The sequence below is a fragment of the Cupriavidus cauae genome (assembly GCF_008632125.1).
Taxonomy (GTDB): domain Bacteria; phylum Pseudomonadota; class Gammaproteobacteria; order Burkholderiales; family Burkholderiaceae; genus Cupriavidus; species Cupriavidus cauae.
Window position 1 is genome coordinate 393472 of the sequence record NZ_VWRN01000053.1, and the last position, 209613, is coordinate 603084.

Annotated in this window: 176 protein-coding genes, 1 other RNA gene, 2 pseudogenes and 1 riboswitch (1 of these 180 only partly in view); of the genes and pseudogenes, 64 read left to right on the forward strand and 115 right to left on the reverse strand. The window is 67.7% G+C overall.

Going from position 1 to position 209613, the window contains the following annotated elements; translation table 11 throughout:
• The 3 genes from F1599_RS20845 to trmB all read left to right on the forward strand — a co-directional run.
• A protein-coding gene (locus F1599_RS20845; RefSeq protein WP_150084325.1) for a (R)-mandelonitrile lyase crosses the window boundary here: on the forward strand, nt 1-191 show its 3' end. It extends 298 nt beyond the left edge of the window; the window shows 191 of its 489 coding nt (coding positions 299-489); the start codon falls outside the window, past its left edge; it ends in the stop codon at nt 189-191.
• 109 nt (nt 192-300) lie between these two features.
• Complete coding sequence (locus F1599_RS20850) at nt 301-957, forward strand: carboxymuconolactone decarboxylase family protein (RefSeq protein WP_150084327.1); 657 nt, start codon at nt 301-303, stop codon at nt 955-957.
• A gap of 283 nt (nt 958-1240) precedes the next feature.
• Nucleotides 1241-2008: a tRNA (guanosine(46)-N7)-methyltransferase TrmB gene (gene trmB / locus F1599_RS20855; RefSeq protein ID WP_149317764.1), complete on the forward strand. Its 768-nt coding sequence runs from the start codon at nt 1241-1243 to the stop codon at nt 2006-2008.
• 38 nt (nt 2009-2046) lie between these two features.
• Here trmB and F1599_RS20860 read toward each other — a convergent pair whose 3' ends face one another.
• From F1599_RS20860 to F1599_RS20870, 3 genes are all read right to left on the reverse strand, one after another.
• Nucleotides 2047-2928 carry an undecaprenyl-diphosphate phosphatase gene (locus F1599_RS20860; protein ID WP_150084329.1) on the reverse strand — a complete coding sequence of 294 codons (882 nt, stop codon included), beginning with the start codon at nt 2926-2928 and terminating at the stop codon, nt 2047-2049.
• 185 nt (nt 2929-3113) lie between these two features.
• Entirely contained in the window at nt 3114-3686 is a 573-nt protein-coding gene (locus tag F1599_RS20865; RefSeq protein ID WP_150084330.1) for a DUF1439 domain-containing protein, read from the reverse strand.
• A gap of 20 nt (nt 3687-3706) precedes the next feature.
• Nucleotides 3707-3997: a YkgJ family cysteine cluster protein gene (locus F1599_RS20870; RefSeq protein ID WP_149317761.1), complete on the reverse strand. Its 291-nt coding sequence runs from the start codon at nt 3995-3997 to the stop codon at nt 3707-3709.
• Between the two features lie 122 nt (nt 3998-4119).
• Between F1599_RS20870 and F1599_RS20875 the strand changes: the two are divergent.
• The 6 genes and pseudogenes from F1599_RS20875 to F1599_RS20900 all read left to right on the forward strand — a co-directional run.
• Nucleotides 4120-4986 (forward strand): annotated as a pseudogene (locus F1599_RS20875) (TetR/AcrR family transcriptional regulator); the annotation flags it as partial.
• A 265-nt stretch (nt 4987-5251) separates the two neighbouring features.
• Nucleotides 5252-6304, forward strand: coding sequence for an efflux RND transporter periplasmic adaptor subunit (locus F1599_RS20880; RefSeq protein ID WP_150084519.1), 1053 nt, complete (start codon nt 5252-5254; stop codon nt 6302-6304).
• A gap of 18 nt (nt 6305-6322) precedes the next feature.
• Nucleotides 6323-9610, forward strand: coding sequence for an efflux RND transporter permease subunit (locus F1599_RS20885; protein ID WP_150084332.1), 3288 nt, complete (start codon nt 6323-6325; stop codon nt 9608-9610).
• A 176-nt stretch (nt 9611-9786) separates the two neighbouring features.
• Nucleotides 9787-10440 carry a protein-L-isoaspartate O-methyltransferase family protein gene (locus tag F1599_RS20890; RefSeq protein ID WP_149317759.1) on the forward strand — a complete coding sequence of 218 codons (654 nt, stop codon included), beginning with the start codon at nt 9787-9789 and terminating at the stop codon, nt 10438-10440.
• 13 nt (nt 10441-10453) lie between these two features.
• On the forward strand, nt 10454-10780 hold the full coding sequence (locus F1599_RS20895) for a rhodanese-like domain-containing protein (protein ID WP_149317758.1): 327 nt from the start codon (nt 10454-10456) through the stop codon (nt 10778-10780).
• A gap of 198 nt (nt 10781-10978) precedes the next feature.
• A complete protein-coding gene (locus F1599_RS20900; protein WP_149318003.1) occupies nt 10979-12373 on the forward strand; it encodes a TolC family outer membrane protein in 1395 nt (464 codons plus the stop codon).
• Between the two features lie 165 nt (nt 12374-12538).
• On the opposite strand, the gene F1599_RS20905 is transcribed toward F1599_RS20900, so the two are convergent.
• The 4 genes from F1599_RS20905 to F1599_RS20920 form a co-directional block, all read right to left on the reverse strand.
• Nucleotides 12539-13414: an META and DUF4377 domain-containing protein gene (locus F1599_RS20905; protein ID WP_223819790.1), complete on the reverse strand. Its 876-nt coding sequence runs from the start codon at nt 13412-13414 to the stop codon at nt 12539-12541.
• A 151-nt stretch (nt 13415-13565) separates the two neighbouring features.
• Nucleotides 13566-14948: a lipid IV(A) 3-deoxy-D-manno-octulosonic acid transferase gene (gene waaA, locus F1599_RS20910; protein ID WP_150084525.1), complete on the reverse strand. Its 1383-nt coding sequence runs from the start codon at nt 14946-14948 to the stop codon at nt 13566-13568.
• A gap of 2 nt (nt 14949-14950) precedes the next feature.
• The gene (gene waaC, locus F1599_RS20915) at nt 14951-16081 is read right to left on the reverse strand and encodes a lipopolysaccharide heptosyltransferase I (RefSeq protein WP_150084334.1); all 1131 of its coding nucleotides are present in this window, start codon (nt 16079-16081) and stop codon (nt 14951-14953) included.
• On the reverse strand, nt 16062-17447 hold the full coding sequence (locus F1599_RS20920) for a phosphomannomutase/phosphoglucomutase (RefSeq protein WP_150084336.1): 1386 nt from the start codon (nt 17445-17447) through the stop codon (nt 16062-16064). Before F1599_RS20920 ends, waaC begins: the two co-directional genes overlap by 20 nt.
• A gap of 358 nt (nt 17448-17805) precedes the next feature.
• On the opposite strand from F1599_RS20920, the gene F1599_RS20925 reads away from it, so the two are divergent.
• From F1599_RS20925 to F1599_RS20945, 5 genes are all read left to right on the forward strand, one after another.
• Nucleotides 17806-19017: a glycosyltransferase family 4 protein gene (locus F1599_RS20925; protein ID WP_223819791.1), complete on the forward strand. Its 1212-nt coding sequence runs from the start codon at nt 17806-17808 to the stop codon at nt 19015-19017.
• Nucleotides 19018-19027: 10 nt separating this feature from the next.
• Entirely contained in the window at nt 19028-20344 is a 1317-nt protein-coding gene (locus tag F1599_RS20930) for an exopolysaccharide biosynthesis polyprenyl glycosylphosphotransferase (protein WP_223819792.1), read from the forward strand.
• 155 nt (nt 20345-20499) lie between these two features.
• A complete protein-coding gene (locus F1599_RS20935) occupies nt 20500-21630 on the forward strand; it encodes a glycosyltransferase (protein WP_150084340.1) in 1131 nt (376 codons plus the stop codon).
• A complete protein-coding gene (locus F1599_RS20940; protein WP_150084341.1) occupies nt 21630-22898 on the forward strand; it encodes a lipopolysaccharide biosynthesis protein in 1269 nt (422 codons plus the stop codon). The genes F1599_RS20935 and F1599_RS20940 overlap by 1 nt, the downstream gene beginning before the upstream one ends.
• Nucleotides 22888-23994: a glycosyltransferase family 4 protein gene (locus tag F1599_RS20945; protein WP_190286420.1), complete on the forward strand. Its 1107-nt coding sequence runs from the start codon at nt 22888-22890 to the stop codon at nt 23992-23994. The genes F1599_RS20940 and F1599_RS20945 overlap by 11 nt, the downstream gene beginning before the upstream one ends.
• Here F1599_RS20945 and F1599_RS20950 read toward each other — a convergent pair.
• Nucleotides 23978-25060: an MraY family glycosyltransferase gene (locus F1599_RS20950; RefSeq protein WP_150084343.1), complete on the reverse strand. Its 1083-nt coding sequence runs from the start codon at nt 25058-25060 to the stop codon at nt 23978-23980. The genes F1599_RS20945 and F1599_RS20950 overlap by 17 nt on opposite strands.
• Before the next feature lie 455 nt (nt 25061-25515).
• Between F1599_RS20950 and F1599_RS20955 the strand changes: the two genes are divergently transcribed.
• From F1599_RS20955 to F1599_RS20990, 8 genes are all read left to right on the forward strand, one after another.
• Nucleotides 25516-26958 (forward strand): mannose-1-phosphate guanylyltransferase/mannose-6-phosphate isomerase, encoded by a 1443-nt coding sequence (locus tag F1599_RS20955; protein ID WP_150084345.1) that lies wholly within the window; start codon nt 25516-25518, stop codon nt 26956-26958.
• A gap of 41 nt (nt 26959-26999) precedes the next feature.
• Complete coding sequence (locus tag F1599_RS20960) at nt 27000-27431, forward strand: hypothetical protein (RefSeq protein ID WP_150084347.1); 432 nt, start codon at nt 27000-27002, stop codon at nt 27429-27431.
• Between the two features lie 35 nt (nt 27432-27466).
• Nucleotides 27467-30898 carry a glycosyltransferase family 4 protein gene (locus F1599_RS20965; RefSeq protein WP_150084349.1) on the forward strand — a complete coding sequence of 1144 codons (3432 nt, stop codon included), beginning with the start codon at nt 27467-27469 and terminating at the stop codon, nt 30896-30898.
• A complete protein-coding gene (locus F1599_RS20970; protein WP_223819793.1) occupies nt 30811-32016 on the forward strand; it encodes a glycosyltransferase family 4 protein in 1206 nt (401 codons plus the stop codon). Before F1599_RS20965 ends, F1599_RS20970 begins: the two co-directional genes overlap by 88 nt.
• Nucleotides 32017-32025: 9 nt before the next feature.
• Complete coding sequence (locus F1599_RS20975) at nt 32026-33201, forward strand: glycosyltransferase (RefSeq protein WP_150084351.1); 1176 nt, start codon at nt 32026-32028, stop codon at nt 33199-33201.
• A gap of 43 nt (nt 33202-33244) precedes the next feature.
• The gene (locus F1599_RS20980) at nt 33245-34384 is read left to right on the forward strand and encodes a class I SAM-dependent methyltransferase (protein WP_190286421.1); all 1140 of its coding nucleotides are present in this window, start codon (nt 33245-33247) and stop codon (nt 34382-34384) included.
• Nucleotides 34385-34453: 69 nt separating this feature from the next.
• Nucleotides 34454-35341 (forward strand): ABC transporter permease, encoded by an 888-nt coding sequence (locus F1599_RS20985; protein WP_150084355.1) that lies wholly within the window; start codon nt 34454-34456, stop codon nt 35339-35341.
• Nucleotides 35331-36728, forward strand: coding sequence for an ABC transporter ATP-binding protein (locus F1599_RS20990; protein ID WP_150084356.1), 1398 nt, complete (start codon nt 35331-35333; stop codon nt 36726-36728). The genes F1599_RS20985 and F1599_RS20990 overlap by 11 nt, the downstream gene beginning before the upstream one ends.
• Nucleotides 36729-36812: 84 nt before the next feature.
• On the opposite strand, the gene F1599_RS20995 is transcribed toward F1599_RS20990, so the two are convergent.
• From F1599_RS20995 to rfbB, 7 genes are all read right to left on the reverse strand, one after another.
• Complete coding sequence (locus F1599_RS20995) at nt 36813-37946, reverse strand: glycosyltransferase family 4 protein (RefSeq protein WP_190286422.1); 1134 nt, start codon at nt 37944-37946, stop codon at nt 36813-36815.
• A complete protein-coding gene (locus tag F1599_RS21000) occupies nt 37943-40156 on the reverse strand; it encodes a glycosyltransferase (protein WP_150084360.1) in 2214 nt (737 codons plus the stop codon). Before F1599_RS21000 ends, F1599_RS20995 begins: the two co-directional genes overlap by 4 nt.
• Nucleotide 40157: 1 nt before the next feature.
• Complete coding sequence (locus F1599_RS21005; protein ID WP_150084362.1) at nt 40158-41396, reverse strand: methyltransferase domain-containing protein; 1239 nt, start codon at nt 41394-41396, stop codon at nt 40158-40160.
• Between the two features lie 223 nt (nt 41397-41619).
• The gene (gene rfbC, locus F1599_RS21010; RefSeq protein ID WP_150084364.1) at nt 41620-42216 is read right to left on the reverse strand and encodes a dTDP-4-dehydrorhamnose 3,5-epimerase; all 597 of its coding nucleotides are present in this window, start codon (nt 42214-42216) and stop codon (nt 41620-41622) included.
• Nucleotides 42213-43091 (reverse strand): glucose-1-phosphate thymidylyltransferase RfbA, encoded by an 879-nt coding sequence (gene rfbA / locus F1599_RS21015; protein WP_150084366.1) that lies wholly within the window; start codon nt 43089-43091, stop codon nt 42213-42215. The genes rfbC and rfbA overlap by 4 nt, the downstream gene beginning before the upstream one ends.
• Before the next feature lie 8 nt (nt 43092-43099).
• On the reverse strand, nt 43100-44017 hold the full coding sequence (gene rfbD, locus F1599_RS21020; protein WP_150084367.1) for a dTDP-4-dehydrorhamnose reductase: 918 nt from the start codon (nt 44015-44017) through the stop codon (nt 43100-43102).
• Nucleotides 44007-45071, reverse strand: a complete 1065-nt coding sequence (rfbB, locus tag F1599_RS21025) for a dTDP-glucose 4,6-dehydratase (protein WP_150084369.1) — start codon at nt 45069-45071, stop codon at nt 44007-44009. The genes rfbD and rfbB overlap by 11 nt, the downstream gene beginning before the upstream one ends.
• Nucleotides 45072-45294: 223 nt before the next feature.
• On the opposite strand from rfbB, the gene F1599_RS21030 reads away from it, so the two are divergent.
• On the forward strand, nt 45295-46143 hold the full coding sequence (locus tag F1599_RS21030) for a symmetrical bis(5'-nucleosyl)-tetraphosphatase (protein WP_150084371.1): 849 nt from the start codon (nt 45295-45297) through the stop codon (nt 46141-46143).
• Between the two features lie 30 nt (nt 46144-46173).
• On the opposite strand, the gene F1599_RS21035 is transcribed toward F1599_RS21030, so the two are convergent.
• The 7 genes from F1599_RS21035 to F1599_RS21065 form a co-directional block, all read right to left on the reverse strand.
• Nucleotides 46174-46995 (reverse strand): lysophospholipid acyltransferase family protein, encoded by an 822-nt coding sequence (locus F1599_RS21035; RefSeq protein ID WP_150084533.1) that lies wholly within the window; start codon nt 46993-46995, stop codon nt 46174-46176.
• A 133-nt stretch (nt 46996-47128) separates the two neighbouring features.
• On the reverse strand, nt 47129-48439 hold the full coding sequence (locus F1599_RS21040) for a dihydroorotase (protein WP_150084373.1): 1311 nt from the start codon (nt 48437-48439) through the stop codon (nt 47129-47131).
• A 98-nt stretch (nt 48440-48537) separates the two neighbouring features.
• Nucleotides 48538-49509 (reverse strand): aspartate carbamoyltransferase catalytic subunit, encoded by a 972-nt coding sequence (locus F1599_RS21045; RefSeq protein WP_150084375.1) that lies wholly within the window; start codon nt 49507-49509, stop codon nt 48538-48540.
• Between the two features lie 121 nt (nt 49510-49630).
• A complete protein-coding gene (gene pyrR, locus F1599_RS21050; RefSeq protein WP_150084376.1) occupies nt 49631-50194 on the reverse strand; it encodes a bifunctional pyr operon transcriptional regulator/uracil phosphoribosyltransferase PyrR in 564 nt (187 codons plus the stop codon).
• Nucleotides 50191-50658, reverse strand: a complete 468-nt coding sequence (gene ruvX / locus F1599_RS21055) for a Holliday junction resolvase RuvX (protein WP_223819794.1) — start codon at nt 50656-50658, stop codon at nt 50191-50193. Before ruvX ends, pyrR begins: the two co-directional genes overlap by 4 nt.
• A complete protein-coding gene (locus tag F1599_RS21060; RefSeq protein WP_006575892.1) occupies nt 50651-51223 on the reverse strand; it encodes a YqgE/AlgH family protein in 573 nt (190 codons plus the stop codon). The genes ruvX and F1599_RS21060 overlap by 8 nt, the downstream gene beginning before the upstream one ends.
• Before the next feature lie 134 nt (nt 51224-51357).
• Nucleotides 51358-52098, reverse strand: coding sequence for a 16S rRNA pseudouridine(516) synthase (locus F1599_RS21065; RefSeq protein WP_150084378.1), 741 nt, complete (start codon nt 52096-52098; stop codon nt 51358-51360).
• A gap of 142 nt (nt 52099-52240) precedes the next feature.
• Here F1599_RS21065 and F1599_RS21070 point away from each other — a divergent pair, with 142 nt between their 5' ends.
• Nucleotides 52241-53806 (forward strand): cryptochrome/photolyase family protein, encoded by a 1566-nt coding sequence (locus F1599_RS21070; RefSeq protein ID WP_150084380.1) that lies wholly within the window; start codon nt 52241-52243, stop codon nt 53804-53806.
• A gap of 214 nt (nt 53807-54020) precedes the next feature.
• On the opposite strand, the gene F1599_RS21075 is transcribed toward F1599_RS21070, so the two are convergent.
• From F1599_RS21075 to hemC, 3 genes are read right to left on the reverse strand one after another with little or no spacing between them, the layout of a single operon-like run.
• A complete protein-coding gene (locus F1599_RS21075; protein WP_149317736.1) occupies nt 54021-55211 on the reverse strand; it encodes a heme biosynthesis protein HemY in 1191 nt (396 codons plus the stop codon).
• Between the two features lie 3 nt (nt 55212-55214).
• Nucleotides 55215-57539, reverse strand: a complete 2325-nt coding sequence (hemDX, locus tag F1599_RS21080; protein WP_150084382.1) for a fused uroporphyrinogen-III synthase HemD/membrane protein HemX — start codon at nt 57537-57539, stop codon at nt 55215-55217.
• 9 nt (nt 57540-57548) lie between these two features.
• Nucleotides 57549-58574, reverse strand: a complete 1026-nt coding sequence (gene hemC, locus F1599_RS21085) for a hydroxymethylbilane synthase (protein ID WP_150084384.1) — start codon at nt 58572-58574, stop codon at nt 57549-57551.
• A 162-nt stretch (nt 58575-58736) separates the two neighbouring features.
• Between hemC and ppc the strand changes: the two genes are divergently transcribed.
• The gene (gene ppc, locus F1599_RS21090) at nt 58737-61844 is read left to right on the forward strand and encodes a phosphoenolpyruvate carboxylase (protein WP_150084386.1); all 3108 of its coding nucleotides are present in this window, start codon (nt 58737-58739) and stop codon (nt 61842-61844) included.
• Nucleotides 61845-61889: 45 nt separating this feature from the next.
• Here ppc and F1599_RS21095 read toward each other — a convergent pair whose 3' ends face one another.
• A complete protein-coding gene (locus F1599_RS21095; RefSeq protein WP_150084388.1) occupies nt 61890-62207 on the reverse strand; it encodes a helix-turn-helix domain-containing transcriptional regulator in 318 nt (105 codons plus the stop codon).
• Complete coding sequence (locus F1599_RS21100; RefSeq protein ID WP_150084390.1) at nt 62188-62538, reverse strand: type II toxin-antitoxin system RelE/ParE family toxin; 351 nt, start codon at nt 62536-62538, stop codon at nt 62188-62190. Before F1599_RS21100 ends, F1599_RS21095 begins: the two co-directional genes overlap by 20 nt.
• A gap of 285 nt (nt 62539-62823) precedes the next feature.
• On the opposite strand from F1599_RS21100, the gene argH reads away from it, so the two are divergent.
• The 3 genes from argH (at nt 62824) to F1599_RS21115 (ending at nt 66935) form a co-directional block, all read left to right on the forward strand.
• Nucleotides 62824-64233, forward strand: coding sequence for an argininosuccinate lyase (gene argH, locus F1599_RS21105; RefSeq protein WP_150084392.1), 1410 nt, complete (start codon nt 62824-62826; stop codon nt 64231-64233).
• A 356-nt stretch (nt 64234-64589) separates the two neighbouring features.
• Entirely contained in the window at nt 64590-65189 is a 600-nt protein-coding gene (locus tag F1599_RS21110) for a TRAP transporter small permease subunit (RefSeq protein WP_149317729.1), read from the forward strand.
• Nucleotides 65190-65201: 12 nt separating this feature from the next.
• Nucleotides 65202-66935: a TRAP transporter large permease gene (locus F1599_RS21115; protein ID WP_150084394.1), complete on the forward strand. Its 1734-nt coding sequence runs from the start codon at nt 65202-65204 to the stop codon at nt 66933-66935.
• Between the two features lie 125 nt (nt 66936-67060).
• Here the strand turns inward: F1599_RS21115 and F1599_RS21120 are convergent, their stop codons facing one another.
• The 14 genes from F1599_RS21120 to apbC all read right to left on the reverse strand — a co-directional run bounded on the left by F1599_RS21120 (nt 67061) and on the right by apbC (nt 83242).
• On the reverse strand, nt 67061-69331 hold the full coding sequence (locus tag F1599_RS21120) for an arginine/lysine/ornithine decarboxylase (protein ID WP_149317727.1): 2271 nt from the start codon (nt 69329-69331) through the stop codon (nt 67061-67063).
• Nucleotides 69332-69507: 176 nt separating this feature from the next.
• A complete protein-coding gene (dcd, locus tag F1599_RS21125; protein WP_053821151.1) occupies nt 69508-70074 on the reverse strand; it encodes a dCTP deaminase in 567 nt (188 codons plus the stop codon).
• A gap of 183 nt (nt 70075-70257) precedes the next feature.
• Nucleotides 70258-71088 (reverse strand): formate dehydrogenase accessory sulfurtransferase FdhD, encoded by an 831-nt coding sequence (locus F1599_RS21130; RefSeq protein WP_150084396.1) that lies wholly within the window; start codon nt 71086-71088, stop codon nt 70258-70260.
• A gap of 106 nt (nt 71089-71194) precedes the next feature.
• Nucleotides 71195-71740 (reverse strand): superoxide dismutase family protein, encoded by a 546-nt coding sequence (locus F1599_RS21135; RefSeq protein WP_149317725.1) that lies wholly within the window; start codon nt 71738-71740, stop codon nt 71195-71197.
• An 85-nt stretch (nt 71741-71825) separates the two neighbouring features.
• Entirely contained in the window at nt 71826-73076 is a 1251-nt protein-coding gene (locus F1599_RS21140) for a formate dehydrogenase subunit gamma (RefSeq protein WP_223819795.1), read from the reverse strand.
• Between the two features lie 61 nt (nt 73077-73137).
• Nucleotides 73138-73374, reverse strand: coding sequence for a hypothetical protein (locus tag F1599_RS21145; protein WP_149317992.1), 237 nt, complete (start codon nt 73372-73374; stop codon nt 73138-73140).
• 2 nt (nt 73375-73376) lie between these two features.
• Nucleotides 73377-74066, reverse strand: a complete 690-nt coding sequence (fdh3B, locus tag F1599_RS21150; protein WP_149317724.1) for a formate dehydrogenase FDH3 subunit beta — start codon at nt 74064-74066, stop codon at nt 73377-73379.
• A 10-nt stretch (nt 74067-74076) separates the two neighbouring features.
• The gene (locus F1599_RS21155; protein ID WP_150084397.1) at nt 74077-77106 is read right to left on the reverse strand and encodes a molybdopterin-dependent oxidoreductase; all 3030 of its coding nucleotides are present in this window, start codon (nt 77104-77106) and stop codon (nt 74077-74079) included.
• 90 nt (nt 77107-77196) lie between these two features.
• Nucleotides 77197-77406, reverse strand: a complete 210-nt coding sequence (locus F1599_RS21160) for a formate dehydrogenase (RefSeq protein WP_149317722.1) — start codon at nt 77404-77406, stop codon at nt 77197-77199.
• A gap of 325 nt (nt 77407-77731) precedes the next feature.
• The gene (locus F1599_RS21170; protein ID WP_149317721.1) at nt 77732-78364 is read right to left on the reverse strand and encodes a TorD/DmsD family molecular chaperone; all 633 of its coding nucleotides are present in this window, start codon (nt 78362-78364) and stop codon (nt 77732-77734) included.
• A gap of 155 nt (nt 78365-78519) precedes the next feature.
• Entirely contained in the window at nt 78520-80703 is a 2184-nt protein-coding gene (locus F1599_RS21175) for a 4Fe-4S binding protein (protein ID WP_150084401.1), read from the reverse strand.
• A 101-nt stretch (nt 80704-80804) separates the two neighbouring features.
• Entirely contained in the window at nt 80805-81515 is a 711-nt protein-coding gene (locus F1599_RS21180) for a DUF3306 domain-containing protein (RefSeq protein ID WP_149317719.1), read from the reverse strand.
• A 105-nt stretch (nt 81516-81620) separates the two neighbouring features.
• Nucleotides 81621-82142, reverse strand: a complete 522-nt coding sequence (locus F1599_RS21185; RefSeq protein ID WP_149317991.1) for a DUF3305 domain-containing protein — start codon at nt 82140-82142, stop codon at nt 81621-81623.
• An 11-nt stretch (nt 82143-82153) separates the two neighbouring features.
• Nucleotides 82154-83242, reverse strand: coding sequence for an iron-sulfur cluster carrier protein ApbC (gene apbC, locus F1599_RS21190; protein ID WP_006578138.1), 1089 nt, complete (start codon nt 83240-83242; stop codon nt 82154-82156).
• A 366-nt stretch (nt 83243-83608) separates the two neighbouring features.
• Here apbC and F1599_RS21195 point away from each other — a divergent pair, with 366 nt between their 5' ends.
• Together F1599_RS21195 and metG are read left to right on the forward strand one after the other, a co-directional pair.
• Nucleotides 83609-84241, forward strand: a complete 633-nt coding sequence (locus tag F1599_RS21195) for an OmpA family protein (RefSeq protein ID WP_023263915.1) — start codon at nt 83609-83611, stop codon at nt 84239-84241.
• A 311-nt stretch (nt 84242-84552) separates the two neighbouring features.
• On the forward strand, nt 84553-86637 hold the full coding sequence (metG, locus tag F1599_RS21200) for a methionine--tRNA ligase (RefSeq protein ID WP_150084402.1): 2085 nt from the start codon (nt 84553-84555) through the stop codon (nt 86635-86637).
• Nucleotides 86638-86661: 24 nt separating this feature from the next.
• On the opposite strand, the gene bamE is transcribed toward metG, so the two are convergent.
• The 3 genes from bamE to F1599_RS21215 all read right to left on the reverse strand — a co-directional run bounded on the left by bamE (nt 86662) and on the right by F1599_RS21215 (nt 93509).
• Nucleotides 86662-87210, reverse strand: coding sequence for an outer membrane protein assembly factor BamE domain-containing protein (bamE, locus tag F1599_RS21205; protein ID WP_150084404.1), 549 nt, complete (start codon nt 87208-87210; stop codon nt 86662-86664).
• 52 nt (nt 87211-87262) lie between these two features.
• The gene (locus F1599_RS21210; protein ID WP_150084406.1) at nt 87263-91564 is read right to left on the reverse strand and encodes a translocation/assembly module TamB domain-containing protein; all 4302 of its coding nucleotides are present in this window, start codon (nt 91562-91564) and stop codon (nt 87263-87265) included.
• A gap of 217 nt (nt 91565-91781) precedes the next feature.
• The gene (locus F1599_RS21215) at nt 91782-93509 is read right to left on the reverse strand and encodes an autotransporter assembly complex protein TamA (RefSeq protein WP_223819796.1); all 1728 of its coding nucleotides are present in this window, start codon (nt 93507-93509) and stop codon (nt 91782-91784) included.
• Between the two features lie 359 nt (nt 93510-93868).
• On the opposite strand from F1599_RS21215, the gene F1599_RS21220 reads away from it, so the two are divergent.
• The 3 genes from F1599_RS21220 (at nt 93869) to panC (ending at nt 95899) form a co-directional block, all read left to right on the forward strand.
• Entirely contained in the window at nt 93869-94057 is a 189-nt protein-coding gene (locus F1599_RS21220; protein WP_149317714.1) for a DUF3460 family protein, read from the forward strand.
• Nucleotides 94058-94124: 67 nt separating this feature from the next.
• A complete protein-coding gene (locus F1599_RS21225) occupies nt 94125-95003 on the forward strand; it encodes a segregation and condensation protein A (protein ID WP_150084408.1) in 879 nt (292 codons plus the stop codon).
• A gap of 47 nt (nt 95004-95050) precedes the next feature.
• Entirely contained in the window at nt 95051-95899 is an 849-nt protein-coding gene (gene panC / locus F1599_RS21230) for a pantoate--beta-alanine ligase (protein WP_149317712.1), read from the forward strand.
• 198 nt (nt 95900-96097) lie between these two features.
• On the opposite strand, the gene F1599_RS21235 is transcribed toward panC, so the two are convergent.
• Nucleotides 96098-97297, reverse strand: a complete 1200-nt coding sequence (locus tag F1599_RS21235; RefSeq protein ID WP_150084409.1) for a PepSY-associated TM helix domain-containing protein — start codon at nt 97295-97297, stop codon at nt 96098-96100.
• Nucleotides 97298-97545: 248 nt separating this feature from the next.
• Nucleotides 97546-99120: a cobyric acid synthase gene (locus F1599_RS21240; protein ID WP_395896718.1), complete on the reverse strand. Its 1575-nt coding sequence runs from the start codon at nt 99118-99120 to the stop codon at nt 97546-97548.
• 262 nt (nt 99121-99382) lie between these two features.
• Here F1599_RS21240 and cobU point away from each other — a divergent pair, with 262 nt between their 5' ends.
• The 4 genes from cobU to F1599_RS21260 all read left to right on the forward strand — a co-directional run bounded on the left by cobU (nt 99383) and on the right by F1599_RS21260 (nt 103391).
• Nucleotides 99383-100102: a bifunctional adenosylcobinamide kinase/adenosylcobinamide-phosphate guanylyltransferase gene (gene cobU, locus F1599_RS21245; RefSeq protein ID WP_150084411.1), complete on the forward strand. Its 720-nt coding sequence runs from the start codon at nt 99383-99385 to the stop codon at nt 100100-100102.
• On the forward strand, nt 100096-101088 hold the full coding sequence (cbiB, locus tag F1599_RS21250; RefSeq protein WP_150084413.1) for an adenosylcobinamide-phosphate synthase CbiB: 993 nt from the start codon (nt 100096-100098) through the stop codon (nt 101086-101088). The genes cobU and cbiB overlap by 7 nt, the downstream gene beginning before the upstream one ends.
• A gap of 100 nt (nt 101089-101188) precedes the next feature.
• Nucleotides 101189-102352, forward strand: coding sequence for a threonine-phosphate decarboxylase CobD (cobD, locus tag F1599_RS21255; RefSeq protein ID WP_150084415.1), 1164 nt, complete (start codon nt 101189-101191; stop codon nt 102350-102352).
• 178 nt (nt 102353-102530) lie between these two features.
• Nucleotides 102531-103391 carry a cobalamin-binding protein gene (locus F1599_RS21260; protein WP_395896722.1) on the forward strand — a complete coding sequence of 287 codons (861 nt, stop codon included), beginning with the start codon at nt 102531-102533 and terminating at the stop codon, nt 103389-103391.
• 163 nt (nt 103392-103554) lie between these two features.
• Here the strand turns inward: F1599_RS21260 and F1599_RS21265 are convergent, their stop codons facing one another.
• From F1599_RS21265 to F1599_RS21295, 7 genes are all read right to left on the reverse strand, one after another.
• Nucleotides 103555-104232: a histidine phosphatase family protein gene (locus F1599_RS21265; protein WP_150084418.1), complete on the reverse strand. Its 678-nt coding sequence runs from the start codon at nt 104230-104232 to the stop codon at nt 103555-103557.
• Entirely contained in the window at nt 104217-105041 is an 825-nt protein-coding gene (locus F1599_RS21270; protein ID WP_150084536.1) for an adenosylcobinamide-GDP ribazoletransferase, read from the reverse strand. The genes F1599_RS21265 and F1599_RS21270 overlap by 16 nt, the downstream gene beginning before the upstream one ends.
• Nucleotides 105042-105079: 38 nt before the next feature.
• Complete coding sequence (gene cobT, locus F1599_RS21275) at nt 105080-106237, reverse strand: nicotinate-nucleotide--dimethylbenzimidazole phosphoribosyltransferase (protein WP_223819798.1); 1158 nt, start codon at nt 106235-106237, stop codon at nt 105080-105082.
• A 3-nt stretch (nt 106238-106240) separates the two neighbouring features.
• Nucleotides 106241-106933 carry a cob(I)yrinic acid a,c-diamide adenosyltransferase gene (cobO, locus tag F1599_RS21280; RefSeq protein WP_223819799.1) on the reverse strand — a complete coding sequence of 231 codons (693 nt, stop codon included), beginning with the start codon at nt 106931-106933 and terminating at the stop codon, nt 106241-106243.
• A 31-nt stretch (nt 106934-106964) separates the two neighbouring features.
• Nucleotides 106965-107789: an ABC transporter ATP-binding protein gene (locus F1599_RS21285; protein ID WP_150084421.1), complete on the reverse strand. Its 825-nt coding sequence runs from the start codon at nt 107787-107789 to the stop codon at nt 106965-106967.
• A 10-nt stretch (nt 107790-107799) separates the two neighbouring features.
• Nucleotides 107800-108825 (reverse strand): FecCD family ABC transporter permease, encoded by a 1026-nt coding sequence (locus F1599_RS21290; protein WP_149317986.1) that lies wholly within the window; start codon nt 108823-108825, stop codon nt 107800-107802.
• Nucleotides 108826-108912: 87 nt separating this feature from the next.
• Nucleotides 108913-110922 (reverse strand): TonB-dependent receptor plug domain-containing protein, encoded by a 2010-nt coding sequence (locus F1599_RS21295; protein WP_150084423.1) that lies wholly within the window; start codon nt 110920-110922, stop codon nt 108913-108915.
• 80 nt (nt 110923-111002) lie between these two features.
• Nucleotides 111003-111271: riboswitch (cobalamin riboswitch) on the reverse strand.
• Between the two features lie 224 nt (nt 111272-111495).
• Between F1599_RS21295 and F1599_RS21300 the strand changes: the two genes are divergently transcribed.
• Nucleotides 111496-111831: a hypothetical protein gene (locus tag F1599_RS21300; protein ID WP_006577387.1), complete on the forward strand. Its 336-nt coding sequence runs from the start codon at nt 111496-111498 to the stop codon at nt 111829-111831.
• Nucleotides 111828-112220: a cell division protein ZapA gene (locus F1599_RS21305; RefSeq protein ID WP_149317703.1), complete on the forward strand. Its 393-nt coding sequence runs from the start codon at nt 111828-111830 to the stop codon at nt 112218-112220. The genes F1599_RS21300 and F1599_RS21305 overlap by 4 nt, the downstream gene beginning before the upstream one ends.
• Nucleotides 112221-112953: 733 nt before the next feature.
• Here the strand turns inward: F1599_RS21305 and F1599_RS26685 are convergent.
• A complete protein-coding gene (locus F1599_RS26685; RefSeq protein WP_263364056.1) occupies nt 112954-113286 on the reverse strand; it encodes a hypothetical protein in 333 nt (110 codons plus the stop codon).
• On the opposite strand from F1599_RS26685, the gene F1599_RS21315 reads away from it, so the two are divergent.
• The 3 genes from F1599_RS21315 to F1599_RS21325 all read left to right on the forward strand — a co-directional run bounded on the left by F1599_RS21315 (nt 113258) and on the right by F1599_RS21325 (nt 115502).
• Nucleotides 113258-113704, forward strand: coding sequence for an EVE domain-containing protein (locus tag F1599_RS21315; protein ID WP_150084425.1), 447 nt, complete (start codon nt 113258-113260; stop codon nt 113702-113704). The two genes, F1599_RS26685 and F1599_RS21315, sit on opposite strands and share 29 nt — an antisense overlap.
• An 80-nt stretch (nt 113705-113784) precedes the next feature.
• Nucleotides 113785-114597 carry a sulfite exporter TauE/SafE family protein gene (locus tag F1599_RS21320; RefSeq protein ID WP_149317700.1) on the forward strand — a complete coding sequence of 271 codons (813 nt, stop codon included), beginning with the start codon at nt 113785-113787 and terminating at the stop codon, nt 114595-114597.
• Between the two features lie 197 nt (nt 114598-114794).
• Nucleotides 114795-115502 (forward strand): SIMPL domain-containing protein, encoded by a 708-nt coding sequence (locus F1599_RS21325; RefSeq protein WP_149317699.1) that lies wholly within the window; start codon nt 114795-114797, stop codon nt 115500-115502.
• Between the two features lie 181 nt (nt 115503-115683).
• On the opposite strand, the gene F1599_RS21330 is transcribed toward F1599_RS21325, so the two are convergent.
• The 7 genes from F1599_RS21330 to F1599_RS21360 form a co-directional block, all read right to left on the reverse strand.
• Nucleotides 115684-117234 carry a malonate--CoA ligase gene (locus tag F1599_RS21330; RefSeq protein ID WP_150084427.1) on the reverse strand — a complete coding sequence of 517 codons (1551 nt, stop codon included), beginning with the start codon at nt 117232-117234 and terminating at the stop codon, nt 115684-115686.
• Nucleotides 117235-117294: 60 nt separating this feature from the next.
• On the reverse strand, nt 117295-118086 hold the full coding sequence (locus F1599_RS21335; RefSeq protein ID WP_149317697.1) for an enoyl-CoA hydratase/isomerase family protein: 792 nt from the start codon (nt 118084-118086) through the stop codon (nt 117295-117297).
• A 55-nt stretch (nt 118087-118141) separates the two neighbouring features.
• On the reverse strand, nt 118142-119134 hold the full coding sequence (locus F1599_RS21340) for a Bug family tripartite tricarboxylate transporter substrate binding protein (RefSeq protein ID WP_149317696.1): 993 nt from the start codon (nt 119132-119134) through the stop codon (nt 118142-118144).
• Between the two features lie 200 nt (nt 119135-119334).
• On the reverse strand, nt 119335-120888 hold the full coding sequence (locus F1599_RS21345) for a malonyl-CoA decarboxylase domain-containing protein (RefSeq protein ID WP_149317695.1): 1554 nt from the start codon (nt 120886-120888) through the stop codon (nt 119335-119337).
• Nucleotides 120889-121069: 181 nt separating this feature from the next.
• A complete protein-coding gene (locus F1599_RS21350; RefSeq protein WP_223819800.1) occupies nt 121070-121804 on the reverse strand; it encodes a GntR family transcriptional regulator in 735 nt (244 codons plus the stop codon).
• 319 nt (nt 121805-122123) lie between these two features.
• The gene (locus F1599_RS21355; protein WP_150084429.1) at nt 122124-122954 is read right to left on the reverse strand and encodes an HpcH/HpaI aldolase/citrate lyase family protein; all 831 of its coding nucleotides are present in this window, start codon (nt 122952-122954) and stop codon (nt 122124-122126) included.
• Nucleotides 122955-122968: 14 nt separating this feature from the next.
• Complete coding sequence (locus tag F1599_RS21360) at nt 122969-124141, reverse strand: CaiB/BaiF CoA transferase family protein (protein ID WP_149317693.1); 1173 nt, start codon at nt 124139-124141, stop codon at nt 122969-122971.
• 152 nt (nt 124142-124293) lie between these two features.
• On the opposite strand from F1599_RS21360, the gene F1599_RS21365 reads away from it, so the two are divergent.
• Complete coding sequence (locus F1599_RS21365) at nt 124294-125244, forward strand: LysR substrate-binding domain-containing protein (protein WP_149317692.1); 951 nt, start codon at nt 124294-124296, stop codon at nt 125242-125244.
• Nucleotides 125245-125251: 7 nt separating this feature from the next.
• Here F1599_RS21365 and F1599_RS21370 read toward each other — a convergent pair whose 3' ends face one another.
• Entirely contained in the window at nt 125252-127525 is a 2274-nt protein-coding gene (locus tag F1599_RS21370) for a hypothetical protein (RefSeq protein ID WP_150084431.1), read from the reverse strand.
• A 63-nt stretch (nt 127526-127588) separates the two neighbouring features.
• On the opposite strand from F1599_RS21370, the gene F1599_RS21375 reads away from it, so the two are divergent.
• On the forward strand, nt 127589-129343 hold the full coding sequence (locus F1599_RS21375; RefSeq protein WP_190286424.1) for a ShET2/EspL2 family type III secretion system effector toxin: 1755 nt from the start codon (nt 127589-127591) through the stop codon (nt 129341-129343).
• 55 nt (nt 129344-129398) lie between these two features.
• Here F1599_RS21375 and lgt read toward each other — a convergent pair whose 3' ends face one another.
• Nucleotides 129399-130202, reverse strand: a complete 804-nt coding sequence (lgt, locus tag F1599_RS21380; protein ID WP_149317690.1) for a prolipoprotein diacylglyceryl transferase — start codon at nt 130200-130202, stop codon at nt 129399-129401.
• An 80-nt stretch (nt 130203-130282) separates the two neighbouring features.
• A complete protein-coding gene (locus tag F1599_RS21385; RefSeq protein ID WP_149317689.1) occupies nt 130283-131293 on the reverse strand; it encodes a LysR family transcriptional regulator in 1011 nt (336 codons plus the stop codon).
• A gap of 202 nt (nt 131294-131495) precedes the next feature.
• On the opposite strand from F1599_RS21385, the gene ilvD reads away from it, so the two are divergent.
• The gene (gene ilvD / locus F1599_RS21390; protein WP_149317688.1) at nt 131496-133169 is read left to right on the forward strand and encodes a dihydroxy-acid dehydratase; all 1674 of its coding nucleotides are present in this window, start codon (nt 131496-131498) and stop codon (nt 133167-133169) included.
• A 118-nt stretch (nt 133170-133287) separates the two neighbouring features.
• Here ilvD and F1599_RS21395 read toward each other — a convergent pair whose 3' ends face one another.
• Nucleotides 133288-133869, reverse strand: a complete 582-nt coding sequence (locus F1599_RS21395) for a TetR/AcrR family transcriptional regulator (RefSeq protein ID WP_223819801.1) — start codon at nt 133867-133869, stop codon at nt 133288-133290.
• Nucleotides 133870-133979: 110 nt separating this feature from the next.
• On the opposite strand from F1599_RS21395, the gene F1599_RS21400 reads away from it, so the two are divergent.
• Both F1599_RS21400 and rocF read left to right on the forward strand, forming a co-directional pair.
• On the forward strand, nt 133980-134405 hold the full coding sequence (locus F1599_RS21400) for a VOC family protein (RefSeq protein ID WP_150084437.1): 426 nt from the start codon (nt 133980-133982) through the stop codon (nt 134403-134405).
• Nucleotides 134406-134495: 90 nt separating this feature from the next.
• Nucleotides 134496-135407 carry an arginase gene (rocF, locus tag F1599_RS21405; RefSeq protein WP_149317685.1) on the forward strand — a complete coding sequence of 304 codons (912 nt, stop codon included), beginning with the start codon at nt 134496-134498 and terminating at the stop codon, nt 135405-135407.
• A gap of 73 nt (nt 135408-135480) precedes the next feature.
• Here rocF and F1599_RS21410 read toward each other — a convergent pair whose 3' ends face one another.
• The 3 genes from F1599_RS21410 to F1599_RS21420 form a co-directional block, all read right to left on the reverse strand.
• On the reverse strand, nt 135481-136695 hold the full coding sequence (locus tag F1599_RS21410) for an Rpn family recombination-promoting nuclease/putative transposase (protein ID WP_150084438.1): 1215 nt from the start codon (nt 136693-136695) through the stop codon (nt 135481-135483).
• A 251-nt stretch (nt 136696-136946) separates the two neighbouring features.
• Entirely contained in the window at nt 136947-137390 is a 444-nt protein-coding gene (locus F1599_RS21415; RefSeq protein ID WP_149317683.1) for a DNA polymerase III subunit chi, read from the reverse strand.
• 13 nt (nt 137391-137403) lie between these two features.
• A complete protein-coding gene (locus tag F1599_RS21420; RefSeq protein ID WP_149317682.1) occupies nt 137404-138960 on the reverse strand; it encodes a leucyl aminopeptidase in 1557 nt (518 codons plus the stop codon).
• Between the two features lie 187 nt (nt 138961-139147).
• On the opposite strand from F1599_RS21420, the gene lptF reads away from it, so the two are divergent.
• The 3 genes from lptF to F1599_RS21435 are packed head-to-tail and all read left to right on the forward strand — an operon-like array spanning nt 139148 to nt 141945.
• Nucleotides 139148-140269, forward strand: a complete 1122-nt coding sequence (gene lptF / locus F1599_RS21425; protein WP_150084440.1) for an LPS export ABC transporter permease LptF — start codon at nt 139148-139150, stop codon at nt 140267-140269.
• Nucleotides 140266-141420 carry an LPS export ABC transporter permease LptG gene (gene lptG, locus F1599_RS21430; RefSeq protein ID WP_150084442.1) on the forward strand — a complete coding sequence of 385 codons (1155 nt, stop codon included), beginning with the start codon at nt 140266-140268 and terminating at the stop codon, nt 141418-141420. Before lptF ends, lptG begins: the two co-directional genes overlap by 4 nt.
• A 3-nt stretch (nt 141421-141423) precedes the next feature.
• A complete protein-coding gene (locus F1599_RS21435; protein WP_150084444.1) occupies nt 141424-141945 on the forward strand; it encodes a sirohydrochlorin chelatase in 522 nt (173 codons plus the stop codon).
• A gap of 10 nt (nt 141946-141955) precedes the next feature.
• Here F1599_RS21435 and tam read toward each other — a convergent pair whose 3' ends face one another.
• Nucleotides 141956-142723: a trans-aconitate 2-methyltransferase gene (tam, locus tag F1599_RS21440; protein WP_150084446.1), complete on the reverse strand. Its 768-nt coding sequence runs from the start codon at nt 142721-142723 to the stop codon at nt 141956-141958.
• A 206-nt stretch (nt 142724-142929) separates the two neighbouring features.
• On the opposite strand from tam, the gene F1599_RS21445 reads away from it, so the two are divergent.
• Nucleotides 142930-143652, forward strand: coding sequence for a queuosine precursor transporter (locus F1599_RS21445; protein WP_149317677.1), 723 nt, complete (start codon nt 142930-142932; stop codon nt 143650-143652).
• Nucleotides 143653-143808: 156 nt separating this feature from the next.
• On the opposite strand, the gene F1599_RS21450 is transcribed toward F1599_RS21445, so the two are convergent.
• Genes F1599_RS21450 through tyrS form a run of 4 tightly spaced genes read right to left on the reverse strand, consistent with a single transcriptional unit; the run spans nt 143809 to nt 146990 of the window.
• Nucleotides 143809-144486, reverse strand: a complete 678-nt coding sequence (locus F1599_RS21450; RefSeq protein ID WP_150084448.1) for a histidine phosphatase family protein — start codon at nt 144484-144486, stop codon at nt 143809-143811.
• A gap of 60 nt (nt 144487-144546) precedes the next feature.
• The gene (locus tag F1599_RS21455) at nt 144547-145209 is read right to left on the reverse strand and encodes a YbhB/YbcL family Raf kinase inhibitor-like protein (RefSeq protein ID WP_149317675.1); all 663 of its coding nucleotides are present in this window, start codon (nt 145207-145209) and stop codon (nt 144547-144549) included.
• Nucleotides 145210-145225: 16 nt separating this feature from the next.
• Nucleotides 145226-145738: a D-aminoacyl-tRNA deacylase gene (dtd, locus tag F1599_RS21460; protein ID WP_149317674.1), complete on the reverse strand. Its 513-nt coding sequence runs from the start codon at nt 145736-145738 to the stop codon at nt 145226-145228.
• Between the two features lie 10 nt (nt 145739-145748).
• A complete protein-coding gene (tyrS, locus tag F1599_RS21465) occupies nt 145749-146990 on the reverse strand; it encodes a tyrosine--tRNA ligase (protein WP_149317673.1) in 1242 nt (413 codons plus the stop codon).
• 214 nt (nt 146991-147204) lie between these two features.
• Between tyrS and F1599_RS21470 the strand changes: the two genes are divergently transcribed.
• A complete protein-coding gene (locus F1599_RS21470; protein ID WP_150084450.1) occupies nt 147205-148581 on the forward strand; it encodes a M23 family metallopeptidase in 1377 nt (458 codons plus the stop codon).
• 31 nt (nt 148582-148612) lie between these two features.
• Nucleotides 148613-149734: an anhydro-N-acetylmuramic acid kinase gene (locus tag F1599_RS21475; protein ID WP_150084452.1), complete on the forward strand. Its 1122-nt coding sequence runs from the start codon at nt 148613-148615 to the stop codon at nt 149732-149734.
• Between the two features lie 81 nt (nt 149735-149815).
• Here F1599_RS21475 and F1599_RS21480 read toward each other — a convergent pair whose 3' ends face one another.
• Entirely contained in the window at nt 149816-150751 is a 936-nt protein-coding gene (locus F1599_RS21480; protein ID WP_150084454.1) for a LysR substrate-binding domain-containing protein, read from the reverse strand.
• Between the two features lie 205 nt (nt 150752-150956).
• Between F1599_RS21480 and F1599_RS21485 the strand changes: the two genes are divergently transcribed.
• The gene (locus F1599_RS21485) at nt 150957-151754 is read left to right on the forward strand and encodes a phytanoyl-CoA dioxygenase family protein (RefSeq protein ID WP_150084456.1); all 798 of its coding nucleotides are present in this window, start codon (nt 150957-150959) and stop codon (nt 151752-151754) included.
• Between the two features lie 169 nt (nt 151755-151923).
• Here F1599_RS21485 and erpA read toward each other — a convergent pair whose 3' ends face one another.
• The 4 genes from erpA to rplM all read right to left on the reverse strand — a co-directional run bounded on the left by erpA (nt 151924) and on the right by rplM (nt 153887).
• The gene (gene erpA / locus F1599_RS21490) at nt 151924-152292 is read right to left on the reverse strand and encodes an iron-sulfur cluster insertion protein ErpA (protein WP_149317668.1); all 369 of its coding nucleotides are present in this window, start codon (nt 152290-152292) and stop codon (nt 151924-151926) included.
• Between the two features lie 109 nt (nt 152293-152401).
• A complete protein-coding gene (locus F1599_RS21495) occupies nt 152402-152815 on the reverse strand; it encodes a bactofilin family protein (RefSeq protein ID WP_149317667.1) in 414 nt (137 codons plus the stop codon).
• 239 nt (nt 152816-153054) lie between these two features.
• On the reverse strand, nt 153055-153447 hold the full coding sequence (rpsI, locus tag F1599_RS21500) for a 30S ribosomal protein S9 (RefSeq protein ID WP_006576929.1): 393 nt from the start codon (nt 153445-153447) through the stop codon (nt 153055-153057).
• Nucleotides 153448-153458: 11 nt separating this feature from the next.
• The gene (rplM, locus tag F1599_RS21505; protein WP_006576930.1) at nt 153459-153887 is read right to left on the reverse strand and encodes a 50S ribosomal protein L13; all 429 of its coding nucleotides are present in this window, start codon (nt 153885-153887) and stop codon (nt 153459-153461) included.
• 732 nt (nt 153888-154619) lie between these two features.
• On the opposite strand from rplM, the gene F1599_RS21510 reads away from it, so the two are divergent.
• Nucleotides 154620-155042: an OsmC family protein gene (locus F1599_RS21510; RefSeq protein WP_006576931.1), complete on the forward strand. Its 423-nt coding sequence runs from the start codon at nt 154620-154622 to the stop codon at nt 155040-155042.
• A gap of 74 nt (nt 155043-155116) precedes the next feature.
• Here F1599_RS21510 and rnpB read toward each other — a convergent pair.
• From rnpB to F1599_RS21540, 5 genes and pseudogenes are all read right to left on the reverse strand, one after another.
• Nucleotides 155117-155461, reverse strand: an RNA gene (rnpB, locus tag F1599_RS21515) — RNase P RNA component class A.
• A 247-nt stretch (nt 155462-155708) separates the two neighbouring features.
• A pseudogene (locus F1599_RS21525) lies at nt 155709-156539 on the reverse strand (DUF3025 domain-containing protein); the annotation flags it as partial.
• Nucleotides 156540-156578: 39 nt separating this feature from the next.
• A complete protein-coding gene (pyrC, locus tag F1599_RS21530; protein WP_150084457.1) occupies nt 156579-157622 on the reverse strand; it encodes a dihydroorotase in 1044 nt (347 codons plus the stop codon).
• 83 nt (nt 157623-157705) lie between these two features.
• Nucleotides 157706-158995, reverse strand: a complete 1290-nt coding sequence (locus F1599_RS21535) for a glycerate kinase type-2 family protein (protein WP_150084543.1) — start codon at nt 158993-158995, stop codon at nt 157706-157708.
• Nucleotides 158996-159015: 20 nt separating this feature from the next.
• A complete protein-coding gene (locus F1599_RS21540) occupies nt 159016-160089 on the reverse strand; it encodes a tartrate dehydrogenase (RefSeq protein WP_149317665.1) in 1074 nt (357 codons plus the stop codon).
• A gap of 255 nt (nt 160090-160344) precedes the next feature.
• On the opposite strand from F1599_RS21540, the gene F1599_RS21545 reads away from it, so the two are divergent.
• Nucleotides 160345-161175 (forward strand): class II glutamine amidotransferase, encoded by an 831-nt coding sequence (locus tag F1599_RS21545; protein ID WP_149317664.1) that lies wholly within the window; start codon nt 160345-160347, stop codon nt 161173-161175.
• Nucleotides 161176-161236: 61 nt separating this feature from the next.
• On the opposite strand, the gene F1599_RS21550 is transcribed toward F1599_RS21545, so the two are convergent.
• The 6 genes from F1599_RS21550 to F1599_RS21575 all read right to left on the reverse strand — a co-directional run bounded on the left by F1599_RS21550 (nt 161237) and on the right by F1599_RS21575 (nt 167150).
• On the reverse strand, nt 161237-161971 hold the full coding sequence (locus tag F1599_RS21550) for an amino acid ABC transporter ATP-binding protein (RefSeq protein ID WP_149317663.1): 735 nt from the start codon (nt 161969-161971) through the stop codon (nt 161237-161239).
• Entirely contained in the window at nt 161968-162651 is a 684-nt protein-coding gene (gene gltK / locus F1599_RS21555; RefSeq protein WP_149317662.1) for a glutamate/aspartate ABC transporter permease GltK, read from the reverse strand. The genes F1599_RS21550 and gltK overlap by 4 nt, the downstream gene beginning before the upstream one ends.
• A 10-nt stretch (nt 162652-162661) precedes the next feature.
• Nucleotides 162662-163390 carry an amino acid ABC transporter permease gene (locus tag F1599_RS21560; RefSeq protein WP_006578983.1) on the reverse strand — a complete coding sequence of 243 codons (729 nt, stop codon included), beginning with the start codon at nt 163388-163390 and terminating at the stop codon, nt 162662-162664.
• A gap of 76 nt (nt 163391-163466) precedes the next feature.
• On the reverse strand, nt 163467-164366 hold the full coding sequence (locus tag F1599_RS21565; protein ID WP_149317661.1) for a glutamate/aspartate ABC transporter substrate-binding protein: 900 nt from the start codon (nt 164364-164366) through the stop codon (nt 163467-163469).
• Nucleotides 164367-164638: 272 nt separating this feature from the next.
• A complete protein-coding gene (locus tag F1599_RS21570; RefSeq protein WP_149317660.1) occupies nt 164639-165943 on the reverse strand; it encodes a Glu/Leu/Phe/Val family dehydrogenase in 1305 nt (434 codons plus the stop codon).
• 232 nt (nt 165944-166175) lie between these two features.
• Nucleotides 166176-167150: a LysR substrate-binding domain-containing protein gene (locus F1599_RS21575; protein ID WP_149317659.1), complete on the reverse strand. Its 975-nt coding sequence runs from the start codon at nt 167148-167150 to the stop codon at nt 166176-166178.
• 167 nt (nt 167151-167317) lie between these two features.
• Here F1599_RS21575 and F1599_RS21580 point away from each other — a divergent pair, with 167 nt between their 5' ends.
• Both F1599_RS21580 and F1599_RS21585 read left to right on the forward strand, forming a co-directional pair.
• A complete protein-coding gene (locus F1599_RS21580) occupies nt 167318-167980 on the forward strand; it encodes a cysteine dioxygenase family protein (RefSeq protein ID WP_150084459.1) in 663 nt (220 codons plus the stop codon).
• 130 nt (nt 167981-168110) lie between these two features.
• A complete protein-coding gene (locus F1599_RS21585; RefSeq protein ID WP_149317657.1) occupies nt 168111-168578 on the forward strand; it encodes an Lrp/AsnC family transcriptional regulator in 468 nt (155 codons plus the stop codon).
• A gap of 16 nt (nt 168579-168594) precedes the next feature.
• Here F1599_RS21585 and F1599_RS21590 read toward each other — a convergent pair whose 3' ends face one another.
• From F1599_RS21590 to F1599_RS21605, 4 genes are all read right to left on the reverse strand, one after another.
• Complete coding sequence (locus F1599_RS21590; RefSeq protein WP_149317984.1) at nt 168595-169368, reverse strand: ABC transporter permease; 774 nt, start codon at nt 169366-169368, stop codon at nt 168595-168597.
• 1 nt (nt 169369) lies between these two features.
• Complete coding sequence (locus F1599_RS21595) at nt 169370-170257, reverse strand: ABC transporter ATP-binding protein (protein WP_223819802.1); 888 nt, start codon at nt 170255-170257, stop codon at nt 169370-169372.
• The gene (locus tag F1599_RS21600; protein WP_223819811.1) at nt 170254-171351 is read right to left on the reverse strand and encodes an ABC transporter substrate-binding protein; all 1098 of its coding nucleotides are present in this window, start codon (nt 171349-171351) and stop codon (nt 170254-170256) included. Before F1599_RS21600 ends, F1599_RS21595 begins: the two co-directional genes overlap by 4 nt.
• Nucleotides 171352-171675: 324 nt before the next feature.
• Nucleotides 171676-173631 (reverse strand): ABCB family ABC transporter ATP-binding protein/permease, encoded by a 1956-nt coding sequence (locus F1599_RS21605; protein WP_149317656.1) that lies wholly within the window; start codon nt 173629-173631, stop codon nt 171676-171678.
• Nucleotides 173632-173909: 278 nt separating this feature from the next.
• Between F1599_RS21605 and F1599_RS21610 the strand changes: the two genes are divergently transcribed.
• Nucleotides 173910-174314, forward strand: coding sequence for an acyl-CoA thioesterase (locus F1599_RS21610; protein ID WP_149317655.1), 405 nt, complete (start codon nt 173910-173912; stop codon nt 174312-174314).
• 93 nt (nt 174315-174407) lie between these two features.
• Here F1599_RS21610 and F1599_RS21615 read toward each other — a convergent pair whose 3' ends face one another.
• From F1599_RS21615 to clsB, 6 genes are all read right to left on the reverse strand, one after another.
• Nucleotides 174408-175184, reverse strand: a complete 777-nt coding sequence (locus tag F1599_RS21615; RefSeq protein WP_150084461.1) for an enoyl-CoA hydratase — start codon at nt 175182-175184, stop codon at nt 174408-174410.
• A 151-nt stretch (nt 175185-175335) separates the two neighbouring features.
• Nucleotides 175336-176535: an acetyl-CoA C-acyltransferase gene (locus tag F1599_RS21620; RefSeq protein WP_149317653.1), complete on the reverse strand. Its 1200-nt coding sequence runs from the start codon at nt 176533-176535 to the stop codon at nt 175336-175338.
• Nucleotides 176536-176554: 19 nt separating this feature from the next.
• On the reverse strand, nt 176555-178981 hold the full coding sequence (locus F1599_RS21625; RefSeq protein ID WP_150084463.1) for a 3-hydroxyacyl-CoA dehydrogenase/enoyl-CoA hydratase family protein: 2427 nt from the start codon (nt 178979-178981) through the stop codon (nt 176555-176557).
• 112 nt (nt 178982-179093) lie between these two features.
• Nucleotides 179094-180881, reverse strand: a complete 1788-nt coding sequence (locus F1599_RS21630) for an acyl-CoA dehydrogenase C-terminal domain-containing protein (RefSeq protein WP_150084465.1) — start codon at nt 180879-180881, stop codon at nt 179094-179096.
• A gap of 71 nt (nt 180882-180952) precedes the next feature.
• Nucleotides 180953-181543: a TetR/AcrR family transcriptional regulator gene (locus F1599_RS21635; protein WP_006578334.1), complete on the reverse strand. Its 591-nt coding sequence runs from the start codon at nt 181541-181543 to the stop codon at nt 180953-180955.
• 366 nt (nt 181544-181909) lie between these two features.
• On the reverse strand, nt 181910-183250 hold the full coding sequence (clsB, locus tag F1599_RS21640; protein ID WP_150084467.1) for a cardiolipin synthase ClsB: 1341 nt from the start codon (nt 183248-183250) through the stop codon (nt 181910-181912).
• 339 nt (nt 183251-183589) lie between these two features.
• Between clsB and mobB the strand changes: the two genes are divergently transcribed.
• Nucleotides 183590-184099: a molybdopterin-guanine dinucleotide biosynthesis protein B gene (gene mobB, locus F1599_RS21650; RefSeq protein ID WP_150084469.1), complete on the forward strand. Its 510-nt coding sequence runs from the start codon at nt 183590-183592 to the stop codon at nt 184097-184099.
• A gap of 52 nt (nt 184100-184151) precedes the next feature.
• Here the strand turns inward: mobB and F1599_RS21655 are convergent, their stop codons facing one another.
• The 16 genes from F1599_RS21655 to F1599_RS21730 form a co-directional block, all read right to left on the reverse strand.
• On the reverse strand, nt 184152-184943 hold the full coding sequence (locus tag F1599_RS21655; RefSeq protein ID WP_150084471.1) for an endonuclease/exonuclease/phosphatase family protein: 792 nt from the start codon (nt 184941-184943) through the stop codon (nt 184152-184154).
• Complete coding sequence (gene nudB, locus F1599_RS21660) at nt 184940-185473, reverse strand: dihydroneopterin triphosphate diphosphatase (protein WP_150084473.1); 534 nt, start codon at nt 185471-185473, stop codon at nt 184940-184942. The genes F1599_RS21655 and nudB overlap by 4 nt, the downstream gene beginning before the upstream one ends.
• Nucleotides 185474-185739: 266 nt before the next feature.
• Nucleotides 185740-186624 carry a hypothetical protein gene (locus F1599_RS21665; RefSeq protein WP_149317646.1) on the reverse strand — a complete coding sequence of 295 codons (885 nt, stop codon included), beginning with the start codon at nt 186622-186624 and terminating at the stop codon, nt 185740-185742.
• A 179-nt stretch (nt 186625-186803) separates the two neighbouring features.
• Nucleotides 186804-188612: an aspartate--tRNA ligase gene (aspS, locus tag F1599_RS21670; protein ID WP_149317645.1), complete on the reverse strand. Its 1809-nt coding sequence runs from the start codon at nt 188610-188612 to the stop codon at nt 186804-186806.
• Nucleotides 188613-188658: 46 nt separating this feature from the next.
• Nucleotides 188659-189360, reverse strand: coding sequence for a DUF502 domain-containing protein (locus F1599_RS21675; RefSeq protein ID WP_149317644.1), 702 nt, complete (start codon nt 189358-189360; stop codon nt 188659-188661).
• Between the two features lie 13 nt (nt 189361-189373).
• On the reverse strand, nt 189374-189706 hold the full coding sequence (locus F1599_RS21680; RefSeq protein ID WP_149317643.1) for an FmdB family zinc ribbon protein: 333 nt from the start codon (nt 189704-189706) through the stop codon (nt 189374-189376).
• 381 nt (nt 189707-190087) lie between these two features.
• Nucleotides 190088-191524: a sodium:solute symporter family protein gene (locus tag F1599_RS21685; protein WP_149317642.1), complete on the reverse strand. Its 1437-nt coding sequence runs from the start codon at nt 191522-191524 to the stop codon at nt 190088-190090.
• 363 nt (nt 191525-191887) lie between these two features.
• The gene (ubiB, locus tag F1599_RS21690) at nt 191888-193462 is read right to left on the reverse strand and encodes a ubiquinone biosynthesis regulatory protein kinase UbiB (RefSeq protein ID WP_150084475.1); all 1575 of its coding nucleotides are present in this window, start codon (nt 193460-193462) and stop codon (nt 191888-191890) included.
• Between the two features lie 118 nt (nt 193463-193580).
• Nucleotides 193581-194276: a ubiquinone biosynthesis accessory factor UbiJ gene (locus F1599_RS21695; protein WP_149320272.1), complete on the reverse strand. Its 696-nt coding sequence runs from the start codon at nt 194274-194276 to the stop codon at nt 193581-193583.
• 146 nt (nt 194277-194422) lie between these two features.
• A complete protein-coding gene (locus tag F1599_RS21700; protein WP_149320273.1) occupies nt 194423-195412 on the reverse strand; it encodes a Tim44 domain-containing protein in 990 nt (329 codons plus the stop codon).
• A 41-nt stretch (nt 195413-195453) separates the two neighbouring features.
• Complete coding sequence (ubiE, locus tag F1599_RS21705; RefSeq protein ID WP_149320274.1) at nt 195454-196185, reverse strand: bifunctional demethylmenaquinone methyltransferase/2-methoxy-6-polyprenyl-1,4-benzoquinol methylase UbiE; 732 nt, start codon at nt 196183-196185, stop codon at nt 195454-195456.
• Nucleotides 196186-196229: 44 nt separating this feature from the next.
• Nucleotides 196230-196649, reverse strand: coding sequence for a gamma-butyrobetaine hydroxylase-like domain-containing protein (locus F1599_RS21710; protein ID WP_149320275.1), 420 nt, complete (start codon nt 196647-196649; stop codon nt 196230-196232).
• Nucleotides 196650-196710: 61 nt separating this feature from the next.
• A complete protein-coding gene (locus F1599_RS21715; RefSeq protein WP_149320276.1) occupies nt 196711-198639 on the reverse strand; it encodes an ABC transporter ATP-binding protein/permease in 1929 nt (642 codons plus the stop codon).
• A gap of 228 nt (nt 198640-198867) precedes the next feature.
• Nucleotides 198868-199326, reverse strand: a complete 459-nt coding sequence (locus F1599_RS21720; RefSeq protein WP_150084477.1) for an HIT family protein — start codon at nt 199324-199326, stop codon at nt 198868-198870.
• Nucleotides 199327-199336: 10 nt separating this feature from the next.
• Entirely contained in the window at nt 199337-203311 is a 3975-nt protein-coding gene (locus tag F1599_RS21725) for a DUF3683 domain-containing protein (protein WP_150084479.1), read from the reverse strand.
• 156 nt (nt 203312-203467) lie between these two features.
• Nucleotides 203468-204046 (reverse strand): YqaA family protein, encoded by a 579-nt coding sequence (locus F1599_RS21730; protein ID WP_149320159.1) that lies wholly within the window; start codon nt 204044-204046, stop codon nt 203468-203470.
• Between the two features lie 408 nt (nt 204047-204454).
• Here F1599_RS21730 and F1599_RS21735 point away from each other — a divergent pair, with 408 nt between their 5' ends.
• From F1599_RS21735 to F1599_RS21750, 4 genes are all read left to right on the forward strand, one after another.
• Complete coding sequence (locus F1599_RS21735; protein ID WP_150084480.1) at nt 204455-205003, forward strand: (2Fe-2S)-binding protein; 549 nt, start codon at nt 204455-204457, stop codon at nt 205001-205003.
• A gap of 13 nt (nt 205004-205016) precedes the next feature.
• Nucleotides 205017-207479, forward strand: a complete 2463-nt coding sequence (locus F1599_RS21740; protein ID WP_223819803.1) for a xanthine dehydrogenase family protein molybdopterin-binding subunit — start codon at nt 205017-205019, stop codon at nt 207477-207479.
• A gap of 17 nt (nt 207480-207496) precedes the next feature.
• Nucleotides 207497-208387 carry an FAD binding domain-containing protein gene (locus F1599_RS21745; RefSeq protein WP_150084481.1) on the forward strand — a complete coding sequence of 297 codons (891 nt, stop codon included), beginning with the start codon at nt 207497-207499 and terminating at the stop codon, nt 208385-208387.
• 185 nt (nt 208388-208572) lie between these two features.
• Nucleotides 208573-209481, forward strand: a complete 909-nt coding sequence (locus F1599_RS21750; RefSeq protein ID WP_149320156.1) for an AAA family ATPase — start codon at nt 208573-208575, stop codon at nt 209479-209481.
• Nucleotides 209482-209613: the final 132 nt, after the last annotated feature.

Here is a 209613-nt window from a genome sequence, read left to right on the forward strand (position 1 = left end):
CGCAGGAGTGGGGCAAGCCGGTGCAGGAGATCCGGCCCGGCGACGTGGTCTGGTGCCCGCCCGGGGTCAAGCACTGGCACGGCGCGTCCCCGACGACCGCGATGACGCATCTTGCGGTCAGCGGCACCAGGGACGGCAAGAACGTCGAGTGGATGGAGAAGGTCAGCGATGCGCAATACCAGGGCCGCTAAGGTGTTTTCCGCTCGGCGCGTGGCCGGCAAGACAGGCATCGTTGCGGTGGCGCTTGGCCTCGCGGCGGCGCTGTGCCAGGCCCAGCCCGACCGACAGGAGTCCACAGGCATGCCGCAAACCCGGACCGCTTCCGACACGCTCGACGCCCGCCAGCAGGCCATCGTGCCGATCGCTGCCTTCGCGGCGGCGGGCGACATCGCCCGGCTCAATACCGCCCTGCAACAGGGACTGGACGCGGGCCTGACGGTCAGCGATGCCAGGGAGATCCTGGTGCAGCTCTACGCCTATGCGGGCTTTCCGCGCAGCCTGAACGCGCTGGCCGAACTGATGAAGGTGCTGGAGACACGCAGGCAGCGCGGCGTCCACGATGCGCCCGGCCGCGAGCCGAGCAAGGCCATTCCCGAAGGCCAGGCGCTGCTGGCCGCAGGCACCGCCAACCAGACCAGGTTGGTCGGCGCGCCGGCCAGCAGCCCCGTGTTCGAGTTCGCGCCAGCCATCGACCAATACCTGAAGTCCCACCTGTTCGGCGATATCTTCGAGCGCGACAACCTCGACTGGCAAAGCCGCGAACTGGCGACGGTGGGCATGCTGTCAGCGTTGCAGGGCGCGGAGTCGCAACTGCAATCGCACATGCGGATCAGCATGAACGTCGGCATCACCGCGAGCCAGTTGCGGCTACTCGCCCGCGTGCTGGAAGAGCGCGTGGATGCCGACGCCGCACGGCGCGCACGCGAGGCCCTGGCGCGGGCCACGGCCCGGCGCTGAATGGGGCGAATCCACTCGATATCGGATCAATCGCGTCAAATCGCGTCGTATCCGCCGATGGATTGGGCGTTGCCTGCGTGGAAGCGCCCATATCATCACAACTAATGGCGACCCGCGGCGCGGCTCCGTATGGGGAGGCACTGCGCTAGAATACGCGCTTGCCGCTGGCCGCCCGGCTCCACCAGGCACCGGCCACTGGCCCACGGAACCCATCATTCTCTGGCCGCCCCTCCGACACCGGGTCATTCCGAACGGTGAATCGCCCGGCGGCCTTTTTGTTGCCATGTTTCCCGACGATCCCATTCCGACCGAGGCCACCGTGCCCGACGACGAGCCGGCCGGCACGGCTGGCGATCCCGCCGCCAACGTCGCCCATCCCCGCCGCATCCGTTCCTTCGTGCGCCGTGCGGGACGGACCTCGACCGGCCAGCAGCGCGCCATCGACGAGCTCGGGCCCCGCTTCGTGCTGCCCTACACCGGCCAGCCGCTGGACTGGCAGGCCGCGTTCGGGCGCGCGGCCCCGTCGATCCTGGAGATCGGCTTCGGCATGGGGGAGACGACCGCGCATATCGCGCAGCTGCGGCCGCAGGACAACTTCCTGGGCTGCGAGGTGCACGAGCCCGGCGTAGGCGCGCTGCTGAAGCTGATCGGCGAACGGGGCATCGACAATATCCGCATCCTGCAGCACGACGCGGTCGAAGTGGTCGCCCACATGCTGACCGAGGAAAGCCTGGATGGGGTGCATATCTTCTTCCCCGATCCCTGGCACAAGAAGCGCCACAACAAGCGCCGGCTGGTGCAGCCGCCTCTGGTCAAGCTGCTGGCGAGCCGGCTCAAGCCCGGCGGCTATCTGCACTGTGCGACCGACTGGGAGGAATACGCGCACCAGATGGTCGAGGTGCTGTCGGGCGAGCCGACGCTGGCCAATACCTCGGAGGCGCCCGGCGGCTTCGCGCAGCGGCCGGACTACCGGCCGGTGACCAAGTTCGAGCGGCGCGGGCTGCGGCTCGGGCACGGCGTGTGGGACGTGGTGTTCCGCAAGCGGGGATGAGATTGCACTCCCCTCTCTCGCACGCGAGAGGGGAATCTTCAACCGTGCCAGGCCACGATGCCCAGCTGCGCCGTCGCCAGCACCAGCACCCCGAACACGATCCGATACCAGGCGAACGGCTTGAAGTCGTGCGTCGCCACGAATCGCAGCAGCCAGCGCACGCACAGGAAGGCCGACAGGAAGGCGAACACGAAGCCGACCGCGAACACGCCGATGTCGTCGGCCGACAGCAGGTTGCGCGCCTTGTACAGTTCGTAGACGCTGGCGCCGAAGATCACCGGGATCGCCAGGAAGAACGAGAATTCGGTCGCCACCTGGCGCGACAGGCCGAACAGCATGCCGCCGATGATGGTGGCGCCCGAGCGCGAAGTGCCCGGCACCAGCGCGAAACACTGCGCGATGCCGACCTTCAGCGCGTCGCGCCAGTTCATGTCGTCGACCGATTCGATGCGCGGAGCGCTCGCCTTGGCCGCTTCCAGCAGCGCATTGCCCTGCGGATGCGAGACCTGCCCGCGCCGGCTCTCGCGCCATTCGGCCAGCAGGATCACCAGCCCGCCGACGATAAATGCGGTCGCCACGGTGATCGGGTTGAACAGATAGGCCTTGATCCAGGGGCCGAGCAGGAAGGCGAGCACGATCGCCGGCACCGTGGCGATGATCACGTTCATCGCGAAACGCTGCGCGCGCGGCTCGGTGGCGAGCCCGCCGACCACGTCGACGATGCGCCGGCGGAATTCCCAGCAGACGGCCAGGATCGCGCCGAACTGGATCACGATCTCGAAGATCTTGCCCTTCTCGTCGTTGAAGTTCAGCAACTCGCCAGCCAGGATCAGGTGTCCGGTGCTGGAGATCGGGAGAAACTCGGTCAGTCCTTCGACGATGCCGAGGATCAGGGCTTTGAGGGCGATGGCAATATCCATGCGATGGCGGACGATTGGAGCGATTCAGGGACAATGCGCCCGCCGGCCGGCGCATTGGCGCAGCCACACGAGCACGCGTAATTGGCAAATTGCGTTGATACCGGGGGACGACCCTGGGCGGCACGACCATGCCGCCCCGCGATGGCCGGGCGAACGCCGGCCTCGCCATGGATTGTTCTGCGCTGCTACGGACGACTGATCTTGACGTTGATGCCGTCCGGCAGCACGGTGATTGTACCGGGCTCGACACGCGTGCCCCCGAACTTGAGCTCGTCGGGCTTGAACGTGTAGAGCGGATAGTCCTGCAGCAACTGCTCGGCCAGAATGCCGCCGAGCGCGTTCAACTGGCGCGAGTACTGCTGCGGCAGACCGGCCACGTCGAACTGCTTGACCTCGGGGTCCTGCAGCACCAGCGAACGGGTCGACGGGTCGTAGCGCAGCGCGCTGTCCAGCGCGAACCGTCCCTTCATCGCCTCGCGGAAGAACAGCCGGTTGTCCAGCGTGGCGTCGAACGTGATGCTGACGCGATTGCGCTGCGGATCGAGCAGCAGCTGCGGGTTGGCCAGCTGGATGTCGAACAGCTGCATGTAGCGCTGGCTGAACGGGAACTTGCGCTCGAGCGCCGCCTGCAACTGGCTCTGCGAAAAGGTGTATTCATTGCCCACCCAGCCGCAGCCGGCCAGCCAGGCCGTCACGGACACGGTGAGTGCGGCGGTGCCGCAGGCCGCCAGCCAGCGCCGGCGAGAAATCGTGGCCATCCACAGGTCTCCAGATTCGGTCAGGCGCCGCGGGCCGATGCCGGCGCGGTCGCGACCTCAAGTTGCGTCAGCCAGTGCAGCGCCGCCTCGCGCGATTCGCCGCACATCTCGGCCGACGGCCGCAGGCCGCCGCAGAAGGCGGGCCGCTCGGGGCGGCCGAACACCGCGCAGCGCATGTCAGGTAGCAACTGCGCGCACGGCACGCCGGCCGGCTTGCCGTGCGGCATGCCCGGCAGCGGCGAGGCGATCGACGGCGCGATACAGCAAGCGCCGCAACCGGCACGGCAGGAAACGTCAGACTGGCAGGACATCGCAATGGTTCAGAACGGCTTTGGCGCCATTGTGCACCACCGCACCGCCATGGCCTGTGTTCCCGCCCACATCCGGGCGGCGCGCTTGACCGCTCCGGAGGCGCACACTACATTACTGACCCATCGGTTATTTATTTCGCCGCCCGTCCTGGCCCGGCGCTCCCCCTGCAGTGAATCCACCCCAAGTCCCACGCCTCGATGCCCGCGTTGGCGCCAACGAAGGTGCGAACGACGGTGCCAACGACGGCGCCCCCGAAGCGCGACGCTGGTCGCGCCGCAAGTCCGCCCGCCCGCAGGAGCTGGTGGCGGCCGCGCTCGACCTCTTCGTCGAGCGCGGCTACGCGGCCACGCGGCTGGAGGACGTCGCCGCGGCGGCCGGCGTGTCGAAGGGCACGGTCTATCTGTACTTCGCCAACAAGAAGGAACTGTTCAAGACCGTGGTGCGCGAGAACCTGGTGCCGGCGCTGGTGCGCGGCACCGATCTGGTCGACAGCTACGAGGGTTCGACCCCTGAGCTGCTGCGCGAACTGCTGCGCGGCTGGTGGGGCCTGATCGGCGCGACGCCGGTGGCGGGCCTGACCAAGCTGATCATGGCCGAATCGGCCAACTTCCCCGATATCGCGCGCTTCTACCACGAGGAAGTGATGGTGCCCGGCGACGAGCTGTTCGCGCGCGTGCTGGCGCGCGGCGTCGCACGGGGCGAGTTCCGCGCGCTGCCGGCCAATCCGACCACCACGCTGATCTGCGCCCCGCTGGTCTTCCTGATGCTGTGGCAGCGTGCGTTCCGCATCGGCTCGGACGTCGACATCGATCCCGAGGCGTTTCTCGACAACCTGCTGCAGGTGCTGCTGTTCGGCCTGACCGCCGGGGCCGCGCGCGATACCCCGCTGCCGCCGCAGGCCGGCCCCTACGTCTGGGAACAGATCCGCGACGAGATGCAGCAGCAAGCCCGCTTGCAGGGCGACGCGCCCGCCGACGGCACGACGCCCATCACGGTACATGGCGCCGGACGTACCGCCGGTCACAGCACCGTACGAAGCAAAGTCAGCACCAAAGCCGGCACCAAAGCCAGCGCCAAGGTACGCACCCACCCCCGGCCCACCGCACGCGCAAACGGCCGCCCTGCTCCGGCGGCCACTCCCGAACCGAAACCGAAGCGCCGCCGCACCGGCCGCGCCCCTGACGATGAAGATCTCGCGTAACAAGCTGCTGCTCGTGGTGCTGGCCCTGGCCGTACTGGCCGGCGCCGGCGCGATGGTGCGCAAGGCCAGCGGCAGCAAGCAGCCCGCCACGGTGGCCGCTGCCCCGGCGGCCAACGTCATCGAGCTGCTGCAGACCGATGTGGTCGCCGCCGCGGCGCACGACCTGCGCGTGACCCTGCCCTTGTCCGGCAGCCTGCGCGCGCTGAACCAGGCCGCCGTCAAGGCCAAGGTTTCGGGCGAGGTGCCCGACGTGCTGGTGCGCGAGGGCGAACCGGTGCGCGCCGGCCAGGTGATCGTGCGCATCGATCCGACCGAATACCAGGCCAAGGTCACGCAGGCCCGCGGGCAGATGCTGGCGCAGCGCGGCCAGTACGAGAACGCGCGCCAGACCTGGGAGCGCAATCGCGACCTGGTGGGCCGCGGCTTCATCTCGAAGACCGCCTTCGACAAGTTCCAGTCCGAGCTCGACGTGGCCAAGGCCAACCTCGATGCGGCCGAGGGCGGGCTGGCGGTCGCGCAGAAGGCGCTGGCCGACACCGTGGTCAAGTCGCCGCTGGACGGCATGGTCGCTGTGCGCTCGGTGCAGCCCGGCGAGAAGGTTTCACCCGACACCGCGCTGCTGGAGGTGGTGGACCTGCGCATCCTCGAGCTGGAGGCGCCGGTGCCGATGGCCGATGTCGGCCGCGTGGCGATCGGCCAGCCGGTGCAGCTCGACGTCGAGGGCGCGGGCCGCTTCGAGGGCAAGCTGGTGCGGATCAATCCGGCCGTCACGCAAGGCACGCGCAGCATCATGGTCTATGTCCGCGTCGACAACCCCGAGCACCGGCTGCGCGCCGGCATGTTCGCGCAAGGCGGACTGGTACTGGGACAGCGCGCCGGCGTGGTGTCGGTGCCGATCACCGCGGTGCGCACCGAAGGCGAGCGCGCCTTCGTCTATGTGATCGAGAACGGCATGCTGGCCGAGCGGCCGGTGGAGCTCGGCATTCGCGACGACAGCGCCGGGCTCGTCGAGATCGCCGGGGGCCTTGCCAGCGGCGCGCAGGTCGTGCGCAGCAATCTCGGCACCTTGCGGGTCGGCAGTCAGGTTCGCCTGGTCAAGGCCTGAACGAGCGGAGCGCCCGATATGTGGTTCACGCGTCTGTCGATCCGCAACCCGGTGATGGCCACCATGATGATGATGGCCTTCATCGTGATCGGGCTGTTCTCGTACCAGCGGCTGCCGGTCGACCAGTTTCCCGACATCACGTTCCCCATCGTCGTGGTGCAGACCGAGTACCCGGGCGCGCCGCCCGAGTCGGTCGAGTCCGATGTCACGCGCAAGGTCGAGGAGATCGTCAATACGATCTCCGGCATCGACGAGATCTTCTCGCACTCGTACCAGGGCACCTCGGTGGTCGTGATCAAGTTCGACCTGAGCGTCGACGTGGCCCAGGCCGCGCAGGACGTGCGCGACAAGATCGCGCTGATCCGGCCGCAATTCCGCGACGAGGTCGAGGAACCGCGCGTGCTGCGCTACGACCCCTCCGACGCGCCGATCTTCCATCTGTCGGTATCGAACGCCCCCGGCTCCGCGCGCAGCCAGCGCGAGCTGACCACCATCGCCGACCAGATCGTGCGCAAGCGGCTGGAGACGGTGCGCGGCGTCGGCGCGATCAGCATCGTCGGCGGCACCAAGCGCGAGATCGAGATCCGCATCCGGCCGGCCCAGCTCGAGGCGCTGGGCATCGGCGTCGACCAGGTGATGACCGCGATCCGCAACGAGAACCAGGAACTGCCGGCGGGCGAGCTGCGTTCCTCGGCGACCGAGACCGTGGTGCAGATCAAGGGCCGCGTGGTCGATCCGGCCGCCTTCAGGCAGATCATCGTCGCGCGGCGCGGCAATCAGCCGGTCACGCTCGAGCAGGTGGCCGAGGTGCGCGACGGCGAGCAGGAGCAGGAGAGCCTGGCCCTGCTCGGCGGCAAGCGCGCGCTGTTCCTGTCGGTGGTCAAGGCGCAGGGGCAGAACACCGTCGATACGGTGGACGGCCTGGTCCGCATGACCGACGAGGTGCGCAAGCTGGTGCCGGCCGGCGTGCAGCTGACCGTGATCAACGACAGCGCGCGCGGCATCCGGCGCAGCGTCGACGAGGTCCGCTCGACGCTGCTCGAAGGCGCCTTCCTGACGGTGGCGATCGTCTTCCTGTTCCTCGGCTCGTGGCGCAGCACGGTGATCACCGGCCTGACGCTGCCGATCGCGCTGATCGGCACCTTCGGCGTGATGTACCTGTTCGGCTTCACGCTGAACGTGATCACGCTGATGGCGCTGTCGCTGTGCGTCGGCCTGCTGATCGACGACGCGATCGTCGTGCGCGAGAACATCGTGCGGCACAACCTGATGGGCAAGAACCACCGCGCCGCAGCGCTGGATGGCACCGAGGAAATCGGTCTGGCGGTGCTGGCGACGACCTTCTCGATCGTCGCGGTGTTCCTGCCGGTCGGCTTCATGGGCGGCATCATCGGGCGCTTCTTCCATCAGTTCGGCATCACCGTGGTGGCCGCGGTGATGATCTCGATGTTCGTGTCGTTCACGCTGGACCCGATGCTGTCGTCGGTCTGGCACGATCCCGACCTGCACGGCACCGGCAACAAGCGCAGCTGGTACGGGCGCAGCATCGGCCGGCTGCTGGACTGGTTCTCGGCGCGGATGGACGCGCTCGGCCACGGCTATGGCGCGATGCTCGGCTGGGCGCTGAAACACCGGCTGGCCACCGCGCTGATCGCCGTGGTGACCTTCTTCGGCAGCTTCGCGCTGGTGCCGCTGATCGGCACCGAGTTCGTGCCCAACGCGGACCTGGGCGAGACGCAGATCGGCTTCACCACGCCGGTCGGCACGGCGCTCGAGGTCACCGAGGCCAAGGTGCGGCAGGTCGAGGCCGCGCTGCGCGAATTCCCGGAAGTGGCCTACACCTACGCCACCATCAACGCCGGCAATACCTCGGGCCGCAACAACGCGCTGGTGTCGGTGCGGCTGGTCGACCGCAAGCAGCGCGAGCGGACCACCACGCAGCTCAATCCGCTGATCCGCGAGCGGATGAACCGCATCGCCGGCATCACGCTGACGATGGTCGGCATGCCCGATGGCGCCGGCGGGCAGAAGGCGATCCAGGTCTCGCTGCAGGGCGACGACCTGGGCGAGCTGAAGCGGCTGTCGGAGGAAGCGTCGCGCCGGATGCGGGCGATTCCGGGCCTGGTCGATCTGGATTCGAGCATGAAGGACGATCGCCCGACGGTGGAAGTGCGCATCCGCCGCGAGCTCGCCTCGGACCTGGGCATCGGCATCACGCAGATCGGCAACGCGCTGCGGCCGCTGCTGGCGGGCGACGCCATCAGCAGCTGGCGCGCGCCGGACGACGAGAACTACGACGTGCGCGTGCGGCTGCCGAAGGACGCGCGCACCGGCATGGCGGACCTGTCGGCGCTGATGATCGCCAGCACGCAGACCAACCCCGACGGTTCGCCCCGGATGGTGCCGCTGCGCCAGATCGCCGAGCTGGTGCCCACCACCGGCGCCAACCAGATCAGCCGCCGCGACCTGAACCGCGAGGTCGAGCTGACCGCCAATACCGCGGGCCGCTCGCAGGGCGAGGTCGCGCGCGACATCAAGCAGGCGCTCGACGGCATGACGTGGCCGGTCGGCTACAAGTACCGCTTCGGCGGCTCGACCAAGTCGATGAACGAATCGTTCGGCTATGCGGTGTCGGCGCTCGCGCTGGCGGTGATCTTCATCTACATGATCCTGGCCTCGCAGTTCGCGAGCTTCTTCCAGCCGATCGCCATCATGACCTCGCTGCCGCTGACGCTGATCGGCGTGTTCGCGGCGCTGCTGCTGTTCGGCTCGACGCTGAACATGTTCTCGATCATCGGCTTCATCATGCTGATGGGGCTGGTGACCAAGAACGCGATCCTGCTGGTCGACTTCGCCAACCAGGCGCGGCGCGGCGAGCACGGCAAGGCCCCGCTGTCGCGCGAGGCCGCGCTGGTCGAAGCGGCGCGCGTGCGGCTGCGCCCGATCCTGATGACCACGCTGGCGATGATCTTCGGCATGGTGCCGCTGGCCTTCAGCCTCGGCGAGGGCGCTGAGCAGCGCGCGCCGATGGGGCAGACCGTGATCGGCGGCATCATTACCTCGTCGATCCTGACGCTGGTGGTGGTGCCGGTGATCTACACCTACCTGGACGATCTTGGCGGCTGGCTGGCACGGCGCTGGCGGGGCAAGGCCGCGGCGGAGGGGACGCAGGGCGGGGCCGCGGCAGTGGCCCCGGCGGGCCCCCGGCAGGACCACGAGCGAGGCCACGGTCAAGGCCACGTCCAAGGCCACGAGCCCGCCAACCCCGCCCGGCCTGCCCCCGGCCGGCCGGCGAGCGCGGAATGACGCGCGGAATGACGGCCCGACCTGTCGGCCACAGGCGCCTGGCCCCCCGCTCCGGTCGGATGCCCCGGCGTCACGCCGGGGAGTTAAAATGTCGGGTTTGACGGAATTCCCCGGCCCCTGGCACCGCGCGGCCGGAACACGAAACAGATAGCGGTTGGCATAGCAAGGAAGGCAAGATGGACCTCGAAAAAGCCCGATTCAACATGATCGAACAGCAGATCCGGCCCTGGGACGTGCTGGATCAGGAAATCCTCGACCTGCTGGCCGTGGTCAAGCGCGAGCAGTTCGTGCCCACGGCGTACCAGGCGCTGGCCTTCGTCGATACGGAAATCCCGCTGCCGGGCGGCCAGAACATGCTGGCCCCGCGCGTCGAGGCCCGCGTGCTGCAGGAGCTGGGCGTGCGCAAGCATGAGAACGTGCTGGAGATCGGCGCAGGTTCGGGCTACATGGCGGCGCTGCTGGCCCATCGCGCCCGCCACGTGCTGACGGTCGACATCCGCCCCGAGCTGGCCGCGCTGGCCCGCGACAACCTCGCCAAGGCCGGCATCGTCAATGTCGAGGTCGCCGAGGGCAACGCCGCCGAAGGCTGGCCCGCCGGCGCCCCCTACGACGTGATCTGCATCTCCGGCTCGCTGCCGGTGGTGCCCGAAGCGATCCTGTCGCAGATCAAGGTCGGCGGCCGCATCGCCGCCTTCGTCGGCACGCTGCCGGTGATGGAGGCCCAGCTGATCACGCGCGTGTCCGACACCGAATACCAGACCGTCAATCTGTTCGAGACCGCGGTCGCCCCGCTGACCGGCGCCAAGGCGCCGTCGCGCTTCCAGTTCTGAGCCGGAAACCACCATGCAGCAGATTACCGCCACCGAGTTGTCCCAATGGCTGGGCGACGCCAGCCGCGCCAAGCCGGTGCTGCTGGACGTGCGCGAGGACTGGGAAGTCCAGACCTGCGCGCTGCCCGGCATCACGCATATCCCGATGGGACAGATCGTCGCGCGCGCGGCCGAGCTGGACCCGGACGCCGAGGTCGTCTGCGTCTGCCATCACGGCGGCCGCAGCATGCAGGTGGCCAACTTCCTGGAGCGGCAGCACGGCTTCGGCAAGGTCTACAACCTGAGCGGCGGCGTGCATGCGTGGGCCGAGCAGGTCGATCCCGCGATGCCGAAATACTGAGCGGACGCTAACCGTCGGCCGCGCCGCGTCCGACAAGCTGGAGACGTCATGAGGTTTGCGCTGTGTCCCGCGCGGAGTGCCGCGCATGCTGTTGCGTCGAATGTTGCGTCGAATGGTGTGCCGATCGGTGTGTCGGATGCTCTGAGCGAGGATCGGCGCGGTCGCCTTCCGCACGCGCCTTCGCGCGCCGCCTCCGGCGTGGCGCTGGCGCTGTGCCTGGCCGCCCTGCTGCCGCTTCCGGCCAGCGCGGCCGACCTGCTGCAGGTCTATCGCGAAGCGCAGTCCAACGACGCCCAGTTCGCCAGCGCGCGCGCCCAGCTTGCCGCCTCGCAGGAACGCCTGCCGCAGGGCCGTGCCGGCCTGCTGCCCCAGATCAACGGCGTGGCCGGTGTCACCCGCACCAAGATCGACCAGAGCGCGCCGATCGACGCCAACCGCTTCCTGAACAACAAGAACTGGGCGCTGCAGCTGACCCAGCCGCTGTTCCGCTGGGATCGCTGGGAAACCTACAAGCAGGGCGAACTGGCCGCGCTGGCGGGGGAAGTCACCTTCAGCCAGGCGCAGCTGGACCTGATCACGCGCACTGCGCAGGCATATTTCGACGTGCTGGCGGCGCAGGACAACCTGTATCTGGCCGGCGCGCAGAAGCGCGCGATCGCCGAGCAGCTCGAACAGGCCAAGCGCAATTTCGAGGTCGGCACCGCCACCATCACCGATACCAACGACGCGCAGGCCCGCTACGACCTCGCGGTCTCGACCGAGATCGCCGCGCAGAACGAGCTCGAAGTCCGGCGCGCGACGCTGCAGCAGATCACCGGCAGGCCGGTCGACGAACTGATGGGGCTGCGCCCCGCCGCCGATATCCCGGGTCCGCAGCCGGCCGACGTCAACCTCTGGGCCCAGCAGGCCGAACAGACCAACCCGCAGGTCAGCCTCGCCCGCTACAACCTGGAAACGGCGCAGCGCGAATACAACAAGGCGCGCGCCGGCCACCTGCCGTCGGTCGACCTGGTCGCCTCCTACGGCTATCAGGACTCGTCGGGCCTGATCCAGCAGCAGGTCAACGTCGCCAGCCGCTACAACAGTGCGCAGATCGGCGTGCAGCTGACCATTCCGATCTACGCCGGGGGCCAGATCCAGTCCCGTGCGCGCGAAACGCTGGCGCTGGCCGACCGCGCCGCCAGCGATCTCGAATTCGCGCGCCGCACCGCCGCGCAGAACGCGCGGCAGACCTTCTCCGGCGTCTCCAACGGGCTGGCCCAGGTGCGCGCGCTGGAGGCGGCCGAACGCTCGGCGCAGACCGCGGTCGAGTCGAACCGGCTCGGCTACGAGGTGGGCGTACGCATCAACATCGACGTGCTGAACGCCGAGGCGCAGCTGTTCTCGACCCGCCGCGATCTCGCCCGCGCCCGCTACGACACCATCATGAACGGCCTGCGCCTGAAGGCCGCCACCGGCTCTCTCAGCGAAGACGACCTGGTGCAGATCAATACGCTGCTGACGCTGCCGCCGGGCTCGATGTACAAGCTGCCCGAGCCGCCGAAGGCCGCCGCGCCGGGCGCGAAGCCGGCGCGGACGGCAAAGCGCGGCTAGCGCAAATCGATCCACGGCCATCGGTGCAATGCCGATGGCCGAATTCCTTCCGTTCGCGCCGCATCGGCAAAGGGGCGATCCCCTCCCTCTCGCGATTCAATCCGCCATGGGCGTGCGCGCCGCCGGGGAGAGGGGGTTCTCCCCATCGGTAAATCCTGCTTGCCTTCAATTCACCCGCGTACGCCGCTGTACCTCCAGCAGCTCCCAGCGGATCGCGGACGCATCGGCCGGGGGATTGGGCACGCGGTACTCGCGCACGCGCAGCGTGTAGGCGATGCCGGGCTCGAAATCGAGCCCTTCGATCGGCCCGTACCACAGCTGCCAGGGGGCGTTGGGATCGTCGCGGACGCGATAGCAGGTCTGCTTGCCGACCCCGGTGCATTCGACGCGCTGCGAATCCACATAGACGGTCTTCTCGACGCCCGACGCGGCGGCCTGGCCTTGGCCCTGGCCCGTTTGCCCTGGCTGGCCTTGCTGGCCCTGCCCTTGCTGCCCATCGAGCCGATCGCCGCGGCGGCCCACGCCCTCGCGTTCGACGAAATGCAGCAGATCGCCATCGGCGGTCTTCCAGATGATCTGGCGGCCCGTGGAGCCTGCCGACGGCTGCGTGCCGACCGTCGTAAACGGCGACTGCATCGCATTCAGCAGGCTGTTCTCCACCTCCATCAACGGCGGCGGACAGGCGCGGCGCGTGCTGGCGACGCGATCGAAGCGCATGCCGCTGTCGGTCTTGCCATAGCTGCCCGTCATGCGATTGCAGCCGGTGTTGCCGGTGACCGTGCCCTGCGCCGCGTCGATGCCGGCGTTGAACTCGAACAGCACCGGCTCGCCGTTATCGCCATGCGGGATCTGTTTCAGCGAGCCGTCCGGCATCTGCCAGCGCACCAGCTCCCAGCGGCTGGGGCCGCCGGGCCGGGTCTCGCTCAGGGTCGGCGTCGCCGACGGCGAATCGGGGGCCGGCGCGGTGACGCAGCCGGACATCGCGGCACCAAGCAGCGCTGCGGCCGCGGCTGCGGTACCCATGCGGAAGGACAGGGACATCGGTTCGCTCCTCGAGTTGGCGGGATGCATCGACGACGATGATGCGTCCCGAAGCAAAGAGAGTGCCGGACGCACCCACAAGGTGACGCCACGGAGGACGCCACAGGGGGACGCCCGGCAAGTGTACGCAATCGATTTGACGCAGCCGGGATCAGCGAGTGCCCGGGCTGTCCGCCGGGGCCGGCCCATCGGCGGCGTCGCCGGCCTTGCCCGGGGCGGCCGGCGCAGGCAGCGCGGGCACCAGCGCCTCGACCGTGCGCGCGGTGGCGCCGCGATGCTCGCCGGCGAAGGCGCGGGCCTGCGTCTGCATGCGGGCGAGCCGTTCGCGATCGGACAGCAGCACCGCGGCGGTATGCATCAGCTGCTCGGCGCTGTCGACGCGCAGGCAGGCGCCCGCGGCAATCGCATCGTCGGTGGCCTGGGCAAAGTTGAAGGTATGCGGGCCGATCAGCACCGGCGTGCCGACGGCGCAGGCCTCGATCAGGTTCTGGCCGCCCAGCGGCAGCAGGCTGCCGCCGATAAAGGCGACATCCGATGCCGCAAAATACATGGCCATTTCGCCCATCGAATCGCCCAGCAGCACGTCGGCCTCGATGGGCTGATCGAGCCCGTCCTCGCCCAGTGCACTGCGGCGCTGCAATGTGAAGCCGGTCTGCGTGACCATCGCCGCCACCGCATCGAAGCGTTGCGGATGGCGCGGCACCAGCAGCAGCGCCGGCGGACGCGCCGTGTCCGAACCCTGGTCCCACACCTCGCCGCACAGCTTGCGCCAGCGCGACAGCGCGTCGAGCAGCATCGCCTCCTCGCCCTCGCGCGTGCTCGCCGCCGCCAGCACCGGCCGCGTGCCGAAGGCCCGGCGCAGCCGTCGTCCGCGTTCGATCTGCTCGTCCGATGGCTGCATGTCGAACTTCAGGTTGCCGGTCACGCGCACCGCCGCCACGCCCAGCGCGCGAAAGCGCTCGGCATCGGCCTGGGTCTGCGCCAGTACCTCGGTGAAGTCCGCATACATCGCCGCCGCAGCGCGCCCGAAGCGGGCGGTACGGCGAAAGCTGCGCGGCGACAGCCGGGCATTGACCAGATACAGCGGCACGCCGGCCAGGCGCGCACCGCGCACCAGGTTCGGCCAGACCTCGGTTTCCATCAGCATGCCGGCCTCCGGCCGGAAATGCGCCAGGAAACGCCGCACCAGCGCCGGCACGTCGTACGGCAGGTAGCACTGCACCAGCCGCGGCTCCTTGCCGAACAGTTCGGCGCCGGTCTGCCGGCCGGTCGGGGTCATATGGGTCAGCACGATGCGATGGCCGGGATAGGCCGCCAGCAGCCGCGCGATCAGCGGCTGCGCGGCGCGCGTCTCGCCAACGGAGACCGCATGGACCCAGATCCAGGGACCTTGCCTCGGCAACGCGTCGTAGCGTCCGAGCCGTTCGCCGACATGCCGGAGATAGCCGGGCTCCTTGCGCGCGCGCCACGCCAGCCGCGCCAGCGCGGCCGGCAGGATCAAACCCCAGGCCAGGTTGTACAGAACACGCAACAGCATCAGCCTTCCCGTCCGAGCCCACGCACGCGGCGCGCCGCCGCGTGGACTTCCTCGACCGTCGGCGCCTCGCCGTCGTCGCCGACATTGGCGATGCGTGGCGACCAATAGCCCTCGGTCTTCCAGCGCCAGGTCGCGGTATAGATTTCAACGGTCGGCCGGCACAGCGCCGCGGCGATATGCACCAGCCCCGTGTCGACGCCGACCACCAGTTCGGCGCGATTGATCAGGCCGAAGCCCTGCATCACCGTGAAGCGCGGCAGCACGCGCGAGCCCGGCACGCCCGCGGCGATGCGCTCGGCGGCATGCCGCTCGGCCTCGTTGCCCCAGGGCAGCATCACCGCCAGCCCCTCGGCGAACAGGCGCCGGCCCAGCTCATGCCAGTGCTCCAGCGGCCAGCGCTTCTTCGCGCCGGCGGTCGCATGGAAGCAGACCGCGTAGCGCGTCGGCAGGTCGGACCACAGCGGATCGTTGGCATGCAGCACGCGCGCCTCGTCGCCGAAGAAACGCGGCGGCTCGGCCGGGGCGACGCCGGTCAGCGCGGCCCCGAGCAGGCGCGAGCGACGAACGGAATGGGTCTGCAGCGGGACCTGGATCGGATCGGTGTAGAACAGCCGCGCCGCCGGCTCGTACCCCGAGCCCTGCGTCGCATTGCCCAGTCCGATCACCGGCGCGCCCGCATGGCGGCGCGCGATGCGCGAGACCACCGCGGTCTTCAGCAGCCCCTGCGTCTCGATCACCGCGTCGTAGGCGTCCTCGCGCAGCGCGCGGCGGAACGCGCCCAGCTCGGTCCACACCGCGCCCGAGAACAGGCCCTTGCGCCAGCGCCGCAGCGCGAACGGAATCACGCGCCGCACCTGCGGCAGCAGGCGCACCAGTTCGACATAGCCCTCCTCGACCACCCAGTCGATCTCGCAACCGGGCCAGCGCGCGCGCAGATCGTGGATCAGCGGCATGTTGTGCACGACGTCGCCGAGGGAGGACACCTTGACCACCAGGATGCGCGGCCGCTCCGGCATGGGCACGCCCAGCGGGCGCGGCATGCCGGCGGTCTCGATCGCCTCGGGGGCGGCGCTGTCCTGCAACGGTACTGCCGGATCGACCGGCATCCGCTCAGAACGGCAGCTGGGCATCCGGCTTCTCGGCCAGGATCACGCGCTTGAACTCCGCCTGGATGCGGGCCAGCGCGGCGTCGTTATCGGCCTCGAAGCGCATCACCACCACGGGCGTGGTGTTCGACGGGCGGGCCAGCCCGAAACCGTCGGGATATTCGACGCGCACGCCGTCGATCGTGATGACCTCGCGCGCGCCCTCGAACTTCGCATTGGCGCGGATCTTGTCGAGCAGCGTGAAGGGCTCGCCCTCGGCGCACTTGAGCTGCAGCTCGGGCGTGCAGATCGAATTGGGCAGCGCGTTCAGCACCGCGCTCGGATTGTCGTGCTGCGACAGGATCTCCAGCAGGCGTGCGCCGGTATAGAGGCCGTCGTCGAAGCCGTACCAGCGATCCTTGAAGAACACGTGGCCGCTCATCTCGCCGGCGATCGGCGCGCCGGTTTCCTTCAGCTTGGCCTTGACCAGCGAATGGCCGGTCTTCCACATCAGCGGCTCGCCGCCATGCTCGCGGATCCACGGGGCCAGCTTGCCGGTGCACTTGACGTCGTAGATGATCTGCTGGCCCGGATGGCGCGACAGGATCTCCTGCGCGAACAGCATCAGCTGGCGGTCGGGGAAGATGACCTGGCCGTCCTTGGTGACCACGCCGAGCCGGTCACCGTCGCCATCGAAGGCCAGGCCCAGCTCGTTGTCGGTCTCGCGCAGGCAGCGCATCAGGTCCTGCAGGTTTTCCAGATGCGCGGGGTCCGGATGGTGGTTGGGGAAGGTGCCATCGACGTCGCAGAACAGCTCGGTCACTTCGCAGCCCAGCGCGCGGAACAGATCGCCGACGAAGGCGCCGGCCACGCCGTTGCCCGCATCGAGCGCGATCTTCATCGGCCGCGCCAGCTTGACGTCGCTGGCGATGCGGTCCAGATACAGCTGGCGGATGTCGACCTCTTGATAAGCGCCCGCGCCGCTGGCAAAGCGCTCGTCGACGATGCGCTGGCGCAGCCCCTGGATCTGCTCGCCGTAGATCGCCTTGCCGGCCAGCACCATCTTGAAGCCGTTGTAGTCGGGCGGGTTATGGCTGCCGGTGACCATGATGCCCGAGGTCGCGCGACGGCCGGCGAGTTCGATATTGGTGCCGAAGTACACCATCGGCGTGGCGACCATGCCGAGGTCGATCACGTCCATGCCGGCGGCGCGCAGGCCCTCGACCAGCGCCGACAGCAGATCCGGTCCGGACAGGCGCCCGTCGCGGCCGACGACTACCGCGGTCTCGCCGGCCTCGGCGGCAGCGGAACCGAAGGACAGGCCAATGGCACGGGCGACGTCGCGAGTCAGGGTCTTGCCGACGATGCCGCGGATGTCGTAAGCCTTGAAGATGGAGGAGTCGATTTGCATGCAGCTTCCTGGAAGTGAAGGGAGCGGGCGCCCCGCCGCGGGGCATGGAACCGCGGGACTTCGTGATCCCGCCATGTGCCCAGAACGGCGCGCCAAAACCTGTATTTTGCCGGATTGCGATCAGGCACGGCAGTTATAATCGGTTCGGCCGGGCAGTTCGGTGTCCTGACACACGCCATCGCACGCACGATTTGCTGCGCCGCCCGCCGCCATTCCCGCCGCCATTCCGATATCGCGCCCTCCTGCCACCGTGCCCCTGTCGCCGCGCTCGTTTCCCCATTCTCCGGCGCGCCGGTCTCAGCGCCGGTCCCTGCGTTGGTCCTTGCGTTGGTCCCCGCGTTGCGCCGAACCCGAGCGCTTGCCTGCCTCCGCCTCGGCGGCGGACCTGGGACAGGCCGAGCGGCCCCGCATCGCCTACCTGATCACCAATTCGGAGATCGGCGGCGCGCAGGCCCATGTGGCCACGCTGCTGGAGGCATTGGGCGAGCGCGTGGAAGCGATCGTGCTGGCCGGCGGCGACGGTCCGCTGCTGCCGGCCGCCGAGGCATTGGGCGCGCGCACGGTCCGGCTGTCCCGGCTCGACAACGCGTTGTCGCCGCTGCGCGCGATCGCGGCGCTGCGCGAGCTGATGAAGGCGCTGCGGCAGGCCGATCCGGACCTGATCCACGCGCACAGCGCCAAGGCCGGCGCCCTGGGCCGCATCGCCGGCTGGCTGCTCGGCATCCCGGTCGTCTATACCGTGCACGGCTTTGGCTTCAAGCCGGCCGCGCCGCGCCGGCAACGGCTCGCCGCCCGCGTCGCGGAATGGTTGCTGGCCCCGCTGACCGCACGGCTGATCTGCGTGTCCGAGGCCGAGCGCGAACTGGCACGCAGCCTGCCGCTGCCCGCGCGGCGGATCGCGGTGATCCACAACGGCATTGGCGATGTCCCCGAGCGGGCCGAGCCTGGCGCGCCGATGCATCGCATCGTGATGGTTGCGCGCTTTGCCGCCCCGAAACGGCCCGATCTGCTGATCCGCGCCTTCGCCAAACTCGCCGAGATGGCCGAGCCCGCCGAACGCGCCGAACCTGGCGATGGCGCGCTGGCCCGCTGCGAGCTGGTGATCGCCGGCGATGGCCCGCAACTGCCGGCCATGCGCGCGCTCGCGCAACGCCTCGCTCCCGGCCGCGTGGTGTTCACCGGCAACGTCGCCGCGGTGCCCGCGCTGCTGGCCTCGGCGCAGGCCTTCGTGCTGGCCTCCGACCACGAAGGCTTTCCGCTGTCCATTCTCGAGGCGATGCGCGCCGGCCTGCCGGTCGTCGCCAGCGATCTGCCCGGCATTCGCGAACAACTCGACGAGGGCCGTTGCGGGCTGCTGTGCGCGCCGGGCAGCGTGCCGGCGCTGGCCGATGCACTGGCGCGCCTGGCCGGCGATGCCACGCTGCGGACGTCGCTCGGCACGGCCGCACGCGAACGCTGGGCGCTGCAATATGGCGTGACGGCGATGGCCGATGCGACCTGGGCGATCTACCGCGAGCAGCTGCCCGCCACCGCGCCGGCCAACGGCCCGCTTGCGCGGGACCGGGCCTGAGGGGATGCGCATGAACAAGGCATCGGGCACCGCCCGCCCCGCCCTGGCCATCCGCGCCCGCGGCTCCGAAACGATGCGCCGCGCCAGCCGTATGCTCGGCTGGGCCCTGCTCGGCCTGCTGCCGTTCGCGCTGAACATGGGACTGGCCGAGGCCGCCCATCAGGCCGGCTATGTGACCCACGTGTTCCCGCGCACGCTGCTGTGGTCGATCGCGCCTTACCTGCTCGCCTTCGTGCTGCTGCACCGCTCGCTGCATCTGCCGGCGATGGAGGGCAACAGCCTGGTCGGCCTGGCGGCGACCTTGCCCTTCGTCGCGCTGCTGTTCGCCTTCGCCGCCTTCCAGATTCCCTACTCGCGCGGCGCGCTGCTGCTGGGCTATCTGACCACGCTGGCGTGGATCTGGGCCGGCTACCGGCGCTATGTGCAGAACTACGTGCCGGTGTTCGGCTACACCGATCCCGCCGCGCTGGCGCAACTGCAGCAGTTGCTGGCGATGCCGGGCGCGCTGCCGCCGGGACGCACCCGCTTCGAGCCGATCGGCTCGATCGAGGAAGCGGTGCATTGCGACGGCCTGATGCTCGACCGCAGTGCCGCGGCCGATCCGGAACGGACCCGGCTGCTGGCGCGCTACAAGATGAGCCACGTGCGGATCTACTCCGTGGAGCGTGTGGGCGAGATGCTGACCGGCCGGCTCGGGCTCGACCATATCGACGAGAACTTCCTCGACGATCATGCCGCGCACTATTTCTACGGCTATCTGAAGCGCCTGATCGATGTGGCCACGGTACTGTGCCTGGCGCCGCTGGCGCTGCCCGCGGCGCTGGTGGTGGCGCTCGCGATCCGCCTGGACTCCCCCGGCCCGGCGCTGTTCCGGCAGAGCCGCGTCGGACTGCTCGGCAAGCCGTTCACGATGCTGAAGTTCCGCAGCATGGAGACCGCGCCGCAGGACACCGCGCGCTTTGCCGCCCGGCGCGATCCGCGCGTGACGCGCGTCGGCCGCGTGATCCGCAAATACCGGCTCGACGAGATTCCGCAGCTATGGAACGTGCTGACGGGCGACATGAGCCTGATCGGACCGCGTCCCGAGCAGGTGCCGATGGTCGAGCGCTTCGCCGACACGATCCCCTATTACCCGTACCGGCATCTGGTGAGGCCGGGGCTGTCGGGCTGGGCGCAGGTCCAGCAGGGCTATGCGGGCACGCACGAGGAAACGGTCACCAAGCTCAGCTACGACCTGTACTACGTCAAGCATTGCAGCTTCGCGCTGGACCTGCTGGTGGCGGTGAAGACGGTGCGGACGCTGCTGACCGGGTACGGGGCGCGTTGATGCGGGCGCGTGAGCAAGGCGTGGCGCCGGTGCCGGGGCTGTCGCCGGATGCGGCCCGTTCGTTGGGCTCGACTGGCTCGCCGTTCGCGCCGGCTTCGTCCGCCTCGTCCGCCTCGTCCGCCTCCACGGAATCGCCGCAGTTGTCGCGATCGCCGATGCGCATTCTGCTGCTGACCACCGGCCTGCGCCTTGGCGGTGCCGAGCAGCAGGTCGCCGCGCTCGCGCGCCGCTTCGATGCACTCGGCCACGCCGTCGCGGTGGCCAGCCTGACGCCGGGATGCGAGGTCACGTTGCCGCCCGAGATCGAGACATTGAACCTGGCCATGCGCAAATCGCCGTGGTCGATGGCGCGGGCGCTGCGGCAGATGCGCCGTTTCGTCCAGCACTGGCGGCCGGACGTCATCCACGCGCATATGGTCCATGCCAACCTGTTCGGCCGCGCCCTGATCGCGACCGGTCCGGCGCGCGCGATGCCGCCGCTGATCTGCACCGCGCACAGTGCCCGCGAGGGCGGCACGGCGCGCATGCTGGCCTATCGGCTGACCGATCGCTGGGCCGGCCTGACGACGCATGTCAGCGCCGAAGGCCGGGAAAGAATGATCGCGGCCGGCGCGGTGCCGGCGGGGCGCATCGCGGTGATGCCCAATGGCATCGATACCGCACGGTTCCGGCCCGATGGCACGGCGCGGGCGCAGACGCGCGCGGCGCTGGGCCTCGATGCGGCCGCACCGCTGCTGCTTCATGTCGGACGACTCGTCCCCGAGAAGAACCAGACTTTGCTGCTGGAGGCATTTGCCCGCCTGCCGTCGTCGCTTGCCTCCGCACAACTGCTGATCGCGGGCGACGGCCCCGAACGCGCCGCGCTGGAACGCCGCATTGCCGCCCTGTCCCTTGGCGACCGCGTACGCCTGCTCGGCACGCGCGCCGACGTCCCGGCCCTGCTCAACGCGGCGGACGTGTTTGCGCTGTCGTCCGACATCGAGGGCATGCCGCTGGTGGTCGGCGAAGCGATGGCCTGCGGCTGCCCGGTGGTGGCGACCGATGCGGCCGGTGTCGCGCAGATGGTCGACGGCTTTGGGCAGGTGGTACCGCGCGGCGATGCCGACGCACTGGCGGCCGCCCTCTCCCGCGCACTCCGCGACGGGCGCGGCGACCTGGCACAGGAAACGGCAAGGCATCGGCATATCGCGGATTCGCTCGGCCTCGAGGCCATCGCGGACCAATGGCTGGCCCGCTACGCCGCGCTTGCCGCTGCAAAGGCCCACGCACGCATGGGGACCGCCTGATGCGCAGACGGGTCGCCGGCAACCTGCTGTGGATGCTGACCGAGCGCGGGCTGCAGGTGGTCACCGGCATCGCCATCGTCGCGATGCTGGCGCGCGCGCTCGGCCCCGAAGGCTTCGCGCATTTCCAGTATGCCCAGGCCGTGGTCACGATCGCGGCGTCGGTCGCGCTGATCTGCGGCAGCGAAGTGGTGGTGCCGCGGCTGGTCGCCGATTCCGCCAGCACAGCGCAGCATCGCCTGCTGGCGCACGCCTTCGTGCTGCGCGCGTTCGGCGGCCTGCTCGGCTATGCGCTGATGTGCGGCTACCTGGCCGTGGCAGGCGCCGCCGCCGAGGTCTGGGCCGTGGCGCTGCTGCTCGGCATCGCGATCCTGCTGCGCGAACCGTTTGGCGTGGTCGGTGCCTGGATGCAGGCGCATACCAACAACCGGCCGGCCACCGTGTTCAGCCTGATTTCGCTGACCATCAAGGCCGGCATGGTGGCGCTGCTGTTCACCGCCGGCAGCCGCGCCGCACCGGCCTTCGCCAGCGCCTTCGCGGTCGAGGCGGTGGTGCTGGCGCTGCTGCTCGCCGGCTACTACCTGAGCCGCGTGCCGCACCGGCGCATCGCGGTCGATTCCGCGCTGGCGGGTCAACTGCTGCGCGGCGGAACGCTGTTCTGGGCCAGCTTCATGATGATGATGGCCGCGCGCCGCGTCGATCAGCTGATCCTGCAGCCGCTGGTGCCGCTCGCAGACTTCGGCGCCTATGCCGCGACGATGCAGATCCTCGACAACTACGCGGCCGCGGCGACCATCATCGCGGCAGGCGCCGCGCCGGTCTATGTCTACGGGCAAGCGGATCCCGTGCTGGCACGGCGCAATGTCGGACGCCTGGCGCTGCTGCTCGGCGCGGTGGGGCTGGCCGGCGCGGCGGTGATCGCCGCTGCCGCCGACTGGATCATCCATCTGCTCTATGGCGAACAGTTCGGCGCGGCCGTCGGGCTGCTGCGCGTCGCGGCATTCGCCACCGCGCTGGTGTTCGTCGATGTCGGCCTGACCCTGCTGCCGGTGTATCTGCGCAAGCCCGAATGGGTCGCGCTGAAATGGGCCGGCACGCTGGCGATGATCCTGATTTTCGACCTGATCGCGGTGCCGCGTTATGGCATATGGGGTGCGGTCGCAGGGTATGCGTTGGCCAACGGATTCGCGGTCCTGATCGGGCTCGCGCTGTGGTGGCGCTGCCGGACGGCCACGTCGCTGCGGACGGCAAGGGCAGCGCATGAGCACTAAGCCGACCCTCTGCTTCCTGACCGGGACGCTGAACGCATTCGCCGGCGCCGAGCGCATGACCGCGGTGATCGCCAACGAGCTGGCGCGGCGCGGGTACACGGTGCATATCCTCAGCCTGTGGGACGCCGCGAGCTGCTTCGAACTCGAACCGGCGGTGCGACACGATGCGCTGTTCGCGCAGCGGCCTTCGTTCAAGACGCGGTATCTGTCGACGGTCCTCGGCATTCGGCGGTATCTGAAGCGGCATCGGATCGAGGTGCTGATCGAGGTCGATACGATGCTGACGTTGTTTACGCTGCCGGCATGCGTGGGCCTCGGCGTGCGCCGCATTGCCTGGGAGCACTGCAACTTCGACCAGGATCTCGGGCGACGGGCGCGACGGCTGGCGCGGCGGCTGGCGGTTCGCAGTTGCGAGCATGTGGTGGTGCTGACGCAGCGGGATCGGGAGAAGTGGGAACGGGGGTTGGGCGCGCGGAATGTGGTGGTGATTCCGAATGCGTTGCCGTTTGCGATGCCCTCCGAGCCGGCGCCGCGGACGTCGAAGGTGGCGTTGGCGGTGGGGCGGTTGACGCATGCGAAAGGGTTCGATGTACTGCTGCGGGCGTGGGCCTTGGTGGCGCAGCGGCATCCGGATTGGCGACTCGATATCGTCGGCGACGGGGAGTTGCGCCAGGAGCTGCTCGCATTGCGCAAGACCTGCGGTCTGGAACGCTATGTTCAGTTTCAGCCCGCGCGGACCGAAGTGGCTTCCCTGTATCGGCAGGCGGCATTGTTCTGCCTGCCGTCGCGCTACGAGGGCTTCGGCGTGGTGCTGATAGAGGCGATGGCGTTCGGTTTGCCCGTGGTGGCGACCGATTGCGAGACCGGGCCAAGGGAGCTATTGCGCGACAGCGCCGCAGCCATGCTGGCGCCCGTCGACAACGCTGCCGCCCTGGCCCATGCCATCTGCGCGACGATCTCGGATCGCGATCGCGCACAGGCGATGTCGGAAGCGGCGGTCCGAATGGCTGCCCGGTTCGAATCGACTACGGTAGTTGAAATCTGGCTGCGCCAGATACTTGGGCCAATAGGGCGGGCCCCTAGTGGCGCGCTCTGACCCGGCTGATCATCCGTCTGCCGATTCGGATGATGCGCCACGCACTGCGCATCACAAGCAAGTGCAAGACCACCAGTCCCAGGAAAAGCAGGAACAACGTTTGCTCGGACAGCCCGGCCTTCCAGCCCAGCACGCCGCAAAGTCCGAGCGATGCATTACAGACGAGGATGACCAGAACGATCGCATCCGGTCCCAGCCCCAGACGCAACAGGACATGGTGCAGGTGCGTACGATCCGCCGACAACGGGTTCTTTCCCTTCATGACGCGCCGTACGACGACGGAGAACAGATCGATCAGGACGAAGCCGAGCACCCACAGCATCACGACCGGCGGCACGCTCTTTTGTGCATTATACTCCACTTGTGATAGCAGGACCGAGAACCATACAATAGCGAACCCCAACATAAGACTGCCGGCGTCCCCAAGAAAGACCCGATGCTTCCCGCGCAGTGGGTTGCGTATATTGAAAATCAGAAAACCTAGAATCGCCCCGGTAAATATAATGCATATCCGCTGCGCGGCGCCATTTTCGACCTCGCCCGCCAAATACGCAAACCAACTGAAGATTATCGCCGCCAATCCGCCTGCCAGGCCGTCGAGCCCGTCCGACATATTCATCGCGTTGGTTACGGCGACCGCCGCAAACAGGGTCATCGGAATTCCCCAATTCGCTAACAGAATCTCGCGGCGTGCAAATAAATCACCCAGCGAATGCAGATAGATGCCGCCCCATGACGTCATCAGCATGGCGGCAAGAAACTGGGCACCAAGCTTCGCCACGGGGGACACACCGCGCAGATCGTCGGCGATCCCGACGATGGCGAGCAGTGTCAGACCCGCCAGCAGCGCCACGTAGTAGCCCTGCGAGCGCATGAAGATCAACGAACCGGCCCAGATGGCGATGGTCAGGGCGATGCCGCCGACCAGAGGCACTTCACCCTGGTGCCGCTTGCGGGCATCGGGGCGATCCACCAATCCGCCTGCAATGGCAAGCGGGCGCAGCAGGACCACCGCGAACGCGGTTGCCAGAAAGCAGAACAGGGGAACCCAAAAAAAATCGAACATTGTGTCAAGTATGATCCGACGCAAGCATTGCCAACGCGGCCCGGCGCTGTGCGGACTGCGAGCATACCTTGGAGCACACCGCTGGTGACCACGATTTTCGCCAGTCCGTGGCCGGCCCCGCATCCCCAGCCTCTTCCCAGCGGGCCGCACGACGCTTGATGCAAAAAAACAACAGCCCGCAAGCGCTTATTCCGTGCAGCCAGTGCTTTCTATTTTCTGCCGTGGCGATCAAACGGACTGAATGTCCGCGTGAACATGGATGTTATACGAGTCCGCGCAAAGCGGACGTTTTACCGGGTGCCCGTAACCGGCACTTCAAAAGCCAGTTGATTATGGTTGCAAACGTGAAGCGCAGAGCGCCGCAGTTACACTTCGAAAGAATTCGAGCCTGCTCGCGTGCTCAAACGAATGCCAAAGGGACTATAATCGCCCACCTCCATACAGGATCGGTCAGCATGCACATTGTTCCCGTGATCATCTCCGGGGGAGCCGGCAGCCGTTTGTGGCCCGTCTCCAGAGAAGCGTTCCCGAAACCACTTCTGAAACTGTCGGACGGCGAAAGCCTGCTGCAGAAGACGTTCTTGCGCGCCACGCATGGCGCGCAGGTGTCCGAGGTGCTCGTTGTCACGAATCGTGACACCTACTTCCTGACCCGGGATGATTGCCAGGAAGTGAACGCGGACAGGGTGCCGCTGCGATTCCTGCTCGAACCGATGGGCCGCAATACCGCCCCCGCCGTCGCTGCGGCGGCCCTGTGGGTGCAGGCGCAGGTGGGACCGGACGCGGTGATGCTGGTCCTGCCCGCCGATCACCTGGTCAACAATCTCGAGCGCTTCGCCACCGCCGTGGCGACAGCGGCGGAGACCGCGCTCGAAGGACGCATCGTCACCTTCGGCATCCAGCCCACTTCTCCCGAGACCGGGTACGGCTATATCGAGGTGGAGCAGGCCAGCGTCGGCAATGGCGCCGTACCGGTGAAGCGGTTCGTCGAGAAGCCGTCGCTGCCCCAGGCCGAACAACTGGTGGCCGATGGGCGCCATTTGTGGAATTCGGGGATGTTCTGCTTCACGGCGAAGACCATCCTGGAGGAGTTCGCGACGCACGCGCCGGATCTGCTGGCCGTCTGCGAAAAAAGTCTGCAACAAGGTGTGACGTCGGAATCGGCCGGATGCTCCTCCACGGAGCTGCACGGAGAAACGTTCCGCCACGCCACCGATATCTCGATCGACTACGCGGTCATGGAAAGATCGTCGCGCGTGTCGGTCGTCCCCAGCGATATGGGATGGAGCGACATCGGCTCCTGGGAGGCCATCAGCGAGCTGACGCCGCCAGATGCGCATGGCAACCGGATTTACGGCGAGGCGCTGCTGCACGAAGTAAGCAACTCCTACATCAAGTCCGAAGGGCGGGTGGTGGGCGCGGTCGGCGTGGATAACCTGATCATCGTCGACACCCCCGATGCTCTGCTTGTGGCAAACCGGGATTGCACCCAGGACGTCAAGCACATCGTGGGGCAATTGAAGAAGCGCGGCCACGAGTGCTATCGGATTCACCGGACCGCGCACCGGCCCTGGGGCACCTATACCGTGCTCGAGGAAGGTGACAGATTCAAGATCAAGCGCATCGTGGTCAAGCCCGGCGCACAGTTGTCGCTGCAGATGCATCATCACCGCAGCGAGCACTGGATCGTCGTCAGCGGCAGCGCCGACGTGGTGAACGGCGACAAGACGATCTCGTTGCAGCCCAACCAGTCCACCTATATTCCGGCCGGACACCGGCATCGGCTGATCAATCCGGGCGTGATCGACCTCGTGTTGATTGAAGTCCAGTGCGGCGAGTATCTGGGTGAGGACGACATCGTCCGCTTCGAAGACCAGTACGGTCGCGTACAGAACTAAGCCGCTTACGAGCCCCGGCCATTGGCGGGGCCGCTTCCGCCATGACCTGGAAAACGCATCCGCTTACACGCAAGGCATCGGCATTCGCCAAGCGCTGCATCGGCCACGGAGCCGAGGCGTTGCCTTGGAAGGAAATTCTGCGGCGGGTACTGCGGCGGCTGATGCGGCACGCCAAGGGTTTCCCCGGCGTATTGCCGGTCGCCCGCTGGTTGAGGGCCTGCTTTCCGGGGCTGTGGCAACGCACCGCTGGCCGCGTCCTGAGCGCAGCCAGCGATCGGCAGCCTTCCGAGTACGCCGGGCAGTTCGACTTTTCCGGCCGCAGCCACACCATCCCGATCGCCTCCCTGCTTGCCGTTGCCAGCGCCGAGCCGGTGGATCCAGGCTTTCTTTCGATGAACGGCACGCCCGACGACACGCAGGCGCTGCTCGATGCCATTCAACGGGAACTCGACGCCGTGCTGCCGGGCCGCTAGCCGGGCTGCCTCGGGAAGCCGAGCGATACTGATCCATGTCCGCATTCAAGACTTCTCTGCCCACTGCCGACCAGAACGTCATGCCCGCTGCCACATCGCGGGCGCAGGCGGGAAGCATCGCGCGGCCGGCCGTGCATCAGTTCCACTCGGGCTCCGCTGTCGGCGATGCGGTCACGAATGCGATGCTGATGATCCGGAGCATGCTGCGCCGGCTTGGCTTCGAATCGGAGATCTACGCCGAACATGTGGCGCCCGAGCTTGCGGGCGAACTCCACGCTCACCATCTTCTGAACAGGAATCCTGGCGACGTCCTCCTGATCCATCATTCGATGGGTCACGATCTGGATGACTGGATCCTGCAGTTGCCTGGGCGCAATATCCTCTGCTACCACAACATCACGCCCGCTTCGTTCTTCCCGCCGAGCAATCCGTTCCACCACTACGCGCAGAAAGGGCGGCAGCAACTGGTCGACTTCCGTCCGGTGATGGAGCGCGCGATCGCCGTGTCCGAGCTGAACGCCAGCGAACTGCGTGAAGCCGGTTATGACGATGTCACGGTATTGCCGCTGCTCCTGGACGTGGACAAGGTGCGCGATCGCACCTGGAACCGGCAACTGGCGCTGCGCGAGTCGTCCATTCTGACGGTACTGTTCGTCGGTCGGGTCTCGTCGCACAAGGGGCATGCCGACCTGATCAAGACCATGGCCTTTCTTCGCGCCATGTGCGACGAGCCGATCCGGCTGGTCTGCGTGGGCGGCTACGATGCGGGCGATCCCTACTACGAAGACCTGCAACGGCTGACCGCAGAGCTGGGACTGCAAGGGTTCGTGCAGTTCACCGGCAAAGTGTCCGACGAGGATCTGGGCGCCTGGTATCGCGCGGCGGACGTGTTCCTCTGCATGAGCGAGCATGAAGGGTTCGGTGTGCCATTGATCGAAGCCATGGCACTCGATGTCCCCGTGGTCGCCTTCGACAGCGGCAATGTCGCAGCCACGCTGTCGGGCGCGGGCATCCTGGTCCGACAGCGCAATCATGGCGCCATCGCGGGGCTGGTCAAGCGGCTTTGCCTGGACCGCCAACTGCGTGCCAGCGTGCTGGCGAAACAACGGGAACGCGTCGCCGCCTTGTCGCCCCTCGCACTGACGCGGGAACTGGGCAATTATCTTGCTTCGATCGGACTCCCACGTCCGCCGCTTTCCCTGGACGAACAGGTGGCAGCGGCAGTGCCCCGCTACCAGTTTGAAGGTCCATTGGAGACCAGCTATAGCCTGGCCCTGGTCAATCGCCGCCTGGCGTTGGAAATGGAATCGCTCGCCCCGACACAAGTTGCGGCACGTGCGACCGAAGGCAACGGCGACTACCCGGTAGACCGCCGGGCGTTGGAAGCCATCGACGGGCTTGCCGAACTGGTCGATCGCCGCTCGGACGACAGCCGGGCCGTCACGCTGATACGCAATCTGTATCCGCCGCGCGTCGCCGACATGCGGGGTGACCGCAACCTGCTCTGTTTTGCCTGGGAAGAAAGCGGGCTGCCTCCCGAATGGGTCATGCAGTTCAATACATGGCTCGACGGGATCGGTGCCACATCGACCTTCGTCAAGAAGGTCTTGCGCGACAACGGCGTGCATATACCGATTACGGTGTATGGCCATGGCGTGGACCACCACGCAGCCGACGCCGCTCCCGCGCACCAGTGGGACCTGCCCGAAGGCTTCCGCTTTCTCCATGTCTCGTCGTGCTTTCCCCGCAAGGGCGCCGACGTGTTGCTGCAAGCGTACTGCGAGGAGTTTCGCCACGATTCCGGCGTAACGCTCGTCATCAAGACCTTCCCGAATCCGCATAATACCGTGGCGGCGCAGGTGCGCGAGCTGCAGGCCATGCCCGGCTGCCCCCGGATCGTGCTGATCGAACGGGACGTGCCCGACGCGGACCTGCAGGCTTTGTATAAGGCTTGCGATGCCTTCGTTGCACCCAGCCGCGGTGAAGGTTTCGGGCTGCCCATGGCCGAGGCCATGCTGCAGGGCCTGCCGGTGATCACCACCGCCTATGGCGGCCAGGCCGACTTCTGTACGGAAGAGACGGCATGGCTGGTGGACTACCGCTTCGCCGCCGCGCGTTCTCATCTCGGCGTCGCGGACTCCATGTGGGTCGAACCCGATCTGGCCAGCTTGCGCAGCCAGATGCGAGCCGTGGCATCGGCTACGGACAGCGAACGCCGGGCGCGCACGGAGACGGCACAAGCCATGGCAACACAGCAGTTGCGTTGGAACCTCGCCACGAAGCGTCTCGTGGAACTCGACGCGCAACTGGCATCGCGGACGGGGCTCGCCAACAGCCGCCAGCGGTTGGGCTGGGTTTCCTCGTGGAATGCGAAGTGCGGCATTGCGACGTATTCAAGCTTTCTGCTGCGCCATCTGAATCCGGCCGATTTCGATGTGACGATCTTCGCCTCCGAACTCGATGCAACCGTCGAGCCCGACGACGACCGTGTGAACCGATGCTGGACCAACCGCCACGGAACGGTGGACAAGCTGACCGCGGCGATTGAGGCGGCGAATCTGGATACGCTGATGGTCCAGTACAACTTCGGCTTCCTTTCCACCGAAGGCCTGGGCCGGGTCATCCGCCTCTGCCACCGCCGCGGCATTTCGGTCCTGGTGACCTTCCATTCGACGAAGGACATCGTGACGCCCGGGCAAGAGGCGAGCCTGAAGGATATCCGCGCGGAACTGTCCCTTGCCGATCGGCTGGTCGTGCATTCGGTGGACGACGTCAATCGGCTCAAGGCGCTCGGCCTGGTCGACAATGTCTGCCTGTTCCCGCACGGCGTCACCGCCCGCACTCCCACGCCGGTGCCCGTCGCACGAGCGGCAGCCGGTATTCCCGCCGATGCCGAGGTCATTGCCGCCTACGGCTTCATGCTTCCGCACAAGGGTCTGGAGCAGTTGATCGAAGCCCTGCCGCAGATCCTCCAGGCCAGGCCGAAGGCCATGCTGCTGCTGGTCAATGCACTCTATCCGGGCGATGTCTCCCGCGAAGTCCACGAGCGCTGCCAGTCGCTCGCATCGTCGCTTGGCTGCGCGGACCGGGTTCGCTTTTGCACCGAGTTTCTCCCCGACGACAAGAGCTTCGCGCTGCTCGATTGCGCGGACCTCGTTGCGTTCCCGTACCAGAACACCGCCGAGTCGGCGAGTGGCGCCGTCCGTTATGGCATCGCCTCCCACCGGCCGGTGGTATGCACGCCGCTGCCGATTTTCAGCGACGTCGAGGAAATCGTGCACTCGCTGCCGGGCACCAGTCCGGACCACATCGCGCGCGGTATCGTGGCGCTGCTGGCCAATCCGGAGATCCTTGCCAATACGGCGTCGCGGCAATCGGAGTGGCTACGGACCCGGGCCTGGCCCCTGCTGGCCTACCGCCTGGGCGGGGTCATGCGCGGGCTGCGCCAGGATCGTCTCGACTCATGAGTGCGCTCAAGATCGGCCTGACGGCCAATACCCTCGAGCCTGCATTGAACGGCGGGATCCTGGACGGCATCGGGATATACACGCAGGCGCTGCAATCCAGGCTTCCGGCCCTCGGTATCGCACCGCAAGCGATGTCCTTTCCGACCCGCGCGGTACCTGCGCAGCGGTTGCAGGCCATGGCGATGCCGCGCTCGTATCCGGCCCAGCTGGTGCTGTCCATGTTCGGTGCAGCCGTGCGACCGCCGGACTCGGCGGCCCTGGTGCACGTCACCGATTACCGCTGCATACGGATGACCTGCCCCGTCGTCGCGACCTTGCACGATGCCATTCCGCTGCGCTATCCGCAGTGGGCCTCGACGCGATTGCGCGCACTGAAGAATGCGCTGATGCGGCATGCCGCCCGCTATGCCGACAAGATCATCGCGGTTTCCGAGGCCGCAGTCCCGGAACTGATCGAGTATTTCGGCGTGCAGCAGGACCGCATTGCCGTGGTACCCAATGGGGTCGAGGCGGCATGGTTGCAGCCGGCCGATGCGCAGGCGGTGGCCGCGATGCAGGAGTCGGCTGGCTTGCGGCCCGGCTACTTCCTCTTTGTCGGCACGCTGCAGCCGCGCAAGAACGTGGGGCGGCTGATTCAGGCTTATCGCACCCTGCCCGCATCCACGCGAGAGCAGCGCCAGCTGGTACTGGTGGGGCGTTCGGGCTGGTCGTGCGACGACGATATCGCGGCGATCCGCCAGGCGCAGCATGACGGCTACGATGTGGTCTGGCTCAACGATCTGAAAGGCCAGGAAAAGCTGCGCCTGGTCTATGCCGGAGCCGGCGCGCTCGTGTTCCCCTCGCTGCATGAGGGGTACGGCATCCCGATCCTCGAAGCGTTCGGCTGCGGCATTCCTGTCGCGTGCTCGAACGTGTCTTCGATGCCGGAAGTCGCCGGCAACGCTGCGATCGAGTTCGACCCGCTCGACGTGGAAGCGATCGCGGCGGCCATGCGGGACGCCGTGGCGGACAACGAGGAAAATCGCGCACGCATCGCGCTGGGCCGGCAACGCGCCGCGGCGCTGTCCTGGGACAACACCGCAAGGCTGACAGCCGCGGTCTACCGCGAACTGGTCTAGGGACGAATCATGCGTGTACTTCACGTCTACAAGACCTACTACCCGGATACGTTCGGCGGCATCGAACAGGTGATCCGGCAGATTGCACTGTCGACGCGGCAGTTGGGCGTGGATGCGAAGATCTTCACCGTGAGCAGGCAGGGCCGGCAGACGCCTCGCATCGAGCAGGACGGTGTGCCAGTGTTGCGCGCCCCCGTCACCATCGAGATCGCGTCCAACGCGATGTCATTGCGGGCGTTCGGCGAGTTTCGTCAGGCAGCTGCCTGGGCCGACATAATTCAGTACCACTTCCCGTGGCCCTTCGGAGACCTGCTGCATCTCGCAGCCGCGGCAGGCAAGCCGGCACTGGCGACATATCACTCCGACGTGGTCCGACAGAAGGCCCTGATGCACATTTATCGTCCACTGATGCATCGCTTCTTGGCATCGATGGGCGCCATTGTCGCGACGTCTCCCAACTACGCGGAAAGCAGCACGATACTGCAGCGGCATCGGCAACGAGTGACCGTCATCCCGATCGGGGTCGACGAGGAGAGCTTTCCCACTCCGTCGAACACCATCCGAGAAACATGGCGCGAGCGTGTGGGGGAGAATTTCTTCCTCTTTGTTGGGGTCCTGCGGTATTACAAGGGATTGCACATACTTCTTGAGGCCATTCGGGAAACCGGTCTGTCGCTCGTCATCGTGGGCGCTGGACCTGAAGAGGAGCGCCTGCGCCAACAGGCAAAGGCGGCCGGCCTGCATCGCGTGATCTTTGTCGGCGCTGTGACGGACGAGGACAAGATGGCACTGATCGCACTCGCACGCGCCATGGTGTTTCCTTCGCACTTGCGCTCCGAAGCCTACGGCGTCACGCTAGTCGAGGCGGCGATGTGCGGCAAGCCAATGATCTCCACTGAGATCGGTACCGGAACGAGTTTCGTCAATCTGGACCGGGAAACCGGCTTGGTATTGCCGCCGGACGACGTCCACGCATTGCGCGAAGCCTTGCTCTGGTTCGCCCGGAACGATGATGCGGTGGCGGCGATGGGCATGCGCGCGCGCGCCCGCTTCGAGGAGCGGTTCACTGCCACGCGGATGGCGCACGAATACATACGGTTGTACAAAGAACTGGCGCATTCGACACTGCCTTCCCAGGCGTTTCAAACAGTTTCCGCCTCGGACACCACCAGGCCCTTCAAGTAGAATCGCCCTGTCAGTGCGCTCGTGCGCTCCGAAATTCTCCCTTATGAAGACCAGTACCGACTTACCGATGGCCGCTTCCACTTCCGTTCCGCTTCGCGAACGTATTCGAAAGGCAGTTCGCCGTCTTGCCGACCAGCCTCTCGTCGGGCGACTCGTCCGCGTTAGCGTTGCGACCTGGCGCGGCCCACAGACCCGTGACATGGTCATGCAGGAGTTCCAGGATCTTGCGACGCTACGCCGTTTCGTCAACGAGCAAGTGCCTACGCTGCTGGAAGCCATCTCACATCTCAATCATCAGCAAACCATCGTTTCACGCGATGAGAGCAACCTTGCCATCTCGGTACCCGTGGCACTGCGTAGCATGCGCCGCGAACTGAACCACTTGCAGCAAGTTCAGGCTTGGGATCCGGCCACCACGACAGCGCGGCTTGATGCCATCGAGGCACAACTGCGCTCGAAGGAAGAGGCCTGGGCCCCTCGCCTCAACGCCATTCAGGAGGAACTCGATGGCATGCGCAATGCGCTGAAGCAATCGCACGAAACTGTCGACTATCTAGTTGGCCGAGTCGAATTCGTGCGACGCGAACTGATGTACGAAATGCGGCATGGCGGATCGTCGCCGTCGACTGAAGGCGACACGCTGGAGGTCGAACCCAAGGTGGTCAATGGCGACAAACTGACAGCGGCGCGCCAAGGTCAGTTGCGGTTGAACCTCGGGTGCGGGCATATTCCCTTGGAAGGCTATCTGAATGTCGACCGCCGCGATCTCGCGGGAGTCGATATCGTTTCGGAAGTCAGCAATTTGCCGCTCGAGCGCGGGGAGGTGGACGAAATCTTCTCCTCCCATATGCTCGAACACTTCCCACAAGAGCAGCTACGTCGCGAGTTGCTGCCCTATTGGAAATCACTGTTGAAGCCGGGCGGCAAGCTTGCAGCAGTGGTGCCCGATGCGGAAGCGATGATTCGCGAGTACGGAGCGGGCCGATACGACTACGACGATATGCGGGAAGTCATGTACGGCGCGCAGGACTACGACGGCGACTTCCACTTCAACATGTTCACGCCGTCGCACCTTGGCAGGCTGCTGCAGGAAGCGGGATTCACCGACATCGAGGTCCATGCGGCGGGTCGGCGCAATGGCAAGTGCTTCGAATTCGAGATTTCCGCACGCAATCCCGGATGATGCGCGTGCCACGACGCCGCTGGCTGCGCCTGACCCTACTAATTCGCCCTTGCCGGAACGGCGCGGCCGTTGAAGAATCACGCCGGCATTGGCGTCGCCTTGCTGGCGACGGCAACCTCCCCCTCGCCTGACACCCTCATGTTCGAACTACAGACCCGCAAACAGACCGGTATCGCAGGCCTTTCGCTCGCGCTGATGCTGGCCAGACGCGATCTCAAGAACCGGTACGCAAGCTCGTATGCGGGCGTCGCTTGGAATATCGGCGTTCCGCTACTGTATTCCCTTATCAATGTGGTGGTCTTCTCCATCCTGATGCAGGGACGTATCGGAGGCGACTATGGCCCGCTGCCATTCTCGCTCTTTTACTTTGTGCCGTTCTCGCTGTGGACCTTCTTCGCCGAAGTTATGGGGCGAAGCCCCAACATCATGCGCGAGTACAGCTACCTGATCAACAAGATCGCGTTTCCAGCCTGGGTGTTGCCGCTCGTACCGCTCGCCTCCGCCCTGCTCAGCCAGTTGATCATCATGGGCATTGTGGTGGCGCTTCTCGTCATCAAGGGTATGGTGCCGGCCTCCACTGTTTGGCTTTTTCCGGTGATCTGGCTGATTTCCACGCTCTTCACGATCGGCTGCGCCTATTTCGTCGCCGCGGTCTCGGTCTATATCCCGGACATGGGTCAGATCGTGCCGGTGCTGGTCAATGTACTCTTCTGGCTCACGCCCGTGCTCTACCCCCCCTCGCTGGTCGAGAAGTCGAGCATGGCGTGGGTGAAGCCCATCGTGATGGATCTGAATCCCTTCTTCTATTTGGCGGAGGCATCGCGACTTTCGGTGTTCGGGTCCGCTGCCTTCCCGCTCGGGCATCTTGCAATCCCGGCGCTCTTTGCGGCAGGCGCCCTAATTGTCGGCGCGCTTACCTTCCGCAAGCTGCGCCCTGGCTTTGCTGATGTCCTCTGAAGCGACCGAGGCCTTTATGTCTCATTCCGAACTGACGCAAGCCATCGCGCTACAGGGCGTCTCCAAGATCTACCATACCTATTCGCACCCGCGGCATCGCCTGCTCGAACTGTTATCCGGCGGCAAGAAGCAATACGCCCGAGAAACGAGGGCGCTCGACGAAGTCAGTTTCACTCTGGAAAAGGGCGGCCGTCTTGGCATCGTCGGAGAAAACGGCAGCGGTAAGAGCACCTTGCTGAAGGTGTTGGCGCGCGTGCTAACGCCAACCACGGGCACTGTGCAGGTGAGCGGCAGGGTTTCCGCGCTGCTCGAATTAGGAGCGGGTTTCAATCCAGAGCTGACCGGTCGGGAAAACATTAGCCAGTTCGGCTTACTGCACGGCATGACGGCAGCACAGATCGAGGAAGCGCTTCCTGCGATCATCCAATTCAGCGAACTTCGCGATGCCATCGAACATCCGATCAAGACTTACAGCAGCGGCATGGCGGTACGCCTTGGATTCGCCTGCGCGGTCTACTCGCAGCCTGACATCCTGATCGTCGATGAAGCGCTGTCCGTGGGCGACGCCTACTTCCAAAACAAGTGCCTGCACAAGATCAAGTCGATGCTGGACGAAGGTGTGACGTTCCTCTATGTCACCCATGCCGCCGACGCGATCCGCTCACTCTGCAATCAGGGCCTGTGGATGAGGAACGGGCGTGTCCAGATGACGGGCTCGTCCACCGACGTGGGGGCGGCGTACCAGCGCGAAATTTTCAACCGCATGGTACGAGCCGGATATTCCCCTCCCGAAGGCGAAGTCGTCGGGGACATCACCGACGAAGATCAAACACCACTTCCAAGCTCAATCACCCCCGCCCAGCAGGCGAGCGCGGCGGCCTTCGCCGAGCGGGTCGCCTCGATGCGGACCGGCAGCGGCGAAGCGCGAATCACCGATATCGTTCTGTACGGCCGCGATGGCAACGCGACCGACTCGATGGAATTCCTGGAGCCGCACCGCCTGCGCGTGTTCGTCCGCGTGGACGGTCCCCTTCCCCCCAATACGTCGCTGAACGTGGGGATTCAAGACAGTAGCGGCAAGCAGATTTGCCACTTCAGTTCATTGGCGCAGGGAATTGACTTGTCTCGCTTTGATACCGGCACCATCTACTCGGTGGAATTTGACTACAAGCCCTCCTTGTGTCCCGGCGAATACAGCCTGGTAGCTGGCATTAGCTCGATGTATTCCCATCCTTCGAACCAAGCGCAAATGTTGATCGATAACGTCATCGACTACTGCGCCGGTGGCAGCCGCTTCTCTGTACGCTTTCCCGACAAGCCCATGGACCTTGACCTATGGGGCATTGTCGCCTTCAAATACAAGGCCGAATACCTGAAGCTGGATTGAAGGCGGTGGCTATGCAGGCCGCCTTACCGCAGGATACGTAGCAAGTGGCACCGCCGTAGGCAAATATACGGCGGCCGATCGCCGCTATGCCTCGGCCGGAACGCGCCGGCGCTGCAACACGGCGCGTTCGACGGACCTCAGAAAACGCGCTTTCGTCCGGGCGGGCGAGAATCGCGCCGCGTAGGCGCTCGCACGACTCGCATAGGCTTGGAAACCACCGGCATCGTGCCACGCCGGGTCACCGACTTCGGCTGCCACATCGGCAATCGCCCGCATCAATGCCACTGCATCGCCAGTGGGCACCAGCGTGCCGAGCCCGCCGCAGATCGAAGGCATATTCGAGTTGTCATATGCAATGACCCTGCAGCCGCTGGCAAATGCCTCGACCACTGGCACGCAGAATCCTTCGTGGTACGTAGGAAGGACGAACAAATCGCTCTCGAGAAACAGTTGGTGCTTCCGATCGTCGTCAGCATTGCCGTGGATCATCACGCGCGCCCGCTCGCCGAATTGCCGATGAAGGCCCGCCCTGGCTTCTTCGACCTGAGCCACCATGTTGGCGTCCGAGAACTGCAGATTGCCGACCATATCCAGTCGCAAGCGCAAGTCTCCGTTCTCCCTGAGCAACTGCCGTAGAGCGCTCAATAGCTCGAGCGGTCCTTTAGATCGGACGAAGCGCCCTACGAACAACAATCGAATCACTCCATCGCACGCACTCGGCTTTCGATCGGGAAGGGAGAGATCCCCATGTACTGCGATGGGCAACACCGTGGCCGGCGTCTGGATACCCGCGCCACGCAGGACATCGAGATTAGTCTGGCTAACGCACCATACCTCGTCGGCGAATGCAATGTTGGAGAGCTGCAAGAATGAGCGATCGATGACGGCATGATTGCTGGGCGCGACGAAGGCCTTCGGCGTGATGTTGTGAAACACGACGACTCGGCGCGCCCGCGCCGGCACTACAGGGAGCACATCAAACAGCGGGTAGTACACGCCAAAATGAAGGATCACAACGTCGCTGGCTTGCAGATGCGGATGCAGGTAGAGATCGCGCGGTGAACCAACGGGAATAAACGGCAGATCCGGATAGTCACAAGCGTAGCCGAATAGCTTCGCATCGTGCCCCTCCTGCAGCAGCCAGCGAACCTCGTCACGGATCGAGTTGGATATGGCGTCGTTCCTTACGCAGATGCCATGAACATGCGAAATCTTCACGCGACGGTTTCCTCCCAGCCAGCGCGCGAGAGCGCATACAGTCCATGGCTCTCTCGCGCCATTCTGTCCGCGGTAAACCGCTGCTCGAAATGGCGGCGACCCGCCTCGCCCATTGACTCACGCAAACCGGCGTCCTGCGCCAGTCGGCTCAGGGCCTTAGCCAACGATACCGGATCGCCGGGCTCCGTTAGCAAGCCGGTGACACCATCCTGAACCACCTCTGGAATGCCACCCGCTGTCGTCCCGACGACAGGCTTTCCTTGTCGCATTGCCTCAAGATAAACCAAGCCGAAAGACTCGAATCTGCTAGGCGCGACAAAGATGTCGCAGTCGGCATAAGCCATGTCCAACTCAGGGTCGGATAGGCGCCCTTCGAAACGGACATTTCCGAACCATGATGTCCCCGCATAGCGCTCGGCAAACGCTTTGCGGTAGTCGACATGCCCGACCTCCGTCGCATCTCCGACGATGCGCACGATGGCTTCCGGTGCGGCATGCATCAGTTCAGGCAGGGCTTCGAGCAACACATCGATACCCTTGCGCGGCTCCAACCGCCCAACGTACAGGATCTGAACGGCATCCGCCTTATTGACTCGTGTACCAGCCGGAACAGCGGCCGGTCCCATTCCGTGCGGAATGATGCGTAGCCGCTCCGGATCAAAGGCAAAACCATAGGCTTCTTCGATGCGCTGCACGATGGCTCTACTATTGGCGCGAACGCCCTGCACGGCCGTCATCATCTGCCGCTCCAGTGCTAGCATCGGTTGTCCGAAGGTACGCATCCATTCCGCGTCTTCTGCCATTTCCGGGTGCGACTCGATCCAGAAATGCAAAGTGGTATGCAGACTGGTGACCAACGGCCATTCGCCATCAAGCAGGAATGCCACGCCCTCGCAATCCCAGATCGGCGCTTCCACAACGGCGACCTCGCGGTGTGTCGCGATACGGCGTACCTCTTGCAACGCCGTCGCCGACCAATCCCAGATATGCTGCGGCACCGCGAGCGATATAGCTCCGGGCGAGCGCTCAGAGCACTGTTGCACCATGCGATGTACCCACACGCCTTGCTCAAAATCAACACGATTGATATCCGTGCTACGTGTGATGACATGGACGATATGTCCTTGCGCGCCGAGAGCTTGCGCCAAGTCACGCGAGAAAGTGGCAATGCCACCGCTATGGTTCGGCGGAAAGTCTTGGGACACCAGAACGATAGCCTTGCGGTCGGCGTTGTGGATCGGGGTAAATCGGTGAAAATCGCCCCTGCCTGCCGCCAGCTTCTCCGGTGTGATCAGCTCGCGATGGGAGTCCATGCCCCGTGCAAGCCCGACTTCCCAAGCGCGTTCGTTCTCTTCACGAAACTTCTCCAGTTCGCTCTCTGGTAAACGGCCGCCAGCAATGTGGAATTCCACGTCGCCACGGTGTCCCTCGGAGAACCTCCGGTTGTCCTCAAGGATGTCGGCCAAGTCCCGATACGGACGGCCATGTTTGAGGGAGAAGTAGATCTTGTTCTTAATTACCGGATAGCGATAGCGCGTAATCTTGTGGTCATCACGTACGTGGCTCGGCGCGAACTTGTGATGTACATAGGCATTGGGCAATTGCCGAATGACGTAGCCCGCATCGACAAGCCGGCAACAGAGTTCGGTTTCATCGAGATAGTATTCGATCTCCTCGTCGAACCCGCCCACTTCCAGTAATGCCGAGCGACGAAACGACGCATTAGTGCCTTGCAGGTATGGAAACTCGAATGAAGCTGGAAAACACAAGTGGCTGGCACTGCCGCCCGCAGCCCAGTTGGCATTTCCCAATCGATTTGCGGTGGAATATTCGTACTGATAGGTATATCCCGACTGGTCGAACACCAGCCCCCCAGCACCACCGACCTCTGGGTCATCATATGCTGCGGCAAGCTGTGTCAGCCATTCCGGCTCCGGGATTGCGTCATCATCGATAAACGCCACCACATCACCCTGCGCCATACAGATGCCGATGTTGCGCGACATCGAAAGGTTTGCCATCGGACAACGACCAGCGCGGATTTTGGGCAGCCACGATTGAATCACCGCATCGGAGTCGTCCGTTGAAGGGCCATTGACAACGATTACCTCGAACTCTCCTTCGTACTTGAGCCAACGAAGGCTCTCGAGCGTTTTCTGCAGCGAGGGGCCGCGGTTGAGAGTATTGATAACAATAGAAAACGAAAGCAATTTATATCCCCTGCTTCTTCCCCAGCAAGCTGACAAAGCTGGAGAAGTAGCGCAATTCCTGTTCTGAAATATGGCTGTCGAGTTGGCGCGCGATATTTAGCAAGTCATCCAATTTGCCCCCCTGCCCGGACGCACGCAACGAGGTCAGTCCATAGCACCACTCCAATGTTTCGGAGAATTTACCATGCGGACGGACTTCAACTATCTCGAAATCACGAAACAAACGCTCCAGACCCCAGCCTGTGGTATTAAAAAAATGGTATGGAACGGCATGCAAAGGCTGCATGAAAGCAGATTCGACATAAACCACGCCACCGGGCTTAAGCACGCGGTGAATTTCGCGCGCGGCAACGAACGGGTCTTCCAAATGTTCGAACACCGCCTGCGACAGCACTAGTTCGAATGTGTTGTCGGCAAAAGGCAAGCGATGTCCATCCCCAAAGACATCGGGACATTGAAACCGCGAATACTCGAAGCTGATGACGCGCGGATCCGGATGACTGCGATCACCGCAACCACAATCTAGGATCAACCCATCAGGGCACACTTTGGCCATCAGAGAGGCCAGGCAGTCCGGATACGGATTGCCGTTATTACGCCACGGATAGCAAATTTCCGAAGGCAAATGCGATGCCACATTGGATTCCGACTGCTCCAGCACGAACACCTGCGCACCGTGTGAACGAGGATCCCGCTTTCCTGTCACCACGACTTCCACCAGATGCTCGCCGCCACCCAAAAAGACGGGATACCATAGCCGCATGGAGCCGTTTGGTTCGAACAGGTCGAGTTCCGCGATCAGCTCACCGTCGCGCAGTATTTGGGCAATCCCGGACCACGGATGCTTGAGCAGCGTGATGGCAACTCCTATACCGCGAGAGCGTATGGAAAAACGCGCGCCAGGGACATCGCTATAGAACTGCTCGCTACTAAGCTGCCAGGCACCTTCCGGCGCCAAATGTTCTGGCGAAATTGGGCGGCAAGTTGCTTCGAATTTCCCGCTGATGTCAGCCGACGATGCTCCGAATTGCGGTAGATCGTTGCAGCCAAACACGAATTTTCCATTATAAACCCTGCCGATGTCACCGCACCCCTGGCAGTAAATATTTCCCATCAACGGAATGCCATTTAGCGTTTGAGCACCGGTCACCCGGACTCTGCCCCGGCACGTAGGACACACTACCGCGTTGAACAGCTTTTCATGCTTCCAGAGAAGAGTACCCGGCACAGTCATCAGCATGCACTCCGAAGAGGTCCTACCAGTGAATCAATCTCGATTCAGCTCCCGCGGGCCGGGGCATGAAGTGAACTCGAAAACACCTGTTGCGCAGGAGATGCCATGTTGAGCGCAAAGCAGTTCATCTTAAAGTGGTATCCAGTGCGGTCCAATGCTCCTTTCGTTTTGTAACACACGGTTACACCGGTGGGACCGCGATTGTCGCGGCCGAAGCAAGGGAAAGGGGTCAGCGTGAGCCCTTCCTGGGGGAGGCACTAGCAGGGCCAGCCAACAGTTCGCAGTCAAACGTCTCCGCTTCGCGCAGAGATGTGCCTGCAGCGTCCTTCGCGGAAAGCACAGGGGGGCCGGACAGTGGCCAAACAATGCCCACATCAGGATCATCCCAACGCAAGCTGCGCTCGTGCTCCGGATACCAGTAATCGGTGCTCTTGTAGAGAAATTCCGCATGCTCGGAGACCACGAGGAAACCGTGCGCAAACCCTTCTGGCACCCAAAGCAATCGCTTGTTAGCCGCAGAGAGCGTTACTCCGACCCATTTCCCGAAGGTAGGCGATCGCCGGCGCAGATCGACCACCACGTCGTAGACCTCTCCGACTACGACGCGCGTCAGTTTCCCTTGCGGATGCCGGATCTGATAATGCAGCCCGCGCAAGACGTTGCGCGAAGAGCGCGAGTGGTTGTCCTGCACGAACGTTCGGCGGACGCCGGTCGCGGCTTCAAAGCGCGCGGCGTTGAAACTCTCATAAAAGAATCCACGCTCGTCGCCGAACACGTTAGGCTCGATCATCAGCACCTCGGCGATCGCAGTCGGAATCACGTTCATTTGATCTGCCCGGAGATGATCTGCTTCAGGTAACGGCCATAGCCGCTCTTCGCCAATGGCAGTGCCAGGCGCTCGACGTCTTCAGCGGTAATCCATTTGCTACGAAATGCGATTTCCTCAGGGCATGCCACCATCAGACCTTGACGGCTTTGCAGCGTGGCGATAAAGGTCGCCGCTTCGAGCAGGGACGTGTGCGTCCCCATATCGAGCCAAGCGTAGCCGCGGCCCATGATTTCAACGTCGAGCTGCCCGCGGTCGAGGTAGTGTTTATTGATATCCGTGATTTCGAGTTCTCCGCGCGCCGAGGGGCGGAGGCTCGCGGCGATATCGCAAACCTGATTGTCGTAGAAGTACAGTCCCGTAACCGCGTAGCTGGAGCGGGGCTGGCTCGGCTTTTCTTGCAGCGACACCGCACGGAAGTTCTCGTCGAACTCCACCACGCCATAGCGTTCGGGATCGTGTACGTGGTAGGCGAACACCGTCGCACCATCTTGGTTGGCTGACGCTCGCGCCAACTGGCTGACCAGATCGTGTCCGTGGAAGATGTTGTCGCCGAGGATCAACGTGGACGCCTCGCCCCCCACAAAATCCTTGCCAATGATGAATGCCTGGGCAAGGCCATCGGGCGAAGCCTGCTTGGCATACTGCAGGTTGATACCCCAATCGCTACCGTCGTCGAGCATCTCCGCGAACCTCGGGGTGTCCTCCGGTGTGGAGATGATCAGAATGTCGCGAATGCCGGCCAGCATCAGCGTCGACAGCGGATAGTAGATCATCGGCTTGTCGTACACCGGCAGCAATTGTTTGGAGACGGCCCGCGTAACCGGGTAGAGACGGGTGCCGGACCCGCCCGCGAGAATGATGCCTTTGCGCATGGCGAGCCTCAGGGATAGAGCTGGTCAAGCAAATGATGGATCCCCTGTTCCCAATCGGGAAGGTGGACGCCGAACGTGTTTCGCAACTTGCTGGTGTCCAGCCGCGAATTGGCGGGCCGCCGCGCTGCAGTGGGATAGGCGCTGGCCGGAATCGGCTCCACCGCCGTGGCATCGGCCTTGAGGCTCACTCCCTTGGCCTGCACGTAGCGAAGCACCTCCATCGCGTAGCCGTGCCAGCTTGTGGAACCCGCCGCAGCGAGGTGATAGAGACCGGTCGGGAAACGCTCGCGTTCTCCATGCAGCCAGAAACGCGCCACGATCTGCGCGGTGACGTCCGCGATCAACGCTGCAGTGGTCGGGGCGCCGAGCTGGTCCGCCACGACCCGCAGGTTCTCGTGCTCGCGCGCCAACGCCAATATCGACTTGGCGAAATTGGCACCGTGCACGCCTGCTACCCAGCCGGTGCGCAGCACCAGCGCGGCCGCTCCGCTTGCCGCAATGGCATCTTCCCCCGCCAGTTTGCTACGGCCATAGACCGACTGGGGATTGGCAGCATCGCTCTCGCTGTATGGGGCCGCCTTGCTGCCGTCGAATACGTAGTTGGTGGAATAGTGGACCAACAGGCTGCCGACCGCCCTTGCTTCCTCGGCCAGCACCCCGGGAGCAATGCCATTGACGGTCTCGGCCAGCGAGGCTTCGCTTTCCGCGCGATCGACGGCGGTATAGGCGGCCGCATTGACGATCAGATCGGGCCGCACTTCCCGCACGACGCGGCGTGCGTCATCGGGATGCGACAGATCGAGGCCACTTCGATCCAATGCCACCACCTTCCCCAATGGGGCGAGGCTGCGCCTGAGTTCGAATCCCACCTGGCCGTTGCAGCCAGTGAGAAGCAGTACCGCCGGCGAAGTGCGCTCACGAGGCATCTTGCGTCGCCTTCGGGCTGGGGTACCTGGCCGACATCGCGTGCCGGACCCATGCCGGATTGTCCAGATACCACCGGACGGTCTTGCGCAAGCCGGTCTCGAAGGTTTCGGCCGGCATCCAACCCAGTTCACGCTCCAGCTTGCCCGTATCGACCGCATAGCGGCGATCATGGCCGGGACGGTCGCTGACGAAGATGATCTGGTCCCGATACGACCCCTGCGGCTTCGGCTCGAGTTCATCGAGCAGATCGCACACGCGGTGCACGACTTGCAGGTTGGTCATTTCGTTCCGGCCTCCCACGTTATACGTCTCACCGACTCGGCCACGCGCGAGCACTGCACGGATCGCACTGCAGTGATCGCCGACATAGAGCCAGTCGCGCACGTTAAGGCCATCGCCATAAATGGGCAGCGGCTTGCCCGCCAGCGCATTGGTGATGGCCAACGGAATCAGCTTCTCTGGATGGTGATAGGGGCCGTAATTGTTCGAACAGTTGATGGTCAGGACCGGCAGGCCATAGGTATGGAAATAGGCGCGGACCAGATGATCCGAACCTGCCTTCGAGGCCGAGTACGGGCTGTTGGGAGCATAGGGCGTCGTCTCGGAGAACGAAGGATCCTCCGGTCCGAGCGAGCCGAATACCTCGTCGGTCGAGACATGCACAAAGCGAAAGCCCCGTTGGCGCTCCGCGTCAAGGCCGCTCCAATACGCGCGCGCGGCCTCGAGCAGCGTGAAGGTGCCGACAAGGTTCGTCTGCACGAAATCCGCCGGCCCCTGGATCGAGCGATCGACATGGGTTTCGGCGGCCAGATGCAGAATGGCGCGGGGTTGCCATTCGGCAAGGAGCCGGTCCAATGCCTGGCGGTCGCAGATGTCGGTGCGGGAAAAAATATGACGCGGGTCGTTTTCCAGCGAGGCCAGCGATGCCGGATTTCCGGCATACGTCAACTTGTCGACATTGACGATGCCGTCAGCCTCGGGATGGCTCAGCCATTCCAGTACGAAATTGGCACCGATAAAGCCGGCGCCACCGGTCACGAGGACGTGCGGCAAACCCGTTCTCCCCGTTTCGAAATGTGAGATATGTCCGACAGGAATACCGTCATTGTCTTGCTTCGCAATGGGGACAGCGGGATCATAGTGCACTCGAACGTGGCGGTATTCTATCCAAGGCGGTATTGCCTTCCAGCAGGTCGGCCAGACGCCGAGCCGAATTGTAACGCCCTGCCCGTTCCCGTTCTCCCGCCCATTCGCTCTCAAGGTCTTTCGAGCCCATATGCCCGATTCTCCGGCGTCCCGCCTTCACCCCTATGCCATCGGCGACCTGCAAGGTTGCGCCGCCTCCCTCGAACAGCTCGTGACGAAAATCCCGAACGATGCACCGCTTCGGTTCGTCGGCGATCTGGTAAACCGCGGACCGGCGTCTTACCGGGCATTGCGCATGGTGCGGGAAATGGGAGAGCGCGCCGAGTCGGTGCTGGGCAACCACGATATCCATCTATTAGCGGTTGCGGCGGGCGTGCGCAAGCCGGGTCGGTCCGACACGCTTGACGACACCCTGCGGGCGCCGGACAGCGAGGAGCTGCTGCATTGGCTGCGCCATCGGCCGCTGGCCCTGCATCAGGACGGCTTTCTGCTGGTGCATGCCGGGGTGCTGCCGCAATGGACGGTCGAGCAGACCCTGGAGCTCGCCGGCGAAGTCGAGCGGGCTTTGCGGGGACCGGACTGGAAAGCGTTTCTCGCCGATATTTTCGGCAATGCGGCGGACCGCTGGCACGATGGGCTGCGCGGCATCGAGCGGCATCGGGTCGTGGTCAACGCCCTGACCCGGCTGCGTTTCTGTACCGTCGACGGTGTGATCGACTTCAAGACCAAGGAGGGACTGGGCAAGGCGCCCGAAGGGTTCCTGCCGTGGTTCGACGTGCCGGCACGCCGTACGCGCGATACCACGATCGTCTGCGGTCACTGGTCAACGCTGGGACTGGTGATGCGGCCCGACCTGGTAGCGCTCGACACGGGTTGCGTCTGGGGCGGCCGGCTGACCGCGGTTCGACTTGCCCCTAATCCGGCCGAACGTGATGTCGTCCAGGTCGAGTGCCCCCAGTCTTGTGATCCTTTAGGCTGATATCACTTCCCCCGCGGGGATGCGGGCTCGTCAGCGCGGCGAGGAGCAGGCCGAGTCGCCGGTCGTCATGGCGGCGGCCGGGACAGCGGACGGCTCGCTGGCCGGCAAGGCCCCTTCGCCCTGAAGCTGGCGGCAAAGCGCGACCACGGCCGCGTGCGACTGTTCGGCCAATGCTCGCCGCCCCGCCTCGTCCGCCTGCAGCGGCAGGCCGAATGCGACCTGCGCCGTGATCGGCGGCGCCTGCAGGATCGCGTCGAGCGTCTGCAGCAACGTGAGGTCGCCGATATAGGCCGGTGCCACCGTCCGTTCGCCGGTGGCGGCGTCGCAATAGCGCAAGGCGACCGGCAACACCGGCAGGCCCGCAGAAATCGGCGCCTGCATCAGGTTGGCGTGGAACGGCAGCACGTCGGTGCCGTCGGTGGTCGTGCCTTCCGGGAACACGCAGACGCGGTCGCCCTGCAGCATGCAGTCGGTGATGTCGTGCAGCACCCGATGCGCGTCGCGCTTGCGGCCGCGTTCGATGAACAGCGTGCCGGTCTGGGCGCACAGCCATCCGATCAACGGCCAGTCGCGGATCTCCGACTTGGCGACGAAGCGGGACGGCTCCCAGCTGTGCATCACGAAGATATCGAGCCAGGAGATATGGTTGGCGACCACCATGGCGCCGCGCCCGGTCTCCGGCACCGGCCCGATCAGCTCGACATCGACGCCGCAGATCCGCAGCAGCCGGCGCGACCAGCGGCGGATATGCCATTGGCGCGATGCCTTGCCGATCCACGGAAACAGGACCGCGCAGGTCAGCAGGCCGCGCAGCAGGTGCAGGCAGAGGGCGAGCTTGCGCAGGGCGATCATGCCGGGGAGGGGAATGTCGGCGTCATGGGGTCGGTGGCGGTTTGCCAGCAACTGTTGCCCTCTCCTGCGGGCCCCTCTCTCGCCATGCGGGCGAGGGGCGTCGGCAGGCGAAGGGCGTCGCGGCGCCGTGACGTCAACGGGCGGCCTGCGCCTCGCCGTTGCGCGGCTGGCCGGCCAGTTCATAGACCAGCTGGCCGCCGACCAGCGTGGCCGTGACCCGGCCGCGCATCTCGTAGCCCAGCCATGGCGAGTTCTTGCCCTGGCTCTTCAGCGTGCGCCGCTCGACTTTCCACACCGCCTCGGGATCGAACAGGCAGACGTCGGCCGCGCCGCCGACCGTCAGGCGACCCGCCGGCAGGCCGATCACCCGGGCCGGCTCGCTGGTAATGCGGCCCAGCGCCTTGACCAGCGGCACCTTGTGTTCGTCGGCCCAGCGCAGCGTCAGCGGCAGCAGCAGTTCCAGGCCGGTCGCGCCCGGCGAGGCCTCGGCGAACGGCAGCAGCTTCTCGTCGTCGTCGACCGGCGTATGGTCCGAGCACAGCGCGTCGATGGTGCCGTCGGCCAGCGCGGCGACGATGGCGTCGCGATCGCGCCCGCTGCGCAGCGGCGGCGAGAAGCGCATCTGCGAGTTGAAGTAGCCGATGTCCATGTCCGTCAGGCCGACATGGTGGATGTTGACGTCGCAGGTGACCGCCAGCCCTTCGCGCTTGGCCTGGCGCACCAGCTCGATGCCCGCCGCCGAAGACAGCCGGCACAGGTGGACGCGTGCGCCGGTGGAGCGCATCAGTTCGAAGATCGTATGCAGCCGCACGGTCTCGGCGATCACCGAGACGCCCGACAGACCCAGCCGCGACGCGACCGCGCCGCTGGCCGCGACGCCGCCGCCGAGATACGGGTCTTCCGGCCGCAGCCAGACGGTGAAGCCGAAGGTCTGCGCGTACTGCAGCGAGCGCAGCAGCACCTGCGTGTTGCGGATCGGCGCCTCGGCCTGCGAGAAGCCGACGCAGCCGGCTTCCGTCAGCTGGGACATCTCGGTCAGCACCTCGCCCTTCAGCCCCAGCGTCAGCGCACCGAGCGGGTACACATGGGTCTGGTTCAGCGTGCGGGCGCGGTACTTCAGCATTTCGACCAGGCCCGGTTCGTCGAGCACCGGGTCGGTATCGGGCGGGCACACCAGGCTGGTGACGCCGCCGGCGGTGGCGGCGGCCACTTCGGATTCGAGCGTGGCCTTGTACTCGTAGCCCGGCTCGCGCAGCCGGGCCGACAGGTCGACCAGGCCGGGGCAGACGATCAGCCCGCGGGCGTCGATGGTCTTGTTGGCCTGGAAGTCGGCCGGCGCGTTGCCGATGCCGACGATCTTGCCGGCGGCCAGGAACAGGTCCTGCTGGGCATCGATATTGCCGGCCGGGTCGATCAGGCGGCCACCCTTGATGTGGATCTTCATATCGTGTCGCTTGCTATCGCTTGCCATTGCGGCTTGTTTTGGTGCCTGGCGGCCGTCGTCAGGCCGACGATTGCCTGGCGGATCGCGCTTTTGTCGTTTCAGTCGTTGTTGCCGGCGACGATGCCCATCACTGCCATCCGCACCGCGATGCCGAAGGTGACCTGATTCAGGATCACCGACTGCGGACCGTCGGCCACGGCCGAATCGATCTCGACGCCGCGGTTCATCGGCCCCGGGTGCATCACGATGGCGTCGGGCCTGGCCAGCGCGAGCCGCTCCGGAGTCAGGCCGAAGGCCTTGAAGTATTCCTGCGCCGACGGCAGCAGCGCGCCGCTCATGCGCTCGTTCTGCAGCCGCAGCATGATGATCACGTCGACGCCCTTCAGGCCCTCTTCCATGTTGTGGAAGACGCGTACCCCCATCTGCTCCAGCCCCGACGGCAGCAGCGTGCGCGGACCGATCGCGCGCACCTCGGGCACGCCGAGCGTGGTCAGCGCGTGGATGTCCGAGCGCGCCACCCGCGAGTGCAGGATGTCGCCGACGATCGCCACGGTCAGCCTGGTGAAGTCCTGCTTGTAATGCCGGATCGTGTACATGTCCAGCAGGCCCTGCGTCGGGTGCGCATGGCGGCCGTCGCCGGCGTTGATCACGTGCACGTGCGGGGCGACGTGCTCGGCGATCAGGTAGGGCGCGCCCGAGCTGGCATGCCGCACCACGAACATGTCGGCCGACATCGCCGACAGGTTGTTGATGGTGTCGAGCAGCGATTCGCCCTTGCTGGTCGACGAGGCATTGATGTTCAGGTTCAGCACGTCCGCGGACAACCGCTTGGCGGCGATCTCGAAGGTGGTGCGGGTGCGCGTGGAGTTCTCGAAGAACAGGTTGAACACGCTCTTGCCGCGCAGCAGCGGCACCTTCTTGACGTCGCGGTCGGAGTCCGACAGTGACACGAACTGGCTGGCCGTGTCGAGGATGTGCGTGATCATGTCGCGCGACAGCCCCTCGATGGACAGCAGATGCTTGAGCTCGCCGTTCCTGGTGAGCTGCGGGTTGCGGAACGTCTTGGTCATGGGTGAGGCGTGGGCGGGTGCGGTTTGGCTCGGTACGGGTGCGCGGGTGCTGGTACTTGTGCTGGTGCTTGCCCTGGCTCGGGCTTGTGTGCTCGTTCTCTACTGCGGTAATGCGTGCCGGTCAGCCGGCGGCGGAATTGTGGTTGCCGTTCAGCGTTTCGGTGGCAAAGGAAAAACGGATGCCGGCCCCCTCGCCTTCGCGCGACAACACCAGGTTCGTGCCGCGCGGCAGCGTGATCCGCTCGCCGACGAAGTCCGCCCCGATCGGCAGCTCGCGGCCGCCGCGATCGACCAGCGTGGCCAGCGCGACGCGCGCGGGCCGACCGTAGTCGAACAGTTCGTTGACCGCGGCGCGGATGGTGCGGCCGGTGGCCAGCACATCGTCGATCAGCAGCACATGGCTGTCCTGCACGGAAAACGGCAGCGTGCTCGGTTGCGCCTGGCTGTGCAGGCCCTTCTTCGCGTAATCGTCGCGGTGGAAGGCCACATTGATCACGCCGTAATGCGGCAGCTGCAGATCGGCCGCCAGCCGCTCGGCGATCCACGCGCCACCCGAATAGATGCCGGCGATCGACCAGGGCGCGCCGCCCGAGGCGGAGCCCGATGCCGCGGACAGCATCCCTTGCACGTGGTCGCGCAGCGCGCGGTAGAGCGCCTCGGCGTCGAGGGTGACGTTGGAAATCATAGCGGGAGTTGGTCGAAATACTGTTGCAGGATGATGCGGGCGGCTTCGTGATCGAGCGCCCCCGGCCTGGCGCCGGCGGCCTGGGCCTCCAGCGAACTGTAGCGCTCGTCGACCCAGGTCACCGGCAGATTGAAGCGGCCATTGAGCTGATTGCCGAAGCGACGCGCCAGCTTGGTCGCGGGCTGTTCGCCGCCTTCCGGGGTCAGCGGCAGGCCCACCACCAGATGCACCGGCGCCCATTCGGCGATCAGCGCGGCGACGGCCTCGAAGCGCCCTTCGACGGTGATGTTCGGCAGGATGGTCAGCGGCCGCGCCTCGCGCGTGATGAAGTTGCCCAGCGCCACGCCGATCTTGCGCTCGCCGTAGTCGAAACCCAATACGGTGCCGTCGGTTGGCACGGCAGACACGGGCGCGCCTTGCGGCGCCGGCTTGTGGAGCGGCGTGGCCGCGTCCGCGCTAGGCATGCCCCGCCTCGCCGGAGAGCATGGTGATATCGATGCCCAAAAGGCGAATGGCGGCGGCGAAGCGTTCCTCGGGAGGCACGCTGAACACGATCTCGGGGTCGGCCTGCACGGTCAGCCAGCCGTTGCGGCTCAGCTCTTCCTCCAGCTGGCCTGCGCCCCAGCCGGCATAGCCCAGCGTCAGCAGGAAGCGATGCGGGCCGCTGCCGTTGGCGACGGCCTCGAGCACATCCTTGGAGGTGGTCATCTCTAGGCCGCCGGGCACGGTCAGCGAGGACACATAGACGCCGACCGGGTCATGCAGCACGAAGCCGCGCTCGGTCTGCACGGGGCCGCCGAAATAGACGGGCTGCTGCGCGACGGGCTGGATTTCGAGCTTGAGATCGATCTTGTCGAACAGCGTGGCCATGTCGATGTCGATCGGCCGGTTGATCACCAGGCCGAGCGCGCCACGCTCGTTGTGTTCGCAGATGTAGACGACGGCGCCGGTAAAAGTCGGATCCGCCATGCCGGGCATGGCGATCAGGAATTGATTCGTCAGATTGATGGGGGCTGCGGACGTCGCCATGCGTTGCATTTTATCAAATCAGCGCCAATGTTCCGGAAAAGATTCCCTCGTCCGGGCCCGCGCAGGGAGCTGGACGGTGCGCGCCGCCCCACAGCCGTTGCGCCGCAGCATCGCGGCCGCGGTTGGCCCCCGCCTCAGTCCTTGCGCGCCAGTTCCGCCAGATCCGCCGGCGTCAGCCAGCGCCATTCGCCGGGCGCCAGCGCCGGGTCCAGCGCCAGTCCGCCGATGCGGCTGCGGTGCAGCGCGGCGACATGGTTGCCGGCCGCGGCGACCATCCGCTTGACCTGATGATACTTGCCTTCGGCCAGCGTCAGCCGCAGCGCGCGTTCGCCGACGATCTCGCAGGCCAGCGCGGCGATCGGGGCCGGTTCGTCCTCCAGCTGCACGCCTTCGCGCAGGGCCGCGGCCTGGGCCTCGATGACCGGCTCCGCCGTCGCGACCTCGTAGACCTTGGGCACCTTGCGCTTGGGCGAGGTCTGCGCGTGGATGAACTGGCCGTCGTCGCTGAGCAGCAGCAGCCCGGTGGTGTCCTGGTCGAGCCGGCCGACCGCCTGCACGCCGCGCTCGCGCAGCGGCACCGGCAGCAGCGTGTAGACGCTGGGATGATGCAGCGGCCGCTGCGAGCATTCGTATCCGGTCGGCTTGTGCAGCATCAGATAGGCCTTGTCGTGGCAGACCCAGTCCTCGCCATCGACGGTCAGCCGCAGCCCTTCGAGCACGAATTCGGCGCGCGGGTCCTCGCACAGCTCGCCCTCGACCTCGACCATGCCGGCCGCCACCAGATCCCCGCAATAGCGGCGCGTGCCGAAGCCCTGCGATTGCAGGATGCGGTCCAGCGGCGTGGTCTTGGGCGGTTTGGCGGTCTTCGCGTTCATCGGCGGTAAGGAGGGAGTGAGGGAGTGAAGGGAGTCAGGGCGGTCAGCGGCGAAGCGGCGCGTTGCAGGGGAATGGCGCAGGGGGTCATGCTACGGTAAACGGTCGCGCGACCGGCGGCGCGGTGCTCACGGAGAATCGAGCTTGAACCCATCCCCCCATCGCGAACCGTACCGCGTCGGCCGTTCGTTCGCCCGCGCGCTGGTCTGGTTTCGCCGCGACCTGCGCGTGGACGACCACGCGGCGCTGCATTATGCCCTCAAGCATGCCCGCCAGGTGTGGTGCGTGTTCGTATTCGATCGGGAAATCCTCGACCCGCTGCTGGCGCGCAGCTTGGCGCGCGGCAAGGCCAGCGATCGTCGCGAGGCCTTCATCCTCGCCTCGCTGGCCCCGCTGGACGCCGCCTTGCGCAAGGCCGGCGGCGGCCTGATCGTGCTGCACGCCGCGGCCCGCACGGCGATCCCCGCGCTCGCCCGCGAACTCGGCGCGCAGGCCGTCTTCGCCAATCATGACTACGAGCCCGCGGCCATCGATCGCGACCGCGCCGTGGCTGATGCGCTGGCGGCCGACGCGCGCCTGTATTTCAGCTTCAAGGACCAGGTCGTGTTCGAGCGCGACGAGATCCTGAACGGCCAGGGCAAACCGTTCTCGGTCTTCACGCCGTACAAGAACGCATGGCTGAAGGCGTTGCAGCCCTTCGATCTGCGGCCCTACCCGGTCGCGCCCTATCTGCCTGCGCTGGCGCCGCTGCCCGCGGCGCACGACCGGCCGCTGCCGACACTGGACGCGCTCGGCTTCGCCCCGGCCGAGCCGGAGGCAGTGCCGCTCGCGCCGGGCAGTCCGGGCGCACACGCGCTGTTCGATGCCTTCCTCGACCGGCTGGGCGACTATGCGCGCCGGCGCGATTTCCCCGCCGTGCGCGGGCCCAGCTATCTGTCGGTGCATCTGCGCTTCGGCACCATCTCGATCCGCACGCTGGCGCGCGCGGCGCATGCGGCCATGCTGCAGGGCGGTGCCGACGCCAACGGCGCGGCGACCTGGCTGTCGGAACTGATCTGGCGCGATTTCTATTTCATGGTGCTGCACCACCGGCCGGACCTGGCCGATGGCCGCTCGTACCACGCCGCCTATGACGCGATCCGCTGGCGCACCGGGCCCGTTGCGGAGCAGTACTTCGCCGCATGGCGCGAGGCGCGGACCGGCTATCCGCTGATCGATGCGGCGATGCTTCAGCTGCGCCAGAGCGGCTATATGCACAACCGCCTGCGCATGGTCAGCGCCAGCTTCCTGGTCAAGGATCTGGGCATCGACTGGCGCCGCGGCGAAGCGGTGTTCGCCGACCTGCTGAACGACTACGACTTCGCGGCAAACAATGGCGGCTGGCAATGGGCCGCATCGACGGGATGCGATGCGCAGCCGTGGTTCCGGATCTTCAATCCCGTTACGCAGTCGCGCAAGTTCGACCCGGAGGGCGCTTTCATCCGGCGCTATCTGCCGCAGCTGGCCGCGCTGCCGGACAAATATCTGCACGCGCCGTGGACCGCGCCGGAAGCGGTGCTGGCGGCGGCGGGAATCACGCTGGGGAAGGACTATCCGCGCCCGGTCGTGCAGCACGACCTGGCGCGGCAGGAAACGCTGGAGCGGTATGCAGTGGTGAAGGCGGGAGTGGGAGCGCCCGCGGCAGCGGCCGCGAGCGAGCGATCGGGATAGCAGCCACCTTGCGCTCTCCCCGGCCCCGCTCACGCGCGCGGGAGAGGGAGCAAACCACGGCTGCCCGGGTATTCGCGTGACGCGACCAGCCCTGTTACTCCTCAGCCGTGTCAGGCCCCAAGGCGTGTTACGCCCTCAGGCTGGGGTACGCCACCAGCAGTGCCACACCACCAGCGGTGTTACACCACCCGCGGTGTCACACCACCAGCAAGCGTTACGCCGCCAGCAGCGCGCTTTCCCGATAATGCCGCTGCGCGTCCTCCGGCCGTTCGGTCTGCTCGAACAGCCGCGCCAGCGCCAGATGCGCGCGCACGCGCAGGCGGCGCTGTTCCTCGCTGGTGGCGTACTTCAGCGCGCGCTCGAAATTGGACTGCGCCTTGCCCCACAGCTGTTCGCCCAGGCAAAGCACGCCCAACGTGAAATGCAGCTCGGCATCGTTCGGATGCTGTGCCAGCCATTTCTCGGCCTGCTGGATCTGCGGCAGCGCCTGGCCGGGCTCGGCGCAGTCGGCGTAGCGCAGCACCAGCCGGCTGTCCCAGTTGACCTTCAACGCGTCCTCGACGATCCGGCGCGCTTCCTGCTGGCGGCCCAGCGCCGAGAAATAGCGCGCGGCCGGCTCGGCGATGCGGGCGGCGCGGCGCTCGTCGTTCGACAGCGAACGCCAGAAGTCCTGCAACGCGTCGGCGTCGTGGCGGCGTTCCTCCAGCATGGCCTCGCAGGCCAGCTGCTTCAGACGCAGTGCCAGCACCGGATGCAGCGCGTTGCGCTTCTCCAGCGAACGCGCGAGCCGCAGCACCTCGCTCCAGTTCTTCAGATGCTGATGCGCACGCAGCGCGATCCGTTGCACATGGATCTGCCGCCCGCCCTGCGCCTGCAGCTGGGCGATGGTTTCCAGCGCGCCATCGGCATCGCGCGCGTCGACCAGCATCTCGGCCAGCGACACCAGCCGGGCCTGCTCGCGCTCGGGTGCGGTGACCTGGGCCAGCCAGCCGTCGCGCCGATCGGCCTCCTGCATCTGGTGCGCGGCGCGGGCGCCGATCAGCGCCGCGGTCTGCGCCTGCTCGGGCCAGACCTGGGCCTCGCGTGCGGTGCGCTCGGCGCGGGCGAAGCGGCCGGCGAACAGGTTCTCGATCGCCTCGCGCAACGCGGCCTGGGCCTTCAGCATGCGGTTGCGCTCGCGATAGGCCGCGGCGCGCCGGGGCATCTCGGACAGATGCCGGATCGCCGACAGCACGGTCCAGGCAATGAAGAACAGCAGCAACAGCAGCGCCAGCGCCAGATTGAGCGACAGCTCGACCCGATACGGCGGGTAGAACAGCACCACATTGCTTTGATTGAACTGCGTGAACAGCGCCAGGCCGACGGCGCCGCCAAACAGGATCGCCACCCAGAATAGAAGTCGCATGCGCTACTCCTTCTTCAGGGAACGCAGCGCGCCGAGGCTGTCGGACATCGTCGGCAGCTGCACGGCCACCGCGCCGGCCTGCGCCTGCTTCAGCAGGGTCTGCACGGCCTGCACGCGGCGGCTCTTGGTATCGAAATAGCGTTCGATCATGCCGTGCGCCGCGGCCAGATCGTTGCGGAACACCTGCTCGTTGCGCGACAGCAGCGCGAGCCGCGCGTTGAGCAGCCGCAGCTTGACGTTCTCGCGCAGGAACCAGCCCTGGTCGCCGGTCAGCAGCAGCGCCTCGGTATCGTCGACCCGGCGCACGCGGATCACGCGCATCAGCTCGTCGCGCACGGTACCCCAGACGCCGGCGAACCACTGCGTCACGCGATTGCCGGTGCCGTCGCCATTGCCTGCGGCAACGGCCGAGGCCGCGCCGGGCTGGGACGCGGCCGCCGTGCCGCGCGGCGTGCCTTCGCTGCGTTCGAGCATCCGTTCGCTCGACAGCAGCGGCAAGGCGTCGATCTGGTTGATGGCTTCGTCGAGCTTGATGGCGGCGCCGGTCAGGTCGGTGTCGGGCATCGCCTTGAGCCGGCCGATGTCGCGCGCGATCGCCCGGCGCAGCTGGTTGTATTCGGGCTTGTCGGAGCGGGCCAGGCGAACGTCGGCGCTCTGCAGCGCGGACAGGGCGACCTGCACGTTGCCGGTCAGTTGCAGTTGCTGGCCGGCGTTGGTCAGCAACTGCTGGATCTCGGCGATCTCCCAGTCGTCGCGGTTGCGCATCAGGTCCTGGTAGACCTGCTCGAGCGTGGCCTGCTTGTCGCGGGTCTCGCCGACCTGGGCCTCCAGCGCGCCGACCTTCGCCTGCATTTCCTTGACGGTGGTCTGCGCCTCGCGGGTCAGCACGCGAGACTCCTGTACCAGCGCGTCGTTGTTCTGCTGGCGGCGCGCCAGTTCCTCGGTCAGCCGGTCGACCCGTTGCTGCAGCCACCAGAACGCGCCGCCGGCGACCAGCACGAAGATCGCCAGCAGCAGCCAGGCCAGGGCGCCGCGGCCACGTGAAGCGGGCCGCTCGCCGGGCGAGGCGCCAGCGGGCGCCGGGCCGGGCGGCATGCCGGCCGGTGGAGAAGAGGAGGAAGCGGTGGAGGTTTGCTGTTGCGTCACGCGATCGACCTTCGTTGACGTGGATTGCGGTGATTCGGTGGGCGGGATTGGGGGCGGCGCGGCGGGCGGGCTCGCCGGTGCCGCCGATGCGGCGAGCGATGGCGCCTGCCGATGCGTTGCGGGTCCCGGCGCCGGAGCCGGCGCAGTCGAAGCGGCCGCGGGGACGGGCGCGGCAGTCGGGCCAGGCTCCGACTGGAAGACCGATGGCGACATCGATGGCGGCACAGGTTGCGACACCGCGGGCGACGCCAATTCCGACGCCGGTTGCGACGCCGGCTGTGAAGCCGATTGCGACACCGGCTGTGAAGCCGCTTGCGCCGTCGCCTGCAATTGACTCCGATACGGCTCCGCCCAACGCAGGCAGGCCGCCCGCAGGCCCTCGTCCCCCGGCGCGGCCAGCAGCACGCGCGTGAAGCCCAGGGCCGCCGCCTGCTCGGCAATTCTCGCATGCGGGGCAATGCACTGCACCTCGCGCAGCGCGGCGTCTTCCGCCGGCGACAGGTTGTCGCGCGCCAGCTGATCGAGGTTGCGCACGGCTTCGGAACTGGTCAGCAGCCACGCCTGCGGCGCCGCGCCCGGCTTCAGGCCGTCACGCACGGCCTGCCATTGCATCGAGCCCGGCACGGGCATCGTGCGTCGATAGGCCTCGACCGCCAGCACGGTGGCACCGGCCTCGCGCAGCTTGTCGCCGAGCCAGTCGCGGCCGCCGTTGCCGCGGACGATCAGCACCTCGCGGCCGGCCAGCGACGGCACGTCGAGCTGCGCCCACAGCGCCTCGGAATCGAAACGCGCCTCGGCAGGATCGATGTCGGCTGCGGCGCCATCGGCGCCGGCCGGCGAGATCACGCGGTGGCGCGGCGCGGCGATGCCGCGCTCTGCAAGCGCCGCCACGCTGGCGGGCCCGACCACCGCGACCGGCACCGATTCCGGCCAGGCCGCGGCGCCGCCCTGCGCCAGCGCGAGCGCATCGAGCGCATAGGCAATCGCGTTGGGGCTGACGAACACGACCAGCGCGAACTCGGGCAGCCGCGCCAGCGCCGCGCGCAGCGGGCCGTCATCGGCCGCGGGCCCGATCGCCAGCAGCGGAAAGCTCAGTACGTCCAGACCCGCGGCCTGCAGCGCCTCGGTCAGTTGCCGGGACTGCCCGGCGGGTCGTGTGACAACGACGGTCGGGCGGGGCATCGCTTCCCCTCAGTGGCCGCCGGGGCCCGCCGGCGCGCCGTCGTTCCGCAGCGCGACGGCCAGCAGCGCATCGGCGCCCTGGGCCAGCAGCGCGTCGGCGACGGCGTTGCCCAGCGCTTCGGCATCGGCGGCGCTGCCGACTTCGGCCGCGCGCTGCGCATGCACGCTGCGGGAGCCGTCGGGCGTGGCGACGAAGGCGTCCAGTTGGAGGCGGCTGCCATCCCGGCTGCCATCCCCGCTGCTATTCCAATAAGCATGGGCGGCCAGCGGCACCTGGCAGGAGCCGCCGAGCCGGCGCGATACCGCGCGTTCGGCGCCGACCGCCAGCGCGGTGGGAACATGATTGAGCGGTGCCAGCCAGGCGGCCAGCTCGGGCCGATCCGAGCGGATCTCGATGCCGAGCGCGCCCTGCCCGGCCGCCGGCAGCGACGTCGCCGGGTCCAGCAGCGCGCGGATGCGGCCGGCCAGGCCCAGACGCTTCAGGCCGGCCGCGGCGAGAATGATCGCGCCGTAGTCGCCGCGATCGAGCTTGGCCAGCCGGGTATCGAGATTGCCGCGCAGCGGCTGCACCACCAGATGCGGGTAGCGGCTGCGCAGTGCGGCCTCGCGGCGCAGGCTCGAGGTGCCGACCACGGTCCCGGGCGGCATCTCGTCGAGCGAGGCGAAGCGCGTCGACACCAGCGCATCGCGCGGATCTTCACGCTCCATCACGGCGGCCAGCGCGAAGCCCTCTGGCAGCTCCATCGGCACGTCCTTCAGCGAATGCACCGCCAGGTCGGCCCGGCCCTCGGCCATCGCCACTTCCAGCTCCTTGACGAACAGGCCCTTGCCACCGACCTTGGAGAGGCTGCGGTCCAGAATCTGGTCGCCCCGGGTAGTCATACCCAGAATGGACACATCGCACGCGGGATAGTATTGTTGCAACGCAGCACGCACATGTTCGGCCTGCCACATGGCCAGTCGGCTCTCGCGTGACGCGATCACGAGCCTGCCCGGCGCGGCGGATGAGGATGCGGAAGGGACGGAAGCTTGCATGCCGCGAATGGTAGCACGCACCCCCTGCCGCTCCGGCCGCCGCCCCGGACGCTGGCGGCGTGGCGCCCGAAGGCCGCAGAGCCGGGGCGAAAGCGGGTCCGGAAGGCGATCGGAACGATCGGAAACACCAGCCACATCAGAACCAAACGCAGAGGAGATTGCATGACGCAGCCAGCTGCGCGCCCGGCCGGCCGCCGGATCCGCGCTGTCCGAGGCCGATCGGAAACCGCCGGGAGCGAGCCGAATCGGCCGGCCGAGGCCGCTACACCCGCCGCTTCGCCCGAGCACGTCGAGAATGCCGCTGACGCCGATCACCTGGCATCGGCTGGGTCGGCACCGCCCACCGCGCCCTCCACCGCCCGCTCCGCCCCCGCCCCTTCCGCGCGAACCGCTCGCCGCGCCGCCGCCAAACCGGCCTCCCACCTCGAAGTGGTGCCGGCCGCACCGGCCCGCAAGTCGGCCAACGACAAGGACCTGCCGCTGCGCGAGGACATCCGCTTCCTCGGCCGCCTGCTCGGCGACGTGCTGCGCGAGCAGGAAGGGGAGGCGGCCTTCCAGATCGTCGAAACCATCCGCCAGACCGCGGTGCGCTTTCGCCGCGAGAACGACCGCGCCGCCGCGGCCGAGCTCGACCGGCTGCTCAAGCGGCTGTCGCGCGACCAGACCAACCAGGTGGTGCGCGCCTTCAGCTATTTCTCGCATCTGGCCAATATCGCCGAGGATCAGCACCACAACCGCCGCCGGCGCGTCCATGCGCTGGCCGGCTCGCCGCCGCAGCCGGGCAGCATGGCCCGCGCGCTGCAGGCGATCGACGCCGCCGGGGTCACAGGCAAGCAGCTGCGCAAGTTCTTCGACGAGGCGCTGATCGTGCCGGTGCTGACCGCGCACCCGACCGAGGTCCAGCGCAAGAGCATCCTGGACGCCGAGCGCGAGATCGCCCGCCTGCTGGCCGAGCGCGACCTGCCAATGACGGCGCGCGAACTGGCGCACAACACCGCCCAGCTGCGCGCCAAGGTCACCACGCTGTGGCAGACCCGGATGCTGCGCAATACCCGGCTGATGGTGGTCGACGAGATCGAGAACGCGCTGTCGTACTACCGGACCACTTTCCTGCGCGGCATACCGCAGCTGATGACCGAGCTGGAGGAGGACATCGCCGCGGTCTACCCGGCCTCGCGCCGCGCCAAGGCCGAGCCCGGCCCGCTGCCGCCCTTCTTCCAGATGGGCTCGTGGATCGGCGGCGATCGCGACGGCAATCCCAACGTCACCGCCGACACGCTGGAGCACGCGGCCTGCCAGCAGGCGCTGCTGATCCTCGAGTGGTATCTGGACGAGGTCCACGCGCTGGGCGCCGAGCTGTCGATGTCGACGCTGATGGTCGAGGCCAGCCCCGCGCTGCTGGCGCTGGCCGAGGCGTCGCCCGACCGCTCCGAGCACCGCGCCGACGAGCCGTACCGGCGCGCGCTGATCGGCATCTACGCGCGGCTGGCCGCGACCTGCCATGCGCTGACCGGCCGCGCGGCGCCGCGCCATCCGGTCGCCGACGCCGAGCCCTACGCCAGCGCGGAGGCCTTCGCCGCCGACATCGAAGTCGTCATCGATTCGCTGCGCGAGCACCACGGCGAGGCGCTGGCGCGTGCCCGCATCGATGCGCTGCACCGCGCGATCGGCGTGTTCGGCTTCCATCTGGCGTCGATCGACATGCGCCAGGTGTCCGACGTGCACGAGGCCGTGATCGCCGAGCTGTTCGCGGCCGCGGGCGTCGAGGCGGACTACGCCGCGCTGCCGGAGGAGCGCAAGCTCGAGCTGCTGCTGAACGAGCTGCGCCAGCCGCGGCTGCTGACGCTGCCCTGGCATACCTATTCGGAGCAAACCCGCAGCGAGCTGCGCGTGCTGACGACCGCCCGCGAGTTGCGGGCCCGCTACGGCGCCCGCGTGGCGCGCAACTACATCATCTCGCACACCGAGACGCTGTCGGACCTGGTCGAGGTCATGCTGCTGCAGAAGGAGACCGGCATGCTGCGTGGCACGCTGGGCAGCCGCAGCGATCCGGCGCGCATGGAACTGATGGTGATTCCGCTGTTCGAGACCATCGAGGACTTGCGCAACGCCAGCGGCATCATGCAGGCGCTGCTCGATCTGCCCGGCTTCGCCGCGGTGCTGGCGAACCAGGGCGGCGAGCAGGAGGTGATGCTCGGCTATTCGGATTCGAACAAGGACGGTGGCTTCCTGACCTCGAACTGGGAGCTGTACAAGGCCGAACTGGCGCTGGTGCAGCTGTTCGCGCAGCGCAGGATCAAGCTGCGGCTGTTCCACGGCCGCGGCGGCACGGTCGGACGCGGCGGCGGCCCGACCTACCAGGCCATCCTGTCGCAACCGCCGGGCACGGTGAACGGCCAGATCCGGCTGACCGAGCAGGGCGAGATCATCAACAGCAAGTTCGCCAACGCCGAGATCGGCCGCCGCAACCTGGAGACCGTGATCGCCGCCACGCTGGAGGCGTCGCTATTGCCGACGCAGAACGCGCCGAAGGACCTGGCCACGTTCGAGAGCATCATGCAGAAGCTGTCGGACCGCGCCTTCGTCGCCTACCGCGACCTGGTCTACGAGACGCCGGGCTTCAAGGACTATTTCTTCGCGACCACGCCGATCACCGAGATCGCCGATCTGAATCTCGGTTCGCGTCCGGCGTCGCGCAAGCTGATGGACAAGAAGAACCGCCGCATCGAGGATCTGCGGGCGATTCCCTGGGGCTTCTCGTGGGGCCAGTGCCGCCTGCTGCTGCCGGGCTGGTTCGGCTTCGGCAGCGCCGTGCGCGGGCTGCTCGACGAGGCGGGCGACGACAAGGCCCGCAAGGCGCTGGTGGCAACGCTGCGCCGCATGGTCAAGACCTGGCCGTTCTTCTCGACGCTGCTGTCGAACATGGACATGGTGCTGGCCAAGACCGACCTGGCGGTCGCTTCGCGCTACGCCCAGCTGTGCGACGACGCCGCGCTGCGCAAGGCGGTGTTCAACCGGATCAGCACCGAATGGCACCTGACCGGCGAGATGCTGGGGCTGGTCACCGGCAAGCACGACCGGCTGGCGGACAATCCGCTGCTGGCCCGCTCGATCAAGAACCGCTTCGCCTACCTGGACCCGCTGAACCACCTGCAGGTGGAATTGCTCAAGCGCTACCGGGCCGGCAAGGACGGCGACGACGTGCGCGTGCGGCGCGGCATCCATCTGACCATCAACGGGATTGCGGCGGGGCTGCGCAATACGGGTTGAGGTGCGGGGGCTGGAGGGTAGCCCTGCCCTCCGGCCCGTTCCCACTCAAGCCGCGTGACGCGGCGCGGATGAATTCAGCGGCCGCACCGCCAGGCACAATCCCATCGCCTTCAGGATGGCAGTCAGGCTGCTCAGCGCCGGGTTTCCCTTTGGCGAGAGCGTGCGGTAAAGCTGGGTGGGATTGAGGTCGGCCTGCTCCGCTACCGCCTGCACGCCGCCGAACGCCTGCGCCAGTTGCCGCAGCACCGTCAGCAATTCGCCTTGGTCGCCATGTTCGAGAATGCCGTTGATGACATCGAGCGCGAGCGCCGGATCGCTGCGGTACAGCTCGGCCATCGCCTCGTCATGCGGTCTGCTTCTCATCGTCGCCTCGTTGTTGCCAGTCTTGCCAATAAGATACCGCTCGATCGATATCGCCCTGCTGAGTGCGCTTGTCGCCCCCGCATAGCAGCACCACGACGCGCTGTCCGTGCAACGCGTAGTACACCCGATAACCGGGCCCCACGTCGATGCGCAGCTCGCACACCCCTTCGCGGCAGTACCTGTAGTCGCCAAAATTGGCTTGCTCCATGCGAGCCACGCGACGAATCACCGCGACTTTGGCCTCGCGGTCGCGCAAGCGGCTCAGCCACTCCATGAAGAGATCACGCTGTCCGTCGGCCGTGACATAGTGTTCGATCAAATAGCGGGTCATTTTCGTTTAAAGACGAATTGGGGTCAACCGAATTTTCGGAGGGAAAGGGACGCCTTACGTCTCGTTGCGGCCGCATGTCGTGGTCGCCATGTCTCGGCGGCTGGGCCTTCGGTGGCGGCGTGCTGCCGCGTTGGAATGGACGCTCGAGCGTAGGCTCGGCGGCACGGTGAAAGTGTTCCCGTCCGTCAACGGTGCCCGGCAACGATATAATTGCCGCTTTTCCTATCCTCCTTTCCGTTGCCCGGCACGCCTCGGTGCGTGGGCACTGTCCAGTTCCCTACCGCCATGACCTCCCAACTTGCCAAGAAAGGCGAAGCCTGGTCCGCCCGCTTCTCCGAACCGATGTCCGACCTGGTGAAGCGCTACACCGCTTCGGTGTTCTTCGACAAGCGCCTCGCGCTGTTCGATATCCAGGGCTCGCTGGCGCATGCGGCGATGCTGGCCCGGCAGGGCATCATCAGCGAAGCCGACCGCGCCGAGATCGAGCGCGGCATGGCGCAGATCCGCGGCGAAATCGAGGCCGGCAGCTTCGAATGGAAGCTGGACCTGGAAGACGTTCACCTGAATATCGAGGCGCGGCTGACCGCGCTGGTCGGCGATGCCGGCAAGCGGCTGCATACCGGCCGCTCGCGCAACGACCAGGTGGCCACCGATATCCGCCTGTGGCTGCGCAGCGAGATCGACAACATCGTCGGCCTGCTGGGCGACCTGCGCCACGCGCTGCTCGATCTGGCCGAGCAGCACGCCGACACGATCCTGCCTGGCTTCACGCACCTGCAGGTCGCGCAGCCGGTGACCTTCGGCCACCATCTGCTGGCCTACGTCGAGATGTTCACGCGCGATGCCGAGCGGATGCAGGACGCCCGCAAGCGCGTCAACCGCCTGCCGCTGGGCGCGGCCGCGCTGGCCGGCACCAGCTACCCGATCGACCGTGAATTCGTCGCCCAGCAGCTCGGCTTCGACGGCGTCTGCCGCAATTCGCTGGATGCCGTGTCGGACCGGGACTTCGCCATCGAATTCTGCGCGGCCTCGGCGCTGGTGATGACGCACGTGTCGCGCTTTTCGGAAGAGCTGGTGCTGTGGATGAGCCCGCGCGTCGGCTTCATCGATATCGCCGACCGCTTCTGCACCGGCAGCTCGATCATGCCGCAGAAGAAGAACCCGGACGTGCCCGAGCTGGCGCGCGGCAAGACGGGGCGCGTCAACGGCCACCTGATCGGCCTGCTGACGCTGATGAAGGGCCAGCCGCTGGCGTACAACAAGGACAACCAGGAAGACAAGGAGCCGCTGTTCGACACGGTCGATACCGTGGTCGACACGCTGCGCATCTTCGCGGACATGGTGCCGGGCATCACGGTCAAGCCGGAGGCGATGCGCGCCGCGGCGCTGCAGGGCTATGCGACGGCGACCGACCTGGCCGACTACCTGGTCAAGAAGGGCCTGCCCTTCCGTGACGCCCATGAGGCGGTCGCCCACGCCGTGCGCGCCTGCGACGCGCGCCAGTGCGATCTGGCCGACCTGACCGTGGCGGAGCTGCGCGAGGCCACCGGCCTGGGCGACAAGGCCGCCCTGATTGGCGACGATGTCCACGGCGTGCTGACCCTGGAAGGCTCGGTCGCCGCCCGCAACCATATCGGCGGCACCGCGCCGGACCAGGTGCGCGCCGCGATCGCGGCCGCGCGCAAGGCCGGTTGATCCGATCTGCTGATCGGCGGATCTGCCGATCAGCAGACCTGTTGATCCGCTGAGCTGACGATTTGCTGATTTGCTGATTTGCTGATTTGCTGATTTGCTGATTTGCGGATCGGCTGCCGGTCCGCCGCGCACCATGGCGTCCCCGTTTCCCGCGGGGACGCTCCCCACCTTGGTGGGGAATCTCCCTCTCCCGCCTCTCCCCGCCTCTCCCTCCACCCGCCCTCTTCTGGTGCGGACTACGCAGACAACCACGCAGACAAAGTGACGAATTGGGGATTAACCCTAGCGATTTGCCGTGGGGTTCAACCGTAAACTGACGCGCCACCCCGGTTTTTCCCCATCCCTAGGACGTTCACATGTCTCTCCTCATGAGGATCTCACGGCTTATCGACGCCGTGAACGATGTCATCGGGAGGTGGGCGAAATGGCTGATCCTGCTGGCCGTACTGGTCTGCGCGGGCAACGCCATCATTCGCTACACCTTCAGCATCAGCTCCAACGCCTGGCTCGAAATGCAGTGGTACATGTTCGCCGCCGTGTTCCTGCTCGGCGCGCCGTACGCCCTGCGCAAGGACGAGCATGTGCGCATCGACGTGGTCGCCGGACGCTTCTCCGAGCGGACCCAGGTCTGGATCGACATCTTCGGCATCCTGCTGTTCCTGCTGCCGATCTCGCTGATCATCCTGTGGCTGTCGATCCCCTACTTCTGGCTGTCCTTCGTCGGCCATGAAATGTCGGGCAATGCCGGCGGCCTGATCCGCTGGCCGGCCAAGTTCCTGATCGTCGCCGGCTTCTTCCTGCTGATCCTGCAGGGCCTGTCCGAGCTGATCAAGCGCTTTGCCTACCTGAGGGGGGAACTGCCGTTCGAAGCCTTCCGCAAGCACGGCCACAGCCCCGCGGAAAACGCCGCCGCGCTGGCCGATGGCGGCCGCTCCGGTCCCCCGGCAACCCCGTAAGCGAGGCGCGCAATGACGCAATTCCTGATCGACAACATGGCGCCGATCATGTTCGGCTCCCTGGTGGTCTTCCTGCTGTCGGGCTTTCCGATCGCCTTCGCGCTGGCGGCCAACGGGCTGCTGTTCGCCTTCATCGGCATCGAGCTGGGCCTGCTGGCGCCCGAACTGCTGCAGGCGCTGCCGAGCCGGCTGTTCGGCATCATCGAGAACGACACGCTGCTGGCGATCCCGTTCTTCACCTTCATGGGGCTGATACTGGAGCGATCCGGCATGGCCGAGGATCTGCTCGATACCATCGGCCAGCTGTTCGGCCCGATCCGCGGCGGTCTGGCCTATGCCGTGATCTTCGTCGGCGCGCTGCTGGCGGCGACCACCGGCGTGGTGGCGGCCTCGGTGATCTCGATGGGGCTGATCTCGCTGCCCCTGATGCTCAAGTACAACTACGACAAGCGGCTGGCGACAGGCGTGATCGCCGCGTCGGGCACGCTGGCGCAGATCATCCCGCCCTCGCTGGTGCTGATCGTGCTGGCCGACCAGCTGGGCCGTTCCGTCGGCGACATGTACAAGGGCGCCTTCGTGCCCGGCATGGTGCTGACCGGCCTGTACATGCTGTACGTGCTGCTGATGACGCTGGTCAAGCCGGCCTCGGCGCCAGCCCTGCCGCTGGAGGCGCGCACCTTCCGCGAGCCCAGCGGCAAGAGCGGTTCGACCTCGGTGCTGGTGCTGACCGCGCTGGCCGTGGTGGTCGGCGTGGTGGTGGACCTGAACTACAACCCCGGCGGACCGCTGGACGAGCGGCTGGTGGTGTCGATCGGCGCGGCGATCTCGTTCGCCTTCGTGCTGGCGGTGATCAACCGCGTGCTCAAGCTCAATCTGCTGTCGCAGATGGCCGAGAAGGTGACCTTCGTGCTGATCCCGCCGCTGGCGCTGATCTTCCTGGTGCTGGGCACGATCTTCATCGGCGTGGCCACGCCGACGGAAGGCGGCGGCATGGGCGCCCTCGGTGCGCTGGTGCTGGCGCTGATCAAGGGCCGGCTGAACCTGGGCCTGACCAGGCAGGCGATGGAATCGACGCTGAAGCTGTCGGCCTTCGTGATCTTCATCCTGATCGGCGCCCGGGTGTTCTCGCTGACGTTCTACGGCGTCGACGGCCACCTGTGGGTCGAGCATCTGCTGACGGCGCTGCCCGGCGGCCAGACCGGCTTCCTGATCGCGGTCAACATCCTGTTCTTCCTGCTGGCCTTCTTCCTGGACTTCTTCGAGCTGGCCTTCATCCTGGTGCCGCTGGTCGGCCCGGTGGCGGACAAGCTGGGCATCGACCTGATCTGGTTCGGCGTGCTGCTGGCGGTCAACATGCAGACCTCGTTCATGCACCCGCCGTTCGGCTTCTCGCTGTTCTACCTGCGCTCGGTCGCGCCGCGCTCGGTCAAGACCTCGGACATCTACTGGGGCTCGGTGCCCTTCGTGGTGATCCAGCTGATCATGGTGGCGCTGATCATCATCTTCCCGGGCCTGGTCACCACGGACAAGGCGAAGGCGCAGGACCGCAGCATCACGCGCAGCCTGGACATCGACCTGGGCAAGCCCTCGCAGCCGGCACCGGGCGGCCCCGCTCCTTCCGGCCCCTCGGAGGCGCCCGAGGCGCCGACGCTGCCGGGCGGCGCGCAGCTCGAGACGCCAGGCGCGCCGCCCCAGTCCAACGACAGCGGCCCGGCGGCACCGGTGTTCGAGTTCGAGAAGAAGTAGTTGGAGCCGGGATCGTTCGAGCCGAAATCTCTCAAGTCGAAACGCCCGAACGACGGCACCAGGAAAAAACGGCCGGCATCTACATGCCGGCCGTTTTTCTTTACCGCCCCGCCGCCGTCAAGCCGTCAAGCCGTCTGCTTCACGCAATCGACGAAATACACGCGCTTGCCGTCGATCTCCTCGGCCACCAGGCCGTGGATATCGGTCTCGAAGCCCGGGAACAGCTGGTTGAACTCGCGGGCGAACTTCAGGTACTGGACGATGGTCCGGTTGAAACGCTCGCCCGGGATCAGCAGCGGAATGCCCGGCGGGTACGGCGTCAGCAGGATCGCGGTGACGCGGCCCTCCAGATCGTCGACCGGCACCCGCTCGATCTCGCGGTGCGCCATCATCGCCCAGGCGTCCGACGGCTTCATCGCCGGCTCCATGTCCGACAGATACATCTCGGTGGTCACGCGCGCGACGTCGTTGGCCTTGTAGACGCTGTGGATGGCATCGCACAGGTCGCGCAGGCCCATCCGCTCGTACTGCGGGAAGCGCGCGACGAACTCCGGCAGCACGCGCCACAGCGGCTGGTTCTGGTCGTAGTCGTCCTTGAACTGCTGCAGCTCGGTCACCAGCGAGTTCCAGCGGCCCTTGGTGATGCCGATGGTGAACATGATGAAGAACGAGTACAGCCCGGTCTTCTCGATGATGATGCCGTGCTCGGCCAGGTACTTGGTGACGATCGCGGCCGGAATGCCGCGCTCGCTGAACTCACCATCGACATCGAGCCCCGGCGTGATGATGGTCGCCTTGATCGGGTCCAGCAGGTTGAAGCCGTCGGCGAGGTCGCCGAAGCCGTGCCAGCGGTCGTTGGCCTTCAGCATCCAGTCCTCGCGGTCGCCGATGCCGTCCTCGTTCAGATCTTCCGGACCCCAGACCTTGAACCACCAGTCGCCGTTGTTGCCGGCGTCGTAGTCCCCCTCGACCTTGCGCATCGCGCGGCGGAAGTCCAGCGCCTCCTGGATGCTCTCCTCGACCAGCGCGGTGCCGCCCGGCGCTTCCATCATCGCCGCGGCCACATCGCACGAGGCGATGATCGAATACTGCGGGCTGGTCGACGTATGCATCAGGTACGCCTCGTTGAAGCGGTACCGGTCGAGCTTGCGCGTCTCCGAGTCCTGCACGAGGATCTGCGAGGCCTGCGACAGGCCCGCCAGCAGCTTGTGGGTCGACTGCGTGGCGAACACCAGCGCGTCCTTGCTGCGCGGACGATCGCGCCCGATCGCATGCATGTTGCGATAGAAATCGTGGAACGCCGCGTGCGGCAGCCAGGCCTCGTCGAAATGCAGCGTGTCGATCTCGGCCGCCAGCATCTCCTTGATCTGCTCGGCGTTGTACAGCACGCCGTCGTAGGTGCCCTGCGTGATCGTCAGGATGCGCGGCTTCTGGTTCTTCGCCTGGCTGGCGAACGGATGCGCGGCGATCTTCTTGCGGATGGTCTCCGGGTCGAATTCGCTCTTCGGAATCGGACCGATGATGCCGTAGTGGTTGCGCGTCGGCATCAGGAACACCGGAATCGCGCCGGTCATCATGATCGCGTGCAGGATCGACTTGTGGCAGTTGCGGTCGACCACCACGATGTCGCCGGGCGCCACGTTGGCGTGCCACACCATCTTGTTCGACGTCGAGGTGCCGTTGGTGACGAAGAACATGTGGTCGGAGTTGAAGATCCGCGCGGCATTGCGCTCGGACGCCGCCACCGGTCCGGTGTGGTCCAGCAGCTGGCCCAGCTCGTCGACCGCGTTGCAGACGTCGGCGCGCAGCATGTTCTCGCCGAAGAACTGGTGGAACACCTGGCCGACCGGGCTCTTCAGGAAGGCCACGCCGCCCGAGTGGCCCGGGCAGTGCCACGAGTACGAACTGTCCTGCGCGTAGTCGATCAGCGCCTTGAAGAACGGCGGCGCCAGCGATTCGAGGTAGACCTTGGCTTCGCGGATGATATGCCGGGCCACGAACTCGGGCGTGTCCTCGAACATGTGGATGAAGCCGTGCAGCTCGCGCAGGATGTCGTTCGGGATATGGCGCGAGGTACGGGTCTCGCCGTACAGGAAGATCGGCAGGTTGGCATTGCGCCGGCGCACCTCGGTGACGAAGGCGCGCAGCTTCTCGATCGCCGCCGCTTCCGGCTCGTCGGTGCCGCTGGCGAACTCGTCGTCGTCGATCGACACGATGAAGGTCGAGGCGCGGCTGGACTGCTGCGCGAACGAGGTCAGGTCGCCATAGCTGGTCAGGCCCATCACCTCCATGCCCTCGGCCTCGATGGCCTGGGCCAGCGCACGGATGCCCGAGCCGGAGATGTTCTCGGAGCGGAAGTCTTCATCGATGATGATGACGGGGAAGCGGAATTTCATCGGGCGTCCTCGCGGAAAGGAGAGAGAGGCAAAAGGACTTGAGCCACATGGCCGCGTTCAGGCGCGCGGCGGCATGTGGCTCGGAGATTCATGCGGAGCGGTCGGGCCGCTCCGTCGGTCGTCGGCAATCGGGGTGTGGTGCGTTCCCGGGGCCATTGGCCCGCATTGTAGGGCAATCAGGTTTTCGGCAGCGTGACACCGTGCTGGCCCTGGTATTTGCCGCCACGGTCGCGGTACGAGGTCTCGCAGACCTCGTCGCTCTCGAAGAACAGCACCTGCGCGCAGCCCTCGCCGGCGTAGATCTTCGCGGGCAGCGGCGTGGTGTTCGAGAATTCCAGCGTCACGTAGCCCTCCCACTCGGGCTCGAACGGCGTCACGTTGACGATGATGCCGCAGCGCGCATAGGTGCTCTTGCCCAGGCAGATCGTCAGCACGCTGCGCGGGATGCGGAAATACTCGACGGTGCGGGCCAGCGCGAACGAGTTCGGCGGGATGATGCAGACATCGCCCTTGAAGTCGACGAACGACTTTTCGTCGAAGTTCTTCGGGTCGACGATGGTGCTGTTGATGTTGGTGAAGATCTTGAATTCGTCGGCGCAGCGGATGTCGTAGCCGTAGCTGGAGGTGCCATAGGAGACGATCTTGCGGCCATCCATTTCCCTGACCTGGCCCGGCTCGAACGGCTCGATCATGCCATGCTGCTCCGCCATGCGGCGGATCCACTTGTCGGATTTGATGCTCATAAGGTAGCGGTAAACGGGGGAAGCGCCGCGAAGTGGAACGCCGCAACGGGCGGCATGGCGCGCAATGGGCCGCATTGTACAACCAAAGCGCGGCCGGCCCGGCAAGGCAGGCCGGGGTATCGAAGGGCAAGCCGGAAGGACAGCGGACGCGAGAGCGGAAGGGAGCGCGCGAGGAGAGCGGCCTTACGCCACCGCGGCCTGCGGCTCGCTGTGGCGGAAGCGCTGGCGGCCCGTATAGAGCAGGAAATGCTTGCCGGTGCAGCGCGCGAACAGCGTCATGTTGACGCGCCTGGCCATCTGGTAACCCATCTGCGTGACACCCGAGCGCGACAGCAGGAACGGGATGCCCATCTGCGCGCCCTTGATGACCATCTCCGAGGTCAGGCGGCCGGTGGTGTAGAACACCTTGTCGGCGCCGTCCATTCCCTCCAGCCACATCCGTCCGGCGATCGCGTCCACCGCGTTGTGGCGGCCCACGTCCTCGATGAACATCAGCAGCTCGCGCCCCTGGAACAGCGCGCAGCCGTGCACCGAGCCGGCCTGCTTGTAGATCGACTGCTGCAGCCGGATCGTGTCGATGATGCTGTAGAGGGTCTGCTGGTCCAGCACCGCGTCGTCGGGCAGCCGGATCTGGTCGACCTCGTCGAGCAGCGAGCCGAATACCGTGCCCTGGCCGCAGCCGGTCGTGACGATCTTGCGCGCGGTGCGCTCCTCGATCCGGTCGACGCCGCCGCGCGTGGTCACCGCGGCCGACTCGGTCTCCCAGTCGACCTGGATCGCGGCGATGTCCTCGATCGATTCGACCAGGCGCTGGTTGCGCAGATAGCCCAGCACCAGCGCCTCCGGGGCGCCGCCCAGCGTCATCAGCGTGACCAGCTCGCGCTTGTCCAGATAGACCGTCAGCGGCCGCTCGCCCGGCAGGAAGGCGGAGCGCACGCGGCCCTGCTCGTCGACCACCTCGACCTCCTCGATCAGCGGGACGGCGGCTTGGCTCAGTTCGGGACGCAGGGACATGGGTACGGGGAAATCGAAAACATCGAGGCGGGACCGGCGCCTGGCTGGCCCGCGTGGTGAGCCACGGCGGACCACGGCGCCGGCCGCGCCGGTCAGGTCAGGTCAGTCAGGACTTGACCACCACGCCGCAGGCGATGCGGCCGCCCGAATTGCCGGTGGGCTGGGTCTTGTAGTCGTCGGGGTCCTTGTGCACGACCACGGCACGGCCGACGATGCTGTTGGGGCCGGGCGCGACGGTCATGCTGGTCAGCTGGAAGCTTGCCCGCGCGCGGCCGTTGGCGTCGGCAGTCAGGTTCGGCATGTCGCCGACATGGTGGTCCGACGTATTGACGGAGCCGTGCGGCTTCCCGGTCGGGTTGAAATGGCCGCCGGCGCTCATCGCGTCGGGGGCCGAGCAGTCGCCCTTCTCGTGGACGTGGAAGCCATGCACCGAATTCGGCGGCAGGCCGGTCACGTCCGCCAGCACCATCACATGATCGCCATGCTGGGTGAAGGTGACGGTGCCCTGGGTATTGGTGCCGCTCTTGGCGGTCAGCGGGGCGACCGCGCGTTCCGCCGTCGCTCCGCCGCCCATCTTGTGTCCCAGATGCTCCATCTGCGAACACGCTGCCAACGCAGCGCTTGCCACCAGACCGAAAAGAATACGCTTCATGCCGAACCTCCTGTCACGGTGATGTCGAGCATGCATTGTAGCGCTCATCCCGGCCCTTTCCCCGACAACGCCGGTACGGCAGCGCTTACGCCTCGCCGGGCGCGGGCCGCCGTTCCGGCTGGCGGCGCGAAGGCGTGGAACGCTGCGCCGGGATCTTGCCCGAGCGGACGTCGTCGTACCAGTGCTCGTGGTGCTCCTTCGCCCAGGCCTCGTCGACATAGCCGTCGCGCATCGCGCGGTAGGCGCCTTCCATGCCGATCGTGCCCATGTAGATATGGCCGAACGCCATCGCCATCATCACGATCGCGGCGATCGAGTGGACGATATGGGCCAGCTGCATCGTGGTGCGGTAGTAGTCCAGGCCCGGCACGATCTTGTCGAGCACGAAGCCCGAGGCCGAGATCAGCAGGCCAAGGAAGAACACGCCGACCCAGAACCAGCCCTTCTCGCCGGCATTGAAGCGGCCGCTCGGCACATGCTTGCCGCTGGCGATGCCGCCCAGGCTGGTCAGCCAGCGGATGTCGTCGCGCGACGGCAGGTTGTCGCGCACGAAGATCACGAAGCCGACGATCAGCGACAGCGTGAAGACCGGTCCGACGATGTTGTGGACGTTCTTCAGCAGATAGGTCAGCCAGCCGAACAGCGTATGGCCCATGATCGGCAGCAGGAAATGCTTGCCGAACAGCATCACGATGCCCGACACCGCCAGCACCACGAAGGCGATCGCCATGGTCCAGTGGACGATGCGCTCCAGCGGCGTGAAGCGCTCGATCATGCGGCCCGTCGGCGCCGACTTCAGCGGAATGGTGCCGCGCCAGACGAAGAAGGCCAGGATCACGGCCGGCACCAGCACCAGCAGCCAGCCGCCCCAGACCGTGATCACGCCATTGCGCAACAGCCGCCATTCCTGGCCGGTACGCAGGATCAGCACGCCGGCTTCCTTGTCGGGCAGGCTGCTGTAGTGGCGCTGGTCAGAGTTGATCTCGCGCCAGACCGGGGCGTTGTTGCCCGGCTGCGTGCGCGTGCGGCTCTGCTGCTCGCGCGCCTCGGCGGCGATGTCGCGCTCGGGCACGTCGAAGATGTTCTGCGAGGCGATGCCCGAGAACGGCTGCTGCGGATGCAGCGCCGGGTTGTTGGTGTCGGCATCGCCCGGCGCCGGCGTCGCGGCCGGGCTCTGGCCCTGCGCCGCTGCCTGCGCGGGCGCTTGCGCGGGCGTGGTCTGCGCCTGCGCCGCGCCGGCATGCAGCAGCGGCACGGCCAGGGCCAGCGCGCATGCGGCCGTTGCCGCGGCGGCACGGGCCTTGCCGGCCAGCGCGGAAATCAGCTTGGCGCTCATAGGGCCTCCTTCGGATCGGCTTGAAGTCGGCGGCAACGGCGGCCGCCCATGCACGCCCCACTCATTGGACGCGCGTGTACTCGTTCTGCAGCTGATTGCGCTGGCGGATCTGCTTCTGCCAGCTGGTCTGGTCGCCCTGCGTCCAGCCGGTGGCGACGAACGGATCGCCGGGCGCGCCCTTCCAGGCCGCCGTGTCGGTCTTCTTCGGGCTCGGCCTGGCGGTTTGCGGCTCCTCGCCGCAGCCCGCCAGCCCGATCAGCGCGGCGGCGCCCGCCGCCATCCACATCAGCTTGTTCATCTTCATGATGCCTGTCCCGCGGGAGTGGACGGACCGGCCGGCGTCTGCTGGGCCGGAGCCGGGGTGCCGGCCGGCGCGGCCGGCGCGGTCTGGGCAGCCTTGCCGTTGGTGCCGTAGGCGGTGCCCCAGCCGAACACATCGCCGCCGGTGCCGCGCTTGATCACGCGGTTGCGCAGGATGTCGGCGATCACGTCGCCGTCGCCGCCGAGCAGCGCCTTGGTCGAGCACATCTCCGCGCACAGCGGCAGCTTGCCTTCGGACAGGCGGTTGCGGCCGTACTTCTCGAACTCGGCCTCGCTGCCGTTGGCTTCCGGACCGCCCGCGCAGAACGTGCACTTGTCCATCTTGCCGCGCACGCCGAAGGTGCCGGTCGACGGGAACTGCGGCGCGCCGAACGGGCACGCATACGAGCAGTAGCCGCAGCCGATGCAGACATCCTTGTCGTGCAGCACCACGCCGTCGTCGGTGCGGTAGAAGCAGTCGACCGGGCAGACCGCCATGCAGGGCGCGTCCGAGCAGTGCATGCAGGCCACCGAGATCGATTTCTCCGCGCCCTGCACGCCGTCGTTGACCGTCACCACGCGGCGCCGGTTGACGCCCCACGGTACCTCGTGCTCGTTCTTGCAAGCGGTGACGCAGCTGTTGCACTCGATGCAGCGCTCGGCGTCACAGATGAATTTCATGCGTGCCATTGTGTTCCCCTTACGCGAAGCGCTCGATCTGGCAGACCGTGGTCTTGGTTTCCTGCATCATCGTCACCGCGTCATAGCCGTAGGTTGTCGCGGTGTTGACCGCCTCGCCCCGCACGATCGGATGCGCACCGTCCGGGTAGTAGTCCAGCATGTCCTTGCCCTGCCACCAGCCCGAGAAGTGGAACGGGATGAAGGCGGTATCCGGGCCGACCCGCTCGGTGACCAGCGCGCGCACCTTCAGCGTGGCGCCGGTCGGCGTCTTGACCCAGCAGTAGTCGCCGTTGCGGATGCCGCGTGCGGAGGCCGCGCGCGGATTGATCTCGACGAAGTTCTCCTGCTGCAGCTCGGCCAGCCACGGGTTCGAACGCGTTTCCTCGCCCCCGCCCTCGTACTCGACCAGGCGGCCGGAGGTCAGGATGATCGGGAACTTCTCGTGGATCTTGTTCTCGACGTTGCGCTGCTGCACGGTCTTGTACAGCGTGGGCAGACGCCAGAACGCCATCTTGTCGTCGTGGGTCGGATACTTGGCGACCATGTCCGGACGCGTCGAGTACAGCGGCTCGCGGTGCTGCGGAATCGGATCCGGGAAGTTCCACACCACGGCACGCGCCTTCGCGTTGCCGAACGGATGGCAGCCGTGCACCTTCAGCACGACGCGCTGGATGCCGCCCGACAGGTCGGTCTTCCAGTTCTTGCCCTCGGCCGCCTGCTTCTCGGCGTCGGTCAGGTCGTCCCACCAGCCCAGCTTCTTGAGCAGCACGTGGTCGAACTCGGGATAGCCGGTCGTGATCTCCGCGCCCAGGGAGTGCGAGCCGTCCTCCGCAAGCAGGTTGACGCCGTCGCGCTCCACGCCGAAGTTGGCGCGGAAGTTGCCGCCGCCGTCCATCACGTGGCGCGTGGTGTCGTACAGGTTCGGCGAGCCCGGGTGCTTGAGCTCCGGCGTGCCGTAGCACGGCCACGGCAGGCCGAAGTAGTCGCCGGTCAGGTCGTAGCCGGTGGCCGCGTCCTTGCCGCCCTTGCAGCGCAGCGTCTTGACGTCGAACATCTGCATATTCTTCATATGCGCCTTCAGCCGTTCCGGCGACTGGCCGGTGTAGCCGATGGTCCAGTTCGACCTGTTGATCTCGCGCAGGATCGACTCGGGCTCCGGCTCCATCCAGGTACGGCCGGCGCGCTTGACCTCGATCATCTTGAAGTTGCGCGACAGCTCCTTGCCGAAGCCGAGCTTGTCGGCGAAGGCCTGCATGATCGTGTGGTCGGGCATCGATTCGAACAGCGGCTCGATGACCTTCTCGCGCCATTGCAGCGAGCGGTTCGACGCCGTGCAGGAGCCCGAGGTCTCGAACTGCGTAGCGGCCGGCAGCAGGTAGACGGCGCGGTTCGGGTTGACCTTGTCGCCCTCGGCGGGCGGCATGTTGGCCATCGCCGCGGTGGCCGACGGATACGGGTCGATCACCACCAGCAGGTCCAGCTTGTCGAGCGCCTTCTTCATTTCGAGGCCGCGCGTCTGCGAGTTCGGCGCATGGCCCCAGAAGAACACGCCGCGGACGTTGTTGTCCTGGTCGATCAGATCGCTCTTCTCGGTGACGATATCGATCCAGCGCGACACCGTGGTGCCGGACTTCTCCATCATCGCCTGCGAGGGGAATTGCGACTTGATCCACTCGTAATCGACGTTCCACACCGCGGCGTAGTGCTTCCACGCGCCGGTGGCCAGGCCGTAGTAGCCCGGCAGCGAGTCCGGGTTCGGGCCGACGTCGGTCGCGCCCTGCACGTTGTCGTGGCCGCGGAAGATGTTGGCGCCGCCGCCCGACACGCCGATATTGCCCAGCGCCAGCTGCACGATGCAGGAGGCGCGCACCATCGCGTTGCCGATCGTGTGCTGGGTCTGGCCCATGCACCAGACCAGCGTGCTCGGCCGGTTCTTGGCCATGGTCTCGGCGACCTTGTAGACCTCGGCCTCGGGCACGCCGCAGGCCTCTTCGACCTTGTCGGGGGTCCACTTGGCGAGGACTTCCTCGCGCACCTTGTCCATGCCGTAGACGCGGGTGCGGATGTACTCCTTGTCTTCCCAGCCGTTGTTGAAGATGTGGTACAGCACGCCGAACAGGAACGGGATGTCGGTGCCCGAACGGATGCGGACGTACTGCTCGGCCTTGGCCGCGGTGCGGGTGTAGCGCGGGTCGACCACGATCACCTTGCAGCCGTTTTCCTTGGCATGCAGCAGATGCAGCATCGACACCGGATGCGCCTCGGCCGCGTTCGAGCCGATATACAGCGCAGCCTTGCTGTTCTGCATATCGTTGTACGAGTTCGTCATCGCACCGTAGCCCCAGGTATTGGCCACGCCCGCGACGGTGGTCGAGTGGCAGATGCGCGCCTGGTGGTCGGTGTTGTTGGTGCCGAAGAACGACACCCACTTGCGCAGCAGGTAGGACTGCTCGTTGCTGTGCTTGGACGAGCCGATGAAGAACATCGAATCCGGGCCGGTCTCCTGGCGGATCTGCTTCATCTTCGCGGTGATCTCGTCCAGGGCCTGGTCCCAGCTGATGCGCTGGTACTTGCCGTTGACGAGCTTCATCGGATATTTCAGGCGGTACTCGCCGTGGCCGTGCTCGCGCAGCGCCGCACCCTTGGCGCAGTGCGCGCCCATGTTGATCGGCGAATCGAACACCGGCTCCTGGCGGACCCAGACGCCGTTCTGCACCACCGCGTCGACCGCGCAGCCGACCGAGCAGTGGCCGCAGACCGTGCGGCGCACGACGATATCGCCCTTGCCGTTGCCGGCGACCTTGCCGTCGGCGGCATCGGCCTTGCGGATCAGCGACAGTTGCGAGGCAGCCAGGCCCGCGCCCACGCCGATGCCCGAGCGCTTCAGGAAGCTGCGGCGGTCCATGGTCGGCATTGCGCCGGCGAGGCTCGTGGCCAGCCGCGCCGACAGGCGTGCGGACGAAGCGGCGGCCGGCTGAGCGGACGCGAGTCGATCAACGCGCTGCGCAGGGGCGCCGCCCTGGGCCGCGTGCTTGCGGGTCAGAATCATGTGTCACCTCGGGAAAGGTACGAAGCAGGCAAAGGCGATATCGCGAGAGACGGCCGCGCCGGCATCGCGGCGGGCCGGCAATCGCGCGGCTTATACCAGCGTCGTCCGGTAATACTTCCGTACGTGTTCAGAGACACGGTAACCGTTGCTGTCGGCAGGAGTGGGTTCCGGCGCGGGGATCGCACCGGCGGGGGCGGCGGGAGTGCGCGCGGTCAGGGCCGCGGCACCCGCGGCGGCAGTCACGATGCCAGCACCGGCGAGGAAATGGCGACGTGCGACCCGGGTTTCCTTCTCTTTCATGGGGGGGCTCCTCGGTAATATTTACCGATTACCAATCTAGTTATGCATTCTTTTGCGTATTGTAGATCGATCTGTACGCAATGGCCATGCTGACCGCGGGTTTATCCTGATTTTCCGTAATCATGGCGCTGTGCATCAAATGTCTTGAGACATGTCTTTGCACGCCACGCGGACCCGCATCGCGACATCTCTTTCTGCACGCCAACTGCGTTTATCGGCTCACCGGGCCGTGGGCTTTAGCGCTGCCACGCAATCCAGGCAATCCGCGCAATTCAGGCAATTCAGGGAATTCAGGGAATTCAGGGAATTCACGCAATTCAAGCAATCAATGCATCTCCATCGCGACCGCCTCGACGGCCGCGAACGACTTCAGCAGTTCCGCCGCGCGCGCATAGAAGCGCGCGCCCGGATGGGCGATGACCGTATCGCACAGCGATTCGACCCACGGTTGCAGATGGCGCGCGAAGAAGCGCTGCTGCTCGCCGAGGTTGGACACCGCGACATCGTCGCCGGCAATCAGGAAGCGCATCACCTCGCATAGCGTCGCGATATGGTCCTCGGGTTCGCTGACGCCTTCATGACGTTCGAGCCCGTAGCGCGCCAGATCTTCGCGCACCGCCACCAGCGGGCGTTCATGCAGGAAGCCGGTCTGGTAGTACGAGCCGTACAGGAATACATCGGGCTTGCCGATGCCGACGAACAGTTGCTGGTACTCGTCGGCGGCCTCCGCCTCGGTGGTGCCCGCCGCCGCTTCGCCCAGCGCGTTCCACGCCTGGCCCAGCGGGCTGGCGGCATCGTCGGCATGGGCGCGATTGGCGGCGATATGGTGCAGCAACGCCGCGTCGGGGGCGCGATAGAACAGCGTGGCCAGCAGGCCGTAGAGGTCGGCGCGGGCGGTGTCTTCGGCCTGGTCCGCGGGGGCGGCCTGGGTCAGCTGGATAGGCTGGAAATCGGTCATCGGATCGCGGTGAGAGGTGGCAGTACTACGTCAAGGGCCGCATCGGCCTGCGGCATTGGCTCGTGGCAATGGCCTGTCGCATCGGCTCGTGGCATCGGCTCGTGGCATCGGCCTGCGGCATCGGAAAGCGGCGCCGGCTGCCGCCGGCGCCCTGCTCATTGCAGCGTCGCGCCGGTCGCGGCCCCGGTGTCCTTCTCGATCATGTCGACGACCCGGCAGTCGCTGCACATCTTCAGGCGATCGGCGGCGGCGCCGGCAAAGGCCGGATGGCCGGCCAGCCGTCCCAGCATGGCCTCGACCATCTGCGCGGTGCCGAAGGGCTTGGCGCAGCGGATGCAGTGGAACGGCCTGGTCTCGTGCAGCGTGACGGGCTGGCGCACGGCATCGCCGGTCAGCAGGCGCGGCACCAGCGTGATCGCGTCTTCCGGGCAGGTCCGCTCGCACAGGCCGCACTGCACGCAGTTGCGCTCGAGGAAGGACAGCACCGGGCGCTCGCTGTTGTCGCGCAGCGCCTGCGACGGACAGGAGCCGACGCAGGCCATGCACAGCGTGCAGCGGCCGGTGTCGACCTGCACCGCGCCCAGCGGCGCGCCGGCCGGCAGCGGCACGGTCTCGGCCGGCAGCGGCGCATGCGCGGCCAGGTGATCGAGCGCGAAGCCCAGCGTTTCCCGCTTGGCCGCGGCGGCATGGAAGGCAGCCGGCGGCAGCGCGGCGCCCTTGGCAGCAACATTGGGCGACAAGCGCGCCAGCGCGCGATCGAGCGAGCCGGCATCGGGCGCGTCGATCAGCGTAAAGAATTCGCCGCGATAGCCCAGGCCAGTAAGGATGGCCTGCGCCACCGCCATCTGCTCGGCCAGCGCGGTGCGATATTGCGGCGCTTCGTCGCCGGTCAGCATCACCGCGACGCGGTCCGCGCCCCAGGCGATCGCCGCCAGCCACAACTCCAGGCCGACCGAGGCCGGATGGAACAGGCCGACCGGAATCACGTTCGGCGCGATGCCGTCGAGCCGGCCCGCGCGGGCGTCCCTGCCGAGCGCCAGGATGCGCGCATCGCCGTGCTCCTGCCCATGCAGCAGCAGCACGGCATCACGCCCGCCCGCCTGCCGGTAGGTCGACAGCAGCGTGCGCAGGCGCCGGCCCTGATGATCGGGCTTCGGATAGGCATAGCTGATCGCGCCGGTCGGGCAGACCGTGGTGCAGGCCCCGCAGCCCACGCACAGGTTCGGCGCGACCTCGATGCGGCCCTTGCCGTCCTGCCAGCGCGAGCCGATCGCCTCGGCCGAGCAGACGTCGATACACGCCGAGCAGCCCGTGGTCCGGTTGCGGCCGTGCGCGCACAGCGATTCCTTGTACTGGAAGAACTTGGGCTTCTCGAATTCGCCGACCAGCTGCGTCGCGGCGAGCGCCATCCGTTCCTGGCGCAGCGGGTCCGCGCCCGCGTGCAGATAGCCCTGCGGCGGCGCGTGCCGGCCGAAGAAGGGGCTGTCGTTCAAGTCGAAGACCAGGTCGAAACGCTCGCTGACCGTGGCGGCGGGCCGGTCGAAATCGATCGCCGCGGCGGCGCCGCAGGCCTTCACGCAATCGCGATGGGCGGTGCAGCGGCTCAGGTCGATCTGGTAGCTGAAGTCGATCGCGCCTTCCGGGCAGGCCTCGATACAGGCATTGCAGCGCGTGCACAGGTCCAGATCGATCGGATTGGCGCGGCCCGCGCCGGTCTCCCAGCTGGCCTCGAAGGCGCCGAGCCAGCCGCTCAACTTGTCGAGCCGGCCGCTGTGGACCGGATAGTCGCGCGTCGCGGGCGGCGTCGCGCCATCGACGGCGCCGGTGCCAGGGCCGGTGCCATTGGACCCGCCGAGCAGAACCGTCACCTGCAGGCCCGCCTCGCCGAGGCGGTCAGCCCACGCCAGCGCGCGCGCGGCCGGGCCGAACACCAGCACGCTGCCGGCCGAGCGGTAGTCGACCACCGGCACCGGGTCCGGGTCGGGCAGTGCCGCGGCGGCCAGCAGCGCGGCGATCTTGGCATTGGCCGTGCGCGGGTCCTTGCGCGCGCCGCGCGACCAGCCGCCGGTCTCCCGGATATTGACGAAGCGCACCGGCGCGGTGACGACGCCGTCGGCCTGCGTCTTCGCGGCCAGTTCGGTAAACAGCGGGCGTTCCTGCGTGCAGGCGACGATCACGTCTTCGGTGCCGTCGAGCGCGGCGGTGAAGGCGCCGACCTCGCGGCGGCACAACAGGCGGTGGACTTTCAGCGGGGCGGCGCCCGGCTGGGTGGAGGCATCCGACAGTGCCGCCCCGTCAAGCGGCATGGTGTCGTTGCAATTGCAGATCAGCGTCGGCATGGTCGGTACAGCTGGCCGGCTTGCCAGCCCGCTTCTTTCGAGCGGGTCCGCGCCGGCGGTTTGTGGGGGAGTGACATTGTAGGCCCGACGCGGGGCCGGGGCTACGCAGGTTTGTCCGTAGCTGGTTCGGTATGCGGCACGGCGGGGGTGGCATCGCCCCCCGGCGCGGGCGTGGTTTGCGCCTTCACGCCGGCATCGGCGCCGTCGTCCGGGGCGATGTGCGCGCCGGCCTGTGCGGTGCCATCCGGCTCGCCGGTACCGTCCTCGGGGACATCAACGGACGATTCGGCCCCGGCTTGAGCTTGCGCTTCGTCGTCCGGAGCCGAGCCCTGACGGCCGGCAGCGGTGCCGGGCTCTTCCACTTCCTCGATCGGATCGAACAGGCCCAGCGTCTCGGACTGGCGCAGGCGCCGCAGCACGTCGGGCGGAATCGGGTCCGGCTTGCTGTAGTCGTCGATATAGATATCGAGCCCGTCCATCACATTGAAATGCGGGTCGGCGAACAGCGTCTTCAGCGCGGCGCGCTTGACGGTTTCGTCGACGCCCCGGGCGACGAAGCGGGCCACGCTGTCGCCGGGCTTGAGCATCGCCACGTCGGCCAGCGTCGGCGCGGGCGGGGCTTCGGCCTCGGGCGCGACGGCACCGGCCGTTGCGTCGGCCTTCACATCGGCCTTTGCCGGAACGGCGACCGGCGCGGCGGGCGACGCGGCAGGCGGCGATACGGGTTCGGCTGCCACGGCCTTGCCCTCGCGCACGGCGGCCTTGCGGCGTGACCAGCGGGACAGGAAGGACGTTTCGGTCGAATCGCTCATGATGGAAAGTCAGGCGGCAAAGAGACGGGTAACGACATCCCTGCCGCGGATTTCAATGGCGTGCTCAGCAACGCGTTCAGTGGAGTGGTGCTTTCGGCGGTGCGCTCAATAGCGCGCCCGGTCCTGCGGCGACTTGAACGACTCCGGCCGCCGGCGCTTCTTCGGCTCGGGCCGGTAGTGCTCGGCCACATAGGCCTGCAGCCAGGCCAGCTGTTCGGGTGCGAGCGGCACGTTCTCGACCGTCTCGCCGGCATCGAGCCAGCGCCCCGCCTCGTTGTACGACAGCGAGACGGTCACCGGCAGCGGCCGGCGCCCGTCTTCCGGCTGGGTCTCGTCCATGCGCCACAGCACGAACCAGCACGGCGCCGTGGAGCTCAGGTTCAGATAGTAGCCCTCGGCTTCGTCGCGGAACAGCTCGACGGGGTAGCCGGGATAGAGCCAGCGCGCGCCCTGCTCGTCCTCGTGCAGGCAGTGCGGCTCGGTACCGAACGCGCCAAGGTCCGGCACCACCGCTTCGAGCTCCCACTTCCAGGGCTGCCAGCGGCTCGCCAGCGCGATTCTGCGCATCACCACCGCCATCGTGACGGCGGGGCGGCCGCCGGCCGGCGGCGGAGCCTCGGACTGCATCGGTTCCATGGTCAGGTGTTCTGCACGACGATGCTGGGGAACTTGCTGGTCATGTCGCGCGCCTTGTCGGCGACCTTGATCGCCACCTTGCGCGCGATGCCGCGGTAGAGCTCGGCGATCGGGCTGTCGGGCTCGGCGACCACCGTGGGCCGGCCGGAATCGGCCTGCTGGCGGATCGACAGGTTCAGCGGCAGGCTGCCCAGCAGGTCGACGCCATATTGCTCGCACATCCGCTCGCCGCCGCCCTCGCCGAAGATATGCTCGACGTGGCCGCAGTTCGGGCAGCAATAGACCGCCATGTTCTCGACGATGCCGAGGATCGGGATGCCGACCTTCTCGAACATCTTCAGGCCCTTGCGCGCGTCCAGCAGCGCGATGTCCTGCGGCGTGGTGACGATCACCGCGCCGGTCACGGGCACCTTCTGCGACAGCGTCAGCTGGATGTCGCCGGTGCCCGGCGGCATGTCGACGATCAGGTAATCCAGCTCGTGCCAGTTGGTCTGGCGCAGCAGCTGCTCCAGCGCAGAGGTCACCATCGGCCCGCGCCATACCATCGGGTTGTCCTGTTCGATCAGGAAGCCGATCGAGTTGGCCTGCAGCCCGTGGCCCTCCAGCGGCTCCATGGTCTGGCCGTCGGCGGACTCGGGACGGCCGTCGATGCCCAGCATCATCGGCAGGCTCGGGCCGTAGATGTCGGCGTCCAGCATGCCGACGCGCGCGCCTTCGGCGGCCAGCGCCAGCGCGAGGTTGACGGCGGTGGTGGACTTGCCGACGCCGCCCTTGCCGGAGGCGACCGCGATCACGTTCTTGACACCCGGCAGCAGCTTGACGCCGCGCTGCACGGCATGGGCGACGATGTGCATGGTCACCGTCACGCTGACATTGGTGACGCCAGGCAGGGCGCGCAGCGCCGCGATCACCAGCTTGCGGATCGGGTCGAGCTGGCTCTTGGCCGGATAGCCGAGTTCGACGTCGAGCGAGACATCGCCGCCATCGACACGGATATTGCGGGCGGAGCGCGTGCTCACCAGATCCTTGCCCGTGTTGGGATCGATCACGGTACGCAAGGCTTCGGTAACCTGGTCAACGGTAAGGCTCAAGACAATCTCCGCTACTTGATATGTGGGGGAAGGCGCGTACTGTATCAAAGAGTGGCCCCGCGGCTCGGCGAGGGCCAGGAAGGCTTCGATTATCCCTGTGGTGCACAAGGGATTACACGTGCTTACAACTTTCACAGCGTGGCGCTTGTGCACGGGGCGCCATCTCCCTATTGTAGTGCCCCGAAACGTCGGCTCGCCCCGGATCCCGCCCGAGACTTCGGCGGTGCCCGAAAGCAGCCTGAATCGCCACTTGGCGCTTGCATTTTTTGGAAGCTGCTGGCGCAATTAGGCCAGTGCGTCACAATGCCTCAACCCGAGGCGCAGGCAGCCGCAGTTGAAGCACAACAATCGACAGAAGGAGAAAGCATGAAACTCAAGCTCGTCAGCCTTTCGATCGTCGCCGCACTGGCCGCCGGCTGTGCGACCGAGCAGGGTACGCATACCGCCGTGGGTACCGGTGCGGGCGCCGCCGTGGGCGCCGGCCTGGGCAACCTGATCGGCGGCAACACCAAGGGCACCGTGATCGGCGCGGCCGTCGGCGCCGCCGCGGGCGGTGCGCTGGGCTACAACTGGAACGCGATCCGGGGCAAGCTGAGCCGCGATACCGCCGGCACCGGCACCCAGATCACCGAGCAGCCGGACGGCTCGCTGAAGGTCAATATCCCCAGCCAGGTGACGTTCGATACCGACAGCGCGACCATCAAGCCGTCGTTCCGCTCGGTGCTCGACCAGGTCGCCCAGACGCTGAGCCAGCATCAGGACGTCAACGCCACGGTGATCGGCCATACCGACAGCACCGGCAACCCGACCTACAACATGCAGCTGTCCCAGCGCCGCGCCCAGAGCGTGGCCGGCTACCTGGGCGACCGCGGGGTCGCGCGCAACCGCCTGAGCGCCGAGGGCCGGGGCCAGTCCCAGCCCATCGCGGACAACGCCACCGAGGCCGGCCGGGCCCAAAATCGCCGGGTCGAAATTTTTTTGAAACCAATTCAAGGGTGATGGAGTCATAGAAACAGGTACCGCTTGCCACCGTTGCTGGCTCGCGATGGGTGGCTGACCTCCCGGGCGGTACCTGATTTCTCCTCCTTTTCCGTTGTGGAAAGCTGCGCCGGCTCAGACCGGCGCTTTTTTTTGGGCCGCACCTGGTCACGCACCGGGCCGCGCGTTTGCCCGCACGCGTGGCCGCGCGGTCCGCACCGGCGCCGCGGCCGGTGGCCGCCTCCCCCGCTTGCTAGAATGTCGGTTTTCCGCGCCGGCCCCGCCCGCGCTGCGGAACACCGATATCCAACCGCTTCCCGACCGGCATCCCCATGACAGCACGTCGCATCCTCGTCACATCTGCCCTGCCTTACGCCAACGGCCAGATCCATATCGGCCACCTGGTGGAATACATCCAGACCGATATCTGGGTCCGCTTCCAGCGCATGATGGGCAACGAGGTCTATTACGTGGGCGCCGACGATACGCACGGCACGCCCGTGATGCTGCGCGCGGAAAAGGAAGGCATCACGCCGAAGCAACTGATCGACCGGGTCTGGAACGAGCACAAGCGCGACTTCGACAGCTTCCTGGTCTCGTTCGACAACTACTACAGCACCGACTCCGAGGAGAACCGGCTGCTGTGCGAGAAGATCTACCTGGCGCTGAAGGCGGAGGACCTGATCGCCGAGCGCGACGTCGAGCAGTTCTACGATCCGGTCAAGAACATGTTCCTGCCGGACCGCTTCATCAAGGGCGAGTGCCCCAAGTGCGGCGCCAAGGACCAGTACGGCGACTCCTGCGAGGTCTGCGGCACCACCTATGTGCCGACCGACCTGAAGAACCCGTACTCGGTGGTGTCGGGCGCCACGCCGGTGCGCAAGTCCTCGACCCACTATTTCTTCAAGCTGTCCGATCCGCGCTGCGAGAGCTTCCTGCGGGAGTGGGTGGCCGACCTGGCCCAGCCGGAAGCCAGCAACAAGATGCAGGAATGGCTGGGCGGCGACGGCGAGGCTTCCACGCTGTCGGACTGGGACATCTCGCGCGACGCACCCTATTTCGGCTTCGAGATCCCCGGCGCGCCCGGCAAGTTCTTCTACGTCTGGCTGGACGCGCCGATCGGCTACTACGCCAGCTTCAAGAACCTGTGCGAGCGCAAGGGCATCGACTTCGACGCCTGGGTCGGCCCGCATTCGACCGCCGAGCAATACCACTTCATCGGCAAGGACATCCTGTACTTCCACACGCTGTTCTGGCCGGCGATGCTGCGTTTCTCGGGCTACCGCACGCCGACCAATGTGTTCGCGCACGGCTTCCTGACCGTCGACGGCGCCAAGATGAGCAAGTCGCGCGGCACCTTCATCACCGCGCAGAGCTATATCGACACCGGCATGAACCCGGAATGGCTGCGCTACTACTTCGCCGCCAAGCTGAACGCCAGCATGGAAGACCTGGACCTGAACCTGGACGACTTCGTCTCGCGGGTCAACAGCGACCTGATCGGCAAGTACGTCAACATCGCCAGCCGGGCGGCGGGGTTCCTGGTCAAGCGCTTCGACGGCCGCGTCGACGACGCCGCGCTGTCGCACCCGCTGCTCGAGCAGCTGCGCCAGGCCGCGCCGCAGATCGCGCAGCTGTACGAGGGCCGCGAATACAGCAAGGCGCTGCGCCTGGTGATGGAGCTGACCGACGCCGTCAACGCCTTCGTCGATGCCGAGAAGCCGTGGGAACTGGCCAAGGACGAGGCGAAACGCCCTGCCCTGCATGCCGCCTGCTCGGTGTCGCTGGAAGCGTTCCGCCTGCTGACGGTCTACCTGAAGCCGGTGGTGCCCAACGTCGCGGCCGGCGTCGAGGCCTTCCTCAATGTCGAGCCGCTGGACTGGCGCGCGATCGACCGGCAGCTGAGCAGCGCCAGCCCGATCAAGCCGTACTCGCACCTGATGACGCGCGTGGACGCCAAGCAGATCGAGGCGCTGCTGGCCGCCAACCGCGACTCGCTGCAGGCCGCGCCGGCGGCCGGCGCGGCCGGAGCCGAGGCCGGCAATGCCGCCCCCGCCGGCATCGAGCCCATCGCCGACACCATCACGATCGACGATTTCGCCAAGGTCGACCTGCGCGTGGCGCGCATCGTCGAATGCAGGAAGGTCGAAGGCTCGAACAAGCTGCTGCAGCTGACGCTGGACCTGGGCGAGGGCAAGACGCGCAACGTCTTCTCGGGCATCCAGTCGGCCTACCAGCCGGAGCAGCTGGTCGGCAAGCTGACCGTGGTGGTCGCCAACCTGGCACCGCGCAAGATGAAGTTCGGCCTGTCCGAAGGCATGGTGCTGGCGGCCTCGGCGGCCGACGAGAAGGCGGCGCCGGGCCTCTACATCCTCGAACCGCATGCGGGCGCGGTGCCCGGCATGCGCATTCGCTGATCGCCTCGCGCGTGCAGGGCGGCGTCAGCCGCCCTGCACCTTCGACGGATCGTCGCTGCGCGAGGTATGCGTGACGAGCCCGTCCGTGCCGAAGTGCACGTTGAAGAAGGCCTTGTCCTGCGAGGTCTCCCACCAGCGGTAGCCCCACACGGTTTCCTGCTTCAGGCGGAAGGCCTCGATCTTCGTGGGCTTGCCCAGCATGCGGCGGACGCTGTCCTGGCTCATGCCGGCACGCACGCGCTGGAAGTTCTCCGCCGTCAGCACCTGTTCGATCGCGCCGACCTTGCCGTCGGCGCCGATCGTCACCATCCAGGTGGTGGCGCCCTCGGGCCCGCGCGGATATTCGAGGCGGCGCGCACCGTTCTCCTCTTCCCAGACGATCTCGGGCCGGCCGGCCTGGCGGCGCACGTCGTCCTCGCTGGAGACGCCCGGCTCGATCCCCTTGAACAGCTGGCTGTCGGGCTGGACCGACTGCCAGGCCGAGCGCGCGGCGTCGCCCGCCTTGTTCAGCGCCTCGTCGACCTTGCGCTGGTCGCAGCCGAACAGCGCCAGCACCGAAGCGATCAGTCCCATCGCTGCCACTCCGCGCGCGGACCGGCGGCCCGCACCCACGCCGTTGCCTCGCTCATCGCTTGATGGCCTCGGCAGGCCCCTCCGGTGGCGTGGGCGGATTGTCGGCGTCGCCGCCGGTGCTTCCCGTACTTGCATCCTGCTCTCTCCTGGCGCCCTCGCGCCGTGGTGACGATCCTGAAAATAGCTGGCTCCAGCTGTCGAAACGCCGGTTGAACAGCAGAGACAGCCCGTTGATGGTGCCGCCGCGGGCGATCAGCGACCAGCGCCGCGAGAAGGCCCAGGTCACCTTGGCGACGTTGGCCGCCGACGTCAGGCTCTGCTCGTAGCCGACCGAAATCTTCTCGCTGACCGCCTTGCCGACGCTGACCACCTGCTGCTCGTTCAAACCCGCGGTGCTCGGACCGATCGAGAATTCGTCGATGCCGAAGCGCTGCACCACGCCCTTGCCGGCCTTCGAGCCCAGCATGCCGAGCGCCGCACCGCCCAGCGCCGCCCCGCTCAGTTGTTGTTGCTGCCCGGCCGTGCTGCTGTCGGCGCCGTAGCCGAACATCAGCCACGACAGCTTGTCCTCGTCCGGCACGTTGGGCTCGGACACCAGCCGCACGCGCGGCAGCCGTACCGTGCCGGTGACCTCGACGCCCGCCTCGACCTCCTGGTTCAGCCGCATCGCGCGGATATTCAGATTCGGATTGCCGACCGGGCCATTGAAATTGACGATGCCGCGCGTGATCTGCAGCCGCCGGCCGAAGGCCTCGTAGGTGCCGTCGACCACCCGCACGGTGCCGGTGACCCGCATCGGCGTCAAGGGCTCGCTGTTGACGCCCAGGCGCCCGGCCAGCAGCAGATCCGCTCCCGCGCCGCGGAAGCGGAAGCGGTCCCCCAGGTCCACCGACAGGTCGATGACCGGGGCGAAGCGGCTGGTCGGCTGCGACTCCGGCACCGCCGGCGTGGCGGCGGTGCGCACCTCGCGCTCGGCGCGCCGGTCCGACTTGCGCACGATCACCACGTCGTCGCCCAGCACCGGCGCGCCAGCCTTGGGCAGGTCGAACAACCCGCGATCGACGCGGAACTTGCCGCGGATCACGAACTGCCGGTCCTCGTTGGCCATGTCGGCGTTGCCGGACACCACCAGCGTGCGCTCGGGACTGGCGAACAGCTCCAGCCGGTCGGCGACGATGCGGGCACGCAGCGTCGGATCGGTTTCGCCGAGCCGCACGTTGCCGCTGGCGGTCAGCGTCCCGTCGCCGCCGCGGAACAGCACCTGACGCAGCTCGATCACGTTGCGGTCGAGCACGATGCGCACGATGCCGTCAGTCAGGCGGATGCCCTGGTCGTACAGCGTGATGGCCAGGCCGTCGCCGTTGATGGTGCCGGTCAGCACCGGCGCGCCGATCGTGCCGGCCAGCTGCATCGCGGCCGCCAGCCGGCCGTCGAACGCGTATTGCGGACCGGTCAGGGCCTCCAGCGCCTTGAGCCGCGGCACATCGAAGGCGACCTGGCCGCCCAGCGCCGAGGCCGGCGTCACCGTCAGCACGCCCTGCTCGGGCATCAGGCCGGCGAAGGCGTCGACCTTGGCGGTACCCAGGCGCGACGACACCACGTTGCCGCGCAGCTGCAGGCGGGTGCCGGCGGCTTCGGCGCGCAGCACGGTGTCGCCCAGCCCCAGCGTGGTGTAGCCCCGGCCGGCGTTGACCGACAGGTCGCCGCTGCGGCGCCGCAGTTCGGCAAAGCCGGATGCGGTCTCGGCCAGGTTCAGGTTCCACTGGCCGTCCAGTATCAGATCCGAGCGCAGCGGTGGCGCATCGCCGGTGAAGGCCTCGGCCAGCGCGAGTAGATGGCCGACCTGCAGGCCATTGAGCGCGCCCTGGGTCCGGATGCGGCCGCGGTCCCAATCCAGGCGGTCCAGGGCAATGGTGCCGCGGGCCAGCTGCAGCCGCGTCTGCCCCAGGGTCAGCTTCTGCGCGCCGGCGCTGACGGCGACCGGCGTCAGCAGCTTCAGTTCGACGGTGCCGCGCTCCTCCAGCGTGCTGACCGTGCCGGTCCAGGTGCCGTTCTTCCAGCTGCCCTGCCCCGCGGCCTGCAGTTGCAGCGGCCGGCGCCGCATGCGGCCCTCGCCTTCGACGTTGAAGCTGTGCCTGGCCTGCGTGCCGTCGAGGCTCGCCTGCAGCGTGCTCATCGACAATTGCGGACCGCGATAGCCGCGCGCGTCCAGCCGCAGCCGCAGCGGACCGTCGATGCCGCCGCGCAGATCGGCGTTGCCGCTGGCGCTCTCGACGCGGTGCGGACCCATCGACAGCGTGCGGGCATCGTAGGTTGCCGTGATTTCCGGCCGTTGCCAGGTGCCGCTGACCTGGGCGTCGAGCTTGAGCGTGCCGCCGACGCCGAACTTGAGCCGATCGAGCTGCGGCGCGTCGACGGCCACTGTCATGCGGTCGCCGCGCGCGCCGAAGCTGCCGCGCAGGTCGGCGCGGTTGCCGGCCATCGACAGCGTCGCCTCGCTCGGCAGCAGACGCTGTCCGGCCAGCCGGACCTTGCCGCCGCCGGTCATCGGCAGCCCCGCGTATTCGCTGTCGCCGATGGAAAAGTCCGCCGCCACGCGCGGCTCGCCGGCCAGCGTGCCGGAGGCGTCGAAGTTCGCGTTGATGCGGCCCTTGGCGACGCTCGCCAGCCGCGCCGGGTCCAGATCGCTGATGCGGCCCTTGAAGCTGAACGGCTGCTGGTCCTTCAGCCCGAGCCTGCCCTCGGCGTGCAGGCTGCCCTGCGCGACGCCCAGGCGCAGCGCGGCCAGCGTGACGGCGTCGGCATCGATGCGCGCGTCGGCGAACAGCTTCAGCTCGCCGCCGCCGAGGTCCAGCGCGACGCTCTGGCGGCCCGGCTCCAGCCGCACGATTACCGGGCCCGACAGCTTCGCGCTGCGCAGCTTGCCGTGCAGCGCATGCGGATCGAGCCGGCGCACGTCCAGATCGAAGCCGCCGCGGCCGTCACGCAGCGAACCGCTGCCGACGATCTCGCCATTGCCGGCCAGCGCCACGCGCAGGTCGCGGACATGCTGGGCGGCCTCGCTCAGCTCGACCGTGGCGCGCAGCGACTGCACCGGCAGCCGCTCCGCGTCGAGCGGTCCGGGCTCGTGATTGCGGATGGAGACTTCGCCGGCCACGGTCAGCGGCGCGGCGGCCGGTGCCGCCGAGGGCGATGGTTGCGGGGCCGACGCCGCCGGAACGCTGGCCGCAGGGGTCGATCGCGCCGACGTGGCCGGAACACTGGCCGCGGGAGCCGATGGCGTCGACGCTGCCGGAACACTCGGAACACTCGCCGGAGGAGCCGAGGGCGCCGGCGCCGCCGGAACACTGGCCGGCGCGGACGCGGCCTCCGGCGCAGCGGGCGCCGCCGCGCCACCGCTGCCGTCCACCGGCCGCAACTCCGCATGCACCGACAGGTTCGCCTGCGGCGCGGCAGGGTTGAACAGCCGCGGATTGATGCGCTCGCCGTCTACCCGCAGGCGCGTGAACGGTACCTGCCCGAACGGCGTCAGTTCGATTTCGCCGCGGCCGCGCAGGCGGTCGCCGCTCGCCTCGACGTCCGCCCGCAGCGCCTCCAGCGTGCCGTCGGCGCGCGCGCTGACGTTGTAGGCCTCCTTCTCCCACTCGCCTTCGAGCAGCGCCTCGCCGTTCAGCGCGAACGGCGCCTCGCCGGCGATCTGCGCGTTGGCCGACAGCTTGCCGTAGGGCGTGACCAGCCGGTCGACGGTCAGCCGGTGCCGGCTGCCGTCCGTATGCAAGGCGGCCGACAGATCGGAAAACACCAGCGGCGACGCGGTCGCCTCGGGCCCGCGCAGGATCGACAGCCGCGCCAGCGTCAGCGCATCGACGTCGATCGCCAGCGGCAGCGACAGCGACTCGGGCAAGGTCGGCGGCGGCTGGTCGGGCTTGTCCTCGGACGGCGGCAGCCGCACGTCGACGTTGCCCAGCCGCAGCGCGGCCACGTGCAGCCGCGTCCGGCCGGGGCCGAGATGCCAGGCCAGCGACCAGCTGCCGTCGAGGCGGTCCACGCTGACGCGGGTGTCGCCCTGCGCGAACACCACGTCGCGCAGCTGCAGGCCGCGCGCGAAGGTGCCGCCCTGGTACTGGCCGACCAGTACGCCGGCCGACAGCCGGGTCGCCAGCGACCACAGCTCGCCCGAGCCGCGCTCCGTGCGCAGCGCCGCGCCGAGCACGACCGCCAGCAGCACGATCAGCGCCACCAGCGCGAGCAGCACGATGCCGAACACGCGCAGCCAGCGCCGGCGGCGCGGCTGCGGCGCGCGCGGCGTCTCGCTGCCGCGGGCGGGAACGGAAGGCAGGTCGGGCGTGCTCATGCGCCGGGACTCGGGAAATCGGCGGGGACGGGGGCGATCGCAGCGGCCGAAACCATCGGAGCCATCGGCGCCATCGGAGGCATCAGAAGCATCAGAAGCATCAGAAGCATCAGAGGCATCGAAGCCATCGATGCAACCGGAGCTATCGAAGCGATCCAGGCGCCCCCGACGATCGCCTCATGCGCCGCTGCCGGCCGGCACGAAGGACGCATCGCCATCAGAATGCCACTCCCAGCGAGATATGCGGGCGGAATTGCCGCTCCTGGATGCCGTAGCCCACGTCGAGCTGGACCGGTCCCACCGGACTGCGCCAGCGCGCGCCGATGCCGACGCCGTGGTAGATGCGCACGCCGTCGAGGTTGTTGGTGGCGGTGCCGGCGTCCCAGAAGATCGCCGCGCCCCAGTCGGGCTTGAACCAGTACTGGTACTCCAGGCTCGTGGTGGCCAGGTACTTGGCCGGCAGCACGCTGGTGCCCCGCCGCGTGCCGATGGACTGGAAGCCGTAGCCGCGGATCGAATCGGTGCCGCCGGCGCGGAAGCGCAGCGTGGCGGGAATCTTGTCGGCGCTGCCGCTGGTCAGGTCCGCGCCAAGCTCCAGCCGGGCGACGATCAGGTCGCGGGTGCGCACCGGGATGTATTGCCGGATGCGGCCGTACAGGCGGACGAAGCTCTGGTCGGTCAGCAAGCCCTCCACCGCCGCGCCGATCTGGGTGTTGATGATATTGCCGCGGCGCGGGAACACCGGATTGTCGACATCGCGGCGGGTCCACGCGTATTGCGGCACCAGCGCCTTGCTCAGCTGGCGCGGCTGGTCGTACGGCTGCAGGTCGTCGTAGAAGAAATCGAGCGACAGCGCGGTGTCGTAGCGCTCGCGCGTGCGGGCGCGGCGCACGCCGGTACGCCAGCTCCGGGTGTCGGTATTCTCGATATCCAGCGTGCGCTCGTAGCTGGCGTAGACGCTGTTGCGGTAGGTCTTGCTGTCGGGCGGCATCGCCACCTCGGCGAAGGCGTATTGCCGCTTCTGCTCGATGCGGGCCTGCGAATCGAAGATCCAGGCGCGGTTGAACAGGTTGTAGTACGCGTAGCGCCCCTCGACCTGCGCGCCGGTATCGGTGTTGTAGCCGACGCCGGAGACGATCCGATGCACCGGATACTCGCGCACCCGCACATTGACCGGCGCAGTCACCGTGTCGCCATTGCCGTCGGCGTCCGGCACCGGATCGCCGAGCTCGACCAGCACATTGGAGAAGTACGGCTGGTTCTGGATCGCCCGCTGCAACTCCAGCAGCCGCTCGACGCGATAGGGCTCGCCGACGTACAGCGGATTGACGTTGCGCACGATCTGCTCGGGATAGCGCCGCGTGCCGCTGACCACCAGCGCGCCCATGCGGTAGGCCGGGCCGCTGTCGTAGGTCGCGCTCAGATCGGCGGCGCGCTCCTCGGGCTCGATGCGCGCCTGCGAGGCGGCCAGCTTCGCGCCGTAGTAGGCGTTGCTCTGCAGCTCGACCAGCGCGTCTTCCTTGGCCTTGTCCCAGTCGGACTGGCGAAACGGATCGCCGACCGGCAGGCCCCACTTCTTGCGCATCGCCTCGACCTGCTCGGGCGAGCGCGTGGCGGCGGGCCCGCGCACATCGACATCGACGTGGCGGATCAGCGTGCGGGCGCCCGGGTCGACCGTCACGTGGATCACGCGGCTGTCGCCGCTGCCCTCGACACGGGTGGTGGTCTGCGGATCGAACCAGCCTTCGGTGGCGGCGAAGGCCCGGACCTGGTCGCCAACCGTTTCGATCATGTACGCGATCTGGTCCTCGCCCAGGTCGGCCCGTTCGCGATAGCGGACCAGGTCCAGATGCTCTTCGAGGATGTCCTTCAGCGGCTCGGGCGCCTCCACCTGGACCCGGTAGGCCGCCTGGACCGGCGCCGGCAGCAGGACGAACAGCAGCACGAGCAGCGGGGCCAGCAGCGGGGCGAGCAGAGGAGTCGGCGGGCGAGCCGGCGGGGGAGGCAGGTGGGGAGCCAGGGAGGGTGCCGGCTGCGCGGCCAACCGCCGGGCAAACCACCGCGACGCCTGCGCGGACGCCACCGCGCCGCTGCCCCGGGGGCGGCGGAATCCGATGCGCATGATCCCGAGGTCCAATATCATCCGTCGTTGCGATCCGACAAAGTCGCTATTTGACCACACCCCACGGCCCGATCCCCAAACCCCGAGCGCCCCAGGCCGGCAAAGCCCGCCCCGGCATGGCAATACGGTAGAATCGCGGCAGTTTTCCATTCCCCTATAGCATTCTGTATAGCTTTCCTGCCATGGCCATGTACGAATCCGAGATCACCCAGTTCCTGAAGGCGCTCAAGCAGGAGCGCCCGTCGCTGGAGGCGGAACAGCGCCAAGGCCGCGCCCTGCTGTGGGACAAGGCCCCGATCGACCTCGAGGAGCGCCAGCGCGCCGAGGCATCGCGGGTCCCGCAGAAGCCCTACGTCTACTCGCTGGACTGATGCCGGCACGCATCCCGGCGCCGCGGCCCCGGCCGACCGCCGCGATGCGTGCGCAACCGCCCCACTCATGAACCATAGCGAACAGGACAAGCTCGCGCTCGCGCTCGAGCTGCCCAGCGCGGCGCCCGAGGGCGCCTCGCCGGACACGGTCGACGGCATGGCGTTCGCGCGCCTGTACGGCGAGCCGCTGTTCCAGCTGCCGCAGGACCTGTATATCCCGCCCGACGCGCTCGAGATCTTCCTCGAAGCGTTCGAAGGACCGCTGGACCTGCTGCTGTACCTGATTCGCAAGCAGAACTTCAATGTGCTCGACATCCCGATGTCGCAGGTCACGCACCAGTACCTGGCGTATGTCGAGCAGATCCGCAAGAGCAATCTGGAGCTGGCGGCCGAATACCTGCTGATGGCCGCGATGCTGATCGAGATCAAGTCGCGCATGCTGCTGCCGGTCAAGAAGGCCGACAGCGACGAGGACGCCGAAGACCCGCGCGCCGAGCTGGTGCGCCGGCTGCTCGAATACGAGCAGATGAAGCTCGCCGCGCAGAAGCTCGATCAGGTGCCGCAGCTGGGCCGCGATTTCCTGCGCTCGCAGGTCTACATCGAGCAGAGCCTGGCGCCGCGCTTCCCCGACGTCGACACCACCGACCTGCAGGCCGCCTGGGCCGACGTGCTCAAGCGCGCCAAGCTGAACCAGCACCACAAGATCTCGCGCGAGGAACTGTCCGTGCGCGAGCACATGAGCCAGATCCTGCGCCGGCTGCAGCATGCCCGCTTCATGGAGTTCACCGAGCTGTTCGAGGATGCGATCCGCTCGGGCAAGGGCGTGCCGGTGGTGGTGGTCAATTTCATCGCGATGCTCGAGCTGTCGCGCGAGTCCCTGGTCGAAATCACCCAGGCCGAGCCCTATGCGCCGATCTACGTGCGCCTGGCCTATACCCCCGCATAGCCCCGGCATCGCCGCGCGCTTTTCCTGACGAGCAGTACACCGCATCCATGAAAGTCATTTCCTCCATTCACGAGCTGCGCGACCAGTTGCGCGGCCAGAACCGGATCGCCTTCGTCCCGACCATGGGCAATCTGCACGAAGGCCATCTGTCGCTGATGCGGCTGGCGCGCCAGCATGGCGATCCAGTGGTGGCCTCGATCTTCGTCAATCGGCTGCAGTTCGGTCCCAACGAGGATTTCGACAAGTATCCGCGCACGCTGCAGGACGACATCGAGAAGCTGCAGAAGGAAGGCGTCTACGTGCTGTTCGCGCCCACCGAGCGCGACATGTACCCGGAACCGCAGGAATACCGCGTCGATCCGCCGCACGACCTGGGCGACATCCTGGAGGGCGAATTCCGCCCGGGCTTCTTCAATGGCGTCTGCACGGTGGTGATGAAGCTGTTCTCGTGCGCGCAGCCGCGCGTCGCGGTGTTCGGCAAGAAGGACTACCAGCAGCTGATGATCGTGCGGCGCATGGCAAACCAGTTCGCGCTGCCGATCGACATCGTGCCGGCCGAGACCGTGCGGGCCGAGGACGGCCTGGCGCTGTCGTCGCGCAACCGCTATCTGTCGCCGGACGAGCGGGCCGAGGCGCCGATGCTGTACCGCACGCTGCATCAGGTGCGCGACCAGGTGCTGGCCAACGCCGGCCGCGGCCTCGAACTGACCGCGGTCGAGGCGCAGGCGCTCGATGCGCTGAAGGCCCGCGGCTGGAAGCCCGACTACGTGTCGATCCGCAAGCGCAGCAATCTGCAGGCACCGAGCCGCGATGAATACGCGGCCGGCGAACCGCTGGTGGTGCTGGCCGCCGCCAAGCTCGGCGCCACGCGCCTGATCGACAATCTGGAAATCTAGCGGGCAAGGCCGGCGGCGCCAGGCCTGCCGGCCCTGCCCCCCTTCCCGCCTTTCCCGCCTTCCCCGCCTTCCCCGCCTTCCCCGCCTTCTCCGCTCCCGCTTTCCCGACTCCGTGTCAGCGCCCGTCCCGCGCGCGCAGGGACCGGCACGGCTGCTGCCGGCCGCGCCCGGGCGAAATCGCACGGGCGCTGCACGGCGTCAGCGGCGTACTGCCTGCCGCTGCTCGGTCTTCTTCAGATGGCGCCGGTGGCCGCGCTGGCGCTTCCACCAGATCAGCACGCCGGTCAGCGCAAACAGCAGCGGCGTCAGCCCGAACGCGGAGATGAAGATGCGGCCCGGCATGCCGAAGGCCTCGCCGGTATGCAGCGGATACATCCAGTTCAGCACGGTGTCACCGGCCGGCGCGGCGAACGGATCGCGCACGCCGAGGCGGGCACCGGTATAGGCATCGAGCCACAGCCGGGTCGCGCCGCTGCCCTGGCGCACCTCGCCCGGCTGGCGCAGCCGGATCTCGTAGACATCGGTCGGCTGGCGCGGGAAGGTCACGCGCGACACGATCGCCTTCGGGTACAGCGCCTGCGCCGCCTGCACGGCCTGTTGCGTGCCCATCGGCATGGCCCCCTCGTAGGGCGGCGTGGACGCCGGCCGTGCCGGCGCGGTGACCGTCATCACGCTGCCGACCAGCGGCGTGACCCACTTCGGCAGATTCAGATACCAGCCCGAAAACGCGATCGTCGCCAGCACCGGCGCGGCCAGGATGCCGCCGGCGCGATGCAGCGAATAGTTCAGCCGCCACCACGAGCCGCCGTGCGTGATGCGAAACGCCTGCAGGATCGCGCGCGCCTTCAGCTTGGGCCACCACAGCGCGATGCCGGCCAGCACCGTGAACAGCAGCAGCATGCCGCCCACGCCGGCCACGGTCTTGCCGGTATCGCCGGCGAGCAGATAGTGATGCAGATGGAAGAGCGTGGGCATCAGCAACGGGCGCGACAGCCCGGGCTCGCCCCAGACGCGTTCGCCCTTGATCGCCAGCGTGGCCGGATCGATCATCACCTGGCGCGAGCGGCCCGGCACCGGGGCGGCCTTGCCCGGCTCCTTGACGTGATACCAGGCGATGAAGACGTCGCGCTCCGACACCGGCAGCATCAGCATCCTCGGCTTGCCGTATTGCGGATCGGCCTTCAGCTTCGCGACGACTTCCTGCACGGCGTCGGCACGCAGCGGCAGCGACACCGGCGCGGAGGCCACCAGCAGCTCGGGATTGAGCGCGGCGTCGATCTCGTGGCGCCACGACAGCACGGTGCCCGTCAGGCCCAGCAGCACGAACAGCACGCCGAGCCACAGGCCGATATACAGATGGAGTTTGACGAGCAGGACGCGCAGGCGGCCGGTAACCATGGTGTGGAACGATGGCGCGGCCGGCCGATACCGGCGCGCACTACGAGGCTGACAAAGCCGACAAGTGTAGCAGGCCGGTCTTGCGGGACGTCGGCCGGCGCCTCGATCTGGGCGATGCCGGCGCCGCGCTCGGACCGCGCCCGTGGCTTCGGCCGGCGGCTGGCCTCAGCCGGCCGCCGGCTTCTGCTCGCGGCTTGCCTGTCGGTGGCCGCTTCACCGCGCGGCGCGCTTCAGGCCTCGGGCCGACCTCAGCTTGCAGCCGGCCGCAGCGGCGCCAGCAAGGCGCTCAGGTCCAGATGCGCGGCCATCGTATCGGCGAGGCGTTCGAGCGATGCTTCGCGCAGCGCGGCCAGGTCGACTCCGTCGGCGCCATCCAGACCGGCCCAGCGCAGCAACGCTGCACAGCCCGCCGGATGGTCGAACAGCCCATGCAGATAGGTGGCCAGCACCTGGCCATCGTCGGACAGCGCACCGTCGGCGCGGCCGTCGTCGAGCCGCAGCGCGGGCCGCGCCAGCGCCGGGCCTTCGGTGACGCCCAGATGGATCTCGTAGCCCGCAACGCTGGCGTCCGCCTGCGGCAGGGCCAGCGTGCCACGCGCCTGGCGCAACTGCTTGTCGGCGGCCAGCACGGTGGCGAAGTCGAGCAGGCCCAGCCCGTCGCTGCCGCCGGGCGCACCCTCCCTTCCGTCCGGATCCTCGATGCGGCGCCCCAGCATCTGCATGCCGCCGCAGATGCCGACGACCTTGCCGCCATAGCGCAGATGCCGCAGCAGCGCGCGGTCCCAGCCCTGCTGGCGCAGGAACGCCAGATCGGCGCGCACGCTCTTGCTGCCCGGCAGCACGATCAGATCGGCAGGCGGGATCGGCATGCCAGGGCCGATCCAGCGCAGGTCCACGCGTGGATGGGCGCGCAGCGCGTCGAAATCGGTATGGTTCGAAATGCGCGGCAGCACCGGCACGATCACGCGCAGGCGCGGCGCGCCCTCATCCTTGGCCGACTGCGTGGCGGCCACCGCGTCCTCGGCATCCAGATGGAGGCCATGCAGATAGGGCAGCACGCCCAGCACGGGCTTGCCGGTGCGCGCACGCAGCCAGTCCAGCCCCGGTTCGAGCAGCCCGATATCGCCGCGGAAGCGATTGATGATGAAGCCCTTGACGCGCGCGCGCTCGCTGGCCGACAGGCAGTCCAGCGTGCCGACCAGATGCGCGAACACGCCGCCGCGGTCGATATCGGCGACCAGCACCACCGGGCAATCGACCGCCTCGGCAAAGCCCATGTTGGCGATGTCGCGCTCGCGCAGATTGACCTCGGCCGGGCTGCCCGCGCCTTCGACCAGCACCACGTCGTAGCCCTCGCGCAGGCGCCGGTGCGAGGCCAGCACGGCCTGCATCGCGACCGGCTTGTACGCGTGATAGGCGCGGGCATCGAGGTCCAGCCGGGCGCGGCCATGGATGATGATCTGCGCACCGGTGTCGCTGCTCGGCTTGAGCAGCACGGGGTTCATGTCGGTGTGGGGCGCCAGCCCGGCCGCCTGGGCCTGCAACGCCTGCGCGCGGCCGATCTCGCCGCCGTCGGCGGTGACGGCGCTGTTCAGCGCCATGTTCTGCGGCTTGAACGGGGCCACCCGTACCCCGGCACGCGCCAGCAGCCGGCACAGGCCCGCGACCACGGTGCTCTTGCCGGCGTCGGAGGTCGTGCCCTGGATCATCAGCGTGCCGCGCAACAGCGAGGCGTAGGGAATGGGGACGGCCGGTGCGTGGTCGGCGGCGTCGGCTGAGCCTGCTGCTTCGGGGGGATCGGTCGGATCGGGATAGGCTTGCATCGCGGCGATTATCGCATCGGCCCATGCCCGGCCATCGGCATCCTGCGCCTGGCCCTGGGGCCGACCGCCGTACCGGTCCCCACACCGATCCGCCGCATCGATCCGCCGCATCGATCCGCCACATCGATCCGCCACATCGATCCGCCACATCGATCTGCCGCATCGATCTGCCGCATCGATCCCTCGCCTCGGTCCCCGCACCACACCGAGCCCCGCGCCGATCCGCCCTGGCAGCACGCGATGCGCCCGCTACAATACCCGGATGGAACCCAAGGCCCCTCCTCACGCCGGCACCGGCCCCGCCGACACGCCGTCCGACGTCGCGCTGCCCACCGGCGAAGCGGCCATCGCGGTGGCCACCCAGACGGCCGTCGGCCTGCCCAGGCCCGGGCCGCGCGAGCTGACGCTGGTGCTGGGTGGCGCGCGCTCCGGCAAGAGCCACTTCGCCGAGCAGCTGGCCACCGATCACGCCCTGGCCACCGGCGGTCCGGTGACCTATATCGCCACCGCGCGCGAGGACCCGGACGACACCGACGAGGAGATGCAGCTGCGCATCGCGCTGCATCGCGCGCGGCGCCCCGCCGACTGGAACCTGGTCGAGGAGCCGCTGCATCTGGCCGACGCGCTGTACGCGCATGCCCGCCGCGAGGGCTGCATCCTGGTCGACTGCATGACGGTCTGGCTCAACAACCTGATCTTCCTCGACAAGCGTGCCTATCCCGAGCACGGCGTCATCACGCCGCCGCCGGCCTTCACCGAGGAGATGGACGCGCTGCTGGCCGCGCTGCCGACGCTGCCCGGCCACGTGATCCTGGTTTCCAACGAGATCGGCTTCGGCGTGGTGCCGATGGGCGCGATCACGCGCTTCTACGTCGACGAACTCGGCCGCCTGAACCAGAAGCTGGCCGCCGCCGCGGACCGCGTGCGCCTGCTGGTCGCCGGCCTGCCGGTCGCGATCAAGGGACCGGACCCGGCATGGTGAGTTCGCTGTGGCCCGCGGCGCCGCTGGCGCCGGGCGCCGCCATTGCGCTGACGGCCCTCGCAGGGGCGGGACTCGACCGCTGGCTCGGCGAGCCGCGCCGCTGGCATCCGCTGGTCGGCTTCGGGCGACTGGCCAATGCCGCCGAGCGCGCGCTGAACCGGCCGGGACCTCGCTGGCGCCAACGTGGCATCGGATTGATGGCCTGGTCCGTGCTGGTGCTCGGACCCGCGGCGCTGGCCGCGCTGCTGATCGCTGCCGCCACCGAACTTGCCGGTGCCTGGCTGGGCTGGCTGCTGCATGCGCTGGGCCTGTATGCCACGCTGGGCGCGCGCAGCCTGTGCCAGCATATCGAACCGATCGCCAGCGCACTGGCCGACGGGAACCTGCCGCAAGCACGCCAGCTGACCGCGCGCATCGTCTCGCGCGACACCGCGGACGCCGATGCGCCCGCACTGGCCCGCGCGGCCTGCGAATCGGCACTCGAGAACGGCAACGACGCGATCTTCGGCGCGCTGTTCTGGTTCCTGATCGGCGGCGCCCCGGCGGCGATCGCCTATCGGCTCGCCAATACGCTCGATGCGATGTGGGGCTACCGGACCGAGCGCCTGCTGCATTTCGGCTGGGCCGCGGCCCGCCTCGACGATCTGCTGAATCTGATTCCCGCGCGGCTGACCGCGCTGTCCTATGCGCTGCTCGGCTCGACCGCGCGCGCCCTGCGCTGCTGGCGCGTGCAGGCCCCGGCGTGGTCCAGTCCGAACGCCGGCCCCGTGATGGCGGCGGGCGCCGGTGCCCTCGGTGTCGCGCTCGGCGGTCCGGCCCGCTACCACGGCCAGTGGGAAGCGCGTCCGCCGCTGGGCGAAGGCCAGCCGCCGGGCGCCGCCGACGTCATGGCCAGCCTGCGGCTGGTGCGGCGAACGCTGTGGCTTTGGCTGGCCCTGGCCGTCGCGTACGGCATCGTCGCCCAGTGTTTGGCGCTGTCGCGATGAACCATCCGCATCCCTTGCCCCCTCCGATCCGCCACGGCGGCAATCTGCTGGCGCTGACGCTCGCCTGCGGCATCGTCGCCCAACGGCTGGCGCTGTCGCGATGAACCACCCGCATTCCCTGCCCCCTCCGATCCGCCACGGCGGCAATCTGCTGGCCGCGGTGCGCCGCTACGGCCGCGACCCGGCCGACTGGCTCGACCTGTCGACCGGCATCAATCCGGACGGCTATCCGGTGCCGCCGTTGCCGGCCGACTGCTGGCAGCGGCTGCCGCAGGACGACGATGGCCTCGCGGAGATCGCCGCCCGCGCCTACGGCTCGCCGCATGCCCTGCCGGTCGCCGGTTCGCAGGCCGCGATCCGCACGCTGCCCGCGCTGCTGCCGCCGGGCCGCGTCGGCATCGCCGCGCTCGGTTACAGCGAGTACGCGCCGGCGTTTGCCGCCGCCGGCCATCGCGTGGTGCCGCTGGACGAGGCTGACTTCTCGCATCCGGCCCTTGCCGATGGCCTAGACCATCTGGTGGTCGTCAATCCGAACAATCCGACCGGGCGCATCGTGCCGCGCGAGCGCCTGCTGGGCTGGCATGCCGCGCTGGCCGCGCGCGGCGGCACGCTGCTGGTCGACGAGGCCTTCGCCGATGCGTGGGTTACCGATGAAGGCGGTGGCTCGCTGGCGGCGGACAGCAACCGTGCCGGCCTGATCGTGCTGCGCTCGCTGGGCAAGTTCTATGGGCTCGCCGGGGTGCGCTGCGGCTTCGTGCTGGCGCAACCGGCGCTGCTGCAGGCGCTGGCCGAGCGTCTTGGGAATTGGACCGTGTCCGGCCCGGCACGCGCGGTGGCACGGCTGGCGCTGCGCGATACCGATTGGCAGGCCGCCACGCGGGCGCGGCTGCGCGTGGCGAGCGCCCGGCTCGATGCGCTGCTGCGCCGGCATGGCCTGGCGCCGGTCACCTTGCCGCTGTTCGCCTGGGTGCCGCATGCCGATGCCGAGCGCATGCATCAGGCGCTGGCGCATGCTGGCGTCTGGACCCGGCTGTTCGATGCACCGGTGGCGTCCTTGGCTTCGCGGGAGGCCGCCGGCGGTCGTCCCGGGGATTTCGCTGGCGGTCGCCCCGGGGATTCATCCGGCGATTCCACGGCCAAGTCCCCCAGCGATACCACCGGCAATACCGCCAGGCTCCCGAGCCTGCGCCTCGGCCTGCCGCCCGATCGCGAGGCCTGCTGGCAGCGGCTGGCCGATGCCCTCGCCACCATTCTTCCGCTCTGACATGTCCCTGTTGCCGTTCCTGTCCCGCCGACGTCGGCCGCACGCCGCCACGCGTTCCGCCGCCACGTGTTCTGCCGCCACGCGTTCCGCCGGGCCTTCAGCCACGCGTTTTGCCACGCGTTCTGCCGCCCACGGTCTTGCCGCCATCGCATGCCTTGCCACGGCGTTAGCGGCCGCCGTGCCCATCGATGCGCGCGCCGCGGTCTCCGTCGTCGACGATGCCGGCCAGACCATCACGCTGGTGCAGCCGGCGCGCCGCATCGTGTCGCTGGCCCCGCATGTCACGGAGATGCTGTTCGCTGCGGGGGGCGGCGACCGCATCGTCGGCACCGTGAACTACAGCGACTACCCGCCCGAGGCGCGCGCAATCGTGCGGGTCGGCGACAACAAGGCGCTCGATCTCGAACGCATCGCGGCACTGAAGCCCGACCTGATCGTGGTCTGGCGGCATGGCAACGCGCAGAAGCAGACCGAACGGCTGCGCGCGCTGGGCCTGCCGCTGTTCCACAGCGAGCCGCGGCGCTTGATGGCGGTGCCCGACAACATCGAGAAGCTGGGCGTGCTGCTCGGCACCGGCCCGACCGCGCACGCCGCGGCCGAACGGCTGCGCGCGCGCATTGCCGCGCTGGGCAAGGCCCACGCTGCGCGTCCGCCGGTGTCGGTGTTCTATCAGGTCTGGCAGCAACCGCTGATGACGCTGAACGGCCAGCATATGGTCAGCGACATGCTGGCGCTGTGCGGCGGCCGCAATGTGTTCGCCGACGAGACGCCGCTGGTGCCGACGATTTCGGTGGAAGCGGTACTCGCGCGCAATCCCGAGGCGATGATCACGGCCAGCATGGGCGCGACGCAGTCGGACCGGCCGCTGGCGGATTTCGCGCAATGGCAGCGCTGGCAGCAGCTGACGGCGGTGGCGCGCGGCAACTTGTTCACGATCGACGGCGATCTCATCAATCGGGCCGGACCGCGCGCCATCGATGCGGCGGAGATCCTGTGCCGCCAGCTGGAGATCGCGCGAAGCCGGCGGCCTGCGCAGTAGCGCGGCGCCGGGGCGGCCGCCGCCCGGCCCGCTCTGCGTCCCCCGCTGCGTCGGTCTCTGCGGTCTACCTGTGGGTCGGCTTGCGACGGCTATGCACGGTTATGCGTCGACCTTTGTGTCGGCTTTGTGCGTCGGCTTTGTGCGTAGGGCTGTGCATCGTCCCTCAGCCGACCGTACGGTTCCACCACAACAGGCGCGCCGGCCGCACCGCGCCCGGATCGAGCCGGAAGCCGCAGCTGGCGCCCCAGCCGAGCTGCCAGTCGAGCGTGTCGGACAGCGGCAGGCCCAGCCAATGCGCCGCGAGCATCCGCATCGGGCCGGCGTGGCCGACCACCCACAGGCATGATTCAGGCTCGGGCTCTGACACGGACGCGGACGCGGACGCGAGCACGGAAGGAGACGCTTGCAGCGAATCGGCCCACCCGGCCACGCGGGCGTATGCCCTGCGCGCCGATTCGCCGCCATGCGGGCAGGCATCCATCAGGTCTGCCGCCCACTGATCGAGCCTCTCCCGCGGCACCGCATCCCAGCGCTGCCCTTCCCAGGCGCCGAAGTCGAGTTCGTGCAGCCGGGCATCGCTGTCGATCGTCAGCGCCGTTCCACCGGCTTGCGTCATGAACGCCTGTGCGATGCGCTGCGCGGTAGCGCGAGCGCGCTGCGCGGGGCTGCAGACGATCCGCGCCGGTGGCGGCACACCGTTGGCGCGAGCCGCCGCCGATGCGGCATTCAGGATCGCATCGGCCGGCGGCGACATCGGCTCGACCAGCGGCAGATCCAGCCGCCCATAGCAGACCCCATCGTCAACCGCGGGATGCGCGTGCCGGATCAGGACCAGATCCATGCCGCCGCCAGCAGATAGATCAGCAGTTCGCCGAGCTGCTGCGCCATGCCGAGACAGTCGCCGGTATAGCCGCCGATGCGGCGCACGAAATAGCGCCCAAGAACCAGCCGCAGCAGCGCCAGCGCGGCGATAGCCGCGACACCGAAGCCGGGCGCGACGGCCAGCAGCGGCAGCGCGCCGCAGGCGAGCACCAGCGCCAGGCCGCGCGGCGACAGCCGCTGCGCGACCGGCTTGGCCTTGCCCTCGGGACGCACGTAGTCGAGCGTCGCCAGATAGCTGACCGCCATCGCACGGCTGGCGGCATGCGCGGCCACCAGCACCAGCAGCAATTCGCGCAGCCCGCCGCGCTGGCCGAGCGCCAGCAGCAGTTGCCATTTCAGCAGCAGGGCCAGCACCAGCGCCAGCGCACCGAAGGTACCGATGCGCGAGTCGTGCATGATGCGCAGCACGTCCTCGCGCCGGTAGCCGCCGCCGAAGGCATCGACGCAGTCGGCCAGGCCGTCCTCGTGGAAGGCCCCGGTCAGCAGCAGCGTGGCGCCGATGCCGATCAGCACCGCGACCGCGGGCGGCCACAGCAGCCACGCGGCCAGCGTCGCCAGCGCGCCAATGGCGCCGACCATCAGGCCGACCAGCGGGAAATAGCGGGCGGCGGCATGCAGATAGTGCGGGGCGAAGCCGACCCAGGCCGGCACCGGCACGCGGGTGAAATAGCCGACCGCGGTCAGCAGGTAGCGCAGCTCGTCGCAGGCGCGGTGCAACAGGGGATGGGCCGGCCGCCGCGGCGGCGCGGGCGTGGGCTCGGTCGGCATCGTCGTCATGGGCGGAAGGCGGAGAGGATGGCGCGAGTCTATCGCGCGGACGCGTCGGCGCCGTCGTTCGCGTCCGCGGTCGCGCTGGCCGTGCTGACACCCGCCGCGCCGAAGGTCGCCATCTCGCGCAGGAAGGCCACCGCCGATACCACCAGCGGATACGCCAGCGCGGCGCCGCTACCCTCGCCCAGCCGCAGGTCCAGCGCCAGCAGCGGCCGCGCGCCGAAGTGCTCGAGCAGCGCGCGATGGCCCTGCTCGTGCGAGCAGTGCGAGAACACGCAGTACGGCAACACCTTGGGATCGAGGCGGCTGGCAACCAGCAGCGCCGCCGACGCGATGAAGCCGTCGACGAGGATCACCATGCGCTGCGACGCCGCGGCGAGGAAGGCGCCCGCCATCATCGCGATCTCGAAGCCGCCCAGGGCGGCCAGGGCATCGAGTGGTTCCACCGCATCGGCATGCCGCGCCAGCGCGCGCTCGAGCAGCGCCAGCTTGCGCGCGAGCCCGGCATCGTCCAGGCCGGTGCCGCGCCCGACGCAGGCGGCGATCGGCAGGCCGGTCAGCCGGCTGACCAGACAGGCGGCGGCCGAGGTATTGCCGATGCCCATCTCGCCAAAGCCGATCACATTGGTGCCCTGCGCGGCATGGTGCATCACGCGCGCGACGCCCGCCGCCAGCGCGGCCTCGGCCTGCTCGCGCCGCATCGCCGGTTCGTCGACGAAGTTGCGCGTGCCCGCATCGATGCGGCAGTCCACCAGACCCTGTGCCACGCCCGGCGGCACGCGCACGCCGGCATCGACCACCTCGAGCGCCATGCCGTGCTGGCGCGCGAACACATTGATCGCCGCGCCGCCGGCGGCAAAATTGCGGACCATCTGCACGGTGACGTCGGCCGGATAGGCGCTGACGCCGGCATCGGCGATGCCATGGTCGGCGGCAAACACGATCATCGCCGGGCGCCGCAGTTCGGGACGTGCGCTGCGCTGGATCAGCCCGATCTGCAGGGCCAGCGATTCCAGCCGGCCGAGCGCGCCGAGCGGCTTGGTCTTGTCGTCGATGGCCGCCTGCAGCGTCGGACGCAGCGCCTCGTCCAGCGGTGCGATCGTAGGGAACGCGAAGTGCGAATCGGTGTTCAAGGCGGTGTTCGATGCGGTGTTCGATGCGGTGTTCGGCACGGTGTTGGATACGGACGTCATGGCTTACATCTCGATGCCGCGCTGGGCCTTGATGCCCTGCTGGAACGCATGCTTGACCGGCGTCATCTCGGTGACGGTATCGGCCGCCTCGATCAGCGCGGGCGGCGCGCCGCGGCCGGTGATCACCACATGCTGCATGGGCGGACGCGCGCGCAAATCGGCGATCACGGTATCGACGTCCAGATAGTGCAGCTTCAGCGCGATATTCAGTTCGTCGAGCAGCACCAGCCCGATCGACGGGTCGCGCAGCAGCCCGCGCGCGACCTCCCACGCGGCCTCGGCCTTGGCCACATCGCGCGCGCGGTCCTGGGTCTCCCAGGTATAGCCCTCGCCCATCACGTGGAAGCGGCATTGCTCGGGAAAACGCCGCAGGAACATCTCCTCGCCGCTGGGAAACGCGCCCTTGATGAACTGCACCACGCCGGCCTGCATGCCGTGGCCGAGCGCGCGGATCACCATGCCGAAGCCCGAGCTCGACTTGCCCTTGCCGTTGCCGGTGGTGATCACGATCACGCCGCGCTCGTCCTGCGCGGCGGCGATCTTCGCGTCGACCACCGCCTTCTTGCGGACCATGCGGGCCTTGTGGCGTTCGTCGCGGCCGTCGATGTCGTTGCGGCCATCGATCGCGTTGCTGCCGCTGCTGCCGTTGTTGTCGTTATTGCCGTGGTTCTCGTTGTCGTCGTGGTCGGTTGTCATGGCGGTAAGCGGTAAGCGGCGCGGCCGTGCCTCAGGCCGGACCATTGGCGATCAACGCCGTATGCGCGCCCTGCGCGACGGCGACGATCGGCGTGCGCAGCGCGCGCGAGCAGTGGGCGGGCGTCAGAATCTCGTCGGCCGGGCCGTGCAGGCAGCTGCCGTCCTCGGCCATCAGCAGCGCGTGCGTGGCATAGCGGCGCGCCAGGTTCAGGTCATGCAGGATCAGCATCGCGGCATGGCGGCCGGCGCGCGTCAGGCGCGCGAGCGTGTCCAGCACCAGGATCTGATGGCGTAGGTCCAGATGCGCCAGCGGTTCGTCGAGCAGCAGCAGCGGCGCCTGCTGCGCCAGCACCGCGGCCAGCGACACCCGTTGGCGCTCGCCGCCGGACAGCGTCAGCACGTCGCGGCCGGCCAGCCCGGACAGGTCGAGCGCTTCGAGCAGCGCGGCCACCACCGCGTCGTCGTCGCGGCCGCTCCAGCCCCATCCCGACAGATGCGGGTGGCGGCCGACGGCGACCGCGTCGTGCACGGTCATCGAGAAGGTGTCGTGAATGGCCTGCGGCAGGTAGGCGCGCTGCCTGGCCAGGACCTCGGGCCGCTGGCGCGCCAGCGTGGCCAGCGGCTCGCCGTCGAGACGGACTTCGCCGCGCTCGGCAGGGCGCAGCCCGGCGAGCACCGCCATCAGCGTCGATTTGCCGACGCCGTTGGGGCCGAGCACGCACCACAGCTCGCCCGGCCGCATGGTGAAGTCGAGCGCGTCGAACAGCGTCTTGCCGCCCGCGCGCAAGCCCAGACCGTGCAGGGACAGCCGCGGGCAAGGCACGGTGGGGACGGTCCAGTCGGCGGCGGTCGTCATTGCGGATCCTTCATCGGGGCCGGCGCAGCAGCAGGAACAGGAAGGTCGGCACGCCGAGCAGCGCCGTGATGACGCCGACCGGCAATTGCGCCGGCGCGATCACGGTCCGCGCGATCAGGTCCGCCGCCATCAGCAGCGTGCCGCCCAGCAGCGCCGCGGCGGGCAACAGCAGGCGCTGGTCGTTGCCCCAGGCGAGCCGCACCAGATGCGGCACCACCAGCCCGACGAAGCCGATCGAGCCGGCCGTGGTGATGGCCGCCGCAATCGACAGCGAGGCCACCAGGTAGGCCGACAGGCGTACCCGGCCGACGCGCACGCCCAGCGACTGGGCCACGGTCTCGCCGAGCAGCATCACGTTCAGCGCGCGCGCCATCGGCAGCGTCAGCAGCAGCGCCAGCACCAGCGTGCCGAGCGCGAGCCCGTAGCTGGCGGTGCCGCCCAGATCGCCGGTCAGCCAGAACAGCATGCCGCGCAGCCGGCCCTCGGGCGCGATGCTCAGGATCAGCGTGATGACCGCCCCCCAGCCCGCGGCCAGGATCACGCCGGTCAGCAGCAGCCGCGAGCCCGCCTCATGATGGCCGCCCTGGACCTGGGGATGCAGCAGATCGCGCCGCGCCAGCGTGGCGACCAGCACCATCGACACCAGCGCGCCGCCGGCGGCGCCGGCCTGCACGGTCCACAGCGGCGCCAGCGCCAGCATCGCCAGCAACGCACCGGTGGCCGCGCCGCCCGACACGCCGAGCACATAGGGCTCGGCCAGCGGATTGCGCAGCAGCACCTGCATCAGCGCGCCGGACAGCGCCAGCAGTCCGCCGCAGGCGAACGCGGCCGCGGCGCGCGGCAGCCGCAGCTCGCGCACGATGGCCACGGCGGTCTGGCTGGCCCCGTCGGAATCGCCCGATGCATCGGTCAGCCCGAACAGCGCGTGCCAGACCTCGCTCGGCGACAGGCCGACGCTGCCGACCGCCAGCGACAGCAGGAACACCGCCACGGCGGCACCGGCCAGCAGCGCGCACACGGCCAGCGCGCGCCGCATCTCAGCGGCGCCGCGCATCGAACTGCCTGCCGTCGTGCCCGCCGACGCCGCGGTCCGCATCATGGTCCCTGGTTCCGGCGATGCCGCTTAGCGCTGGCGCCAGCCGAGCGTGATGAAGCCTGCCCGGCCCTGCGTGTTGTAGGGATAGGCCAGCTGGTAGTCCTTGTCGAACAGATTCTCGACGCGGGCGGCGATGAACCATTGCTTGTCGATGTTGTAGCGCGCGTTGAGGTTGACGATACCGTATCCGCCCAGCGTGCGCGAGCCGCTGTCCCGGCGCGACGACGACACGATCCACTGTCCGCCGAAGCGCCAGTTGCCGATATCGCGGCCCAGGTCCAGCGCCGCATGCCGGCGCGCGCGGCGCATCAGCTGCGTGCCGGTCTGCTCATCGACCGGATTCTGCATCGTGACGCTGGCGGTCACGTCGGTGCCGAGCAGGCGCGCGCGCCATGACGCCTCGACGCCCTCGACCTTGGCGCTGCTGACGTTCTGCGCCAGGAACAGGCCATTGGGCTGCAGCGCGGACGTGATCAGGTTGTCGTATTGCGTGCGGAAGGCCGTCACGCGCAGCAGGCCGGCGCCCTTGCTGTCGTACTGCGCGCCGATCTCGACCGAGCGCGCCCGCTCCGGCTGCAGGTTCGGCTGGCCATAGTTCGGGTAGTACAGCTCGTTGAAGGTCGGCGCGCGGAACGCGTTGCTGGCGTTCGCAAGCAGCTTGAACTGCTCGGTCACGTAGTAGCCGTAGCCGGCGAAATAGCTGCCCTTGTCGCCGAAGTCCGAATAGTGGTCGTTGCGCAGGTTCAGCTGCAGCTGGTGCTTGCCGATGCGGCCGTCGTAGCCTCCGAACACCGACACCACGTTGCGGCTCGGCGCGGCGTACGAGTTCGAGTCGAACTGCTGCTGCAGATATTCGGTGCCGAACATCAGCTGATGGCCCTTGGCCAGCGCGTATTCGTTCTGCCAGGTGAACTGGCGCGTGCGGGTCTTGAAGCGGCTGTCGAACACGCCGTTGAGCGTGTTGTCGCTGTCGTCCTCGCTTTGCGCGACCTTGAAGCGCGTGGTCCAGTCCGGAGCCAGCTTCCCGTTGACGAAGGCCGACAGCGTATAGAGCTCGCTGTCGCTGCGCCAGTCGTCGGTGGGCCGCCCGAAGGTGCTGTCGTACGACAGCTTGCTCTTGCTGTAGTAGGCCGCGACGCCCGCCTCCCAGTCCGCGCTGAAGCGATGCTTGATCTGGCCCGATACGCTCTTGTTCTCGTACGGGTTGTCGTTCGGATTGGCGCGCGGCTGCAGGCGCGTGTTCACCGCGGAGAAGCCGTCGGTCTTGAAGATCGAGCCGGTCAGGTTGAACGAGGTGTCGCCGACCTGGCCGCCGTACCCCACCGTCGCGCGGCGCGTATTGTCGCTGCCGTATTCGACCTGGGCGTTGGCCGCGGGCGGCTTGCCGGCGCCGCTCTTGGTGAAGATCTGCACCACGCCGCCGATCGCGTCGGAGCCGTACAGCGCCGAGACGTTGCCGCGCACCACCTCGACCCGGTCGATCTCGTCGGGCAGGATGTTGGCCAGTTGCGCGGTGCCGCTGCTGGCCGAGGCGATGCGCACGCCGTCGATCAGGATCAGCGTCTGGTTCGAATTGGCGCCCCGCATGAACAGCGTCGTGTTGGCGCCCATGCCGCCGGTGGCGGCCAGTTCCAGGCCGGCCTGCGTGCGCAGCAGCGAACGCAGGTCGGGCGCCTGGCTGTTGGCGATCTCCTGCTGCGTGATCACGGTGGTATGGGGCAGCGCCTCGTCCAGCGGCTGCGCGGTGCGCGTGGCACTGACGACGACCGGCGCCAGCGTGGTGTCCGCCGACGGCGCGGGCTGCTGCGCCAGCGCGGGCCATGCGCACAGCGTGGCGGCGGACAACAGCGCGGCCTGCGCGGGCGAGCCGGGGGCGGCGCGCGCAATATCGCCGGCAAGATTGCGGGCAATATCGGCGGCAGGACTGCGGGCAATATCCCCGACAAGACGGCGGACGATGGCATGGGCGCGGACGCGCGCAGCGGGGCGCGGGACTGGCAGTGCCAGGCGACGCGACCTCGAAGACGATGAAAGCATGGTGCTCGAGCGGAAGTGATAGCCTGGCCCGTTCCCCCGCGGACCGTCTGGCGGTGAGGCTGCGCGAGCGCGATGGCGACCGGCATGCCCGCATCCAGGCCGGTATCCGGGCTGGCGATCGGCACCGCCCGCCTTCCCGGACCATCGGTCCAGTGGCATGTGGGGCGGTGAGGCGAAGCCGGCGGGCGTGGAGCCGATCGTGCCGATCGGCTCGGGGCGCGGCGGCGATCGCAATCGCTTACCGTTGCGGGGGCAGCACAGGTTGGCCCGGCATCGCGCGGCGGCGTGGCGGACTCCCTGTTTCCCGTTTAACTGCAATCCGATGGAGACCGGATCGCGAGCACCTGAAAACGCGCGTGAGTGTAGGCAGTTTGGCGGCCCCCGTCAAATTGGCGGCGCCCTCGGCCCATTGCGCTGCAGCGTGCCCCTGGGGTGCGCTCATTGAGGCCATTGGCCGACGATCGATGCAACTTCGAGGGGAATGCACGGTCACAATCGCTTCCCGCAGTGATGACGCGGACCATGCATCGGCTAGAATCCCGTTACCTGACACCCTGAGAACACGACAGGCCCATGCTGACCGAACTCGAACAACTGGCCGCCAAGATCGGCCGCGTGCTGCACCACGCGGACACGCTGGCGGCAGAAAACCAGCGGCTGCGCGAGGAGATCGAACGCCTGCAGGCGGAGGCCGCGCAGCTGCGCAGCGATCGCGAGGCGATGGCCGCCGATCGCGAACTGCTGAACATCAAGATCGAGGAAGCGCAATTGCGCATCCAGTCGATCCTGGACAAGCTGCCCACGGCCACCGATGCGCGCCAGCTGGATCTGCTCGAGGAAGGGGAGCTTCCCGCCGAGCGCATCCAGGGCGAGCCGCGCGGCGCCCAGCCTTCCGGAGAACACGCATGAGCGGCAACAAGCAAGTCGAAGTCCATATCGCGGGGCAGCCCTACCGCTTCGCGATCGCCCCCGAGAACGAGGCCGCGCTGCTCGAAGCGGTGGCCCTGGTCGACGACCAGATGACGCGCATCAAGTCCGGCGCCTCGACCAAGGGCGTCGAACGGGTCGCGGTGATGGCCGCGATCAGCATCGCCTCGGATCTGCTCGCGCTCAAGCGCAAGCAGCAGGAGGACGGCGCGATTCCGGTGGACGCCGTGCGCGCCCGCATCCGCGAGCTGAACGAGCGCGCCGACGAGGCGCTGCGCCAGTACGCGCATGTCGGCACCAGCATGGGCGGCGGCAGTGTGGGCCATACCCATACCGGCCCTGCCCATACCGTTTCGCCGGCGCAATCCTGACCCCTTGAATTGCACGCAGGGGCCCGCATATGGGCCCTTGTGCAAGGCCCTTCACCATAGCGATATAGGGCAAATGGACCGGATATGAAGGGCATGTGAAGACCGTGCCGCGGCTGCCACGCAAAATGTAACGACAAGCCAAGACGCGCTTGGTATGCGAGAAAGCCCGGTGTATAGTGGAGCCACTGCACGGGGGTACCAAGGTGCAGAAACATGGTCGGGTTATCGCGCCCGGCCGCCGTTTTCCTCCCATCTCAGTTTGAAACGGCAAACGTCTGACCTCCCCCGGACTTCGATGTCCGGGCCCAATTGGATAGTCAGACGTTTGACAGTTTCCCTGCCTGGTTCGCGAAGGTCATAAACTCCTTGAACCGATATGCATTGCATGGTGCGGGATGATGCCGTGTGGGCGAGCGCGTCACAGTGTTCATAGCGTAGGTCTCGAACCTGGGCTCCCTGAATAGGTGATGTACCCGAAATACGGCTTCCGCAGCCACACTGAACCTCACTTGGGTTCAGGATGCCGACCCAACGGCCGAGGCGGGGACCCTACAGCAAGAGGCGATGGTCTTTGGACCATCGCCTCTTTTTTTGCCGGTGTTTTTGCGCGCGTTTTTTCCCCGCATTTCCCCCATTTCTGCCGCGCAGCCGCAGAGCTCCGTTGCCGGCGCAGCCCCCTGCCCTGTTGCGCGCGTTTATGCCTACGATGCCAATGCGGGCGACGAAGGCGCTTTCACGGTATGCTTGCCGCGTCGCGCCGCCGCTGCAAGGCCCTTGCCGCGTCTTCGCGATGCCGTTCCGACCATCCACGACGTGCGAGCATGAGTCCCTCCGACAAGAAGGCGGCCACCGAGTCCGCCGCAAAATCGGCTGCAAAGTCGGCTGCAAAGTCGGCTGCAAAGTCGGCTGCAAAGTCGGCTGCAAAGTCGGCTGCTGAATCGGCTGCTGAATCGGCTGCCAAATCGGCCCCAAGGTCCGCAACGAAGGCCGCCGACAAGCCGGCCGCGGGTGCGTCCCGCGCGCGCCAGTACTGGCTGATGAAGTCCGAGCCCGACGAGGCCAGCATCGATACGCTGGCCGAGCAGGGACGGCTGCCCTGGACCGGCGTGCGCAACTACCAGGCGCGCAATTTCATGCGCGACGCGATGCGCATCGGCGACGGCGTGCTGTTCTACCACTCGTCGTGCCCGCAGCCCGGCATCGCGGGATTGGCGGAGGTCTGCTCGACGCCCTACCCCGATCCCACCCAGTTCGATCCCCACAGCAAGTACCACGACCCGGCCTCGAAGCCGGAGCATCCCCGCTGGGAGCTGGTCGACGTCAAGTTCGTCGACAAGTGCGAGCTGATCTCGCTGGCGCAATTGCGCGAGCATGAAGAGCTGGCCGACATGATCGTGCTGCGCCGGGGCAACCGGCTGTCGATCACGCCGGTCACGCCGCTGGAATGGCAATTCATCACCACGCGGCTGATGGGACGCCGCTGAACCGCGTGCGATGCACGTGGGCGGTACATCCACCGCCCGCGAGATAACCATAACGAAAAACATCACGAAGCGATCCACGCATGACTCTCTCCCTGATTCCCGCGCTGCTGCTGCTCGGCGCGTTCACCGGCTTCTGCGCCGGCCTGCTCGGCGTCGGCGGCGGCATGATGATGGTGCCGTTCCTGACGCTGACCTTCAGCTGGCTGGCCTTTCCCGAAGAAGCGATCGTCCACATGGCGATCGCCACCTCGATGTCCACCATCCTGTTCACCTCGCTGTCGTCGGTGCGCGCCCACCACAAGCAGGGCGCGGTGCGCTGGAAGATCGTATTGGCGCTGGCGCCGGGCATCCTGCTGGGCGGCATGATCGGCGGCGGCAAGGTGTTCGCCGCGCTGAAGACCGGCTGGCTGTCGCTGCTGTTTGCGTTGTTCGTCGGCTTCTCGGCCTCGCAGATGCTGCGCAATCGCAAGCCGTCGGCGACCCGGCAGCTCCCTGGCTTCCCCGGCATGTTCGGCGCGGGTTCGGCAATCGGCTTCCTGTCCAGCCTGGTCGGCGCCGGCGGCGGCTTTGTCTCGGTGCCGTTCATGACCTGGTGCAACGTGCCGATCCACCACGCGGTGGCCACGTCGGCCGCGCTGGGCTTCCCGATCGCCGCGGCCAGCGTGATCGGCTATGTCTGGAGCGGCTACCAGATGACCGGCCTGCCGGCCGGTTCGCTCGGCTATGTCTATCTGCCCGCGCTGGCCGTGATCGCGATCGCCAGCGTGCTGACCGCGCCGCTGGGCGCGCGCACCGCGCACCGGATGGAGGTGCGCAAGCTCAAGCGCATCTTCGCCGGCATGCTGTTCTGCCTGGCCACCTACATGCTGTGGAAGGCCTGGCAGACGTTCTGAGCAAGCTGGTCAGGGCGTGAGGTCCGCGCCGGGCGGCGCCAGTCCGCGTTGGCCCGTGTCGGCCACGTCCGCCCGTGTCGGCCCCGCGTCGGCCCGCGTCGGCCCGGTAATACGCCGATACAAGCGCCCGGCTACGCAAGGGAACCCGGCGCTGCCAGTGACCGTCTGATCACCATCACATTGTCATGGAGAACTCGATGAAGCAATTGCTCGCCGCTACCCTGCTCGGTACCACCGCACTGGCCGCCTCCGCACAGGGCGGACCGACGCCGCCCGAGGGATGGCAGCCGCCCGCGGGCGTGCTGTCGCTGTCGGCCGAGGCCGCGGCGGAAGTGCCGACGGACGTGGTGCGCGTGACGCTGGCCGCGGAGCAGGAAGGCGCCGAGCCGGCCGCGATCTCGTCGGCGCTGTCGGCCAAGGCGCAGCAGGTGATCGCGCGCGCCAAGCGCGAATCCGGCATCCAGGCGGAATCGGGCGGCTTCACGATCTATCCGAGCACCGACCGCAACGGCCGCATCAGCACCTGGCGCGGACGCGCCGAGGTCATCCTGCAGTCACGCGATTTCAGCGCGGCCTCGAAGCTCGCCGGCGAGCTGGCCAGCCAGATGCAGGTGCAGAACATCAGCTTCTCGCTGTCGCGCGAGGCGCGACTCGCGGCCGAGAGCAAGCTGACCGAGCAGGCGGTCGCCGCGTTCCGCGACAAGGCGCAGACCACGACCAAGCTGTTCGGCTACGGCAGCTACACGATCCGCAGCGTGCAGGTCGGCGAGGCCGGCACGGTGACGCCGATGCCGCGCATGTACGCCAAGGCCGCGATGGCCGCGGAGGCGGCGCCGGTGCCGATGGAGGGCGGCAAGGCCCAGGTCACCGTGACGGTGAACGGCTCGGTGCAGATGCTGAAGTAAGGCGCGGCAGGCCCTGCGCTGCCTGATGCGTACTCCCTCTCCCCTGTGAGGGGAGAGGGTCGGGGAGAGGGAGGTGGTTTCAAACGGCGCGCGGCGCAACGACCAGCGCGTGCCCTCCCCCCGCTCCTCTCCCACGCGCGGGAGAGGGGCGCCAGACTCCGCCAGACTCCGCCAGACCCGATCACCCGCTGAACCGCTCCCGCAGCAGGTTCTTCTGCACCTTGCCCATCGTATTGCGCGGCAATTCGCTGACCAGGTGAATCCGCTTGGGCACCTTGAAGTTGGCGATGCGGTGCTTCAGCGTGCCGATCATCGCCTGCTCGTTCAGCTCCGCCCCGAGCTTGCCGACCACCACGGCCACCACGGCCTCGCCGAAATCCGGATGCGGCACGCCGATCACCGCGCTCTCCTGCACCCCCGGCATCTCGTCGAGGAAGCTCTCGATCTCCTTCGGATAGACGTTGTAGCCGCCGGAGATGATCAGGTCCTTGCTGCGGCCGACGATGGTCAGGTAGTCGTCCGGCACCTTGCGCTCCCCGGACATGCCGACGATGGCGCCGCCGAAGCGTCCCATGTCGCCGGTCTTGAACCAGCCGTCCGCCGTGAATTCCTCGCGGGTCTTCTCCGGCATGCGCCAGTAGCCCTTGAACACATTGGGACCCTTGACCTCGACCGCGCCGATTTCGCCGGCGGGGCAAGGCTTGCCCTCGCCATCGACCACGCGCACCGACACGCCCGGCAGCGGACGGCCCACGGTGCCGCCGATCCGTTCGCCCTCGCTGGCGTCATAGGGATTCGACACCAGCATCACCGTCTCGCTCATGCCATAGCGCTCGAGGATCGTATGGCCGGTGCGCTCGCGGAACGCCTCGAAGGTCTCCAGCAGCAGCGGCGCCGAGCCCGACACGAACAGGCGCATGCGGCGGCAGGTGTCCTCGTCGAAGCGCTGGTCCTGCAGCATCCGCACGTAGTAGGTCGGCACGCCCATCATCACGGTCGAGCGCGGCAGGAAGCGCAGCACCTGCTCCATGTCGAACTTCGGCGCCCAGATCATCTTGGCGCCCGCCAGCAGCGCGCCATGCGAGGCGACGAACAGCCCGTGCACATGGAAGATCGGCAGCATGTGCAGCAGCACGTCGTCGCTGCGCCAGCCCCAGGCCTTGTGCAGCGTCTCCGCGTTCGACGACAGATTGCGATGGGTCAGCATCGCGCCCTTGCTGCGGCCGGTGGTGCCCGAGGTATAGAGGATCGCCGCCAGATCGTCGGGCTCGCGCTGCACCGTGTCGAAGCGGTCCGGCTGCGCCGCGGCGCGCGCCAGCAGCGTGCCGCCACGGTCGTCGTCGAGCGTAAACACATGGCCGGTGCCGTGGCGGAACGCCAGCTTCGACACCCAGCCGAAATTGGCGCTGCTGCAGACCACCACGGCGGGCTCGGCATTGCCGATGAAGTAGTCGATCTCCGCTTCCTGATAGGCCGTGTTCAGCGGCAGATAGACATAGCCGGCGCGCAGCGTGGCCAGGTACAGGAACAGCGCCTCGGGCGACTTCTCGACCTGCACCGCGACGCGCGCGCCTTCCGGCAGGTCGAGCGAGGCGAGCAGGTTGGCCAGCTTGGCGGTGGCGCGATCGAGATCGTCCCAGCTGTAGTACAGGCCGTCGTGCGTCTCGATGCAGCAGGCCTCGCGCTTGGCCGGGAAGCGGGATTCGAACAGGGCGAACAGATTGGCGTTCATGCGATCAGCGGATAAAAGCTTGGAGGGATAAGAAGAAAACGGGGAACGGCAGCGACGGCGCTAGGCGCCCTCCTGTCCGTCGAAACGGGGCGGCCGGCGCGCCAGGAAGGCGGCGACGCCCTCGGCATGGTCGCGGCTCGCCGCGTAAGAGAAATGGGCATCGAGCTCGCTCGCCGACAGCGGCGCGGGCTGCGGCGACAGGCGCGCGATGGTGGCCTTGTTGATGCGCGCGGCCAGCGGTGCGCCGGCGGCGATGCGGCGGGCGGTGGCCATCGCCTCGGCGGCGACGTCGCCGCGCGGCACCACGCGCGTCAGCAAGCCCTTGGCCTGCGCCTCGGCGGCATCGAACACGCGGCCTTCCAGCAGGATTTCCAGCGTCGCCGCGCGCCCGGCCAGTGCCAGCAGGCCCCGCAACTCGCCGGGCGCCATCGGGAAACCCAACTTGTTGATCGGCACACCGAAGCGGCTGTCCGTTGCCGCGATGCGCAGATCGCAATGGCAGGCGATCTCCAGCCCGCCGCCGACGCAGACGCCCTCGATGCAGGCCACGGTCGGATGCAGGCAGCCCGCGATCGCGGCCAGCGCCGGCGCCAGCAGGTCGACGTGGTAGGCGCGCACCGAAGCGGGATCGCCGCGCAGCCGCGGAAACTCCGCGATATCGGCGCCGGCGGCGAAGTTGCCGTCAGCGCCGCGCAGCACCACGCAGCGCAGCGTGCGGTCGGCCGACAGGCGCGCAAAGCCATCCGTCAGCGCGCGCCACATCGCTTCCGAGATCGCGTTGAGCTTGCCCGGATTCGACAGCGTGACCAGCGCGATGTCGCCATCGCGCTCGAAACTGACCGCACCGCTCACAGTACCCCCCGCGGATTCAACGCGGCCATCGACGTCATTGTCGGCATCATCGCCATCAATCCATCTTGGCGCCGGACTGCTGCACCACCTGGGCCCAGCGCTTGATCTCGGCGCGCTGGAACTGGGCGAACTGGTCCGGCGTGTACGACGGCGTCTCCGAGCCGTTGTTCAGCCAGATCTGCTTGAGCTCCGGCGTATTGAGGGCCTTGTTGACCTCGGCGTAGAGCTTGTCGCTGATCTCCTTGGGCGTGTTCTTCGGTACCCACAGCGCATACCAGGTCGACACCTCGTAGTTCGGCACGCCGGCTTCGGCCGCGGTCGGCACGTCGGGGAAGGCCGGCGAGCGCTTGGGCGCGGCCACCGCCAGCGCCCGGATGCGGCCGCCGCGGATATGCTGGGCCGACGAACCGAGGCCATCGAACACCATGTCGACCTGGCCGGCGATCAGGTCGGACAGCGCCGGGCCCGCGCCCTTGTACGGGATATGCGTGATGAAGGTCTTGGTCTGGATCTTGAACAGCTCGCCCGCCAGATGGTGCGACGACCCGTTGCCGGCCGAACCGTAGTTCAGCTTGCCGGGATTCTGGCGCGCGTAGGCGATCAGCTCCTGCAGCGTCCTGGCCTGGACCTTGGTCGGGTTGACCACCACCACCTGCGGCGGCTGCGCGATCACGGTGATCGGCACGAAGTCCTTCTCGATGTCGTAGTCGAGCTTCTTGTAGAACGAGGGCGCGATCACGTGATGCGCGCCGCCGATGAAGATCGTGTAGCCATCGGGCGCGGCCTTCGAGGCGAGGCTGGCGCCGACCGTGCCGCCCGCGCCGCCGCGGTTGTCGATGACGAACTGCTTGCCCAGCTGCTTGGACAATTGCGCCGCCAGCGGGCGCGCAAAGGCGTCGGTGCCGCCGCCGGCCGGGAACGGCACGACGATGGTGACCGGCCGCGACGGCCAGGGCTCCTGCGCCGCCGCCGGGCCGAGCGCCATCATGGCGATGCCGCCGGCCACTGCCAGCATCCGCGCCGTCCGCTTGAACTGACTACGTTCCATGGTGTGTCTCCTCGCTTTGTCTTATGAAAATGCGATGTGAACTGCTGGTGTGAACCGCGTTGGAACTTCCCGTCGAAAAAGCACTGCGAAACTTGGTGATGCGGTGATGCGGTGATGCGGTGATGCGATCCGGTGATGCCATCCGGTAATGCCATCCGGTAATGCCATCCGGTGATGCGAGCCCTGCCGGCCGTGCTCCCTCAGGAGCGCGCCAGCAGCTTGGCGACCGACCGGCTGATGCGCGGATTGCCCTCGCCGAGCTTGGCCAGATTGTCGTCGAGCGCCTCCGGCACGTACAGGTAATTGACCATCATGCCGCACGACTGCGCGCGTCCCTTGCTCGACAGGTCCGCGCCCCAGTTCAGCCGCTCGACGCAGGCGCCGTTGCCGAGGTGGAAACGCGCCACCGGATCGGCAGGCAGCGCGCCGTTGCGGGCGTGCACGAGGAAGTGCGCGGCCAGCGCCAGGCCGCTGTCGCGCACCAGCGCGTCGTCCGAACCGGCGTTCAGCGCGGCCAGCCATTCGGCGCCGGTCGCCGGCACCGCCGGCGGCCTGGCTTCCCCGGCAGCCGGCGCACGTGCGCTCCAGCGCTGCATGCACTTGCCGCCCAGCACCTTGGCGACGGTATCGCCGTCCTGCTTGCGCAGCCAGTCGGCGAAACCCGGTATCGGCGACAGCGTGGCGAACTGCTTGACCTTGGGGAATTCGCGCTGCAATTCCTCGATGACGCGCTTGAGCAGGAAATTGCCGAAGCTGACGCCGCGCAGGCCCGGCTGCGTATTCGAGATCGAATAGAAGATCGCCCATTTGACGCGGCGCAGGTCTTCCTGCGGCGCCGCCTCGTCGAGCAGGCTCTGCACGTTGGCGGCCATTTCCGGCACGAATGCCACCTCGACGAAGATCAACGGCTCGCGCGGAATCCGCGGATGGAAGAAGGCGTAGCAGCGGCGGTCCGAATCGAGCCGGTTGCGCAGGTCGGCCCAGGAGGCGATCTCATGCACCGCCTCGTAGCGGATCAGCTTTTCCAGCAGCGACGCCGGCGAATCCCAGGTGATCGGCTGCAGCTCCAGCAGGCCGACGTCGAACCAGTTCGACAGCAGGCCCTCCAGGTCTTCGTCGAGCACGCGCAGGCCCGGGATCTTCTTGTACCAGCGCAGCATGTCCGCGCGCAGGTGAATGATGAAATGCAGGCCGCAGGCCGACGTCGCGCTCGGGCCATGCAGCCCGGCCAGCCGCTTGAAGAAGCGGATGCGGGCGCTCGACAGCGCATGGGAGAGTCCCGAGCCGTTGCGTCCCGGCTTGCCGCCCTCGCCCACCGTGCCCGAGGCCGTGCCCGTAGTCGTGCCCCCTGTCGCCCCTTCCGCGGCGCCGTCGCCCTGCGCACCGCTGTTGGCGACCTCGGCCAGCAGCGTCAGCATGGCCTGGCGGGTGGGCTCGTCGGCGGCCTCGTATTCGTTGCGCCAGGCCTGCGCGGCGGCGTTGGCGGCGCTGTCGGTCAGGCGGGCATCGAAGCACAAGCGCAGTTCCTCGCGCTGGCGGCGCTGCACACGCGCGCTCAGCGTGGCGGGCGCGGCCGTGCGGGTCTTGCCATCGTTGGCCGCGTTGGCCTCGGCCGGGGTCCCCTTGCGGTTCCACCAGCGGCCGAAGCGCGCCAGCAGCGTGCCGCCGGCGGCGTCGGGACGGGCGTCCCCCAGGGTTTCGCTGGCGCCGAGCGGCGCGCTGACGGTCTTGTCTCCGGTCTCGAAAGAAGTCATCGAACTACCTGTCGGGCAAAGGAAGGAAGCGGAACTCGAAACGTTACGGTGCTGCGTGACGAGGGTGAGTGAGAGTCGTCGATGGTCGGGTCAGCGGTCGGTCAGCGGTCGTGTCAGCGGTCGATTAGCGGTCGATTAGCGGTCGTGTCAGCGGTCGGTCAGCGGTCGGTCAGCGCTCGGTCTAGCGGTCGGAGGCGGCCTTGGCGGCGAGGCGAAGCCGGCTGTGGCGCCGTCGCGCCGGGGCCGCGGGTTCGGGCGCTGCCGCTTGCGCATCCGCGTCCAGCGCCTTCAACGCGGCGCGCTGGCGCAGCAGGTGGGTCTTCATCATCGCCTCGGCGCCTTCGGGATCGCGCGCCTTCAGCGCGGCAAAGACCGACAGGTGCTCGGCACAGGATTCGTCGATGCGGCCCGGCAACTGCAGGCTCTTGTGCCGCGACAGGCGCAGCACCTTGCGCAGGTCGCCGATCAGCCCGGACAGCCAGCGATTGCCCGCGAGCCGCTGGATCGCCTCGTGGATCTGGTAGTTCGTTTCGTAGTAGGCGTCGATCTGGCCGGCGCGGGCGTAGCGGGCCAGATCGCGATGCAGGTCCTCGAGCGCGTCGAGGTCGGCGGCGGTGGCATTGCGGGCCGCCTCGTAGGCGCAGCGCCCTTCGAGCAGCGCCATCAGCGGAAAGATCTCGTCGAGGTCCTGTTCGGACAGCTCGTTGACGAAGCAGCCGCGGCGCGGCTCCAGCCGCACCAGCCCTTCGGCGGCCAGCACCTTCAGCGCCTCGCGCAGCGGGGTGCGAGAGATGCCCAGCGTGGTCGCCAGGGCCGCCTCGTCGATCCAGGCGCCCGGCACGAGCGTGTGCTCGTCGATCATGGCGCGCAGGCGATCGGCGACTTCGAGATACAGCGCCTGCTGGACGATGCGCATGGAGGCCTCCCGGTGCGATGCATGGACATCGCGAAGGCCGGAGCCCCTTGGGAGGCCCTCGCAATAATTCATAATTATGAATAACGGCGAGGGAATGGCAAGGCGTTTCGATGTTGCAGAGCGGCAAGTGCTGTAAGGGGCTTGCAGGGTGGTCCCCGGCGGCTCTGACCGGCTCTGACCGGCTCTGAGCGGCTCTGAGCGGCTCTAAGCGGCTTGCCGAAGGCTTGAGGCGGCTGGGAGCGCTTGTGGGGCCTCGCCTCGTAGGGCGCTTGCCTTGCAGGCGGCGCCCTGGGCAGGCGCCGAAGGACGGTCCGCCGCTTCAGCCGTCCGCCAGAATGCGCCGCGCCCGCTCCAGCACCGGGCGATCGACCATCTTTCCGTCCACCGCCACGGCGGCGCCATCGGCCGAGGCGGCCGCTTCGACCACGCGCCTGGCCCAGGCCAGCTCCGCTTCGGTCGGCGCGAGACCGGCGTGGACAGGGTCCACCTGCGCCGGGTGGATCAGCAGCTTGGCGCCGAAGCCGAAGGCGCGCGCACGCGCCGTTTCGGCGGCCAGCACCGCGGTATCGCCGAGCGCGGTGCAGACGCCGTCCACCGGCGCAGGTAGCCCCGCCGCGCGCGAATGCAGCACCAGCAGGCTGCGAAAGGCATGCAGCGGCTCGCCTTCATCGCCCACGCCCAGATCGCCCATCAGGTCGATGCTGCCGAACAGCAGCCGCACCACGCCGGGCTGCGCGGCCAGGTCCGCAAGCTGGGCGAAGCCCGCCGCGGTTTCCAGCAGCGCATGGCATTGCACCGCCGGCAGCGCCTGCCGCAGCGCCCGCATCGCTTCGGCATCGGCCTTGGGCAACACCAGCGCGTCGACGCCGAGCGCGTGGCACCAGGCAATATCGTCGTCGTGGTACGGCGTGCCGGCGGCGTTTACGCGCACCAGCAGCAGCACGCCGGCATCGGCGGCCTGCCGCGCCAGCCCGGCCCAGGGCGCGCGCAGCCCCTCGCGCGCGGCGGCCTTGTCGGCCGGCGCCACCGCGTCCTCGAAATCGACGATCACCGCGTCGGCCCCGGCCGCGAGCGCCTTGCCGACACGATCCGGCCGGTTGGCCGGCACGAACAGATAGCTGCGCGGCAGCCGCGTACCCGGAGTCGTCATCGCGTTCTCCGCCGTCATACCGCGCCGGCCGCGCGCATCGCGGCGATCTGCTCGCCCGCGATGCCCAGCTCGGCCAGGATCGCGTCGGTATGCTGGCCCAGGGCCGGCACCGGGTCCATGCGCGCGTCCGTCATGCCGGGCGGCAGCAGCGCCGGGATGGCGCCCGCCGGCGTGTCAACCTGGCGCCAGCGCTGCCGCGCGGCCAGCTGAGGATGCGCCCAGACGTCGGCCATCGTATTGACCTGCGCGTTGGCAATCTTCGCGGCGTCGAGCCGCGCGCCGACCTCCTCGGCGCTCCACTGCGAGAACGCCGCGACGATGCGCTCGCGCAGCGCGGCACGATTGGCGCTGCGCAGGCTGTTGCTGGCGTAGTCGGGATGCGAGATCAGCTCAGGCTGCTGCAGCACCGATTCGCAGAACACCGCCCACTCGCGTTCGTTCTGCAGGCCGAGCATCACGGTCTTGCCGTCGCCGGTCGGGAACGGCCCGTAGGGATAGATGGTGGCATGCGAGGCGCCCGCGCGCGGCGGCGGCGAGGCGCCATCGAAGGCGTAGTACAGCGGGAAACTCATCCACTCGACCATCGACTCCAGCATCGAGATATCGATGCGCTTGCCGCGGCCCGTCTGCCCGCGCTCGAGCAGCGCGGCCAGGATATTGGTGTAGGCGTACATGCCCGCGGCGATATCGGCGATCGATGCGCCGGCCTTGACGCCCTCCTCCGGCGTGCCGGTCACCGAGACGAAGCCCGACTCGCTCTGCACCAGCAGGTCGTAGGCCTTCTTGTCGCGATAGGGACCGTCGGCGCCGTAGCCCGAGATATCGCAGACGATCAGCCGCGGAAAGCGCTCGGACAGCGCGGCATGATCGAGCCCCAGCCGCGCCGCCGCACCCGGGGCGAGGTTCTGCACCAGCACGTCGGCGCGCGCCAACAGCGCGTCGAGCACCGGACCCGCGCCCTCGTGCTTGACGTCCAGCGTCAGGCTCTCCTTGCCGCGATTGGTCCAGACGAAGTGCGAGGACAGGCCGTGCACGCGATCGTCGTAGGCGCGCGCGAAATCGCCGGCGCCCGGACGCTCGATCTTGATCACGCGGGCACCGAGGTCCGCCAGCTGGCGCGTGCAGAACGGGGCGGCGATGGCCTGTTCGAGGGAGATGACGGTGATGCCTTCAAGCGGTCGGGTCATGGCAGTGGCTTGGCGAAGGGAATGGGAGGGCCGGGATGGCGGGCGATGGCATCAATCTAGCCGCGATCGCCGCCGCGCGGAAATACGGAATCGCGAGCCAGCCATAAGTACAATCAATACCTTCGGCTTTCACTGGGTCATTGGGGCGGGACATGGATATCCGGGGCATGCGCTATTTCGTCGCGATCGTGGAGCACGGCAGCCTGACCCGCGCCGCCGAGGTCGCCCACGTGGCCCAGCCCGCCCTGAGCCAGCAGCTTGCGGCGCTCGAAGCGGAACTGGGCGTGGCGCTGGTGCATCGCGGCGCCAAGGGCGTCAAACCCACGGAGGCGGGCCGCACGCTGTACCGGCATGCGCGCGCGATCCTCAAGCAGATCGACGTGGCGCGCGCCGACGTGAAAGTGGCCGGCGCGGACATCGCCGGCACCGTGGCGATCGGCCTGCCGACCACCGCCGCCGCGGCATTCGGCATGCCGCTGGTGCGCGCGGTGCGCCAGCGCTATCCGGGCGTCCGGCTGCAGCTGTTCGAGAGCATGAGCGGCTATATCGCCGAACTGCTCAACAACAACCGGCTCGACTTCGCCATTCTGTTTCGCGATACCCCATCGCGGGCGGTGGAACTGGAGCCGTTGGCCAGCGAGGCGCTGTACCTGGTCGGCACGCCGCCTGTCTCCGCGGCCTCGAAGCGGCATCGCGCCAGGTCGGGCAAGGAAGCAACCATTGCCCTGAAGGCGCTGGCCGATGTCCCGCTGGTGTTGCCGAGCGGGGCGCAAGGGCTGCGCGAAGTGCTGGAGCGGCATGCCAGCGGCGCCGGCATTCGGCTGCAGGTCGTGGCCGACCTCGACTCGCTGCCGATCCTGCTGCAGACCGCCCGGGAAGGGCTGGCCTGCACGATCCTGCCCGCGTCGTCACTGAGCCGAGAGCCGGACGATGATGCCCTGCCGACACGGCTGATTCTCCCCGAGCTCGACCGCACGCTGTCGCTTTGCTGGCCGCGTGCGCTGCCGCGAACGGCCGCCGCCGACGCGGTGGCCGAGGCCTTGCGCGAGATCGTCGCCGCGAAGATTGCGGAAGGCGGCTCGTTGAAGCCGGCTCGCGCGTAGCGCCGCCCTACTGCCCTTTCGGCGGATCCTGCCTCAATTGCCGCTCCATCGTCGCGATGCGTGCGGCGATGGATTGGGCGAAGAAGTGCATGGCTCGCTCGAGCGCCAGGTTCCGGAAAGTTCGCTGGAAAACGGAAGCGCACACGTCGTCCAATTGGCGGGCGAGCGCCGCCGCCTGGGCAATGACGGCGTTCCAGGCCTGGCTTGCCGCGGCGCGCCCGGAAGCATCCGGCAATTCGTCGAAGCCGATGCTGTTGTGGTCGTCGAACAGCGCGCGCAGTCCGGTCACGTTATTGCCAAGAAACCGGCCGCGTTCCATATACATCGTGACCGCGAGCTGATTCATCGCACCGGCCGTGGCAAAGCGGTCGGCATGGAGGCCCCCCATCTCCTCCAGCGCGAGCATCTCGCTGCGTACCTTTTCCAGAAGCTGGAAGGCGCAGAGATATTCGACCATGATGTCCTTCTTGTGCTCGGCCCCGTCGATACGGTCCGGAAGGGGCTGCGCAAGCGCGGTCGAAAGGTGTTGCAAGTATCGCGTCGCGGTGCGGATCCGGCCCTGCGCCCAGGCCAGGCTCTCCTCCCACTGTGCCTGCACGTCAACCGCGGGCGCCTGCACCGCCTGCGCCGCCTGCGCCGACTGCACTGTGGAGGTACCTGCCGCGGCCGCCCCGGCATCGGGGCCCGCGTCGGCATCGGCGGCCGCGGCGGCGGGAAGAGGCTGCGAGGCACTCCCGCTCTTCCCAAGACCATAGGCCGACGCATCGTCCAACCCGTCCGGGCCCTCTTCCATGTACACCGAGTTGTACGACCCAATGCTCGAGGTGGATACGGTTCGGCTCAATGTGCGATCGCTGGCGGTATCGCCTGCATTGTCGACCGGTGTGTCCGCCGACGCCGCCTCCGCGGTGCAACCCGCCGCGTTCGGTGGACTCTTCCGCTCAAAGCCCAGGCGGCGCCAGAGCTGTTCGATCATCTGGTCGTTTTCCAGGACTTCGTCCCAGTCGCTGTCGTGGCTGCCGGCCACGTCCTCAGGCGCGTTGGCGCGAACGTTGGCCGACACGTTGGCCGACACGTTGGCCGGCACGTTGTCAGGCACGTTGTCAGGCACGTTGTCAGGCACGTCGGCCGCGCTCCGGTCGGGGACGATCGGCAGCGACGATACGGTGCGTGCCAGGCCGCTCTGCGCCGGCGCGCGCTCGCCAAATTGGTCGACCAGGCGCTTGGCGGCCTCGCACAGATTGCTGCCCTGCACTTCCGCGCAAAAGTGAGCCGCCCTGATCTCACCGCCACAAAGCTCCGACAGCACGTCCCACGCGAGCGGCTGCGAGAAATCCGAATTGGCCTGGAGCCAACGGCTCATCTGCTCGCCAAGCTCGTGTATCAGGCCGGCGAGATCGGGTTGCCGGTCAGGAAAATGGCGGTAGGCCTCGGGCTTGGCGAACACTTCCCCTGCGCCGAAGATCGTGGCAAGCACGCCCACGGCGGCCGATGCACCGGTTCCCGCCGCACACGCCGCCGTCAGCAGGAAGGAGCCGCCCAGCGCAACGCCGGTCACGGCCACCGGCCACAGGATCACCGCCAGCGTGACGGCACCGGCAATGCCGAGCAGTGCGCCCACGGCGAGCGCGATGGCCTTGCCGACGCTGCGCTTTTGCACGTGGGGCGCGATGTCGTCCTGCAGCGACTGAAGCCTTTGCATCAGCGCCTGGCATTGCGTCGCGAGCTTCAGGTTGCGTGCCATCACCACGGCGATGTGTCGCTCCCGCGCGTGTGGGCCGGCCTCCCATGGCATGGTGGCACGATGCTCGAGCTGCGCAATGTCCCGTGCCGTGTTCAGCAGCGCCGTCAGGTCCTTGTCGCACGCATCGAGTTCCTGTCTCAAAGGCTGCTTCTGGCTGGCCGGAATGGCCAGCGCGTCAATCGTCCTTTTCAGTTGATGCAGATGCTGTGCGCAGCTCGCTGCCACTGTGTCCCCGATCGCGCCTTCCGCCTGCGGGACCGCGTCGACGGGCGCCTCGGCGGACCGGCCGGTCCGCTTGCCGACATCGTCTCGGATGCCAGGAGTCAGCGATGGAAAGAGGACAGTGGCGATGGCGGGAGCGGACAGGGGCGGCATGATGAATCCGGAAGCGGGCTGAACGAAGGGAAGCGAATGTGGCGACGGCCGCAGGAACGAAGGCGCGGACCAATGCCGATCGATGTCGGCACGGGTCGCATCGTCGGGGGAAGCGATCGCCGATGCGGCAGGATGGCGCAAGTAATGTGCGAAGGCTTTCATAAATCGACAGGCAACTCGCGATAAGTGACACATGTCTCTTGAGCCATGCCATGCCGTGGCCGCATGCTGTTCGACCGCTCTTTTCCGGAGAACATCATGTTCCTCGCCCCTCCCCCCACGAAACAACCCGTCGTGGTGCGATGCGCAGTGCCGGAGGCGCTGCGCAACCGTGACATGCGGCGGCTATTGCAAGCCCATGGCGGGTGGCTCCAATGTGGAAGCGATCGCTTCCGGATCCGTTGGGAAAATGGGCGGCTCCATGTCCGCAGCAAAACGGCTGCGGAGCCGCAACGGCAGGCGCTGGCGGCGCTGCTGGCCGACAGATGCAGTGGACTGTTCGAGGATCGGTTCCACTGGCCACGCGGGACCAACCCGCGCGTGCGGCTCAATGGCGAGGTCTCCTTCGCGCGTGGACGCCCGTCCGGGCCGATTGCCTGCCGCCATCTGGCCGTCTTCTGGCTTGGCCTGTTCATCGATGGCCTGCCGCACGGCCCCGACTACTCCAGGCTGGGGACCGCACAGGCGCTGCGGGACAACATCCCGCTGCACTACGACTACAGGGTGGTACCGAACGCCGTGCAGCTCGGCAAGCTGCGTGTGGTGATGATCGGAGACTGGGGCGAGGAGTTCGCCGCGCGCCTGGCCGAACTCGAGGGCCGGGACGAAAAGGCCACGACCCTGCTGATCCTGACACCCGATCACGCAATGGCCGTCGGGCTGCGCGTCGTGCCCCACCCGCATCGAACCCGCTACGTCGTCGCCTTCTACGATCCCAACATCACCGCCACGCATCTGGAAGCGTGCTTCGACGACATGGAAGGGGTACGTGAGCTGGAGGCGCGATGCTTCACCGAGTTCGCGCGCGACTACGATCCATTCCTTCGGCAGCACCGGACGCTGAACACGGTGGACGCCATGCTGATGGTCGAGCTCGACATGGCGACGCTGCGGCAGCTGCGCGAGATCGACGTGACCCTGCCCGAGCAGCCGCGGCAATTGTCGGGTGCGCTGCCGCCTCTGACTGCCGATGCGTTGTGGTATCTGCTGCGTTATGGCTGCGAGGACGCGGTCCGTCAGGCGGCACCGGCACTGCGCGCGCTGCCCCTACATGAGCGCATCCAGCGGCTAAGCACGAACCGCTCGACCCAGCTGTTCTACGACATCATGTCGCACGGGTTGCCATCGTCGGCGAGGCTGTTCGGGGAGCTGATCGCCGACCTTCCGCTGGAGGAGCGGATTCGCCTGCTGCGGTCGCAGGCGGACTGCGGCACGACGGCATTCGGTTATGCCGTGAAGGCCGGCCGCACCGAGATGTTCCGGCCATTTCTGGAACTGCTGCAGGCGCTGGTGCCCAGCGACCATCACTACGCCATGCTGGTGGCCGCCATGCCGGACGGAACCTCCGCGCTCTATCACGCCTGCAAGCACGGGTATTGCCATACGCCGCCGGCGTATGCCGCCGCCTTGTCGTCGTTGCCGCCCCTGCTTCTCGCTTCGCTGATGTGCGCGCGTTCGGCCGACAACGAAACGGGCCTGGAGGTGGCCGTGCGGAACAAGGATCTGAGCACCATCGGCAATTTCGCCAAGGTGTTCCCGCTGCTGCCGCCGCAAGCCTGCGTCTATCTGCTGAAACCGGCGTGGCGGTTGATTCGACGGATGAATGCCGAGGGGCGCAAGGACCCGATCATCGAGCAGATGATGCGATCGCATCTGGAGCGGTTCGCCCCGTCGCTGCTGTCGGGCGAGGGCGGCGACCGGGGCGGGCGTGCCAGGGCGGCCTCGAAAGGCTGGGTACGCTGGAAGTGGAAACTGGGCTGACGCGGGACGGCTGTCGGGCGATATCAGGCGCCGTCAGGCCTGATATCACCCGGTTTCAGGCCGACAGCTGCGGCTGGCGCCGATACGCCCACCACATCATCGCCGCGCCCGCCACGATCATCGGCAGGCTCAGCCACTGACCCATCGAAAAGTTCAGCGCCAGCAGGCCGAGGAAGTTGTCCGGCTCGCGCGCGAATTCGGCGAGAAAGCGGAACACCCCGTAGCCCAGCAGGAAGGCGCCGGACACCGCGCCCGTCGGCCGCGGATGGCGGGCAAACAGCCACAGGATCACGAACAGCGCGACGCCCTCGCCGGCGAACTGGTACAGCTGCGACGGATGGCGCGCGATATTGTCGCCGGCCTGCGGGAAGACCATGCCCCACGGCAGATCGGTGGGACGGCCCCACAGCTCGCCATTGATGAAGTTGCCGAGCCGCCCGGCGGCGAGGCCGCAGGGAATCATCGGCGCGATGAAGTCGGTCACTTCCATCCAATGCCGGCCGCGCAACTTCGAGAACACCCACATCGCGATCACCACGCCGAGGAAGCCGCCGTGGAAGGCCATGCCGCCCTCCCACACCTTGAAGATATCCAGCGGGTGCGACAGGTAGAAGGACGGCTTGTAGAACAGCACGTAGCCGAGTCGGCCGCCGAGGATCACGCCGAGCACGCCGTAGAACAGCAGGTCGTCGATATCGCGCGCGGTCCAGCCCTGCGCCGCCACCTGCGGCTGGCGCAGCCGGATGCGGCCGAACCACATAAACATGATGAAGCCGGCGAGGTACATCAGCCCGTACCAGCGGATCGCCAGCGGGCCCAGATGGATGGCGATGGGATCGAAGTTCGGATGGATCAGCATGCGGGTCTATCGCTTGGCGTTGTCGGATGAGGTTGGTGGGATGGACGGGATCGAATTCAGGATCGGGATCGGCATCGGGCTCAATGCTTCGGCTTCTGCCCGGGATTCGGCCCCGGATTCGGCCCGGGCACGGTGGCGCGGCCCTTCGATGTGCCGCTGCCCGGGCGGGCCGCCGGCGCCAGCGCCGATGCAATCTCGATGAACGAGCGCAGCACCGGACTCGGTCCGGCCGCGCCGTTGTCGCGCCACGCCAGGCCCGTCTCGATCTCCGGCACCGCGCCGCGCAACGTCAGATAGGACACGCCGGTGCGCCGCAGGTTGCATAGCGAGGCCGGCACCAGCGCGACGCCGATGCCGGCCGACACCAGGCTGACGATCGTCTGCATCTGGATCGCTTCCTGCGCGATCACCGGGGCGAAGCCGTCGCGCGCATAGTAACCGGTAATGATGTCATGAAACGCCGGCGCGCTTCGGCGGGGAAACAGGATCAGCGGTTCGTGCGCGAAATCGGCCAGCGCGACGGCATCCGGCTGCTTCGCGCCGCCGCGCCGGCCCGGCGCGCGCCAGTCCTGCGGGACCGCCAGCACCAGCGGCTCGCGCACCAGCGGCAGGTACGACATGCCATGGGGCAAGGCGGGCATCTGCGGGCGGATCACCAGCCCCGCGTCGATCTGCCCGTCGGCCAGCGCATCGAGCTGGATATCGCTGGTGGCCTCGCGCAGCTGCAGCTGGACCTCGGGATGCCGCGCGCGAAAGCGCCGCAGCAGGTCGGGCAGGATGCCGTAGTCCGCGGTGCTGACGAAGGCCAGCGACAGCGTGCCGATCTCGCCGCGGGCCAGCCGCTGCGCCAGCGCGGGCAGGTTGGCGGCGTCGGCCAGCACCCGGCGCACTTCGGGCAGCCACTGCTGTCCGGCCGGGGTCAGCGCCACCGAGCGGCGCGTCCGTACGAACAACGGCACGCCGATCTCGTCCTCCAGCGCCTGGATCTGCTGCGACAGCGGCGGCTGCGTCATGGCGAGGCGCGCGGCGGCGCGGCCGAAGTGCAGTTCCTCGGCGACGGTGACGAAATAGCGCAATTGGCGCAGATCCACGCGGACTCCCGGTGCGGCGAGGCCGGCGACCGCCATCGATTCCCGGCGATCGCCCGCTTCCGTGACATGTTCTGTGATAGGTAAAACGACTCAATACAGCACGAATAATATATTTGACACTGCAAAACGCAAACGGCATGCTGTCGGCCACAACTACAGCGGCGCCCGGCCGGGCGCCACGCCAGTCCCCGGAGAGATACGCATGGCATACAACAAACGCTCGCAGAACATCACGCAAGGCGTGGCGCGCTCGCCCAACCGCTCGATGTACTACGCGCTGGGCTACCAGAAGGAAGACTTCGACAAGCCGATGGTCGGCATCGCCAACGGCCACTCGACCATCACGCCGTGCAACGCCGGCCTGCAGCGCCTGGCCGATGCCGCCGTCGATGCGATCAAGGCCTCCGGCGCCAATCCGCAGATCTTCGGCACGCCGACCATCTCTGACGGCATGTCGATGGGCACCGAGGGCATGAAGTACTCGCTGATCTCGCGCGAGGTGATCGCCGACTGCATCGAGACCGCCGCGCAAGGCCAATGGATGGACGGCGTGGTCGTCATCGGTGGCTGCGACAAGAACATGCCGGGCGGCATGATCGCGCTGGCGCGCACCAATGTGCCGGGCATCTATGTCTATGGCGGCACCATCAAGCCGGGCAACTGGAAGGGCAAGGACCTGACCATCGTGTCCTCGTTCGAGGCCGTGGGCGAGTTCACCGCCGGCCGGATGAGCCAGGAGGACTTCGAGGGCGTGGAGAAGAACGCCTGCCCGTCGACCGGCTCCTGCGGCGGCATGTACACCGCCAACACGATGAGCTCGTCGTTCGAGGCGCTGGGCATGTCGCTGCTGTATTCGTCGACGATGGCCAATCCGGACCAGGAAAAGGTCGACAGCGCCGCCGAATCGGCGCGCGTGCTGGTCGAGGCGATCAAGAAGGACATCAAGCCGCGCGACATCATCACGCGCAAGTCGATCGAGAACGCCGTCAGCCTGATCATGGCGACCGGCGGCTCGACCAATGCGGTGCTGCACTACCTGGCGATCGCGCATGCGGCCGAGGTCGAATGGACCATCGACGATTTCGAGCGCATCCGCCGCAAGGTGCCGGTGATCTGCAACCTGAAGCCGTCGGGCCAGTACGTCGCCACCGACCTGCATCGCGCCGGCGGCATTCCGCAGGTGATGAAGATCCTGCTGAACGCCGGCCTGCTGCACGGCGACTGCCTGACCATCACCGGCCGCACGCTGGCCGAGGAGCTGGAGCACGTGGCCGACCAGCCGCGCGCCGACCAGGACGTGATCCTGCCGATCGACAAGGCGCTGTACAAGGAAGGCCATCTGGCCATCCTGAAGGGCAACCTGGCCGAGGAAGGCGCGGTGGCCAAGATCACCGGACTGAAGAACCCGGTCATCACCGGCCCGGCGCGCGTGTTCGACGACGAGCAGAGCGCGATGGACGCGATCCTGGCCGACAAGATCCAGGCCGGCGACGTGCTGGTGCTGCGCTATCTCGGACCGAAGGGCGGCCCGGGCATGCCGGAAATGCTGGCGCCGACCTCGGCGATCATCGGCAAGGGCCTGGGCGAGTCCGTGGGCTTCATCACCGACGGCCGCTTCTCGGGCGGTACCTGGGGCATGGTGGTCGGCCACGTCGCGCCGGAAGCCTTTGTCGGCGGCACCATCGCCCTGGTGCAGGAAGGCGATTCGATCACGATCGACGCGCACAAGCTGCTGCTGCAGCTGAACGTCAGCGACGAGGAACTGGCGCGCCGCCGTGCCGCCTGGAAGCAGCCGGCGCCCCGCTATACGCGCGGCGTGCTGGCCAAGTTCTCGAAGCTGGCGTCGACTGCCAGCAAGGGCGCGGTCACGGACTGAGCGACATCGTCCAGTAGGTCGGCGCCTGCGGGCGCCATGCCAAAGCCTGCGAGCGATCGCAGGCTTTTCTGTTTGCGGGATCGCCGCGCGCGGATCAGCGCGTCGGTTCACCCCCCGCTCAGCCCGCCGCCACGGTCCGCTCGATCAGCCGGACCATCGCGGCGCGGATCGCGGCCGGGTCGTCGCCGGCATCGATGGCGAGCGCGGCCCGGTCGAATGCCGCCGACAGCAGCGTCGCGAGCGCATCGACCGTCAGCGGCGGCGGCAGGCGCGGGCCGAGGGCCGCCGCCAGCCCCTCCCGCAGCGTGCGGCCGGCGTGGGCCTGGTCCAGCGCCAGGCTTTCGCCGGCTCCCAGCACCGCCGGACCGTCCACCAGCAGCAGCCGCGTGCGTCCGGCCACCGTCATCGCATCGAGATAGGCCGCGCTGCCGGCGATCAGCGCCTTGCGCGGCGAGCGCGTGGCGGGCGCCGCGCGCTCGATCTCGTCGGCCACCGCCCTTGCCTCCTCCTCCAGCACCGCGCGAAACAGCGCGCGCTTGTCATCGAAGTGGTGATAGAGCGCGCCGCGCGTGATGCCGGCGGCCGCGACGATTTCCGGGGTCGAGGTATCGGCATACCCCTTGTCGACGAACAGGGCGCGCGCGGCCGCCAGCAAGGCGCCGCGCGTGGCCTCGGTGCGTTCACGATTGGTCCGTGGCATTTTTCTTTGCATACATACAGCCTGTATGTTATAACGACGAAAAAGATACAGACTGCATGTTAATGCCATCTGGCCATTTCCCCAAGCGGCCGCACCGAACGGAGTCCGTCATGAAGATCACCAGCTTCTACCCCGTCATCCAGACCGCCGATGTGGCTGCCACGGCGGCCTTCTATCAGCGGCATTTCGGCTTCAAGGCGCTGTTCTCGAGCGACTGGTACTGGCATCTGCAGTCGGCGGACGATGCCGACGTCAACCTCGCCGTGCTCGACTACCGGCACGAGACGATCCCCGTGGGCAGCCGCGCGCCGGTTGCGGGCACCATCCTGAACTTCGAGGTCGAGGACGTCGACACGCTGTACGCGCGGCTGCAGCAGGCCGGCCTGCCGATCCGGCTGGCGCTGCGCGACGAGCCCTTCGGCCAGCGGCACTTCATCACCGCCGATCCCAACGGCGTACTGATCGACATCATCAAGCCGATTCCGCCCTCGCCCGAGTTCGCCGCGCAATACGACCCGCAGGCCATGCCGGACTGAGCTGTCCTCCGGGCGGTATCATGGCCCGGTGATCGGCGGCCCCGGACAACGCGCGGGCACCGGCGGCCCCGGATACCGCAAGGAGGGACCATGAAGACAGTGATGTTGATTGGCGCGCCTACCGATGTCGGCGCCAGCACGCGCGGCGCATCGATGGGACCGGAGGCGATGCGCGTCGCCGATATCGCCGGTGCCCTGCTGCGCAATGGGCTCGACGTCGTCGATGGCGGCAATCTGTCCGGCCCGGCCAATCCGTGGCATCAGCCGATCGACGGCATGCGGCACCTCGACGAAGTGGTGGCGTGGAACCGCGGCGTGTTCGATGCCTGCTACGGCTGCCTGCAGGACGGACGCTTTCCGCTGCTGCTGGGCGGCGACCATTGCCTGGCGATCGGGTCGATCAGTGCGGCCGCGCGCCATTGTCGCGACACCGGCAAGAAGCTGCTGGTGCTTTGGCTGGACGCGCACGCCGACGCCAATACCGGCTCCACCAGTCCGACCGGCAATATCCACGGCATGCCGGTGGCGTGCCTGTGCGGCGATGGCCCCGCGCCTTTGATCTCGCTGAGCGGCACGGTGCCGGCGGTCAAGCCCGAGCATATCCGGCAGGTCGGCATTCGCAGCGTCGACGCCGAAGAGAAACGGCGGCTGCGAGACCTGAACCTCGCGGTCTTCGACATGCGCTACATCGACGAGAACGGCATGCGCCATACCATGCAGAACGCGCTCGCCGGCATCGACGACAACACCCATCTACACGTCAGCTTCGACGTGGACTTCCTCGACTGCAGCATCGCACCGGGCGTCGGCACAACCGTGATGGGCGGCCCGACCTATCGCGAAACGCAGCTTTGCATGGAGATGATCGCGGACACGGGCCGGCTCGGATCGCTCGACGTGCTCGAACTCAATCCGGCTTGCGACGTCCGCAACCAGACCGCCAGGCTGATGGTGGATTTTCTCGAGAGCCTGTTCGGGAAATCGACGCTGATACGCCAGTGAAGCGTCGGGGGGTCGGAGGATCGCGATCACGCGAAACGCATCGCGACCCAGGCGCCGGCGGGACGGCCGCCGGCTAGCAGAGGAACACGTCATCGAGGCGTTGCGCGTATAGCACGCGACGCGCCCAGTCCTCGATCTGCTGCACCGACGCGGAAAGCACCTTGGCGGCGATGTCCTCGGGCAAGGGACCGAAGCGATGGTCGAGCAGTTTGATCAATAGCTCTGCCCTTACTTCGGCCTCGAGCTTGGCCTTGACCTTCCGCGTGATGTCGCGCTCCAACCGGCGCGCCCACTTTCCATAGCCTTGCGACAGTTCCATATCCAGCTCCATCAGGTTGTGCACTTCGTTGAGATCCAGCGCGGCGGCGCTGAAGTTGGCGGCTCGCGCCACGACCCATGCGGCCAGCGCGGTGTCGAGCGCGGCATTGCCTTGCGCCAGTTCCCTGGCAAGCCGCAACGGCGCAAACACGGCATCCACCGTCGTCGCCTGTTCGAGTCGCATCAGCACGGCGACAAGATTGCGCTGTGTTGCCAGTTCCGATTGGGTATAGGCGCTACGGTCGATCAGGCAGTACTGCAGACTGGGCTGATGGTCCGCGACGCGGCCCGGTACGACCGGAATCATTGCGCCAATGTCCGTCGGCGCACGCCATCGCTCGGTGCCGTTGTAAAGCACGATCGGGAATACCAGCGGATAGCGGTGCCGGCCCCGGCCGCGGCAGCGTCGGCTGACATCGCGATAGAACATGCCGACGTAGGCCAGCATGCGCGCGGCCATATGCGGGTCGTGGCTGCTTTGAAACTCGATCAGCAGGTGGACCGGCTGCTGCTGTCCCGGCACGCGCACCCGCCAGACCACATCGTTCAGGCCCACGCGCAGCCCGTCCGATACATGGTGCGTCGGCACCATCTCCATGGAATCGAAGTCTGCCGTCTGCAGCCACGGATCCGAGATGAAGTCGCGGATCAGGTCGCGGACGACCTCGCGAAACGCGAACACCAGCTTGTATGAGGCGTCGTGATGACGGCCGGGCGTTCGCAGCCCGTCCCCATTCACCCCGTCACCGGGCTCGCGTACGTCGAGGCAGGTCGGCCCCGGCAGGCGGCACGGCAAGTGGAAGTCGTGACCGTCATGCCCGGGCGGGATGCGGGAATGGCCGGTGGGATAGCGCAGAGGACCGTACAGCGGATAGCGGCCGGCATGATCGGCAACATGGCGATCGACCGGGTTTCGGCCTGAATGGCGCGGCGGACGCGGCCGCGGCTGGCGAGCAGAGTAGTCGAGCATAGGGCAAGGACACCTGAAGGAAGGACAACGGAACACGGCGGAAGCCGATGCCGTAAGTTGCCAGCCTATGGGCTACGGTGCTTGCCTGAAATGCTGCGAAGTTAACTGGCGGAGACCACTATAGGAAGCGCTCGAAGGCGAGCGTTCGAAGGGAGCGCTCGAAGCGAAGCGTTCGAACGGAGCGCTCGAAGCGAAGCGTTCGGAGCGAGCGTTGGAGGGACCGCGCTACGCTGCCCCGAGGGAAGCCGAAGCTAGGCGCCGGCGGCCTCGCCCTGATTGCGTTGCCCGATATCGTGGTGCATCAGCGGATAGCCCCGCTCGCGATATTGGCGATAGCGTTCGCGCCCGGCGGCGCGATCGTCGGCGTCGCCGCCGACCACTTCGATCATGCGTTCGAAGCTGGCGAACTGCAGCGGGATCCTCGTATCCAGATTGATCAGCAGTTCGTGGTGCGGCACCGCGTCGAGCGCGGCGGCCAGCACGATCGGCGTTTCCGCCGCGTGCGGGCTGTCGAGCCCGCAGTGCGGCAGGAAATCCAGCGCCGAGAAGGTCCACAGCTGCGCATCGAGCCGCGCCAGCATCGCCGGCTCGGCATGCACCACGATCTTTTGCCCGGCCCCGTAGGCCTTGCGGATCAGCCGGCAGACATAGCCGAGCTTGTCCGGCACGTTGCTGTGGAAGTCGATGCGCGTCATGGGAGTTGGGAGATCAGCCTGCGCGGTCCATCAGGAATTGCGTCAGCAGCGGCACCGGGCGGCCCGTGGCGCCCTTGGCCGCGCCGCTCTTCCACGCGGTGCCGGCGATGTCCAGGTGGGCCCAGTCGTACTTGTCGGCAAAGCGCGCCAGGAAGCAGGCCGCCGTGACGCTGCCGGCCGGACGGCCGCCGATGTTCGCCATGTCGGCGAAGTTGGACTTGAGCTGCTCCTGGTACTCGTCGTCCAGCGGCATGCGCCACGCGCCGTCCATCGCCTTGCGGCCGGCCTGCACCAGCTGGTCGGCCAGCGCGTCGCTGCGCGCGTACAGGCCGCTGTTGACGTGGCCGAGCGCGATGATGCAGGCCCCGGTCAGCGTGGCGACGTCGATCACCGCGGCCGGCTTGAAGCGCTCGACATAGGTCAGCGCGTCGCACAGGATCAGGCGGCCCTCGGCATCGGTGTTCAGGATCTCGATGGTCTGGCCCGACATGCTGGTCACCACGTCGCCCGGCTTGGTGGCGGTGCCGCTCGGCATGTTCTCGCAGGTCGGAACCACGGCGATGACATTGAGCTTCAGCCCCATCTCGGCCACCGCCTGCAGCGTGCCGAGCACCGAGGCGGCGCCGCACATGTCGTACTTCATTTCGTCCATGCCCTCGCCCGGCTTCAGCGAGATGCCGCCGGTATCGAAGGTGATGCCCTTGCCCACCAGCACCACCGGCGCCTGGCGCGCGCCGCCGCCGTCGTAGCGCAGCACGATGAACTGCGGCGGCTCGGCGGTGCCCTTGGTGACCGCGAGGAAGGCGCCCATCTTCAGCGCCTCGATCTGCTTGCGGCCCAGCACCTCGACCTTCAGCTTGAAGCGGCGCGCGATCGAGCGCGCGGTGTCGGCCAGATAGGTCGGCGTGCAGATATTGGAAGGCAGGTTGCCCAGGTCCTTGGTCAGCTCCATGCCGTTGGCGATCGCCACGCCGCGCACCACGGCCTGGTTCGCGGCCTTGGCCTCGGCCGCATCGACCGCCAGCACGACCTTGCGCAGGCCCAGGGCCTTGTCGTTGTTCTTGGCGCCGTTGCGCTTGAGTTCGGGATGGCGCTCCAGCAGCCGGTAGCCCGCCTCGCGGATCAGCGTGACGGTGGTGATCACGCGCCAGGCGATGTCGCGGGTCGCGCCCTCCGCGCCCTGCCCGGCGGCGCGCGGCGCCGGCTGCGCGAGGCACCACAGGACATTGGCGGCACGCGTGCCGCTCAACGCACGCAACGCGGTACGCACCGCATCGGCGAATGCCTTGTCGCCGAACTCCGCCTCCTTGCCCAGGCCCACCAGCAGCACGCGGGCGGCGCCGATGCCGGCGACCTCGTGCAACATCAGCTGCGAATTGCGCTTGCCTTCGAAGTCGCCGAGCTTGATCAATCTAGCCACCAGGCCCCGGGTCGCGGCGTCCAGCGCCTTGGCGACGCCGTCCAGGCTCTGGCCCTCGAACACACCGACCACCAGGCAGTCGGTCTTGGTCGCCAGGAAACCATTCTGGCCCGCTTTGCTCAAATCCAGGGCTTTTGTGCTAAATTCCATCGCGCTTCCTTCCAGGGGCTCGTGTAGAACGAAAGCCTCCATTATCCGCGATTTTGCTTCGCGAACTTTTGGCAGTCACTTCCGCAGCGACTGGCCGCCGCTGGCCTGCAGCGCTGACGCCGTACCCTCCGTCAGCCGCCGGCGTGCGCCGCCGCCGCGCTGGCCGGCAGCCCGGAACCGACATCGCATGATTTTTCAACAAGCCTTGCGACGCGAGCTCGCCTACACCGCCGGCGCGGTGTTCCTGGTCATGCTGACCTTCATGCTGACCTCGCTCGTGATCCGTATTCTCGGCATGGCCGCCACCGGCCGTGCCAGCCCCAACGACGTGCTGATGCTGATCGGCCTGGCCGCGCTCGGCTACCTGGCGATCCTGCTGTGCGCGACGTTGTTCATCTCCACGCTGATCGTGCTGACGCGCTGGTACAAGGACTCCGAGATGGTGGTCTGGTTCTCGGCCGGCCTGTCCCTGCGCGACTTCATCAAGCCCGTGCTGCAGTTTGCGGCGCCCTTCGTGATATTGGCGCTGTTCCTGGGCGCCTTCGCCTGGCCCTGGGCCAACCAGCAGAGCGCGCTGTTCCGCGACCGCTTCCAGCAGCGCGGCGTGCTGTCGATGATCGCCGCCGGCCGCTTCATCGAGCCGGCCAACGGCAATTACGTGCTGTTCATCGAGAGCATCGACGGCGATATGCGCCATGCGCGCAATGTCTTCGTGGCCAATGCTGAAGCCGGCAAGGTCGGCGTGGCGCTGGCCCATCAGGGCCAGTTCGAGACCATGCCCAACGGCGACCGGCTGGTGGTGATGGAGGACGGCCGCCGCTACGCCGGCACCCCGGGCAAGCTGGATTACCGCATCGTCGAGTTCGACCGTTATGCGGTCAAGGTCGACAGCAAGCCGCCCGAGAGCGACGCCAACCTGCCGGTCAAGAGCCGCGACACCATCGAGCTGCTGCGCAATCCGACCAATGAAAACCTGGGCGAGCTGATCTGGCGGCTGTCGCTGCCGATCCTGGCCTTCAACTTCGTGCTGATCGCGATCCCGCTGGCCTATGTCAACCCGCGCCTGGGCCGCTATACGCCGCTGGTGTTCGCCGTGCTGATCTACCTGACCTACAGCAACCTGATCAACCTGTCGCAGGCCTGGGTCCGCTCCGGCTCGCTGCCCTTCGGGCTCGCCTGGTGGCCGTTCCACCTGCTCGCCTTCCTCGGCGCGGTGATGCTGTTCCGCTACCGCCAGCGTTACAGCCTCGGTGGCTGGCGCGCGGTGTTCGGGCTGCGCCGCCGCACCGCGCAGGGAGACCTGGCATGAGGGTGCTGCACGTCTACGAGCGCTACTTCGGCCGGCTGATCTACGGCGTCTTCGCGTTCATCCTGTTCGCGGTGCTGGCGCTGTTCGTGTTCTTCGACATGCTCAACGAGCTGGAGAACGTGACGGCCGGCTACACCTCGCTGGTCGCCTTCTTCCACGTCGTGCTGCAGGCGCCGACGCGGATCTACGAGGTGCTGCCGATCGCGGCGCTGATCAGCGCGATCTATGTGTTCTCGCAGCTGGCGAGCCAGTCCGAATACACGATCTTCCGCGTGGCCGGTCTCAATACGCGGCAGGCGCTGTTCTCGCTGTTCAAGCTGGCGATTCCGCTGGCGATCGCGACGTTCCTGTTCGGCGAGTTCATCGGACCCAAGACCGAGCAGTACGCGCAGAAGGTCAAGCTCGATTCGCTGGGTGCGACGGTGTCGTCGGGCTTCCGCTCGGGCGTCTGGGTCAAGGACCGCGGCAAGGATCCGGCCACCGGCGGCGAGCTGACCCGCTTCGTCAACGTGGCCGGCCTGAAGCCGGACCAGACCATCAATGGCGTGACGATCTACGAGTTCGACGGCGACTATCGCCTCAGCGTGATCCGCGTCGCCGAGGAAGGGCGCTACCGCGGCGACCAGTCATGGCAGCTGTCCAAGGTCACGGAAACCCGCTTCGCCGAAGCGCCGCCGCCGGCCGGCGCGCAGCGCGACGGGCTGGCGCCGGCGTTCCGGGCCGAGCGCAAGAGCTTTCCCGACATGACGATGCATTCGGAGCTGACGCCGCAGATCCTGTCGGTGCTGCTGGTGACGCCGGAGCGCATGTCGACGCTGGACCTGTTCCGCTATATCCGCCATCTGCGCGACAACAAGCAGGACACCCAGCGCTACGAGATCGCGTTCTGGAAGAAGGTGGTCTATCCGCTGACGCTGTTCGTGATGATGGCGCTGGCGCTGCCGTTCGCCTATCTGCACGCACGCGCCGGCGCGGTCGGCATCAAGGTGTTCGGCGGCATCATGCTGGGGCTGTCCTTCCACCTGTCCAACACGCTGTTCTCGCACGTGGGCCTGCTGCACACCTGGCCGCCGATCGTTTCCGCGCTGCTGCCCGGCACGCTGTACCTGCTGGTCGCGCTGACCGCGCTGCGCTGGGTCGACCGGCATTGAGCGATGGCCTCGGGCGCCGACCTGCCCAGCGACAAGCCGGCCCGCCAGGCGCTGGTGCTGTTCGCCCACGGCGCGCGCGATGCGCGCTGGCGCGAGCCGTTCGACCGGCTGCATGCGCGACTGACCGCGATGCTGCCCGATTGCGCGGTCCGGCTGGCCTTTCTTGAACTGATGACGCCGAACCTGCCCGACACGCTGACGCAACTGGCCGCGCAGCAGATCGACGACATCCTGGTGGTGCCGGTGTTTTTCGGCCAGGGCGGCCATCTGCGCCGCGACCTGCCGGCGCTGCTCGACGATTGCCGCGCGCGGCTGGCCGGCATCCGGATCCGCAGCGCGGCGGCGGTCGGCGAGGCCGACAGCGTGCTCGACGCGATCGCCGCCTATTGCGCGGCCGCGCTCGCCGGCGCGGCGGGCGATGGTTCTGCCAACGATACCGCCAGCGATTCCGCCAACGCCTCCGCCGGCGATTGCGCCGACGGTCCCGCCGACGCGTCCACCAACCCCTCCGCCGGCAAGAACTGACGCCGCGGCATCATCGCGTCGCCACGATGAACAGCCGCGGAAACGGCAGCAGCACCACCCCATCGACCTGTGCCGGATAGGCTTCGGCGATCGCCGCCGTGTAGCGCGCGAGAAACGCCTCCCGCTGCCCGGCGTCCAGCGGCTCCAGGAAAGGCCGCAGACCCGTTCCCTTCAGCCATTCGACCACGGCCGGCGCGCCCGCCAGCGTGTGGTGATACGTCGTGCGCCAGATATCGACGCGGGCACAGTGGGGCCGCAGCAGGTCGTAGTACCAGCCCGCCGGCGGCAGCGTGGTGCGCGCGGCCGCGGCCTGCGACAGCGCCTGCGCCCACGGACCGTCCCCCGCGACCTCGCGCATCAGCCGATGGGTCGGCTGATCGAGGTTGTCGGGCATCTGCACGGCCAGGCTGCCGCCCGGCGCAAGGCGCTGGGCCAGCGACGGGAACAGCCCGGCATGGTCCGGCACCCATTGCAGCGCGGCGTTGGCGAGTACCAGATCGTACGGCCCCGGATCGCGCCAGGCGCTGATATCGCCGAGCTGGAACTCGAACTGCGGCAGCCGCTTCCGGGCGGCGTCGATCATGTCCTGCGAGCTGTCGAGGCCGACGATCCGCGCGTCGGGATAGCGCGCGGCCAGCACCTCGGTCGAATTGCCGGGGCCGCAGCCCAAGTCGATCGCGCTGCGAACGGTTTGCGTCGGCACGGCGGCGATCAGCTCGCGCGCCGGGCGCGTTCTCTCGTCTTCGAATTGCAGGTATTGGCTGGAGGACCATGTCATGGCGGCGGGCTCCGTGTGGCTTGGCGGTCGAAGAATGCCGCAACGATACACCTGGCGCCTCGCGTTCGCATGCGGCGCCAGCGGGGACGGCGGCCTCGCCGGAGCCCCAATGGCCCAAAGCCCCAAAGCACCAGGGGCCTCCAGGCCCCCGCCAGCCCGCCCTGCCCGCTGCTGGCATAATCGCCAGCAAAAAACCAGGGAACACCATGACCACAACCCGCGCCGCGCCCCGTACCGGACGCGTTTACCGCTACTACGATCTGGTGATGGTGGCCTTCGTCACCGTGCTGTTGTGCTCGAACCTGATCGGCGCGGCCAAGGCGGCGCAGGTCACGCTGCCCTGGATCGGGCCAGTGACCTTCGGCGCCGGCGTGCTGTTCTTCCCGGTCTCGTACATCTTCGGCGACGTGCTGACCGAGGTCTACGGCTATGGCCGCGACCGGCGCGTGGTGTGGGCCGGCTTCGCGGCGCTGGCCTTCGCGACCTTCATGAGCCTGGTGGTGCTGTCGATGCCGGTGGCGCCGTTCATGGCCGACTATCAGAAGAGCCTGGAGGACGTGTTCGGCAATACCTGGCGCATCGCGCTGGGCTCGCTGATCGCCTTCTGCTGCGGCAGCTTCACCAACAGCTACGTGCTGGCCAAGATGAAGCTGTGGACGCGCGGCCGCTGGCTGTGGACGCGCACGATCGGCTCGACGCTGGCCGGCGAGCTGGTCGACTCGTCGCTGTTCTACGTGATCGCGTTCTACGGCATCTGGCCGCTGGAGAAGGTGGTGCAGGTGGCGGTCGCGCAGTACGTGCTGAAGACAGGCTGGGAGGTCGTGATGACGCCGGTCACCTATCGCGTGGTGGCCTTCCTGAAGCGTGCCGAGGACGAGGACTGGTACGACCGCGATACCGACTTCACGCCGTTCCGGTTGCGGGTATAGCGTGGGAGATTGCGCTCGGCAATAACGCCGCGGCACAGCGCTGGAAGTTGCGCTCCGGAATAGCGCCGCGGAATAACGCCGGGGAATAGCGCCGGGGAATAGCGCCGGGGAATAGCGCCGGAGGATAGCGCCGACCGGAATCGGCGCTGCCGTAAGTCACGGCACGCGCCGATCGACCTCGTCCAGCGTCAGCGTGGCCAGGTGGCTGACGTCGGCCCACTGCGCCACGGTCAGCCGATGGCTGTCGCTGCGCAGGCGATTGACGCTGGCATTGAGCAGCTCGTGCTCGCGCGGCGCTTCCAGCGTCATGCCGGTGGCCTCGCGATACAGGCAGTCGAGCACGCCGCCGTGCGCGACCAGCGCGATGCGCTCGCCCGGATGACGGCGCACCAGCGCCAGCACGACCTCGACCGCGCGCTCGTGGAAATCGCGCAGCGACTCGCCCTGCGGCGGCGCGTAGTCCGGCACGCGCGCCTGCCAGCGGGCGAAGTCCTCCGGCCGCTGCTGCGCGACCTCGGCATAGGTCATGCCCTCGAGCGTGCCGTAGCAGCGCTCGCGCAGGCGCGGCTCCGACTGTACCGGCACGCCCAGCGCTTCGGACAGCGGCGCCGCGGTCTGCATCGCGCGCGACAGGTCGCTCGAATAGATCGCGTCGACCGGTTCGCCCGCCAGCGAACTGGCCAGCGCGCGTGCCTGCGCGTGGCCGGTATCGTTCAGCGGGATATCGAGCTGCCCCTGCAGCCGCCGTTCGCGGTTCCAGGCCGTTTCGCCGTGTCGGATCACGATCAGATGGGTGATGGCCAGCAGCGACTGCGGCCCGGGCGTGAACGTCATGCCGTTTCCTTCGCGCGCGCCGGGTGCGCGCTTTTTCTTGGTGTTGGGGCTGCGGCGGCGTCAGCCGGCCGACTGCTTCGCCGCCAGTTTGGGGTTCAGGGTATAGGTGCCGGTCAGGCTGGCCTGATCGAGCACGTGGCCTTCGATCGCCTCGCGCACCTGCGCGCCGGTGAAGCGGCCCTCGAGCGGCAGGCGGTCCAGATCCAGCGCATAGATCGTGAACACGTAGTGGTGCACGATCGCGTCGTTCCACGGCGGGCACGGGCCGTCGTAGCCGTAGTAGTCGCCCGCCATGTCCTTGTCGCCGGCGAACCAGCTGGTGTAGTCGTTGACGCCGTGGCGCAGGCCGCCCGCGGCCGCGGTGCCGCCGGTCGCCTCCGGACCGGGCTTGCCGCGCGCGATCACGCCGTCGCTGTGCGAGCCGGCCGAGATCGTCGTCAGGCCCGGCGGGATGTCGACCAGCACCCAGTGGAAGAAGTCCACGCGCGGCAGGCTGGCCGGGACTTCGCGGCCTTCCTGGTTGACGTCGTCGCCGCGGCTGGGCACGTCGCGATCGTGGCAGATCAGCACGAACGAGCGCGTGCCCGAGGGCGCGCCTTCCCAGTGCAGGTCCGGATTGCGGTTGCCGGACAGCGTGATGTGGTTGGCGGCATCCGGCACGGCAAAGGCGAACTCGCCGGGAATCGGCGCCATGTCGGCAAAGGCGTTGCTCCAGAGTCTCATGCTTGTCTCCTTGCGCTCAAGGGTTGGCCGCGCGGGGCGGCGTGGATGACGGGGACGGGGACGGCGGCGACGGTGGCGGCACCCGCAGCCAGAACGTGACCGGGCCGTCGTTGACCAGGCTGACCTGCATCATCGCGCCGAACTCCCCGGTCTGCACCTCGGGATGCGCGGCGCGCGCGCGGGCGACGAAATGCTCGTACAGGCGGCGGCCGTCCTCGGGCGAGGCCGCCGGCGTGAAGCTGGGCCGCGTGCCACTGTTGGTATCGGCGGCCAGCGTGAACTGCGACACCACCAGCAGGCCGCCTGGCGTGCCCTTGCCGTCGATGTCGCGCACCGGCAGGTTCATCTTGCCGGCGGCGTCCGAGAACACCCGATAGCCGAGCAGCTTGGCCAGCAGGCGCTCGGCCTCGCTCTCGGTGTCGCCGCGTTCGGCGCAGACCAGCGCCAGCAGGCCGGCACCGATCTCGCCGGTGACCCGGCCATCGACCGTCACGCTGGCTCGCGCCACGCGCTGGATCAACGCAATCATCGGGGCCGCCTCAGGACAGCGTCACGCGCGCGAAACGGCGCTTGCCGACCTGGACCACATAGGTGCCGGCCTCGACCTTCAGCGCCTTGTCGCTGATCTGGGTGCCATCGATGCGCACGCCGCCCTGCTCGATATTGCGGTTGGCCTCGGACGACGACGGCACCAGGTTGGCCTGCTTGAGCAGCTGCGCGATGCCCAGCGGCGCGCCGGACAGGCTGACTTCGGGGATGTCGTCGGGCACGCCGCCGCGGGCGCGGTGGTTGAAGTCCTCCAGCGCCTTGCCGGCATCGGCCGCGCTGTGGAAGCGCGTGACGATCTCCTGCGCCAGCATCACCTTGCAGTCGCGCGGGTTGCGGCCGAGCGCCACTTCCTGCTTCATCAGGTCGATCTCGGACATCGGGCGGAACGACAGCAATTCGTAGTAGCGCCACATCAGGTCGTCCGAGATACTCATCAGCTTGCCGAACATCTCGCTGGGCGGCTCGGTCACGCCGACGTAGTTGCCCTTGGACTTGGACATCTTCTCGACGCCGTCCAGGCCGACCAGCAGCGGCATGGTCAGGATGCACTGCGGCTCCTGGCCGTATTCCTTCTGCAGCTCGCGGCCGACCAGCAGATTGAACTTCTGGTCGGTACCGCCGAGCTCCAGATCGGACTTCAATGCAACTGAGTCGTAGCCCTGCATCAGCGGGTAAAGGAACTCATGGACCGAAATCGGAATCCCAGACCGGTAGCGCTTGGTGAAGTCGTCGCGCTCCATCATGCGGGCGACGGTGTACTTCGCGGCGAGCTGGATCATGCCGCGCGCGCCCAACGGGTCGCACCACTCGCTGTTGTAGCGGATCTCGGTCCTGGACGGGTCGAGCACCAGGCTGGCCTGGCGGTAATAGGTCTGCGCGTTGGCTTCGATCTGTTCGCGCGTCAGCGGCGGCCGGGTGCTGTTGCGGCCGGACGGATCGCCGATGGTCGAAGTGAAGTCGCCGATCAGGAAGATCACGTGATGGCCGAGGTCCTGCAGCTGGCGCATCTTGTTGAGCACGACCGTGTGGCCGATGTGGATGTCCGGCGCGGTCGGATCCAGGCCCAGCTTGATCCGCAACGGCACGCCGGTCGCTTCGCTACGCGCCAGCTTCTGCAGCCATTCGGATTCGATCAGCAGTTCGTCGCAGCCGCGCTTGGACACTTCCAGCGCGTGCATCACGGACGGTGTCAGGGGATAGGAGGTCGCGGCGCCGGAGGATACGTCGGTCATGACTTAAGTCGTTGAAAAACATGAACATTCGGGCGGACACCGGGGAAGTTTTTGGTATAATCCGCCGATTCGGCCGGCCGGGAGCCATCCCGTAGGCCAACCGCCATTGTAGGCGGCAAACGAAAGACAGCCCGCGCCGCACCTCGGGGGAGGAAGGCAGACACGCACAGATCGTCGCGGCAGCGGAGCCCGAACCAAGGCAGAATTTTACGTGATGTGGTCCAGACTCCGCGAAGTTTTCGCGCGTGAGCTCGTGGTGCTCGTCGATCCGACCCATGCGCTGCATGCGCGCCGCCGCAAGCAATTGACGGCGTCGGTCGCGACCGTCTTTACGCTCGGCATGGCCGCCGCCATGGGCGTGGCACCGCGCACCGCCTACGACGATCCCGACGCGCCCCGCGTGGTCCAGGGCATGCGCCTGCCCGACCTGCGCGACCAGCTCGAGCGCCTGACCGATACCAGCGCCACCTTCGTACGCCAGGAGCGCATGCAGCGCGGCGACACCATCGCCACGCTGCTCAAGCGGCTCGGCGTGGACGACCCCGACGCGCAGGCCTTCATCCACAAGAACCCGACCGCGCGCGGCCTGTTCAAGCTCGAACCGGGCCAGATCGTGCAGGCGGAAGTCGACCAGAGCAATCTGCTGGTCTCGCTGCAGGCCAACATGGGCGGCGACGTCTCGATCTCGCGCCAGCTGGTGATCGAGCGCGCCGGCGACCTGGCCGATCCGGAGTACAAGGCCCGCATCGAGGTCGTCAAGAACGAGCTGCACTACGAGATGGGCTCGGGCACGATCGGCACGGGCGGCTTCTTCAAGGCGATGGACGCGGCCAACGTGCCCGATGAGGTGGTCGACCAGATGATCTCGATCTTCTCGGGCGTGATCGACTTCCACCACGACATCGTCAAGGGCGACCGCTTCCGCATCGTCTACGAATCGGGCTATCGCGACGGGGCCTTCGTGCGCAACGGCCGCGTGGTCGCCATCGAACTGATCAATCGCAACCAGCTGCACCAGGCGCTGTGGTACGCGCCGGACGGCAAGAACGGCGCCTACTACACCTTCGACGGACGCAGCATGAAGCGGCCGTTCCTGCGTTCGCCGGTCGAGTTCTCGCGGATGTCGTCGGGTTTCGGCGGCCGCGACCACCCGCTGCACCATCAGTGGCAGCAGCACAAGGGCGTGGACTTCGCCGCGCCGACCGGCACCAAGGTGTTCGCCACCGGCGATGGCGAAGTCGATTTCGTCGGGCAGCAGAACGGTTACGGCAACATCGTCGTCATCAGGCACCACAACGGCTACTCGACCTACTACGCGCATCTGTCGCGCTTTGCCGGCATCCAGCAAGGGCAGCGCGTGATGCAGGGGCAGCTGATCGGCTACGTCGGCTCGACCGGCTGGGCCACCGGTCCGCACCTGCACTACGAGTTCCGCCACAACGACGTGCCGCAGAACCCGCTGACGATCACGCTGATGGAATCGCCGGCGCTGACCGGTCGCGCGCGCCAGCAGTTCCTGAGCTACACCAGCGACATGCTGAGCCGGATCAACGCGCTGCGAACCTACAACGTCGCCTCCAACGGCAACTGACGCGGCACCGAGCGCACCGCCCCACGCCGCGATGCCCGCCACGCGCCCCGAACTCCTGATCGGCCTGATGTCCGGCACCAGCATGGACGGGGCCGACGGCGTGCTGGTGGACTTCGCCGGGGCCCAGCCCCGGGTCCTCGCGGCCAGCCACCAACCGTTTCCCGACGACCTGCGCGCCGCCTTCGGCGCGCTGCAGCAGCCCGGCGACGACGAGATCCATCGCGAGGCGCTGGCCGCCAATGCGCTGGCGCGCGTCTATGCCGACTGCGTGGCCGCACTGTTGCGCGACGCCGCCGTGCAGCCCGACGCCGTCGCGGCGATCGGCGCGCATGGCCAGACCATCCGCCACCGTCCCGGCCGCTACGACGGCATCGGCTATACGCGCCAGAGCCAGCATCCGGCGCTGCTCGCCGAGCTGACCGGCATCGACGTCATTGCCGATTTCCGCAGCCGCGATGTCGCCGCGGGCGGACAGGGCGCGCCGCTGGTGCCGGCCGTGCACCAGGCGCTGTTCGGCCTGGCCGGCGAGACCCGCGTGGTCTGCAATATCGGCGGCATCTCCAATATCAGCGTGCTGCCCGGCGATGGCGGGCCGGTGATCGGCTTCGACTGCGGCCCGGGCAATGCGCTGCTGGACCACTGGATCGCGCGCCATCGCGGCCAGCCCTTCGACGGCAACGGCGACTGGGCGGCCGGCGGCCGCATCGACGAGGCGCTGCTGGCGCGGCTGCTCGACGAGCCCTATTTCAAGCAAACCCCGCCGAAGAGCACCGGCCGCGACCTGTTCCATCCGGCCTGGCTGGACGCGCAACTGCAGGACGCCGAACGCGACCCGCAGCACGTGCAGGCCACGCTGGCGGCGTTGACCGCCGAGGCGATCGCGCGGGATACCCGCCGCCATGCGCCGGACGCGCGGCGCCTGATCGTCTGCGGCGGCGGGGCCCGCAACGGCTTCGTGATGGCGCGCCTGGCGGCCGCCCTGCCCGGCGTCACCGTGCAAACCTCTGACGATTTCGGCGTGCCGGTCCTGCAGGTCGAGGCGCTCGCCTTTGCCTGGCTGGCGCGCCAATGCCTGCGCCGCCAACCGGGCAATATGCCGACGGTGACCGGCGCCGCCGGCCCGCGCGTACTCGGCGCGATTTACCCGCGCTGATCGCTCCGGCGACGCGGCGGTCCCGGCCTCGCGCTTCTCGCGTGCCGTGGACTGGCGGATTGGCGGACCGGCGGACCGGTCTCAGCGGGCCGCGCCGGCCTGCCCCTCCTCGTGCAACGCCACGGCACCCCGTTCCAGCTCGACCCACCGAATGAAGGCCTCCGCCACCGGCGAGGGCCGGATCGATTCCGCCCGCGCCAGCACCACGCGCTGCGGCGTCACGGTCTCGCGCAATGGGCGGCAAGCGATCGGCGTACCGTCGTAGCTGCGATCGCCGGCCGGTCGCGTGCAGGACAGCGCCACGCCATAGCCGTGCGCGACCAGGCCGCGCTGCATCTCGAAGGTCTGCGTGTACTGATGCAGCTGCGGGTACAGGCCGTGGGCCCAGAACAAGGACAGGAAATACTCGCGCGTCTGCGCGATGTCCTCGAGGATCAGGCGCTCGCCGGCCAGCTCGGCAAGGCTGACGTCCGGCTGCGCGGCCAGCGGATGCTCGGCCGGCAGCAGCGCATAGGGGGCCAGCTCGGCAAGGCGCCAGCGCAGCACGCGGTGGTCGAAGCCGAGGTCGTAGGTCAGCGCAAGCTCGGCCTTGCCGGCGTGCAGCGTGCGCGCAACCGTGGCCAGATCCGCCTCGAACAGCGTCACGGCGACGCCGGGATGGCGGGCGCGAAAACCGGCCAGCAGCGCCGGCACATGGTAGGGACCGAGGTCCTGGAAGCAGACCAGCGACAGCTGGCCGCTCAGCGTCGCCGCCTCGCCCTCGTCGGCGCCAATGCCAGCGGCCAGCGCGAGGATGTCGCGGGCGCGCGCCAGCAGCCGTTGGCCCGCCGGGGTCAGCGCCAGTCCGCGGCTGACCTGCCGGCGGAACAGCGGCGTACCTAGGATCTGTTCGAGCTGGCCGATCGCCAGCGACACCGAGGGCTGCGACACATGCCGCACGCGCGCCGCGCCGCTGATGCTGCCCTGCTCGGCGACGGCGACAAAGTATTCGAGTTGGCGGAAGGAGAAGGCGATCATCGCGAGCGTGGCGGGCTGGGCCTGGGGGCCAGGGAGCCGGAACCCGGGACGGGCCCGGGGGGGCGGGGTCGGGGTCGGGGTCGAGATAGGGGTCGGGGCCGCTTTATAGAGATAGGCTATATTGAAGCATAGAAAATATATGCTTTCCCTATTCAGAGGGGCCCTCGATACTGTCGTCGCAGACCGATATCACTCAGGGGGAGCCATGGAAATCAGCGCCACGCAGATCGAGACCTACCAGCGCGACGGCGCGCTGGTCCTACGGGGTGCCTTCAGCGGCTGGGTCGAGCGGTTGCGCGAAGGCTTCGAGCAGAACCTGGCGTCGCCGGGGCCGTTTGCCATCGAGAACGTGCGCAGCGGCGAGAGCGGCCGCTTCTTCGAGGACTACTGCAACTGGCAGCGCATTCCCGCCTTCGCGGCCTTCATGCGGGAGTCGCCGGCGGCCGCGATCGCGGGGCAACTGATGCGCTCGCAGGCGGCCCAGGTCTTCCACGAGCACATCCTGGTCAAGGAACCCGGCACGGCCAAGCCGACGCCCTGGCATCAGGACCTGCCCTATTACTGCGTCGACGGCTGGCAGACCGCCAGCTACTGGATTCCGCTGGACCCGGTCACTACCGCCAACACGCTGCGCGTGGTGCTCGGCTCGCATCGCTGGCCCAGGCTGGTACGGCCCAAGCGCTGGGCCAGCAACGACAACTTCTATGCCGGCGACGACGCCTTCATGGAGATGCCCGACGTCGAGGACGGTTCGCACCGGATCCTGACGCCGGAGCTGGAGCCGGGCGACGCGGTGGTGTTCGATTTCCGCACCGTCCATGGCGCCGCCGGCAATACCGGCACCGGACGCCGGCGCGCGTTTTCGGCGCGCTTTCTCGGCGACGATGTGCGCTACATCGCCCGCCCGGGCCGCACCTCGCCGCCCTTCCCGGGCATCGGGCTCGCCGACGGAGAGCGCATGCGCGAGGACTGGTTTCCGGTGGTCTGGCGGGCGACGCAGTAAGACCCCCGGCCGCCGCCGGAAATTGAGGGTAACAGCAGGGGCTGACAGGAGGGGGCAACCGAAGCGGCAACCGAAGCGGCAACAGACCGAGCAACCGATGGAGTAATAAAGAGGGCAACAAAAAAGCGCACCGGCTGGTGCGCTTTTTCTTTGCCGAGGCGGACTGGCGTCAGACCGAGAACGACGAGCCGCAACCGCAGGTGGTCGTGGCGTTCGGGTTCTTGATCACGAACTGGGCGCCGTTGATGTCTTCCTTGTAGTCGATCTCCGCGCCGACCAGATACTGGTAGCTCATCGAGTCGATCAACAGGGTGACGCCGTTCTTGACCATCGTGGTGTCGTCCTCATTCACTTCCTCGTCGAACGTGAAGCCGTACTGGAAGCCGGAACAACCGCCGCCCTGCACGAAGACGCGCAGTTTCAGATCGGCATTGCCCTCTTCCTCGATCAACTGCTTGACCTTGTCGGCGGCGCTGTCGGTAAAGACGAACGGGGCCGGCACGTCCTCGGTAACGGGTGCCTCTGCGACTGCGTTCATGGGGTTCTCCTATTTAGATACGCCGGTATTCTAAGCGCACTGGAAAGATCGTGCCGATCCCCCATCGATTCAAGGGGCATGGTTCACGCGCATTTCCGGGCGCGCGGCCTCAGGCGCTTTCTTCGCTGCCTGCGGCCAGTTTCAAGTTGGGCAACTGCTTGGGCTCGGTGTTCCCGAGCGGAACCAGACGGCCCTCGACAATCGCGCCCTGGTGCATTTCCAGAGCCGCGTAATGCACTTCGCCCTGCACACGGGCCTGCGGCTGCAGTTCCAGCAGCTCGGCGGCATGTACCGGACCGGTCACCGTGCCGTTCAACACCAGATGGCCGACCTTGACCTCGCCCTCGACCACGCCGGTCTCGCTGACCACCAGCATGCTCGGCTGATCGGCCACGGCCAGCACGTTGCCGCGCACGCGGCCGTCGAGCCGCAGGCCGCCCGAGAAGTGGAGGTCGCCTTCGACGACGGTCTGGCGACCGATCAGGGTGTCGATCGTCAACCCTTTCTTCTTCGAAAACAGCATCGCGGCCTCACTGGGAAACTTGGGAAAGCGCCATTGTATCCATGACGATGCATTGTGCGGCCAACTGCCCGTACCACCGTGATGCGGCAACAACGCTGCTGGCAACGATGCTCCAAAGCAAAGGCGCACCAGGCAACGACGCTCCAGACAGCGACGCTACCAAAACAAAAACCGCACGACAGGCGTGCGGTTCTTGCTGGCTGCGCAATCCGGGACAGGATCCCGGCTTGCCCGGCGCATCAACGCTTCGAGAACTGCTTGCGACGACGTGCCTTGTGCAGACCGACCTTCTTGCGCTCGACTTCACGCGCATCGCGGGTGACGAAGCCGGCCTTGGACAGCGCGGACTTCAGCGTGGCGTCATAGTCGATCAGCGCGCGGGTGATGCCGTGGCGCACCGCACCGGCCTGGCCGGTTTCGCCGCCGCCGGTCACGTTGACCTTGATGTCGAAGGTCTGTGCGTGGGCGGTCAGTTCGAGCGGCTGGCGCACGATCATCAGCGAGGTTTCGCGAGCGAAGTACTCGTTGATGGGCTTGCCATTGACGACGATGTCGCCCTTGCCCGACTTGATGAAGACACGAGCCACAGCGCTCTTGCGGCGGCCAGTACCGTAGTTCCAATTTCCGATCATGGATGGCCCCCTTAGATTTCCAGCGCCTTGGGCTGCTGCGCTTCATGCGGATGCTCGGCTTCGGCGTACACCTTCAGCTTCTTGATCATCGCATAGCCCAGCGGACCCTTCGGCAGCATGCCCTTGACAGCCTTCTCCAGGGCGCGGCCCGGGAAGCGCTGTTGCATCTTGCCAAACGTGGTTTCGTAGATACCGCCCGGGTAGCCCGAGTGGCGGTAGTACTTCTTGTCGGTTTCCTTCGTGCCGGTGACACGCAGTTTGGCCGCGTTGACGACGATGATGTAATCGCCCGTGTCGACGTGCGGAGTAAATTCCGGCTTGTGTTTGCCGCGCAGACGGCGTGCCACTTCGCTGGCGACACGGCCGAGGACTTTGTCCGTCGCGTCAATCACGAACCAGTCGCGCTTTACCTCATGAGGCTTGGCGGAAAAGGTTTTCATGATCTTTCCTGAGACTTGTAGAACCTGCCCGTAACATGACTTTCGTCGTCGGCCGGCCCTTTGGACCTGACCTTCCTGCTTGTGTGTGCAGGCTCTCCCTGAGTTCTTCTTCCGCGGGCATGACGGAAAAGCCCTCGATTATACTTGCGGTTCGCCGCCCGGCACAAGCAAACAATGCGTTTGCCGTCAAGAGATCGGGGCATGCAGTGTCTCGCGGACCGCTTTTTCCAGGAAAGGAAGCGGCGCAGGGGCGAAAAAAAACCCAAGCCGCTGAGGCTTGGGTTTGAATCCACCAAAGGAGGAGGGTGGAGGAGACACTGGGCGAACAACGGGACGGGGCCGGCGGTGCGGGCTGGCGTCGGGAAACTGCCTCGGTCGCTTCGACCACCCTTCGCTTTCGCACTCTGGCGGGCCATCGGCGCGCCGTCGTTCAATGGTTGGAATTATACATGACGGCTTGTGCGATGCAAGAAAATTTGCAGTGCGAAATGGCATTTCGTAATGCAAAAAATTGTCACGGCGACGACAGCCAGCAGAAAAGCTTAAAATTCAACAACTTACGGGTAGGCCGAGATGTCATCAAACTGACATCTTAGAGGTTTCCCTCGGTTTTCCGCCCGTTCGAGCGGCAAAGACACCACACGGCGCAAGGAAAATTTGAGGAAAATGCAAGCGCTCGATGCACGCGCATCGCAGCATCGAAACGAAACATTGAGAGCAGGAACGAACGAAATGGAATGCAAGGTCACCTGGATGGGCAACGACGGCATGAGCTTCGTGGCGCAGACCGGCAGCGGTCACCTCGTCGCGATGGACGGTGCCCCGGAGGGCGGCGGTCACAACCTGGCGCCGCGGCCGATGGAGATGGTGCTGCTCGGCACCGGCGGCTGCACCGCCTATGACGTGGTGCTGATCCTGAAGCGCGGACGCCACGACGTGCGCGGCTGCTCCGTCACGCTGCAGGCAGACCGGGCCGCCGAGGATCCGAAGGTGTTCACCCGCATCCACTTCAAGTTCACGGTGACCGGCCGCAACCTGAACCCGGCGACCGTCGAACGCGCGGTGCAGCTGTCGCACGACAAGTACTGCTCGGCGTCGATCATGCTGGCCAAGACGGCCGAGATCAGCCACAGCGTCGAACTGGTCGAGGTGTAAGACCGGAAAGCTTGATACTGGCGCGTCGGCGCCTTTGAGGCGTTCCCGGCGCGCCGCACCGGGAAGCGAATTCGAAGCGAAGCAGGCCGATAAGCCGGATTCTGTGCGCGGCGCACGGGCCTTGCGATCCGCGCGCGCGTGACAACCATTCCTCTAGGCCGACCGTTACCGGCCGGCTCCAGCTCCCTACCCGCAGACTCGGCGGGCCGCTTCATCGTCTGCCTATTTGGGATTGCTCCGGGTGGAGGTTACCGCGTTTCACCCTTCGCACCGGGCAAAACCCGGCGCGAAGACTCGTCTCTGTGGCCCTATTCCGCACGTTGCCGTGGATGGCTGTTAGCCACCACCCTGCCCTGTGGAGTCCGGACTTTCCTCCCCTCGCCCGTTGCCGGGCGAGCAGCGGTTGTCTGTCCTGCTTCGCGGGCCGCAGTCTAGCACCTTTGGGTCGATCCCGCCGGTCGCGCCGGCCTCGCCAGTACCGCTTGCATCGCCGATATCGTTGATACCGCCGGGACCGCTGATACCGCTGATACCGCTGATACCGCCGGGACCGCCGGGACCGCCGGGACCACTGGGACCACTGGGACCACTGGGACCACTGGGACCACTGGGACCACTGGGACCACTGGGACCACTGGGACCACTGGGACCACTGGGACCGCCGGGACCGCGGCGGCCGGGGCGGAACACCGTGGTGTCGTCGTAGAAAGCGGGATCGGCATTGGCCGGCCACCAGTGCGGAATGCCGAGCACCGGCAGCGGCGCGAAGCTGCTCCGGCCCCGCAGCCGCGCCTGCGCGAGCATCCCGGCCAGCGGCCCATCCAGCGTCTGCGCCGTGGCCGGATGCGGATCGGCGAGCGAACGGGCGATCGGCCAGGCGTGCGCCGTGATTGACTTGTAGGGTGCGACCAGTTTTTCCAGCAGCGCATGGCCGAACGGCACCACCGCGCAGCGATCAGGCCACGCGTTGCGGCCGTCGATGAACAGTTCGCGCCAGCGAAATCCTCTTAGCGCCGCCTCCAGCCGCGGCTCGGCGCAGACGAACAGCACCGCGTTCTCGTCGAACAGCGTCGCCGCGTCGCGCAACGGCCCGCGCGTGGGCTGCACGCCGTGCGCGGCGATGGCCATGGCCTGCAGCCGGTTCAGCATCGCCTTCGTGCGCGGGAAATGCAGCCAGATCAGGCCGTTGAAAAAGTCGTGCAGGTTCTCGCGCGTCGGCACCTCGCCGTGCGCGTGGATATGGGCCTCGTAGGCGCTGCCGGGCGGCAGCGTGTGCTGCGGGACGAAGCGCAGCGGCAGACCGGCGGCATTGGTCAGCCCCTGTGCGGCGGCAAAGGCATCGAGCGCCGCATGAACCGGCCGGCCCTGGCCGACCTCGGCCGCGATCGCGGCGCCCGCCCGCGCGAACGGCGCAAACCAGGGCCGGGACCAGTCGACCCGGGCCAGCCGCTGCGCCAGGTCGACGGCAGGCGTGAGGCCCTGGACAGCAGGCTCCAGGCCCTCGACGGCCCGCTCAGCGCTGGGACCGCCCACCGCTCAGGCGGCCAGCGCGGCCTTCCATTGCAGCGTCTCGCCGCCCCGCAGCGGCACCAGCTCCGTCTCGCCGTACGGCAGCGCTTCGGGCAGCTGCCACGGCTCGCGCCGCAGCGTCAGCGTGCCGGTATTGCGCGGCAGGCCGTAGAAGTCGGGCCCGTGGAAACTGGCGAAGCCTTCCAGCTTGTCGAGCGCGCCGGCGGCATCGAAGGCCTCGGCATACAACTCCATCGCATGCAGCGCGGTATAGCAGCCCGCGCAGCCGCAGGCGTGCTCCTTCAGGCCGCGCGCGTGCGGCGCACTGTCGGTGCCGAGGAAGAAGCGCGGGTTGCCCGATACCGCGGCCGCCACCAGCGCCTGGCGATGGGTCTCGCGCTTGAGCACCGGCAGGCAGTAGTAATGCGGGCGGATGCCGCCGATGAAGATCGCGTTGCGGTTGTACAGCAGGTGATGCGCAGTGATGGTCGCGCCGATCGGCCCTTCGGCCTCGCGCACGTAGTCGGCCGCGTCCTTGGTCGTGATGTGTTCGAACACGACCTTCAGCCCCGGGAAATCGCGGCGCAGCGGCGTCATCACGCGCTCGATGAAGACCGCCTCGCGATCGAACAGGTCGATCTCGCTGTCGGTGACCTCGCCGTGCACCAGCAGCGGCAGGCCGACGCGCTGCATCGCCTCCAGCGCCGCGCTGCAGCGGCGGATGTCGGTCACGCCGGCATCGCTGTTGGTGGTCGCGCCAGCCGGATACAGCTTGACCCCATGGACGAAGCCGCTCGCCCTGGCGGCGACGATCTCGTCGGCCTGCGTGTTGTCGGTCAGGTACAGCGTCATCAGCGGCTCGAACGACAGGCCGGCCGGCAGCGCCGCCAGGATGCGGGCGCGATAGGCCTGCGCCTGCGCCACCGTGGTGACCGGCGGCTTCAGGTTCGGCATCACGATGGCGCGGGCGAACTGGCGCGCGGTATCGGGCAGCACGGCAGCGAGGGCGGCGCCGTCGCGCAGATGCAGGTGCCAGTCGTCGGGGCGGGTGATGGTCAGGGTCTGGGTCATGACTTCGGCAAATCGAAAGCGTGGGATTGAGCGGTCGGCAGCGGTCCGCAGCGGCGGCGGCGGGCGGCGTGGACGATTGGCGATTACAGGATCAGGATGGCACGGTAGTCGTTGACGTTGGTGCGGGTCGGCCCGGTCACGACCAGGTCGCCGATCGCATCGAACAGGCCCCAGGCATCGTGCGCCTCCAGCTGGCGGCGCGCCGGCATGCCGGCCGCCTCGGCGCGGGCCAGCGTGCCCGGGTCGGCCAGCGCGCCGGCATTGTCCTCCGAGCCGTCGATGCCGTCGGTATCGGCGGCGATCGCATGCACGTCGGCCACGCCCTCCAGTTCGATCGCCAGCGACAGCAGGAATTCGGAGCAGCGGCCGCCGCGGGCGCGTCCGGCGCCGTCCTTGGGCAGCGTCACGGTGCATTCGCCGCCGGAGATCAGCGCCACCGGCGCGGCAAACGGCGCATTGTACGCGCGGATTTCGCGCACCAGCGCCGCGTAGACGCGCGCTACCTCGCGGGCCTCGCCCGTGACGGTATCGCCGAGGATCACCGGGGTCACGCCGTGCGCGCGGAACACCTCGGCGGCGGCCGCCAGGCTGCCGTGCGCGGTGGCGATCATGCGGTTGTCGACGCGCGCGAACAGCGGATCGCCGGGCTTCGGCGTCTCGGCATGCTCGCCGCGCGCGCCGGCCTCGAGATAGGCCTGCACCGCGGGCGGCACGCGGGCCTCGTAGCGGCGCAGGATCGCCAGCGCATCGTCGTAGGTGCTGGGATCGGCGACGGTCGGACCCGACGCGATGGCGCTGGGATCGTCGCCGGCGACGTCCGAGACGATCAGCGTGGTCACCGGCGCGCGGCTGGCCTGGGCCAGGCGCCCACCCTGGATGCGCGACAGATGCTTGCGCACCACGTTCATCTCGGTGATCGGCGCCCCGCAGCGCAGCAGCTCCTGCGTGGTGGCGCGCAGATCGGCCATCGACACGCCCTCGGCGGGCAGCGACAGCAGGCTGGAGCCGCCGCCGGAGACCAGCACGATCAGCCGGTCCTCGGGCCCGAGCGCCTGCACGCGGGCCAGGATTTCCGCCGCGGCGCGCTCGCCCGCCTCGTCCGGCACCGGGTGGCCGGCCTCGATGACTTTCACATGTTCGGTCGGCAGGCCATGCGCGTAGCGCGTGACGACCAGCCCTTCGAGCGCGACGCCGGCACCGGCATAGGCGCGCTCGACCGCCAGCGCCATCGACGCCGCGGCCTTGCCGGCGCCGACCACCAGCGTGCGGCCCTGGCGGCTCGGCGGCGGCAGGTACGCGTCGACGATGCGCAGCGGATCGGCGGCCGCGACCGCCGCATCGAAGCTCGCGCGCAGCAGCGCGCGCGGGTCCATGCCCCGCTTGGTGGTCTCGCTCACAGCGCTTCCGCGATCGCGCGGCCGAGGTCGGCGGTGCCGGCGTTGCCGCCGATATCGCGCGTCAGCGGCGCGTGCGCGGGCCCGGCGGCCAGCACCGATTCGATCGCGCCCAGCACCGCCGCGCCGGCATCCGCATGGCCCAGGTGTTCGAGCATCATCGCCCCGCACCAGATCTGACCGATCGGATTGGCGATGCCGCGGCCGGCAATATCGGGCGCGGAGCCGTGCACCGGCTCGAACAGGCTGGGATAGGTTCGCTCCGGATTGATATTGGCCGACGGCGCGACGCCGATGGTGCCGGTACACGCGGGGCCAAGGTCCGACAGGATGTCGCCGAACAGGTTGCTGGCCACCACCACGTCGAACCAGTCCGGATGCAGCACGAAGTTCGCGGTCAGGATGTCGATGTGGTACTTGTCGACCTTCAGGTCCGGATAGTTCGCCGCCATCGCCTCGACCCGCTCGTCCCAGTAGGGCATCGTGATCGAGATGCCGTTGGACTTGGTGGCCGAGGTCAGATGCTTCTTCGGACGCTTGCTGGCCAGCTCGAAGGCGAACTTCAGGATGCGGTCGACGCCGATCCGGCTCATCACCGTTTCCTGGATCACGACCTCGCGCTCGGTGCCCGGGAACATGCGGCCGCCGATGCTGGAATACTCGCCCTCGGTGTTCTCGCGCACCACGTAGAAATCGATGTCGCCGGGCTTGCGGTCGGCCAGCGGGCTGCGGATGCCGGGCATCAGCCGGACCGGGCGCAGGTTCACGTACTGGTCGAAGGCCCGGCGGAACTGCAGCAGCGAGCCCCACAGCGACACATGGTCGGGTACCGTGGCCGGCCAGCCCACCGCGCCGAAATAGATCGCGTCATAGCGCGACAGCGTATCGAACCAGTCGTCCGGCAGCATCTTGCCGTGGCGGGCGTAGTAGTCGCAGCTGGAAAAATCGAAATGGTCCCACTGCAGGTCGATGCCGAAGCGGCGCGCGGCGGCGTCCATCACGCGGACGCCTTCGGGCATCACTTCGGTGCCGATCCCGTCTCCGGGGATCACGGCAATCTTGTATTGGCTCATGGCGGAGGGCTCGATGTGGAGGCTGGTTGAGGCTGGTTGAGGCTGGTTGAAGCTCGTTGCAGCGAAGTAGCGGCTGGTGGAAGCTAATAGCGGCTGGTGGAAGCGGATCGCCGGGCGATTCGGCCGCCTCGGGCTGCCACGCCAGCGCACCGCGCCGGCGGCCGCGGCCGTGCTTGGCAGAACGCCCGGCCCGGCGGGATAATGTCGCAATTCTATTGCAATCGGCCGGCCCTCACGCCGTCCCGGTCCCACGCCATGTGCCAGCTGCTCGGCATGAACTGCGCCACGCCGACCGACGTGACGTTCTCCTTCACCGGCTTCGCCGCGCGCGGCGGCGTCACGGATCATCATGCCGACGGCTTTGGCGTGGCCTTCTTCGAGGACAAGGCCTGCCGCCTGTTCATCGACAACCAGTCGGCGGGCACCTCGCCGGTGGCCGAACTGATCAAGAACTACCCGATCAAGTCGAAGAACGTCATCTCCCATATCCGCAAGGCCACGCAGGGCACGGTGCGGCTGGAGAACTGCCATCCGTTCATGCGCGAGCTGTGGGGCCGCCACTGGATCTTCGCCCACAACGGCGACCTGAAGGGCTTCGCGCCGTTCCTGTCTGGGGTCTATCAGCCGGTCGGCGACACCGACAGCGAGCTGGCGTTTTGCGCGCTGATGCAGGGCCTGCGCAAGCGTTTCCCCGGCTCGCAGCCGCCGCTGAACGAGCTGTGCCACGCGCTGGCCGACATCACGCGCGAGATCACGCTGTACGGTGTCTTCAACTATCTGCTGAGCAATGGGCAGGCGCTGTTCGCGCACTGTTCGACGCGGCTGTATTACCTGGTGCGCCAATGGCCGTTCTCGACCGCGCATCTGATCGATGCGGACCTGTCGATCGACTTCGCCCAGGTGACCACGCCGGAAGACCGCGTGGCGGTGATCGCCACCGCGCCGCTGACCGACGATGAAGTGTGGACGCCGTTCGCGCCGGGGGAATTGATGATGTTCGAGGCCGGCCAGCCGACGATGACGCTGACGGTGCCGATTCCGCCCGAGGTGCAGGCGCGCAACGCGGCCAATTCGGCCTGTACTTGAGGGGGGGTGACGCCCCTCTCCCGCAGGCGGGAGAGGGGCCGGGGGAGAGGGAGCCCTCTGCTCAGTGCTGCAGGATCTTCGACAGGAACTGGCGGGCCCGCTCCGAACGCGCCTCGATATTGCCGAAGAACTCCTCCTTCGGCGTGTCCTCGACGATGCGGCCCTGGTCCATGAAGATCACGCGGTTCGCCACCTTGCGGGCAAAGCCCATCTCGTGGGTCACGCACATCATCGTCATGCCCTCGTGGGCCAGCTGCACCATCACGTCCAGCACTTCATTGACCATCTCGGGGTCCAGCGCCGAGGTCGGCTCGTCGAACAGCATGCAGATCGGATCCATCGACAGTGCGCGCGCGATCGCCACGCGCTGCTGCTGGCCGCCCGACAGCTGACCCGGAAACTTGTTGGCCTGGTTCTTCAGGCCCACGCGCTCCAGGTACTTCATGCCCTTGGCCATCGCCTCGTCGCGCGAGCGGCCCAGCACCTTGATCTGCGCGATCGTCAGGTTCTCGGTGATCGACAGGTGCGGAAACAGCTCGAAGTTCTGGAACACCATGCCGACGCGCGAACGCAGCTTCGGCAGATCGGTCTTCGGTCCGCCAACGGGGGTGCCGTCGACGAAGATCTCGCCCTTCTGGAAGGGCTCGAGCGCATTGACGGTCTTGATCAGCGTGGACTTGCCCGAACCGGACGGGCCGCACACCACCACCACTTCGCCCTTGGCCACGCGGGTGGTGCAATCGGTCAGCACCTGGAAGGAGCCGTACCACTTGGAAACGTTATTGATTTCGATCATACAGCCACCTTTTTCTGGTATCGCTTGACCAGCAACGATGCGGAAAAACAGATCACGAAATAGACCAGACCCGCGAACAGCAGCATCTCGACGATGCGGCCATCGCGTTCGCCGATGCCATACGCCTGCCCGAAGAAATCGGCCAGCGCGCTGACGTAGACCAGCGAGGTATCCTGGAACAGGATGATGCCCTGCGTCAGCAGCAGCGGCACCATGTTGCGGAACGCCTGCGGCAGCACCACCAGCCGCATGGTCTGCCCATAGGTCATGCCGAGCGCCTGCGCCGCGTACATCTGCCCGCGCGACACGCTCTGGATGCCGGCACGGATGATCTCCGAGTAATAGGCCGCCTCGAACAGCGCGAACGCGACCAGCGCGGACGTCATGCGCAGATCGGTCGCGGGCGACAGATTGAAGATGCCCTGCAGCACCTGCGGAATGATCAGGAAGAACCAGAGCAGCACCATCACCAGCGGTATCGAGCGGAACACGGTGACGTAGCCCTGCGCAAACCAGTTCAGCGGCTTGACCGAGGACAGGCGCATCATCGCCAGGATGGTGCCCCAGACGATGCCGACCACCACCGCGGTGGCGGTGATCTTGAGCGACACCATCATGCCCTCGCCGAGCACGTGCAGCGTATCGGCGTTGATCGAGGTGAAATCGAATGAATAAGCCATCGCGTTCCCCTTACTTGCTGCCGATGAAGCCCGGCACGCGCGTGCGCTTTTCCACCCAGCGCATTCCCAGCATGACGACGATATTGATCAGCGCGTACATCAGCGTGACCGCGATGAAGGACTCGTACGGCCGCGCCGTGTAGTCGACCAGCTGGCGCCCCTGCGCCGCCAGTTCCAGCAGGCCGATCGTCGACGCCACCGCCGAGTTCTTGAAGATGTTCAGGAATTCGGAGGTCAGCGGCGGCACGATGACGCGGAACGACATCGGCAGCAGCACGTAGCGATAGGTCTGCGGCAGCGTGAAGCCCATCGCCAGGCCGGCGTTGCGCTGTCCCGGCGGCAGCGAGTTGATGCCCGAGCGCACCTGTTCGCAGATCCGCGCGGCGGTAAAGGTGCCGAGGCAGAACATCGCGGCCAGGAATTGCTGGGTGAACGGATTCATCTGCTTGATCGATTCGCCGAACGGCAGCAATTCGGGAACGACGAAATACCAGATGAACAGCTGCACCAGCAGCGGAATATTGCGGAAGATTTCGACGTAGGTGGCCGCGATACCCGACAGGAATTTATTCGGAACCGTGCGCAATACGCCGAGAATCGAGCCGATGATCAGGGCGATTACCCACGAAGTCAGGCCGAGCGCGATGGTGACCTTCAGACCGGAAATCATCCAGTCGAGATAGGTCTCGTTCATCGCGGCTTCTTCGAGGAAAACACCCCAATGCCAGTTGTAATTCATGATGCGTCCTCAAAAAGAAACGGAAGGACATGCCTTCGCGCACGCCTTCCGTTTCACACGCGTGACTGGAGCCGAATCAGTCGAGCGCCTTGTCGTTCGGGTTCTTGATGAGTGCCTTCATGTCGTCGGACATCGGGAAGTCCAGGTTCAGGCCCTTCGGCGGCACCGGCTGGGTGAACCACTTGGCGTAGAGGTTGTTGATCTCGCCGCTCTTCATCAGATTGGCGATCACCGTGTCGGCGACCTTCTTGAACGGGGCATCGTCCTTGCGCAGCATGCAGCCGTACGATTCGCGCGACTGCGGCTTGCCGGTGACGACCCAGTCGGCCGGGTTGCGGGCCTTGGCGCGCTCGCCGTACAGCAGCGCGTCGTCCATCATGAAGGCGGCGGCGCGGCCCGACTCCAGCGTCAGGAACGACTGGCCGTGGTCCTTGGTGCTGATGATGTTCATGCCCAGCTTCTGCTGGTCGTTCATCGTGCGCAGCAGGCGCTCGGACGTGGTGCCGGCGGTGGTGACGACGTTCTTGCCCTTCAGGTCGGCCCAGTCCTTGATCCCGCTGTCCTTCTTGGTCATGAAGCGGGTGCCGATGATGAAGATGGTATTGCTGAAGGCAACCTGCTTCTGGCGGTCGAGGTTATTGGTGGTCGAGCCGCACTCGATATCGATGGTGCCGTTCTGCAGCAGCGAAATGCGGTTCTGCGAGGTGATCGGAATTTCCTTGACCTGCAGGTTCGGCAGCTTCAGCTGGTCCTTGATCGCCTCGACGATCTTGACGTTGATGTCATAGGAATAGCCGACCGTGCGGACGCCGCCGAGGTTATAGCTGAAGGGAATCGACGATTCCCGCACGCCCAGCGTAATGACACCCGTGTCTTTGATCTTCTTCAGCGTGCCGGTCAATTGCTCGGCCGCTTGTGCGGTACCGCACAGCACGCCTGCCGCAATCATCAGCGCAGCCAGTTTGGCAACCTTCATAACATCTCCTTGACCATGAGAGAAAGGCGGGACTCTAACAAGAAACGTGCCGCCGACGAAATAGTATTGCGCAAGCCGACGCTGCAATACAACGGGTATTTCCCTAGCCGCCGCTGTCCGGCAATCGGCTGCGCCACGCGGCTGTAATAAAAAAAGCGGCAGCCGGAATCTCCGGCTGCCGCCTCGCTTGTCGTCCGGACCCCGCCTTGGTGCATCGCAGCATGGCGCATGCCCCGGCGCGGGTCCGATTGCCCCGATTTCGCGCTGGGCGATCAGGGATACAGGCCGCGCATTTCGCGCGCCTGCAGGATACGGGTACAGGCAATGATGAACGCCGCGGTCCGCAGCGTGACCTTGTTCTCCTGCGCGACCTGCCAGATGGAGCGGAACGCCTCTTGCATGATCCGTACCAGCCGTTGGTTGATTTCCTCTTCGGTCCAGAAGAAGCTGGAGAAGTCCTGCACCCATTCGAAGTACGACACCGTGACGCCGCCGGCGTTGGCGATCACGTCCGGCGCCACCAGGATATTGCGCTCGCGCAGGATATCGTCGGCCTCGGGCGTGGTCGGGCCGTTGGCGCCCTCGATGACCATGCGGGTCTTGATGTGGGGCGCGTTGGCGGCGGTGATCTGGCCTTCCAGCGCGGCCGGGATCAGGATCTCGCTCTCGGTCTGCCAGAACTGCTCGGCGCTGATGGTCTCGGCGCGGAAGCCGTCGATGGTGCCGTTGTGCGCGACGTGTTCGATCAGCGCCGGCACGTCCAGGCCGGCCGGGTCGAACAGCGCGGTCTTGTGGTCCTGCACCGCGATGACCTTGGCGCCGGCCTCGTGGAACAGCTTGGCGGCGACGCTGCCGACATTGCCGAAGCCCTGCACGACGATGCGCGCGCCCTTGATTTCCAAGCCCAGGTTGCGCGCGGCCTCGGCGCCCACGACGAACACGCCGCGACCGGTCGCCTCGCGGCGGCCCAGCGAGCCGCCCAGCGAGATCGGCTTGCCGGTGACCACGCCGGTCGACGTGCTGCCCTCGTTCATCGAATAGGTGTCCATCATCCACGCCATCACCTGTTCGTTGGTGTTGACGTCCGGGGCCGGGATGTCCTTGTTCGGCCCGATGATGATGTTGATCTCGCTGGTATAGCGGCGCGTCACGCGTTCGAGCTCGGCGCGCGACAGCTTGCGCGGGTCGACGCGGATACCGCCCTTGGCGCCGCCGTACGGCACGTTGACGGCGGCGTTCTTGATCGACATCCAGGCCGACAGCGCCATCACCTCGGACAGGGTCACGTCCTGGTGGAAGCGCACGCCGCCCTTGCCCGGGCCGCGCGAGGTGTTGTGCTGGACGCGATAGCCCTCGAAGTGGGCGATGGTGCCGTCATCCATCTCGATCGGCACGTCGACCACCAGCGCGCGCTTGGGGCGCTTGAGCGTTTCGACCCAGCGGGCCAGCGAGCCCAGGTAGGGAGTCACGCGGTCGACCTGTTGCAGGTAGATGCCCCAGGGGCCGAGGTTGTCGGCGTTCAGATAGGAGGGGACGGAATGCGCGGAAGCGGTGATGATCGGCGAATCGGAAGACATCGTGGTTATCCGGAAATGGAATGGCGACAAGCTTAGGGGCGCCGCGCCGCGGAAATCCAATGCCGTTTGTTCATTCGGTCATGCCGGAAATGCATAACCTTGCGAGAGCGCGATCCACTCCGCCGAAGTGGGGTGCCGGGCGTTGCCGGGCGTTGCCGGGACGCCATGTGGGCGGCGCGTCCCCGCACTCAGCCCGCCCCTTCTCCGAACTCCGCCCGCCCCGTCCCAGGTCTCAGCCCGCCCCGCCCTCGATCGGCGCCGCGCCGGCCGACAGGCTGGCCCAGATGCGGTCGACCAGCTCCCGCTTGCGGCGCAGCTGGCTGCCGCGCCGGTCGTTGCCATGCTCGCCGGGCCGCGCCCGGTACAGCCGGATCTCCATCTCGATCGACAGCGGCGCCGCGCGCGGGCCCTCTGCCCGCACCAGCCGGCCCTGCGCGACCTCCTCCCGCACCGCGCTCTCGGGCAGGAAGGCCAGGCCATGGCCGGCCAGCGCCATCACCTTGAGGGCCTCGGCCATATCGGTCTCGTAGCATTTGTCGAGCTTGAACGACTCGCTGGTGTCCGACAGCAGCATCTCGACCATCCGGCCGAGGAAAGCGTTGGGCGTATAGCTGAGGAAGGACACCGGCTTGCGGTCGGTGCCCGGCAGCCGGTACAGCGGCTTGCCGCTGGCATCGGGCACGCTGAACGGCGACATCCGCTCGACGCCGAGCACCAGCATGTCGTAGTGCGAGGGATCGAGCTGGATCGCCTGGCGCGGATGGTGGTAGACCATCACCAGGTCGCAGCCGCCCTCGACCAGCATCAGCACCGCGTCGTGCACGTTCAGCGCGCGCAGCCGGCAGGCCAGCGTGCCGACCTGCCGCTCCAGCGCCTTCAGCCATTCGGGGAAGAACGTCAGCGATAGCGTGTGCGGCACCGCGAATTCGAGCATCTGCGCGTTGGCCGAGCGCTGGCCGCGCATCAGCGCACGGGTCTCGCTGACCTGGGCCAGCATCGCCAGCGCCTGCTCGTAGAACACCTTGCCGGCCGGGGTCAGATTGGTCGGATAGCTGGAGCGGTCGATCAGCTCGGTGCCGAGCCAGGCCTCGAGCGACTGGATGCGGCGCGAGAAGGCGGGCTGGGTCACGTGCCGCAGCTCGGCCGAGCGCGAGAAGCTGTGCGTCTCCGCCAGGCTGACGAAGTCTTCAAGCCATTTGATTTCCATGGCGCATTATCTCCCGGCGGCCGCCGGCGCAAAAATATTCTAGAAAATCCGATAGAAGCGGAATATCATTCCCTACTGGATCGCTTCGGCACCACATTTTAGATCGGCTTGCTCGGCCCGGCTGGCTATGATCGGACCCATCCGCTCTCTTGCCCTCCGGAGTCTCCATGCCAAGCCTGCACGCCGAACCGCAGTCGCGCCTGTCGTCGCCCCAAGCCGCCGGCCCGCAAGCCGGCCTGCCGTCCTCGTGCGGACCGTCCGCGCTGTCCGCGCTGTCGCCGGCGCTGGCACGGGTGTTCGACGACAGCGCGCGCAGCGTGGCGGCGCAGGTCCAGGCCTGCCTCGGCGACGACGCCGACGCGCTGCTGGCGCTGTTGCCCGCGGCCGCGCGTGCCGGCAGCCCGGACGGCTATACGCGCCACCTGATCTATGCCGACCCGATGGCGCGCTTCTCGGCGATGCTGCTGGTCTGGCGCCCGGGCCAGGCGAGTCCCGTGCACGGGCACCGCACCTGGTGCGCCTACCGCGTGCTGCAGGGCTCGCTGTACGAGCGGCACTACCGCTGGGACGAGGCGGCGCAAGTTGCGCGGCCGAGCGGCGGCGTCGTGCGGGAGCCGGGCGCGGTGTTCAGCGTGCCGGCGGGGCTTGGCCATATCCACTCGCTCGGCCATGCGGGCCGGGGCATGGACAGGGGCATGGCCCAGGACATGGACCAGCACATGGACCGGCACGACGGCGAGGCCGGCGACATCGCCGTCTCGCTGCATCTGTACGGCGTGGAGGCCGCGCAGATCGCCACCGGCATCAATCTGCTGGTGGCGACGGGCTAGCGCATCATCAGGCGGTGAGGCGCGGTGAGGCGCGGTGAGGGCGCAGCGAGGCGCGAGGGCCGTGGCTGGACGCGGTGGCGCCGCCCGTTCGCGATCCAACGAATCCCGCCATACCGATGGAGCCAGCACGATGGACCGATTTGACCGATACGACCGCCAGATCCTGGCCGAGCTGCAACAGAACGCCGACCTGCCGGTGGCCGAACTGGCCGAACGGGTCGGCCTGACCTCGACGCCCTGCTGGCGCCGCGTGCAGAAGCTGCAGGAGAGCGGCGTGATCCGCAAGCGCGTGGCGCTGCTCGACCCCGCCAAGCTGAACGTCGGCGTCACGGTGTTCGTGTCGGTCCGCACCAACCAGCACAGCGCGAAGTGGCTCAAGACCTTTCACGGGCTGGTGGCATCGATCCCGGAGGTCACCGAGTTCTACCGGATGGCCGGCGACACCGACTACCTGCTGCGCGTGGTGGTGCCCGACATCGCCGCCTACGACCGCGTCTACAAGCGGCTGATCCAGGGCGCCGAGCTGGCCGACGTCAGCTCGAGCTTCGCGATGGAGCAGATCAAGTACACGACGGCGCTGCCGCTGGAGTACGTTTGAGCATCGCCCCGGGGCCTCAGCCCCGATGCGCCCACCCGGTCATCCGCTTCTCCAGCACGGCAAACAGCTCGTACATCGCCATCGCCATCACCGCGATCACCACCAGGCCGGCGAAGGCCAGCGGCATCTTCATCGCCGAGCCGGCCGATACCAGCAGATAGCCGATGCCCTCGTTGGCCGCGTTCATCTCCGACACCGTGGTGCCGACGAAGGCGAGCGTGATGGCCACCTTCAGCGAGGCGAAGAAATACGGCAGCGCGCGCGGCAGGCCGACCTTGAACAGCACGTCGGTGCGCCGGGCGCCCAGCACGCGCAGCACGTCCTCCAGCTCGGGCTCCAGCGTCGCCAGCCCGGTGGCGATATTGACCATCACCGGAAAGAACGAGATCAGGAACGCCGTCAGAATCGCGGGCCCGGCGCCGAGGCCGAACCACACCACCAGGATCGGCACGAAGGCCGCCTTGGGCAGCGCGTTGAACGCGGTCATCAACGGATAGCCGGCCGCATACGCGAGCCGCGACGAGCCCATCAGCAGGCCCAGCACCACGCCGACCGCGATGGCGATGCCGAAGCCCACCATCGTCGTCCAGAAGGTGCGCCACGCATGGACGGCGATCACGTCCCAGTAGTCGACCAGCGACACCACGATGGCTGCCGGGCTGGGCAGGATGAAGTCGGACACGTCGAAGATCATGCAGGCGCCCTGCCACAGCAGCAGGCAGGCGGCCAGCAGCAGCCAGGGGGCGACGCGCTCCACGCGCCGCTGGGTCGAATCGGTCAGCGTGGTCATCTCAGTGCTGGCGGACATGGCCGATCTTCTCGCGCAGCATGTGCACCAGATCGGCGAAGGGTTCGGTATAGGTCAGTTCGAGATCGCGCGGACGCGGCAGCTCGATCGGCTTGCGCATCAGGATGCGGCCCGGCCGCTGGCTCATCACGTAGACCGTGTCGGCGAGGAACACCGCCTCGCGCAGGTCGTGGGTGACCAGGATCACGTTGAAGCGTTGCGCCTGCCACAGGTCGCGCAGCACGCACCACAGTTCTTCGCGGGTGAAGGCGTCGAGGGCGCCGAACGGTTCGTCCAGCAGCAGCATGCGCGGCTCGTGGATCAGCGCGCGGCAGATCGACGCGCGCTGCTGCATGCCGCCCGACAGCTGCCACGGGTACTTGTCCTCGTAGCCCGCCAGCCCCACGGTGCGCAGCAGCGTGCGGGCGCGCTCGACGTATTCGTCGCGGCGGGCCCGCAGCGTGGAGCGGTAGGGCTCGACGATCTCCAGCGGCAGCATCACGTTCTGCAGCGTGGTGCGCCACGGCAGCAGCGTCGGCGCCTGGAAGGCCATGCCGACCATCTTCAGCGGGCCGGTCACCTTCTCGCCGGCGATCTTCACGACGCCGCGCGTGGCCGGCTTCAGCCCCGTCGCCAGCTTCATGAAGGTCGACTTGCCGCAGCCCGACGGGCCGACGATCGCGATGAACTCGCCCGGCCGCACCTGCAGCGAGATGTCCTCGACCGCGAACTCGCCCTGGCGGGCCAGCTCGTCGTTGTAGGCGAGCCAGACGCGATTGAAGTCGACGAAGGGAGCTTCGGCGTCGGCGGCGGGCGGTGCGGCCGGCGCCCCCGGCACGCCGCCGCAGACTGTGGTCGATGCAACAGCCGATGCAGCAACGTCCGCCGTCATCGCAGCACGTCCAGTTCCGCCGCCGACGGCAGATAGGCGTCGGTCCACAGCGCATCCGGATTGATCCGGCCCTTGGTGCCGAACGCATCGGCCACCTGCGACGCCATCAGCGACAGGCGCGGCTTGTTGACGCGGCCGAAGCCGTCGGCGCGGGCATCGGGCGACTTGACCACGCTGTCGAGCGCGAGCTTCAGGCGCCGGACCTCGAGCTTTTCGTCGATGATGCCGTCGCGCGCCTTGACCGCCTTGATGCCCTCCTCCGGCCTGGCGATCACGTCGCGCGCCGACTTGGCGAAGGCCCGCAGGAAGGCCTTGACCGCCTCGGGGTTCTTCTTCAGGAAGTCCTCCGACGCGATCACCGCGTTGCCGTACAGCTTGACGCCGTATTGCGGGTACGGCAGCACCACGATGTCCTCGTCCTTCACGCCGCGCGCATTGAGGTTCAGGATCGAGGTGAACGAGAAGCCGGTGATCGCATCGAGATCGCCGCGCGTCAGCATCGTTTCGCGCAGCGTCGGGTCCATCGCCTGCCAGTTGAAGCTCGATGCCTGCAGGCCGTTGGCCTTGGCGAAGATCGGGAAGGCGCGGCGGCCGGCGTCGAACACCGGCGCGCCGAGCTTCTTGCCGGCGAGGTCCTTCGGCGCCTTGATGCCGGACTTCTTCAGCGCCAGCACCGCGGCCGGCGTGTTGTTGTAGACCATCATCACGGCGACCGGCTTGTTCTTCGCGTCCGGGTTGTTGCCGTAGAACTCCATCACCGAGGCAAGGTCGGCGAAGCCCATGTCATAGGTGCCGGAGGCCACGCGGTTGACCACATTGCCCGAACCGTTGCCGGCGTCGATCGACACGTCGAGTTTCTCGGCCTTGTAGTAGCCCTTCTGCTCGCCGAGCAGGAACAGCGCGGACGGCCCCTCGAAGCGCCAGTCGAGCTGGAAGCGGACCTTGGTCGCCGCCTGTGCATGGGCCGGCGCGGCCCATTGTGTCGACAGCACCATCGCGGTGCCGAGCACCGTGCCCAGCCGCAGCATCCGGCGCCGCAGCGGCGATGGCGCCGTGCCGGCTTGCGCCCCGCGCGCGCCCTCGCCCCGATGCATGTCCTGCGGCGCCTGCGGCTGCGTTTGCTGCTGCGGATCCTGGTGTTGCGACCTGTGGTGCGGCATGTTTGCTCTCCTGTTCGTGCCTGTTTTGCGCGAACAGTGTCTGCAAGCGATATGCCAGCCAAAACTGCATCAAGGCGGCCCCAAAGCGGGGCATGGCCGCGGCGGTTTGTCCAACCAAACTTGTGCACCGCGCCTGGCCACGCGTGATTGCACGCGGCCATTGTCGACAATGCGAGGGCGGCGGCCTGGCGCGGTCTCAGGCGGCCATGGGCGATGTCAGGCGATCTCGGCCGATCTCAAGTGGCCTGAGGCTCGACCTCAGGCGTCCTGCGTCGCGTCGCCGAGGTCCGCCGCGACCGCGGCGGCGCCTTCGATGCGGGCCAGTTCGCCGCCATTGGCATCAGCCGCCCCATCGGCCGTCCCGTCCGCCGACGTCGCGCCCTGCGCCGCGCTGCGCGCCTGGATGCGCCACATCTCGGCATAGCGTCCGTCGGCGCGCATCAGCTCGGCATGCGTGCCGCGCTCGACGATGCGGCCGCGGTCCATCACCAGGATCTGGTCGGCATGCACCACGGTGGACAGGCGGTGCGCGATCAGCAGCGTGGTGCGGTTCTGCGCGAGCCGCATCAGTTCGGCCTGGATCGCCTGCTCGGTGCGCGAGTCCAGCGCCGAGGTGGCTTCGTCGAAGATCAGGATCGGCGGGTTCTTCAGCAGCGTGCGGGCGATCGCCACGCGCTGCTTCTCGCCGCCCGACAGCTTCAGCCCGCGCTCGCCGACCGGCGTGTCGTAGCCCTGCGGCAGCTCGCGGATGAAGGCGTCGATCTGCGCGGCGCGCGCGGCCTCGATGACCTCCTCGCGGCTCGCGCCCGGGCGGCCGTAGGCGATGTTGTAGTAGATGCTGTCGTTGAACAGCACCGTGTCCTGCGGCACGATGCCGATCGCGCGGCGCAGGCTGTCCTGCGTCACGGTGCGGATGTCCTGGCCATCGACCAGCACCGCGCCGCTGCCGACGTCGTAGAAGCGGAACAGCAGCCGCGCCAGCGTCGATTTGCCCGAGCCGCTATGGCCCACCACCGCGGTGGTGGTACCGGCCGCGATCGTGAAATCGACATCGTCGAGGATGCGGCGGTTGCTGTCGTAGCCGAAGCCGACATGGCTGAAGCGCACCTCGGCGCCCTGCACGGCCAGCGGGCGGGCATCGGGCGAATCCGCGACCTCGCGGTTGGTGCCGAGCAGCACGAACATCCGATCCATGTCCGTGGTGGCCTGCTTGATCTCGCGGTAGATCACGCCGAGGAAATTGAGCGGGATGTACAGCTGGATCATCAGCGTATTGACCAGCACCAGGTCGCCCAGCGTCAGCACGCCCTCGGCCACGCCGACGGTGGCGCGCCACAGGATCAGGATCAGGCCGATCGCGATGATGGCCTGCTGGCCGAAGTTCAGCAGCGACAGCGAGTTCTGCGAGCGGATCGCGGCGGTCCTGTACGTGCGCAGGTTCTCGTCGTAGCGCGCGGCCTCGTACGCCTCGTTGCCGAAGTACTTGACGGTCTCGAAGTTCAGCAGCGAGTCGATCGCCTTCTGGTTGGCGCGCGAATCGAGCTCGTTCATCTTGCGGCGGAAGTGCGTGCGCCATTCGGTCACCACCACCGTGAAGACGATATAGGCGAGCAGCGCGCCGCCGGTGATCGCGGCGAACCAGATGTCGTAGTGCAGCAGAAAGAAGCCCATCACCAGGGCCATCTCGACCAGCGTGGGCAGGATGCTGTACAGCGAATACGAGATCAGCGACTGGATGCCGCGCGTGCCGCGCTCGATGTCGCGACTCATGCCGCCGGTCTGCCGGTCCAGATGGAAGCGCAGCGACAGGCTGTGCAGATGGCGGAACACCTGCAGCGCGATCTCACGCACCGCGCTCTGCGTGACCTTGGAGAACAGGATCTCGCGCAGTTCGGTAAACAGCGTGGTCGACAGCCGCAGCAGGCCGTAGGCGACGATCAGCCCGGCCGGCACCGCCAGCAGCGCGCGCGGATCGCCGGGCGCGATGTTCATCGCGTCGATCAGGCGCTTCATCAGCACGGGCACGCCCAGGTTGGCGGCCTTGGCGGCCACCAGGCAGGTGAGCGCCAGCATCACGCGCCACTTGTAATGCCACAGATAGGGAAGCAGGTTGCGCACGGTCTGCCAGTCGCTGCGCTGGCCGCGCGCGCCGGAGAACAGCGGCGAGGACGGGGCCGTGGGGGCAGGCTCGTCCGTCGTGGAGTAGCGTCGCATACGTTAGAATTCGGGCGAATATGCGATTGTCGCAGAGTTCGGGGCGAGGGGTTTTCCGCCTGTGTTTCCGCTGTATTGCCCCAGTATTGCCCCAGTATTGCCCCAGTATTGCCCCTGCACGCGCCCGGCTTTTCCTTCTGCCCCGCCCGTCTTGGACCGGCCCTGATTCGGGCCCATGAACCGGGCTTGTTGAAGGGGCCTATGGATCTGGCCCATGAACTCGGCCTGTGAATCGGCCCCTACTGCCCTTGCTGCCCCTGCTGCCTTCCGGATTGACCATGAGCGAACCCCAGACCCTGTCGTCCCTGCCTCCCGGCAAGAACCCCGCGCTGCGCGTGGTGCCGATGCCCGCCGATGCCAACGTGCACGGCGACGTGTTCGGCGGCTGGATCATGGCGCAGGTCGACATCGCCGGCTCGATTCCCGCGGTCGAGCGCGCGCAGGGCCGCGTCGCCACGGTGGCGGTCAATTCCTTCCTGTTCAAGCATCCGGTGTTCGTCGGCGACCTGGTCAGCTTCTATGCCGACATCGTCAGGACGGGGCGGACCTCGATCACCGTCGAGGTCGAGGTCTATGCGCAGCGGATGCGCCATAGCAACGAGATCGTCAAGGTCACCGAGGCCACGCTGACCTATGTGGCGACCGACGAGGAACGGCAGCCGCGGGTGCTGCCGAAGGTCTAGGACGGGCGCCGCGGCATCGCGTGCGCCCCGCCCTCTCCTCCAGCTCCTCTGGGAGAAGGGCCGGGAAAAGGGGTGGCCTGCCCCCCTCCCCGATCAATTGAACCGCGAGAAGTCCGGCTTGCGCTTCTCGAAGAAGGCCGTGAAGGCCTCCTTCGCTTCGGGCGACTGCAGCAGCCGGCGGAACACCGCGCCCTCCTGCGCCATCTGCGTCTCCATCTGCGCGGTATCCGCGCCCTTCATCAGCCGCTTGGTTTCCCGCAGCGACGACGCCGGCAGCGCCGCCAGCTTGCGCGCCTGCGCCAGCGCGAAGTCGTGCAGCTCGGCACCGGCCACCACGCGGGTCACCAGCCCGATCTGCTGCGCCTCCTGCGCACTGAACGGCTCGCCCAGCAGCAGCTTCTCGGCCGCGCGCTGGTAGCCGGCCAGGCGCGGCAGCAGCAGGCTCGACGCGGCTTCCGGGCACAGCCCCAGCTGCACGAACGGCAGCGAGAAGCGCGCGCCCTCGGCCGCATAGACCAGGTCGCAATGCAGCAGCAGCGTGGTGCCGATGCCCACCGCCGGCCCGCTGACCGCCGCCACCAGCGGCTTGGCGGCATGGCTGATCTCGTGCAGGAACTGGAACACCGGCGCCTTGGCGGCATCCTCCTCGCTGCTCGGCGGCCGCTTCAGGAAGTCTTCCAGATCGTTGCCCGCGGTAAAGATCTCGTCCTTGCCGCGGATCACGATCGCCCGCACGGCGTCGTCGGTGGCCGCCGCGCGCAGCGCGTCGGCCATCTGCTGGTACATCGCCGCGGTGATCGCGTTCTTCTTGTCCAGGCGGTCGAACTCGATGGTCAGCACGCCTTGCTCGATGCGGGTCAGGATGCTCATGGTGTCTCCTTGGTGGTCGGTGTTCTCGTCGATGTTCTTGGCCGTGTTCCCGGCGATGTTCCCCTCTGTGCCGCCGCGACGGGAACCGCCCCGGGGGAAACGCGGTTCCCCGGAGCGGCTTCCCGGGGCAATCCCTGGGCTCGCCCTCTCGTCAAACCCGTTCGAAGATGCCGGCGGCGCCCATGCCCGTGCCGACGCACATGGTCACCATGCCGTACTTCAGGTTGTGCCGGCGCAGCGCATGCACCACGGTGGCCGAGCGGATCGCGCCGGTCGCGCCGAGCGGGTGGCCCAGCGCGATCGCGCCGCCCATCCGGTTCAGCTTTGCCGGATCGAGGCCCAGATCGCGGATCACCGCGAGCGCCTGCGCGGCGAAGGCCTCGTTCAGTTCGATCCAGTCGAGCTGGTCCTGCGTCATGCCGGCGGCCTTCAGCGCGGCCGGAATGGCTTCCTTCGGACCGATGCCCATGATCTCCGGCGGCACGCCGCGCACCGCGAACGACACGAAGCGGGCCAGCGGCACCAGGTTGCAGGCCTTCAGGATCTTCTCGGAGACCAGGATCAGCGCGCCGGCGCCGTCCGAGGTCTGCGAGCTGTTGCCGGCGGTCACGCTGCCCTTGTTGGCGAACACCGGGCGCAGCTTCGCCAGCCCCTCCAGCGAGGTATCGGGACGCGGGCCCTCGTCCAGCGACAGCGTGCGGGTCTTCAGTTCGACCTCGCCGCTGGCCAGGTTCGGCAGCTTCTCGACGATCTCGACCGGCGTGATCTCGTCGGCGAACTCGCCGGCCTGCTGCGCGGCCAGCGCCTTCTGGTGCGAGGCCAGCGCGAAGGCGTCCTGGTCCTCGCGGCTGACCTGCCACTTGCGCGCGACCTGCTCGGCCGTCAGGCCCATGCCGTAGGCGATGCCGACGTTCTCGTCGCGCGCGAAGATCGACGGCGACATCGACGGCGTATTGCCCATCATCGGCACCATGCTCATCGATTCGACGCCGGCGGCGATCATCACGTCGGCCTCGCCGACGCGGATGCGGTCGGCCGCCATCGCGACGGCGCTCAGTCCCGAGGCGCAGAAGCGGTTCACCGTGATGCCGCCGACCGAGGTCGGCAGGCCCGACAGCAGCGCGCCGATGCGCGCGACGTTCAGGCCCTGCTGCGCTTCGGGAATCGCGCAGCCGACGATGGCGTCCTCGATCAGCGCCGGGTCCAGGTTCGGCACCTGCGCCAGCGCGGCGCGCAGCGTGGTGGCCAGCAGATCGTCGGGCCGGTAGTGCTTGAACGCGCCCTTGGGCGCCTTGCCGATCGGCGTGCGGGTCGCGGCAACGATATAGGCGTCTTGCAGTTGTTTCATGATCGATTTCCTCGCGTGCCGATTAGTTGCGCACCGGCTTGCCGGTCTGCAGCATGCCCATGATGCGTTCCTGCGTCTTGGGGTTGCCCAGCAGTTCGATAAAGGCGCGGCGCTCCAGCGCCAGCAGCCATTCCTCGCTGACCAGCGCGCCCGCTTCGACGTCGCCGCCGCAGACCGCCTCGGCGATGCGCGAGGCGATCAGGAAGTCGTGCGCGGAGATGAAGCCGCCGTCGCGCATGTTGACCAGCGACGCCTTGATGGTGGCGATGCCCGAGCGGCCCGCCACCGGCACCAGCTCGCCCTGCGCGGGCGGACGGTAGCCGGCCTCGTGCAGCGCGCGCACTTCGCTGCAGGCGACATGCAGCAACTCGTGCACGTTGAAGACGATCGGATCGCCCGCCTGCAGATAGCCCATCTGCCGCGCCTCGAGCGCCGAGGCCGAGACCTTGGCCATCGCCGCGTTCTGGAAGCGCTGCGTCAGGAACTGCAGATAGTTGGTGCTGCCCGCCGCCTGCGCGGCGCGCGCGGCCGCCAGCGCGGCCTCCTTCAGTCCGCCGCCGGCCGGCACCAGGCCCACCCCGACCTCGACCAGGCCGACATAGGTCTCCAGCGCGGCCACGCGCCGCGCCGAATGCAGCATCAGCTCGCAACCGCCGCCCAGCGCGATGCCGGACGCCGCCGACACCACCGGCACCGCGGCGTACTTGACGCGCATCATGCCGTCCTGGAACTTCTTGACGAAGGGCTCGACGCCCTTGGCGCCGCCCATCATGAAGGCCGGCATCGCCGCCTCGAGGTTCGCGCCGGCCGAGAACGGACCGCCCGGCGCGCCCAGCTGCAGCGAGGTCGGCTGCCACACCACCAGGCCCTTGTAGGCGCTCTCGGCCAGATCGATCGCGCGGATCAGCCCGTCGATGGTGTCCGGCCCGATCGTGTTCATCTTGCTGTTGAACGAGATCACCAGCACGTCGTCCTGGCCCTCGCAGACCCAGATCCGCACCGCGTCGTTCTGCTCGACGGTGCGGCCGGCCTTGCGCGGATCGACCGCGTCGCTGCCCTTCAACGCGGCGCGGAAGGCCTGGCGGCGATAGACCGGCAGCGCGCTGCGGCCGATGAACGACTGCGTGGCCGGGGACCACGAGCCCTGCGCCGAATGCACGCCCTGGTTGTCCGCCACCGGGCCGGCGAAGACCCACTCGGGCAGCGGCGCCTTCGACAGCGCCTTGCCGGCCTCGATGTCTTCCTTGACCCATTGCGCGACCTGCTGCCAGCCCGCGGCCTGCCAGTCCTCGAACGGACCGGAGTTCCAGCCGAAGCCCCAGCGGATCGCCAGGTCGACGTCGGCCGCCGAACCTGCGATCTGGTCGAGATAGACGGCGATGTAGTGGAACACGTCGCGGAAGATCGCCCACAGGAACTGCGCCTGCGGGTTGCCCGATTCGCGCAGCAGCTTGATGCGCTCGGCCGGCTCCTTCTTCAGCATGCGCGCGACGATCTCGTCGGCCTTGCCGCCGGCGTCGACATACTGGCCGGTCCTGGCGTCCAGCACCTTGATCTGCTTGCCTTCCTTCCTGTAGAAGCCGGCGCCGGTCTTCTGGCCCAGCGCGCCGGCGTCGACCAGCGACTTGAGCACCGCGGGCGTCCGGTACACCGGCGCGAACGGATCGTCCTGCAGGTTGTCCTGCATGGTCTTGATCACGTGGGCCATGGTGTCCAGGCCCACCACGTCGGCGGTACGGAAGGTCGCCGACTTGGCGCGGCCCAGCTTGCTGCCGGTCAGGTCGTCGACCACGTCGAACGGAATGCCGTACTTCTCGGCCTCGGCGAACACCGCCAGGATCGAGAAGATGCCGACCCGGTTGGCGATGAAGTTCGGCGTGTCCTTGGCGCGCACCACGCCCTTGCCCAGGGTCGTGGTCAGGAACGCTTCCAGGCGGTCGAGGATGGCCGGCTGCGTGGCCTCGGTCGGGATCAGCTCGACCAGATGCATGTAGCGCGGCGGATTGAAGAAGTGCACGCCGCAGAAGCGCGCCTTCAGCTCGGCGTCGAAGCCCTCGGACAGCGCGGTGATCGACAGGCCGGAGGTGTTGGTGGCGAAGATCGCATCGGTGCCCAGATGCGGGGCGACCTTCCGGTACAGGTCGTGCTTCCAGTCCATGCGCTCGGCGATCGCCTCGATCACCAGGTCGCATTCCTTCAGCAGCGCGAGGTCGTCCTCGTAGTTGGCGGCGCGGATCAGGCCGGCGTCGTCCTTGAGACCGAGCGGCGCGGGCGACAGCTTCTTCAGGTTCTCGATGGCCCGCAGCACGATGCCGTTCTTCGGGCCTTCCCTGGCCGGCAGATCGAACAGCACCACCGGCACGCGGGCATTGACGAGGTGGGCCGCGATCTGCGCGCCCATGACGCCGGCACCCAGCACGGCGACTTTCTTGACGATGAAATTGGACATGCGCGCTCCTCGGAGGTGAGCGTTGAAATGATGGATGTCCTCGGTTGCCTTCCCTCCCCCGCCTGCGGGAGAGGGGAAACCGGGAGGATGGTCTCGGTGTCTCGGCGGTGCCTCAGAACAGCTCGGCGTCCAGCGCCATCAGCGTGCTGGCGCCGGCGCGCGCCATGCGGATCTGCGCGGCGGTCTCCGGCAGCAGCTTGGCGAAATAGAAGCGCGCGGTGGCCAGCTTGGCGGTGTAGAACTTGTCGCCACTGTCCTGCTTCTCCAGTGCGATCTTGGCCATGCGGGCCCAGAAGTAGGCGAACACCAGGTGGCCGACCACGCGCAGGTAGGGCACCGCGGCGGCGCCGACCTCGTCGGGATTGGCCATCGCCTTCATGCCGATCTCCATCGTCAGCTTCTGCACCTTGTCGCCGAGGTCCGCCAGCGGATTGATGAACTCCTGCATCGCCTCGTTGGTGCCCTCGGCCTCGACGAACTCCTGCACGATCTTGCCGAACGCCTTCATCTTCGCGCCCATGTCGCCGAGGATCTTGCGGCCCAGCAGGTCCAGCGCCTGGATCGTGTTGGTGCCCTCGTAGATCATGTTGATGCGGGCATCGCGCACGTACTGCTCCATGCCCCATTCGGAGATATAGCCGTGGCCGCCGAACACCTGCATGCCCTCGTTGGTGGCGATGAAGGCGTTGTCGGTCAGAAAGGCCTTGATCACCGGCGTCAGCAGCGCGACCAGGTCGCCGGCCTGCTTGCGCACGGCCTCGTCCGGGTGCGACAGCTCGCGGTCGATCTGCAGCGCGGTCCAGTAGCTGAAGGCGCGGCCGCCTTCTGCGAAGGCCCTCTGCGTCAGCAGCATGCGGCGCACGTCGGGATGCACGATGATCGGATCGGCCGGCTTGTCCGGCGCCTTGGGCCCGGTCAGCGAACGCATCTGCAGCCGCTCCTTCGCGTAGGCCGCCGAGTTCTGGTAGGCGACCTCGGTCAGGCCCAGGCCCTGCATGCCGACGCCCAGCCGCGCGGCATTCATCATCACGAACATCGCGTTCAGGCCCTTGTTGGGCTCGCCGACCAGCCAGCCGCGCGCGCCGTCCAGGTTCATCACGCAGGTGGCGTTGCCGTGGATGCCCATCTTGTGCTCGATCGAGCCGCAGACGATGCCGTTGCGCTCGCCCGGATTGCCGTCGGCGTCGGGAATGAACTTCGGCACCACGAACAGCGAGATGCCCTTGGTGCCCTGCGGCGCGTCAGGCAGGCGCGCCAGCACCAGATGGATGATGTTGGCCGACAGGTCGTGCTCGCCTGCCGAGATGAAGATCTTGGTGCCGGTCAGGCTGTACGAGCCGTCGTCCAGCGGTTCGGCCCTGGTGCGCAGGATGCCCAGGTCGGTGCCGCAGTGCGGCTCGGTCAGGCACATGGTGCCGGTCCACTCGCCCGACACCAGCTTGGGCAGGTAGCGCTGCTGCAGCTCGGGCGTGCCGTGCGCGTGCAGCGCCTCGTAGGCGCCGTGCGACAGGCCCGGGTACATCGTCCAGGCCTGGTTCGCCGAGTTCAGCATCTCGAACAGCGCGTTGTTGACCAGGATCGGCAGGCCCTGGCCGCCGAATTCGGGATCGCACGCCAGCGCCGGCCAGCCGGCCTCGACGTACTGCCGGTAGGCCTCCTTGAAGCCCGCCGGCGCGGTCACGACGCCGTTGCCGTGGTGGGTGCAGCCCTCGCGGTCGCCGCTCTGGTTCAGCGGGAAAATGACTTCCGAGCAAAACTTGCCGGCTTCCTCGATGACCTGGTTGATGGTGTCCGCATCGACGTCGGCATGCGGCGGCATCGCCTTGAGCTCGGCCTCGACGCCGAGCAGTTCGTGCAGCACGAATTGCATGTCGCGCAGCGGAGCGGTGTACTGGCCCATCAAGATCTCCTTGGAGTTGGCGAAGCCGCCGCGCCGCTGGTGCTGTCAAGCACGCCATGCCCGCGACGGCATCAGGTACGGTAGGACTGAATCAGCTTGTTGAGCGCGACCATGGCAAGCTCGGCGCTGTCGGGCAGGCGCAGGAAGCGGGCATCGTGATGCAGCCCCAGCTCGAGGCTGTACATCTCGAACAGCATCAGCCGCGGATCGCAATCCGCGCGCAGATGGCCTTCTTCCTTGGCCTGTTCGATCGCGCGTGTCAGCGCGGCCCGCCAGATCGTGACGCTCTTGATCAGCTCGTCGCGCACCGGGCTTTCCGCGCGGTCATCGTATTCGACCGCCCCGCTGATGTAGATGCAACCGGTGGTGACTTCCTGGATCCGTTTTTCCATCCAGCGCCGCACCATCGACCACAGGCGCGGCAGACCGCGCGGCTCGTTCAGCGAGGGATAGAAGACCTCCTGCTCGAACCGGCGGTGATACTCGCGCACCACCTCCACCTGCAGGTCTTCGCGCGAACCGAAATGCGCGAACACGCCGCTCTTGCTCATTTGCATGCGTTCCGCGAGCAGACCGATGGTCAAACCTTCGAGTCCGTCGCGGGACGACAATTCCAGTGCGGCGTCGAGAATCGCCACCCGCGTCATCTCCCCCTTGCGCATCGGGGTGGGAGAAGCGTTGGCGGCGGATTCGAGACGGGCTGACTGGTGTCGCATGATTTTTCTCCGTACTTTTTGCGGCATCGGTTCGCGATGCCGCGCTTGGCCCTGGCCTGTGATGTCGATCGCCGCGGCCCCGCCGGACAAGGCGGCGCCGGGTGGCGAATGCACGCAGTCTAAGCCAAAAAAGAACGGTCGTTCAGATTATTCTGGCCGCGCCTGCCGCTATCAAGTTTTTAATTAGACCTTCGTTTCTAAACCGAACTTGCACCGAACTGCGGTGCAACATCCGCCGGCCGGCGTCAGCGGCGAGGCCGATGTGCGGATGCGCGCCGCATTTTGCCGCAAGGCAGCACCGGCATGCCACGTTCAATAGCGGCCGGCCGCGCCGGCCACCATGACGCCGAAGCGCAACAGCATGTAGGCGGTCCAGTCCAGGCAGCGGCGCAGGCGACCGCGGCGGGCATGATCCTCCGGCACGACCGGCGCGCTGCGCAGCGCGATCGCACGCTCCAGTTCGCGGCGCAGCTCGGCGGCGAAGGCCTCGTCGTAGACCGCCACATTGGCCTCGCGCGCCAGCAGCAGGCTGAACGGATCCATGTTGCTGGAGCCGACCGTCGCCCAGCTGTCGTCGACCACCGCAACCTTGGCGTGCAGGAAGCTCTCGGCGTACTCGTGGATCTCGACGCCGGCCTCGAGCAGCGTGGCGTACAGCGCGTGGGTCGCGTAATGCTGCAGCCTGTACTCGACCATCCCCTGCAGCAGCAGCCGGACGCGCACGCCGCGGCGGCGGCAGGCCAGCAGCGCGCGCCGCATCTTCGCGCCCGGCAGGAAATAGGCGTTGGCGATGATCACGTCGTGCCGCGCCGCGCCCAGCGCCTGCAGATAGGCTCGCTCGATGGTGCGGCGATTGCGCAGGTTGTCGCGCAGCAGCAGCGCCGCCCGCACGCCGCCCCCCTCGGCCGGCGCGGGCACCGGGGCCTGCGCAAGCGGAAACTCGCCGGCCAGGCTCGACAGGCCGCCCGCCCGCACACCACCCTGCATCTCGCCGCGCAGCGCGAGCCGCCACCACAGCCGCTCGGCGGTCAGTGCGACCTGGCCGGCCAGCGGGCCGGTGACGCGCACCGCGAAGTCGTAGCGGGGACCGAGCTGGGCCTCGTCGAAGGGGCCGTGATTGTGGTCGTCGATGATGTTGATGCCGCCGACGAAGGCGATGCGCCGGTCGATCACCGCGAGCTTGCGGTGCAGCCGGCGCAGATGCCGGCGCGCCAGGCGAAAGCCCCGCAGCGGCCGGTACACGCCGAGCCTGACGCCGCCCTGCTGCAGCCGCTCGACCAGCGGCGCGGGCATGTCGCCGGCGCCGAAGCCATCGACCAGCAGATGGACGCGCACGCCGCGCTCGACCGCGCGCAGCAGCGCGTCGGCGACCGCCTGGCCGACCTGGTCGTCGGCATAGATATAGGTCTCCAGCGAGACCGACAGCACAGCCTGGTCGATCGCCGCGATCAGCGCCGGGAAATATTCGCCGCCGCCGCGCAGCAGCTCGACGCGGTTGCCGCCCACCGGCCGGCCGGGCCCGGTGTGCAGCAGGCGGGGGCCGTGCCGCCCTTCGGCGGCCGTGGCCGCCGTGGCAGCCGTCTCGCCTTCCACCGCATGGGCGGCGATCCTGGAGGACCGGGTGGGTTCGGGTGGGCTCTCGGACAAGGGCATGGCGGCATTATCGGTCACCTCGCGGCGGGAACGCCACCCGGCGGGCATTGGCGCCCGAAGTCGGGCCAGACCTTGGGCCGGACTTCGGACCAGACTTCGGACCAGACTTCGGGCCAGACCTCGGGCCGGACTTCGGGCCAGACTTCGGGCCAGACTTCGGGCCAGACTTCGGGCCAGACCTCGGGCCGGACCTCGGGCAGGACTTCGTGGCCGGAGGGACGGGCCCGCGCCGACTCTGCTATCGTCGCGCTTTCTTCCCGACGTTGTTGCTGACATCGTCCCCACCGTCGCCCCGCGCACTCAGGTGTGCACCGCGTTGCGCATGGAACTGATTCGATCGTGAAGGTATTCGGTATCGCCGGCACTTCCGGCAGCGGCAAGACCACCTTGCTGGACCAGTTGATTCCCCGCTTCGTCGCGTCCGGGCTGCGCGTGGCCGGCGTCAAACATACCCATCACGGGTTCGACCCGGACACGCAGGGCAAGGATTCGTGGCGGATGCGCGAGGCGGGCTGCGCCAATGTGGTGCTGGTCGGTGCGCGCCATCTGACGCTGATGCGCCGATACGAAGAAGGCGCGCCGCCGCCCGAACTGGCCGACGCGCTGGCGGTGCTGCCCGCCGATACCGACCTGGTGCTGGTCGAGGGATACAAGCACAGCGACGTGCCAAAGCTCGAGGTCTATCGCCCCGGCCACGGTCGCGCGCCGCTGTGGCCGGATGTGCCCGGCATCGTCGGCGTCGCCACCGACGCGCCGGGCGATGTGGCCGCGCTGACCCGGCTGCCGGTGCTCGACCTGAACCGGATCGACGACATCGAGGCCTTCGTGCGGGAACGGGCCGGGCTGTAGCCGAAGCGGACGCTTTGGCGCGGTCTCGCCGCCGGGCCGGCCGCCCGGGCAACTAGCCGGCCGCGCCCGCCGTCTCGTCGCTGTGCCGCGGATTGGCCTCGGGCACCTGCGGCCGCGCCAGTTCGGCGACCAGCGGCACATGGTCCGAGCGCTGCGCCCAGTCGCGCCCGGTCAGCACGCGGGCGCGCTCGATCTCGAAACCGCGCACGTAGATCCGGTCGAGCTGCCACCACGGCATATGGCTCGGAAAGGTGTGCAGCCGCGAGCCGCGCGCCTGCGAGGCCTCCAGCGCGCCCAGCGTGTTGCAGATCAGCGCATCGAGCCGGTGGTTCCAGTCGTTGAAGTCGCCGGCGATCACCAGCGGCGCGTCCGCCGGCACCACATTGCGCACGCGTTCGACCAGCGCCTCGGCCTGGCGCGCGCGGCTGCGGGCGAACAGGCCGAAATGCACGCAGATCAGATGCGCCTCGATGCCGTGGACGTCGGCGACCGCATGCAACAGGCCACGCTGCTCGAAGCGGTGGTCCGAGATATCGAGGTTCTCCGACATCAGGATCGGATGGCGCGACAGGATCGCGTTGCCATGGTGGCCGTGGTCGTAGACCGCGTTGCGGCCGTAGACCGAATGCGGATAGGCGTCGGTCGCCAGGTAGTTCAGCTGCGTGTAGTCGGAATCGAACAGGGAGGCGGCCACCAGGCGATCGTTGCGGTCCTGCACTTCCTGCAGGAAGACGATGTCGGCGTCGACCGTCTGCAGCCCGTCACGGACATGCTGGATGCGCGGACGGCGCGCGAAGCCGGTCAGCCCCTTGTGGATGTTGTAGGTGACCACGCGCAGCTTCATCGCGGCCCTCCGGCCTGGCCGGCGCCTGCTGCGTCCACGGCGGCGCCCCCAGCGTTCATGGCGCCCGCGCCGCAAGCCGTCGCCCCGGCCGCCGCTCGCCACGCCAGCTGGCGCACCGCTTCGGCGTTGCTCGACGAGAAGCAGCGCGCGGCCGCCTGCTCCCACGGCAGCCAGACCGATTGCAGATGCTCGCGCGGCGACAGCGTGACCGGCAGCGGCCGCTCGACGCACAGGCCGAACCAGTGCTCGACATTGCGCGTGACCCCGGGCGCATAGCGATGGCGCCATTCGGGATAGATCTCGTATTCGATGTGGTGGCCCCAGTCCTGCAGGCGGTGCTCGCTCGCGACGATGCCGGTTTCCTCGGCCACCTCGCGGGCGGCGGTCAATGCCAGGGGTTCGTCGGGGGTATCGAGGCTGCCGGTGACGGATTGCCAGAAGCCGGGACGGTCGGCGCGCTCCAGCAGCAGGACCTGCAGATCGGTCGTATGGATCACGACCAGCACGGATTCGGGAATCTTGTAGGGCATGGGATCGGACGGGAACAGGCTGACAAGCTTAACGCAGTTGCCCGCCGGCGCCACCGGCGTTAGTCCGACAAGCCCCGAAGCCGTGGGGATGATGTGACGGCATGGGCACTGAGGACGCGCTGCGGCCGCGGCGCCCTCGACCCGGGATGTTCTCCCGCTCGTCCTCGGGGACGAGGATTGCGGAGGGGGGATGGTTCCAATGCGCCGTGCCGCTACCCTCTCCCCCGCCCCTCTGCCGCTTGCGGGAGAGGGGAGAAAATCCGCGGTCAGGCGCGCTCTTCCCGGACGCCCGCTTCGCGCACCCAGCTGTCGAACACTTCCGGCGAGTCGCCGTGGCCCCAGGCGGCGCGCAGTTGCTGCATCAGCGGCGCCAGCGATTCGGTGTAGCGCGCGGCGGCGGCGTGCGCCTCGGTCGCCAGCGCTTCGGCGGCCTGGTTGGCGCGCGCCTGCATCTCGGTGCGCGCCTGCGCGACCTCCTTCTCGCGCTGGCCCAGCGCGTGGTACTTCTGGATCAGGAAGCGCTGGTAGTCGCCGCCCTCGCCATGCGGGGCCTGCGCGGCCTGCGCGTTCACCTGCTCGAAGCGCAGCACGATGCTGGCGGTCTCCTGCTCGATCTGCGCGGCCTCGGCGACCAGCGCCTGTGCCGCATCCTGCAGCGCCAGCGCGTCGCGGCGACGCGCCTGCAGTTGCGCGGCCATCGTCTCGAAGGTCCGCTGCGCGGCCAGATAGGCCTGCACCACCGGCTGCGGCGCGACCACCAGCAGCGGATCGGCGCCGCTGCCGCGGCGGCCCGTCAGCAGGGCATCCTCCGGCAGCCGCAGGTTGCCGACTTCCTCCAGCCAGCGCCCGCGCGCCATCACCGCAGCCACCGTATCGAGCGCCACGCGCCGCAGCGCCTCGGCGCGCTGCATCTGCACGGCGCCGCCTTCGGCCGCCGCGCTGCCCACCTGCGCGGCGTGCGCGATATCGGGGACGCAGGCGGCCACCGTGGTCGCCACCGATTCCGACATCGCCTGCGCGGACTTGCGCACCGCCCGGCGCAGCTCGAAGCGCGCCAGCAGCATCATCACCAGCCCGGCGACCAGCCAGGTCAGGATCGTCTCCGCGTGCTGCAGCAGGAATTGGCGGATCAGTTCGATATCCAGTGTCACCTTTGTTCTCCCCTTGTCAGGTGCGGCTGCCCGCGGCAGCCCGATGGATGACCTCGCGGGGTGGCCGATCGTTCCCATGGGAAACAATTGGAAACCTCGATCGCCCTCCGCAGCCTACACAAACAAAAAACGGCCGCGCTCGCGCACGGCCGTCGTCTCTCGCTACCTCGCCAGCGGCATCACGCCGAAGCCTTCGGCTCGGGCGTGCGCAGGCGGATATGCAGCTCGCGCAGCTGCTTCTCGTCGACCGAGCTCGGCGCCTGCGTCAGCAGGTCCTGCGCGCGCTGCGTCTTCGGGAAGGCGATCACGTCGCGGATCGAATCGGCGCCGGCCATCATCGTGACGATGCGGTCCAGGCCGAAGGCGATGCCGCCATGCGGGGGCGCGCCGTACTGCAGCGCATCCAGCAGGTAGCCGAACTTGACGCGCGCCTCTTCCTCGTTGATCTTCAGCGCGCGGAACACCTTGCTCTGCACGTCCTCGCGATAGATACGCACCGAGCCGCCGCCGATTTCCCAGCCGTTCAGCACCATGTCGTAGGCCTTGGCGATGCACTTGCCCGGATCGGTGGCCAGGTACTCCAGGTGCTCGTCCTTGGGGCTGGTGAACGGGTGGTGCATCGCGACCCAGCGGGCGTCTTCCTCGTCGTACTCGAACATCGGGAAGTCCACCACCCACAGCGGCTTCCACGCGTCCTCGAACAGGCCGTTGGCCTTGCCGAATTCCGAGTGGCCGATCTTCAGGCGCAGCGCGCCCATCGCGTCGTTGACGACCTTGGCCTTGTCGGCGCCGAAGAACAGGATGTCGCCATCCTGCGCGCCCGAGCGCTTCAGGATCTCGGCGATGGCGGCGTCATGCAGGTTCTTGACGATCGGCGATTGCAGGCCGTCGCGGCCCTTGGCCACTTCGTTGACCTTGATCCAGGCCAGGCCCTTGGCGCCGTAGATGGCGACGAACTGCGTATAGGCATCGATCTCGCCGCGCGAGATCTGGCCGCCGCCGGGCACGCGCAGCGCGACCACGCGGCCGTTGTCGCTGTTGGCCGGGCCCGAGAACACCTTGAAGTCGACGTCCTTCATGACCTCGGTCAGCTCGGTGAACTCGAGCTTGACGCGCAGGTCCGGCTTGTCCGAGCCGAAGCGGGCCATCGCCTCGCGGAATTCCATCACCGGGAAGCGGTCGTCCAGCGCCACGCCGATGGTGTTCTTGAACACCGTGCGGATCATGTTCTCGAACAGGTCGCGGATGTCCTGCTCGGTCAGGAACGAGGTCTCGCAGTCGATCTGCGTGAATTCGGGCTGGCGGTCGGCGCGCAGGTCCTCGTCGCGGAAGCACTTGGTGATCTGGTAGTAGCGATCGAAGCCCGACACCATCAGCATCTGCTTGAACAGCTGCGGCGACTGCGGCAGCGCGAAGAAGTGGCCCGGGTTGACCCGCGACGGCACCAGGTAGTCGCGCGCGCCCTCGGGCGTGCTCTTGCCCAGCATCGGCGTCTCGATGTCGATGAAGCCCTGCTCGTCCAGGTACTTGCGCACTTCCATCGCGACCTTGTAGCGCAGCCGCAGGTTGTACTGCATCTGCGGGCGGCGCAGGTCCAGCACGCGGTGCGTCAGGCGGGTGGTCTCCGACAGGTTGTCGTCGTCGAGCTGGAACGGGGGCGTGACCGACGGGTTCAGCACGGTCAGCTCATGGCACAGCACCTCGATCTTGCCCGAGGTCAGGTTGGCGTTCTCGGTGCCGGCCGGACGCGCGCGCACCTTGCCGGTCACGCGGATGCAGAACTCGTTGCGGATGTCCTCGGCGACCTTGAACATTTCGGGGCGGTCCGGATCGCAGACGACCTGCACCAGGCCCTCGCGATCGCGCAGGTCGATGAAGATCACGCCGCCGTGGTCGCGGCGCCGTTGCACCCAGCCGGTCAGGGCCACTTCCTGGCCGGTCAGTTGTTCGGTCACGAGACCGCAGTAGTGAGTTCGCATGGAGGACATAGGAGAAATTCCCGGTAAGGCGCAGCCGCGCTCGGGCGGCCCGCGGTCAATTGGAGTGCGATGGGTCGGCCGCGGAGGCGCCGGCGGCAGCGGCGGCGGGGGCTCGGCTCGGCGCGGCCTTGCGCGGCAGCTCGGCCGGCGCGACCACGCCCATCGACACGATGTACTTCAGGGCGGCATCGACGGTCATGTCGAGCTCGATGGTGTCGGCCTTGGGCATCATCAGGAAGAAGCCCGAGGTCGGATTCGGCGTGGTGGGCACGTAGACGCTGACGTATTCGCCCTGCAGGTGGTTCTGCACGTCGCCGCCGGGCCGGCCGGTCAGGAAGGCGATGGTCCACGAGCCCTCGCGCGGGTACTGCACCAGCAGCGCCTTGCGGAAGGCGTTGCCGGACGAGGACAGCAGCGTGTCCGAGACCTGCTTGACGCTGGAATAGATCGGTCCCACCACCGGGATATGGTGCAGCAGCGCTTCCCACCAGCGCACCAGGCGCTGGCCGATGAAGTTGTGCGTCAGCACGCCGACCAGCAGGATGAACAGCAGCGTCAGGATCGCGCCCAGGCCGGGCACGCGCATGCCGAACAGCTGGCGGTCGAACTGCCAGGCCTCGGGCAGCAGCGCGAGGCTCTGGTCCATCGTGCCGATGATCAGGCTGAGCACCCACAGCGTGATGCCCAGCGGGACCAGCACCAGCAGGCCGGTCAGGAACCAGGTCTTCAGTGCGGAAGTTTTCTTGTTGGTTGCCACGTTCCTTCCTGGTTCAGTGGCAGGCGCAGGCGCTGCCGCAGCCGCCGGCTGCGGGCGCCGCGCTGGCGGACGCCGACGTCTCGGCCGGCTTGGCGGCGCCGGCGTCGCCGGTGCTGCCCGCGCCCGAGCTGGCGCCGGTGCTGGCGCCGTTGTTGGTGTTGCCGCCGCGGAAGTCGGTCACATACCAGCCCGAACCCTTGAGCTGGAAACCGGCCGCGGTCAGCTGTTTCTTGAAGGCCCCCGCCGTATTGCAGGATGGGCAGTCGGTGAGCGGGGCATCGCTCATTTTCTGCAGCACATCGCGCCCATGGCCGCAGGCGTCGCAACGGTAGGCATAGATCGGCATCGTGGCTCTCCGGGAGATCCCCATTGGGTCAACAACGGGGGTCAACAAAGGGGTCAACAAAAAATCAAAGGAAATCAACGCGCGCGGCCGGCGCGGCGTTCCGGGCTGTCGCCCGCCACCGTCCGGCCATGCAAAGCCTTGAATTATAAACCGTTTGGGCGCCGTTGCCGCCGGAAAAGCGGCCTGCCTGGGGCGCAGACCGGCCGATTGAGGGGATTCGGCCGGATCGACGCCGGATTGGCGGCAGATGGGGCCCGGATTCGACTCGGATCGGCCCCGGATTTGCCGCGAATCCGCTCCGAAATCGCCCGAGTTCAGCGCCTCGATTCAGCCCGGATTGTTCAGCCCGGATTGGCGTGCGCCAGCCCTTTCGCGCCGCAATCACGCGATATGCACTTCCTTGACCGGCGGGCGGTCGCCGATCCATTGCGGCAGCAGCGAGCCGACCAGCATGCCGCCCAGCGAGAACAGCAGGCCGACCATCTGCGGCGGCACCGCGGCCTCCGAGAACAGGATCTCGCAGACCAGCCACGAGCTCAGGCCCAGCAGGATCGCCGCCAGGCCGCCCTGGCGCGTGGCGCGCTTCCAGAACAGGCCGAAGGCCAGCGGCACGAACGACGACACCAGCGTGACCTTGTAGGCATTCTCGACCATGTGGAAGATCGACAGGTGCGAGTTCAGCGCGAACAGCGTGACCAGGACGGTAAACACCAGCACGACCGCCTGCATCACCCGCAGGAAGCGCCTGTCGTCGAGATGGCGGAAATACGGCCGCAGGATGTTCTCGGCGAACGTCACCGACGGCGCCAGCAGCGTGGCCGACGCGCAGCTCTTGATCGCCGACAGCAGCGCGCCGAAGAACATCACCTGGGCGAACAGCGGCGCGTGGTCCAGGATCAGCGTCGGCAGGATCAGCTGCGAATCGGTATTGATATAGCGCTGCACCATCGCCGGATCGATCAGCGTGGCCGAGTACGCCAGGAACATCGGGATGAAGGCGAAGCAGAAGTACAGCACGCCGCCCAGCACCGAGGCGCGGCCGGCGATCTGCTCGGTGCGCGACGACGTGACGCGCTGGAACACGTCCTGCTGCGGGATCGAGCCGAGCATCATCGTCGACAGCGCGGCGGCAAAGCCGATGATCTGGATCAGGTCGAGCTCCGGCAGGAACTCGAACTTGCCCGCCGCGGCCGCGTGCGACACCACCGCCGACACGCCGCCGGCCTGGCCGCTGACCTCGTAGCCGATATACAGCATGCCGATCACGATGATGATCATCTGGATGAAGTCGGTGACCGCCACCGACCACATGCCGCCGAACAGCGTGTAGATCAGCACGCTGGCGGCGCCGATCATCATGCCGGCGTCCTGCGACAGGGCGCCGTCCGACACCGTATAGAACACCAGCCCCAGCGCCTTGATCTGCGCCGCGACCCAGCCCAGGTAGGACACCACGATGCACAGCGTGGTCAGGATCTCGGCCAGGCGCCCATAGCGGTTGTGATAGTAGTCGCCGATCGTCAGCAGGTTCATCCGGTACAGCGGACGGGCGAAGAACAGGCCGACCAGGATCAGGCACAGCGACGAGCCGAACGGGTCGGAGACGACGCCGGACAGCCCTTCCTTCAGGAATACCGCCGGAATGCCGAGCACCGTCTCGGAGCCGAACCAGGTCGCGAACACGGTCGCGGTGACCACGTAGAACGGCAGGCTGCGGCCGGCCACGGCGAAATCGGTCGTGTTGCGCACGCGCAGCGCGGCCCACAGGCCGATGCCGACCGAGATTACCCAGTAGATGATGACAAACCAGATCAGCATGCTGCTGCCCTATCCCAAAGAGCCCAGGGGCCAAGAAACCGAATGGCGGACGGCGGCAAGGTGCGCGCGTCCGCAGTCCAATTCATCGGTCGGGGCCGCGTGGGTGGCGGATCGGGTGCCCTGGGAGGAGCACTGGCCTGCGGTCGTAGCCGAATCAAGACGCGGATTATAGCGATGCAAGCGACGATACAAGCCCGTTGTGCCAAAAAAATTGGCAGCCGGGCGGGGCATCGGCCCGCACAGGGTCAGCGGCCGATATAGGCCAAACCGTCGGCCAACGGCGGGTCAACATCGGGCCACCATCGGGTCAGCATCGGGTCAACATCGGGCCAGCCGGCAGCCAGGCCAACCCCGGCCAAACCCTCAACCGAACCAGTCCGCCAGCTGCGTCAGCACCAGCGCGATGGTCACCGCGCCGCCCAGCAGCAGCCCGATCGCCAGCATCCGGTTGGTGCGGCGCTGCTCGACCACCAGCGCGGCCAGCAGGCGGTCCTGCTGGCTGTTGTTGACCAGCGCGCGGCGCTCCAGGAACTGGTGGGCCAGGCGGGGAAAGTCGGGCAGCATCTTGGCCCACTGCGGCGCCTCGACCTGGATGCGTTCCCAGGCGCCGCGCCAGCCGACCTGCTCGTGCATCCAGCGTTCCAGGTAGGGCTTGGCGGTCTTCCACAGGTCCAGGTCCGGATCCAATTGCCGGCCGAGCCCCTCGATATTGAGCAGCGTCTTCTGCAGCAGCACCAGCTGCGGCTGGATCTCGACGTTGAAGCGGCGCGAGGTCTGGAACAGCCGCATCAGCACCATGCCCAGCGAGATTTCCTTCAGCGGCTTGTCGAAGTACGGCTCGCAGCAGGCGCGCACCGCGCTCTCGAGCTCCTCGACCCGGGTCTGCGGCGGCACCCAGCCCGATTCCACGTGCAGCAGCGCGACGCGGTGGTAGTCGCGTCGGAAGAAGGCGATGAAGTTCTGCGCCAGATAATTCTTGTCGAACTCCGACAGCGCGCCGACGATGCCGAAGTCCAGCGCGATATAGCGGCCGAAGGTCTCGGGCTGCACCGACACCAGGATGTTGCCGGGGTGCATGTCGGCGTGGAAGAAGCCGTCGCGGAACACCTGGGTGAAGAAGATCTCGACGCCCTCCTCCGCCAGCCGGTGCAGGTCGACCCCGGCGGCCTTCAGCGATTCCGTGCGCGAGATCGGGATGCCGTGCATCCGCTCCATCACGAACACCTCGCTGCTGCAGAAGTCCCAGAACACTTCGGGCACCAGCAGCAGTTCGGTGTCCTGGAAATTGCGGCGCAGCTGGCTGGCGTTGGCCGCCTCGATCATCAGGTCCAGCTCGTCGTGCAGGTACTTGTCGAACTCGGCGACGACCTCGCGCGGCTTGAGCCGCTTGCCGTCGGCCGAGACCCGCTCGATCCAGATCGCGACGTCGCGCATCAGCGCCAGGTCGCTGTCGATCACCGGCAGCATGCCGGGGCGCAGCACCTTGACCGCGACCTCGCGGCCGCGGTGCGTGCCGGCCTTCAGCGTGGCGAAGTGCACCTGCGCGATCGACGCGCTGGCGACCGGCTGGTATTCGAAGGTCTCGAACAGCTGCGTCAGCGGCCGGCCCAGCGAGCGCTCGATGATGGCGACCGCGACGGCCGGATCGAACGGCGGCACCTGGTCCTGCAGCAGCGCCAGTTCATCGGCGATGTCGGCCGGCAGCAGGTCGCGCCGGGTCGACAGCACCTGGCCGAACTTGACGAAGATCGGCCCCAGCCGCGTCAGCGCCAGCCGCAGCCGCACGCCGCGCGGCACGGTATCGAGCCGGCGGCCGATCGTGATGACCCTGACCAGCAGGCGGATATGCCGGTTCTGGAAACCGGACAGCACCAGCTCGTCCAGGCCGTAATAGAAGATGACAAAGGCGATCTTGCAGAGGCGCAGGAAACGGGTCATGCAGGTCTTGTTGGTAAGCCGGCCGGATCGGGGCGCGCTGTTGCGCGTCCTTGCCGCCGGCAGGCGGGATTCTTGTCAGCGGTTCCGCGGTCGGCGCGGTTGGCCCGGTGGCTCCGGTTCAGCGATGCGCGGACGGCAGCCGGGCGGGGCCGGTACCGGTGCCAGCGCCGGAGCCAGCACTCGTGCCGCGCTCCAGCCGCTCCAGGCGCTTTTCCAGCCGGGCCAGATCGTCGCGCAACGCGGCCACGTCGGCGCGGAAATCGTCCAGCGCGGCATGGCGGACCAGCGTCGGCTGTTCGTCCAGCAGGTATTCGGTCACGTTCTCGACCAGCGCCCGCCCGACCCGCAGCGCGCCGGCATGGGCCTGCTGCGCGCCGTCCACCAGCCGCTGCGCGACGCTGTCGCCGACGGTGCCGCCCATCACGGCACGCAAGGCCCGCGCCAGATCCTCCGCGGCATCCCAGCGCAGGCTGCGCGCCAGCGTCGACACGGTATTGGCCAGCTCGGCATCGCCTTCCAGACGCACATGCCGCATCGCGGCGGCCTGCCCGCCGGCGGCGACGTCGGCCACCACCAGCGGCCATTGCTGCAGCGGCACGGTGATGGTCACCGCGGGCGGCGGCGCGTCGGCGGCGGCCAGCGCCACCAGGCCCTGCGCGTCGATCCGCAGGGCCATCGCGAAGGCGGCGGCATCGAAGCCGATCACGCGGCCGGCATAGGGCGTCAGCAGCTTGCGCGCCCACGGTTCCTGTTCCAGCAGATGATTGAGCGCGGCGACGATGGGGCCGGCCAGCGCGGACGGAAGAGTGTTCATGGCGTGATGGGGCGGACCACGCCGGCCAGGCCGGCGCCAATGAAAAAGGCCCACGCGCGTTGGCGCGTGGGCCTCCATTCTAAGCCAGCGCCGGGCACATCACGCCGCGCCCGGAGACTGGCTCGACCAGCGGCTCAGCCGCGGACTCAGGATTCCTGCTGGATCCCGGCCAGCACCCAGCCGCCGGCGCCGCTGGCCGGCTTGGCCAGGTTCCACACTTCGGCGAACGGCTGGGCTGCCTCGCCCTCGTTCTCGCGGATCATGCCGCTGAAGCGCACGCTCGCCACATGCTGGTTGTCGGTGGACTCGATGCCGAGCAGCGTCGCGTCCAGCGTCACCACGTCGGTGTGGTTGCTTTGCGCGCCGCGATCGCCCAGGTCCATCTTGATCTCGGCAAACATTTCCGGCGTGGTGAATTCGCGGATGTCGTCGAGATTGCCGGCGTCCCAGGCGGCCTGCAGGCGCACGAAGTAGACCTTCGCGTTGCGCAGGAAGGCTTCGGTATCGAAGTCCGCCGGCACGCCCCAGGGCTGCACGCCTTGCGACTGCGCCACCCCGGCCGGTTGCAGGGCCGGTTGCGCGGCAGGCTGCGCCGAGGGCTGCAGCACGGGCTCGCGCATCATCGGCTCCTGGCCGCGATCGAAGGCGCCGCGGTTCAGGTCGGTACGGCCTGCACCGGGTGCAGCGCCAGCGCCGGCGTAGGCCGGCTGCGGGCGCTTGGCGCCGCCGCGGAACTTGCGGATCAGCCAGATGGCGACCATGGCGATCAGCGCGATCAGGATCAGGTTGGACAGGAAGGTCAGCGCGGCGCCGCCCAGGCCGAAGTGCGACAGCAGCCAGCCGATACCCAGGCCGGCGGCGATGCCGCCGAGGATGCCGCCCCAGTTGCGGCGGGGCGCGGCGGCCGTCGCGGCGCCGGCTCCGGCGGTCGCCGGCGCGGCCTGCTGGGCCGGTTGCTGAGCCTGCTGCTGGGCCGGCGTCTGCGGCGCCTGCTGGCGCTGCTGGGTCACGTTGGACGACTGCTTGCCGAAGCTGCGGGAGCCGCCCATGCGCTTGGCCTCCGCATCGAACACCATCCCGAAGGCCAGCATGCCGGCCAGCGACCCCGCCAGGAATTTTCCGCGAATCGTGGACATGATTTGTTATCCCCTTTTATTGCGCCGCAATCGGCGCTGATTCAGTACTTACGGCCGACATGCAAGGCGACCACGCCTGCTGTCAGGTTGAAGTATTCGACGTTCTCGAGGCCCGCTTGTTCCATCAACCGCACAAGCGACCCCTGGTCGGGGTGCATGCGGATCGACTCGGCGAGATACCGGTAGCTGTGGGCGTCGCCCGCGACGCGCTGGCCCAGCCAGGGCAGCACCTTGAACGAATAGACATCGTACGCCTTTTCCAGCGGCTTCCAGACCTTGGAGAATTCCAGCACCATGACCTTGCCGCCAGGCTTCGTCACGCGCCGCATCTCGGCCAGCGCGCGGTCCTTGTGGGTCATGTTGCGCAGGCCGAAGGCCACGGTGACCAGGTCGAAGTGATTGTCCGGGAACGGGATCCGCTCGGCGTCGCACAGGCAGGTCGGCGTCACGATGCCGTCGTTCAGCAGCCGGTCGCGGCCGACGCGCAGCATCGATTCGTTGATGTCGGTCAGCCAGACCTCGCCGGTCGGGCCGGCCTGGCGGGCGAATGCCTTGGCCAGGTCGCCGGTGCCGCCGGCGATGTCGAGCACCTTGTGGCCCGGCCGCACGCCGGCCTGGGCGATCGTGAACAGCTTCCACAGCCGGTGCATGCCGCCCGACATCAGGTCGTTCATCAGGTCGTACTTCGACGCGACCGAATGGAACACGCCGGCAACCTTGCCGGCCTTCTCGGTCTCGTCGACCTTCTCGAACCCGAAGTGGGTTTCGCTCATCGCTGGCTCCAGAAATCCAGGGGAGTCGGTGGGGACCGGCCGGCTCAGTGGTGGCCGCAGCCGTGGCCGTGCGCCGCGGCGGGCGGCATCGGCGTGTCGCGATCGGCGCCGGCGGCCTCGAGCCGCCGCAGGTAGTCCTGCCACAGCGCCTCCTGCTCGGCGCCGAGGCGGTACAGCAGATCCCAGGAATAGATGCCGCTGTCGTGGCCGTCGGAGAAGCGGATCAGGATCGCGTAGTTGCCGACCGGCTCGACCGCGGTCACGTTGACGTCGCGCTTGCCGGTCTGCAGCACTTCCTGGCCCGGGCCGTGGCCCTGCACCTCGGCGGACGGCGAATAGACCCGCAGGTACTCGAACGGCAGCCGGAAGCTGGCGCCATTGTCGAAGCCGATTTCCAGCACGCGCGATTGCGTATGGACCGTCAGCGCGGTGGGGTGCGGGGTATCTTTTTCCAGTCCTGCCATGATTGTCGGCGCCAGCCGTGTTGGCGCGAACCCGGGCCCCGGGTCGGGACTCACGCCGAGTTCACGCTTCTTGTACGACCCGATAGCTTACCGCACGCGACCCGCCTTGCCCATCTTCCAGCGCCGGCCGGGGCACGCCGGCCTCGGTCGCCACGCCATCGGCCGCGCCATCGGACTGCAAGGTCTCGCGCTCCGGCAGATAGCGCAGGCGGCGATTGTGGAAGGCCGCGACCGTGCTGCGGTGCGCGATGCTGACGATTGCCGCGCCGGGCAGCGCGTCGACCATCAGCTGGTACATGGCGCGCTCGGTTTCCTCGTCCAGCGCGCTGGTGGCCTCGTCGAGGAACAGGAAATCGGGCTTGCACAGCAGCGCGCGGGCGAACGCCAGCCGCTGCTGCTCGCCGGGCGACAGCCGCAGCGCCCAGTTGTCGAACACGTCCAGCTGGTTGGCCAGCGCGCCGAGCTGGGCCTGGCGCAGCGCGTCGCGCAGCGCCTCGGCCGGATGCGCGTCGCCGGCCTGCGGATAGGCCAGCGCGTCGGCCAGCGTGCCGACCGGCAGATAACTGCGCTGGGGCAGGAACAACGTGCGCGACGCCGCCGGCATCGCCACCGAACCGCTGCCATATGGCCAGATCCCGGCCAGCGCGCGGAACAGCACGCTCTTGCCGCAGCCCGACGGACCGGTCACCAGCCAGCGCTCGCCGCGCTCGATCGTCAGCGAGAACGCCGACACCAGCGGCCGCTTGACCACCGGCAGGCCGGGGCCGGACAGGACCGGAAGGGCCAGCGCCAGCGCGTCGATCTCGATGCGGTCGCGCCCGCCCGCGTGCGCTTCGCCGACGTTGACCTGGATGTCGTGCTCGCCGTCGTGCAGGCGCTCCTGCCGCTGGGCCTCGCGAATCGCGTGCTGGAAATCGATCAGGCGGTTCGACGCGGCCTTCCAGCCGACCAGCGTCGCGTAGTTGTCGACGAACCACGACAGCGCGCCCTGCACCTGGCCGAAGGCGGTCGACATCTGCATCAGCCCGCCCAGCGTCATCTTGCCGGCGAAATAGCGCGGCGCGGCCACCAGGATCGGGAAGATGATGGCGAACTGGCCGTAGCCCGAGCTGATGAAGGTCAGCCGCCGCGTATAGAACATCAGCTGGTTCCAGTTGACGCGGATCTGCTCGAAGCGCGCGCGCAGCCCGGCCTGTTCGGTGGGCTCGCCGCGATAGAGCGCGACCGGCTCCGCGTTTTCGCGCAGCCGCACCAGCGAGAAACGGAAGTTCGCCTCGTATTGCTCCTGCTGGAAATTCAGGCCGATCAGCGGCCGGCCGATCCAGTGCGTCAGCAGCGAGCCGAGCACCGCGTAGCCGCCGGCGAACCAGACCATGTAGCCGGGGATCGTCATCGTCGTGCCGCCCAGCGCGAAGCTGATCGGCCCGGACACCGCCCACAGGATGCCGACGAAGGACACCAGCGTGACCACCGAATTGAGCAGGCCGAGCGACAGCGACAGCGCGCCGTCGGTAAACAGCCGCAGGTCATCGGCCAGCCGCTGGTCGGGGTTGTCGGTGGCGTGGGTCTGCTCGATGCGGTAGTAGGCCTGCCAGGCCAGCCACTTGCCGAGGAACTGGTTGGTCATCCAGGTCCGCCAGCGCATCTGCAGCATCATCGTGTAGTACTGGCGGAAGATCGCGGCGACGATGAAGCAGGCCGCGATCATGCTGAACCGCAGCAGCAGCTCCTTGAACGAGGCGTAGTCGCGCTGCTCCAGCGCGTTGTAGAACACGCGGTTCCACTCGTTGAGCAGCACGTTGATGTAGACGATGCCCAGGTTCAGCGCGACCAGCAGCAGCAACAGCCCGAGGCCGGCCTTGCGGTCCTCGGATTTCCAGTAGGGCTTGATCAGCGCCCAGGTCGCGCGAAAGCGCAGGCGGCTCTGGATCTGCAGCTCGCGGGCCGGAACGGCCGGACCGGGCACGGTAGCGGTGGTGGGCGTGGACATGAAGTCGGGTCGGCGAAGGGGAAAACGGGAGCGGCGGAATTGGCGGAAACGGCGTCATCGGCCTATCCAGCCGGATCAGGCATCAGACGGCGCCCGCCCCGGCCGGGTTCCACGCCCGCGGGGCAGACATCCCTATTGAGCGCATTGGCGGCGCGTCGGGTTGACAGCCGGGTTGACGGCCGGGGCGACCGGAGCGCGATGCGGGATCGGCGTCAGTCGGGATCGGCGTCAGTCGGCTCGCAACGCGGCCAGCGCCGCGCGCAAGGCCGGCAGCCGCGCCTGCAGCGCCTCGATGCGGCTCGCGTCGCGCTCGCGCTGCGGCGCGGCCCAGACCGCCTCGGGGAAGTGGGTATCCCAGCGATAGCGCGGGATGATGTGCCAGTGCAGGTGCGGCACCATGTTGCCGAAGGCGGCCAGGTTGACCTTGTCGGGCGCCATTACGTCGCGCACGGTGCGTTCGACGCGGGCCACCAGCCGCATCAGCCAGGCCTGGTCCGCCTCGGACAGATCGGTCTGCTCGGCCACGTGGTCCTGCCAGACCACGCGGCAGAAGCCCGGAAAGCGCTCGTGCTCGACGAGGATCACGCGGGCGCGCCGGCCCGGGTCCTGCCAGGCCAGCTCGCCTCCCTCCCCTTCGCAAAGCGGGCAGCCCGCCGCGCGGGCCGCGCCCTGCTCGGCCGCGCTCATGGCCGGGCCCTCACACCAGGACCCGCTCGATGCCGCCCGCGTTGGCCGCGGCGACGTAGTCGGGCATCCAGTTCTCGCCCAGCAGATGGCGCGCCATCTCGACCACGATGTAGTCGGCCTGCACCGAGGCGTCCTCGTTGTAGCGCGACAGGCCCTGCAGGCACGACGGGCAGCTGGTCAGGATCTTGACGTCGCCGTCGAAGCCGTCGGCGCGCAGCTTGCCGGCGCCCTTGCGCATTTCCTCTTCCTTGCGGAAGCGGACCTGCGTCGACACGTCCGGACGGGTCACCGCCAGCGTGCCCGATTCCCCGCAGCAGCGCTCGTTCTTCTCGATGCTGCCGGCCTCGCCATTGCCGCCCATCAGCTGGTTGACCAGCCTGGTCGGGTCCATCGTCTTGATCGGCGTGTGGCAGGGGTCGTGGTACATGTAGCGCGCCCCGGTCACGCCCTCGAGCTTGACGCCCTTCTCGAGCAGGTATTCGTGGATGTCGATGATGCGGCAGCCCGGGAAGATCTTCTCGAATTCATAGCCGGCGAGCTGGTCATAGCAGGTGCCGCAGCTGACCACCACCGTCTTGATGTCGAGGTAGTTCAGCGTATTGGCGACCCGGTGGAACAGCACGCGGTTGTCGGTGACGATCTTCTCGGCCTTGTCGAACTGGCCGGTGCCGCGCTGCGGATAGCCGCAGCACAGATAGCCCGGCGGCAGCACGGTCTGCACGCCGACGTGCCACAGCATCGCCTGCGTGGCCAGACCCACCTGCGAGAACAGCCGTTCGGAACCGCAGCCCGGGAAGTAGAACACCGCCTCGCTCTCGACCGAGGTGGCCTTCGGATTGCGGATGATCGGCACGATCTCGTTGTCTTCGATATCGAGCAGCGCGCGCGCGGTCTTCTTGGGCAGGTTGCCCGGCATCTTCTTGTTGACGAAGTGGATCACCTGCTCGCGCACCGGCGGCTTGCCGACCGTGGCGGGCGGATGCGCGGTCTGCTTGCGCGCCAGCGTCTTCATCAGCTCGTTGCCGGCGCGCTGGGCCTTGTAGCCCCAGTCCATCATGACCTTGCGGGTCATGTTGATGGTCTGCGGGTTGGTCGCGTTCAGGAAGAACATCGCCGCCGCGGTGCCGGGGTTGAACTTCTTCTGCCCCATCTTGCGCAGCAGGTTGCGCATGTTCATCGACACGTCGCCGAAGTCGATCTTGACCGGGCACGGCGTCACGCACTTGTGGCAGACGGTGCAGTGGTCGGCCACGTCGGAGAACTCGTCCCAGTGCTTGATCGACACGCCGCGGCGGGTCTGCTCCTCGTACAGGAAGGCCTCGATCAGCAGCGAGGTGGCCAGGATCTTGTTGCGCGGGCTGTACAGCAGGTTGGCGCGCGGCACGTGCGTGGCGCACACCGGCTTGCACTTGCCGCAGCGCAGACAGTCCTTGACGCTGTCGGCGATCGCGCCGATGTCGCTCTGCTGCATGATCAGCGACTCGTGCCCCATCAGGCCGAACGACGGCGTGTAGGCATTGCGCAGATCGGCGCCCGGCAGCAGCTTGCCCTTGTTGAAGCGGCCCTGCGGATCGACGCGCTGCTTGTACTGGCGGAAGTCGCCGATCTCTTCCTCGGTCAGGAATTCGAGCTTGGTGATGCCGATGCCGTGCTCGCCGGAAATCACGCCGTCCAGCGAGCGCGCCAGCGCCATGATGCGGGCCACCGCCTTGTGGGCGTCCTGCAGCATGTCGTAGTCGTCGGAGTTGACCGGGATGTTGGTGTGCACGTTGCCGTCGCCGGCGTGCATGTGCAGCGCGACGAAGACACGGCCGCGCAGCACCTGCTTGTGGATCTTCTGCGCCTCGTCGAGGATCGGCTTGAACTCGCCGCCGTTGAAGATCTTGCGCAGCTCGGCGCGCAGCTCGTTCTTCCACGATACGCGGATGGTGCGGTCCTGCAGCAGGTGGAACACCGCGGCATCGGGCTGCTGCGCCAGGCGCGCCTCGAAAGCCTGGCCCAGCAGGCCCAGGCCATGGCCGATCAGCGCGGCGCGCGCCTGCGTCAGCGGCGTGTCGAGGTTGTCGCGCAGGTACATCCAGCGCGCGCGCACGTCGCGCAGCAGCGTCAGCGCCTGCTGCACGCGGTCCTCCAGCAGTTCGGCGCTGGGGATTTCGTTGGCGTCGTCGCTGCGGCCCAGCGGCAGGTTGCCGCGCGCGAAGAAGCTCTCCAGCTCGTCGGCGAGCTTGAGCTTGTTCTTGATCGACAGCTCGATATTGATGCGCTCGATGCCGTCGGTGTATTCGCCCATCCGGTTCAGCGGGATCACCACGTCTTCGTTGATCTTGAAGGCGTTGGTATGGCGCGCGATGGCGGCGGTGCGCGAACGGTCGAGCCAGAACTTCTTGCGCGCCTCCGGGCTGATCGCGACGAAGCCCTCGCCGCTCTTGCCGTTGGCCATGCGGATGACTTCCGAGGTGGCGCGCGCGACCGCGTTCTCGTCGTCGCCGACGATGTCGCCGATCAGCACCATCTTCGGGAAGGCATTGCGCTTGCTCTTGGTGGCGTAGCCGACCGCGCGCAGATAGCGCTCGTCCAGATGCTCGAGGCCGGCGAGGATCGCGCCGCCCGGCGTCTTCGACTCGATATCGAGGAAGTCCTTGATCTCGACGATGCTCGGGATCGCGTCGCGCGCCTGGCCGAAGAACTCCAGGCAGACCGTGCGGATATGGCGCGGCATCCGATGCAGGATCCAGCGCGCGCTGGTGATGATGCCGTCGCAGCCTTCCTTCTGCACGCCCGGCAGGCCGGCCAGGAACTTGTCGGTGACGTCCTTGCCCAGCCCTTCCTTGCGGAACTTGCGGCCCTCGATCGCCAGCGTCTCGCTGCGCAGCAGCTTCTCGCCCGGGGCGCGATTGCCGTCGAACCACTTGAGCTCGAAGGTGGCCACCGGCACGTCGTGGATCTTGCCCAGGTTGTGGTCCAGGCGCGTGACCTCGAGCCAGTTGCCCTCCGGATCCACCATGCGCCACCAGGCCAGGTTGTCCAGCGCGGTGCCCCACAGCACGGCCTTCTTGCCGCCGGCGTTCATCGCGACGTTGCCGCCGATGCACGACGCGTCGATCGAGGTCGGATCGACCGCGAAGACGAGGCCCGCCTTGTCGGCCGCATCGGCGACGCGGCGCGTCACCACGCCGGCGCCGGAGAAGATCGTCGCGACCTTGCCCTGCACGCCCGGCAGGTCGGTCTCCTCGACCGGACCCAGCTGTTCGAGCTTCTCGGTATTGATGACGGCCGACAACGGTGTCAGCGGCACGGCGCCGCCGGTATAGCCGGTGCCGCCTCCGCGCGGAATGATGGTCAGGCCCAGTTCGAAGCAGCCCTTGACCAGCCCGGCGATCTCTTCCTCGCTGTCGGGAGTCAGCACCACGAACGGATATTCGACGCGCCAGTCGGTGGCGTCGGTCACGTGCGACACGCGCGAGAGCCCGTCGAACTTGATGTTGTCCTTCTGCGTGACGCGGCCCAGCACGCGCAACGCGCGCTTGCGCAGGTCGTAGGCGTCGGTGAACTCGCGCTTGAATTCCTCGATGGCCTGCCGGGCGAAGGTGACCAGCTGCTCGACCCGGTGCGAGCGGTCCTCGGCGGCCGGCTCGGCATGCTCGGCGCGATCGGCGGCGCGGCGCTTCTCGATCTCGGCGAGCCGGTGGTGCAGCGCGGAGATCAGCATCTCGCGGCGCTTCGGGTTCTCCAGCAGGTCGTCCTGCAGATACGGATTGCGGCGGACCACCCAGATGTCGCCCAGCACCTCGTAGAGCATCCGCGCCGAACGGCCGGTGCGGCGCTCGCCCCGCAGTTCGTCCAGGATCCGCCAGGCCTCCTCGCCCAGCAGGCGGATCACGATCTCGCGGTCGGAAAAGGAGGTGTAGTTATAGGGGATCTCGCGCAGGCGCGGAGGGGCGTCCTGCGCGGCGAGCTTGGCGTCGAGCACGAGTGGGGCATTCATGGGCGGGACCGCGGCATGCGGCGCACGGGGACGGTGCGCCTGTCGTCAACTAAAGCGCGATTGTACTGCAACGCCCCGTTTTTCCGCGGCGCAGCAATTCCATACCCGCGCTGGGGCGATGGGCACTCCGGCTGGCGGCGGCAATCGGCGGACCGTCTAGAACCAGGCCCGCATGGTGTCGCCGAGCCGCTGCCAGAAGCTGTCCGGAATCCACAGCAGCGCGCTGGTCATCGCCAGATAGCGCAGCAGCTTGCCGATCGCCATGTAGCCCAGGCTCGGCCAGAACGGCAGGCGCAGCCATCCGGCCAATGTGCACAATGGATCACCCAACATCGGCAGCCAGGACAGCAGCAGCGTCTTCGGGCCGAGCCGGCGCATCCAGCGGAAGTAGCGCGCGTCCAGCGGCGGCTTGCGGGGCTTGCGCGGATGCTTGCGGTGCTCGGCATGCTCGCGCTCGTGTTCGCGATGCTGGCGCCGCAGGTGGTAGCGCACCAGCGCGAGCTTGGCCGCATAGCCCAGCCACCAGTCGATCGCGCCGCCGAGCGTGTTGCCGGCGGTGGCCACCAGCAGCGCGGGCCAGTACATGTCCGGATTGAGCTTGATATAGCCGAATACCGCGGGCTCCGAGCCGACCGGCAGCAGCGTCGCCGACAGCAGGCTGACGAGAAAGATCGCGCTCAGTCCAACCTTGGGCAGCGCGGCGGTGTCGAACAGCCAGTCGATCAGGCCTTCCATCGATGAATGCGGTGGTTCGGTGCAGGGTTCGAAGAGGGGTACGGTGGCCGTCGGCGACAAGGTCATGCCGGACCTGCCCCGCCCACGCGGCCGGCCATTCTAGCAAGCGCCGAACGGGGCAACCCGCATGGCACACCCCAGGGATTTGTGATTTACTGTTAGAGCCTTTTCGGCCCGAACGTTCACCGGCCGATGGACCGCGACGGATCGCCCGTCGCCCGGATTGACCGCTGCATCGTTAGCTGCATCGTTGCTGTAACACTCGCTGCACCACCATCACGAAATAGCCGCGTTCCAACAAGCGGCAGCACCGCGCCGTAGCCTGTTCCGGGCAGTCATCGCGCATTTTCGGGATACACGCGGGATGTCCGGGGCCGGCCATGTGCGTCCACCCACATGGAGACCAGCATGGCGATTCCGATCCGCCTGACCGTCAACGGCAAGACCGTCGACGCCCAGGTCGAACCCCACACCCTTCTCGTCCAATTCCTGCGTGAACAGCTGCGCCTGACCGGCACCCATGTCGGCTGCGACACCGCGCAATGCGGCGCCTGCACCGTGCATCTGGACGGGCGGGCGGTGAAGTCGTGCAACCTGCTGGCGGTGCAGGCGGACGGTAGCCAGGTGACCACCATCGAGGGGCTGGCCCCCGACGGCGAACTGCATCCGATGCAGGCCGCCTTCCGCGACTGCCACGGCCTGCAATGCGGCTTCTGCACGCCCGGCATGGTGATGAGCGCGACCGCGCTGGTGCAGGAGCACCCGAACGCGGACGCCGCGACGATCCGCGCGCATCTGGACGGCAACCTGTGCCGCTGCACCGGCTATCACAACATCGTGCGCGCGGTGCAGCAGGGCCAGGCCGCGATGACCGGCGGCGCTGCATCGGCCAACGCATCGGCCAACGCATCGGCCACGGCACCGACCAACGCAGCGGCCACCGCAGCGGCCGAGTAAGGAGGAGCCCGCCATGAACGCACCCGAGACCCAACGGCTGGTCGGCGCCTCCGTCAAGCGCAAGGAAGACTACCGCTACCTGACCGGCATCGGCCAGTACACCGACGACATCGTGCAGCCGCAGCAGAGCTACGGCTATTTCGTCCGCTCGCCCTACGCGCATGCGCGCATCCGCTCGATCGACACGCGCGAGGCGATGGCCTCGCCGGGCGTGATCGGCGTCTTCACCGGCGAGGACATGGCGGCCGACAAGGTCGGCGGCCTGCCTTGCGGCTGGCTGATCCACAGCATCGACGGCTCGCCGATGAAGGAGCCCCCGCATCCGGTGCTGGCCCAGGGCAAGGTCCGCCATGTCGGCGACCAGGTCGCGCTGGTGGTGGCCGAGACGCTGCAGCAGGCGCGCGACGCCGCCGAGAAGATCGAGGTCGATTACGAGGAGCTGCCGGCGGTGGTGCGCACCGCCGACGCGACCTCGGCCACCGCGCTGGTGCACGACGACGTGCCGGCCAACACCTGCTACGTCTGGGGCCATGGCGATCGCGCGGCCACCGATGCGGCGTTTGCCAAGGCCGCGCACGTGACCACGCTGGAGATCGTCAACAACCGGCTGGTCCCCAACGCGATCGAGCCACGCGCGGTCAACGCCAGCTACAACCGCATGGACGACAGCTATACGCTGTACGTCGCCAGCCAGAACCCGCACGTCGAGCGGCTGCTGATGGGCGCCTTCGTGCTGGGCCTGCCGGAATCGCGGCTGCGCGTGATCGCGCCCGACGTGGGCGGCGGCTTCGGCTCGAAGATCTTCCTGTATCCGGAGGACGTCGCGCTGACCTGGGCGTCGAAGAAGGTCAAGCGGCCGATCAAGTGGACCGCCGAGCGTTCGGAGTCCTTCCTGACCGACGCCCACGGCCGCGACCATGTCACGCGCGCCGAACTGGCGCTCGATGCCGACGGCAAGTTCCTGGCGATGCGGGTCCACACGACCGCCAACATGGGCGCCTACCTGTCGACCTTCGCCTCCAGCGTGCCGACGATCCTGTACGCGACGCTGCTGGCCGGCCAGTACGCGACCCCGGCGATCTACGCCGAGGTCACGGCGGTGTTCACCAATACCGCGCCGGTCGACGCCTATCGCGGCGCGGGCCGGCCCGAGGCGACCTATGTGGTCGAGCGCCTGGTCGAGACCGCGGCGCGCGAGCTCGGCATCGATCCGGCCGAACTGCGCCGCCGCAACTTCATCCGCAGCTTTCCCTATGCCACGCCGGTCGGCCTGACCTACGACACCGGCGACTACGAGCCCTGCCTGCAGCGCGCGCAGGAACTGGCCGACGTGGCCGGCTTCCCGGCGCGCCGCGACGAAGCCCAGCGCCGGGGCAAGCTGCGCGGTCTCGGCTATTCCTGCTACATCGAGGCATGCGGGCTGGCGCCGTCCAATATCGCCGGGGCGCTCGGCGCGCGCGCCGGCCTGTTCGAGGTCGGCGAGATCCGCGTCCATCCGACCGGCACCGTGACCGTCTTCACCGGCTCGCACAGCCACGGGCAAGGCCACGAGACCACCTTCGCGCAGGTGGTGGCCGACCGGCTCGGCATCCCGCTCGACGCCGTCGAGGTGGTGCACGGCGACACCGGCCGCGTGCCGTTCGGCATGGGCACCTACGGCTCGCGTTCGCTGGCGGTGGGCGGCTCGGCCATCGTCAAGGCGCTCGACAAGATCGAGGCCAAGGCCAGGCAGATCGCCGCGCACCTGCTCGAAGCGTCGGCCGACGACATCGAGTTCAGCAACGGCGTGTTCCGCGTGGCCGGCACCGACCGCAGCAAGACCTTCGGCGAGGTCGCGCTGTCGGCCTACGTGCCGCACAATTACCCGCTCGACCGGCTGGAGCCGGGCCTGAACGAGAACGCGTTCTACGACCCGACCAACTTCACCTATCCGTCGGGCGCCTATGTCTGCGAGGTCGAGGTCGACCCGGACACCGGCGAGACCCAGGTGGTCAAGTTCACCGCTGTCGACGACTTCGGCAACATCATCAATCCGATGATCGTCGAGGGGCAGGTGCACGGCGGCATCGGCCAGGGGCTGGGGCAGGCGATGCTCGAGCAGTGCGTCTACGACGGCGACAGCGGCCAGCTGCTGACCGGCTCGTACATGGACTACGCGATGCCGCGCGCGGCCGATCTGCCCGACTTCACCGTCGAGACCGCGCAGGGCACGCCGTGCACGCACAACCCGCTGGGCGTCAAGGGCTGCGGCGAGGCCGGCGCGATCGGCTCGCCGCCGGCCTTCATCAACGCGCTGATCGACGCGCTGTCGCCGCTGGGCGTGCGCGACCTGCAGATGCCCGCGACCCCGCACCGGGTCTGGCAGGCGATCCACGCGGCCAGGCAGGGCGGCGGCACGCAGGGGGCTTCCCCGGCCGCGGGCCAGGCCGCGAACCAGACCACCGGCCAGACCGCCACCGCGGCCCGGACCATCTGACGCGCGAGGAGACTTCCATGTACGCATTCGAGTTCCAACGCGCGACCGATGCCCAGGCCGCGGCCGCGCTGCTGCGCAACGACCCCGACGCCAAGATCGTGGCGGGCGGACAGAGCCTGATCGCCGCGATGAAGCTGCGGCTGGCCGCGCCATCGACGCTGGTCGATATCAACCGCATTCCAGGCATCCGCGATATCCGCGTCGAGGGCGACACGCTGGTGATCGGCGCCGGCGCGCGGCACGCCGATGTCGAGGCGCACCCCGAGGTCAAACGCCGGCTGCCGGCGCTGGCCGCGCTGGCCGGCGGCATCGGCGACCGCCAGGTGCGCGCGCTCGGCACGCTGGGCGGCTCGATCGCCAACAACGATCCGGCCGCCTGCTATCCGGCCGCGGTGCTCGGGCTGAACGCCACCGTGGTGACCGACCGGCGCAGCATCGCCGCCGACGACTTCTTCGTCGGCATGTACGAGACCGCGCTCGAGCCGGACGAGCTGATCACCGCGGTGCGCTTCCCCTGTCCGCGGCAGGCGGCCTACGTCAAGTTCCGCAACCCGGCCTCGCGCTTTGCGCTGGTCGGCGTGATGGTGGCGCGTGGCGTCGGCGGCGGCGCTGCGAACGGCAGCGGCGGTGGCAACGGTGGCAGTGGCGGCGACGTGCGCGTTGCCGTGACCGGCGCCGCCGATGCGGTGTTCCGCTGCGAGCCGCTGGAGCGGGCGCTGTCGGCCGACTTCAGCGCGGCGGCCGCGCGCGCGGTGACGATCCCGACCGAGGGCCTGAACGACGACCTGCACGGGTCCGCCGAGTACCGGGCGCATCTGATTCCGGTGCTGGCGGCGCGGGCGGTCGAGCAGGCGCTGGGGCAATCGTCCATGCAGGCCTCCTCGCAGTCGTCCACGCCATCGCCCTGAAGCGGGGGGCGGGACGTGAAGCGGCGCGGCGGGCCGTGAAGGACAGCGGCTCGCCGGTCCGCCGTCCCGCCGCAGTCTTTCCCCCTGCGAACCTGATTTCGTTTATCAGCGCGCCGCCCGCCTGCCCGCCATAGCCATCGCCAGCCATCGCCAGCCATCGCCAGCCATCGCCCGACCTCGCCTTCATGCTGCCCGATTCGATCGACCAGACCCTGACGCTGCTCCAGCGCGAGCAATATTTCGCCGACCGCGAGACCGCGACCGTGCTGTTCCTCGCGCTGAAGATGCAGCGCCCGCTGTTCCTGGAAGGCGAACCCGGCGTCGGCAAGACCGCGCTGGCGCAGGCGATCGCCGCGGGCCTCGGCACCAGGCTGTTGCGCCTGCAGTGCTACGAAGGGCTCGACGCCGCCAGCGCGCTGTACGAATGGGACTATCCACGCCAGATCATGGCGCTGCGGCTGGCCGAGGCGCGCGGCGAGCGGCCCGAGGCGCAATCGCTGTACCGCGACGAATTCCTGCTCAAGCGCCCGCTGCTGGAGGCGCTGCTGCCCGACCCGGCCGCTCCTGCGGTGCCGCGCGTGCTGCTGATCGACGAGATCGACCGCGCCGACGAACCGTTCGAGGCCTTCCTGCTCGAGGTGCTGTCCGAATACCAGGTGTCGATCCCGGAGATCGGCCGCATCGCCGCGCAACGCCCGCCGCTGATCGTGATCACGTCGAACCGCACGCGCGAGGTGCACGACGCGCTCAAGCGCCGCTGCCTCTATCGCTGGATCGGCTATCCCGAGCGCCAGCGCGAGCTCGACATCGTCGCCGCCCGCGCACCAGAGGCCGCGGCCGCCTTGCAGACACAGGCGATCGACTTCGTGCACCGCCTGCGCGGCATCGATCTGTTCAAGGCGCCCGGCATCGCCGAGGCGATCGACTGGTGCCGCGCGCTGGCGGCGCTCGGCGTGACCGAGCTGGATCCCGATTCGGTGCGCGACACGCTCGGGGTCCTGCTCAAGTACCAGGACGATCTCGCGCGCATCGACGGGCCAACGGTAGCCGAACTGCTGGCCGGCACGCCGACGGAGCCGGCCGGGGAGCGCTGAATGACGCCGCGCCAGCCAGCCGACGCGACTCCGCCCGAGCCTCGTTCGGGGACAGCGCCGGACGCGGCGGCGGCGCCGGTCCCGCCGGAGCCGCCGGGTCCACCGGTCGGGCAGGCCACGCCGGTCGCGCCG

Coding starts and splice junctions, on each gene's coding strand:
- F1599_RS20850 (WP_150084327.1), top strand. CDS start 301: ATGCCGCAAACCCGGACCGCTTCCGACACGCTCGACGCCCGCCAGCAG.
- trmB (WP_149317764.1), top strand. CDS start 1,241: ATGTTTCCCGACGATCCCATTCCGACCGAGGCCACCGTGCCCGACGAC.
- F1599_RS20860 (WP_150084329.1), bottom strand. CDS start 2,928: ATGGATATTGCCATCGCCCTCAAAGCCCTGATCCTCGGCATCGTCGAA.
- F1599_RS20865 (WP_150084330.1), bottom strand. CDS start 3,686: ATGGCCACGATTTCTCGCCGGCGCTGGCTGGCGGCCTGCGGCACCGCC.
- F1599_RS20870 (WP_149317761.1), bottom strand. CDS start 3,997: ATGTCCTGCCAGTCTGACGTTTCCTGCCGTGCCGGTTGCGGCGCTTGC.
- F1599_RS20880 (WP_150084519.1), top strand. CDS start 5,252: ATGGTGCGCAAGGCCAGCGGCAGCAAGCAGCCCGCCACGGTGGCCGCT.
- F1599_RS20885 (WP_150084332.1), top strand. CDS start 6,323: ATGTGGTTCACGCGTCTGTCGATCCGCAACCCGGTGATGGCCACCATG.
- F1599_RS20890 (WP_149317759.1), top strand. CDS start 9,787: ATGGACCTCGAAAAAGCCCGATTCAACATGATCGAACAGCAGATCCGG.
- F1599_RS20895 (WP_149317758.1), top strand. CDS start 10,454: ATGCAGCAGATTACCGCCACCGAGTTGTCCCAATGGCTGGGCGACGCC.
- F1599_RS20905 (WP_223819790.1), bottom strand. CDS start 13,414: ATGTCCCTGTCCTTCCGCATGGGTACCGCAGCCGCGGCCGCAGCGCTG.
- waaC (WP_150084334.1), bottom strand. CDS start 16,081: ATGCCCAGCTGCCGTTCTGAGCGGATGCCGGTCGATCCGGCAGTACCG.
- F1599_RS20920 (WP_150084336.1), bottom strand. CDS start 17,447: ATGCAAATCGACTCCTCCATCTTCAAGGCTTACGACATCCGCGGCATC.
- F1599_RS20930 (WP_223819792.1), top strand. CDS start 19,028: ATGAACAAGGCATCGGGCACCGCCCGCCCCGCCCTGGCCATCCGCGCC.
- F1599_RS20935 (WP_150084340.1), top strand. CDS start 20,500: ATGCGCATTCTGCTGCTGACCACCGGCCTGCGCCTTGGCGGTGCCGAG.
- F1599_RS20940 (WP_150084341.1), top strand. CDS start 21,630: ATGCGCAGACGGGTCGCCGGCAACCTGCTGTGGATGCTGACCGAGCGC.
- F1599_RS20945 (WP_190286420.1), top strand. CDS start 22,888: ATGAGCACTAAGCCGACCCTCTGCTTCCTGACCGGGACGCTGAACGCA.
- F1599_RS20950 (WP_150084343.1), bottom strand. CDS start 25,060: ATGTTCGATTTTTTTTGGGTTCCCCTGTTCTGCTTTCTGGCAACCGCG.
- F1599_RS20955 (WP_150084345.1), top strand. CDS start 25,516: ATGCACATTGTTCCCGTGATCATCTCCGGGGGAGCCGGCAGCCGTTTG.
- F1599_RS20960 (WP_150084347.1), top strand. CDS start 27,000: ATGACCTGGAAAACGCATCCGCTTACACGCAAGGCATCGGCATTCGCC.
- F1599_RS20965 (WP_150084349.1), top strand. CDS start 27,467: ATGTCCGCATTCAAGACTTCTCTGCCCACTGCCGACCAGAACGTCATG.
- F1599_RS20975 (WP_150084351.1), top strand. CDS start 32,026: ATGCGTGTACTTCACGTCTACAAGACCTACTACCCGGATACGTTCGGC.
- F1599_RS20980 (WP_190286421.1), top strand. CDS start 33,245: ATGAAGACCAGTACCGACTTACCGATGGCCGCTTCCACTTCCGTTCCG.
- F1599_RS20990 (WP_150084356.1), top strand. CDS start 35,331: ATGTCCTCTGAAGCGACCGAGGCCTTTATGTCTCATTCCGAACTGACG.
- F1599_RS21005 (WP_150084362.1), bottom strand. CDS start 41,396: ATGCTGATGACTGTGCCGGGTACTCTTCTCTGGAAGCATGAAAAGCTG.
- rfbC (WP_150084364.1), bottom strand. CDS start 42,216: ATGAACGTGATTCCGACTGCGATCGCCGAGGTGCTGATGATCGAGCCT.
- rfbA (WP_150084366.1), bottom strand. CDS start 43,091: ATGCGCAAAGGCATCATTCTCGCGGGCGGGTCCGGCACCCGTCTCTAC.
- rfbD (WP_150084367.1), bottom strand. CDS start 44,017: ATGCCTCGTGAGCGCACTTCGCCGGCGGTACTGCTTCTCACTGGCTGC.
- F1599_RS21030 (WP_150084371.1), top strand. CDS start 45,295: ATGCCCGATTCTCCGGCGTCCCGCCTTCACCCCTATGCCATCGGCGAC.
- F1599_RS21035 (WP_150084533.1), bottom strand. CDS start 46,995: ATGATCGCCCTGCGCAAGCTCGCCCTCTGCCTGCACCTGCTGCGCGGC.
- F1599_RS21040 (WP_150084373.1), bottom strand. CDS start 48,439: ATGAAGATCCACATCAAGGGTGGCCGCCTGATCGACCCGGCCGGCAAT.
- F1599_RS21045 (WP_150084375.1), bottom strand. CDS start 49,509: ATGACCAAGACGTTCCGCAACCCGCAGCTCACCAGGAACGGCGAGCTC.
- pyrR (WP_150084376.1), bottom strand. CDS start 50,194: ATGATTTCCAACGTCACCCTCGACGCCGAGGCGCTCTACCGCGCGCTG.
- ruvX (WP_223819794.1), bottom strand. CDS start 50,658: ATGCCTAGCGCGGACGCGGCCACGCCGCTCCACAAGCCGGCGCCGCAA.
- F1599_RS21060 (WP_006575892.1), bottom strand. CDS start 51,223: ATGGCGACGTCCGCAGCCCCCATCAATCTGACGAATCAATTCCTGATC.
- F1599_RS21065 (WP_150084378.1), bottom strand. CDS start 52,098: ATGAACGCGAAGACCGCCAAACCGCCCAAGACCACGCCGCTGGACCGC.
- F1599_RS21075 (WP_149317736.1), bottom strand. CDS start 55,211: ATGCGACTTCTATTCTGGGTGGCGATCCTGTTTGGCGGCGCCGTCGGC.
- hemDX (WP_150084382.1), bottom strand. CDS start 57,539: ATGCCCCGCCCGACCGTCGTTGTCACACGACCCGCCGGGCAGTCCCGG.
- hemC (WP_150084384.1), bottom strand. CDS start 58,574: ATGCAAGCTTCCGTCCCTTCCGCATCCTCATCCGCCGCGCCGGGCAGG.
- ppc (WP_150084386.1), top strand. CDS start 58,737: ATGACGCAGCCAGCTGCGCGCCCGGCCGGCCGCCGGATCCGCGCTGTC.
- F1599_RS21095 (WP_150084388.1), bottom strand. CDS start 62,207: ATGAGAAGCAGACCGCATGACGAGGCGATGGCCGAGCTGTACCGCAGC.
- F1599_RS21100 (WP_150084390.1), bottom strand. CDS start 62,538: ATGACCCGCTATTTGATCGAACACTATGTCACGGCCGACGGACAGCGT.
- argH (WP_150084392.1), top strand. CDS start 62,824: ATGACCTCCCAACTTGCCAAGAAAGGCGAAGCCTGGTCCGCCCGCTTC.
- F1599_RS21110 (WP_149317729.1), top strand. CDS start 64,590: ATGTCTCTCCTCATGAGGATCTCACGGCTTATCGACGCCGTGAACGAT.
- F1599_RS21115 (WP_150084394.1), top strand. CDS start 65,202: ATGACGCAATTCCTGATCGACAACATGGCGCCGATCATGTTCGGCTCC.
- F1599_RS21120 (WP_149317727.1), bottom strand. CDS start 69,331: ATGAAATTCCGCTTCCCCGTCATCATCATCGATGAAGACTTCCGCTCC.
- dcd (WP_053821151.1), bottom strand. CDS start 70,074: ATGAGCATCAAATCCGACAAGTGGATCCGCCGCATGGCGGAGCAGCAT.
- F1599_RS21130 (WP_150084396.1), bottom strand. CDS start 71,088: ATGTCCCTGCGTCCCGAACTGAGCCAAGCCGCCGTCCCGCTGATCGAG.
- F1599_RS21135 (WP_149317725.1), bottom strand. CDS start 71,740: ATGAAGCGTATTCTTTTCGGTCTGGTGGCAAGCGCTGCGTTGGCAGCG.
- F1599_RS21140 (WP_223819795.1), bottom strand. CDS start 73,076: ATGAGCGCCAAGCTGATTTCCGCGCTGGCCGGCAAGGCCCGTGCCGCC.
- F1599_RS21145 (WP_149317992.1), bottom strand. CDS start 73,374: ATGAACAAGCTGATGTGGATGGCGGCGGGCGCCGCCGCGCTGATCGGG.
- fdh3B (WP_149317724.1), bottom strand. CDS start 74,066: ATGGCACGCATGAAATTCATCTGTGACGCCGAGCGCTGCATCGAGTGC.
- F1599_RS21155 (WP_150084397.1), bottom strand. CDS start 77,106: ATGATTCTGACCCGCAAGCACGCGGCCCAGGGCGGCGCCCCTGCGCAG.
- F1599_RS21160 (WP_149317722.1), bottom strand. CDS start 77,406: ATGAAAGAGAAGGAAACCCGGGTCGCACGTCGCCATTTCCTCGCCGGT.
- F1599_RS21170 (WP_149317721.1), bottom strand. CDS start 78,364: ATGACCGATTTCCAGCCTATCCAGCTGACCCAGGCCGCCCCCGCGGAC.
- F1599_RS21175 (WP_150084401.1), bottom strand. CDS start 80,703: ATGCCGACGCTGATCTGCAATTGCAACGACACCATGCCGCTTGACGGG.
- F1599_RS21180 (WP_149317719.1), bottom strand. CDS start 81,515: ATGAGCGATTCGACCGAAACGTCCTTCCTGTCCCGCTGGTCACGCCGC.
- F1599_RS21185 (WP_149317991.1), bottom strand. CDS start 82,142: ATGCAGTCCGAGGCTCCGCCGCCGGCCGGCGGCCGCCCCGCCGTCACG.
- F1599_RS21195 (WP_023263915.1), top strand. CDS start 83,609: ATGAAACTCAAGCTCGTCAGCCTTTCGATCGTCGCCGCACTGGCCGCC.
- metG (WP_150084402.1), top strand. CDS start 84,553: ATGACAGCACGTCGCATCCTCGTCACATCTGCCCTGCCTTACGCCAAC.
- bamE (WP_150084404.1), bottom strand. CDS start 87,210: ATGGGACTGATCGCTTCGGTGCTGGCGCTGTTCGGCTGCGACCAGCGC.
- F1599_RS21210 (WP_150084406.1), bottom strand. CDS start 91,564: ATGAGCACGCCCGACCTGCCTTCCGTTCCCGCCCGCGGCAGCGAGACG.
- F1599_RS21220 (WP_149317714.1), top strand. CDS start 93,869: ATGGCCATGTACGAATCCGAGATCACCCAGTTCCTGAAGGCGCTCAAG.
- F1599_RS21225 (WP_150084408.1), top strand. CDS start 94,125: ATGAACCATAGCGAACAGGACAAGCTCGCGCTCGCGCTCGAGCTGCCC.
- panC (WP_149317712.1), top strand. CDS start 95,051: ATGAAAGTCATTTCCTCCATTCACGAGCTGCGCGACCAGTTGCGCGGC.
- F1599_RS21235 (WP_150084409.1), bottom strand. CDS start 97,297: ATGGTTACCGGCCGCCTGCGCGTCCTGCTCGTCAAACTCCATCTGTAT.
- F1599_RS21240 (WP_395896718.1), bottom strand. CDS start 99,120: ATGCAAGCCTATCCCGATCCGACCGATCCCCCCGAAGCAGCAGGCTCA.
- cobU (WP_150084411.1), top strand. CDS start 99,383: ATGGAACCCAAGGCCCCTCCTCACGCCGGCACCGGCCCCGCCGACACG.
- cbiB (WP_150084413.1), top strand. CDS start 100,096: ATGGTGAGTTCGCTGTGGCCCGCGGCGCCGCTGGCGCCGGGCGCCGCC.
- cobD (WP_150084415.1), top strand. CDS start 101,189: ATGAACCACCCGCATTCCCTGCCCCCTCCGATCCGCCACGGCGGCAAT.
- F1599_RS21265 (WP_150084418.1), bottom strand. CDS start 104,232: ATGGATCTGGTCCTGATCCGGCACGCGCATCCCGCGGTTGACGATGGG.
- F1599_RS21270 (WP_150084536.1), bottom strand. CDS start 105,041: ATGCCGACCGAGCCCACGCCCGCGCCGCCGCGGCGGCCGGCCCATCCC.
- cobT (WP_223819798.1), bottom strand. CDS start 106,237: ATGACGTCCGTATCCAACACCGTGCCGAACACCGCATCGAACACCGCA.
- cobO (WP_223819799.1), bottom strand. CDS start 106,933: ATGACAACCGACCACGACGACAACGAGAACCACGGCAATAACGACAAC.
- F1599_RS21285 (WP_150084421.1), bottom strand. CDS start 107,789: ATGACGACCGCCGCCGACTGGACCGTCCCCACCGTGCCTTGCCCGCGG.
- F1599_RS21290 (WP_149317986.1), bottom strand. CDS start 108,825: ATGCGGCGCGCGCTGGCCGTGTGCGCGCTGCTGGCCGGTGCCGCCGTG.
- F1599_RS21295 (WP_150084423.1), bottom strand. CDS start 110,922: ATGCTTTCATCGTCTTCGAGGTCGCGTCGCCTGGCACTGCCAGTCCCG.
- F1599_RS21300 (WP_006577387.1), top strand. CDS start 111,496: ATGCTGACCGAACTCGAACAACTGGCCGCCAAGATCGGCCGCGTGCTG.
- F1599_RS21305 (WP_149317703.1), top strand. CDS start 111,828: ATGAGCGGCAACAAGCAAGTCGAAGTCCATATCGCGGGGCAGCCCTAC.
- F1599_RS21315 (WP_150084425.1), top strand. CDS start 113,258: ATGAAGTCCGAGCCCGACGAGGCCAGCATCGATACGCTGGCCGAGCAG.
- F1599_RS26685 (WP_263364056.1), bottom strand. CDS start 113,286: ATGCTGGCCTCGTCGGGCTCGGACTTCATCAGCCAGTACTGGCGCGCG.
- F1599_RS21320 (WP_149317700.1), top strand. CDS start 113,785: ATGACTCTCTCCCTGATTCCCGCGCTGCTGCTGCTCGGCGCGTTCACC.
- F1599_RS21325 (WP_149317699.1), top strand. CDS start 114,795: ATGAAGCAATTGCTCGCCGCTACCCTGCTCGGTACCACCGCACTGGCC.
- F1599_RS21330 (WP_150084427.1), bottom strand. CDS start 117,234: ATGAACGCCAATCTGTTCGCCCTGTTCGAATCCCGCTTCCCGGCCAAG.
- F1599_RS21340 (WP_149317696.1), bottom strand. CDS start 119,134: ATGGAACGTAGTCAGTTCAAGCGGACGGCGCGGATGCTGGCAGTGGCC.
- F1599_RS21345 (WP_149317695.1), bottom strand. CDS start 120,888: ATGACTTCTTTCGAGACCGGAGACAAGACCGTCAGCGCGCCGCTCGGC.
- F1599_RS21350 (WP_223819800.1), bottom strand. CDS start 121,804: ATGCGCATCGTCCAGCAGGCGCTGTATCTCGAAGTCGCCGATCGCCTG.
- F1599_RS21355 (WP_150084429.1), bottom strand. CDS start 122,954: ATGACGACTCCGGGTACGCGGCTGCCGCGCAGCTATCTGTTCGTGCCG.
- F1599_RS21360 (WP_149317693.1), bottom strand. CDS start 124,141: ATGACCCGACCGCTTGAAGGCATCACCGTCATCTCCCTCGAACAGGCC.
- F1599_RS21365 (WP_149317692.1), top strand. CDS start 124,294: ATGGATATCCGGGGCATGCGCTATTTCGTCGCGATCGTGGAGCACGGC.
- F1599_RS21370 (WP_150084431.1), bottom strand. CDS start 127,525: ATGAAAGCCTTCGCACATTACTTGCGCCATCCTGCCGCATCGGCGATC.
- F1599_RS21375 (WP_190286424.1), top strand. CDS start 127,589: ATGCTGTTCGACCGCTCTTTTCCGGAGAACATCATGTTCCTCGCCCCT.
- lgt (WP_149317690.1), bottom strand. CDS start 130,202: ATGCTGATCCATCCGAACTTCGATCCCATCGCCATCCATCTGGGCCCG.
- ilvD (WP_149317688.1), top strand. CDS start 131,496: ATGGCATACAACAAACGCTCGCAGAACATCACGCAAGGCGTGGCGCGC.
- F1599_RS21395 (WP_223819801.1), bottom strand. CDS start 133,869: ATGCCACGGACCAATCGTGAACGCACCGAGGCCACGCGCGGCGCCTTG.
- F1599_RS21400 (WP_150084437.1), top strand. CDS start 133,980: ATGAAGATCACCAGCTTCTACCCCGTCATCCAGACCGCCGATGTGGCT.
- rocF (WP_149317685.1), top strand. CDS start 134,496: ATGAAGACAGTGATGTTGATTGGCGCGCCTACCGATGTCGGCGCCAGC.
- F1599_RS21410 (WP_150084438.1), bottom strand. CDS start 136,695: ATGCTCGACTACTCTGCTCGCCAGCCGCGGCCGCGTCCGCCGCGCCAT.
- F1599_RS21415 (WP_149317683.1), bottom strand. CDS start 137,390: ATGACGCGCATCGACTTCCACAGCAACGTGCCGGACAAGCTCGGCTAT.
- F1599_RS21420 (WP_149317682.1), bottom strand. CDS start 138,960: ATGGAATTTAGCACAAAAGCCCTGGATTTGAGCAAAGCGGGCCAGAAT.
- lptF (WP_150084440.1), top strand. CDS start 139,148: ATGATTTTTCAACAAGCCTTGCGACGCGAGCTCGCCTACACCGCCGGC.
- lptG (WP_150084442.1), top strand. CDS start 140,266: ATGAGGGTGCTGCACGTCTACGAGCGCTACTTCGGCCGGCTGATCTAC.
- F1599_RS21435 (WP_150084444.1), top strand. CDS start 141,424: ATGGCCTCGGGCGCCGACCTGCCCAGCGACAAGCCGGCCCGCCAGGCG.
- tam (WP_150084446.1), bottom strand. CDS start 142,723: ATGACATGGTCCTCCAGCCAATACCTGCAATTCGAAGACGAGAGAACG.
- F1599_RS21445 (WP_149317677.1), top strand. CDS start 142,930: ATGACCACAACCCGCGCCGCGCCCCGTACCGGACGCGTTTACCGCTAC.
- F1599_RS21450 (WP_150084448.1), bottom strand. CDS start 144,486: ATGACGTTCACGCCCGGGCCGCAGTCGCTGCTGGCCATCACCCATCTG.
- F1599_RS21455 (WP_149317675.1), bottom strand. CDS start 145,209: ATGAGACTCTGGAGCAACGCCTTTGCCGACATGGCGCCGATTCCCGGC.
- dtd (WP_149317674.1), bottom strand. CDS start 145,738: ATGATTGCGTTGATCCAGCGCGTGGCGCGAGCCAGCGTGACGGTCGAT.
- tyrS (WP_149317673.1), bottom strand. CDS start 146,990: ATGACCGACGTATCCTCCGGCGCCGCGACCTCCTATCCCCTGACACCG.
- F1599_RS21470 (WP_150084450.1), top strand. CDS start 147,205: ATGTGGTCCAGACTCCGCGAAGTTTTCGCGCGTGAGCTCGTGGTGCTC.
- F1599_RS21475 (WP_150084452.1), top strand. CDS start 148,613: ATGCCCGCCACGCGCCCCGAACTCCTGATCGGCCTGATGTCCGGCACC.
- F1599_RS21480 (WP_150084454.1), bottom strand. CDS start 150,751: ATGATCGCCTTCTCCTTCCGCCAACTCGAATACTTTGTCGCCGTCGCC.
- F1599_RS21485 (WP_150084456.1), top strand. CDS start 150,957: ATGGAAATCAGCGCCACGCAGATCGAGACCTACCAGCGCGACGGCGCG.
- erpA (WP_149317668.1), bottom strand. CDS start 152,292: ATGAACGCAGTCGCAGAGGCACCCGTTACCGAGGACGTGCCGGCCCCG.
- F1599_RS21495 (WP_149317667.1), bottom strand. CDS start 152,815: ATGCTGTTTTCGAAGAAGAAAGGGTTGACGATCGACACCCTGATCGGT.
- rpsI (WP_006576929.1), bottom strand. CDS start 153,447: ATGATCGGAAATTGGAACTACGGTACTGGCCGCCGCAAGAGCGCTGTG.
- rplM (WP_006576930.1), bottom strand. CDS start 153,887: ATGAAAACCTTTTCCGCCAAGCCTCATGAGGTAAAGCGCGACTGGTTC.
- F1599_RS21510 (WP_006576931.1), top strand. CDS start 154,620: ATGGAATGCAAGGTCACCTGGATGGGCAACGACGGCATGAGCTTCGTG.
- pyrC (WP_150084457.1), bottom strand. CDS start 157,622: ATGACCCAGACCCTGACCATCACCCGCCCCGACGACTGGCACCTGCAT.
- F1599_RS21535 (WP_150084543.1), bottom strand. CDS start 158,995: ATGGACCCGCGCGCGCTGCTGCGCGCGAGCTTCGATGCGGCGGTCGCG.
- F1599_RS21540 (WP_149317665.1), bottom strand. CDS start 160,089: ATGAGCCAATACAAGATTGCCGTGATCCCCGGAGACGGGATCGGCACC.
- F1599_RS21545 (WP_149317664.1), top strand. CDS start 160,345: ATGTGCCAGCTGCTCGGCATGAACTGCGCCACGCCGACCGACGTGACG.
- F1599_RS21550 (WP_149317663.1), bottom strand. CDS start 161,971: ATGATCGAAATCAATAACGTTTCCAAGTGGTACGGCTCCTTCCAGGTG.
- gltK (WP_149317662.1), bottom strand. CDS start 162,651: ATGGCTTATTCATTCGATTTCACCTCGATCAACGCCGATACGCTGCAC.
- F1599_RS21560 (WP_006578983.1), bottom strand. CDS start 163,390: ATGAATTACAACTGGCATTGGGGTGTTTTCCTCGAAGAAGCCGCGATG.
- F1599_RS21565 (WP_149317661.1), bottom strand. CDS start 164,366: ATGAAGGTTGCCAAACTGGCTGCGCTGATGATTGCGGCAGGCGTGCTG.
- F1599_RS21570 (WP_149317660.1), bottom strand. CDS start 165,943: ATGTCTTCCGATTCGCCGATCATCACCGCTTCCGCGCATTCCGTCCCC.
- F1599_RS21575 (WP_149317659.1), bottom strand. CDS start 167,150: ATGGAAATCAAATGGCTTGAAGACTTCGTCAGCCTGGCGGAGACGCAC.
- F1599_RS21580 (WP_150084459.1), top strand. CDS start 167,318: ATGCCAAGCCTGCACGCCGAACCGCAGTCGCGCCTGTCGTCGCCCCAA.
- F1599_RS21585 (WP_149317657.1), top strand. CDS start 168,111: ATGGACCGATTTGACCGATACGACCGCCAGATCCTGGCCGAGCTGCAA.
- F1599_RS21590 (WP_149317984.1), bottom strand. CDS start 169,368: ATGACCACGCTGACCGATTCGACCCAGCGGCGCGTGGAGCGCGTCGCC.
- F1599_RS21595 (WP_223819802.1), bottom strand. CDS start 170,257: ATGACGGCGGACGTTGCTGCATCGGCTGTTGCATCGACCACAGTCTGC.
- F1599_RS21600 (WP_223819811.1), bottom strand. CDS start 171,351: ATGCATCGGGGCGAGGGCGCGCGCGGGGCGCAAGCCGGCACGGCGCCA.
- F1599_RS21605 (WP_149317656.1), bottom strand. CDS start 173,631: ATGCGACGCTACTCCACGACGGACGAGCCTGCCCCCACGGCCCCGTCC.
- F1599_RS21610 (WP_149317655.1), top strand. CDS start 173,910: ATGAGCGAACCCCAGACCCTGTCGTCCCTGCCTCCCGGCAAGAACCCC.
- F1599_RS21615 (WP_150084461.1), bottom strand. CDS start 175,184: ATGAGCATCCTGACCCGCATCGAGCAAGGCGTGCTGACCATCGAGTTC.
- F1599_RS21625 (WP_150084463.1), bottom strand. CDS start 178,981: ATGTCCAATTTCATCGTCAAGAAAGTCGCCGTGCTGGGTGCCGGCGTC.
- F1599_RS21630 (WP_150084465.1), bottom strand. CDS start 180,881: ATGGGCCAGTACACCGCTCCGCTGCGCGACATGCAATTCGTGCTGCAC.
- F1599_RS21635 (WP_006578334.1), bottom strand. CDS start 181,543: ATGCGCAAGGGGGAGATGACGCGGGTGGCGATTCTCGACGCCGCACTG.
- clsB (WP_150084467.1), bottom strand. CDS start 183,250: ATGCCCTTGTCCGAGAGCCCACCCGAACCCACCCGGTCCTCCAGGATC.
- F1599_RS21655 (WP_150084471.1), bottom strand. CDS start 184,943: ATGAAGCTGCGCGTGGTCACCTACAACATCCACAAGGGGCTGACCGGC.
- nudB (WP_150084473.1), bottom strand. CDS start 185,473: ATGCCCTACAAGATTCCCGAATCCGTGCTGGTCGTGATCCATACGACC.
- aspS (WP_149317645.1), bottom strand. CDS start 188,612: ATGTCCTCCATGCGAACTCACTACTGCGGTCTCGTGACCGAACAACTG.
- F1599_RS21680 (WP_149317643.1), bottom strand. CDS start 189,706: ATGCCGATCTATGCCTACCGTTGCGACGCCTGCGGCCATGGGCGCGAT.
- F1599_RS21685 (WP_149317642.1), bottom strand. CDS start 191,524: ATGCTGATCTGGTTTGTCATCATCTACTGGGTAATCTCGGTCGGCATC.
- ubiB (WP_150084475.1), bottom strand. CDS start 193,462: ATGACCCGTTTCCTGCGCCTCTGCAAGATCGCCTTTGTCATCTTCTAT.
- F1599_RS21695 (WP_149320272.1), bottom strand. CDS start 194,276: ATGAACACTCTTCCGTCCGCGCTGGCCGGCCCCATCGTCGCCGCGCTC.
- F1599_RS21700 (WP_149320273.1), bottom strand. CDS start 195,412: ATGTCCACGATTCGCGGAAAATTCCTGGCGGGGTCGCTGGCCGGCATG.
- ubiE (WP_149320274.1), bottom strand. CDS start 196,185: ATGAGCGAAACCCACTTCGGGTTCGAGAAGGTCGACGAGACCGAGAAG.
- F1599_RS21710 (WP_149320275.1), bottom strand. CDS start 196,649: ATGGCAGGACTGGAAAAAGATACCCCGCACCCCACCGCGCTGACGGTC.
- F1599_RS21715 (WP_149320276.1), bottom strand. CDS start 198,639: ATGTCCACGCCCACCACCGCTACCGTGCCCGGTCCGGCCGTTCCGGCC.
- F1599_RS21720 (WP_150084477.1), bottom strand. CDS start 199,326: ATGAGCGCGGCCGAGCAGGGCGCGGCCCGCGCGGCGGGCTGCCCGCTT.
- F1599_RS21725 (WP_150084479.1), bottom strand. CDS start 203,311: ATGAATGCCCCACTCGTGCTCGACGCCAAGCTCGCCGCGCAGGACGCC.
- F1599_RS21730 (WP_149320159.1), bottom strand. CDS start 204,046: ATGGAAGGCCTGATCGACTGGCTGTTCGACACCGCCGCGCTGCCCAAG.
- F1599_RS21735 (WP_150084480.1), top strand. CDS start 204,455: ATGGCGATTCCGATCCGCCTGACCGTCAACGGCAAGACCGTCGACGCC.
- F1599_RS21740 (WP_223819803.1), top strand. CDS start 205,017: ATGAACGCACCCGAGACCCAACGGCTGGTCGGCGCCTCCGTCAAGCGC.
- F1599_RS21745 (WP_150084481.1), top strand. CDS start 207,497: ATGTACGCATTCGAGTTCCAACGCGCGACCGATGCCCAGGCCGCGGCC.
- F1599_RS21750 (WP_149320156.1), top strand. CDS start 208,573: ATGCTGCCCGATTCGATCGACCAGACCCTGACGCTGCTCCAGCGCGAG.